Here is a 225,751-nt window from a genome sequence, read left to right as displayed (position 1 = left end):
GCCCTGTTTGCCGGAGCGGACGATGGCGCGGCCCTCGCCGCGGTAAGCGGGGCGCCATTCCTCGATCTGCTGCTTGACGACCTCGTCGAGGTCGAAGACGACCGCCGAGCCGGTGCGCGGGTCGCGGGCGTTGGTCAGCAGCCGCTCCACCACGTCGGTGAGGCGCTCGACCTGGGTGAGGGCGATGTTCGCCTCCTCCTTCACCGTGTCCGGGTCGTCGGTGACGGAGATCTCCTCGATCCGCATGGAGAGCGCGGTCAGCGGCGTGCGGAGCTGATGGGAGGCATCGGCTGCGAGCCGGCGTTCCGCGGTCAGCATCCGGGCGATCCGTTCGGCGGAGGAGTCGAGGACGTCCGCGACCCGGTCCAGCTCCGGCACCCCGTACCGCTTGTGGCGCGGCCGCGGGTCACCGGAGCCCAGACGTTCCGCGGTCTCGGCGAGGTCGGTGAGCGGCGAGGTCAGCTTGTTGGCCTGGCGTACGGCGAGGAGCACCGCGGAGACGATCGCGAGCAGCGCCACCGCACCGATGATCATCAGCGTGCGCCCGACCTCGCGGGTGACGGCGGAGCGGGACTCCTCGACGGTGACCTTCTCGCCCTGCTCCCCCTTCGCCGTACTTCTGATCACACTGCCGGTGGGACGCGTGCCCACGACGATGGGGGCGCGGCCGGGGATCTCGACCCGGGCGTACCGGTTGTGGTCGACCTGTTCGGCCAGCACCCGGGGATTGATCCGTTCCGCCCCGAGGAGCCGGCTCTCGACCACGCTGATCAGCCGCAGCGCCTCCGAGTCGACACTCTCCTGGGCGCTGTGGCTGATGGTGCGGGTCTCGACGATGACGAGGGACACGCCGAAGACGGCGATCACCACGAGCACCACGGCGAGCGTGGAGTTGATCAGTCGGCGGCGCATGACTGTTTCTGTACGTCAGCTCTTCTCGAACCGGAAGCCGACGCCCCGGACGGTCGCGATGTAGCGAGGATTGGCCGCGTCGTCGCCGAGCTTCTTGCGGAGCCAGGAGATGTGCATGTCGAGCGTCTTCGTGGAGGACCACCAGGTGGTGTCCCAGACCTCGCGCATCAACTGGTCGCGGGTGACGACCCTGCCGGCGTCGCGGACCAGGACCCGCAGCAGGTCGAACTCCTTCGCGGTGAGCTGGAGCTCCTCGTCGCCCATCCAGGCCCGGTGCGATTCGACGTCGATCCGCACCCCGTGCGTGGCGGGCTGCGGGGTCGGGTCGGTGATGCCGCGCCGGAGCAGCGCCCGGACCCGGGCGAGGAGTTCGGCCAGGCGGAACGGCTTGGTGACGTAGTCGTCGGCTCCGGCGTCCAGGCCGACGACGGTGTCCACCTCGTCGGCGCGGGCGGTGAGCACCAGGATCGGCACGGCGTGGCCATCGGCGCGAAGCCGTCGGGCTACTTCGAGGCCGTCCATCCCGGGCAGGCCCAGGTCGAGCACGACCAGGTCGATGCCGCCCTGGAGGCCGGCGTCGAGGGCGGTCGGACCGTCTTCGCGGACCTCGACCTCGTAACCCTCCCGACGCAGGGCGCGAGCCAGCGGCTCCGAGATGGAAGCGTCATCCTCGGCGAGCAGTACACGGGTCATGGAGTGATGGTAGTCCGCATGGGGCGGCCACCGGGAGGTGATCCACAAGGCCTGTGGGTCTGCGTCCCAATTCGAAGGGCCGCCTTGGAATATGTGATTTGGTTGCACCTGAACCTGTGATCCATATCTCAAGTCCTTTCATATCGACCACAGTGGTTCGTATGGTGACTCGACGCCTGTTGCACTACTCAAAGACCTTTGGGCAGCTTTAAGCGCCAAGGGTCTCTTTTGTGCACGGGCTGGCACCCGCCAGCCCTGACTTCAGTGAATGACCTGTGGCCGGGCCCGGAGCGCAAGGATGTGCGCCGGGCGTGGATCCCGATGCAGCTGGTCCCCCGACTCCGGTACCCGCTCCGTGCACCGTGCGGAGTCCGGAGCGAATCCCTTCTCAGGCGTGAGGGGTGGGACGTCTGCCGCGTCGGTGCCGGCCTCCCCCCACCGGGCGCGTCACGCTCACGAGGCGTCGCGTCCCGAGCAAGCAAGGATCGACCATGGCGTCCAGCCTGACGAAGGACTCCGCCGGCACGGCCGGCTCGGAGAAGACCTTCTTCGGCCACCCCCGCGGCCTGGCCACTCTCTTCATGACCGAGATGTGGGAGCGCTTCAGCTACTACGGCATGAGGGCCCTGCTCCCCCTCTACCTGATCGCTCCCGACGGGCTTCACATGAACCCCGCCACGGCCACGGCGATCTACTCGGTCTACGTGTCGCTGGTGTACCTGCTCGCCATGCCCGGCGGCTGGTTCGGCGACCGTGTCTGGGGCCCCCGCAAGACGGTCGCCGTCGCCGGCACGGTCATCATGATCGGCCACCTGACGCTGGCGCTGCCCTCGCAGGGCACCTTCTTCGCCGGTCTCGGACTCGTCGCCATCGGTTCCGGTCTGCTGAAGTCCAACATCTCCACGATGGTCGGCCACCTCTACGACGGACCGGACGACCCGCGCCGCGACGGTGGCTTCACGGTCTTCTACATGGGTATCAACGTGGGCGCCTTCGCCGCCCCGCTGGTGATCGGCACCATCGGTGAGAGTGTCAACTGGCACCTGGGCTTCGCGCTCGCCGCGGTCGGCATGGGGCTGGGCCTCGCTCAGTACCTGTTCGGCACCCGCCACCTGAACGAGCGCAGCCTCGTCGTCCCGAAGCCGCTGTCGGCCGCCGAGCGCGCCGACACGCTGCGCAAGGGCATGATCTGGCTGGCCATCGCGGCCGTCTTCTACATCGTGACGGTTGTCACCGGCGTCTACACGCTCAACTGGATCCTGGTCCCGATCACGATCGCGGGTCTGATCATTCCGGTGATGGTCCTGACGCGCATCAAGCGCGACAAGGAGCTCAGCGCCGCCGAGCAGTCGAAGATGTCCGGCTACATCTGGTTCTTCGTCGCCGCCGCCATGTTCTGGATGATCTACGACCAGGGCGGTTCGACCCTGGCGATCTTCGCCGACAACTCGGCCGACAACAGCATCCTCGGGTGGGACTTCCCGGTCTCCTGGTACCAGTCGGTCAACCCGGTCCTGATCATGGCGCTGGCCCCGGTCTTCGCCGCCTTCTGGCTGGCACTGAACCGGCGTGGCAAGGAGCCGAGCACGATCGTGAAGTTCAGCTCCGGTCTGGTGCTGGTCGGTGCGTCGTTCTTCCTCTTCCTGATACCGCTGACGATCGCCACGGACGGTCACAAGGCCGCCGCGATGTGGCTGGTCGCGATCTACTTCGTGCAGACCGTCGCCGAACTGACGCTGTCCCCGGTCGGTCTCTCCGTCACCACGAAGATGGCTCCGGCCAAGTACGCGAGCCAGATGATGGGTGTCTGGTTCCTGGCCGTCACCGCCGGTGACTGCACCACGGGTCTGCTCTCCATCGCGGGTGTCGGCCTGAACGGCACCGGCATCGTCGCTCTGCAGGCCGCCCTCGCGGCAGCCGCGGGTGTCGCGATCTTCATGTACCGCAACAAGGTCAAGCAGCTCATGGGCGAAGTGCACTGAGGCACTGAGGCACTGAAGGGCCGCTGCACCGGATCGCCGGTGCGGCGGCCCTTCGCGTTTCCGGCGGCTCAGCTCATCGGGTGCCGCGCAGCCTGCGCCACGGGGTGAACGTGAACACGGCGCCGCCCAGCAGGATCGCCGTACCGGCGACCAGGCCGAGTGCGCGCAGAGTGCCGTTGTCCTCGGCCCCGGTCTCGGCCAGTCCGCCTCCGGAGTCCGTACCGCCGCCGGCCGTGGCGCCCCCCGTGCCCGAGCCGCCCACGGCCCCGCCGGGCTGGGACGAGGTGTCCAGCTCCAGGGAGACCGCGACACCGGCCGGCGGGGTGCAGGTCGTCGTCGTGCCGAGCGCCTTCACGGTCAGCACGCCCGGACTGAGGGTGGACCTACCGCTCGCGCCCGGCTTGTACGTACCCGTGAGATCGGGGATCCGGATCGGTGTGCCGGACTTGATGGGCCCCTTGTTGGTGGAGCCCTCGACATGGACCGTGCCCTTGTCGGCTCCGCCGAGCCCGACCTCCATGGAGGGCTTCACCGAATCGGCCGGAATGTCGGCGGGGCTGTCCATGACCGACTTGCTGAACTTCACCGTGAGGTCGAAGCTGCCGCCGTTCTTCTTCGCGTCGATCTTCACCGGGGAGGTGGCGTTCTTGTCACCGAGCGGGGTCTTGCAAGCGTACGCGACAGACACCTCCTTGCCCTCGAAGTCGGTTTGACCACTGCCGCCGCCGCTCGACCCGGCGGTGGTGGTGCCGGAGTCAGCGCCTCCGGTGTCCGTTCCGCCGGACGTCGTTCCCCCTGCCGCCGTCGTACCGCCCGCCGTCGTGCCGCCCGCCGCGGTGGAGCCGGTGGTCGTGCCACCCGCTGTCGTACCGGTGGTCGTACCCCCTGCTGTCGTACCGCCGCCGTCCGTGACCTTGATCGTCGCGCCCGGCTGAACGGTCTCCTTCGGGGAGCACTTGGTGTCGGTGGAGATCGGCTTCGACACGTTGATGTTGTACGCGCCCGGCGTCAGCGTGATCTCGCCGGCCTTCTCCAGCTTCAGCGTGCCCTTCATGTCGGGCAGCACCATGGCGCTGTTCTTGGGGATCGGCGGGTTCTGCCGTGGCCCTTCCATCTTCAGCGTTCCCGTGGCCGCACCGCCGACCTCGATGGTGCCGGTCGGCTTGACCGTGTCCTTCTCCAGGTCCAGGACGTCGGGGTTCCTGGAAGCGGCCTGGACCGTCTTCCACACCACCTCGACGCTGTCCCCGACCTTTGCCTCGGCGGGTGCGGTCAGCTGCACCTCGGTCGTGCCCTGCACAGGGGGCAGTCCGGAGATGGACGGCGGTATGCACTCCGTCTTGTACGAGACGTCGGCAGCCAGGGCTGGGCTCGCGGCCAGCAGGATCCCCGCGCCGCCGAGCATCAGCGCGACTCCGGCCGCGCTCATCCTCCGTTGCGTGCTCACGAATGTCCCTTCGTCGTGGGTCTGTTCTCTGACGGTGCGGAATCCGGTGTGAACCACGGCAGCGCGGCCGTGGTGGTAGCGCCCGGGGCAGGCCCTGCCGTGGACGCTGTCGACGGGGTTGCCGGGGTGCGCGGTCCCCGGCGCAGCCTCGGGAGCTTCGCCACGCCGGCCGGCAGCGGATGGCGATGACGACCGGCGCGGGCCGGGGTGTACGCGGCGCGGGGCCGCACCTTGTCGACGATCGCCATGCCGATACGGAACACCGCGGCCGGTACGACGACGCAGAGCATGATCCAGAAGAGCGTGACGCCCCAGGGCCGGCCCACCCCCCACGGCTGTTCGGCCAGTGTTTTCGTCCCGTACCGCAGGGAGATCCGGTAGTCGCCGTGGGCGCCCGCCGTCAGTTCGACCGGCAGTTCGATCTGTGCCTTGCGGCCGGGCGCGATGGTGCCGCGCCACTGCCGCTCCTCCCACTGCGGGGCGAAGACGCCGTGCGCGGTGCCGACCCGGAAGACCGGGTCCTTGACCGGCGCCGAGCCGAGGTTGCCCACAGTGAAGACGAGTTGCCGGGAGGGCGGGGCGCCGAACCAGGTGAGGATTCCGCTGTCGCCCTCCAGCCGGGTGGTGGCGAGCACCGCGAGCTTTCCGCCGTCCGTCTGTTCCGGCAGCGGGGCGACGGGGTGTCCGGCTACGACGAACCCGGCGTCGGCGGCTGCCTGTTCCCCGGTGACCGTCGCGACATGCACCACGCAGGGGCACGGCTTGGGCGGTTCGGAGACCGGCATCTTCTTGCTGAAGGCGCCCTTGGCGTCTGTGGTGACGGCGCGTCCGTCGGCGTTGGCACAGGAGTTGGTGCCGCCGATGACGCCCGTGGCGGGTGCGGACTGCCCGCAGATCAGCATCATCAGCAGGGTGTTCGGCCGCCATCCGGTGCCCTTGACGGTAATGTCGCCGCCCTTGCCCGCCTGCTTCTCGGAGAGGGTGACTGCGGGCTTTCCGTCCGCCGCGCGGGCGCCGGGCGCCGGCAGGAGCAGCAGGGCGGGCAGCAGCGTGACGAGCAACGCGGCGGCCCACTGGTGGCTGCCACGCCGGAGGGACGCCGGTCCGTTCTGTCGTCTCACGATTCCGCTCCCGCCTTCACCACGTGCCTTCTCTCTGCCGGGGTTCGAGCTGCGTCGCCATGGTCCGGGCCGTCGTCGCCCGGTGGCCGGCGCCGGTATGCGTACGCACCTGCGGCGGCCGCGGCCAGAACCAGCAGGGCGCCGCAGGTCACCGGCGCCCAGGGGACGAAGACCGCCGGGGCGGTCGCCTCGCTGTGCGCTCCGCCCGCGGCGGTGACGCGGAGCCGGACGGTGGCGGAATCGAGAGCGGGGGCGTCCCGCCACGGTTCGGTGAGTCTCACCCGCTGTCCGGGCAGCAGGTCCACCGTCAGGTTCCGCGCCTCGCGCCGCAGCAGGGTGCCGAAGACCCCGTCCGCGCTGACGGCGAGGCGTGGGGCGAGGGCCGCGTTGCCCCGGTTGACCAGGGTGTAGTGGATGGTCCGCCCGGACACGCTGACCTCCTCGACGGTCAGTGCGGTCAGTGTGGGCCCGCTGACCCGCAGATGGACGCGTACGCCCACCGAGCGCCCGGAGCTCTCGGCGACGATCGCCCCCGGGTGGTCGCCCGGCGACGCACCTGCCGGGACAGTGACGGAGAACGGCACTTCGGCGCGGGTACGGGCGGGCACGGTCACCCGGTCCGCGGCGAGCCGCAGCCAGGCGCCGGTCCCGGTGGAGTCCTTCGTTGCGCGTACGGCGAAGTCACCGCCCTCGGCGTGGTACGCGTCCGCCCCGCGCAGGCGCACGGTGACCGGGGCGGTGCCCGGGTTGGTGACGGAGAGCCGGTCCTGCAGCACAGTGCCGGGCAGTCCCTCCAGATAGAAGTACGGTCTGCCGCCGTCCCCGCCGCTCCGGGTCCCACCGCCCGCCGCGGGCCGCGCCGTCCAGTCGGCGCCGCTCCGGTCGGCGGCGGTTGCCGGGGTCGCGGAGAGGGCGCAGGCAAAAGCACACAGCAGCGCTGCGAGAACGGCTCGGGCTGCGTGACCGGTCAACAGCGGCATGGGGGCAGGCTCCCTGGTGCGTACAGAACGGGCGTGTACGTACGGACGGCGCGCGGCGGCTCCGCGGAGCTCAGCCCACGGCCCGCTGTCCCCGCCGGGTCAGCCACAGCACCCCGGCCGCACCGGTCAGCAGTACCGTGCCGCCGAGCGTCCCGAGCGCCATCGCCGAGTCGAGCGGTCCGGTCTTCGGCAGGGTGGTCTCCGGGGCGTCCTTCGAGCCGGCCGCCGCCGTCACATCGAGTTCGAGCGACGGCTTCGGACTGTTGCCCGGAGTGCAGGTCGTGGTCGTACCGAGCGCCTTGATGGTGAGCACGCCGGCGGTGAAGCCGACCTTGCCGCTCTTCTTCGGGGTGTACGTACCCGACAGGTCACTGATCTTGATCGGGGTGTTCGCGGGGATCGCCTCGGCGTTCGCCGGTCCCGAGACCTGGACCTGGCCCGATTCGGCGCCGCTCAGCCGGATGACCGCGCTGGGCTTCATGGCGCCCTTGCCCAGCTCGACGGGGCTGGACGAGACGCCCTTCTGGAAGGACATCGTGAGCGTGTAACTGCTGCCGCTCTTCACTCCCTTGATGTCGATGGGCGACACCGCGTTCTTGTCGCCGATGGGCGTCTTGCACCTGTAGTCGACGTCCACGACCGTGGCGTGGGCGGCGGGCGCGGCCAGCAGCACCACCGAGCCGGCCAGCGCGGACGCCAGCGCGAGAGCTGTTCGCTTCGGGTACGGCACCTCAGTTCCCCTCATGCCGGAAGTCGCCGCGCGCCGCATCGCTCCGACGCAAGTTACTGACGACACATCAGATCGGGCGCTCAAGGTACGCCTGGGGCCCTATGGAGGGAAGACAAAGAGCGCGCCGATCCGGCGCGCTCTTCGGGGCAAGAAGGGGGGCGCACGGCCCGACGGTTCGGGTGGTGACTACGCGGGAGCGGCCAGCTCCGCCCATACGGTCTTGCCGGGCCGGCCCGACTCCCGGTGGACACCCCAGTCCAGACAGAGCCTCTGCACGATGAACATGCCGTGCCCACCGGGCCGGCCCGCCCGGTGCGGGGTGCGCGGCGCAGGCTGTCCCGCACCACCGTCGACGACCTCCACCCGCAGCACCTTCGAGGTGCAGGCGATGCGAAGCTCCTCCGGTCCTTCCGCATGCAGGCAGGCGTTCGTGACCAGTTCGGAGACGACCAGCAGGACGTCCTCGGCGGCTGCACGCCGGTCGGCGCTCGACGCGGGGAGCCAGCCCCAGTCGCGGAGCGCCTGCCGGGCGAAATCGCGGGCTGTCGGAACGATGCCGCTGACCCCCCGCAGGGGCAGCGTGCGCCACCGCCGGTCGACGGGCCCGGAGGAGGCTGCGTCGGCGCCGTCGCCCGCGCCCTCCGGCTCCCGGCCGAGGTCGCCCGGCGGATGCTGCCGGGTGGTGCTCATCAGCGCTTCACCTCACCGATTCACCATGTCGCCATTGAACAGTTACAGATACAGATACGGCCGCAGCTGCCGATACGGATATCGGCCGCATACAGAGTGTGCGGGCCGCACGGAGTGTGCGGGCCACCCGGGTCACGAGAGGTTCGCCGGAATGTCTCCTGCCCCGCCGTATCGTGACAACACCCACTTCGCCCATGCGGAATGCGTGAGGCAGGCGACACCCGGGACGGGTGAGGCTGCGCTCCGGGCCACGATCAGGTGTCCAGCGCCGATTCGAGGGAGTCATGGACGGTGAAGACCGCCTCGGCCCCGGTGATCTCGAAGACCCTCGCCACCATCGGCAGCATTCCGGCCAAATGGACCCCTCCCCCGGCCGCCTCCGCCTTGAGGCGGGCACCGAGCAGCACATTGAGCCCGGTGGAATCACAGAATTCGAGTCGCGAACAGTCGACCACCAGGCGGGTCCGTCCGTGTTCGACCGCGCTCTCCAGGGGTTCGCGGAGCAAGTCGGCGGTGTGGTGATCCAACTCACCCACCGGCGTCACTACCTCACTGCGCCCCTCGGTCCGGACCTCGACCTGAAGTCGACCCCGGTTCGCATTGCCGACCGTCTGGCGGTCCATGCCCGTCCCTCTTCGCCGTTCGTCACTGCCTGCGTCACCGTGCGTCCACCCTCTGCGATGGCGCGTGCGGTTGCGTGTGTAGCTGTCGCTGACGTTCGTAAAACACTACGCGTTCCGTGCGGCACACGGTAGCCAGAGACCCCAACAAACCGGACATATAGCCGCAATTGGCGGTTGTATCCGCACGTCAGGACCGGGTAAGGGTAGAGGGACACCCGAAACACGACCGGCTTTGGAGGCGCCGCTTCACCGCAGGAACACGCATGGGCATCGGCAGCCATATGCCGAGAACGATGGAGGAGACCATGTCACCCCGGCTCGACGGACCGCGTACCCATATCGCGACGTCAGCATGTCCTCAGGGACTGACCGAATCAGACTCCCCTGCCGCGGTCGCCGTACCCGCTCCGCGCCGCAGCACCAGCGACATCAGTATTACCAAGGGCAGCGACAGCCTCGAAGGACTTCCCGAGATCCCGCCGTACGACGAAGTGGGCGCAACGGACGCCAGAGCGCTGTCGAAGACACTCTTCGCGCGGCTCGAATCCCTCGAAGAGGGCACCCACGAGTACGCGTACGTGCGCAACACACTCGTCGAACTGAACCTGGCCCTGGTCAAGTTCGCCGCCTCACGGTTCCGCTCCCGCAGCGAACCCATGGAGGACATCATCCAGGTCGGCACCATCGGCCTGATCAAGGCGATCGACCGGTTCGAGCTGAGCCGGGGCGTCGAGTTCCCGACCTTCGCGATGCCGACCGTCATCGGCGAGATCAAGCGATTCTTCCGCGACACCAGTTGGTCCGTGCGCGTCCCGCGCCGGCTGCAGGAGTTGCGGCTCGACCTGGCCAAGGCGGGCGACGAACTCGCCCAGCAACTCGACCGGGCGCCCACCGTGGGCGAACTCGCCGACCGCCTCGGACTCACCGACGACGAGGTCGTCGAAGGCATGGCCGCAAGCAACGCGTACACCGCGAGCTCACTCGACGCCAAGGCCGAGGAGGACGAGACCGAGAGCGCGCTGGCGAACCGGATCGGCTACGAGGACCACGGACTCGAAGGCATCGAGTACGTCGAGTCCCTGAAACCGCTGATCGCCTCGCTGCCCGGTCGCGACCGGAAGATCCTCTCGCTCCGGTTCGTCGCCAATATGACGCAGTCGGAGATCGGTGAGGAGCTGGGCATCTCGCAGATGCACGTGTCCCGGCTGCTCTCCCGCACGCTGGTCAGACTCCGCAAGGGACTGACCCTGGAGGAGTGAACGGTCGCACGGTACGCCGCACTTGCGGAGGGGCCCGCCCCACGGCTGATGGGCGGTTTCCAGGGGTCGTCGCCACACATGGTCGGTTTGATCAGGCCGCGAGTGGTTGGCGACGGTGAAGGAGAAGTGGGACACCGAAGGCCGTGGTTCCGGTCCGCCCAGATGGGCCGGAACCACGGCCTTGCGCATGTCAGGGGGTGGTGAGGCCGAACCAGTAGCCGAAGGTGTCGAGGAGTTCGTTGAGGGCGTTCAGCGGTGCGAGGCCACCGGATTCCACGGTGAGGTCGCCGGAGTTCAGCAGGTCCTCGGGGGTGGCGGCGGAGATGGCCAGCTTGTTCGGGCCCTCCCGGGTGATTCGTGTAGCCGGCGTCGGTCCGCACCGCGTCCAGGGTGTTCGGGTACTGGACGAGTACACCGTTGCGCACGTGGAGGCTGTAGGTGCTCGGGTCGCCCGCGATGCCCCCGGTGATGTTGAAGCCGAGGGCGACCGGTACCTCGGCGGTCTTGGGGCCGTTGAGGCGGATGCCGAGGTAGTCGAAGAGCATGTCCAGCGGCATGGCCGCCAGCACCGGGGCGGTGATGATGTCGGGCGAGGGCAGGTCGACCGCGCCGTCGGCGGGGCGTACGCGCAGTTCGTTGGCGGCGGCCAGGTGACGTCGGCGCACCGCAAGGCCATCGCAGCGCTCCTCGGCATCTCGGCCATCCAGAATGCCTGCAAGTTCTAGGAGCCGTGCACGATGTTCGCTCTGATAGCGCTGCTGGCGCAGCTCGCGCTCATCTTCGTCCACCGGTCGAGGAACAAACTCCGCTCCAGGCCCAACCCGCGCGCGCTCTACACCGGCCTGTGCCTGGTCGGCATCGCGGTCGGCTGGGCGGCCATCGGCCGCCCGGAGATCACCTGGAGCGACGGTCCTCTCGTCCTGCTCAGCGGTCTGCTGATCACGGTCGAAGCGGCGGACGCGGCGGCGAAGCTCGGTGCGCCCCGTTGGGCGGACAAGGCGCTCTGCCTTCTGTGCGGAGCCGCGGCGGCGACGTGGATGGCGCCGGGGTGGATCCCCGGGGCCTAGAACCGCGTCGGGCCGTGTTCGCCCTGCTGTGACATGACGCGCCGCCCGGCACCGTGCCGGGCGGCGCGTTCGCGTCGTGCTGTGCGGGTCAGACGACGCGTTCGCCGCGCTGCCAGACCGTGTGGACCAGCGGCACGCCCGGCCGGTAGGCCAGGTGGACGTGGCTGGGCGCGTCCAGGAGCACCAGATCGGCGCGGGCGCCGGGGGCGATGCGGCCGATGTCCGTACGGCGCAGGGCCGCGGCGCCGCCCGCGGTGGCGGACCAGAGGGCCTCGTCCGGCGTCATGCCCATGTCGCGTACGGCGAGCGCGATGCAGAAGGGCACGGAGGACGTGAACGACGAGCCTGGGTTGCAGTCCGTGGAGAGGGCCACGGTGACGCCCGCGTCGAGCAGGCGGCGGGCATCCGGCCAGGCGGCGCGGGTGGAGAACTCGGCGCCGGGGAGCAGGGTGGCGACGGTGGTGCCCTGTGCCAGGGCGTCGACGTCGGCGTCGGTGAGGTGGGTGCAGTGGTCGGCGGAGGCGGCACCGAGTTCCACGGCGAGCTGGACGCCGGGGCCGTGGCCGAGCTGGTTGGCGTGGACGCGGGGGTGCAGGCCCTTCGCGATGCCCGCGGTCAGGATCGCGCGGGCCTGGTCGCCGTCGAAGGCGCCCTTCTCGCAGAAGACGTCGACCCAACGGGCGTACGGGGCACAGGCGTCGAGCATCGGCCCGGTGACCAGGTCGACGTAGCCGGCCGGGTCGTCGGCGTAGTCCGGGGAGACGATGTGGGCGCCGAGGTAGGTGACCTCTTCGGTGTGCTGGGCGGCGATGCGCAGGGCGCGGGCCTCGTCCTCGACGGTGAGGCCGTAGCCGGACTTGGTCTCGAAGGTGGTGGTGCCCTGGCGCAGGCCCTCGGCGAGGTATCGGGCGACGTTGGCGGAGAGTTCGTCGTCGGTGGCGGCGCGGGTGGCGGCGACCGTGGTCCTGATGCCGCCCGCGCTGTAGGCGCGGCCGGACATCCGGGCGTTGAACTCCTCGGTGCGGTCGCCCGCGAACAGGAGGTGGGAGTGGGAGTCGACGAAACCCGGGATCACCGCGCGGCCGCCCGCGTCGACGGCGTTGTCAGTGGCGGGTGCTTTGCTTGATTCACCGGTCCAGACGACCCGGTCGCCCTCGATGACGACGGCCGCGTCCAGGATCAGGCCCAGGGGGGAACCGTCACCGAGGGAGGGGTCGTTGGTGACCAGACTGGCGATGTTGGTGATGGCGGTCGTCGTCATCGGGGGACTGCTCTCCTTGCGAGGGTCCGGGGTCAGCCGTGCAGGACGGCGATGGCCGAGGCGAGTGCTGCGGGGACGTCCTCGACGAGCGTGTGCTGCCCGTCGCGGACGATGTGCCGGCCTGCCACGACCGTATGACGCACATCGGCTGCGGAGGCGGCGAATACGACTGCTTCGGCGGCCAGTCGGGGCACCGGTCCCGCTGTTCTGACGGAGTCCAGGGCGACGGTGGTGAAGTCGGCGAGCGCGCCCGGTTCCAGGGTGCCCGCGTCGGACCGGCCGAGGGCTGCGTGCCCGTCGACGGTGGCGGCGCGCAGCAGCGCGGCTGCCGTCCAGTGGCCGCGGGTACGGGTGCGCAGACGCTCGTTGAGCTCCATCGCGCGGGCCTCTTCGAAGAGGTCGATCACGGCGTGGCTGTCGCTCCCGAGAGAGAGCGGCGAGCCGGCGCGCTGCAGGGCGACGGCGGGTCCGATGCCGTCGGCGAGGTCGCGTTCGGTCGTGGGGCACATGCAGGTGCCCGTGGCCGAGACGCCGAGCAGCGCGATGTCCTCACTGCTGAGGTGGGTGTTGTGGATGCCGGTGGTGCGCGGGCCGAGTACCCCGTGGTCGGCGAGGAGCCGGGTGGGGGAACAGCCGTGGGCGGCCTGGCAGGCGTCGTTCTCCGCGGTCTGTTCGGAGAGATGGACATGGAGGGGCGCCTGCCGCTCCTCGGCCCACTTCGCCACGGTCGCGAGCTGGCCGGCGGGCACCGCGCGTACGGAGTGGACGGCCGCGCCGATCAGGGCGTGGTCGCTTCCCTTGAGCAGGGAGGCGCGTTCGGCCCAGGCGTCCGCGGTGGTGTCGGAGAAACGCAGCTGGTGCTGGTCGGGCTCCCGGTACTGGCCGGCCCGCTGCCCGAATCCGGCGGCGAGATAGGCCGTGTCCAGCAAGGTGATCCGGATCCCGGCCGCGCCGGCGGCGGCGATCAGGGCTTCGCCCATCGCGTTGGGATTGGTGTACGGGGCTCCGCCGGGTGCGTGGTGCAGATAGTGGAACTCACCCACCGCGGTGATGCCTGCCAGCGCCATCTCGGCGTACACGGCACGCGCCAGGTCGTAGTACGTATCGGGGGTGAGCCGGGACGCGACCTGGTACATGAGCTCGCGCCAGGTCCAGAAGGTGCCGGAGCCCACCTGGACGGTGGAGCGCAGGGCGCGGTGGAAGGCGTGCGAGTGGGTGTTGGCGAGACCGGGCACCGTGAGCCCGCGCAGCACGGTGGCGCCCGGCGGCGGGGCGTCGACGCCGGTGCGGATCCCGGCGATCCGCCCGTCGGCGACGACCAGGGCGACGCCCGGCTCGACATGGGTGCCGAGCCAGGCGTGGGACATCCAGAACGTGGCGGTGGGGCGCGCGCCCGTCGGTGTCGTTGTCAGCTGCACGCGAGACCTTCCAGTACATCGGCGAGTGCGATCACCCCGGCGGTGCAGTCGTCCTCGGCGGCGTACTCGGCCGGCGAGTGCGAGATCCCGGTGGGGTTCCGTACGAACAGCATGGCGGTAGGGACCGAAGCGGACAAAATACCCGCGTCATGTCCGGCGCCGGTGCCGAGGACGGGCACGGCGCGGCCCGCGTCGCCGCCCCGGCCGGTCAGGATCTTGCCGAGTTCGTCACGCAGGGCATGCTGGAACTCCACGACGGGCGTGAAGGACTCCCGTACGACATCGAGATCGATGCCCGCACGCTCGGCGTGCTCCCGGGCGGCCCGCTCGATGCCGGTGACGACGGCGTCAAGGGTGTCCTGGTCGGCGGCGCGCGAATCGAGCCAGCCACGGACGACGGAGGGGATGGCGTTGACGCCGTTCGGCTCGACGGCGATCTTCCCGAAGGTAGCGAGAGCGCCGGTGAACTCCGCCTCGCGGCGGGCGGCCAGCACGGTCTCGGCGTACGTGAGCATCGGGTCGCGCCGGTCGACGAGCCGGGTGGTCCCCGCGTGGTTGGCCTCGCCCCGGAAGTCGAACCGCCAGCGGCCGTGCGGCCAGATCGCGGAGGCGATACCGACCGGGTCGCCGGTGAGGTCGAGGGAGCGCCCCTGCTCGACATGGAGCTCGACGAACGCGCCGATGCGGGCCAGCCGTTCGGGGTCCGGGCCGATGGCGTCGGGGTCGTACCCGGCCGCCTCCATGGCCTGCGGCAGTGTGATGCCGTCGCCGTCGCGAAGCCGGTGCGCCTTCTCGACGGTCAGCTGCCCGGCGGCGAGCCGGGACCCGACGCAGGCGAGACCGAACCGGGCCCCTTCCTCGTCACCGAAGTTGGTGATGGCGAACGGCCGGGTGAACTCGGCTCCTCTGCGGCGGAGTTCGTCGAGCGCTGCGAAGGAGGAGACCACGCCGAGCGGCCCGTCGAACGCACCGCCGTCGGGCACGGAGTCGAGGTGCGACCCGGTGACGACGGCGTCGTCACCGAGCGGATCCCCGAACCAGGCCCACTGATTGCCGTTCCGGTCGACCTCGTACCCGAGCCCACGCGCTTCGGCCTGCTCCCGGAACCAGACCCGGCAGTCGGCATCGGCACCAGTCCAGGCGTACCGCCGGTACCCACCGCTCTCGAGGTGGCGCCCGATGGGGGCAAGTTCCTTCCACATGGCCTGGAAGGACGGCTGCCCGGCCCCTCCCGGTCCCTGCGGACCGTGGAGGAGGGCGGGCGCCGGGAAACTCTCGGCGCCCACGGAACCGCTTCCGCCCGGAAGGCTCACTGCCCCTCCGTCATGGGAATCCGCACGCCCTTGTCCGCGGCAACGGACTCCGCGATGTCGTACCCCGCGTCGACGTGCCGGATGACCCCCATCCCCGGGTCGTTCGTCAGCACGCGGCGGATCTTCTCGCCGGCCAGCTTCGTACCGTCGGCCACGGTCACCTGACCGGCGTGGATGGAGCGCCCCATCCCGACGCCGCCGCCGTGGTGGATGGAGACCCAGGAGGCGCCGGACGCCACGTTGACCATGGCGTTCAGCAGCGGCCAGTCCGCGATCGCGTCGGACCCGTCGAGCATCGCCTCGGTCTCGCGGTACGGGGACGCCACCGACCCGCAGTCCAGGTGGTCGCGGCCGATCGCCAGCGGTGCGGCCAGTTCGCCAGAGGCCACCATGTCGTTGAACCGCTCACCGGCGCGGTCGCGCTCGCCGTAGCCGAGCCAGCAGATCCGGGCGGGCAGCCCCTGGAAGTGAACGCGCTCGCCGGCCATCTTGATCCACCGGTGCAGCGACTCGTTCTCCGGGAAGAGTTCGAGCATCGCCTTGTCGGTCTTGTGGATGTCCGACGCCTCGCCGGACAGCGCGGCCCAGCGGAACGGGCCCTTGCCCTCGCAGAACAGCGGCCGGATGTACGCGGGGACGAACCCGGGGAAGTCGAATGCCCGGTCGTAGCCCGCGAGCTGGGCCTCGCCGCGGATCGAGTTGCCGTAGTCGAAGACCTCGGCCCCGGCGTCCATGAAGCCGACCATCGCCTCGACGTGCTTGGCCATCGCCTCGCGTGCCCGCTGCGTGAAGTCGGCGGGCTTCTCAGCGGCGTACGAGGCCATGTCGTCGAAGTCGACGCCGATCGGGAGGTACGCGAGCGGGTCGTGCGCGCTGGTCTGGTCGGTGACGATGTCGATCGGGGCGCCCTCGGCGAGCATCCGGGGCAGCAGCTCCGCCGCGTTGCCGAGCAGCCCGATGGAGAGCGGCTTGCGCGCGTCGCGCGCCTCGGTGGCGAGCTGGAGCGCGTGCTCCAGGGAGTCGGCGCGCACATCGAGGTAGCGGTGCTCGATGCGGCGCTCGATGGCGCGCGGGTCGCAGTCGATACAGATCGCCACGCCGTCGTTCATGGTCACGGCGAGCGGCTGGGCGCCGCCCATGCCGCCGAGTCCGGCAGTCAGGGTGATCGTCCCGGCCAGCGTCCCGTTGAACTTCTTGGCGGCGACGGCGGCGAACGTCTCGTACGTGCCCTGCAGGATTCCCTGCGTACCGATGTAGATCCACGAGCCGGCCGTCATCTGGCCGTACATGGTGAGTCCGAGCGCCTCCAGGCGGCGGAACTCCTCCCAGTTCGCCCAGTCGCCCACCAGGTTGGAGTTGGCGATCAGGACGCGCGGCGCCCACTCGTGGGTCTGCATGACACCGACCGGGCGCCCGGACTGGACGAGCATCGTCTCGTCCTGCTTGAGCGTCTGCAGCGTGCGCACCATCGCGTCGAACGAACGCCAGTCGCGTGCCGCCTTGCCCGTGCCGCCGTAGACGACGAGCTTGTCGGGGTGCTCGGCGACCTCGGGGTCGAGATTGTTCTGCAGCATGCGGAGGGCGGCTTCCTGCTGCCATCCCAGGGCGCTCAGTTCGGTACCGCGCGGTGCCCGTACGGGGCGGGGTCCTGACATGGCAATGGCCTCCTCGCGACTGCGTTGCTTCTATTCACATCCTGCTTCTCTGAATACTTATAGTCAACAGGCGCACCCGAAAGACCTGCCCTTGAAGGCGGGATGCAGCACCGAACGCGGACAGAACATGACAGGGGCGGCAGCGGGTCCGACCGTTTCCGGTCGCCTTCCGCATGTACCAAGGGAAAATGCCAGAACTCCCACCCGGGGCGGGCACGTTGCGTAACCTCTGGGTCACAGCCGCACATCGGGTCGGGAGGGAGTCCGCGTGCCCGGAATCGACGAGTGCCTGCTCGAAGTCATGAGGCTGCCCGGTGCCCGCGGCGCCGCGGTGGTCGACTGGACGAGTGGTCTCGCCCTAGGCACCGTCGGCGACTCACCCAACGGCGATCACGAGGCGACCGCCGCCGAGACGGCCGAGGTGGCGCGTATGGCGGCGGAGCAGCCCGTGTTCACCCTCTCCGTCCCGGAACCCTTAACAGGCCCGGGCGGGAACGACGCCACCGCGACGGGCGCCGCGCCGCCGGTGGAAGACGTCATCGTCACCACCCGCGCCGGCTACCACATCATCCGATTCGTCGAGACGGCTTTCGACAGCAGCGTCTTCCTGCATCTGTGGCTCGACCGCTCCGACGGCAACCTGGCGCTGGCCCGGATGAGGCTGGGCGAGATGGCGGAGCGGCTGGTCCTGGCATGAGAGCCGCCGCGCCCGAGGGAACGCCTCCCGCGAGAACCTTCCCCGCGAGAGCAGCCTCCGCCCTCTCCCCCATGCTCCAGCGTCTCGCCGCCGAGCGTGCCACCGGGGCCCTGATGCGCGACCGCGGCACGCTCTACCTCGCCGACGGCCAGGTCGTGCACGCCGAGAGCCCGTCGACACCCGGCCTCGACATCCTGCTCACCGCGAGCGGCGCCCTGCACCGCGACGGCTGGTGGGACGCGGTCGCCCGGGCGGGCGCCGGGCAGCGGGTCGGCCGCTACCTGGTGGACAGCGGGCGGGTGCCCGGCGGCGCACTGGAGCTCTGCCACTTGAGCGCGCTGTACGACGCCGCCTTCTTCGCCCTCTCCCCCACCCGGACCCCGGCCCGGTTCCGTTACGGGGTCTCGCACTGGATCGGCCCCGTGCATCCCGTCCCCGTCGATGCCGTGCAGCGCGAGACGCTCCGGCGCCGGGACCTGCTGGACCGGATCTGGCCCGACGCGGTGACCGACACCGCCCCGCTCGCCCGGGCGGCCCATCCCGTCGACGCCCCCGTCCCGTCGCGCCGGCGCCGTGTACTCGACCTGGTGGACGGAGCACGTACGGCATCCGACATCGCCCAGCACCTGGGCCGCTCGGCGTTCCACATCCTCGTCGACCTTCGGCGGCTCACGGCCGCCGGACTGGTCGAAGCGGTCCGGCAGACGGCGGCCCCGTCCGCCCCCGCTCCCGGCCGGATCACACTTCCCGAGGTCACGGCCGACCCCGACGTCGCCCTGCTGCGCCGGCTCAGAGACGCATTGGAGGCCCTGTGATACGCGCGCTCAGACAGCGTGCCGGGAGGAGACAGCTGATGGTTCCCGAGGCCGAAGTCCAGGACGTCCTGGACGAACTCCAGCGGCTACGGGTCCGGGTGCCGCTCCTCACGGGCGCGCTGGCGGCCAGCACCGACGGCCTCGTCCTGGCGCAGGACACCCCGGGAATCGAGGCGGAGGGCGTGGCCGCGCTCACCGCGTCCGCGCTCGGCGTCGCGCTCCGGATGGCGGAGGCGACCGGCCGGGGCGGCTTCCGCGAACTGCTCGTACGTGGCGAGACCGGCTACATCGCCACGTACGCGGCGGGATCCTCCGCTGTCCTCACACTCCTGGCCGAGGACCGGATCAACGTCGGCCGACTCCACCTGGAAGGCCGCCGGGCGGGCACCCGGATCGGCGAACTGGTCGACTCCGCGCTGAAACGCACCGCCCAACCCGCACCGCCGCCGCATGCGCCGCGCCCACGGACCCCACCCCCCGGCCCCCTCCCACACCGCACGCAGCACCAGGAACGCCAGAAGTAGCACCAGGAACGCCAGAAGACGGAGCCGGTCACCTCGGCCGGCAAGGAAAGGAAACGAGCACTCATGGCCAACACCGAAGCGTCGCTCAAGGAAGCAATGACGTCCATCGAGGGCACCGTCGGTGTCGCACTCGTCGACTACACCAGCGGCATGGCACTGGGCACCCTCGGCGGCGGCAAGGACTTCAACCTGGAGGTCGCTGCCGCGGGCAACACGGATGTCGTACGCGCCAAACTCCGCACCATGGAACATCTCGGCATCAAGGACGAGATCGAGGACATCCTGATCACCCTCGGCGCCCAGTACCACCTGATCCGGCTGCTCAAGACGCGCGGCAACAACGGCCTCTTCCTCTACCTGGTGCTGGACAGCGGCCGCGCCAACCTGGCAATGGCCCGCCACCAGCTGAAGCGGATCGAGGCCGAACTGGAGGTCTGACCTCCGCGGGACGCCCTCAGCGACGCCGCGCCCCGCCGGGCGCGGCGTCGCCCGCCACCGGCCCGGTCGTCCGGTACGCCGCGACCCGCTTGCCCGCCGGCCGTCCCTTCTCCACCCAGTCGGTCCGCACCCAGTACAGGACGTCGCCCTTCCGCTCCCGCTGCCCGATCCGGACGGACTTGGCCCAGAGACCGGCCCCCGCACCCGCGAGCATCAGCCCACCGGCGCCGGGCAGCAGGAATCCGCCGGCGATCGCCACGAGAAACCCGCCCAGCAGCCACCACCGGCGCCCACGCCGCCAGTTGCGTACGGTCACGGCCCGGTCCTGGAGGAAATCCGTCCGCCCGGCACGGGTGGCGGCCCTCTCCAGCTCCGCATACCTGCGCCCGCGCGCGAACGCCACCACAACCGCGGTGAGCAGGAAGAGCGCGGCTCCGGCAAGCAGTCCGATCCGACGGCCGGTGAGCCCCGGGACGAGCGCACTGACGGCGGCGGCGAGCAGCCCCAGCCACCACAGGGGTACGGCTCCGGCCCGTACGACCACCGCCACCCTCGCCAGCGACTGCGCTCCGCGCCCCACGTCCGTACCCCTCTCGACAGCCATCGATGCTGAATCTCGGGGCGCAGATTAACGACCGTATCTGAGCGGTGTCTGAGAATCGGCGAGGAATGGCGACCACCGGCCGGACTTCCCTCAGCACCGGACACCCGCCCGGCCGCCCCCGCCCCCGCCCCCGGCGCAGGCGGACTCGCCTCCGTGGCACCGTTCCCGGCCGGCGGATTTCCGGGTCCGCCAGTGCCGGAATCGATCACGGTCCGGACGCCGACCGCAGCCCGCCCGGCCTCAGCCCCGGCGTCGGCACGACCGTCCGCCCGATCCCCGGATGCCCTCGACAGCCCCCCGGGCACTCACCCCGCCGGGCGGCCCGGCAGGCACATTCCGTGCGTCACGCCCTCATTCCGCGAACAGCCCGCGCGCCGCCGCCCGCGCGTCGAACTCCTCCAGCCGCGCCTGCGCGTCCGGCAGGTCGTCGCACATCGCCTCCAGCAGTACCCGCCCCAGCAGCATCGGCGCGCATGCCGTGTCGAAGGCGAGTCCGGTGCCGACGGCCGCGGGAATCAGCAGGTCGCTGTGTTTGGCCACCGGGGCAAACGCCGAATCGGCGACCGACACCACGGCCAGCCCCTGCTCCTGGGCGTACGCGAGCGCGTCCACGACCTCCTTGGGATGGCGCGGCAGCGCGAAGCAGACCAGCGCGCTCGCCCCCGCCCGGCGCGCGGCGTCGATCCGGTCGTGCAGCATGCTGCCGCCCTCGTCGAGCACTCGCACGTCCGGGTGGACCTTGGCGGCGAAATAGCCGAAGCCCCGCGCCTGCGAGGAGGCGGCGCGCAGCCCGAGCACCGGCAGCGGACGCGACGCGGCGAGCAGCCGCCCCGCCCGCTCGACCGGAGTGGGGTCGGCGAGGAGTTCGGCGAGGTGCTGCAGGTTCTCGATCTCGGCACGGACGGCCTGCTGGTACTCGTTGTACGTGTCGGCGGCGGTGCCCGCACCTCCCTCGACGGGGCCGGGCGCGACCTCCCGCAGATACCTGCGCAGCGCCGGATATCCGTCGAACCCGAGCGCGACGGCGAACCGGGTGACGGACGGCTGGCTGACCCCGGCGAGCTCGGCGAGCTCCACACTCGACAGGAACGGGACGTCCCCGGCCCTGCGCACCATCGAATGCGCGATCCGCCGCTGCGTGGGCGTGAGCCGGTGCCCCTCGAAGAGCTGCTGCAACCGCGCGGCCGGGCTGCTCCCGTTCATGCTGTCCCCCTAGTGCTGGTGCTGGTGCGATCGGTGTTCCACAGGTCCGTGCAGCGGTCGAGCCGCTCCCCTGCCGCGGCCTTCACATCATCGTTGAGCGGCCGGTCTGCGAACTCCCCTTCAAGGAGCGAATCGGCCGGCTCGAACACCCGCCCGACCGGCAGCGGCTCGCCGATGGCCCCGGCGGGGCTGCGCAGCAACCGCAGCCCGCGGTCGGCAGCCTCGGCCGGGACCTCCTCGTTGATGACAACGGCGACGGGAAGGGCCTCTCCGTCGAGCTCGACGATGGAGGCGGCGCGGCCCGTGGCCCATCCACCGAAGAGCGAGGAGTCCATCATGTGGGACGACATTATGCGCAGATGCTCCTCATTCGGACACCCAATCCTGCCTTTCGGGCTTCTGTCCCCAGCGATTTACCCCGAGGCATTGACAATCCATTCAGTCAACGAGAACCCTGCATGACTATATGCAGTCGGGGCAAGGGACGGCTGGTGATCACATCCGACGCAGTGAACAAGCACTTCCCGAACGGCACAACAGCAGTTCATGAGCTCAGCCTCACCGTGCAGGAGGGCGGCATCACCGTTCTGGTCGGTTCGTCCAACCGCGGCAGGACCACCACTCTCTCCGAATGATCAACCGGTGATCGATCCGGGCTCCGGGACGATCACGCTCAGCGGCCGAAGCATCCTCGAATCAGACGCCACCGCCCTCAAGAACCTGATCCCCGGCCGGCATGTGGTCCCCCTGATCGCGGACCGCGCGGCGGACTCCACGGTCCGCAGGGCACTGGCCCGCGTGGGCGCCACCCGCACGACAGAGGACCTCACGGAGCTGAACCGTCTGATGGACAGGGACAAGAAGGACCCGGAGGACGTGGCGCACGACTGGGCCGCGGCGCACGGCCTGGCAGAGAAGCAAGAGAAAAGGAGCAACCCCCCATGGCCGACTCCCTCGTCGAGCGCCGCTCGATCGACGTCGTACCGGACGACGAACGGCACGGCACCGCTTTCTCCCAGTTCACGCTCTGGCTCGGAGCAAACCTCCAGATCACCGCGGTGGTCAGCGGCGCACTCGCCGTCATCTTCGGCGGCGGCGCCTTCTGGTCCCTGATCGGCCTGCTGGTGGGCAATCTGCTCGGCGGAGCGGTGATGTCGCTGCACTCGGCGCAGGGTCCCAGGCTGGGCCTGCCCCAGATGATCTCCAGCCGGGCACAGTTCGGGGTGCGGGGCGCGGTCGTGCCGCTGCTCCTGGTCGTCGTGATGTACGTCGGCTTCTTCGCCAGCGGCAGCGTGCTGGCCGGCCAGGCGGTCGGCGAGCTCACCCACCTCGGGCAGACCCCCGGCATCCTCGTCTTCGCCGCGATCACCGCACTGATGGCGGCGATCGGCTACCGGGTCGTCCACGTCCTCGGCCGGGTCGCCAGTGTGGTCTGCGCGCTGGCCTTCATCTACCTCGGTATCCGGTTGCTGGACCGGATCGATCTCGGCGCCGCCCTCGCCGACCGCGCCTTCGACCTGCCGATGTTCCTGCTCGCGGTGTCGATCGCGGCGTCCTGGCAGCTGGCGTTCGGGCCCTACGTCGCCGACTACTCGCGCTACCTGCCGCGCCGTACGAGCTCCCGCGCCACCTTCTGGTGGACGCTGGCCGGCACGACGCTCGGCTCCCAGTGGTCCATGGCCTTCGGCGTGCTGGTCGCGGCATCCGCAGGCGAGGCGTTCCTCAACGACCAGGTCAGCTATGTCGTCTCGCTGGGCGGCACCGGGCTGATCGCCTCGCTGCTCTACTTCGTGATCGCGCTCGGCAAGCTGACCATCAACGTGCTGAACACCTACGGCGGTTTCATGTCGATGGTGACCGGAATCAGCGGCTTCCGCGGGCAGCGGGCGCTGTCGCAGCGCGGCCGCTCCGCATACATCGCCGTGATCATGATCGCGGGCACGGCGGTCGCCCTGCTCGGCAAGGACACCTTCCTCGCCTCGTTCAAGGACTTCCTGCTGTTCCTGCTGACCTTCTTCACCCCGTGGTCGGCGATCAACCTCGTCGACTACTACCTGATATCGCGTGAGCGCTACGACATCCCGGCCCTGTCCGACCCGGACGGCCGCTACGGCGCCTGGCGGTGGGACGCACTGACGGTCTATGCCATCGGCATCGTCGCCCAGCTGCCCTTCCTGGCGACGACCTTCTACACCGGCCCGCTGGTGGAGCCGCTGGGCGGCGCGGACATCTCCTGGATGATCGGCCTCCTCGTACCGGCCCTGCTGTACTGGCTGCTCGCCCGGCGCGACACCACCCACGTCCCGGCCGCCACCATCATGCCGACGGACCGGGTCCCGGCGGCCTGAACCCGGCCGGCCACTGTGCCGTTGCTCGCGATCGTCGTCGCGTCGGCGATCGCCGCCTACGGCCCGCCCCGCATCCACACCTGCTGAGCGGCTCGGCCCTTCGAAGAGGGGGGTTAGCCCCACTGCCCCGGGCCCCTCCGCTTCGTACTGTAGAGACATGGAAGCCCGCGACCCGGAGCTCAAGAGTGAGCTCAATGCCGCCCTGCAGGCCCGCAGTGAACTGGGGCCGGAGTACGAGTCCGCGCTCATCGACTCGTTCCTGGAGAAGGTCGACCAGCGTCTCGACGTCACGCTCGACCGGCGGGTGCGGCGGCATCTCGCCGAACAGCAGACTGTGGTGGCCCGGGGGGCCCGGGCGCCACAGCCGCCGGTGGGGAACTTCGGTGAGCGGTTCGGGCTCGGGGTCATCTCCTTGGTCCTGGCCATCCCGCTGTCCGCGATCGCGGTCACGAACGCCGGGACCAACGGGCTCGTCGTGGCCTGGCTGGGGATCGTCGGGGTAAATGTCGCCCAGGCCGCCCGTAGCCGGCCGTTGTTCCGGCGCGCGGAGGAGCGCACGAAGTCCGACTGGGAGGACTGAGCGAAGCGGATCGCGCTGCCGGCGAGCCGGGTGGCCGCGCCCGCCGGATGAGCCGCCCTCGGCCTGGTGGACGCGCACAAGAGGTATGTCGCGGGGACCGCCGCACCCCTGGTTTCCCAGAGGCCGGGACGACGGCGGTCCCCGCGAAGGACGCGGGTCCGGTCAGGGCCGGGGGCGCGCGTCCTGGCGACAGTGGAGGTCCGGGAGCCGCTCCGTAGTCCGCGTCGCCGTCTCGGGTGCCGACGGGTTTCCCTGCCGGCACCCACCAATGTGCCGGAGCCGTGTTAAGCCGGTGCTGCGCGTACGTGTCGTGCTCGTACCGTTCTCGCGAAGCCCCGAATCGCTCCCTACTGCTTCGGGCCCGCGTCCCTCGCCAGGAACGCCAGCAGGTCCTGCCTGCTCACGACGCCCTTCGGCTTGCCTTCCACCAGCACGATCGCCGCGTCGGCACCGCCCGCGCCGCCGAGCACCGACATCAGGTCCTCGACCGGTTCGCCGGAGCCGACCTGCGGCAGCGGCGGCGACATGTGCTTCTCCAGCGGGTCGGTGAGCGAGGCGCGCTGCGCGAACAGTGCGTTCAGCAGTTCCCGCTCCACGACCGAACCGATGACCTCGGCGGCCATCACGTCCGGGTGGCCGGCGCCCGGCTTCACGATCGGCATCTGCGAGACGCCGTACTCGCGCAGGACGTCGATCGCCTCCCCGACGGTCTCCTCCGGGTGCATGTGGACGAGCGTCGGCAGCGGACCGTCCTTGTAGTCGAGCACGTCGCCGACGCGGGCGGACGTACCCGTGTCGTCCAGGAAGCCGTAGTCGGCCATCCACTCGTCGTTGAAGATCTTGCTCAGGTAGCCGCGGCCGCTGTCCGGGAGGAGCACGACGACCACGTCGTCCGGTCCGAGGCGCTGCGCGACCTCCAGGGCCGCCACGACCGCCATGCCGCAGGAGCCGCCGACGAGCAGCCCCTCCTCCTTGGCGAGCCGCCGGGTCATCTGGAAGGAGTCCTTGTCGGACACGGCGACGATCTCGTCCGTGACCGTCCGGTCGTACGCGGTCGGCCAGAAGTCCTCTCCGACGCCCTCGACCAGGTACGGACGACCGGAACCGCCGGAGTAGACCGAGCCCTCCGGGTCCGCGCCGACGATCTTGACCGAGCCGTCGCTGACCTCCTTCAGATAGCGGCCGGTGCCGGTGATCGTGCCACCGGTTCCCACGCCCGCCACGAAGTGAGTGATCCTGCCGTCCGTCTGCTCCCACAGCTCGGGGCCGGTGGTCTCGTAGTGCGAGCGCGGGTTGTTCGGGTTCGAGTACTGGTCGGGCTTCCACGCACCCGGCGTCTCCCGGACCAGCCGGTCCGAGACGTTGTAGTAGGAGTCCGGGTGCTCGGGGTCAACGGCCGTCGGGCAGACGACGACCTCCGCACCGTAGGCGCGCAGCACATTGATCTTGTCCGTGGACACCTTGTCCGGGCAGACGAAGATGCACTTGTAGCCCTTCTGCTGGGCGACGATGGCCAGGCCGACACCCGTATTGCCGCTCGTCGGCTCGACGATCGTGCCGCCGGGCTTGAGCTCGCCGCTCTCCTCCGCGGCCTCGATCATCCGCAGGGCGATCCGGTCCTTCACCGAACCGCCGGGGTTGAAGTACTCGACCTTGGCCAGCACCGTCGCCTGGATGCCGGCCGTGACACTGCGCAGCCTCACCAGCGGGGTATTGCCAACGAGACTGATCATCGAATCGTGAAATTGCACCGTGTTACTCCGGGGTCTCCGAGATGGTGCCGCCAGGGTATGCGTACGGGCGTGAGATTGGGCGAAGCGATTGGGCGACGGTCGTTACGGGGCAGTTAGCTGTAAGTACGGCGGTACGGCAACGAGGAGGTGGACCGGACTGTGTCAAGAGCAAGGGTGGCACGGCGGATCGCGGCGGGCGCGGCCTACGGCGGCGGCAGCATCGGGCTGCTCGGCGCGGCGGCGGCAGGCGTGCTGCTGGCGGAGGTCCAGCTGGCGAAGCGGCACGTGGGAGGCGGTATCGCGCCGGTTCCGCCCAGTGCGGACGGGCGGTACGGGGTGGCGTTCACCGGGCCTGCGGAGCCGCTGCGGCTCGGGCTGCTCGGTGACTCGACGGCGGCCGGCCAGGGGGTGCACAGGGCCGGACAGACGCCGGGGGCGCTGCTCGCCTCGGGGCTCGCGGCGGTGTCGGAGCGGCCGGTGGATCTGCGGAACGTCGCGCAGCCGGGGGCCCGGTCGGACGATCTGGAGCGGCAGGTCTCGCTCTTGCTGGCCGACACATCCCGTCCGCCGGACGTCTGTGTGGTCATGATCGGGGCGAACGATGTGACACACCGGATGCCCGCCACCCAGTCGGTGCGGTATCTGACCACCGCCGTGCGCAGGCTCCGTACGGCGGGTGCGGAGGTGGTCGTCGGAACCTGCCCGGATCTGGGCACGATCGAGCCGGTCTACCAGCCGCTGCGCTGGCTGGCCCGGCGGGCGAGCCGTCAGCTGGCGGCGGCGCAGACGATCGGATCGGTGGAGCAGGGCGGGCGAACGGTATCGCTGGGCGACCTGCTGGGGCCGGAGTTCGAGGCGAATCCGCGCGAGTTGTTCGGCCCGGACAACTACCACCCGTCGGCCGAGGGGTACGCGACGGCGGCGATGGCGCTGCTGCCGACCCTGTGCGCCGTGCTGGGCCTGTGGCCGGAGTCCGACCGGCTCGACGGGTCGCGGCGTGAGGACATGCTGCCGGTGGCCAAGGCGGCGTCCCAGGCGGCCCAGGAGGCCGGTACGGAGGTCACGGGGGCGCGGGCACCGTGGGCTCTCCTCAAGCACCGCAGGCGCCGGCGTCTGCCCGCGGCCACGGAGCCGCACCCGGAGCCGGCTGTACAACACTCGGATACTGAGCACCTGGACGGCCGGCAGCCGGAGGTCCAGCCCCCGGAGATCCAGCACCTGGACGGGAAGCGCCCGGACGTGCCGTTGGACAGGGACCCTCGCGCAGGCGGGGACACGGGCACGGACCCGGCGCCCCGCACCGCCTGAGCGGTCGCTTAGAAAAGAGGCCCGCATCACACAGCCTGCCGGGTGACCTCGGCGATACGTACGGGTAACTTCCCAGACAGTCCCACTGCGTCCTGCTCAGCCTGCCGTGCCTCCCGCCCGGTTCTGCTCAGCCCAGACAGCCTTCCAGCCCTCATGGAGCCGCGTGATGCCCGAAGCCGTGATCGTCTCTGCTGCCCGTTCCCCCATCGGCCGGGCCTTCAAGGGGTCGCTGAAGGACCTGCGGGCGGACGACCTGACCGCCACGATCATCCAGACCGCGCTGGCCAAGGTCCCCGAGCTGGACCCGAAGGACATCGACGACCTGATGCTCGGCTGCGGCCTCCCCGGCGGCGAGCAGGGCAACAACCTGGGCCGCATCATCGCCGTGCAAATGGGCATGGACCACCTTCCCGGCTGCACGGTCACCCGCTACTGCTCGTCCTCGCTGCAGACCAGCCGCATGGCGCTGCACGCCATCAAGGCGGGCGAGGGCGATGTCTTCATCTCCGCCGGTGTCGAGATGGTGTCCCGCTTCGTGAAGGGCAACTCGGACACCCTGCCGGACACACACAACCCGCTCTTCGCCGAGGCGGAGGCGCGTACCGCCGCCCGCGCCGAGGAGACCGGCGCGGGCTGGCACGACCCGCGCGAGGACGGCCTCGTCCCGGACGCGTACATCGCGATGGGGCAGACCGCCGAGAACCTGGCCCGGCTCAAGGGCGTCACCCGTCAGGACATGGACGAGTTCGGCGTGCGGTCGCAGAACCTCGCCGAGGAGGCCATCAAGAACGGCTTCTGGGCGCGCGAGATCACCCCGGTGACGACCCCCGACGGCACCGTCGTGTCGCGGGACGACGGCCCGCGCGCGGGCGTCACCCTGGAGGGTGTGCAGGGTCTGAAGCCGGCCTTCCGCCCCGACGGCCTGGTCACCGCAGGCAACTGCTGCCCGCTCAACGACGGTGCCGCCGCGCTCGTGATCATGTCCGACACCAAGGCGCGCGAGCTGGGTCTGACCCCGCTGGCCCGGATCGTCTCGACCGGCGTCTCCGGCCTCTCCCCCGAGATCATGGGGTACGGACCGGTGGAGGCGAGCAAGCAGGCGCTGAAGCGTGCCGGCCTCACCGTCGACGACATCGACCTGGCCGAGATCAACGAGGCGTTCGCCGCCCAGGTGATCCCCTCCTACCGCGACCTCGGGCTGCCGCTGGAGAAGGTCAACGTCAACGGTGGCGCCATCGCCGTCGGCCACCCCTTCGGCATGACCGGCGCCCGGATCACCGGCACGCTGATCAACAGCCTGCAGTTCCACGACAAGCAGTTCGGTCTGGAGACCATGTGCGTGGGCGGCGGCCAGGGCATGGCGATGGTCATCGAGCGGCTGAGCTGAGCTGCAGCGGAGGGTAGGGGGCGCCCGAGGAACGAGGGCGGCACCTGCCCGCAGCGGAAGCGAAGCGAACGCGACCACAGGCCCCAGCGGCTGAGCTGAGCTGCAGCGGAGGGGAGGGGGCGCCCGAGGAACGAGGGCGGCACCTGCCCGCAGCGGAAGCGAAGCGAACGCGACCACAGGCCCCAGCGGCTGAACTGAGGCGGCGGCCCGTTCCTACTGAGCGGGTGTCCCGAGCCGAAGAGCCGGCCGGTTCCGAGCCCCGACCGTGACCGAATCTCCCCCAGGATGTGACCTATCTCCTGGGGGAGAGCCATTTTCGCAGGTCACACCCACATCAGGGGTAAACCTCAGGCACAAAGACCTGTCCAATTCGTGACGTAATGCACTGACACCGGGCGCAGGTAGAGGACAAGCTGATGTAGGAAGTCGGGGGATCGATTGAAACCGGGAGTATGTCAGTGAGCGCCATGCCTCTTGCCCTGTTGCTGACCGCCGCCGCTGCCACGGCTGTGGGCGCTGCTGCTCTGCACGCTGCTCACGGGCTGCGCAAGCAGGTCATGGCCCTGCGGATGGAGCTGGCTGCCGGCCAGGCCCACACCGCCGCGGTGCCCCAGCAGGTCCGCAGCACCGCCACCCCCGCCGCCGAGATACGTGCGGCCGTGGCCGAGGCACTCGCCGAGGAGCGTGAGCGCGAGCTCGCCGAGGCGCGGGCGTTCTGGGCCTCCCAGGAAGCGCGCGACGCCGCGGACGCCCCGTCCCTGCTGGGCGGTCTGTCCGGGATCGGCGAGGACGCGCCGTTCTTCATGCCGCGCCAGGCGGACTTCGCGGGCCTCGAGGCGATGGACCTCGACGCCACCGAAGCGCTCGAGGAGCTGACGGAACTGGCCGAGTCGGCCGACACAACCGAGTTTCCGGAGACCGTGGAGTTCGCCGAGGACTCCCCCGAGCTGGCGGCGGCCCGTCGCCGTCACCCCTCGCACCCCGACTTCGTACCGGTGCAGACTCCGGTCGTCACCGACCACGAGCGCACCGTGAGCCGGCTGGAGGAGCTCGCCGACAGCCGGACCGAGCTCTCCGACGTCCGTCCCGGCCCGCTCGGCACACTCGATGTCTATGTCTTCGCCGATGGCACCACGCTCTGTATGACCCCCGGCCACCGCGAGACGGCCGAGCGGCTCGCCGAGGCGCTGCTGGCGGGTGAGCACCCGGTACTGCTGGGCGGTTCCGGCGTCTCCGGCGCGTACGCGCTGACCTTCTCCTGCGGCAGGGAGAACGTCTACATTCTCGCCGACCGCGTCATCGCCTCGCTCTGACCTGCGGGCCCCCCGGTTCCCGCGCAGCGGCCGTCGTCGGCCGATGCCGCGACCTCCCGTACGGGACGGCCGCTACGCGAAAGCCCGGGCGGTCGCTTCCTCGACGAATCGCACGGCCTCGTCCAGTTCGACGGACGGGGCCCTTTCCAATGCCACCGCCAGGTCCCGGCCGGCGACCGCGACCTGGTCGCCGACCGCGAACATCCCCGCGTCCGGCATGATGCGGGGCTCGCGGCCCGGTGCCTCGATGCGCTGGGCCCGTACGGCCAATTCCCTGGCCGCGGCCAGCCCTTCGGCGGCCGCTCCGTGCTGGAGCCTGCTCTGCGGGGCGGCGCGCAGCCGGTCGGCGAATCGGTCCACGACGGTGACCAGCGGGGTCGTATCGAGCATGCCGCGACCCTACGCGCCCTCCCCGGATCGTTGCCAACGGGCCGACGCTCAGGCACGGTGTCGGGAAGGACCAGCAACGCCTCTCCGACTGGCTCCGCACCGTCGAAGACGGCCCTGCCCTCCGGTTCGACGAGAAGGTCAGCCGGCTGCGGAGCGAACACGACCTCGCCTACGGACACGCGAAGGCGCTCGTCCACGAGTACGACCTGAGGCGGGCGGCGCGGAAGCTGCTCCAGGGCGTGTTCCGAAAGTAGTGTCGTCCGGCAGGCGGGACTTTCGGAACACGCCCTGGGCAAGCGGAACCCGGACAAGCGGAACGGCCCGCAGGCGGTGTGCCTGCGGGCCGTTCCGTCGTGCGGGGCTGTGCGGTCAGTCGTCACCGCTGAGGATGGACAACAGACGCAGCATCTCCAGGTAGATCCACACCAGGGTCATGGTGAGACCGAAGGCCGCCAGCCAGGACTCCTCGCGCGGCGCGCCGAACGCGATGCCGTCCTCGACCTGCTTGAAGTCCAGGGCCAGGAAGCACGCACCGAGGATGATCCCGATGACGCCGAAGAGGATGCCGAGACCGCCGCTGCGGAAGCCCAGGCCGTCGCCCCCGCCGAAGACGGCGAACAGCAGGTTGACCACCATCAGGAGCATGAAGCCCATGGCGGCGGCCATCACGAAGCCGTAGAAGCGGCGGGTGACGCGGATCCAGCGCATCTTGTACGCGAGAAGCACACCGGCGAAGACACACATGGTGCCCAGCACGGCCTGCATCACCACACCGGGACCGATGTACGTGGAGACCGCGCTGGAGATCACCCCGAGGAAGACACCCTCGAAGGCCGCGTAGGAGACGATCAGCGCCGGGACCGGCTTGCGCTTGAACGACTGGACGAGCGACAGGACGAACGCCACCAGGGCGGCGCCGATCGCGATGCCGTAGGACTTGCCGAGGTTGGCCTCGTCGACCGGCAGCAGGGCCCAGGCGAGGACCGCGCCGAGCACCACGGTGCCCAGCGTGATCGCGGTACGCGAGACGACATCGTCGATCGTCATCGCGCCGGTGCGCGCGGGCGCCTGCGGGGCGCCGTACTGGGCATCCGGCTGGGCGTAGGGATTAGTGGCGTACGGGTTGGTGGCGGTGCCCTGGGCGTACGGGTTGGTGCTCGCGGTAGCGGCCCCGGCCTGCGGCGCCGCGTTGAAGCCCGCGTAGCCGTTGTCGCGGCTGAACCCCCGTCGCGAGAAGACCGGGTTGCTGCTCCTCATCTCACTCCTTCATGGCCACCCTGCGTGGCCTTGCCACAAGAGTAATGGGTAGGCAAAGGGAACACCCTAGTGCCCAAGGAGGATCTTCATGAAAGTTGATCGCTGAAGTGACGTCCGGCCGATCGGCACCGCCACTGAACGTCGCAGTGGTGCCCGGAGCCGGACTCGAACCGGCACGCCCCCGAGGGGCAGCGAGGTTTAAGCTCGCCGTGTCTGCATTCCACCATCCGGGCTTGGCGCGCGGCTCCGCGTTGGCACCTGACCCTATCCGGGGGTATCCCCCGATCAGCGGAACGGTGGCGCGATGTTGTCTTATTTTATTGACCGTTTGAGGGGCCGTCAGCACAGCATGTAAGGCATAGTCACATGCCTGGGCGGGGCGGTGGGCACCCGGACCGGAAATCGGGAATGACGGAAACTCGCCTCCCCGGGGCAGCCCTGCGCGCCATGGGCCGCCACCCGCCGGGCAACGGCCTCACCGGCACTTCTCGCTCCCGGAGCGATCTCCGGCCCCCATGGGGCCGCGGGCGCGCACGTGTCACCCGGATCACAACAGCGCCGGCCCCCCATCTGCGACGCACCTCCTGACCCGTCCGCCCCGTCGGGCGGAATCAGCCGATCGAGCGACACAGTCATGCGTCGGCACAGTCGTGCGAGGGGTGAGCGGCGCGCCGTGCCCAGTCCACCCGACCCTCACTCTGTGTGATCTTCGGATCCGGATGTACACGCCGCGGAGGAATCGGTTCGGCGTACGACCGGCTCAGGGTCGGTGTCATACCGGAGGAGGACGAATCGCCCCTCCGGTGCGACTCAGGTGGCCCTCCGGAACGGGCACGGGGGCTGACGCCCGGCAGCGGATCAGCGGCGACTATGGAGTAGTCCGCTTCCGGACCCCCGAACCGAAGCCCTGAACAGGAGTGTCCCCGTGACCATCACCTCCACCGCTCACCGCGCCACCGCGGTGGCTGCCCGCGCCACGGATCTTTCCAAGGTCTACGGACAGGGCGAGACCCAGGTGAAGGCCCTGGACCGGGTCACCGTGGACTTCCCGCAGGGCGAGTTCACCGCGATCATGGGCCCGTCCGGCTCCGGCAAGTCCACCCTCATGCACTGCGTGGCCGGTCTCGACAGCTTCAGCAGCGGTTCGGTGCGGATCGGCGAGACGGAGCTCGGTTCCCTCAAGGACAAGCAGCTCACCCAGCTCCGCCGGGACAAGATCGGTTTCATCTTCCAGGCGTTCAATCTGCTGCCCACGCTGACCGCGGAGGAGAACATCACGCTGCCGATGGACATCGCGGGCCGCAAGCCCGACGCCGAGTGGCTGCGCAAGGTCATCGAGATGGTGGGGCTCTCCGACCGGCTGAAGCACCGGCCCACCGAGCTCTCCGGCGGCCAGCAGCAGCGTGTCGCGGTGGCCCGCGCCCTGGCCTCGCAGCCGGAGATCATCTTCGGTGACGAGCCCACCGGCAACCTGGATTCCCGCTCCGGCGCCGAGGTGCTGGGCTTCCTGCGCAACTCCGTGCGCGAGCTGGGGCAGACCGTGGTGATGGTGACCCACGACCCGGTGGCCGCCTCCTACGCGGACCGGGTGATCTTCCTGGCGGACGGGGCGATCGTCGACCAGATGATGCACCCCACCGCGGACGGGGTCCTCGACCGGATGAAGGCGTTCGACGCCAAGGGCCGTACCAGCTGAGCACGGACCACCCCCGCGCCCACTTCCGGAACCCCTCCCCATCCCAGGACTGACAGACATGTTCCGTACTGCCCTGCGCAATGTGCTCGCGCACAAGGCCAGGCTGCTGATGACCGTTCTCGCCGTGATGCTCGGCGTGGCCTTCGTCTCCGGCACCCTGGTCTTCACCGACACCCTCGGCAACGCCTTCCGCAACCAGTCGGCGAAGAGTTACGACCAGATCGCCGTCGCCATCACCACCCACGCGGACCAGCACGACAACAAGGCCTCCGGCATCGACGCCGCCACGCTCAAGAAGATCCAGGGCCTGGACGGGGTGGCCACCGCCACCGGCCGGGTCTCCGGCTTCGCCGGAGTCGCCGACCCGCACGGCAAGCTGATCGGCAACGGCTGGTCCAACACCGGCGCCAACTTCTCCCCCGGCCCGAACGGCAAGGACGCCTCGTACACCTTCGTCGACGGCACGGGTCCGGCCGGCGACGACCGGATCGCGCTCGACAAGGAGACGGCGAAGAAGGGCGAGTACAAGGTCGGCGACCGGGTACGGGTCGCCACGAACGGCCCGGTGAAGGAGTACACCCTCTCCGGTGTCTTCACCACCGAGGACGGCGCGGTGAACGCGGGCGGCAGCCTGGTCCTCTTCGACACCCCGGTCGCCCAGCAGCTCTACCTCAAGCCCGGCTGGTTCCAGGACGTCACCGTAACCGCGGCGGCCGGCGCCTCCGACCGGAAGCTGCTGGACGCGGTGGAGCCCCTGCTGCCCAAGGATGTCGATGCCCAGACCGGCAAGGTCCTCGCCGATGACCAGGCGAAGCAGATCGAGAGCGGCCTGAGCAACCTCAACACGATGCTGCTCGCGTTCGCGGCCATCGCCCTGTTCGTCGGCATCTTCCTGATCGCCAACACGTTCACCATGCTGGTCGCCCAGCGCACCAAGGAACTGGCGCTGCTGCGCGCCGTCGGCGCCTCCCGCCGACAGGTCAAGCGCTCCGTACTCCTCGAAGCAGCCGTGGTCGGCGCGCTCGCCTCCGTGATCGGCTTCCTGCTCGGTCTCGGTCTCGCCACCGGACTGCGGTCGGCGATGAGCCTGATCGGCGGGAAGATCCCGGCCGGACCGCTGGTGATCTCCCCCGTCGCGGTCAGTGCCGCGTTCGGCGTCGGCATCCTGATCACCGTGCTGGCCGCCTGGCTGCCGGCCCGCCGCGCCGCGAAGATCGCGCCGGTTGCCGCGATGAGCAGCGTCCACGCGGTGGCCACCACCAAGTCGCTGGTCCTGCGGAACTCGATCGGCGGGGTGCTCACCCTGCTCGGCGCGGCCGGGATCGTCGCGGGTGCGGCGGCCGGTTCGGACGGCCGGACGATGATCGGGATCGGTGCCTTCGTGGCACTGATCGGTGTCATCGTGCTGATCCCGCTGCTGTCGCGGCCGGTCATCGCCCTGGTGCGGCCGATGCTGCTGAAGCTGTTCGGGGTCTCGGGCAAGCTGGCTGCGCAGAACGCGGTCCGTAACCCGCGGCGTACCGGGGCAACCGCCTCCGCACTCGCGATCGGTCTCACCCTGGTCACCGGCATCTCGGTGCTGGGCGTCACGCTCGGCCAGGCGGTCGACCGGATGACGACGGACAACATCAGGGCCGACTACATGATCTCGATGGCGAGCGGCGACTCGCTCGACGAGTCGGCGCTCACCGCCCTGGAGAAGTCCGACGTCGTCGTCGCGGCCTCGCCCCAGCAGGCCGCCTCCATCAAGGTCAAGGGCACGTACCACCCGGTCGCCGGGGTCACGCCGGGCGATGTGCAGAAGGTCTTCTCCGTGAAGACGGTCTCCGGTTCGCTGGACTCGCTGGGCGACGGCGAGATCGCCGTCGGCGACAAGACCGCCAAGTCGAACGGCTGGAAGACCGGCACCTCCCTCCCGGTAACGTACGACGACGACAAGAAGGGCACCCTGACGGTCGGTGCGATCTACGAGGAGAACGGATTCCTCGCACCGGTCCTGATGCCGAGGGACGTCCTGACCGCGCATCAGAGCCACCCGGACATCCGCGAGATCTGGCTGAAGACGGACGGTGGCGCGTCGAAGGCCAACGAGCAGGCCGTGGTCGACGCCCTGGGTGACAACCCGGCGATGTCCGTCATGGACCGGCAGGACATCCGGGACAGGTTCGGCGGCTTCATCAGCATGGCGCTGAACATCATGTACGGGCTGCTGGCGATGGCCCTGATCATCGCGGTGCTCGGGGTCATCAACACCCTGGCGATGTCGGTCTTCGAGCGTCAGCAGGAGATCGGCATGCTGCGGGCGATCGGTCTGGACCGGCGCAGGGTCAAGCGCATGATCCGGCTGGAGGCCGTGGTCATCTCGGTCTTCGGTGCGGTGGTCGGGGTCGCGCTCGGTACGTTCCTCGGCTGGGCGATCGGCCGGACGCTGGCCTCCTCCATCCCGGACTACGCCCTGGTGATCCCGTGGGACCGGATCGCGCTCTTCCTGGTACTGGCGGCGCTGGTGGGCGTGCTGGCCTCGCTCTGGCCGGCCCGCAGCGCCGCGAAGCTGAACATGCTGACGGCGATCAAGACCGAGTGACGAGTGAGCCCCCGGCAGTGAGCCCCTGATACGGAGGGCCGGTACCCGCAAGCGGAAGCTGCGGGTACCGGCCCTCTCTGCGCTCGTACGTGTTCAGCCGGCCGCGGACGCCTTCCATTCGCGGGCACGCAGCGGCATCCGGGAGGATCCGTCGTCCACCGGACGCACCGCGAGGATCTGGTTGACCCCGATCCTGTTGTGCTCGAAGGACAGGGCGGAGGCGGCCATGTAGAGGCGCCAGACCCTGGCCCGGCCGGGCGAGGTCATCGTGACCGCCCGGTCCCAGTGCTTCTCCAGATTGGCGACCCAGCGGCGCAGGGTCAGTGCGTAGTGCTCACGGATCGACTCGACGTCACGGGCCTCGAAGCCGGCCTCCTCGAGGGTGGCGACGGTCCGGCCCAACGGGGCGAGTTCGCCGTCGGGGAAGACGTACGCGTCGATGAACTCGTCCACGTGGTAGCCGGACTCGTCCCGTTCGGGGCGGCGGGCGATCTGATGGTTGAGCAGTCGGCCGCCCGGCTTCAGAAGGGCGTGGAGGTCGTCGGCGTACTCGCGGTAGCGGACCGATCCGACGTGCTCGGCCATTCCGATCGACGAGATGGCTTCGTACGGGCCGTCCCTGACGTCCCGGTAGTCCTGGACGCGGATCTCGATCCGGTCGGTCAGACCTTCCTCGGCGATGCGCTTGCGGGCATAGGCGGCCTGTTCGACGGAGAGGGTCACCCCGGTGACCTGGGCGCCGTACTCGCGGGCCGCGTGGATGGCCATGGAGCCCCAGCCGCAGCCGACGTCGAGGAGGCGGTCGCCCTCCTTCAGCGCGAGCTTGCGGCAGACCAGGTCGAGCTTGTCTCGCTGGGCGTCCTCCAGGCTTCCGTCGCTCTCCCAGTAGGCGCAGGAGTAGACCATGGACGGGCCGAGGACCAGTTCGTAGAAGTCATTGCCCACGTCGTAGTGGTGGCTGATGGCCTCCTTGTCACGGCGCTTGGTGTGGAGGGGGCCGGTGCGGCGGCGGACCTCCTCGGCGGGCGGGGGCGGCGGCGGCCAGGGTCCCGCCAGCTGCAGCAGACTCCGGGCGGCGGCCCGGAGCTGCGGGTTCCGGATCGGGTGGACGGTGTCCTTCGCGTCCACGCCGCGCTCCCAGAGCAGTCCGGCCATCAGATCCAGCGTCTCGTAGAGATCGCCGTCGATGTCGATCTCGCCGGCCACCCAGGCGCGGGCCAGGCCCAGTTCGCCCGGCTTCCAGAGCAGCCGGCGCAACGCGCGGCGGTTCCGGATGACGAGAACGGGGGCGCCGGGCGGTCCGGATTCGCTGCCGTCCCAGGCCCGGATCCGGACCGGCAGGGGTTCTCCCAGCAACTCCTCGGCGAGAGCGGTCAGCCGCAACGCGGCGTCTGCCATGGCGTACACCTCCGTGATGGTGTTTCCCAACATGCCCAAACATGCCCAAACATGCCTCGAACCACGCCATGTACCTGTGGTGCCACGACGAGGTACACCCCGTCAACACTCTCCGGCGCCAACGCCATCCCGCAGTGGCGCAACGGCACGGCACAACGCCTGCACGCCACACATATGTGCCGGGCGGTCACTCCCGGGCTCCGGACACGCCGAAGGGGCCGCCCGCACCACGGATGGCGGGCGGCCCCTTCGGGCGTCGTACGGAGAGGATCCGGCGGACCGGAACCCGGACTAGGAGGCCTTGGCCTTCTCGCCCTCGGTCTTGGCGGCGGCCGGAGCCGGGGCCGGCTTGGCGGCCTCGTAGAACTCCTCGCGCGGCGTCTCCATGGCGCCGAGCGAGACGACCTCGCGCTTGAGGAACATCGCAAGGGTCCAGTCGGCGAAGATCCGGATCTTACGGTTCCAGGTCGGCATCGCCATGCCGTGGTAGCCACGGTGCATGTACCAGGCGAGACGGCCCTTGAGCTTGATCTTCATCTTGCCCATGACGATCATCGCGACGCCCTTGTGCAGGCCGAGACCGGCGACCGCACCCTTGTTGGCGTGGCTGTATTCCTTCTGCGGGAAGCCGCGCATCCCGGAGATGACGTTGTCGCCGAGAACCTTGGCCTGACGCAGCGCGTGCTGGGCGTTCGGCGGGCACCAGGCGTTCGGGTTACCGGCCCTGCGGCCGACCATGTCCGGAACCTGGGCGTTGTCGCCCGCGGCCCAGATGTAGTCGGTGCCCTGCACCTGGAGCTTCTCGGACGTGTCCACGTGACCGCGCGGACCGAGCGGCAGGCCGAAGCGGGCCAGCGCCGGGTTCGGCTTCACGCCGGCCGTCCACACGATGGTGTTGGAGTCGACCTCGAGGCCGTTCTTCAGGACGACGTGACCGTCGACGCAGGAGTCCATGGAGGTCGAGAGGAAGACCTCGACGCCACGGGACTCCAGGTGCTCCCGGCCCCAGGTGCCCAGCTTCGGGCCGACCTCGGGAAGGATCTTGTCGGCAGCGTCGACGAGGATGAAGCGCATGTCCTCGCGCTTCACGTTCGTGTAGTACTTCGCCGCGTCGCGGGCCATGTCCTCGACCTCGCCGATGGTCTCCGCGCCGGCGAAGCCGCCGCCAACGAAGACGAACGTCAACGCCTTGCGGCGGACGTCCTCATCGGTCGTCGAGTCGGCCTTGTCCAGCTGCTCGAGAACGTGGTTGCGCAGGCCGATGGCCTCCTCGATGCCCTTCATGCCGATGCCCTGCTCGGCGAGGCCGGGGATCGGGAAGGTACGGGAGACGGCGCCCATCGCGATGACGAGGTAGTCGAAGGGCAGCTCGTAGGCCTCGCCGACCAGCGGCGCGACCGTGGCGACCTTGCGGTCCTGGTCGATGGTGGTGACGCGGCCGGTGAGAACCTCGGCCTTCGGCAGTACGCGTCGCAGCGGGACGACGACATGCCGGGGCGAGATGCTGCCTGCGGCGGCTTCGGGGAGGAAGGGCTGGTAGGTCATGTACGACCGGGGGTCGACGACCGTGACGGTCGCCTCTCCGTAGCGCATCTTCTTCAGAATGCGCCGAGCTGCGTACAGGCCTACGTACCCACCGCCTACTACGAGGATCCTGGGACGCTCCGTGGTGCTCATGCCATCGAGTATCCACCCCCCTCGGGGGGCATGCTCGTGAGCCCCTTCACAAGGTATCGCCCACCCTCTGCTACACTGCGCCGCCCACGTGAGCGAGGTCATGGCACCGCAGGGGAACCACGGTGCAGCGGCGAACGTTGTTCACCGCTTGTGAGCTGGCCCTTGAGCCCTGCGAGCGGGGCGAAGCACCCCTTCGGCCGACACCGCAGCAACACGTCCGGAACCCTCCCCTGTGCGCTGCGAGCAGGTCCGCGGACGGTCACGGGGCCCCGTTCGGAGCAGAAGTGCGCATCAAGGGAACGAATTCCTTGTGAAGAAGTTCACGAACTTCGTCGCCGAGCATCTCCCGAAGAGGTCCCGGAGGGGCTCCCGGCGACTCAAAGGTGCAGGCGGGAGTGCGCATGAGCGCCTCTTCGGCACCTCTTGCCGCACCCCCGCGAACAGCCTTTCGGGCGCCCCCGCGCCCTACGCGACGGACCAGGCGATCCCGTCGAGAATGTCGTGCTCGCTGACGACGATCTCGCGGGCGCCGGTCCGCTTCATCACACCCAGCAGGACGAGCGCCCCGGCGGTGATCACGTCGACCCGCCCCGGATGCATCGCGGGGATCGCGGCTCGCTCGGCGTGGGTCGAGGCGACGAGCCGTCCGGTGATCTCCTGGACCTGCTCGAAGGAGATCCGGGAGTGGTGGATCGCCTCGGAGTCGTACTCCTCCAGTCCCAGCGCGATCGCGGCCACGGTGGTGACGGTACCGGCGAGGCCGACGAGCGTGGCGGCTTCGGTGAGCGGGACGGTCTCCTCGGCCAGATCGAGGGCGGCGTCAATGTCTGCGCGGATCGCGGTGATCTGACCCAGTGTGGGAGGGTCGGTGACGACGCCGTCGCGTACGAGATGGCGCTCGGTCATCCGTACGCAGCCGATGTCCACCGACCGCGCGGCCAGGACCCGGTCGTCGCCGACGACGAACTCGGTGGAACCGCCGCCGATGTCCACCACCAGGTAGGGCTTCGGCAGGTGTTCGCTGCCCGCGAGCTCCTTGGTGGCGCCGTCGAAGGAGAACTCGGCCTCCTGGTCGCCGCTGATCACCTCGGGTTCGACGCCGAGGATGTCCAGCACGCCGCTGACGAACTCGTCCCTGTTCTCCGCGTCGCGGGAGGCGGAGGTAGCGACGAAGCGGATCCTCTCCGCGCCGTACTCCTTGATCACCTCCGCGTACTGGCGGCAGGCGGCGAACGTCCGCTCCAGGGCCTCGGGGGCGAGCCGGCCGGTGCGGTCGACGCCCTGGCCGAGGCGGACGATCTCCATCCGGCGGTCGAGCTCGACGAGCTCACCGGTGGTCGGGTCCGCGTCGGCGACGAGCAGACGGATGGAGTTCGTACCGCAGTCGATGGCGGCCACGCGGGTCATAGGTGCTCCTAGAAATCAAGCCCCTCCGGCGATTGAGGAGCGGGGGTCCGGGGGCGGAACCCCGGGGAAACGGTCAGCCCTCGTCCGGCGCGCCGCACGGCGTCACGCAGGGCCCCTTGCGCCACCACTCCGGCAGCATCGCAATCGCCTCGTCGCCCAGCGGGTTCACGCCCGGCCCCGCCGCCAGCGAGTGCCCCACCAGCACGTGCAGGCACTTCACCCGGTCCGGCATGCCGCCCGCGCTGGGAAAGCCCTCCAGCACCTCGATCGCGTCGCGCCGGGCGATGTAGTCCTCGTGCGCGGCACGGTAGGCAGCCGCCAGCTCCGGGTCCGTGGCCAGACGCTCCGTCATCTCCTTCATGACGCCGTTCGCCTCCAGCGTGCCGATCGCGGAAGCCGCGCGCGGGCACGTCAGGTAGTACGTCGTCGGGAACGGCGTACCGTCCTCCAGCCGCGGGGACGTCTCGACCACGTCCGGGTTGCCGCACGGGCAGCGGTGCGCGATCGCGCGCAGCCCGCGCGGCGGGCGACCGAGCTGCTGCTGGAACGCGGCGATGTCCGCCTCGGTGGGTGTGGTGGACTCGGTCTGGGGAGGGGGCGTTTCCATGCCTGCCTTGGATCTACTCGGATGCGTGAACTACGGCTCCGCACAGTGCTGCGGAGACGAGGTGAACAAGGGAATGAGAAGTCAGTTGCGGTCGGCGCTGTCCACGCCGTCCCACAGGTTGGAGTGCCACGGCCCGTCGGTCTCCTTCGCCCCTCCGCTGCGTTCCTTCGCCGCGTCGGGGTCGATCACCGTGTAGCTGGTCTCCCCGGGACTCACGTAGTGCAGGTGCTCCCGGGCCAGCCGCCGGACGTACGCATCGTCCTGGAGGCGCGCCTTCTCGTCGCGCAGCTCCTCGGTGCGCTTCTCGGCCTCCTGCGCCAGCCGCTCCTGGTCGGCGATGTCGTCGCGCTGCGACACGTACTGCCGCATCGGGTACGCGAGCGCCACCACCAGGGAGCAGACGACCAGGGCGAGGAACGCGGCCCGGCCGGTGAGCCGGGAGCGGCGGGCCTGGCGGCGGTTCTGGGACCGGTAGACGCGCGCGGCGGTCTGCTCACCGAGCAGCCGCAGCCGGGTCGCGGTGGAGAACCGGTCCCGGTCCTTCGTGGCCATGTCTCCGCCTCCCCACTACGCACGTCCGTCCCCGCACACGGTACGGGACCGAGTGCGGGGACGGACGGAGGCCGTGGCCTTTGCCCGGTACCGGGCCTGCGATCAGCCCTTGCTGTGCTGATCAGTTCGCAGAGCGAAACCGCGGGAACGCGGAGCGGCCCGCGTACACCGCCGCGTCGTCGAGGATCTCCTCGATGCGCAGCAGCTGGTTGTACTTGGCGACGCGGTCCGAGCGGGCCGGGGCACCGGTCTTGATCTGGCCACAGTTCACCGCGACGGCGAGGTCGGCGATGGTGACGTCCTCGGTCTCGCCGGAGCGGTGGGACATCATGCACTTGAAGCCGTTGCGCTGGGCCAGCTCGACGGCGTCCAGGGTCTCGGTCAGCGAACCGATCTGGTTGACCTTGACGAGCAGGGCGTTGGCGGAGCCCTCCTCGATGCCGCGGGCCAGACGCTCCGGGTTGGTGACGAACAGGTCGTCGCCGACGATCTGCACCTTGGCGCCGAGCTTCTGGGTGATGACGTTCCAGCCGGCCCAGTCGTCCTCGTACAGCGGGTCCTCGATGGAGACCAGCGGGTACGCCGCGACGAGTTCCTCGTAGTACTCGGTCATCTCGGCGGCCGAGCGGGACTTGCCCTCGAACTCGTACTTGCCGTCCTTGTAGAACTCCGAGGCGGCGACGTCGAGCGCGAGCGCGATGTCCTTGCCCGGGGCGTAACCGGCTTCCTTGATGGCCTCGATGATGAGGTCCAGGGCGGCGCGGTTCGACTCCAGGTTCGGCGCGAAGCCGCCCTCGTCGCCGAGACCGGTCGACAGGCCCTTGGTCTTCAGGACCTTCTTCAGCGTGTGGTAGACCTCGGCGCCCCAGCGCAGGGCCTCGGAGAAGGACTCCGCGCCGATCGGCGCGATCATGAACTCCTGGATGTCCACGTTGGAGTCGGCGTGCGACCCACCGTTGAGGATGTTCATCATCGGGACGGGCAGCAGGTGCGCGTTCGGGCCACCGAGGTAGCGGAACAGCGGCAGGTCCGAGGCCTCGGACGCGGCGTGCGCGACGGCCAGCGAGACGCCGAGGATGGCGTTGGCGCCGAGCGAGCCCTTGTTCTCGGTGGCGTCCAGGTCGAACATGGCCTGGTCGATCAGCCGCTGCTCGGTGGCGTCGTAACCGACGAGCTCCGGGCCGATCTGCTCGATCACGGCGAGGACGGCCTTCTCGACGCCCTTGCCCTGGTAGCGGTTGGGGTCACCGTCGCGAAGCTCAATGGCCTCGAACGCACCGGTGGAGGCGCCGGACGGCACAGCAGCACGGCCCGTGCTGCCGTCGTCGAGGCCAACCTCGACCTCGACCGTGGGGTTTCCGCGGGAGTCGAGGATTTCCCGGGCTACGACGACGTCGATGGACGGCACGAGGCATCTCCTTCTGGGATATGACGCTGGTTGTGCAGGGTCGCTTTGGCCTTGCGACAAGAGCCTAACCGGCTGGGCGCCTCGGTCCGCCGACCGCCCGTCCCCTGGGACGAAAAAGGACCCAAGGGCACTCATAGCAGGGCAAAGATCCAGATTTCTACTGTCCGGTAACGACAAAGTTGAACACTGAATACGAAAAACCCCGACCCGGCACGTACGGGGGAATCCGCGCCGGGTCGGGGGGCTCGGGGAGGAGAGAGCCCGTATCTACGGGGAACCCGTAGATACGGGGCGCCCGTCCTACTTCGTCAGGTGGAGCTGCTGACCCGGGTAGATCAGGTCGGCGTCCTCGACGATGTCCTTGTTCAGCTTGAAGAGCTGCTGCCAGCCGCCCTTCACCTTGTGCTGCGCTGCGATCTTGCTGAGCGAGTCGCCGGACTTCACCTTGTACTCGCCGTCACCCTTGGCGACCTTGCCACCGGTCGGCGTGGTGACGGTCTTCTTGGGGGCGGTACCGCGGTCCGCGCGGGAGGCGGCGGGGGCCTCGGTGCGCTCGGCCGGCTTCGACGCGGCCTGCTTCGACTCCTGCGCCGGGGCGCTCTGCTGCGCGGTGGAGCCGGTGTCGACACCCGGGTCGACACCGTCGTTGGTGAGGCCACCGGCGTGGGCACAGCCCCAGGCACCCGGGCCCTGCATGGCGAGGAGCTTCTCGGCGGTGGCGATCTGCTGAGCCTTGGTGGCGAGGTCGGCGCGCGGGGCGTACTGCGTACCGCCGGCGGCGGCCCAGCTGGACTGCGAGAACTGCAGGCCGCCGTAGTAGCCGTTGCCGGTGTTGATGGACCAGTTGCCACCGGACTCGCACTGGGCGACGGCGTCCCACGTGGCGACGGAGGCGGCGGAGGCACCAGTCGCACCCATCAGGGGAGCGGCGATGGCGGCACCGGTGACACCGGCGAGCGTGGCGACACGGACGGCCTTGGACGGGCGGCGGTGCTTGCCCTTGCTGTTCAGCAGCATGGAACTTCTCCTCACCGACGCCTACGAGGTGAGCTGTCGGGTTCGGGCCAAGTGAGTTGCCCGGTCGCGTGTCCTAGCACGCGACTTCACCCCGAGCCGGTCCTGACGGCCTTTCGGCCATCGGGCCCGGCGGCTTACCTGGGTCCCCCGCTCCTGCCTACGGCGCTTTACGCGTCTGTTCCCATCGACCGACGGCAGGATTCGGCGTGACCGTCGACGGGGCCCGCGGTGCGAGCGGTTCCGACCGTAAACGTATGCAACCTCGACATTCAAAGATGGGCATAACGGACAATCAGCCCTTACCTGCATCCGACTGCACAGCGTTTTCGCAGGTGAGGGGCGATGCAGACAGACCCGGCGGACGCGACACGCCAGTTGACGCAAAGAGACCCATGTCTCACTTACGCATAAGCGGACATAGGCCTCTGAACTACCCCGATTTTTGGGGTGCTTTTAGCTGCTTATCGGACTGCCCTCACTTCGCCTTCACGTCGAGATCGAGGCTCTGGCCAGGCAGGATGAGGTCCGGGTCGCCGCCGACCGCACCCTTGTTCGCCTCATAGAGAGCGGGCCATCCACCGGGAACCTTCTGTGCGTCAGCAATCGCCCAGAGGTTGTCGCCCGGCCGGACGGTGTAATCGCGGTCGACCGCCGTCGCGCGCGTGTCGCGCCTCTCGTTGTTACCGCGGGAAGCATGCCGGCCCGAGTCCCGGCCGCCGCCCCTGCCGGTGTCCTGGCTCACCTCGGGGGCCGGTGCGCCGCGATGCTTACCGCCCGCCTCGCTGCCGGACGAGCCGGACCTCTGGGGCAAGTCGGATGAATCAGACTTCTTGGACGATGGCATGGATGACGGCTCTGCCGACGGCTTGTGCGACGCCTTGCCCGAAGACGCGGCGGACCCCTTGGCCGACCCCTTGGCCGACCCCTTGGCCGACGGCGCCTTGGACGCCTTCCCGCTCTCCGCCGATTCGGCCGACGGCACGGTTCCCGGGTCGACCCCCGGCAACACCCCGTCCTCCGTGAGCCCGGAGATGGCCACACAGCTGGGCCACGCCTTCGGCCCCTGGTCCTCCAGGACCTTCTCGGCGACTGCTATCTGCTGCGAGCGGCTGGCGAGGTCGGCGCGCGGGGCGTACGCCTCACCGCCGTACGACTTCCAGGTGTCCTGCGAGAACTGAAGACCGCCATAGAAGCCGTTGCCGAGGTCGGCGCTCCACATGCCGCCGCTCTCGCACTCCGCGACCCGGTCCCAGGTAGTGGCGTCGGCGGCGTGCGCACCGGCCGCGCCGAGCAGGGGTATGGCGATGGCCGAACCGGTCACGCCTGCGGCGACGACGATCGCGGGTGCCTGGCGAGGGCGACGGTGCCTGCCGTTCGCGGAGCCCATGGGATTGCCTTCCGTGTGACTGACAAGTGACTGGTGAGTCGAACGGTGAACGTAGCGGCACTCGAACGCTTGTCACAAGTCGATGCAGCGCAGATCACGTGAAAGTCACAGAGTTGACGGGGTGTCACCACGACCGGAACGCCGACCGGGAGCGAACTCCACCGGAAGCGTGCGCAGTCCACGCATGATGAGTCCGCCACGCCACCGCAAATCGGTAGGTTCCACCGCAAGCCGCAGGTCCGGGAGGCGCCTCAACAGCGTGGCCAGGGCCGCCTGTCCCTCCAGTCGGGCAAGCGGTGCTCCCAGGCAGTAATGGATGCCGTGCCCGTATCCGAGGTGCTGATTGTCACGCCGCGCGAGGTCGAGGGTGTCCGGGTTCGCAAACCGCTCCGGGTCCCGGTCGGCGGCGGCGAGCACCACCAGTACGGGGTCGCCCGCCGCGATCCGCTGCCCGCCGAGGGTCAGCGGCTCGGTGGCGAACCGCCAGGTGGCCAGCTCCACCGGACCGTCGTACCGCAGCAGTTCCTCGATACCGGTCTCCAGCAGCCCGGTCTCCCCCGCGTCGAGCGAGCGCTGCAGCCGCTCCCGCTGCTCCGGATTGCGCAGCAGGGCGTACACCCCGTTGCCGATGAGGTTGACCGTCGTCTCGAATCCCGCGAAGAGGAGGATGAAGGCCATGGCGGCGGCCTCGTTCTCGGTGAGGTGCTCGCCGTGGTCACTCGCCCGGATCAGGCCCGAGATCAGGTCCTCCCCCGGGTTCTCCCGCTTCCGGTGGATGAGCTCCGCCAGATAGCCTCGCATCTTCTTCACCGACCGGGCGACCCCGCCGCGCGGACCGCCACCGTGGCGGATCATCATCCCCGCCCAGTCCCTGAAGTCGTCCTGGTCCTCGCGCGGGACGCCGAGCAGGTCGCAGATCGCATAGATGGGGAGCGGGAAGGCGAAGTCGTGGATGAGGTCCGCGGATCCCTCCTCGATGAAGTTGTCGATGAGGTGGTCCGTCAGCTCCTGCACCCGCGGGGCGAACTCGGCGACCCGGCGCGGCGTGAACGCCTTCGAGACCAGCCGGCGCAGCCTGGTGTGGTCCGGCGGGTCGATGTTCAGCAGATGCGTCATCAGCTCCGCCTTGCGCTCACCCGGGATGCCGGTCTTCCCCTTGGCGTGCGCCGGTTCGTCGTGGTGCGCGGGGTTCTTGGAGAGCCGGGCGTCGGCGAGGGCCTGCCGGGCGTCCTCGTACCGCGTCACGAGCCATGCCTCGACCCCGCTGGGCAGCGCGGTGCGGTGCACGGGGCTGTGCTCGCGCAGCCAGGCGTAGGCCGGGTACGGGTCGGTGGCGAACTCCCAGGTGAAGAGTTCGGGGGCGTCGGCGGGGCTGTCGTTCACCCCCTGACGTTATCCGTTGGCTTCCGCGGCGAGGATCGCGTCCCGGTAGGCGCGGCCCGCAGCGCGCAGGGCGGCCTCGGGGTCCGTGCCGTCCTGTTCCGCGCGTACGGCCAGGGCGAGGAGCTCGTAACCGATGGTGTCGCCCGTCGGGAGCGGCACATCGAGTCCGGCGGCACGGACCCGGCTCGCCAGCTTCGCGGCCAGCGCCAGTCCGGGCTGCCCGAGCGGGACGCCGTCCGTGACCGAGTCGCGCTGCTTCTCGATGGCCTTGGTACGCAGCCAGTGCGCGTGGACGTCCTCCGGGGTCTCGGCGGTCTCGTCACCGAAGACATGCGGATGGCGGTGGATCAGCTTCTCGACGAGGGTCGCGGCGACATCGTCGACGGAGAACGGCTCGTCCGTGTCCTCCTCCGCGATCCGGGCGTGGAAGACGACCTGGAGAAGGACGTCCCCGAGCTCCTCGCGCAGTTCGTCGCGGTCGCCGTCCTCGATCGCCTCGACAAGTTCGTACGCCTCCTCGATGGCGTACTTGGCAAGCCCCTCATGAGTCTTCTGCGAGGTCCACGGGCACTCGGCCCTGATCCGGTCCATGACCTGGACGAGGTCGAGAAGGCGGGCGCCGGGCAGATCGTACGAACCGGGCAGCAGTTCCAGGTCCGGCATCTGCACCCGGCCCGACCCGGCCAGCCGGGCCAGCCCGTCCGTCAGCGGCTGGTTGCCCTCACCACCGGTCACGACCACGACGGTCCGGCCGCCCGCGCAGGCGTCGACGAGTTCCTGCGCGGTGGGCGCGGTGTGCTCGACGGTGACGCCCGCCTCGCGCAGGTACGGCAGCTGGGGGTGGTCGGACTCGGCGCAGAGCACCCGGTCGGCGGCGTGCAGCGTCTGCCAGGCGGGCCAGGACAGCAGTCCGGGCGCGACCCGGTGGCTGGCGGTGAGCAGGACGATACGACCGGGGTCTTCAGCGTTCACCCCACCAACCTACTAGGGCGTGTTTCGAAAGGAGCGTCGTCCGCCCGTAGGGCCGGCCGGGCGGCGTCCGGTGCCTGCGATCACCAGGCGGAGGGTCTCCCCGATACGCCCGGTATCGGGGCGACCCTCCGCCTTGCGAGGCACTGCATCTGACGCCGCGCGCTGATCCGCCAGGGATGACGCGACAGCCCTCAGGTGCCGGCCGGGGCGTCCTGCTGGGCCGGCTTGGTGACCTGGGTGATCCACGGGGCCTTGTATTCGGCGAGCTGGGTCTGCTTGTTGTCCCAGGTGCCGAAGCGCGGGTTGACGTCGATGTGCAGCGACTTCGACGCCGCGCTGAGCGCATCGCCGACGGCCTTCTGCCCTTCGGGCTGCTGCAGGTCGGCACCGAACGACCGGGCGAGCTTCGACAGCTGGACCTGCTCGCGCAGGACGGCATCGATCTGGTTCGGGGCGACCCAGCTCTGCTGCAGCATCATCGCCCGCAGCTGTGCCTCTCCCCCGGACTGGGAGACCGCCGACTGCCGCATCTCCTGGACCTCCTTGCGGCTGACCGTGACTCCCGCGTCCGTGGCGGCCTTGTCGAGGATCCGGTCGAAGATCATCCCATGCAGCTTGGCCCGGCTGAGCTGCCCGGACTTGTTGATGAGCTGGGCGGACTGGTCGGACTCGTTCTGCGCGGTGCGTACGTCCGCCACCTGGGCCTGCACGGTGGACACCTCGATGCGGTCTCCGCCGACCACGGCTGCGGCACCAGGGTGGGCCTGGTTGCCGCAGGCGGAGAGAAGCGGCGCCGCGACGAGCATGGCGGCGGAGACGACGAGCGCGGTGCGACGGCGGCGGTGCAAAGGAGCCTCCCGGGGAGATTGAGACAGCAGGTGCGGCGCGCCGCGCCCCGTTGAGAGGTGATGGCCGGGCGACGGGCGGGCGCACAAGACCTTGCGATGATCGATGTTAGGCAGTGGGCGTGATCCCGGCCACTGATTCGACCAACGATTCGGGAGGAGTTGGGGATGTGGGCCTGTTCACCGCCCCTCCACGGCCGGTTCCGGCCGCAGCATGATCGCGCGGGACACCACGAACGTGATCGGGATGGCCGCCACCGCCGCGACCAGCGGTGCATAACGGCTGCTGAATCCGGCGAGGTCGACCAGCAGCCAGACACCCCCGGTCGTGACGGTGAAATTGGCGGCGTTGGTCAGCGGGAAGAGCAGGAACTTCCGCCAGGTGGGACGGGTCCGGTAGGTGAAGTACGAGTTCAGCAGGAACGAGCCGATCATGCTCGACGCGAAGGCGATCACATGCGCGGCCAGATACGGCAGCCTGGTCAGCAGGGCCAGATAGCAGCCGTAGTACGTACCGGTATTCACGACGCCGACGAGTGCGAAGCGGATCATCTGCGCCCGGACCGTCATCGGCGTACGAACTCCCGGGCCTGCTGATTCGGTACGGCGGCATTGTCGGCCTTCACCAGGAAGTGCGGGCGCCGCTTCACTTCGTAGTAGATGCGGCCGACGTACTCACCGACCACACCCACTATCACCATCTGCACCCCGGCAAGAGCCGTGACCACGACGATGAGCGTGACATAGCCGGGCGTGTCCACGCCTTTCACCAGGGCGAATCCCACGATCCAGGCGGCATAGGCGAGGGCGACGGACATCAGCACCATGCCCAGGTATAACGCGGCGCGCAGTGGCTTGTTGTTGAACGAGAGCAGCCCGTCGAGTCCGTAGTTGAGGAGCTTCCCGAAGGTCCAGGTGGAGCTGCCCTGCTCGCGGACGGCATTTTCGTAACCGAAGGTCGTCGTCGGGAATCCGACCCAGGCGAACAGTCCCTTGGAGAACCTGTTGCACTCGGTGAGTTCGAGGACGGCGTCGACGGTACGCCGGGACAGCAGCCTGAAGTCGCCTACGCCGTCGATCAGTTCCACGTCCACCAGGCGATTGATCAGCCAGTAGTAGGCGCGGGCGCCGAGGGTACGGGTGAGACGGTCGCCCTTGCGGGTGCGGCGGGCGACGACCTGGTCGTAGCCGTGGGCGTGCTCGTCCAGCATGCGGCCGATGAGCTCCGGCGGGTGCTGGAGGTCGGCGTCCATGATGACGACCGCGTCGCCGTCGGCGTGCTGGAGGCCGGCGAGCATGGCGGCCTCCTTGCCGAAGTTCCGGCTGAAGGAGAGGTAGCGGATCCGCGGGTCGGCGGCGGCCAGCTCCTCCAGAACCGGAAGCGTGCGGTCCGTACTGCCGTCGTCGACGTAGACCAGCTGGAAATCATGCCCCAGCCGTGTCATCTGCTCCGTGACACGCGCATGGAAGCGTCCGAGGATCTCCTCCTCGTTGAAACAAGGCACCACCAGCGAGATCAGCACGGGAGTATCTCACCCTGTCGTTCCGTCAGATATATAGGCGTCACATGGATAGTGAGCAACCATTACGTGAATTGAACTATGGAGGAAACACTTCGACACGGTTCACTCGCCCGCGGCTGCCATATTCCTCCGTATGCCGACCTTCCGCCCCCGCCCGGCCGCGGCCGGGCTCGCCGCACTGATCACCGCCTTCACCGTGTGCGCGGGCGATGCGGCGGCCCGCAGTTTTCCGTTCGGGCCGCACACCAGGAGTGTCAATGACCTCGGAAATCAGTTCGTTCCGTTCCACACCCGGCTCTGGGACCTGCTGCACGGAAAGGCCGACGGCGGGCTGTTCCTGAATTGGTCGTCCGGATACGGGACCAGCTTCCTGCCCGACCTCGGCACCTATCTGACCAGCCCGTTCGCGCTGCTCGTCGGGGTCTTTCCGCGGGACCGCATCGACCTCGCGGTGTACGTGGTGACGGTCCTGAAGATGGCGTCGGCCGCGGCGGCGATGGCCTGTCTGCTGCCCGCGCTGCGGAGCGGGCGCTGGTGGGTGGCCGGGGTGCTCGGATCCGCGTACTCGTTGTGCGGCTGGTCGGTCATCGAGGCGTCGTACAACCCGATGTGGCTCGACGGTCTGATCGCCCTCCCGCTGCTCTGCCTGGCGGGTGAGTGGGCGCGGACGGGGCGGCACCGGATCGCCGCACCGTTGCTCGTCGCGGTGGTGTGGGCGGCCAACTTCTACACGGCCTACATGGCGACGCTCGGGGCCGCTCTGGTCCTCGCGGTGCGGTTCTTCACGGAGCGGGAGGACCGGCGGGCGGTGGGCCGGGGACTGGTGCGGGCGGTCCGCACGGTCGGGGTGGGGATCGGTCTCGCGGCGCCCGTCCTGATTCCCGTCTGTCTGGGCACGAAGCACGCCTACCCGGGCTGGGACCGCGCCTTCGCGCCCGCTTCCTGGACCGATGTGCTCGCCCGGCTGCTGCCCTCCACGTACAGCTTCTTCACCCCGGCTCTCTTCATCGGTACGGGCACCCTGCTCCTGGCCTGTGCGCTGGCTTTCCAGCGGTCCGTGCCGCGGCGCGAGCGGTGGGCGTGGGCGGGGCTGGTGGCGGGGGTCGCGCTGTCGTTGCAGTGGGGGCCGACGCATCTGCTCTGGCATGCCTTCGCCACACCCAACGGCAGTCCGTACCGGCAGACGTTCGTGCTGGCCGGACTGGTGGTGATCACCGCCTGGATCTCGGTCTCGTACGAGGGGCCGGGGTGGCGGGCGCTGCTCGGCGGGGGCGCGGTGCTGGTGCTGATCGCGGCCGGGGCCGGCTTCAGCGGCCTGGTCACGCGGTGGACATATCCGCTGTTCGCAGCCGGTCTGCTGACGGCGGTGGGCGCGCTGGTGCTGGTCGCCCGTGGCCGCAGGTTCGCCGTGCTCGCCGCTGTGCTGCTGATCGGCGCGCAGGCGGGGCAGGCCGCAGCGACCACCGCGTTCGCCGACCGGCAGAAGCTGAACCGGCTCGACCATTACGCGCCGTGGGGCGAGCGGCAGCGAATACAGGCGGCGGCGGTCGCGGGCACCGACGGCTGGCCGCGCTATCGCACCGACCCCGGCCGTGAGCAGACCACCGCGAACGATCCGCTGCTGGTGGGCGGCCAGGGCGCCGCGTACTACAGCAGCCATACGCCGGCGGTGCTGACCCGCACCCTGGGTGCGCTGGGCGGCGGGTGGACGTCGAACGGCCGGGCTGTGCAGAGCCTGGACAACCCCGTCACGGACGCGATCTTCTCGGTCGGTGCGCGGGTGCGCGGGCCACGCGATCCGTATCAGGTGGGGAACGCCCCGGACGACCGGCCGGTGACGGTGAGCGCTGAGGTGGCGCCGCCGCTGGTGACGGTACGGCCGCCGGGCGGGCCCGTGCCGTACGGCCGGTCGCCGTACCGCAACCAGGAGGCGCTGCTGGGCTCGATGGTGTACACGGTGCCGAAGACGGTGCTGCGCGCAGCGGATGGTGGTGCGGTGGCAGACCGGGGTCCGTACGACTACCGGGTGGGGCGCGGCACGTACACGCTGACCGCCCACTGCCCGGCCGCCTCGGAGGCCTATCTGTGGACACCCGGCCTGTTCGGCTCGGCGCGCCTCGGCAGGGGCCCGGAGGTCGAGCTCAAGGGGCAGCTCCCGGCCCGCCGAGCCCCGATGGAGCATCTGGGGTCGGCCGGCGGGAGCGCGCCGGTGGTGGTCACGCTGACCTCGGTACGCGAAGGGACCGTGCCGCACGAGGCGATCGGCTGCCTGGACCGAACCCGGCTGGCGTCGGCGGTCGCAGGACTGAAGCGCACCGGTGCGACCGCCGTCCATGTCACCGCCGACGGCATACGGGCCCAGCTGCCGCCCGGCAGCACCGGAACGGTCGTGATCGCCGCGCCCCGGATCGCGGGCTGGAGCTGCGAGGGGCGGCCCGCGGACGCGTATCTGGGGCTCGTCTCGGTGCCGGTCCCCGCCCGGGGTTCCGCCGTACGGTGCACGTTCCGGCCGCCCGGGCTGCGGGCGGGATCGGCGGTCGGGGCGGGCGCGCTGCTCGTCATGGCGTGGACGGGGGCGGCGCGTGCTGTGCTGCTGCGACGGCGCCCCCGGCTCGTGCCGGCCGGACCGGGCTGAGCAGACCGGACAGGGCCGCTCAGCCGCCGCGGACCTGCAGCTGCCGGTCGAGCTGGCGGCGCAGCTCCACCGGCAGCGGATGGTGCGGTCCGTACATCCGCTCGGTGTCGTGGAGCAGTGCCTGAAGCTGTCCGCGCGCCGCCGCGTGATCGCCGACCGCGAGCAGCAGATACCCGATGCGCTGACGGATCTCGAAGGACCGTGCCGGGTTGTTGCCCGTCGCGTACTGGTTCTCGTAGTACGGCAGGACCGACCGGTACTCCGCGAGCGCGGCAGCCGGTTCGCCCAACTGTTCCAAGCAGTGCGCGGCGTCGTAGCGGTACTGCAGCGTCTGTGTGTCGGCCGGTCCGGCCTCCACCGCACGGTCGTCGGCGAGGCGGCGCAGTTCGGGCAGGGCGCGGCGGAACTGCCCGTCGTCCATCAGGGTCGCCGCGTACTGCTTGCGCAGGATGCGGACCACCGGCGAACCCTCGCCGTGCTGCTCGGCGGCGGCCGGGAGAATGCCGCCGAGGATGTCCACGGCCTGGGTGATCCGGCCCTGCCCGAGGAGCTGCTTGACCTCGTCGACCGCGGCTGCGACATCGGGTTTCGCGGCCACCGGTGCGGGCTGCGCGGCGGGCGGGGTGGTGACCCGGTCGGGCCACGGTGCGTGCGGCCGCAGGAACGGGCGGGTCGGGTCGAGCGGGCCGGTCGGCAGCCCTGTGCCACTCGGCGGCAGGAGCGGGGTGAGGTGTTCGTACACCTCCTGGGCGCTCGCCGGCCGGTGCTGCGGGTCCTTGGCGAGGAGCCGCAGCACGAGCGATTCGAGGGGTTCCGGGATCTCGGGCCGGATCTGACGGACCGGGAGCGGCGGCTCGTAGAGGTGGCGGTGCAGCACCCCGAGGGCGGTGGAGCCGGCGAACGGTACATCTCCACTGAGCAGTTCGTGAAGGAGCACGCCGAGTGCGTACAGATCGGTGTACGGGCCGACGGCGCCTCCCATCGCCTGCTCGGGCGCCATGTAGGCGGGCGAACCGATCGGCGTACCGGTGTGGGTGAGGCGGGTGGTGTCGCTGTCCAGGACGGAGGCGACGCCCAGGTCGAGAACGGTGACCGTGCCGTCCGGACGCACCATCAGATTGCGGGGCTTGAGGTCGCGGTGGACGATCGGCACGGCGTGCACGGCCGAGAGCGCGGCGCAGAGCTGGGCGGCGACGGCGACCGACCACTGCCAGGGGTACGGGTCGTGCTCGGCAAGATGGTCGGCGAGGTCGGAGCCCTCGACGTACTGCATGACCAGGAACAGGTCGTCGCCGTCGCTGCCCGCGTCATGGACGGTGACCAGGCCCGGGTGGTCGACCTGGGCGGTGACCCGGCACTCGCGGACGAACCGGCGCCGCAGTTCGTCGACCGCTTCGCTGCCGGTGGGACCCGCGACCCGGTCCGGCCGGAGCAGTTTCACCGCGACCCGGCGGTCGAGGCGCTGGTCGTACGCCGTCCAGACCTGGCCCATGCCGCCCTGGCCGAGGATGGTCGCCAGCTCGTATCGTCCGGCGATGACGCGTCCGCTCATCGGTCCTCCTCATGACGGAGGAGGTCGCTCAGTTCGTCGAGCTCGGCACGGACCTGGTCGATGCGGTGGGGCGGGGTGGGCGCGGGCGCGTGCTGCGGGTGAGGCTGGGGCTGGGGCCGGTACTGAGGCGGCTGCGGTTGCGCGTACTGCTGAGGCCGAGGGGACAGCGGCTGGTGCACGGGCGCGGTGGTCGTGTACCCGTACCCCGGCACCGGGGGCGGATATCCGCCGCCGAACTGCTGCTTCGTGAGCTGCTCGTAGTGGCGGATGTCCCCGTACAGGTAGTACGCGCAGGCGGCGATGAGCGCCACGAGCAGCAGCGGTATGAAGAAGAAGTCGACGCCGTTGGGATCGGGGTTGCTGTCGTCCCTGCCGATGATCGGCAGGAGCACGCAGACCAGCACGAAGCCGGCCCCGGTCAGCCACCAGTCGGACACGCGGCGGCGCACGATCGCCAGCCGCAGCAACGGCGTCCACAGCAGCAGACCGATCGAGCCCACCGCGAGCACGACGAACAGCACACGCATCGAGACGATCCAGGCCCGGCTGGGGACCCGGCGCGGCGGCGTCGGTGGATGACCCGGGGCGTACATGGCTGCTCCTGGTACGTGGTCGTGGAGGTCCCGCGCGCACGCGTACGCACCCGTGCGGGTATGCGGACACGTGTGCGCGCAGATCTGGCAGATCTGAGCGTAAAGGGCGACACCGACGACGGCCCCCGGGTTGTACGGAACCGTTGTGGTTCAGCTCACTCCGGCGTGACCGTACCGTCCGTCAGACCGTCGTACATCCCCTGGACGAGCTGTCCGCCGAGCCTGCCGGTCAGCCGGAGCGCGTCCTCGAACGCGGCCAGGGCGCGGAACCGTTCCCCGTACCGCTGCTGCTCCGCCAGTGGCAGCCGCGGCAGTTGGAGACGGCGGGCGTCGAGCCGGGTGGCGGTGGACGCAAAGCTGCTGGCCTGACGGTTGTTGGCGGTGCCGCGCAAGAAACCGGCGAGGAACCACGGGTCTAGGGCGGCCGGATCGGGGCGCAGCAGCTGAAGGTTGCGGCCGAGCGCGGCGCCCGCGGTCGCCTCGTCGATCACGCGGGCGACGGAGCCGCCGCCGAGTACGGGGACGACGACATCGCCCGGCTCGACCAGGACCGGTTCCTCGGGCGGTCCCTCGGGGACGGCGGGGGCGGTGGGGAGCGTCCCTGAGGGGGCGGTGGAACCGAGGACGTCGTGCTCCGTGAGCACGGGAACGGGGGCGGCCCCGGTGCCGGTGCCGGAACCTCCGGTACGGAGGTGAAGGGCACCCGCGCGGGCGAGTTCGCCGACGGTGGTGAGCGGCCAGTGCGCCGGTCCTGAGACGTCCGCGGGCGGCGGGGTGAGGGTCTCAGTCAGTCGCAGCGTCTCGGTGAGCCGGTCCCGTACGCGGGTGAGTTCGCCCGGTCCGCCACCGGCCGCCGGGGACGGCAGATGGCGGGCGGGGGCCAGGTCCACGTCGTCGTCGAGGAGTTCGATGACGGGGACGGCCCGGCTGACGCCCGGCCGGTTCTGCCCGGCCGCTTCGGCGGGAACGTCCGGCTCGGAACGGGTCCGCCCCTCGAACGGCTCCCAGGCATCCAGCACGGCACTGCGCACCGCCTGCCAGTCGAGCCGGTCGCGCCCACCGGACGCGGGGGCGGATACGGGCGCCGTGGTCGGTTCGGCGGGCTCGGATGTGTCCACGAGCAGCAGTTCGGGCGAGGGGCGGACACCGGCGCCGGGCTTGCGGAGCACCCAGAGGTGGAGCGGGATGCCGTACGGGGGAGCCGCGCCGGCCGGGAGAGCGACGACGGCACGCAGCGCGCCGCGGCGCAGCAGATCGGAGCGGATCCGCCGGCCGGAGCGGCGGGACGCCGCGGCCGGCGGCATCAGCAGGACGGCGGTGCCGCCCTCGCGCAGATGGGCCAGGGCGTGCTGGACCCAGGCGAGTTCGGACTCCGTGCGTGCGGGGAGGCCGTACTCCCAGCGCGGGTCGTAGGCGAGCTCGTCGTGTCCCCAGTTGCGTTCGTTGAACGGCGGGTGGCAGAGCACGGCGTCGACGGTGAGCTGCGGGAACGCGTCGGTGCGCAGCGTGTCGCCGGCCCGCACGGCGAGCGCGGTGGGGTTGCGGCCGTCGATGTCGGAGTGCAGGGCGAGACGGAGGGAGCTGAGCGCGGCGAGATCCGGGTCGGCGTCCTGGGCGTACAGGGCGGCCGGACCGCTGACCGCGCACAGCAGGGCGCCGGTGCCGGTGGCCGGATCGAGGACCGTGCGGACGGGCCGGTCGCCGGTCCGCACAAGCGCGGCCATCAGTTCGGCGAGGCCGGGCGGGGTGAGGGTGAACTGGCGTGGATTGGCGGCTAGTTGACGACCAAGGAGGAATTCGAAGGCCTGGCGGGCCCCTGCCCCGGCGGCGAGTTCGGCGGCCGCCCGCAGCAGGGGGACAGACGGGAGCAGTTCGTCGGCGGTGGGAGTGTGAACAGCCCGCTCGTATCCGGCTCCGCCACCGCCGCTTCCTTCCGCGCCGCCGGTGGCAGGTCCGAAGCGCGCGGTGAGCAGGCTGTTCAGGGCGAGGTGGAGCGCCTTGGCCATCCGCGCGTCCGACACGGCGGTGATCTCCCGCCAGGCGGCGGGCCTGTCCCGGACGAGAAGCAGGGTGCAGCCCGTGTGCACAAGGGCGGGGACGGCACCGGCAGGGTGTCCGGCCAGCTGTTGCCAGACCCGTTCGCGGAGCGGGACTTCAGCCAGTTTTCCCTGGTCGCGGAGCCACTGTTCGACTTCGGAGAGAGCGAAGGACGGGCTGGTCTCGGTGCCGCCGACCGGCTTGGGGAAGTCTGCGTGGCGGCGGCGCCAGTTGCTGACGGCGGCGCGCCCCACCCCGGCGAGCCGGGCGATTCCGGCCGCGGTCACCTCTGTCGAGTTCTCCGGCACTGGCTGTCTCCCTGGTCCTGTGCGTCCATACGGATCCGCGCTGCCTGCTGTGTCCGCGAGCATACCGATCCATTCGGCCGCCATCGATTCACACTGTGCACGAAGCCATTTTCCGTGAACCGTGTTGACTCGGTTCACACGCTCTGCTGTTATTGACCTGTCGCTACATCAGGTGGCACAACGACCGCTCACCACTCATCCCTGCACTTGCCGGAGGGCACAGCCATGTCCCAGTTCACGCAGTCCCCGCAGCCCCAGCAGCCGTACGCCCCAGCCCAGACGCCGGGCCTGCGCCCGGCTCGCAACGGGCTCGGCGTCTCCGCGCTGATCCTCGGCATCATCGGAGCCGTCGCGGGGCTGATCCCGTTCCTCTTCTGGCTGGCGGGCATCCTCGGCCTCATCGCCCTGATCCTCGGCCTGGTCGGCCGGGGTCGCGCCAAGCGCGGCGAGGCCACCAACAAGGGCATGGCCACGTTCGGTGCCGCCCTCGGCCTGATCGCGCTGATCCTCTCGGTGGTCGGCGCGGTGATCACCTTCAAGGCGGTGGACGCTGCGGTGAACGACCTCGGCAAGGCGGTGTCGGACACCACGGCCTCCGCCCGGCCGAAGGCGGGCGGCTCGGACTCCGCCGAGGGCAAGGAGAAGGGCAAGGGCGCCGGGAAGGCGCTGGAGGCCGGTGACTCGGCTGTGTACGACGACGACGTGACGGTCACGGTCGGCGACGCGACCTCGTACACCCCCGACGCATACGCCGCCGGTCACACGAAGGGCAACAAGGCTTACCGGATCGCGGTCGTCATCGAGAACGCGGGCAAGGAGAAGTTCGACGCGGCGCTCGTGAACGTCGAGGTGCGGGCCGGCAAGGACGGTGTAAACGCCGAGCAGATCTTCGACGGCAAGGTCGGCGAGGGCTTCAGCGGCACGGTCCTGCCCGGCAAGAAGGCCACCGTCCAGTTCGCTTTCGACGCCCCGGCGGACGCGAAGAACCTGACGGTCGAGGTCAACCCCGGCTTCACGTACGACGCCACCCAGTGGGACCTCACGCTCTGATCCCGCCCCTCCCCTCCCCCTCCCTTCCCCCCAGGACGGAGTCCGCCCATGCACCCCCCGGCCGGCATCGCCGCAACCGCTCTCCGTACCGCGACGGCGTCCCTCTGCGCGGTCACCGCCCTGGGACTCACGGCCTGCGACACGGTGTTCGCCCAGCAGCGGGACCCCGCGCCGTTCGCCCGGCTCAGCGGCCCCGAGGTCGTCAACAAGGCCCTCGCGGCGACCCGGGCGGCCAAGGCGGTACGCATCACCGTCGGGACGAAGTCGCCGGACGGCGCCCCGGTCCAGGCGTACGTCGCCACCGACATCAGGGGGGAGTGCACGGTGACCCTGTCCATAGGCGCGGCGGGCACGATGGAGCTGGTCAGAACCGGCGGCACCGTCTACATCCGGTCCGACGAGGCGATGCTGAGGGCGGCGGACGCGGGCCGACCCCGCACCACCGTGGACACCGAGGTCAAGAAACTGACGGGCCGCTGGGTGACGGCACGCCCCTTCGACCGGTACACGACGGAGGTGCTGAGCTACTGCGACCGGAAGGTGTTCCTCGACCGTCTGGCGGGGAACAGCGCCACCGCCCGCAAGGGCCGGGCGACCACGGTGGGCTCCACGCCCGCGCTGTCCCTCACCGGCACGGCGGGCCGGGGGACATGGACGGCGGCGGTCGCCACGGAGGGCCGGCCCCACATCCTGAAGCTGGGCTTCGGCGCCGAAACCCCGGTCACCGTCGAGTTCTCCGAGTTCGACAAACCGTTCACGGTGCAGAGACCGGCTGTCTGACACCTGAGGAACCCGCCCGCCCGGGCGGGTTCCTGTTGCGTTCACACGCCGTGCCGCACCCACACATTGGGCTCCACGTACACCGCGTATCCGTGCGCCACCGAAACGTGCACCGGCACCAGCGCCCCCGGTACCTCCACCGGGCCGTCCTCGTCGAACGGCAGCCCGGTCCAGGACCGCCACCGCGCGAGGGATCCGGACACCGCCATCGACACCGGCGCCACCGCCTCGATCACGCCGCCCGCCCGCACATGGACGCGCAGCCACGGGTCGTACGGCAGCCCGTCCTCCGCCCGGGTCCGGCGGGCGTACTCCTCCACCGGAACCGAGGGGTCCAGGTGCTTGGCACTCGGCCGCACCGGAGCGACGAGCTCCCGGAACCCGAGCCTCCGGGCGTTCTCCCGCATCGCGGCGACCATTCGCCCCGAAATGCCCTTCCCCTGCCACCCCTTGGCGACAGAGATCTCGATCGCGCTGACCGTGTCCGGCGTGGACCCGCGCCGCAGGTCGGAGAACGCCCACAGCAGCACCTGGTCCCAGCCGCCCTCGGGCAGCTCTCCTCGGCCGGGGGCATTCAGCGCGAACGGCACGCTGTAGGCCCGTGCGACGACCGTGCCGTCCTGGTCCGTCGCGACGAGCGCGAACTCCGGGAACTCGACGGCGAGCCTCGGGTAGTTCGCCCACCCGACGAGGTCCTCCAGGACGAACTCCGGCCAGGTTTCAGGCATCTCGTCCATGGGCCCGGCAAGCTCGGGGCGCGCGGCAAGCGTGGTGATGGTCAGCTCCATGCACCCGACGCTAGGTGCCGGTAATCCTTTCGGCCAACGAATTCTGCAGTGCGGCATGGGGCGGCTGAGCGACCGACCTGCACCCGGCGCCCTGTCCTCCCGGCAGAGCGTCCGCCCGGGGGCCTCGTCCGCGACGGCTTCTCAGTCGCCCGGTCCCGTCAGCCGCCGCACTGCGCCAGCATCGCCCTCTTGTCGGCGGTGGTCACCGGCAGCGCGTACTTCAGCGATACCTGCGCGAACCGCACCGCGTACGAGCAGCGGACCGGCTTGTACGGCGGCAGCCAGGACGCCGGGCCCGAGTCCCGCTTGGCGTTGTTGGCCGGGCCGTCGACCGGGATGAGATTGAGGGGGTCATTGGCTATCTGCTGCCGCTTGGCCTCGGGCCAGCGGGAGGCGCCCATCTGCCAGTCGTACGACAGCGGCATGACATGGTCGATCTGAACCTTGGTCGCCTGCTGCTTGCGCCAGTCGATGGTCGAGCCGGTGTAGGGATCCTTGAGGGTCATCGAGACGACCACACAGTCCGAACCGGACCGGAACTTCACGTCCTTGCCGTCTCTGGCGAGAAGGTCGTTACGGGTGTCGCAGCCGTTCCTCGCGAGCGGTATCCCGTCGACCGAGTCCTTCCAGGCGTAACCGAACTCGTCTCGCGCATAACCGGTCTTCGGTCCGCGCCCCTTGGTGCTCACCTTGTCGATGACCTTCCGGGCGGCGGCCCGGTCCGCCTCGGTGGTGAGGGGTGCGAGGCCCGGCTTCGTGCCGTCGGGGTTGTTCAGCGGGCTGGCGCCGAAGCCGCCCGCGGAACCGCCGCCCTGCCCCCCGCTCCCGCTGCCCTCGGCGGTCACACCCTCGGGGTCGCAGCCCGCCAGGGACAGCACGGTCGCCGCGCTCAGGGCGGGCAGCATCACTCGGTACGCGCGGGAAGATATCACTCGAAGCCGTCCTGACGGGGAGAAAGCCGAACCCGGTGATCCTACGGACGTCTTCCCGCTGACGGGTGTTCAAGGCCGCCGCAGGAGCCGGATGCGGCCCGAATCACACCGCGCCGCGCCGAGCACCCGCCGGGGTGTGTCCGAACGGCCCGGTGGGCGACCGGAACCCCGAGAAGGTGTTCCGGTCGCCCAGCGGGCCGTTGTTCAGGAGCCCAGAATCGTCGTGAGGAACTCCCCGGTCCAGGCGAGGAGTTCCCGGCCGACGACCGGCTTGCCGCCGATCCGGCCCGTGGTCGGGCGCGGGACCAGGATCTGATGGAGAGCCGGCTTGATCACCGTCTTCGGGTAGAGGCGCTTCAGGCGCAGCTCCTGCGACTCGCGCAGCTCCACCGGGGCGAACCGGATGTTCGGCCCCTGGAGCACGATGTCGCCGACGCCGCAGGCGCGGGCCAGCATGCGCAGGCCCGCGACCAGGAGGAGGTTCTCGACCGGCTCCGGGAGCTTGCCGTAGCGGTCGGTGAGTTCCTCGCGGACCGCCTTGATGTCGTCCTCCGTGGTGGCGGACGCGATCGCGCGGTACGCCTGGAGGCGCAGCCGCTCGCCGGGGGCGTAGTCGTGCGGAACGTGTGCGTCGACCGGGAGCTCGATCTTGACCTCCAGCGGCGGCTCCTCCTCGACGCCGCCTTCGAGCGAGGCCCGGTAGTCGGCGACGGCCTCGCCGACCATGCGTACGTACAGGTCGAAGCCGACGCCCGCGATATGGCCGGACTGTTCGCCGCCCAGAAGGTTTCCGGCGCCGCGGATCTCGAGGTCCTTCATCGCCACGTACATGCCCGCGCCCATCTCGGTGTGCTGGGCGATCGTGGCCAGGCGCTCGTGCGCCGTCTCGGTGAGGGGCTTCTCCGGCGGGTACAGGAAGTACGCGTAGCCGCGCTCGCGGCCACGGCCGACGCGGCCGCGCAGCTGGTGGAGCTGGGAGAGGCCGAAGTTGTCGCCGCGCTCCACGATCAGCGTGTTGGCGTTGGAGATGTCGATGCCGGACTCGACGATCGTCGTGGAGACCAGGACGTCGAACTTCTTCTCCCAGAAGTCCACGACCACCTGCTCCAGCGCCTGTTCCGACATCTGGCCGTGGGCGGTCGCGATCCGCGCCTCGGGGACGATCTCGCGCAGGCGCGCGGCCGCCCGGTCGATGGACTCGACACGGTTGTGGATGTAGAACGCCTGCCCCTCACGGAGCAGTTCACGCCGGATGGCCGCGCCGATCTGCTTCTCCTCGTACGGGCCGACGAAGGTCAGGACCGGGTGGCGCTCCTCGGGGGGTGTGGTGATCGTCGACATCTCACGGATGCCGGTGACGGCCATCTCGAGCGTACGGGGGATCGGCGTCGCGGACATGGTGAGGACGTCGACGTTGGCCCGGAGCTTCTTCAGCTGCTCCTTGTGCTCGACGCCGAAGCGCTGCTCCTCGTCGACGATGACCAGGCCCAGGTCCTTGAACTTCGTCTCGGACGAGAACAGGCGGTGGGTGCCGATGACCAGGTCGACGGAGCCCTCGCGCAGCCCCTCCAGGGTCGACTTCGACTCGGTGTCGGACTGAAAGCGGCTCAGTGCCCTCACGTTGACCGGGAATTGGGAGTAGCGCTCGGTGAACGTGCCGTAGTGCTGCTGGACGAGGAGCGTGGTGGGGACGAGGACGGCGACCTGCTTGCCGTCCTGGACCGCCTTGAACGCGGCGCGCACCGCGATCTCCGTCTTGCCGTAGCCGACGTCGCCGCAGATCAGCCGGTCCATCGGGACGGACTTCTCCATGTCCTCCTTGACCTCGGCGATCGTGGTGAGCTGGTCCGGCGTCTCCGCGTACGGGAAGGCATCCTCCAGCTCGCGCTGCCACGGGGTGTCGGGGCCGAAGACATGGCCGGGCGCCGCCATCCGCGCGGAGTACAGCTTGATCAGGTCGGCGGCGATCTCCTTGACGGCCTTCTTGGCGCGCGCCTTGGTCTTCGTCCAGTCGGCGCCGCCGAGCCGGTGCAGGGTGGGCGCCTCGCCGCCGACGTACTTGGTGACCTGCTCCAGCTGGTCGGTCGGGATGTAGAGGCGGTCGCCGGGCTGGCCGCGCTTGGCGGGGGCGTACTCGACGAGGAGGTACTCGCGGGTGGCGCCCTGCACCGTGCGCTGCACCATCTCGATGTATCGGCCGACGCCGTGCTGCTCATGGACGATGTAGTCGCCCGTCTCCAGCGTCAGCGGGTCGATGGTCTTGCGGCGGCGGGCCGGCATCCGGCCCAGGTCCTTGGTCGCGGTGCGCTGACCGGTCAGGTCCGTCTCGGTGAGTACGGCGAGTTTCAGCGCCGGGTCGACGAAGCCGTAGTCGATCGCGCCGCACGACACATGGACGACGGACGGCGAGATCTCCGCCAGGTCCGGGTCGAGGCGGGCCGGGATGCCTTCGCCGGCGAGCACCTCGACCGTACGGGAGGCGAGACCCTGCCCCTCGGTGACGTACACCGTGCGCCAGCCGTCGGCGAGCCAGCCCTTGGTGTCGGCGAGCGCACGGGCGGTGTCACCGCGGTAGGACTCCGGGGCGTGCATCGTGAGATTCAGGGTGTCTTCGTCGAGCTCGGCGTCGGCGGCGAACGGGGAGACCGACCACCACATCATGTCCAGCTCACGGGCCCGGTCGCGGACGTCCGCGATGCCCCACAAGGAGGCGGCGCCGACATCGATCGGCGCCTCGCCTCCCACCCGTCGCCCACCACCGCCCTTGCCGGGGCGGACTTCGTCCGCGCTGGACATCGCGGTCGCCGCCCACGACGCCTGGAGGAACTCCTGGCTGGTGGCGACCAGGTCCGCCGCCCTGGTGCGGACCCGCTCCGGGTCGCAGACCAGTGCCATCGAGCCCTTCGGCAGCACGTCGAGCAGCAGCTCCATGTCGTCGACGAGGACCGGGGCAAGGGACTCCATGCCCTCCACCGCGATCCCCTCGGCGATCTTGCCGAGCAGTTCGCCCAGCTCCGGGTGCTGTTCGGCGAGGGCGGCGGCCCGTTCGCGCACCTGGTCGGTGAGCAGGAGCTCGCGGCAGGGCGGCGCCCAGAGGCCGTGCTCGGCGATCTCCAGCGACCGCTGGTCGGCGATCTTGAAGTACCGGATCTCCTCGACGTCGTCGCCCCAGAACTCCACCCGGAGGGGATGCTCCTCGGTCGGCGGAAAGACGTCCAGAATGCCACCGCGGACGGCGAACTCGCCGCGCTTCTCGACCAGTTCGACCCGGGAGTAGGCGGCAGCCGCGAGCGCCTCCACGGTCTGGCCGAGATCGGCGCTCTGACCGATGCGCAGCGCCACGGGCTCCAGGTCCCCGAGCCCCTTGACCTGCGGCTGCAACACGGAACGCACCGGCGCGACGATCACACTGACCGGCCCGGTCTCCGGGTCGTCGGCCCTCGGGTGCGCGAGGCGGCGCAGCACGGCGAGGCGGCGGCCGACCGTGTCCGAACGCGGCGAGAGCCGCTCGTGCGGCAGGGTCTCCCAGGACGGGAACTCGGCGATGGTGTCCGGGGGCAGCAGCGTCCGCAGGGCGGCGGCCAGGTCCTCGGCCTCCCGTCCGGTCGCGGTCACGGCGAGCACGGTCCGCCCGGCCTCGCGGGCCAGTGCGGCCACGGCGAAGGGGCGGGCGGCCGCCGGGCCGACGAGGTCCACATGCATCCGGTGACCATCGGTGGCGGCCTTCGCCGCTTCGGCGAGCGCCGGGTCACGTACGACGACATCCAGCAGACCGTGCAGGCTCATGAAGGGCTTCCGTCCGGGTAACGAGGGAGATTCCGGCAGCCGGCTGCTGCCAGGGGGCAACGCGAAGGGCCCGACACGTATCACGGGCCGGGGGTTCCAGCGTACGACTCCCCTCCGACAGCCGCGCCCGCAATCCGGCTCAGCGGGCCGGATCCGGCCGGTGGCCGCGGCACGCCGCACCCGACGAAGGCGGACATGCGTTCCCCGGGCGAGAGCGGGTACGCGTCCGGCCCCGGGGTGTTTGGAGGAACACCCCGGGGCCGGATCAGTCATCCTACGTCGGCCTCCGCCGCCGTCCTGCGGGCGGACGACGCCACTTTCGAAACACGCCCTAATCCGTCGCGATCGCGTTCAGCACGTTCATCCGGCCCGCCCGGAACGCCGGGACCAGGGCGGCGAACAGGCCGACGAAGGCCGAGCCGACGAAGACCACGAGGATCGTCGGCCACGGGATCTCCAGAACGCCGAGGCCCTCCAGGGCCAGCAGCTTCTGGGCCGCCGTGCCCCAGCCCATGCCCAGGCCGAGGCCGAGCAGGGCGCCGAAGAGGGCGATGACCACCGACTCCAGGCGGATCATGCGGCGCAGCTGGCGGCGGGAGAGGCCGATGGCTCGCATCAGGCCGATCTCACGGGTCCGCTCGACCACCGACAGGGCCAGAGTGTTCACCACACCGAGCACCGCGACGATGATCGCGAGCGCCAGCAGGCCGTAGACGATGTTCAGCATCTGGCCGATCTGGTCCTTCAGGTCCTGCTTGAAGTCGGCCTGGTTCTGCACGGTGTACTGCGGGTACGGGGCGAGGGCGTCCTTGAGGGCGGCGTACGCCTCCTTCTCCTTGCCGTCCTGCGCCTTGGCGAACATGATCATGTTCTTCGGCATCTTGTCGGCGGGGACGTACGCCTCCGCGGTCGTGATGTTGGTGTACATCGCGCCCTTGTCGACGTTCGTGTCGTCCGAGGTGATCGCGGCGACCTTCAGCTTCGCCGTCTCGCCGTCCTTGAACGCGACGGTGATCCGGTCACCGATCTTGATCTTGTGCTTGGTGGCGTACCCGTCGCCGACCGACATGGCGTCCTTGCCGTAGGCGTCGGCCAGGTTGCCGGAGACCGTCTCGCGGTGCAGGTCGTCCCTGTACGTCGGGTCAGCGGCGACGACGCCTTCGTCCTCGACCGCGCCGTCGGGTGCGGTGAGCTTGGCGCTGACGGCCTTGTAGTCGGTGATGTGCTCGATGCCCGGGACGGCCTCCAGGGCCTTCGCGGCCTGCGGCACGATCGGCTGCCGGCTGCCGCTCGGCTGGACGATGAAGTCCGCGCCGACGGACTTGTCGAGCTCCGCGGTCGCCGAGGCGACCATCGACGAACCGACGACCGCGAGGCAGGCGACCAGCGCGAGGCCGATCATCAGGGCCGCCCCGGTCGCTCCGGTACGCCGCGGGTTGCGCAGCGCGTTGCGCTCGGCCATCCGTCCGACCGGGCCGAACATCCGCAGCACCACGGTGCTGAGCACCCGGACCACGAAGCCGGCCAGCAGCGGGCCGATCACGATGAAGCCGATCAGGGTGGAGACCACGCCCAGGCCGAGGAAGAGCGAGCCTTCGCCCGACTTGTCGGCCCGCGTCGCAGCGAGAAGCGCGGCGCCACCGGCAAGGGTGAGGACCAGGCCGATCGCGGCCCGGACCCGGCCCGCGCGGCCGTCCGCCGGTGTTCCGGCGTCGCGCAGGGCGGCCATCGGGGAGATCTTCCCGGCCCGGCGGGCCGGGACGTACGCGGCGACGACGGTGACGATGACGCCGAGCACCAGCCCGAGCACCGGAGTCGTCCAGGCGATCGTGAGGTCCTCGGTGGACAGGTTCATGCCCATGGAGTTCATGAGCTTCATCAGTCCGACCGCGACACCGATTCCGGCGCCGACACCGAGGACGGAACCGACGAAGCCGAGGAACAGCGCCTCGATCAGGACCGACCGGTTGACCTGCTTACGGCTGGAGCCGATGGCCCGCATCAGACCGATCTCGCGGGTGCGCTGGGCCACCAGCATCGAGAAGGTGTTGACGATGAGGAAGATGCCGACGAGGAAGGCGATCCCGGCGAAGCCGAGCATCGCGTACTTCATCACGTCCAGGGTTGAACCCATGGAGTCCTTGTTGGCGTCCGTGGCCTCCTGCTGGGTCTGGAGCTTGTACGCGGCGCTGTCACCGAGGGCGGTGGCGACGTTCTTCTTCAACTGCGTATCACTGACACCGGGCTTGGCGGTGACGGAGATCTGGGTGAAGACATCGGGCTTGCCGAGGAGCTTGACCTGCGCGGTGGCGGTGTCGAGGTAGACGACGGCCGCGCCCGGGTTGGTGACCTTGAAGGAGGCGATACCGCTGATCCTCGCCCTGATGTCGCCGGTGACGGCGATGGTACGCAGTTCGTCACCGATCCTCAGGTGGTGCTTGTCCGCGGTGTCGGCGTCGACCATGACCTCGGTCGGACCGCGCGGTGCGTGGCCGGAGGTGATCTCCATGGAACGCAGTTCTTTCTGCGTCCAGTTGCCCGCGATCGTCGGGGCGCCGGTCGAGGAGCCCATGTTCTTGTTGTGGCTGTCGACGACGGTGACGGACATGCTGGAGACCGTGCCCTCGGCGGTCTTCACCCCGTCCGCCTTCCCGGCCTGCTCGACGGCGGCGGCGGAGAGCGTGACGGGCTTGCCGTTCAACGGCAGTTCGTCGACCTCTCCGGCAGCCTTGGGGCTGACGGTGACGTCGGCGGAGGTGGCGGCAAAGAGCTTGTCGAACGTGGTGTTCATGGTGTCGGTGAAGACGAGCGTGCCGCACACGAACGCCACCGACAGCAGGACCGCGACGGCGGAGAGCGCCATGCGTCCCTTGTGCGCGAAGAAGTTGCGCCTCGATGTCTTCCACACGGTCATGACGTCCGCCCGCGCGCGTCGAAGTCCTTCATGCGGTCGAGGACCTGGTCGGCCGTCGGGTTGTGCATCTCGTCGACGATGCGTCCGTCCGCGAGATACAGCACCCGGTCCGCGTAGGAGGCGGCGACCGGGTCGTGGGTGACCATGACGATGGTCTGTCCCAGCTCGTCGACGGACCTGCGCAGGAAGCTCAGCACCTCGGCGCCGGCCCGCGAGTCCAGGTTCCCGGTGGGCTCGTCACCGAAAATGATCTCCGGCCGGGCGGCGAGCGCCCTGGCCACCGCGACACGCTGCTGCTGGCCGCCGGAGAGCTCGGTGGGCCGGTGCTTCAGCCGCTCGGCGAGACCGACCGTCTCCACGACCTGGCGCAGCCAGCCGGCGTCGGGCTTGCGGCCCGCGATGTCCATCGGCAGCGTGATGTTCTCCAGCGCGTTGAGCGTCGGGAGCAGGTTGAACGCCTGGAAGATGAAGCCGATCCGGTCCCGGCGGAGCTGAGTGAGCTTCTTGTCCTTGAGCTGGGTGATCTCGGTTTCGTCGAGGTAGATCTCGCCCGAGCTCACGGTGTCCAGTCCGGCCAGGCAGTGCATCAGCGTGGACTTACCGGAACCGGACGGGCCCATGATCGCGGTGAACTGCCCGCGGGCGATGTCCACATCGACATGGTCGAGTGCGAGGACCCTGGTCTCCCCGGCGCCGTACGCCTTGACGACCTGCCGCGCCCGCGCAGCGACGGCCGTACGCCCTCCAGTGCCCCCGTGCCTGGGAATGGTTACAGCCGTTGTCACGGTGATTCTCCTCAATCGGTGGAGACGTCCTGGGCCAGGACGTCGTTGCGAGTGGGCCGCCCGCGGAACGGACGGCGCTGTGTTCGTACTGAAGACCAGCCGGCCTCAGTCTCACGTCCGGACGTGGTCCGGCGCGCTGGTGCCCAGCGCAGTCTTGCGGTGGGGTTTTCCCCACCCCGCCCCCTGCGGTCACCCGCATTCGCGCTGTAAGAACACGCTAAGGAACGAGCCCCCGGCCTCACGTCCTCCGGCGGGAGGAACCGCCCCTGGACACAAGTAAGGAGCTACCCCTAGGGGTCTCAGCCCCCGGGTGGAGCCGGATCTCAGGGGCTCCGCCCCCGGGTGGGCCACGGACCGGTCCCGAGGCCCTTCCCGGCAACGGGTGAGACAGTGTCACCGGAAGATAGGTGCATGGGGAAGGGATCTTTATGAGCGGCTCGGACGGCGGCACCGAAGCGAAATCGGGGTCCGGAGTGGGCCCCGTCCGCTCCCCGTCCGCGCCCCGGGGCCGCGGCCCCGTCGTGGCCGCGCTGATGCTCGGCATGGCGCTGGCGGCCATCGACGGCACCGTCGTCTCCACCGCTGTCCCGCAGATCGTCGGTGATCTCGGCGGCTTCGCGGTCTTCTCCTGGCTCTTCTCCGGCTATCTGCTGGCCGCCACCGTCACTCTGCCGGTCTACGGGAAGCTCTCCGACACGTTCGGCCGCAAACCGGTGCTGATCGCCGGCATCATCCTCTTCCTGGCCGGCTCGGCCCTCTGCGCCGCCGCATGGAACATGGCCGCGCTCATCGCCTTCCGGGTCGTCCAGGGACTCGGCGGCGGGGCGCTGCAGGGCACGGTGCAGACGATCGCCGCCGATCTCTATCCGCTCAAGGAACGCCCCCGGATCCAGGCCAAGTTGTCCACCGTCTGGGCCACGTCCGCCGTCGCCGGACCGGTGATCGGCGGGCTGCTCGCCGGGTACGCCGACTGGCGGTGGATCTTCCTGATCAATCTGCCGGTCGGGGCGCTCGCGCTCTGGCTGATCGTGCGCCACCTCCACGAGCCGCCCGGCGCCCGCGGCGCCGGTACGCCCCGGCCGCGGATCGACTGGGCAGGCGCGCTCGCCGTCTTCGCGACCGGCGCCCTGCTGCTGACCGCGCTCGTCCAGGGCGGGGTCGCCTGGCCCTGGCTCTCCACTCCGTCGCTCGGCCTGCTGGCCGCGAGCGCGGTCCTCGCCGTGCTGACCGTCGTCATCGAGCGGCGCGCCGCCGACCCGATCATCCCGGGCTGGGTGTGGCGCCGGCGGACCATCGCCTCGGTCAACCTGGCCCTGGGCGCGCTGGGGCTGCTGATGGTCGCACCGACGGTCTTCCTGCCGACGTACGCCCAGTCGGTGCTCGGCCTCGGCCCGATAGCCGCCGGTTTCGTGCTCTCCGTGATGACGCTGAGCTGGCCGGTTTCGGCGGCCCTCTCCAACCGGGTCTACAACCGCATCGGATTCCGCCGCACCGCGATCATCGGCATGGGCTGTGCCCTGTTGATCCTGCTCTCGTTCCCGCTGCTGCCGTACCCCGGCAAGCCCTGGCAGCCGGCCTTGATCACACTGCTGCTGGGCGCGGCACTGGGACTGTTCCAACTGCCGCTGATCATCGGGGTCCAGTCGACGGTCGGCTGGTCCGAACGCGGTACGACGACGGCTTCCGTGCTGTTCTGCCGCCAGGTCGGCCAGAGTCTGGGCGCCGCGCTCTTCGGCGCCGTCGCCAACGGGGTCCTCGCCTCCCGGCTCGCCGACGCGCCCGTCCCCGGGCTGCCGGGCGACCTGGACACGATCTCCCACGCACTGGACGACCCGGGCGCGCTCTCAGCCGCCGCGACGGACTATCTGCGGCGGACCGTCGACGCCGCTGTCGACCAGGTGTACGTCGGGGCCGCGGTGGCCGCGACAGCGGCGCTGCTGGTACTGGTCTTCGTGGCACCGCGCCGCTTCCCGGTCCTCACCGAGGACGCCGGAACCGGTTCCGCAACCAGGCCCGGAAGCAACACCGAAGCATCACAGAATTAGCCAACTTCATTTTCACAGAGTGAAGTTCAGGCCAACCACTGCCCTACCGCCCTACCCGCGAGTAGTGTTCCCGCTCCCAGCAGCGCTCACGCGCTCCCCCTTGCAGTCCGCCCCGGGACCCGAGCCATGCAAGGAGCGACTCAGATGTCGTACGAGCCCCCGCACGTCGAACCGTCGCGCCGCCCCCCGTACGACCCCGATCTCCTTCTCCCCTGGCAGAGTTCGCCGCCGGCGCCCCCGCCACGCCGTCCGACACCGATCCGCACGCCCCTGCCCGCTCCCGGGCGGCACAGCGATCTGCGCCGGCTGCGCACCGCGTACCGGGTGCTGCGGCGGGTCGCGACCCTGACCGCACTCGGCTACTTCACGCTCTTCCTGGTGCTGTCCGGCTTCGCCCCCGGGCTGATGTCCCGTCCGGTCGGCGGCGGACTCAACGTCGGCCTGGCACTCGGGCTCTGCCAGCTTCCGGTGACCCTGCTCGCGATCGCCCTCTACGAGCGGACCGCACGGCGCACGGTCGACCCGCTCGCCGCCGCACTGCGAAGGACAGGAGCGGCCCGATGAACTGGATCGACGAGTCAGCGCAGGCGATGTCCCTCGTGGCGTTCATCGCGGTCGCCTCCGTCACTCTGCTGCTCTGCGTGATGACCGGCCCCGACCACGACGACCTCGCCGAGTTCTACACCGGCTACCACTCGCTCTCCCCCGTCCGCAACGGCCTCGCCATCGCGGGGGACTACCTCTCCGCGGCAACCGTCTTCGGCGCCAGCGGACTCGTCGCCCTCACCGGCTACGACGGGCTCGTGGTCGGCCTGAGCACCTCGCTCTCGCTCGTCCTTCTGATGTTCCTGCTCGCCGAACCGCTGCGCAACGCCGGCCGGTTCACCATGGGCGACGTGTTCGCCCGCCGCGCCCCCGGCCGCGCGATCCGGATCACCTCCTGCGGCGTCACCCTCGCCGCCCTTCTGCCACTGATGGTCGTCCAACTCGCCAGCAGCGGCGATCTGATGGCCTTCATCCTGGGATTCGACAGTTCCGGCTTCCGCACCGGTTCGATCATCGCGCTCGGGATCATGATGATCAGTTACGCGGCGATCGGCGGGATGAAGGGGACCGCCCTGATCCAGATCATCAAGACGGTCTTTCTCGTCGTCGCCTGTCTCACCATCTCCGCACTGGTCATGAACCACTTCGACTGGTCCGTCGCCGCGCTGCTCGCGGCCGCCCAGCGGGGCAGCGGGGCCGGGGCCGCCTATCTGCAGTCGGGGCTCCAGTTCGGCGGCAGCGGCCTCGACATGGTCAGCTCCGAACTGACTCTCGTGCTCGGCGTCGCCGCACTGCCGCACGTCACCATGCGGATGACGGGCGCCCGCAGCGCGCGGGCCGTCCGCCGCTCGATGTCCTGGGCGGTCTCCGTGGTCGTCGGGATCTCTCTGCTGCTCACCGTGATCGGTTTCGGTGCGGCCGCGTTGGTCGGCCACGACCTCATCGTCGCCGCCGGGGCACAGGGCAACAGTTCGGTGCTCCAGGTCAGCGGTGTACTCGCGGGCAGCGGGAAGATCGGCGCACTGGTGCTCACGGCGATGACGACGGCGATCTTCCTGACCCTGCTCGCCTCGGTCGCCGGAATGATCCTGGCCTGTGCGAACTCGCTGGCCCACGACCTGTTCGTGCACGGGATGCGCGACGGGAGCAGGCAGCCGGTCGCGGACCGGACCGAGATGGGCGCCGCGCAGGCCGCGGCGGCCGGCGTCGGGCTGCTCGCCATCGTCCTCGCCGTGGCGGCCCGTCACTGGAATCTCCAGGCGCTGGTGACGCTCTCCTTCTGCATCGGGGCGTCGGCGCTGTCCCCGGCGCTCGTCTACAGCATGTTCTGGCGGCGCTTCACCCGTACCGGGCTGCTCTGCACCCTCATCGGCGGCACCGTCGCGGTCCTCGTGCTGATCACCGGCACGAATCTGGTGTCGGGATCGCCCGGTTCGGTCTTCCCCGAACACGACTTCAACTGGTTCCCGTTCACCACGACCGGCCTCGTCTCGATCCCGGCCGGATTCCTGGCGGGCTGGCTGGGCACGGTGCTGCCCCGGCAGACCTCCGCCGCGGCGCGCCGACGGTACGAGGGGGAGGAGCCGTGGATCCTCGCGGGCGCGCCGCCGGCCTCCCGCCGCTGAACACCGCCGCCATCGGCCGGGCCCGACCCGCCGCCAAGGACAGGCAGGCCGAACCGCCTCCGGAGGCCTGCGGATCAGTTCCCCGCGGGCGCCACACGCCCGGTGAGCGCCGCGAGCGAATTGCGTACGTGCGCCATGTGCGCCTGCACCTCCTCGCGGCCCTCCTCGTGCTCCCGCAGGATCCGCTCGGTCTCCCGGACCACCCGCTCGTCGCGCACCCTGGCCGCCGTGATCAGCGCGGCGGCCTGCGCGTCGGCGTCCTCCTGGCCGTGCCGCGCCGCCTCCTCGGTCTCTGCCAGGGCCCGGCGCGCCTCGGCCAGCCGGGCCTCCGCCCGGTCGATCAGCTCGTCGTGCCGTGCGGCCTGGGCTGCTTCGGCATCCGCCAGTTCACGTTCGGCGGTCTTCCAGCGCTCGGTGTGCTCTTTGTCCTGGCCGGCCAGCACGCTCGCGGTGCGGCGGCGGGTCTCCGCCATCGCGGCCTCCGCCTGATCGCGCTCCTCTTCGGCTTCCGCGCGGGCAGCGGCGAGCAGGGAGTCGGCGCTGTGCTGCGCCGCGGCCACCGTCTCGTCGGCGTGGGCCGCGGCTGACGACCGGAGGGCGTCGGAGTCCGCGCGGGCGGCGTCGCGGAGCTTGCGGGCCACCGCGTCCGCCGCGTCCCGCAGCGCCTGCCCATTCTCCTGCGCGGTGCTGCGTACGGCCTGCGCCTCCGCGTCGGCCAGCGCCAGGATCTCCTGGGCCCGCTCGCCGAGCGAGGCGTACGTCTGCGGGGCGAGCGTGGCGACGACCTCGGCCAGCCGTGCCGACTCGGCCTCCAGCTCCTCCGCCAGCGCGGTCAGCCGGGACACCCGCTCCAACGCCTCGTCCCGCTCCGCCGACAGATCGGCCACTCTTCCGTCCACCTGCTGCGGGCGGTAGCCACGTCCTCGCACCACGACGAAGCCGTGCGCGGACACCGGTGCAGCACTCATCCTTGAAGCCTCTCTCCGACTCTCCGACCACCAAGCAATACGCCAAGGATGCGGCAATTGGCAGAGAAGTCCGAATCCATCCGATGGTTTCCCGGAGGGAAGCGACAGGTGTCACATGCAACAAGGCGCCCGGATCCCCTGGCGGGGGTCCGGGCGCCTCGTGCTAGGCAGGTCGGGTCGGATCAGGTCAGATCAGGCCGTCCCACATCTGCTCCAGCAGCACCGACCACCAGCTCTCCGGCGACGCGAGCGCCGCCGGGTCCAGTGCCACCAGCTGTGCCTGGAAGTCGACCGTCCAGCGGCCCGCCTGCTCCGGGTTGAGGCCGAAGCGGAGCCGCCACATCCGGCCGAGGAGCGCCATCGAGCGCGTGAACTCCGGCAGGCCGGTGTTCACGAACTGCGGCGGCACCGGCTGCCCGCCGGGACCCGCCTCCACCGGCACGGCCACGATGTTCGCCGTGCCGTACTGGACACAGATCGCCCGCCCGAAGTCGGACCCCACGACCAGGTACGACCCTGCGTCGGTGGCCGGCTGCACCTGCCGCTGCGCGGCCAGCTCGGCCAGCGTCGGCACCACCGGCTGACCCGGCTGCGCCCAGTAGAACGGCCCGAAGTCGGCGGGCAGGCCCGCCCACACCAGCGTCCGCGCCACGATCTCCGGCACGCCCTGGCGGGACACCGCGCGCTGGTCGAAACGGAGCACGCCCTGCGGCCCGAAGGCCTGCATCAGCTCCTCCGCGACGGCCTCCGGCGGGATCGGCATCGCGGGCGGCATCTGCGGCAGCGGGGCCCGCACCGGCGCCGGGCGCGCCGGACCGTCCGCGACCTGGTGCAGCTCCCCCTGATGAGTGAGCAGATGCTGCATGCCCTGCTGGCGGCTGGCGTGATCGGTGCCGTACGGGGCGACGCTGGTGATCCGCACCTGCGGCCAGGTCTCCCGGATCATCCGCGCACAGTAGCCACCCGGCAGCTCGCAGGACTCCAGCTCGGTGTGGAGCTCGATGACCTCCTGCGGTGGCACGTTCATGGCCCGCAGCTCGTGCAGCATCTGCCACTCGGGGTGCGGGGTGCCGGGCGCCGAGCGGCGGATCAGCTGCTGCTCGCTGCCGTCGGGCGCGCGGAAGCGCAGTACGGCCTGGTAGCCGGGGCCGACGGTCGGCTGACCCGTCGGCGTCTGCGGATAGCCGTACGCCGGGGGCGGCGGGGTGTGCGGATTCGGCGGCACGGGACCGGGCGCGCCCCCCGGCGGCATGCCGGGGGCCCCGGGCGGGCCAGGCGGGCCGACCTGGGCAGGTCCCGCGAGCATCGTGGCGGCATGGTGCGCGCCACCACCGGGCGGCGGCGGAGTCGACCCGGGAGGTCCGGGCGGGGCGGGAGGCTGCGGGGCGCCGGGCGGGCCGGGGGGCCTGGGCGCGCTCGGGCCACCCATGCCCGGCTCGGCGAGCATCGTCGCTGCCTGATGCACTCCGCCACCGGGCGGGGGCGGAGTCGACCCGGGAGGTCCGGGCGGGCCGGGAGGCTGCGGGGCGCCGGGCGGGCCAGGGGGCCTGGGCGCGCTCGGGCCACCCATGCCCGGCTCGGCGAGCATGGTCGCGGCGTGGTCGAAGCCGCCACCGGGCGGCGGCGTCGAACCGGGAGGTCCGGGAGGTCCAGGAGGCGCGGGCTGTCCGGGAGGACCGGGAGGACCGGGAGGCTGAGGTGCACCGGGCGGGCCGACCGGCGAGACGAGCTGCGTCGGCAGATACCCGCCCGCCGGGGCACCGGGCGCGCCAGGACCCGAGGGCGGCGGCACGGGCGCACCCGGCCTGGCACCCGGCGTGCCGGGGGCACCGGGCGGCGGCGGAGTAGCCGACCCGCTGACGCGCGCACCGCGCGGCGGCACCGTGGCCTTACTGGTGGTGGCATCGGCGATGTCACCGCTCCCGGGGGCACCCGGCACGGGGGCACCCGGGAGGGGGGCACCCGGGAGGGGGGCACCCGGGAGGGGGGCACCCGGACCCGGCGGGTTCAGGCTGGAGGCGATCGCTGTCTTGGGCAGCCGGCTGCCGCCTGACATCAGCGCGGTCGGCGCTTCCGCGGAGACCACCGGCGGCGGGGTGCCGTCGTCATCGGCGCCCGAGAGCGGCGGCGCGAACACGGTGGCCGGCAGCGCGACCGCCCCGTCGTCGGAGTCCGCGTTGGTGTCGGTCCCGGCCCACGGGGTGGCCCCGGTGGCCACGCTCGGCGAGGAGGCCGGAACGCCGTCGGGGGCGGTGGGCTCATGCTCTTCCTGCGCACCGGCGCCCTGCCAGGGCTGCTCACCGGACGGCGTCGCGGAAGGGGCCGCCTGCGCGGGAACAGAAGGAGCCGGAGGCACGGAGGGCGCGGAAGAAGAGGAAGGCGCGGGGGGAGGGTTCCCGTCGCTCTCCGCCCGCCGGTCCGGTATCCCGAGCTTGTCCGCCGCTTCCTGGAGCCACTCCGGCGGGCTCAGCAGGAATGACGTCTGATTCAGGTCGACGCGCGCCGACGGCACCGGGGCCGGGGCCGCGGCGACCGTGCCGTACTCCTCCTCGTACCGCCGGATCACCTCGCCCACCGGCAGTCCGGGCCAGAGCGTCGCCTCACCGCTGTCGCGGGCGATCACCAGCCGCTGCCGGCCGCCGTCCGAGGCAGGGCCATCCGCGCGGTCCTCGGCCCACACCACGAAGCCCAGCTCGAACTCGCGGACCCGCACCTCGCGGTGCTGGTACGCGGGCACGTCTGCATTGACCCACTCGTCCGCGCGCTCCTGCGCCTGCGCAAAGGTCACCATTGCGCTCACCCCTCCACCGGGACGGCCCGCGCGAAGCCGCCGTCCACCATCAGGTTCGCCACGGTCTCCAGCTCCGGCGGGTTGCCCGCCAGCCGCTGCAGGAAGGCGTCGAAGTCCGCACCACAGGGCAGCAGCAGGCGGTCCACGCGCTCCTGCACGCTCCAGCCGTCCTGGTCCCGGGCATCGTCGTACGCGCAGAACCAGACCGAGCCGGCGCCGTTGCCCCGGACCTTCACCGCGAGCAGGCCGCCCTGGACGAAGCCGACGCCCAGGTAGTCCTTGGTGAGGTGGTCACGCAGACACTTGTTGACGTACACCAGGTCGTTCACCGCGGCCTCGTCACGCACCGTGAAGAACGGCTGATCGACCAGGAGACCGAGCTCCGCGTCGAGCGCCGCACCGACCGGGGCCGAGCCGCCGGCCGCCTTCAGGAACGAGCGGTACGCGCCCGGCAGCCGGTAGCCGAGATCTTCCTCGACGCCCTGGATCTGCTGCTCACTGACCGCGACCGCGCCCTTCGGAAGCCGGAAGTGCGCGGGCCGGGTCTCCTGCAGCGGACGCGTGCCCCGCTTGTTCTGGTCGACCGAGGTGGTCGCGAGACCACCGTGGTGCCGGAGCAGTGCCTTGACCTCGACCGGGACGAGCTCCATCCGCCGGCCGCCCGCCACGTGGTGCCAGGTCCAGCCGTGCGGGGTGGCGACCGCCGGAATCGTGTCCCACAGTTCGTGGCCGCTCGCCGCCAGCGCCGCGTTGGCCGAGACGTAGTCGGTGAGCCGCAGCTCATCGACACCGAAACCCTGCGGAGGCTCGGCGATCTCGGCGGCGGCGCGTGCGTACGGCGCGAATACCGGGCAGCCGTTCTCGTCCACGCGCACACCTCTGGGGTGGCGGGACGCCCGGACCGGATCCGGGAAGTGCACGACCTGCCCGGCATAGGCCGCGTTCGGTGGCGCGGCTTGCTGCCCGAGCCGACCTGTCGTCATGGCGGTAGCCCCCTGCTGCGTCTGTCTGGTGAGGACCGACCTGCCCATGGGGACGGTCCGGCCACAGCCTATGCGGTGGCGCAACAGGGGGTCTCACCCCTCCGCTTCCCTTCCCGTTCACTTCCGCCATCCCCTCCCCCTCGGTCACGAACCGTCACAGCTCAGTGACGGACGAGCGTCGGTCAGGCCACTGTCCGCGACACGCAGACACGTTTCACCGACCCAGCTTCCCCACCGACTGGCACATTTGGCAGGCTGTCACCGCAACTCGGGGGGATTGCACGGGAGGGACATTCGCACCATGCACACAGCACGATCAGTCACATCCGGGGATCCGCGCCTCAACTGGAGCAGCACCGGAACGCACAGCACACCTCGTCTCCACCAGCGCCGCGACGGCATCCTGCCGGCCGTGGCCGCAGCGCTGGCCGTCCGCGGCGAGACGCTGACCTGCACGGCGGGCAAGGGCGACCAGCCGCCCGTACTGCACCCACTGGTCCAGGACTTCCTCGACACGCTCACCAGCGGGCAGCGCGAACGCTTCACCGGCCGCTGCCCCGAAGCGATCCTGCTCTCGCGGCAGCTCACCGCCGCGGAGACCAGCCGGTCCAAGCGGGCCCAGCGCAAGCCGCTGACCAGCGGGGAGGCGCGGCGCGCACTGAAGCACTCGCGGCTCACCGCGCGTCGGATCCGCGAGGACGGCGACCCGATGCACGGCAGTTACGCACCACCGTGCCGCTCCTGCACGGCGATGCTCGCCCACTTCGGCGTCCGTCCCGTCGACCTCACCACCACCAGCGCGGTGACCACCGCCGAGAAGGGCTGATCGCGCGCCGATGCACGACCGAACCGACCTTCCCCAGCAGAGCGACCGCGGGACCCGTGCGGACCGCGCCTCCGCCACCCGCTTTCCCGTCGCCGTCGACGCCGCCCTGCGGACCGCGGGCTGGCAGCCGGGACGCTGGGACATCCGGCAGGCGGAGGAGTGGGCGGACGCGCTGCGCGCCCACACATCGCCGGCCGGACACCAGCACGCCGTGTTCCCGGCGGCGGTGGAGGCCTGGGCGGAGTTCGGCGGCCTGCACATCACGGCGCCCGCGCCGGGCCGGCAGATCGCACCGGCGTCGGTGCGGATCGACCCGCTGAGCGGACTGCACCTGGCCCGCACCCTCGGTGACCTCGGGCGGGCGCTGCAGACCGAGGTCAGCCCGCTGGGCGAGGAGGGGGACGGGCAGGCGGTCCTCGCGATCGACGCCGAGGGGCGGGTGTACAGCATCGACCACACCGGGGACTGGTTCCTGGGCGCGGACATCGACCAGGCCCTGGCGACGCTGATCGGCGGGTTCCAGCCGGAGCGTCTGACGTCGGGCTGAGCGGGTTCCGGGGCGGGGCGGGGGCGTCCGGGGACCGCTCCGTCCTCGATCGCCGGGCGGGCTTCACCTGCCGGCCCTCTCGGCCCGCACCCGTGACGGCGGGAACGCACCGACCCCAATCGCCGGACGGGCTCGACAAACCGGCCTGCGCAGCCCGCACCCCTCACGGGGTGAGCGCCGCGTCCTCATCGCCGGACGGGGCGGGACCGCAGGCGGGTTACACGGCCCCGCGGGCCGGGAGTACCGCCGACACCCGGAAGCCCCCCGCGTCCGTCGGGCCCGAGACGAATACGCCGCCCAGGCCCAGCACCCGCTCCCGCATCCCCACCAGGCCGTTGCCGCCGCTCGGCAGCCCCGCGTCCGTCGCGGCGCCGTCCGACGGGCCGTTCTCCACCTGCATCGCGACTTCCGAGCCCCGGTGCGCCAGCCGCACCCACGTCTTCGCGCCCGCCGCGTGCTTGTGGACGTTCGTCAGGGCCTCCTGCACCACCCGGTACGCCGTCTGTTCCACCTCGGGGGCGTACGCGCACGCCTCGCCGTCCACCGACAGCTCCACCGTCATCCCGGCCGCCCGTGACTGCCCGACCAGCGTCTCCACCTCGTGCAGCCGCGGCCCGTCCTCCGTGGCGGCGGCCGCAGCGGCGGCTGCCGCCACGCCCACCGCGGCGAGCGGAACCTTCGCGCCCCGGGGCACCGCCGGATCCCCCGTCCGCAGAACGCCGAGCATCTCCCGCAGTTCGGTCAGGGCCTGCCGGCCCATGTCGCCGACCAGCGCCGCGTTCCGTACCGCCTTCGCCGGGTCCTTCGGAGCGACGGCCTGCAGGGCGGCCGCATGCACCACCATCAGGCTGACCCGGTGCGCGACCACGTCGTGCATCTCGCGCGCGATCCGGGTCCGCTCCTCCGTGCGCGCCCATTCCGCCCGCTCCTCGGCCCGGTCGGCGAGCAGCGACAGTTCCCGTTCCAGTGAGTCCGCCCGCTCCCGCAGACTCTCCATCAGCCGGCGCCGCGCCCCTATGTAGAGGCCGAACAGCACGGGCGGAGCCGTGAGGCCCAGCGACATGAAGAGGGACGTCAGCGGTACATACCAGTCGCCCGGCCCGAAGTCCCCGGACTGCAGGGAGACGCTCTGCCGCAGCCGTACGTACGTGACGATGAACGTCCCGGCCAGCGACATTCCCATCAGCACCACGATGATCCGGCGCGGTACGTCGGACGCGGCCAGCGTGTAGAGGCCGACCAGGCCCATCAGGAAGCCCATCTCGGCAGGCGTCGTCGCGATCGCGACCAGCACCACGGCGATCGGCCAGCGCCGCCGCACCACCAGAACGGCCCCGGCGAGCAGGCCGAACACCACCCCGACGGGCACCGGCAGCCCGGTGTCTCCCGCGAACGCCACACCTTCCAGTGCGCATTCCAGCGCCGACAGGAGCGCCAGCCCCACATCCAGGGCGACACTGCGCCGCCGTTCCCACCACCCATAGCCGCGAGTAGTTGTTCCTGCGCCTTCCCGGTATGCCCCCGTTGCGGTCATGGCATCCAGCCTACGGGCGGGCGCACCTCATTTTGGGGCTACGCGGATCACAGCGCGCCTCGCCGGGCGCACTCACCCGTCGCGTCGAAGGCCGGTGGTACGGCATAGTGTTGTCTGCCCGGTCGACGACCTGACGGTCTGTCCAGTCGATCGGCTTCGCTGTCCCCTGTGGTGTAACGGCAGCACAGTGGCTTTTGGTGCCATTTGTCCGGGTTCGAATCCTGGCAGGGGAGCATGCACGGACGGGCCCCGACCATGACGGTCGGGGCCCGCGCCCGTTTCCGCCCGCAGCTCCCCCGGTATCCTGCGGATGTCCACCATCCGAAGCCGAAGGGCACATCCGTGTACGCCGGACCCCCTCAGGCCCCCGGCGCCGCTCGATCAGGGGAGGCCCCAATGGCAGCCGTCATCGTCCTCGCAGCGGGTGAGGGCACCCGCATGAAGTCGAAGACCCCGAAGGTTCTGCACGAGATCTCCGGGCGCTCACTCGTCGGGCATGTCGTCACCGCCGCACGCGAGCTGAACCCCGAGCACCTCGTCGTGGTCGTCGGCCATGCGAGCGAGCAGGTCACCGCGCACCTCGCCACCGTCGACAGCCAGGTGCGGACCGCCTACCAGGCCGTTCAGGGCGGGACCGGCCACGCCGTGCGCACCGCGCTCGAAGAGCTCGGCGGCACCGTCGAGGGCACGGTGATCGTCGTCTGCGGCGACACCCCGCTGCTCTCCGGCGCGACGCTCACCGCGCTCGCCGCCGTCCACACCGCCGACGCGAACGCCGTCACCGTGCTGACCGCCGAGGTCCCGGACTCCACCGGCTACGGCAGGATCGTCCGCGACGCCGCAAGCGGCGCGGTCACCGAGATCGTCGAGCACAAGGACGCCACCGAAGCTCAGCGTGCCATCCGCGAGATCAATTCCGGGGTCTTCGCGTTCGACGGACGGCTGCTCGCGGACGCCCTCGGCAAGGTCCGCGCCGACAACAGCCAGGGCGAGGAGTACCTCACCGACGTGCTGTCCATCCTGCGTGAGGCCGGGCACCGCGTCGGCGCCTCCGTCGCTGCCGACCACCGCGAGATCCTCGGGATCAACAACCGCGTCCAGCTCGCCCAGGCCCGCACCCTGCTGAACGAGCGGCTGCTGGAGCGGGCGATGCTCGCCGGCGTGACCGTCGTGGACCCGGCGACGACGCTGATCGACGCCACGGTGACGTACGAGCAGGACGCGATCGTGCACCCCGGCACCCAGTTGCTCGGCACCACACATCTCGCCGAGGACGCCGAGGTCGGCCCGAACAGCCGGCTGACGGACACCACCGTCCACGCGGGCGCCCGCGTGGACAACACGGTCGCGGTCGGGGCGGAGATCGGCCCCGGCGCGACGGTCGGCCCGTACGCGTATCTGCGCCCCGGCACCACGCTCGGCCCGAAGGCCAAGGCCGGTACGTACGTGGAGATGAAGAACGCCACGATCGGCGAGGGCACGAAGGTGCCGCACCTGAGCTATGTCGGCGACGCGACCATCGGCGACCACACCAACATCGGCGCCGCGAGCGTCTTCGTGAACTACGACGGTGTGTCGAAGCACCACACGACCATCGGGTCACACTGCCGCACCGGGTCGGACAATATGTTTGTGGCACCTGTCACGGTCGGGGACGGCGTCTACACCGCCGCCGGCTCGGTCATCACCAAGGACGTACCGCCCGGTTCACTGGCCGTCGCCCGTGGCCAGCAAAGGAATATCGCGGGTTGGGTGGCCCGTAAGCGTCCGGGCAGCGCCGCCGCGCAGGCGGCTCAGGCCGTCGCGGAGGAGACCGACAGCGAAAGCTGACCGGAAACGGGCACGCCGCGCACGGCGTACCGTGATAGATGCTCACCCCATTTCGGCTGGCTCGTTGCACATCGGGACACATGCGTGCAGCGCCAGGAACACGTCTGAGGAGACTGTGCTGTGACCGGGATCAAGACGACCGGCGAGAAGAAACTGATGCTCTTCTCCGGCCGCGCCCACCCCGAGCTGGCCGAGGAGGTCGCGCACCAACTGGGGGTCGGCCTCGTGCCGACGAAGGCCTTCGATTTCGCCAACGGTGAGATCTACGTCCGCTTCCAGGAGTCCGCACGCGGCGCCGACTGCTTCCTGATCCAGAGCCACACGGCTCCGATCAACAAGTGGATCATGGAGCAGCTGATCATGCTGGACGCGCTGAAGCGCGCCTCGGCCCGCTCCATCACGGTGATCGTGCCGTTCTACGGCTACGCCCGCCAGGACAAGAAGCACCGTGGCCGCGAGCCGATCTCGGCCCGCATGGTCGCCGACCTGATGAAGACCGCGGGTGCCGACCGCATCCTCACGGTCGACCTGCACACCGACCAGATCCAGGGCTTCTTCGACGGCCCGGTCGACCACCTCTTCGCGCTGCCGATCCTCGCCGACTACGTCGGCGCCAAGGTCGACCGCTCGAAGCTGACGATCGTCTCCCCGGACGCCGGCCGCGTGCGCGTCGCCGACCGCTGGTGCGACCGCCTGGACGCCCCGCTGGCGATCGTCCACAAGCGCCGCGACAAGGACGTCGCCAACCAGGTGACCGTCCACGAGGTCGTCGGCAACGTCAAGGGCCGGGTCTGCGTCCTGGTCGACGACATGATCGACACCGGTGGCACCATCTGCGCCGCCGCCGACGCCCTGTTCGCGCACGGCGCCGAGGACGTCATAGTGACGGCAACACACGGTGTGCTCTCCGGCCCGGCCGCGGACCGGCTGAAGAACTCCAAGGTCAGCGAGTTCGTCTTCACGGACACCCTGCCGACCCCGGGTGAGCTGGAGCTCGACAAGATCACGGTGCTCTCGATCGCGCCGACGATCGCGCGCGCGGTGCGCGAGGTCTTCGAGGACGGCTCGGTCACGAGCCTCTTCGAGGAGCAGTAGGAACACCTGACCCAGAAGATCCACTTTGGGTGCGGCCTCCCCGCCGGGTAGACTCAGCGAGTTGCTCGGCGAGGGAGGCCGTACTCATGGGTACGGCGGTCCGTTATCGACGCGCTCTTCGTAGCAGGCCTGTCGTGGGCCGGGTGACCATCCAGTTTTCGTCACCCCACGAGGAGTGCAGTCATGGCCGAGATCAAGCTCGCCGCCCAGCCCCGTTCCGAGTTCGGCAAGGGCGCCGCCCGCCGCGCCCGTCGTGACAACCAGGTCCCCGCGGTCGTCTACGGCCACGGTGCCGAGCCGATCCACGTCACCCTGCCGGCCCACGAGCTGCTCCTTGCGCTCCGCACCGCCAACGTCCTGATCGGCCTCGAGCTCGACGGCAAGGACACGCTGGTCATCCCGAAGGCCGTGCAGCGCAACCCGCTCAAGGGCGACATCGAGCACGTCGACCTGCTGACCGTCAAGCGCGGCGAGAAGGTCAACGTCGAGGTCGCCGTGCACGTCGAGGGCGAGCTGGCCCCGGGCGGCAACCTCCTCGAGTACGTGCAGAACACCCTGCTCGTCGAGGCCGAGGCCACCCACATCCCCGAGTCCGTCACGGTCTCCATCGCGGGCCTCGACGCCGGTGACTCCGTCGTCGCCAAGGACATCCCGCTGCCCGCCGGCTCCGTGCTGGCCGGCGACGAGGACGCCGTCGTGCTGCAGGTCGTCACCGCGCAGGCCGAGGAGCCGGCCGCCGAGGCCGCCGAGGGCGAGGGCGCCGAGGCCTGAGCCTCGTTCACCCCGCTTCACCTGCTTGACTGACGGGGCGGCGGTTCCTTCCCCAGGGACCCGCCGCCCCGTCCGCCTGTATCCGGACCATCCGGAACCATCCGAACGCGAAGGAGACCGAGCGCAGATGTCCGACGCCACCGAACCCTGGCTCATCGTGGGCCTCGGCAACCCCGGCCCCGAGCACGCGGCGCAGCGGCACAACGTCGGCTTCATGGTCGCCGACCTCCTCGCCGAGCGGATCGGCGGGAAGTTCAAGCGGGCCCAGAAGGCGCAGGCGCAGGTCGTCGAAGGCCGCATGGGCCCGCCCGGACCGGCCAACCGCCGCGTGATCCTGGCCAAGCCGATGTCGTACATGAACCTCTCCGGCGGCCCCGTCACCGCGCTCCGCGACTTCTACAAGGTGCCGACCGATCACATCGTGGCGATCCACGACGAGCTGGACATCGACTACGGGACACTCCGGCTGAAGCTGGGCGGCGGCGACAACGGGCACAACGGGCTCAAGTCGATGACCAAGTCGATGGGGTCCGACTACCACCGGATCCGGTTCGGGATCGGCCGCCCACCGGGCCGGATGCAGGTCGCCGACTTCGTCCTGAAGGACTTCTCGTCCACCGAGCGCAAGGAGCTCGGCTATTTCGTGGACCGGGCGGCGGACTCGGTGGAGTGCCTGCTCGCGGAGGGCCTTGAGCGCGCACAGAGCGCGTACAACTCATGAGATAGCAGGGCGATCCTGGACCAATTCCGACCAGGGTCGGATGTGAAGTTGACCGAGGGCGTTCGCCTGCCCAAGGATCGCTCCCCATGAAGCGGAGCACCTCCCACCGCGTACTGTTCTACGGCCGCAGCGCCGCCCTGGGCTGCGTCGTCCTGCTGTTGCTCGTCGCGGGCGTCCTGTCGTCCTGGTCCTCGGCGCAGCACATCGTCCTCGCCAAGGGCCGTGAGCACGGCACGATGAACGTCACCGGCTGCGGCGCCGACGTCTGCACGGGACCGTTCGCCCCCGCCGAGCACGCCACGGCGCGCTCACGTGTGACGATCGAGCGGTCCGTCGCGGTGAAGAAGGGCGGCAGGTTCCCGGTCGCCGTGAAGCCCGGCACCGACGAGGTCGTACGCACCGGGGTGCCGGGCTTCCTGCACTCCTGGGTGCCGCTCGGCGGCGCACTGCTGCTCGCCGCCCTGATCATCGGCAGCGGCCTGCGGCTCACCCGGACCGCGTGGGGAACCGGGATCGCGGGCGCGGCCCTGCTGGTGGCGACGTTCATCGCCCTCTGAGCCTCGCCCTGAGCGGCTCCCGGGCCGCGCTCCGAGCCCTTCCCCAAGGCGCCCCGAGTCGTGGACTCCCGTACCGGAGCCGCATGTTCGTCTGATCGTTACCCAGAACCATTGAGGCATAGCGCTACACAACGGACGGATGTGAACACATCAACCTTGACCGACGGGAGCAACAACAAGAGGCTTGGCGGACCCCCCACGGCTACTGATCCACAGCTTTTGACAGTTGCTCCCCCACGGCATCCCTCATCTCCTACGTTGGACTGCCCATATGCGCATACTCATTCCCGCCGGCGCTCTGGTCACCGCGGTGACCGCTTCGCTGCTGCTGGCACCTTCCGCCTTCGCGACGCCCAAGGGCGACAACGGCACGGTGAAGATCCACGACGCCAAGACCGGTGAGGAGCTTCGCAGGAACGAGCCGAAGGTCTGCTCCTTCTACCTCGACGCCTTCGGCTTCGACGCCGCCCAGAAGGTCCAGTGGCATATCGAGGCCTGGGCCAACAATGACCTGGACAAGGGCGAGACGGTCAAGACCGGCGCCTTCGCGCTCGATGGTTCCGGCCACGGCCGTACCTCCGACATGACCCTGCCCGACGGCCAGTACAAGCTGTTCTGGAACTTCGAGGGCGAGAACGGCAAGGCCAAGCACAAGGTCTTCAAGACCGACTGCGAGCCGGGCAAGCCCGGTGAGGAGCCCACCAAGCCCGGCGAAGAACCCACGAAGCCCGGCGAAGAGCCCACCAAGCCCGGCGAGGAACCCACCAAGCCCGGCGAAGAGCCCACCAAGCCCGGCGAAGAGCCCACCAAGCCCGGCGAGGAGCCCGCGGCCACGCCGTCCGCCACCCCGTCCACTCCCGGCGGCGAGCAGCCGACCGGCACCCCGTCCCCCTCGGAGAGCACCCCGGCCGGCGCCGCGGCCAGCCAGGGCGGCGACTCCGGCAACCTCGCCGAGACCGGAAGCAATGCCCCGGTCGGCACGATGGCGGCGGTCGCCGCGGCGCTCGCCGCGGCCGGCGGCTTCCTGGTGATGCGCCGCCGCAAGGCCCAGCAGCACTGACGTCCGCGCAGCGGAGTGCCCCCACCGGATGCGTCCGGTGGGGGCACTGTCGTCCTGCGGGTGAGAAGGTCAGCCGGTGTTGCGCAGACCCGCGGCGACGCCGTTCACCGTGAGCAGCAGGGCCCGGGCGAGCAGCGGGTCGGCTTCCTCGCCGCGCTCTGCGGCACGGCGCTGGCGGGCCAGCAGCGAGACCTGGAGGTAGGAGATCGGGTCCAGGTAGGCGTCCCGGATGGCGAACGTCTGCTGGAGCACGGGGCTGGTGCCGAGCAGCTCGGTCCCGCCGGTGACCTTCAGGACTTCCTCCACCGTGAGCGCATGCTCTGCCTCGATGTCGGCGAAGACGTGCTTCAGCTCGTCGGGGACGAGCGTGTCGACATAGTGGCGGGCGATCCGCAGGTCGGTCTTGGCGAGCGTCATCTCCACGTTCGAGATGAAGTTCCGGAAGAAGTGCCAGTGCTCGTGCATCTCGTCCAGAACGCTGTCCAGACCGGCCTCGCGCAGCGCCTTGAGCCCTGAGCCGACGCCGTACCAGCCCGGCACGATCTGCCGCGACTGGGTCCAGCCGAAGACCCACGGGATGGCCCGCAGGCCGTCGAGACCGGCGCCGGAGTCCGGGCGCCGCGACGGGCGGGAGCCCAGGTGCAGCTCGGCGAGCTGGTCGACCGGGGTGGACGCGAAGAAGTACGCGGGCAGGTCCGGGTCCTCGACCAGCTTGCGGTAGGCGTCGTGCGCGGCGTCGGAGACGGTGTCCATCGCCGCGTCCCAGCGGGCCAGCGCCTCGTCGGACTGGCGGGGCGCGGTGTGCAGCGCGGAGGCCTGGAGGGTGGCCGCGACGGTCAGCTCCAGGTTCTCCCGGGCGAGCGCCGGGATGAGGTACTTGTCGGAGATGACCTCGCCCTGCTCGGTCACCTTGATCTCGCCCTCCAGCGTGCCCCACGGCTGTGCGAGGATCGCGTCGTGCGAGGGGCCGCCACCACGGCCGACGGTGCCGCCGCGGCCGTGGAAGAGCCGCAGCCGAACGCCGTAACGGTGCGCGACGTCACGCAGTCGGCGCTGCGCCCGGTGGATCTCCCACTGCGAGGTGGTGATGCCGCCGAACTTGGAGGAGTCGGAGTACCCGAGCATGACCTCCTGGACGTCGCCACGGAGCGAGACGAGCCGCCGGTACGAGGGGTCGGCGAGCATCTCGTCGAGGATCACATCGGCGGCGCGCAGCTCGTCGGTGGTCTCCAGGAGCGGCACGATGCCGATCTTGGCCCAGCCGCTGTGCAGATCGATCAGACCGGCCTCGCGGGCGAGGACGGCAGCGGCGAAGACGTCGTCGGCACCCTGGCACATCGAGATGATGTACGACTCGATGACCTCGGGGCCGAACCGCTCGAACGCCTCCTTGACGGTGAGGAAGACACCGAGGGTCTTCGCGCTCGCAGCGTCCAGCGGGGCCGGGGTCGGGGCGAGCGGGCGGCGCGAGCGGAGCTCCTTGGCGAGCAGCTTCTGCCGGTAGTCGCGCGGCATGTCGGCGTACCGCCAGGACTCCTCGCCGAGCCGGTCGAAGAGCTGGCCGAGGGCGTGGTGGTGGGCGTCCGCGTGCTCACGTACGTCCATGGTGGCGAGCTGCAGACCGAACGCGGAGAGCGTGCGGATCGTGCGGTTCATCCGGCCGTCGGCGAAGAGACCGCCGCGGTGCTCGCGCAGCGAGGTCTGGATGAGCACCAGGTCCTCGATGAGCTCGGCGGTGCCCAGGTAGTCGCAGCCGGGGCGGTGCGGGGTGCCGCCGGCCAGCCGCTCGCGGGTGTTGAGGAGCTTCTGCCGGATGCAGGTGGCCTTGAGGCGGTACGGCTCCTCGGAGTTCAGTCGCTTGTAGCGCGGGCTGATCTCGGGGAGCCGCTCCAGGTCGGCCTGGAGGGAGGTGAGCAGCTCGTCGGTGGCGCCCGTGTAGCGGATGGAGTTCGAGAGCAGTCCGCGCAGATTGTCGATGAGCTCCAGCGCGTCGGTGATGCCGTGCTCGTGCTGCAGGATCAGCACTTCCCAGGTGACGGTGGGCGTCACGTTGGGATTGCCGTCGCGGTCGCCGCCGATCCAGGTGCCGAAGGTCAGCGGGCGGGTGCCCGCGGGCAGTTCGACGCCGACCCGCTCCAGCTCGGCGGCCAGGTCCTCGAGCACGTCCCCGACGGCATTGGCGTGCAGCTCGTCGAGGTAGTAGATGGCGTTACGGGCCTCGTCGGCCGGTTCCGGGCGGACGACGCGCAGCTCGTCGGTCTGCCAGATGAGGTCGATGTTCTCGGCGAGCCGCAGGTCGTGGCGGCGCCGGTCGGCCTCGATGACGGGGGTGTCCAGCAGCTCGGCGATGCGGCGGAGCTTGTTCAGCACGGAACGCCGCGCGGCCTCGGTCGGGTGCGCGGTGAAGACCGGCCGTACGTTGAGGTTCTTGACGGTCGCGCGCAGGTGCTCGGGGTCCGCGTCCTTCAGCCGGTCCGCGGTACGGGCCAGCAGACCGCCCTCGGCGGCGCGCCGGTCGCGCATCTCGTGGGCGCGGTGGACCTGCTCGGTGACGTTGGCGAGGTGGAAGTAGGTGGAGAAGGCCCGCACCAGCTGCGCGGCGGTCTCCAGGTCCGTGTCGCCGAGGAGTTCGGCGGCTGCCTCGCCGTCGGTACGGGTCAGGGCGCGGACCCGCTCGACGAGGTCGAGGAGTTCCTGGCTCTCCTGACGTACGAGGGTCTCGCCCAGCAGATCGCCGAGGCGGCGGATGTCGGCGCGCAGCTCGGCGCTGGCGGCGGGGGTCTGGTCGGCACTGCTCACTGTGTGCGGCTCCTTGCAGCGATTGAGGAGGTGCGTCGCGAAGCGTCTCCCCACAAGGGGGTCCGGGGACCGCGGGCACAGCGGTGCTGTCGCCGCCCCGGGAAAGCAGAGTGCGGACCGCGCTGTCCGACGGTTCCAGGATAGGTGTCCATGCCGTCGGCGTTGCCCGCAGCCCTCGTAGGCCCGGTGGAGCGATAGCTCCGTCGGCTCAGCTCTCGTGCTGCGGGCCTCCGCGCTGCCATACTTACGAAACCGTAGGTTACGGATGCGTAGCCAGAGTTGTCCTCGTACTCCTCACCCTCCAGGGGACTCCCCATGAACACCAGCCCCGATGTGATCGACGACGCCCCGGCGGCGGCCGACGGTCCGGTCCTCCCTTCCGCCACGCTCGGCGGCGACAGCAAGCGGTCGGTCGAACAGATCGCCCTGCTGCTGTTCATCGTGGTGCCGTTCATGGCCCTGGTCGCGGCGGTGCCGCTGGCCTGGGGCCGCGGTGTGAGCTGGCTCGATCTGGGTCTGCTGGTCGCGATGTACTTCATCGGCTGCCACGGCATCACGATCGGCTTCCACCGCTACTTCACCCATGGCTCCTTCAAGGCGAAGCGCCCGCTCCGCATCGCCCTGGCCGTTGCCGGATCGCTGGCCGTGGAAGGCCCGCTGGTGCGCTGGGTGGCCGACCACCGCAAGCACCACCGCTTCTCCGACGCCCAGGGCGACCCGCACTCGCCGTGGCGGTTCGGCGAGACGCTCCCTGCCCTGATGAAGGGGCTGTGGTGGGCGCACATCGGCTGGATGTTCGACGAGGAGCAGACCCCGCAGCAGAAATACGCCCCGGACCTGATCAAGGACCCGGCGATCCGCGGGATCTCCCGCCACTTCCTCACCCTCACGATCGTGTCGCTGGCGATCCCACCGCTGGTCGGCGGTCTGGTGACGATGTCGTGGTGGGGAGCGGCGACGGCGTTCTTCTGGGGCTCTCTCGTGCGGGTGGCGCTTCTGCACCACGTCACCTGGTCGATCAACTCCATCTGTCACGCGGTCGGCAAGCGTCCGTTCAAGTCCCGTGACCGGTCCGGGAATGTGTGGTGGCTGGCGGTCCTCTCCTGCGGCGAGTCGTGGCACAACCTGCACCACGCGGATCCGACGAGCGCCCGGCACGGGGTGATGAGGGGCCAGGTCGATTCCAGTGCCCGGCTGATCCGCTGGTTCGAGAAGCTCGGCTGGGCGTACGACGTGCGCTGGCCGGACTCCGCCCGGATCGAGTCCCGCCGGATCGACTCCCGGCGCAAGTCCGCGCACGCCGACGCGGCATGATTGACGACGTGGCGACCGACGGCAGCACGAGCAACGACAAGAACCGTCCCTCCTCCCCCCGGCGTACCCGCCGGGTGAGGATGACCGGCAAGGAACGCCGCGAACAGTTGCTGGACATCGGCCGCACCCTCTTCGCCGACAAGGGCTTCGAAGGCACCTCGGTGGAGGAGATCGCGGCCCGCGCCGGCGTCTCCAAGCCGGTCGTCTACGAACACTTCGGCGGCAAGGAGGGCCTGTACGCCGTCGTGGTCGACCGCGAGATGCGCCAGCTCCTCGACATGGTCACCAGCGCCCTGACCGCCGGCCACCCGCGCGAACTCCTGGAACAGGCGGCGTTCGCGCTGCTCGACTACATCGAGACGTACACGGACGGCTTCCGCATCCTGGTCCGCGACTCCCCGGTCGCCCAGTCGACCGGCACGTTCGCCTCCCTGATCAGCGACATCGCCACGCAGGTCGAGGACATCCTGGGGCTGGAGTTCAAGGCCCGCGGCTTCGACCCGAAGCTCGCACCGCTGTACGCGCAGGCGCTGGTCGGCATGGTGGCGCTGACAGGGCAGTGGTGGCTGAACGTCCGCAAGCCGAAGAAGGCCGAGGTGGCGGCGCATCTGGTGAACCTGGCCTGGCACGGCCTGGAGAACCTGGAGTCGAAGCCGCGCCTGATGGGTCACCGGAAGAGCTGACCCGACGGGAGCCGGCCGCACGCGGCCCGGCGGCGCCGGACGGGCGGGCGGCGGGCCGGCCCGAGCCCATCCCGTCGGCATCCCCCACCTGTTTCAATACAGGTGTGATCGAATTTGTGATCGATTGTGTGGTGCTCGGCGCCGTCGGTCCTCTCGTCGGCATGCTGATCCGCCGCAGACACCGGCGGAGGTCGGCCCAGGCGGCCGACGGGGCACCGACCGGGATCCCGTGCATGATCAAGCGGATGTCCCACGGCAACCGCTGGCGCCCCGGGCGGCTGCTGATCAACGCGAAGCCCCTGACCTGGCGCCCCGCCTACGGAAGGTCGGCGGTCGTCCTCCCCGAGGATCTGCACCGGACCGCGGTGCGCGCGGCATCGACACGTGAGGGTCTGGTCATCAATCCGGGTTCCCGGATCGTGGAGTGCGCGTCGTCGGACGGGACTGTCCTGATCGCGGTCATGCCGGTGGATCTGGAGCTGGTGACCGGGGCCCTGAGCGGCGCATAGTGCAACCGTGACGTCGCACCGCCCGGGATCGGCATCACCCCGGTCGCGCTCGACCGGCTCCACGGCTCACCCGTCCACCGGCTCCAGGAATTCCAGCCGGTTTCCCGCCGGGTCGAAGGAGTGGAAGCGCCGGTGCCCCGGCAGGCCGGCGTCCCAGTGCACGTGCGCTCCGTGTGCCTCCAGCCGCTCCGCGAACGCCTCGATGTCCGTGACGCGCAGCCCGGGATGGGCCTTCTTGGCCGGGCGGAAGTCGGCCTCGATGCCCAGGTGCAGCTGGACCGGTCCCGCCTGGAACCAGCAGCCGCCGCGGGCCGCCAGGACCGGGGGCTTGGGAAGTTCGGTCATTCCCAGGACGTCCACGTAGTACGTACGCAGGGCGGGTTCCGAGCCTGCCGGGGCGGCCAGTTGGACGTGGTCCACCGCGGCGATCATCACTTCTCCTTGTGGGCGACGGCGAAGATGCGGCGGAACGGGAAGACGGTGCCGTGCGGACCCTTCGGGTACGCGGTGCGCAGCAGGTCCCGGTATGCGGTGAGGAACGCGTCGTGCGCCTCCGGGTCGTCCGCGAGCGCCGTCAGGACGGGGCGCAGGCCCGTGCCCTTCACCCAGTCGAGGGCGGCGTCCTCGCCCTGGAGGAGGTGGAGGTACGTGGTCTCCCAGATGTCCGCCGTGATGCCGGGGGCCGTCAGGGCGTCCAGATAGGCGGTGGGGCTGAGGACCGCGTCGGCGTGGCGCAGGACGCCGGTCAGGCGGGAGCGCCAGCGCGGGGACTCCGCCAGTTCGCGCATCAGGGTGTGGCTGGGCTGGTCGAAGTTGCCGGGGACCTGGAAGGCGAACGTGCCGCCCGGGGTGATGCCGTCCAGCCAGTCGGGGAAGCGGCCGGCGTGGCCGGGGACCCACTGGAGCAGGGCATTGGAGACGATCAGGTCGTACGGTTCCGTCGGCGTCCAGGTCGTCGCGTCGGCCTCGGCGAAGTCCAGGAGGGGTGTGGCGTGGGCACGGGCCTGTTCCAGCATCTGGGGGGAATTGTCATATCCGGTGATCCGGGCCGCCGGCCAGCGGGCCGCGAGGACTGCCGTGACGTTGCCTGCCCCGCAGCCCAGGTCCGCGATGCGGGGCGCAGGGGCGGCCGGGGGCTCCGGGATGCCGGACAGGAGGTCCTGGAACGGGCGGGTGCGGTGGTCCGCGTGACGCAGGTACTGCTGCGGATCCCAGGTCGGTGTCGTCATGGCAACCAGGATCAGCGGGAAGTTATCTTGATGTCAAGACACTTGGATTCAAGAGACTTCATGTCGACAGACCCTTTACACTGATCCACATGGAGGACGAGGTTGACCGGCTGGTCGCTGCATGGCGTCGCGAGCGCCCCGACCTCGACGTGGAACCGCTTGAGGTGCTCAGCCGCGTCTCACGCCTGGCCCGTCACCTCGACCGGGCCCGCCGGATCGCCTTCTCCGAGCACAATCTCGAGCCGTGGGAGTTCGACGTACTGACGTCGCTGCGCCGCGCCGGGGCCCCGTACCAGCTCTCCCCCGGTCAGCTGCTCACCCAGACGCTGGTCACCTCGGGCACGATGACCAACCGCATCGACCGGCTGACCAAGAAGAACCTCGTCGAACGGCTCCCCGACCCCAGCGACCGGCGCGGCGTGCTGGTCCGGCTCACCGCGGAGGGGCGCGACAAGGCCGACCAGTCACTGGCCGGACTGCTCGCCCAGGAGCGCGCCATCCTCGGCGAGCTCTCCCGCCACCAACGCGGCGAACTGGCCGGGCTGCTACGCCAGTTGACCGCCCCGTTCGACAACATCCCCGGATAGCTCGGCCGGTCCGACACCGGCGCGCCGGGCCAGCGCCACCGCGGCCAGCGTCGAGTGCACGCCCAGCTTCCCCAGCACGTTCTGCATATGCGTACGCACCGTGTGCGGGGAGAGGTACAACCGCTCCGCCACCGCTTTGCGGCCCAGCCCCGCCACCATGCAGCGCAGCACCTCACGCTCGCGCGGGGTCAGCGACTCGACCAGCTGCTCGCTCTCGGTCCGGTGCTTGCGGGCTGCCGTCAGCTCGCGCAGGACACCGGTGAGCAGCGCCGGAGGCAGATGCGTTTCGTCGCGGAGCACCCCCCGGATGACCGTGAGCAGCCGTTGCAGCGAGCAGTCCTTGGCGACCCAGCCGGAGGCCCCGGCCTGCAGCGCCAGCGCGGCCCGGCGCGGGTCGTCCTTCTCGGCGAGCACCACCGTCCGCACGGACGGCTGCCCCGAGCGGACCCCGGCGACCAGCGAGATCCCGTCGACCGGCGCGTGTTCCCCGCTTCTCGGGGCGGGGACCGGGACCGGGCCGGGGACGGTGCGTCCAGCGGCCGTCGCCAGGATGCCCAGTTCGGCATCGACGAGTATCACGTCGTACTTACGGCCTTCGGCGGCCGCCCGCTCCAGACACCGGAGCGCGGCCGGTCCGCTGCCCGCCGCCGCCACCTCGACGTCCGGTTCCGCCGCGAGTGCCGCCGCAAGCGACTCGGCGAAAATGCGGTGGTCGTCCACCACGAGAACCCGGATACGAACCACAGGGACCCCCACACTGCATCAGTTCCGGGGCCACCCCAGGACCCCCCGAACGGGACGGACCAGTGCGGGCACGACGCCCGGAGCGATGAGGATGAACCGCAGTTCCACGGCCGCCGCCGTGTGCCGACTGCCACCCCGCCCCGGGCGTCGTGCCCGACTGTCTCGTACCCCTGAATCAGCACCGGCCCCCACCGGTGCTGAGCATCAGGGTACGGCCGGGGGCCCGGAGCGGAAGGCAATTCACAGAACTGATGAACCTCGGTGTTTAGGGTGTGGTTCATGTTTCATCTTGAGACAGAAGTAGACAAAGATCGTCGCCTTCTGCTGGTGAGCGGCTGTACCGGACCAACACGGAATCCTCCCCCGAGCTCCGCACCTCGCAGCCGCGAAGCGGCGTAGTACGCTGCGGTCCTGCTTCGGCAGCGGTCAGGGCTTGGCCGTCATGAGATCCCTTGCGATCGAGTGAAAAGCCGCCTCGTTCACGAGGAGGAGTCACGTGGATCTGCTCTGGGGCCGACCACCCTCGGCCGCTCGTTCCGCCTCGGCTCGCAGCTGCTTGCCGAGGCGGAACGAGCGGCCGAGACGGACCGGGCCTGCACCCGCTCCGGACTTCTACCGGAAACGGGGCTACGAGGTGATCGGGCAGGTCGACAACTACCCGCCCGGAGTCACCGAGTTCATCCTGACGAAGACCTTCACCCGGTGCGACGGGCGCCTGCCGACGGGACCGCCGGGAAGACGCCGGGCGTCGCATACCCGGCCGAGGTGAACGCCTCCAGCACCGATTTGGTGACCGCGTCCGCGTCCGCCGCGTCCACCAGCACGATCGCCGAACCACCGAAGCCGCCGCCGGTCATCCGCGCACCGAGCGCCCCGGACGCGTTCGCCGTCGAGACCACCAGGTCCAGTTCCGGGCAGGAGACCCGCAGATCGTCGCGGAGCGAGACATGACCCGCGGTGAGCACCGATCCCGCGGCCCGCACCTCGCCCGCGTCGAGCAGTGCGATGACCTGCTCCACCCGCGCGTTGTCGCTGACCACATGGCGTACATACCGCACGACCGACTCGTCCGCACCGGACTCGGCGAGCGTCTCGAGCGCGGCATCCAGGCCCTCGTACGGAAGTTCGCGCAGCGTCCCCAAGCCCAGCGCCCGGGCGCCCGCCTCGCAGCCGGCCCGCCGGTCCGCGTAGGCGCCGTCGCCCAGCTCGTGCTTGACCCGGGTGTCGACCACCAGCAGTTGCAGACCGTGCGCGGCCAGGTCGAACGGGACCTGGCGCCGAGTGAGGTCGCGGGTGTCGAGGTGCAGGGCGTGGCCCTCGACGCAGCACGCCGACGCCATCTGGTCCATGATCCCGCACGGCACGCCGACGAACGCGTTCTCGGCACGCTGCGCCAGCACCGCCAGCTCGGCAGCGGACAGGCCCAGTTCGAAGAGGTCGTTCAGCGCGAGCGCGGTAACCACTTCGAGGGCGGCCGACGAGGAGAGCCCGGCGCCGGTCGGGACGGTCGAGGTCAGCTGGATGTCCGCGCCGGTGACCTGGTGACCCGCCTCGCGCAGGGCCCAGACGACACCGGCCGGGTACGCCGCCCAGCCGTGGCCCTCGTGCGGTACCAGCTCGTCGACCCGCAGCTGGACGACACCGCCCGGCACGTCGGTGGAATGCAGCCGCAGCTCGCCGTCGGTGCGGCGGGCGACGGCCGCGCGCGCGGTGTGCGGCAGCGCGAGCGGCATCACGAAGCCGTCGTTGAAGTCGGTGTACTCGCCGATCAGGTTGACCCGTCCGGGGGCCGCCCAGACTCCTTCGGGGGCGGTGCCGTACAGCTCGGCGAAAGCGGTGACCAGCTCAGCGTTGTCGGTCATGGGGCGGTGGGCTCCTCTCGGCGGGCGAACGTCCAGGCGTCGGAGACGATTCCGGCCAGGTCGGCGCGGGACGGCTGCCAGCCGAGCCGCTCCCTGGCGGTGGTGGCGGAGGCCACCAGCACCGCGGGGTCGCCGGCGCGGCGCGGGGCCGTGATCTCGGGGACCGGGTGGCCGGTGACCTTGCGGACGGTCTCGATGACCTCGCGCACCGAGAAACCGTTTCCGTTGCCGAGGTTGCAGATCAGGTGCTCGCCCGCGGTGGCCGCGTCCAGGGCGAGGAGGTGGGCCTCGGCAAGATCGGCGACGTGGATGTAGTCGCGTACGCAGGACCCGTCGGGGGTCGGGTAGTCGTCGCCGTACACGGAGATCGACTCGCGCTGCCCGAGCGCGACCTGAAGCACGAGCGGGATGAGGTGCGACTCCGGGCTGTGGCGTTCGCCGCAACTGCCGTACGCACCCGCCACGTTGAAGTACCGCAGCGAGACCGCGGCCAGTCCGTGCGCGGCCGCCTCGCCGGTGATCATGTGGTCGACGGCCAGCTTCGTGGCGCCGTACGGGCTGGTGGGCGCGGTCGGGTCGGACTCCGTGATGAGGCTGGAGACCGGTTCGCCGTAGGTCGCGGCGGTGGAGGAGAAGACCAGGGTGCGGACCCCCGCGTCGCGCATCGCGGCGAGCAGCGCGATGGATCCGCCGACGTTGTTCACCCAGTACTTCTCCGGGTCGGTGACGGACTCGCCGACCTGGGAGTACGCGGCGAAGTGCAGCACCCCGTCGTAGGAGGAGTCCAGCCAGCGGGCGGCGTCCTGGATGCGGCCCTCGATGAACTCGGCCCCGGCCGGGACACCCTCCCGGAACCCGGTCGACAGGTCGTCGAGGACGGTCACCGCGTGACCGGCCTCCAGAAGATGCGTGGCAACCACGCTGCCGACATATCCCGCGCCACCTGTGACCAGGTACTTCTTCTGGAGCTTGCTCACTCGCTCGCTACCTCTCGCAGTCGCTGTGCCGCGGCCTCCGGCGGCACATCGTTGATGAACACATTCATGCCGGACTCGGAACCCGCGAGAAACTTCAGCTTGCCGGAGGTGCGTCGGATGGTGAAAAGCTCGAGGTGGAGCCCGAACTGCTCCCGCCCGGGCACCCCGAACGGCGCTTGGTGCCAGGCCGAGATGTACGGCGTCGGCGGCTCACCGGGGCCGAAGATCCGGTCGAATCGCCTCAAGAGTTCCAGATAGATCTGCGCGAACTCCGTGCGCGCGGCATCGTCGAGTTCGCGCAGGTCGGGGACGCGCCGGCGCGGGTGGAGGTGGATCTCGTACGGCCAGTGCGCCGCATAGGGCACGAACGCCACCCAGTGCTCACCGGTCAGCACGATCCGCTCGCCGTCGGCCAGCTCGCGGGCCACGACGTCGTCGAAGAGGTTGCGGCCGGTCCGCTCGCGGTGGGCCTCCATGGAGCGGAGCATCAGCTCGGTTCGCGGGGTGACGAACGGGTACGCGTAGATCTGCCCGTGCGGATGGCCGAGCGTCACACCGATCTCGGCGCCGCGGTTCTCGAAGCAGAACACCTGCTTGACCTGGGGACGCTCGGCGAGTTCGGCCGTTCGGTCGGTCCATGCCTCCAGGACCAGGCCGGCCTGCTCCTCGGTGAGGTCGGCGAAGGAAGCCTCGTGGTCGGAGGTGAAGCAGACGACCTCGCAGCGACCGGAGTCCCCGGCGAGCGAGGGGAAGCGGTTCTCGAAGACGGCCACGTCGTAGCTGTCGTCGGGGATCTCGCTGAGCCGGCCGTCCCGGGACGGGCAGAGCGGGCACTCGTCGACCGGCGGGTGGTACGTGCGCCCCTGGCGGTGCGAGGCGATGGCAACGCTGTCCCCGAGAAGGGCGTCTCGGCGGACTTCCGACGAGGTCGAGACGGCGTCGAGCGGTCGCTGGTCGACAGCACCCCGGACCACGTCGTCGCGACTGTCGTAGTAGAGCAGCTCCCGGCCGTCGGCGAGCGTAGTAACCGTCTTCTTCACCAGGTCCCTCCAAACATAATCAACCACAACAAACCACAAGTCAACACCTGCGTCAATGATGCGGCGACACCGCTCCCCCACTTCTTGCGAGGTCGCGTCCGGTTGAATCTGAATCTTTCCTCTCATTCGATCACCATCAAACAAGGAACCCCAGGAAGGATCTTTATATGCGCAAGAATGCGGTTGCTTCCGGTTCGGTTCGCGCAACGAAGCGAGAACCCCACATGCGATACCTGACCGAAGGGACTCCGGCTCTGCACGAGCGGGGGCGAGGACACCTCGCCGCTCTCTGCTGACTGCCCCACTCGGTCCGATCGGAGGCACCCCCCTCCGACCGGCACAAGGAAGTCTCCGAATCGGCGCGCACATCTGCGGCCGCAGCCCGCCTCTTCGACATCCGGCTGATAGCCGGCGGACTCTCGTCGTCTACAGGGTGATCGTCACGATCGCCGGGATCAACGCGTCCGACGCCGATCCGAAGAAGGCCGAGGGCGTCCCCATCAACCTCTGGACAGGGCTGTCCCCTGGCCCTCGGGCTGTTCTTCCCGGTGTGGCCGAAGCTGCGCCCGGCCGAGGCTCCGGGCGGCTCCGGCACCGGCACTGAGCGGCACACCACCCACGGGGACCGGAAGTCACACGGGGTCCGGCCCCTTCTGCCCGGTGTCCACCGCCGCGCGTTCCAGCAGCCCGGTGCGCGCCGCCAGCGCCGCGGCCTCCAGCCGGGAGCCGACGCCGAGCTTCATCAGCACCCGCTGCACATGTGTACGGGCGGTGCTCGGCGCGATCCGCATCCCGGCCGCGATCAGCCGGGTGTCCTCGCCCTCCGCGACCCGCACCAGGACCTCGATCTCGCGGGGGGTGAGCATCTGCAGGAGCCGCTGCCCTTCGTCGTCCGGCTGGACGGCCGGGTTGAGCAGCTCGGCGAAGGCGCCCTGGAGCAGTTGCGGCGCGACCGCCGTCTCCCCGGCCCGCGCCTTGACCATCGCCCGCTCGACGCCCTCTATCCGCTCGTCGTGCCTGACGTATCCGGCGGCACCGGCGGCGAAAGCGGCCGCGATCCCGCGCGGGCTGGGCACCGGTCCGAGCACCACGACCGCCACTTGCGGCCGCTCCCGTTTGATCCGGGCGATCGGGTCGAAGGCGCCCGGGTCGGCGGGCGTCGCGGTACCGAACAAGCAGACCTCCGGGGCGCGGCTCACCACGATGTCCGCCGCGCCGGCGGTCGGCGCGGCTGCCGCCAGCACCCGGTGGCCCCGCAATTTCAGCGCCGAGGCGAGCGCCTCGGCGAGCAGTCGGTGGTCGTCGACCACCATGAGCCGCACGCTCATCGAGAACCCCCTATCAGGACCCAGGCCCCCCGGCCCTCTTGACCCGGCAAGCTACACGCTTGTTCGACCCTGTGTGCCCCTTACCAGGCAGAAGCCCCCCTGAATGCCGAATCATGCGTCGTTCAGGGGCACTCGGCTGATTCCAAGCGGGCAGAAGGAAGCAGGAACCGGGCGGCAAACGAACAGCCCTGCCGGTCGGACGATCGACCGGCAGGGCTGTGGCGCGTGGTGCTTCCCGTGAGGGCGTCAGCCGGCGCCGAAGGAGACCGCGAGGTGCCGATCGGCGTCGAGCGAGCTGTTGCCCCGCTTGCTCACCATCGTCTCGGAGATGAACAGCCGGCCGCCCGAGTAGAGGAACTCGGCATAGTCCGCGGAGAAGCTGGTCTCCGCGGACCGGTTGGCCTCGTCGGCCGGGTTCTCCAGCAGCACGGTCTGCTTGAAGGTGGAGCCGTCGATGGAGACGATCTGGCCGCCCTTGTCGTACGGGGGCTCCTTGTACGCGATGATGTTGGACCCGTCCATACGGATCGGGAACATCGTGTACCGGTCACCCGCATCGGCCTTGTCGCTGGTCGGCTTGCCGGTGGTGAGGTCGAACGAGACGATCTCGTTGGTGTCGCCGTATTCGCCCGTGCTCCCCTCGTGCTGCTCGGTCGGCAGGTAGATGCGGTTGTTGCCGACCGCGAGTTGCCGGCAGCTCTCGACCTCGGTGGAGCCGCAGCGGGCGGCGTACTTCGCGCCGTCCGCTGCGATCTTGGTGAGCAGCTTGCCGGTCGACGCGTCGATCGAGAAGAAGTCCGAGATCCCGCTGCCGTCACCAGCGGTGTCGCCGACGTCGGCGGCGACGACCAGCGGCTTGGTGGAGACGATGCTCGCGTAGTCGACGCCGGGCGGCATCTTGAACGAGGAGAGCGGGGCTCCGGTGCTCGGGTTCAGCGCCTGGATGACGAGCTGCGGGTCGTCGTACGTACCGCACTTGCGGACCACGGCAAGCGCGTCGCCGCCGCCGTACCCCTTGTCGTAGCACCCGTCGGCGCTGACCTTCGGCTTCCAGCGCTCGGCGCCGGTCGCCAGGTCGAATGCGGCGCCGCCCTCGGTGCCGCCCGCGGCGACCGTGGTGCCGCTGAGCGTGATCTCGTCGAACCGGATCGGCGCGTCACCGCCGCTTGCGGCGGTCACCGACTTGCTCCATATCAGCTTGCCGGTGGTCAGGTCGAGCGCACCGACCTGGTTGCACGGCGGGTACTTGTTCGCCTTCGTCGCCTTGCCCGCCTCGAAGGCGATGGCGGTCTTGAAGTCCTTGGACATGTGCCGGGAGGCGGCGCAGAGCTGGCCCTCCAGCGGAATGGACCAGAGCTTGGTGCCCTTGATCTTGTCGTAGGCGACGATCTCGTTCACGCCGGTCTTCACGAACGCCTTGTCGGTCAGCCAGGAACCGTTGACCGACGTGACGTCGGTGACCTTCGGTTCCGGAAGCTGGAAGGCGGCCGTGGCCTTGGTGTTCGCCGGAGCCTTCTCCGTGCCGCCGCCGAGACCGCCGCCGGAGCCGCCCTTGTCCTCACCGGTGGTGCCGGTGGAGTTGGACGCCTCCTTCTTCTTGCCGCCGTCGCCCCCGCTGGAGGAGAACCAGACGCCACCGCCGACGATCAGCGCCACAGCGGCCACCGCGGCGACGATGATCTGCGTCTGGGTGCCGAACTTCTTGCCGCCGTTCCCGCCCTGCTGCGGCGGCACATACTGCGGCTGCATCGGAGCGGTCGGGTAGCCGTACCCCTGCTGCGGCGGCTGACCGGGCGGCATGCCGTACCCGCCGCCCGGAGGTGTCTGCGGGTAGCCGTAGCCGGGCTGCTGCGGAGGTGTCTGCGGGTAACCGTAGCCGGGCTGCTGCGGCGGACCAGCGGGCGGCATCTGCGGGGCGCCGAACCCGCCGGCGGGCGGCGGCTGCGGAGCGCCGAATCCACCGGCGGGCGGCGTCTGGGGCGACGCGGGCTGCGGGGCCGGCTGCTTGCCGAACGCGTCGGCGGGCGGCGGGGTCGGTGCCCCGAACCCTCCGGGCGGTGGGTCCTGCGGGGCGCCGAACCCGCCCTGGTGCGGCTCGTTGGGCGGCTGGGGCGGCTGTGTCATGGCGTACGTACCTCGGGGGAAAGGGAGCCGGTCGGTCGGGACCTGGCGTGGTCGGTCATGGTCCGTCGGGTGCCTGCGTGAGCCGTCACTTGCCGAAGGCCATCATGGTCTTCGTCTCCAGCTCTTCCTTGTCGTTGGCCGCGCTGACCCGCCCGCTCGCGATGAAGGAACGGCCGCCCGCGTAGACAATCTTCGGGTTGTAGAACGAGCTCTCGATCCGGGACGTCGACGCCGGGTGCTGCAGCAGCACCTGTGGGGTACCACCGGTCGGCGCCAGGGTGGCGATTCCGCCGCCCTGGTTGTACGAGGCCTCCAGGTAGAGCAGCACATTGCCGCCCTCCATCCGCAGCGGCGTCATCATCCGCTCGGCCGGGGCCGCAGCCCTCCACTTGGGCTTGCCGGTGTTCAGGTCGAACGCCACGACCTTGTTCGTGCGGGCAGTGCCGCTGGAGCCGGCCGTGGTCGCCATGTAGAAGGTGTTGGCGTCGGCGGCGACGCCGACACAGCCTTCCAGCGACTTGCCGAAAATGGCGAACGCGCTGCCGCAGTCCGGGGCGAACTTGTCACCCTTGTCGCCGACCAGCTGGGAACGGAGCGTGCCGTTCTCCTTGATGGCGAGGATGCTCCACTTCTTCTTCTCGCGCTGGGTCAGCGAGACGACGAGCGGGCTCACCGAGTAGACCCGGTCGACCTCCCAGCCCACGGCGGGGCGGTACGTCCACTTGGGCTTGCCGGTGACCGGGTCGAGCTCCTGGATCTCGTTCTGGGGCTTGTCGATGTCGGCGGTGCGGCAGCTGGAGGCGGCGATCAGCTTCGTACCGCCGGCGAAGGCGTACGGCTGGCAGTTACCCGGCTGCTTGCCGAACAGCTCCTTGCCGTCGCTGACGCGGTAGGCGTTGGAGTTGCCGGTGCGTCCGACGCTCACGGTGCCGCCGCTGATGGCGAGGGAGATGTCCGACATCATGTCCCAGATGCCGTTCTGCTTGATCGGCTTCTTCCAGCCGGCCTTGCCGGTGGTGAGGTCGATCATCTGCAGGTCCGCGCAGTCGGCCTTGTCGGTCGTGCCGTTCTTGACCCCGATGACGATCTTGCCGTCCGTGGTGGCCTGGGCGGGCGCGGCGCACAGGTCCGCGGGCAGCTTCAGCGTCCACTTCTGCTTGCCGTCGGCGGCGGAGTAGCCGGAAATCGCCCGGTACATGCCCTTGACGACGGTGTCGCCGACGACCCACGGACCGTACACGTCGGAGCCGTTGCGCGGCAGGTCGACGTCGTTCTTCTGCAACCAGAGGACCTTCGCCTCGCCTGCCTTGCGCCCGGCGTTGAGGTCGTCGTCGGCTTCGCGGCCGTCGCCGTTGCCGTTGCCCTCGTTGACGGAGGGCGAGGCGCTCGCCTTCTGGTCGTCGGCGCCCCCGTGCGCGACGGGCTTCTTGTCGTCGTCACCGCCGCTGGTGGCGAGGAACACGCCACCGCCGATGACCAGCAGCGCCGCGACCGCAGCACCGATGATCACTGCGGGCTTGCCCTTGAAGGGGTTGCCGCCGCCGGGACCCGCCGGGCCGCCGGGGACCGGGGCGCCGGGGTATTGCTGCTGCGGGTAGCCGTAACCGGGCTGCGGCGGCTGACCGTACGGTCCGGGCTGCTGACCGTAGGGGCCCGGCTGCTGGGCGTACGGGCCCGGCTGACTGTAAGGGCCGGGCTGCTGCGGGTAGCCGTAGCCGGGCTCCTGACCCGGCGCCTGCGGGTAGCCGTAACCGGGCTGGGCAGTAGGCGGCGCGGCCGGCATCTGCGGCGGCTGACCGGGCGGCTGAGGACTCCCCTGCGGCGGCTCCTGCGGAGCGCCGAAGCCTCCCTGCGGCGGTTGCTGGCTGGGCGGCTGGGTCATCAGCACGTCCCCCTTCGTGCGGTCCGGTGCCCATTCCGGTCTCCCCCGCGATTCCGCAGGGCTGAATTCCCTTTGGAAAGGAGCGAATCGGGCATGACTCCCGCGGCGTTACGACAGTCGAGCGGGGCTTCTTTTTACCATCAGCGCGCGTTCGAACACCGGGTCGGTCCACCCCCTGTTCCCAAGGGAGAACCGCCTCGTGATGCCGCCGTTACGCAGCCGGAGCGCGCCTCGCACGACCGCAGCCGGTGCGCCGCGACGGCCGCCGCTCGATGTGCGGGTGCCAACTCTTCGCAAACTGTCATGACTTCGGACAGCGGGGGTTCGGCATGTCAAGGACCGTCGCACATCTCCGAGTATCGCCCGAACCCGGACGAACCGTCAGAAACATCCAGTTTCATGACGGTTCGTCAGAGTCTTTGCGGACCTCGCGGACCGTCAGGGACCGAAGACCAGGACGGTCTTCACCTTCTTCTCCTCCTTGTCGTCGATCGCGCTGACGCGTGCGCTCACCAGGATGGAGCGGCCGCCCGCATACACCAGCCTCGCCATATCGAAGGAGCTCTCGGCCTTGGTCGACGACGCCGGATGCCGCAGCAGCATCGTCGGGACGCCGCCCGTCGGTGCGAGGCTCGCGACGGCTCCGCTCTTCCGGTAGGTGCCCTCCACCCGGACTATCACGTTCCGGCCGTTCATCCGCAGCGGCTGCATGATCTGCCCGGCCGGGGCGGCGGCCCTCCACTTGGCCTTGCCGGTGTTCAGGTCGAAGGCGACGACCTTGTTGGTGAGAGCGGAGCCCACGGTCACCGGCTTGGTCGCCAGGTAGAACGTGTCGTCGTCGGCCGCGACCCCGGCGCAGCCGTCGAGGTTCCTGCCGCTCACCACGAGGTCCGCGTCGCAGGTGGCGGCGTAGTTCTCGTTCTTGCCGCCGATCATCTGGGAGCGGTACGTGCCGTTGTCCCGCAGCGTGACGATGGCCCACGCTCCGCCCTCGCCATCGCCCTTCTTCAGCGAAATCACCGGCGGGCTCGTCGAGTAGACCTGTTGGACCCGCCAGCCGGTCTTGACCCGGTACGTCCACGTCGGCTTACCGGTGGCCGGGTCGATCCCCTCGACCCGCTCCTTGTCCTGGGTGTCGGCGTCGGTGCGGCAGTTGGTCGCGGCGATCAGCCGGGGACCGCTGGTGAACGCGAACGGCTGGCAGACACCCTGCCTCTTGCCGAACACCTCCGTGCCGTCACTGACCCGGTATCCCACCGAGTTGCCGGCCCGCCCGAAGGTGACCAGGTCTCCGCTGATGCCCATGGCGACATCCGAGAGCAGGTCGACGACGCCCTTGCGCTCGACCGTCTTCTTCCAGCCCGCCTTGCCGGTGGTGAGGTCGATCATCTGCAGCACGGCACAGTCCGCGTCCGACGCCGTGCCGCCCTTGAGGGCGACGACCGTCTTGCCGTCGGTGGTGGGCAGCGTCGGCGCGGCGCACAGGGGAGCCGGAAGGTCCAGCTTCCACTTCCGGGCGCCATCGGCCACGGAGTAGCCGGAGACGGTGCGGTACATGCCCTTGGCGACGATGTCCCCGGTCAGCCAGGGGCCGTACGCGTCGGCGCCGTTGCGCGGCACGTCGATACCGTTGTCCCGCATCCAGAGGACCTTGGCCTCGCCCGGCTTGCGTGCGGCGTTGAGCCCGTCGACCGGTACGGCCGTGTCGACGACCTCGGCCTCGACAGGGGGAGAGACGGGCTGCGAGGCGGTGGGCTTCCCGACGTCGGCGCTGCCGTGCGCCACGGGCTTCCCGCCGTCGTCACCACCGCTCACGGCAAACCAGACGCCACCGCCGACCACCAGGACCCCGGCGACCACGGCGGCGACGAGGGCGGTGCGTCTGCGGCCCGAGGGGTGACGACCGGCAGGACCGCCGGGGCCACCCGTCGCCGCGCCGACGGGGTACGGCTGCTGCGGTTGACCGTACCCGTAGCCGTACGGACCGGGCTGGGGCTGCGACAGGGGCGGGGGCTGCGGGCCGTATCCCTGCACCGGCTGGGTGGGCCCCATCGGCTCCACAGGCTCGAACGGAGCCCCGAATTCACCCTGTGGCGGCTGCGGCTGCGGCTGGTGCGGGCCGGGCGGCCAGGTCATCGGAACGTCCCCCTTGGTGCGGTCGAACGGAATCCTTTGTACCACCCGCATCGAACACACCGTCAGCACCGCCGGCCGCTGAGCAGCTGTCAGGCGTCCTCGGCAAGCTCCAGCCAGCGCATCTCCAACTCGTCGCGCTCCGCCACCAGTTCCCGCAGCTCCGCGTCCAGTTTCGCCACCTTCTCGAAGTCCGTGGCGTTATCGGCGATCTGTGCGTGCAGGGTCGTCTCCCTGCTCGACATCTTGTCGAGCTGCCGCTCGATCTTCTGCAGTTCCTTCTTCGCCGCCCGCGCCGCCTGCGCGGACACCGCCGGTGCCACCGCCCCGCCGGACTCCTTCACCGCCGGGGCAGCCGGGGCGGACGAGGACGCCTCCGCCATCCGCTCCCTGCGCTCGATGTACTCGTCGATGCCGCGCGGCAGCATCCGGAGCGTGGCGTCACCGAGCAACGCCATCACCCGGTCCGTGGTCCGCTCGATGAAGAACCGGTCGTGGGAGATCACGATCATCGACCCGGGCCAGCCGTCGAGGAGGTCCTCCAGCTGGGTCAGGGTCTCGATGTCGAGGTCGTTGGTGGGCTCGTCGAGGAAGAGGACGTTCGGTTCGTCCATCAGCAGGCGCAGGATCTGCAGCCGGCGCCGCTCACCGCCGGACAGGTCGGCGACCGGGGTCCACTGCTTCTCCTTCGAGAAGCCGAACTGCTCGCAAAGCTGCCCCGCGGTCATCTCCCGGCCCTTGCCGAGGTCGACCCGGTCGCGCACCTGCTGCACGGCTTCCAGCACCCGCAGGTTCGGGTTGAGCTCGGCGACCTCCTGGGAGAGGTACGCGAGCTTGACGGTCTTGCCGACAACGACCTTCCCGACCGCCGGCTGTGCGTCGCCCTGGGTGCGGGCCGCCTCGGCGAGCGCCCGCAGCAGCGAGGTCTTGCCCGCGCCGTTGACGCCGACCAGGCCGATCCGGTCGCCCGGGCCGAGCTGCCAGGTGAGGTGGGTGAGCAGCGTCTTGGGTCCGGCCTGGACGGTCACGTCCTCCAGATCGAAGACCGTCTTGCCCAGCCGGGCGTTGGCGAACCTCATCAGCTCGCTGGTATCGCGCGGCGGCGGCACATCGGCGATCAGCTCGTTGGCCGCCTCGATGCGGTAGCGCGGCTTCGAGGTACGGGCGGGGGCTCCGCGCCGCAGCCAGGCCAGCTCCTTGCGCATCAGGTTCTGCCGCTTGGACTCCTCGGTCGCGGCGATCCGCTCGCGCTCGGCGCGGGCGAAGACGTAGTCGCTGTATCCGCCCTCGTACTCGTGGACGGTGCCGCGCTGGACGTCCCACATGCGCGTACAGACCTGGTCGAGGAACCACCGGTCGTGGGTGACGCAGACGAGCGCCGAACGCCGGTTCTGAAGATGCCGGGCCAGCCAGGAGATGCCCTCGACGTCGAGGTGGTTGGTCGGCTCGTCGAGGACGATCAGGTCCTGTTCGGCGATGAGCAGCTTGGCGAGCGCGATCCGGCGCCGCTCGCCACCGGAGAGCGGGGCGATGACGGTGTCCAGGCCGTTCTCGAAGCCGGGCAGGTCGAGCCCGCCGAAGAGTCCGGTCAGCACGTCACGGACCTTGGCGCTGCCCGCCCACTCGTGGTCGGCGAGATCGCGGATGATCTCGTGGCGGATGGTCGCCTTCGGATCGAGCGAATCGTGCTGGGTGAGGACACCGAGGCGCAGGCCGCCGCTGTGGGTGACGCGGCCGGTGTCCGCCTCCTCCAGCTTGGCGAGCATCCGGATGAGGGTCGTCTTGCCGTCGCCGTTGCGGCCGACGACACCGATCCGGTCCCCCTCGGACACACCGAGGGACACACCGTCGAGCAGGGCACGGGTGCCGTACACCTTGCTGACCTGCTCGACATTGACCAGATTGACGGCCATTTCACTCCTGACTGGGGGATCGATCGACCTCCCAGGGTAATCGCCACGCGGGTGGGTGACGGCCTCGCCCACGATGGGGAGTGGATCAGCGAGCGGGGTCAGCGGCTTCGACGACAACGCCCCACACGCAGTCGCAGGGCGTCGGGAGCCCACTCTCTATCGTGGAGCAGGCTGTTGTCGTGCGGCGATCGGTCAAGGGCGGGGACAGGGGACTTCCATGGTGCGCAATTCGGTACGGGGCACGGTCACGGCCGTGCTGGCGGTCGCGTCGGTGGCGGTAACCGGCTGCACGTCGTCCGTCCCGGACGACGGCGGGAACGGCGAGAGGACAGTGCCGAAGCCGAGGGCCGCGGCGAAGAGCGCGGTGAAGGGCGGCAGTGTCGGAGGCCCCGGTTCTGCCTGCGCCCTGCCTGTCACCTTCGACCTGGCGGCCTCCTGGAAGCCGGCGGCCGTCCAGGCCGTCGAGGACGACGCACTGAGCGAACTGGCCAAGCAGGGCCCGGTCACGCTCGTCTGCGAGATCGACGCGAAGCCCGCCGGGAACATCGGCTTCCTGCGGGTGTGGACGGGGGACCGTACCGGCAGCACCCCGCGCCAGGTCCTGAAGGCGTTCCTGGCCGCCGATCCGAACGCCGGCCGGGCCACGTACACCGATCTGAAGGGCGGCTCCCTGACCGCGGTCGAGGTCGGCTACACCGTCAGCAGCGAACTCCTGGACGAGCCCAAAAAAGAGCAGGCCTTCGCCGTCTCCACCCCGAGCGGACCGGTCGTGGTGCACCTCGGCGGGCTGGACTCCCAGGAGCAACAGGAGATGCTCCCGGCGTACGAGCTGGCGAAGAAGAGCGTGCGGCTCGGCTGAGCCGGGCATGGGCCCCGGCCGGGACGAGCGCGACCCGGCCGGCGGCGCCCGCGGTCAGAGCACCGTCGCGCCCGGCGCCGGGGACACTGCGACGCGCGCGGTCCGGCAGGTCCCCGACGTCAGCAGCGCGTCCGCGACCTTCCGCGCCGACTCGGCGTCTGCCACCAGGAACGCGGTGGTCGGTCCGGAGCCCGAGACGAGGGCGGCCAGGGCACCCGCCCCGGTGCCCGCGGCGAGCGTGTCCGCGAGCGAGGGCCGCAGGGACAGCGCGGCAGGCTGCAGGTCGTTGGAGAGCGCACCGGCGAGCGCGTGGGTGTCGCCGGTGCGCAGAGCGTCGAGGAGCGCCGGGGAGGCCGCCGGTGCGGGGACGTCGGTGTCCGCGGTGAGCCGGTCGAACTCGCCGTAGACGGCCGGGGTGGAGAGCCCGCCGTCGGCGACCGCGAAGACCCAGTGGAAGGTGCCGCCGACGTCGATCGTGGTCAGTTGTTCACCGCGGCCGATCCCGAGGGCGGCGCCGCCGACCAGGGAGAACGGCACGTCGCTGCCGAGTTCCGCGCAGATGGCGAGCAGCTCGTCCCGGGTGGCGCCGGTGGACCAGAGGGCGTCGCAGGCGAGCAGCGCCGCCGCACCGTCGGCGCTGCCGCCCGCCATGCCGCCCGCGACGGGGATGTCCTTGGCGATGTGGATGTGCACGTGGGGCGTGATGCCGTGGCGCTCGGCGAGCGCGATCGCGGCGCGGGCTGCGAGGTTGGAGGCGTCCAGCGGGACCTGGGCGGCGTCCGGGCCCGAGCAGGTGACCGTCAGCGCGTCGGCGGGGGTGACGGTCACCTCGTCGTACAGGCCGACGGCGAGGAAGACGTTGGCAAGGTCATGGAATCCGTCGGGGCGCGCGGCACCTACCGCAAGCTGGACGTTGACCTTGGCGGGGACGCGGACGGTGACGCTCACTCGTTGCTCCCGGCGGGCTGGTCCTCATCGGTCTTCAGGGCGGGCTTGTTCTCGGCGATGGCTGCGAACTCCTCGATCGTCAGCGCTTCGCCCCGGGCCTGCGGCGAGATCCCGGCCGCGACCAGGGCTGCCTCGGCGGCGGGCGCGGAACCCGCCCAGCCGGCCAGGGCCGCCCGGAGCGTCTTGCGGCGCTGGGCGAACGCCGCGTCGACGACGGCGAAGACCTCGGCCCGGCTCGCGGTCGTCGTGATCGGCTCGGTGCGCCGGACCAGCGAGACCAGACCGGAGTCGACGTTGGGGGCCGGCCAGAAGACGTTGCGGCCGATGGCCCCGGCCCGCTTGACGTCCGCGTACCAGTTGGCCTTCACCGAGGGCACGCCGTAGACCTTGTTGCCCGGCCGGGCGGCCAGCCGGTCGGCGACCTCGGCCTGCACCATGACCAGGGTCCGCTCGATGGTCGGGAACCGCTCCAGCATCGTCAGCAGGACCGGCACGGCGACGTTGTACGGCAGGTTGGCGACGAGGGCGGTGGGCGCCGGGCCCGGCAGCTCCGTGACCAGCATCGCGTCGGAGTGGACGAGCGAGAACCGGTCGGCGCGGCCCGGCATCCGGGCTGCGACCGTGGCGGGCAGCGCTGCCGCGAGCACGTCGTCGATCTCGACGACGACGACCCGGTCCGCCGCCTCCAGCAGCGCCAGGGTCAGCGAACCCAGCCCCGGCCCGACTTCCACCACCACGTCGTCCGGGCGGACCTCCGCGGTCCGCACGATCCTGCGGACCGTATTGGCGTCGATGACGAAGTTCTGACCGCGCTGCTTCGTGGGGCGTACGCCCAGCTTCGCGGCCAGGTCGCGGATGTCTGCGGGCCCCAGGAGGGCGTCGGGCTCTGTGCTGCTCACCCGGTAAGCCTACGGCCGCAGTACGGCCACGGGCTCGCCCCCCGTGGCACGCAGAGCTTCTTCGCCCGGAACGTCTGCTCGGACGCCGGTGCGTCCTGCGGGCGCCATCTGCCGCCGAGGGCATGCCGGAGCTCGTCGATGTCGTCGGCGAACATGCGCAGGGTGCGCGGCTCCCCGTTGACAGTGGCACGGCGCGATGCGTCAGTAATCGAACGCGCGCGCCGTGTTCTCGTTGATCGCCGACGCCAGGGTGTCCTCGTCGACGCCCTTCACCTCCGCCATGGCACGGAGCGTGACGGGAATGAGATACGGCGCGTTCGGGCGTCCGCGGAACGGGGCAGGGGTGAGGAACGGCGCGTCCGTCTCCACCAGGATCAGCTCTACCGGCGCCACGGACAGCGCGTCCCGCAGCGGCTGGGCGTTCTTGAACGTCACATTGCCCGCGAACGACATGAAGTACCCGGCGTCCGCGCAGATCCGGGCCATCTCGGCGTCACCGGAGTAGCAGTGGAACACGGTCCGCTCGGGGGCGCCCGCGTCGGCGAGGACGCGCAGCACATCGGCGTGCGCCTCCCGGTCGTGGATGACGAGCGCCTTGCCGTGCCGTTTGGCGATCTCGATGTGGGCCCGGAAGGATTCCTCCTGGGCGGCCATGCCCTCGGGGCCCGTGCGGAAGTAGTCGAGCCCGGTCTCACCGACGCCGCGGACCTGGTCGAGGGCGGCCAGCCGGTCGATCTCGGCGAGCGCCTCGTCGAGTGCCGCCTTCCCGCCGGGTTCGCGGCCACCCTGCCGCGACCAGCCTTCCGGGTCCCCGTGCACAATGCGCGGCGCCTCGTTGGGGTGGAGCGCCACCGCCGCGTACACGCTCGGGTGCGCGGCGGCGGTCTCGGCGGCCCAGCGCGAGCCCTTCACGTCGCAGCCCACCTGGATCACGGTGGTGACGTTCACCGCCGCGGCCCTGGCCAGGCCCTCCTCGACGGTGGCGTCCTGCATGTCCAGATGGGTATGCGAATCGGCAACCGGTACCCGAAGGGGTTCGGGCAGCGGCGGGGCGTCCTTGGAGCTCATAGGGCGATCCTATGAGAGCCCGGTGTCACCGGGCCCGGACCTCACTTACGGCGCTGCCGCGTGCGGAACACATGCACGAAACGCCAGTGGCGCGGGGCGCGCTCCGAGGTGCTCTCCGAGGACGGTATGGGCCCGGCGGTGGCGCCGGTCGGGGTCGCGAAGTTCAGGCGTCGCAGGGTTTCCGCGATGGAGGAGACCTGCCCGGCACGCATGATGCGGACTTTGTGTCCGCCGCAGTTGAGGCAGGTGAGCCGGTTCAGCGGTGAGGGAACCAGCTCCCCCTGCACGCGGTGCACGACGAAGGGCTGACCGCGGCCGTCCGTGTGGTGCTCGATGTCGTAGACCTGTTCCCAACCGTGTCCGCAACTCATGCAGGCGAAGGCATACGCCTCATGAACGGTAGTTGCTGCGATGTCACTCATGCCTGCTCCTCTTGTCCGTCGGACAAGCACTCCGGAGAATGCGTCCCTGATTCAGTGGACGCCTTTACCGGCGGGAGCGCACCAGGTCCTGTCGAGTGTTGGAGCGGTCTTGGCCCTCTCGTGGAAAAAGTGGCCGGTGCGCGGCTCGCGCTTTGCTTTTTACGATAGACCTTTGCCATCTGCTGGGCCGGTCCGAGCCGCATTCTTTGCCGCGACGACCGCGTCGAAAACGTCGCGTTTGGGCAGCCCGGCGGCCGCGGCGACGGCGGCGATCGCCTCCTTGCGCCGCTCCCCCGCCTCCTCGCGCACCCGCACCCTGCGTACCAGCTCGGCGGCGTCCAGTTCCTCCACGGATTCCGCAGCGCCCTCGACGACGACGGTGATCTCGCCGCGTACGCCTTCGGCCGCCCAGACCGCGAGATCGCCCAGCGGGCCGCGCTTCACTTCCTCGTAGGTCTTGGTCAGCTCACGGCACACGGCGGCCCGGCGGTCGCTGCCGAACACCTCGGCCATCGCGGCGAGGGTGTCGTCGAGCCGGTGCGGGGCCTCGAAGAAGACCATGGTCCGGCGCTCGTCGGCGACCTCTCGGAGCCGGCCGAGACGTTCGCCGGTCTTGCGCGGCAGAAAGCCCTCGAAGCAGAACCGGTCGACGGGCAGCCCGGACAGGGCGAGTGCGGTGAGCACCGCGGACGGGCCGGGGACCGCGGTGACCTTGATGTCCTTCTCCACAGCGGCGGCGACGAGTCGGTAGCCGGGGTCGGAGACCGACGGCATCCCGGCGTCCGTGACCAGCAGCACCCGGGCGCCGCCCATCAGCGCCTCGACGAGTTCGGGCGTACGGGCCGACTCGTTGCCCTCGAAGTAGGAGACGACACGCCCCGTGGTGTGGATGCCGAGCGCCTGCGTCAGACGGCGCAGCCGACGGGTGTCCTCCGCGGCGACGACATCGGCCGTCTCCAGTTCGGCGGCAAGCCGTGGCGGGGCGTCCGCCACATCGCCGATGGGGGTCCCTGCAAGTACCAGCGTTCCAGTCGTTCCAGTCACATCAGCCATCCTCCCAGCACGGGCGACAGCAGTCGCACAGATGCGTTCCCTACGATGGCGCGGTGACGAGTACTGCGCCCGATGCCCAGCAGGGTCAAGACGCCGGGAACCAGCACGGTGAAGAGCTGTCGTCCTGGCAGCAGCGACTGCGCCGCTTCGGCCATGCGCCCCGGTCCGTGATCGGGCTGCGTGAGCGGCTGGTCCCGCCGTACACCCGGCCCGGGCAGCAGCTCTGGGCTGTGCTGGGGGTGTCCCCGCCGACGGCCGACCGGCTGGTGCGGTGGTCGGCCTGGGGCGGGCCACTGCTGGTGGCGCTGGTCGCCGGGGTGCTGCGGTTCTGGCATCTGGGCAGCCCGAAGGCGGTGATATTCGATGAGACGTACTACGCCAAGGACGCCTGGGCCCTGATCAAGCAGGGGTACGAGGGGTCCTGGCCGAAGGACGTCGACAAGTCGATCCTGGCCGATCCGTCGCTGGTGCCGGTGCCGACGGATCCCGGTTATGTGGTGCATCCGCCGGTCGGCAAGTGGATCATCGGGTTCGGTGAGCAGCTCTTCGGGTTCACGCCCTTCGGCTGGCGGTTCATGGTGGCGGTGCTCGGCACGCTGTCGGTGCTGATGCTGTGCCGGATCGGGCGGCGGCTGTTCCGGTCGACGTTTCTGGGATGTCTGGCGGGCGCGCTGCTCGCCGTCGACGGGCTGCACTTCGTGATGAGCCGCACGGCGCTGCTCGACCTGGTGGTGATGTTCTTCGCGCTGGGGGCGTTCGGCTGCCTGCTGATCGACCGGGACTGGGCACGGCGCAGGCTGGCTGCGGCGCTGCCGGTCGACGTGGAGGGCGTGCTGCGCCCGGATGCTCATGTCGCGGAAACGCTGCGGCTGGGGTGGCGGCCGTGGCGGATCGCCGCGGGGGTCTCGCTGGGCCTGGCCTCCGGCACGAAGTGGAACGGGCTGTACTTCCTGGTCGCGTTCGGCCTGATGACGGTGTTGTGGGATGTCGGCGCCCGCCGGACGGCCGGTGCGGTCCGCCCGTACCAGGCGGTGATCAAGCGCGATCTGCTGCCGGCGTTCGTCTCGACGGTGCCGGTCGCGATCCTGACGTACCTCGCGTCCTGGACCGGCTGGATCATCAGGAACGACCCCAAGCACCACGGCTACTACCGGGACTGGGCGACGACCGACGGGGCGGGCGGCCACTGGACCTGGCTGCCGGACTGGCTGCGCAGCCTGTGGCACTACGAGTACCAGGTCTACGAGTTCCACGTGAACCTGACCTCGGGGCACACGTACCAGTCGAACCCCTGGAGCTGGATCATCCTGGGCCGTCCCGTCTCGTACTTCTACGAGGAGCAGAACGGCTGCACGAGTTCGGCCACCGGCAAGTGCGCCCGCGAGGTCCTGGCGATCGGCACACCGCTGCTGTGGTGGGCCGCGTGCTTCGCGCTGCTGTACGTGCTGTGGCGGTGGTTCTTCCGCCGCGACTGGCGGGCGGGCGCGATCGCGTGCGGGGTGGCGGCGGGCTGGCTGCCCTGGTTCCTCTACCAGGAGCGGACGATCTTCCTCTTCTACGCGGTCGTCTTCGTGCCGTTCCTCTGTCTCGCGGTGGCGATGATGATCGGCGCGATGATCGGCCCGGCGGCGGGCACCGGGACCAAGCGGGAACTGGGTCTGGTGTCCGGCGACCCCTCCGGTGAGCTGCGCCGGACCTTGGGGACCGTTGCGGCCGGCGTACTGGTTCTGCTGATTGTCTGGAATTTCATCTATTTCTGGCCGCTGTATACGGGAACGCCCATTCCAGAGAATTCCTGGCGCAACCGCATGTGGCTGGATACCTGGATTTGACCGACCTGTTCAGCCCCTTGTGGATCGCGTTCCGATAACGACAGCCCCCACTGTCACCCCGGTCCCGTAAGGTGCCCACAAGCGCTCTCTTGAACGTGTTCAAGAGAGCCTTCCGGGGAGGGGGACTACACAGATGCGCAGTGGAGCGAAGGTCGCTGTCATCGGCGGAGTGTTCGTGCTGGTGGTCGGCGGGGTGGGGTACGGGGCGTACAACGTCCTCGACGGGTTCGGCGGCAGCGGGGGCGGCGGTACGGACGGACGCTCCACCTCCGCCGAGGTGAAGACCGGGCCGCCGAGCAAGGCGGAGATCAGTGAGACGTCGAAGAAGTTCCTCAAGGCCTGGGCGGCCGGCGAGGCGTCCGACGCGTCCCAGCTCACCAACAACGCCGTCGAGGCCGAACCGGCCCTCAGCGGCTACAGCGCCATGGCCCACGTCACCGAGGCCGTGATCACCCCGGGCCCGGCGACCGGCTCGAAGGTCCCGTTCACCGTGAAGGCGACGGTGAGCTTCGAGGGCAAGTCCAAGCCCTGGTCGTACTCCTCGGAGCTGACCGTCGTGCGCGGCCTGACCACCGGCCGGGCGCTGATCGACTGGAAGCCGTCCGTGATCCATCCGGACCTGGCGGACGGCGAAACGCTGAAGACCGGCGAGGCGTCGGCCCCGTCCATCGAGGCGCTCGACCACAACGGCCGGGTGCTGACGAAGGAGAAGTACCCGTCGCTGGGGCCGATCCTGGACACGCTGCGCGAGAAGTACGGCGAGAAGGCCGGCGGCACCGCGGGTATCGAGACCTGGATCGAGTCGGCGGACGAGAACAGCCCGGACAAGACACTGCTGACGCTGTCCAAGGGGAAGCCGGGCCGGCTGCAGACCACGCTGGACGCGCATGTCCAGGCGGCGGCCGAGCAGGCCGTCAAGCGCTACACCGAGGCCTCGGTGGTCGCCATCCGGCCGTCCACCGGCTCGATCCGCGCAGTCGCCAACAACCCTGCGACCGGGTTCAACGCGGCCATGCTCGGCAAGCAGGCGCCCGGTTCGACGATGAAGATCGTGACCGCGTCGATGCTGATCGAGAAGGGACTCGCCGGCGCGAACCGGAAGATCGAGTGCCCGAAGACCGCGATGTACCAGGGCCGCACGTTCCAGAACCTGGACGGGTTCTCCATCCCGGACTCCACCCTCACCACCAGCTTCGCCCGGTCGTGCAACACCGCCTTCATCAAGCTCATCGACGACACCAAGGACGACGCCGCACTGGCCAAGGAGGCACGGGACGTCTTCGGGATCGGCCTCGACTGGAAGACCGGCATCGCGTCCTTCGACGGCAGCGTGCCCGAGGCGGCCGGCGGTGAGGCCGCCGCGCAGTACATCGGCCAGGGCACCATCCAGATGAACGCACTCAACATGGCGTCCATCACCGCCACTGCGAAGAACGGCACCTTCCGGCAGCCGGTCCTCGTACCGCAGGACCTGGACGGCCGTCAGCTCGCCGTCGCGTCCCGCTCGCTGCCCCAGTCGGTCTCGCAGCAGGTGACCAACATGATGCGGCAGACCGCGAGCTGGGGCACCGGACGGGCGGCGATGGCCTCGGTCGGCGGTGACAAGGGAGCGAAGACCGGTTCGGCGGAGGTCGACGGACAGGCCACGTCCAACAGCTGGTTCACCGGTTTCAGCAACGATCTCGCGGCCGCGGCGGTCGTCCAGTCCGGCGGCCACGGCGGCGACGCGGCGGGGCCGGTGGTGGCCCAAGTACTGCGTGCGGGGCCGTGACACGTTCCCCGGTGCCCGAAACCGGATCGCGTGCCCCGCTGGGCGGCCGCTAGCGTGCGGGGCATGAGTACTCCCGACCCGACCGCTCCCGTGACCGAAGCCGCCGTTTCGGCCGCACACCCCCGATTCGCCGAGGCCCTGCGCGAGCTGGGTCTCGATGTCGAGATCCGCCGCTTCCCGGACGCCACCCGTACCGCCGCCGAGGCCGCTGCGGCCATCGGCTGCGAGCTCAGCGCCATCGTCAAGTCCCTGATCTTCGAAGCCGACGGGTCTCCCGTGCTGGTCCTGATGGACGGCTCCTCGCGGGTCGACGTGGAGCTCGTACGGCAGGAGCTGGGGGCCGGGAAGGTCAAGCGCGCCGGGGCCGATCTGGTCCGGGAGACCACCGGCTACGCGATCGGCGGTGTGCCGCCCTTCGGCCACCGCACGAAGACCCGGGTGCTGGCCGACCGCGGGCTGCTCGACCACGACGTGGTGTGGGCTGCGGCGGGCACCCCGCACACCGTCTTCCCGCTCGATCCCAAGGCGGTCATCCGGCATGCCGGCGGCTCCGTGGTGGACGTGCGCGAGCAGTCCAGGTGACGCCGCTGGTCGCCTGCGCGGTCCTGATCGCGGCGATCACGCACGCCGGCTGGAACGCCATCGCGCACGCCATCAAGGACCAGCTGCTCTCCTTCACCCTGATCTCGGGGGGCGGGGCGCTGCTCGGCGCGGTTGCCGCCTGCTTCACACCGCTGCCGGCCGCGGCGGCATGGCCGTATCTGATCGTCTCCGCGATCCTGCACATCGCCTACATGGCGCTGCTCATGAGGTCGTTCACGCTCGGCGACTTCGGCCAGATGTATCCGATCGCACGCGGCACCGCGCCCCTGGTGGTGACGGTCCTCGCGGCGGTCTTCGTCGGCGAGCAGCCCGACGGCTGGGCGACGGCCGGGGTCGCGGTCGCCTGCGCCGGGCTCGTCGGCGTCGCGCTGTGGGGCATCCGGGGCTCGGAGACCCGCCCGCACTGGCCGGCGATCGCCGCGGCGCTGGCTACGGGTCTGGCGATCGCCGGGTACACGACCGTGGACGGGGTGGGGGTCCGAGCCTCCGGCACCTCGCTCGGCTACATCGCCTGGCTGATGATCCTGGAGGGGCTCGCCGTCCCCGCGTACACGTTCTACCGCCGCCGCGGACAACTGACCGCCCAACTGCGCCCGTACGCGGCACGGGGGCTGGGGGGCGCGGCCATGTCGGTGGCCGCGTACGGGCTGGTCCTGTGGGCGCAGACGAAGGCGCCGCTGGCCCCGGTCGCCGCCCTGCGCGAGTCGTCGATCATTGTGGGCGCGGCGATCGGGACGGTGTTCCTCAAGGAGCGGTTCGGCGCACCGAGGATCGCGGCGGCCGGACTGATGGTGGTCGGGATCGGGCTGATGCTGCACGCGAGTTGAACCCGGCGGCCTCCGGAGAAGCACCGGCGCGGACAGCAGGCGCCGGTGCCGGTGCAACCCGCGCAGCCCGCCGGTCCGCCCGACGGCCTCAGTCCTGCACGACCGCCCTCTGGAAGCCCGTGTTCACGGCGAGCAGCCCGCCGTCCACCCGCAGCGTCGTCCCGGTGATCCAGGCAGCGTCGCGGGAGGCGAGGAAGGCGACCGCCGCCGCGACGTCGTCCGGTTCGCCGACCCTGCCGAGGGGGTAGAGCGGACTCACCCGGTCCAGCACGTCGGCGCGGTCCGCCCACGCGTCCGTGCGGATCGTGCCGGGGGCCACGAGGTTGACGCGGACCCCGCGCGGGCCGGCGTGGCCGGCGAGCGTACGGGTCAGGCTGCCCAGGCCCGCCTTGGCGGCGCTGTAGGCGTGGTTGCCGAAGTCCTGCTCCCCGTTGACGGAGCCGATGTTGACGATCGCGCCCCTGCCCGACGCCACCAGGTGCGGCAGAGCCGCCCGTGAGCAGCGGTACGGGCCGGTGAGCGTGGCGTCCAGATCGCCCTGCCAGACGTCGTCGGGCTCGTCCTCGAACAGCGGGGTGTCGGGGGTGCAGCGGTACGCGTTGTTGACCAGCACGTCGAGCGTGCCGAACGCCTCGACCGTACGGGCCACCGCCGCCTCGACCGCCGCCCGGTCGCCCACGTCACAGGTCAGCGCCTCGGCGGTAGCGCCCGTCTTCCGTATCGCCGCCGCCGTGTGCTCGGCGCGGTCACCGTCCAGATCGGTCACCAGGACCCGTGCGCCCTCGGAGGCCAGCCGACGGGCCGTGGCAGCGCCGATGCCCTGTCCCGCGCCCGTGATGAGTACGCCGTATCCGTCGAACCTGGAATCACCGGTAGGAGTCATAGCGCCGACCGTACTGCTCTGACCAGGGCCTGGGCACGGGGATCGGCGGTGACTCCCTTCTGCAGACCGTTCGTCACATAGCCGAGCGAGATGCCCGATTCGGGGTCGGCGAAGCCGAGCGAACCGCCGCGGCCCGGGTGGCCGAAGGAGCCGGGGGCGAGGAGCGGGGCAGCCGGGCCGTGCAGCATGTAGCCGAGCCCGAAGCGGGTGTTCACGACGAGCACCCGGTCCGGGCCCGCGGACTCCTCGGTGCGGGCGAGGGTGAGCGTGGCCGGGGCGAAGAGCCGGTGACCGTCGACCGGGCCGATCATCGCGGCGTACGCGCGGGCCAGCGCGCGGGCTGTCGCGATGCCGTTGGAGGCGGGGAGTTCGGCCGCCCGGTAGCGGGCGTCGTTCTCGTCGGGGAACGGGTCGATGGCACCGAACGCGCGGCGGGTCAGCGACTCGGAATCACGGTAGGCGTCCACGACCGACCGCTTGGGGCGCATCCGCAGCGCCCCGCCGTTTCCGTCGAGGACGGGCGGCTCGACCGGTCCGATCCGGCCCACCCGGTGCGCCTCTTCCGCCGGGAGCCCGAACCAGAAGTCCAGGCCGAGCGGGCGGGCGATCTCCTCGGCGATCCAGCGGCCCACGGTTCGCCCGGTGACCCGTCGCACCAGTTCGCCGATCAGCCAGCTGTACGTCTGTGCGTGGTAGCCGTGTGCCGTACCGGGCTCCCACTGCGGGCGCTGCGCGGCGACGGCGTGCGCCCCGGAGCTCCCGTCGGCGGCCTCCTGGGGCGTCAGCGGCCGGTCGAGGGCGGGGACTCCCGCACGGTGGGCGAGGAGGTGCCGCACGAGGACGCGTTCCTTGCCGGCCGCCTTGAACTCCGGCCAGTACGTGCCGACCGGGGCGTCCAGGTCCACCTGTCCGCGCTGGTGCAGCAGCAGCGGTACGGCCGCGGCTATGCCCTTGCCCGCGGAGCGGACGATCTGCACCGTGTCGACCGCCCACGGTTCGGCACCGTCGACGTCTCTCGCACCGGCCCACAGATCGACGACCTTGCGCCCGTCCCGGTAGACGGCGACCGCCGCCCCCCGCTCCCCCCGCTGCTCGAAGTTACGGATGAAAGCGTCCCTGACCGGTTCGAATCCGGTCGCCACCGTGCCCCGTACGTCCACACCTGCTCCTGCGCTCCCGCTCATCCCCCCATGGTGCATCGCTGCGCAGGTGAGCTGTACCGCGGGTGACTCTCAGCTCAGCGGCGACACCGTCCCGTGGCCGAGGTGCAGAGCGCCGGCGAGCTCCTTGACGGGGATCCCACCGCGCTCCCGCAGCACGAGCATCACGAGGTACCGGGGCATCAGGCCGAGCCCGTCGAGGAGCGGACGGCAGGCGGCGGTCACGGCCCGCTGCGCTGCGTACCGCGCGAAGCAGGGTGTTCGTCGAGCAGCAGCGAGGCCGCGGGACGGCGGGGTGTCGTCGGTCACGCGCCCATGGTCACGGAGCGCGGGTCGAACCCGAAGGGCAGCTCCAGCCGGTGAGCACGCATCAACTCCTCGTCACAGAGCAGGTCCTGAGTACGGTTGTCGGCCGCGATGGCGCCGTCACTGAGGATGACGGAGCGCGGGCAGAGCTCCAGGGCGTACGGCAGGTCGTGCGTGACCATCAGCACGGTGACGTCCAACGACCGCAGGATGTCGGCGAGTTCACGCCTCGATGCGGGGTCCAGGTTGGACGAGGGCTCGTCCAGGACGAGGATTTCCGGCCGCATGGCGAGCACGGTGGCAACAGCGACGCGACGGCGCTGGCCGAACGACAGATGGTGCGGGGGGCGGTTCGCGTACCCCTCCATGCCGACCTGTTCGAGTGCCTCGGTGACCCGCTCCTCCAGTTCGGCGCCGCGCAGCCCGGATGCGGCGGGCCCGAAGGCGACGTCCTCGCGGACGGTCGGCATGAAGAGCTGGTCGTCGGGGTCCTGGAAGACGATGCCGACGCGGCGACGGATCTCCGCGAGATTGTGCTTCTCCACCGGAAGACCGGCGACCCGGACGGTGCCGGCGCCCGCGTCGAGGATGCCGTTGAGGTGGAGGACGAGCGTGGTCTTGCCGGCACCGTTCGGGCCGAGCAGGGCGACGCGTTCGCCGCGGGCGACGGTCAGGTCGACGCCGAAGAGCGCCTGGTGACCATCGGGGTAGGCGTAGGCGAGGCCACTGACCTCAAGGGACGGCACGGTGCTGCTGGAGGTGCTCATAGGTTCCATCCCAGCAGACAGACCGCGAGGGCGAGCACGGGGAGTGCCGAGGCGTACGCCCACTGCGCGCCGGACGCCGTCACCTCGTCGATGACCGGCATCGAGCCGGTGTAGCCGCGGCTGACCATCGCGAGGTGGACGCGTTCGCCGCGCTCGTAGGAACGGATGAAGAGCGCGCCCGCCGACTTGGCGAGGACGCCCCACTGCCGTACCCCGCGCGCCTCGAAGCCGCGGGAGCGGCGGGCGATCGACATCCGCCGCATCTCGCCGGTGATCACATCCCCGTACCGGATCATGAAGGACGCGATCTGGACGAGCATCGGCGGCAGCTTGAGCCGCTGCAGGCCGAGCAGCAGGGAGCGCAGCTCGGTGGTGGACGCGAGGATCACCGAGGCGGCGACGCCGAGGGTGCCCTTGGCGAGGACGTTCCAGGCGCCCCAGAGACCGGGGACGCTGACGGAGACGCCGAGGAGCTCCGTCTGCTCGCCCGGCACCACGAACGGCATCAGCACGGCGAACGCGACGAACGGCACCTCGATGACCAGCCGCTTGAGCAGGAACCCGGCGGGGATCCGGGCCACCGCGGCGACCCCGGCGAGCAGGGCGGCGTACAGCGCGAACGCCCAGACCGCCTCGCGCGGTGTCAGGACGACGACCAGCACGAAGCTGAACACAGCGGCGAGCTTGCAGTGCGGGGGCAGGTCATGGACCGGCGAGTGCCCGTGCCGGTAGAGCTTGTGCGCGTGGCCGGCGCCCATCAGACGGCTTCCTCGGCGCGGATGCCGGCGGGTGCGTCCGGCGTACGGCGGCGGCGGACGGCCCAGAAGACCCCGCTGCCGACCACGATCGTGGCGCCGACCCCGATCACCCCGGCGAGACCGCCGGAGAGCCGCGCGTCGGAGATGTCCTTGACGCCGTAGTCGGCGAGCGGCGAGTCCTTGGCCGCGTGCTCCTCGGCCTTCTTGTCGATGCCCTGGTCGGCGGCGACCTTCTCCAGGCCGTCCGGGTTGGCGGAGGCGTAGAAGGAGACGAAGCCTGCCAGCACGAGGGCGGTGACCAGGCCGGTGGCCCAGAGCCCGCGCGTGGAGCGGGCGGCGGCCGGCGCGGCGGGCTGCCGGGCGGGGGCGTCGACGAGCTCGCCGTTGATCCGGAGCTTGAGCGGGGAGGTGAGACCGCGGGCACCGTGGACCAGATCGGGGCGGACGGCGAGGACGGCTCCGACGGTCAGCCCGGTGATCACGGCCTCGCCGATGCCGATCAGGATGTGCACGCCGACCATCGCGGTGAGGACCTTGCCGATCGGGATGTCGGTGGTGCCACCGATCCAGTAGATCAGCGTGAAGACGCAGGCCGCGGCCGGTACGGAGATCAGTGCGGCGACGAATGCCGCGGCGGTCGTGGAGCGGCGGGTCCGCGGCAGGACGGTGGCGAGACCGCGGAAGAGGGCATACGAGACGACGGTGGTGGTGACGCCCATGACGGTGATGTTCACACCGAGCGCGGTGAGCCCGCCGTCCGCGAAGAGGATGCCCTGCATGAGCAGCACGACGGATATACAGAGCACCCCGGTGTACGGCCCGACCAGGATCGCGGCGAGCGCCCCGCCCAGCAGATGCCCGCTGGTACCAGCCGCGACCGGGAAGTTCAGCATCTGCACGGCGAAGATGAACGCGGCGACAAGCCCAGCGAGCGGTGCGGTGCGTTCATCCAGTTCGCGGCGGGCGCCCCGCAGGCTGACCGCCACGGCACCCGCGGCGACCACACCGGCGGCGGCGGAGACGGGGGCGTTGATGAATCCGTCGGGTACATGCATAGGGGAGGCTCCGCTTCCTGCGTTCCTGCACTGCTGCGCGGGGTCATGAACCTCTCAATGATAGGGCCTTGTTGCAAATGGCTCGCAAGAGCGCATCCCCAACAGGTACTCGGCTTCCCCATCGTGCCCTTTAGTCGAAATATGCGACATTAGATATCGAACATTCATAAACATTCGGTAACAGGAGGATTCGGCCCATGCCCCCCGTGATCGAAGAACAGGCCGAAGCCCGGCTCATCACCGAGGCGACCGACACCTTCTCCGTCCCCGTCGACCTGCGGTACGACGCGGCCGTCGACCCGCGCACGGTGCATCTCACCTTCCCCGGCGGCACCGACTGGGCCTTCGGCCGAGACCTGCTGGAGGACGGGCTGCACTCGCCGACCGGGCACGGCGCGATACGGATCTGGCCGTGCGGACGGGCGCAGCTGGTCGTGGAGCGGCACTCGCCGGACGGCGTCGAGGTGGTGCAGTTCGACAACGCGCCGCTGATCCGCTTCCTGGACCGCACCCACGGCGAGAGCAGGAAGTCCGAGACCACACCTGCGTGACCCTGACGAAGTGACGGCATGAATGAGCCCCCGTGCCGCTCGCACGGGGGCTCCTCACCGCTCCGGCCCCCGTCCCCACAGGTACCCGGCGCATTCCGGGGCCGCGTTCCGCTCAGACGCGGCCCTCGGGGCTCGTACGGATCAGACCGGTCGGTCTCAGACGTGCGTCAGCTCACGCTCGCCCTGTGCTTCGCCCTGCCCGTCTTCGCCGGACGTCTCGCCGAGCTGCTTGCGCAGCTTCTCGCCCTCCACGTCGACATTGGGCAGCAGCCGATCCAGCCAGCGCGGCAGCCACCAGGCACGCTTGCCGAGCAGGGCAAGGACCGCGGGCACGATCGCCATCCGGACGACGAACGCGTCGAAGAAGACGGCGATGGCGAGCGAGAACCCGATCATCTTGATCATCGTCTCGCTGGAGCCGATGAACCCGGCGAAGACCGCCATCATGATCACGGCCGCGGCGGTGACGACGCGGGCGCCATGCTGGAAGCCGGTGACGATCGCCTGCGGGGCCTTCTCCCCGTGGACGTACGCCTCGCGCATCCGGGTGACGAGGAAGACCTCGTAGTCCATGGCGAGACCGAAGACCACACCCACCATGAAGATCGGCATCATGGACATGATCGGGCCGGTCTGTTCGACGCCGAAGAGCGAGCCCAGCCAGCCCCACTGGAAGACCGCGACGACCGCGCCCAGGGCCGCGACGACCGAGAGCAGGAAGCCGAGGGCCGCCTTCAGCGGCACCAGCACCGAGCGGAAGACCAGCATCAGCAGCAGGAACGCCAGGCCGACGACGAGCGCCAGATACGGCAGCAGCGCATCGTTCATCTTCTGCGAGAAGTCGATGTTCATCGCTGTGGATCCGGTGACCAGGACCTCGGCGCCGGTGTCGGACTTGATGCCCGTGCCCGCGTCACGGATGGCGTGAACCACGTTCTCCGTCTCGGCGGAGCTCGGCCGGTCCTTCGGGATCACGGTGATCATGGCGGTGTCGCCGGCCTTGTTGAAGTGGGCCGGGGTGACCGCGACGACGTGCGCAATGCCGGAGATCTCGTCGGAGACCTGCTTGACCGCGGCCTTGCCGTCCGAGCTGTTCGCCGTGTCCACGACGACCATCAGCGGCCCGTTGAAGCCGGGGCCGAAGCCGTCGGAGAGCAGGTCGTAGGCGCGGCGCTGGGTGGTGCTGGTGGGCTGGGAGCCGTCGTCGGGCAGGCCCATCTTCAGCGAGGCGGCCGGTACGGCGACGGCCCCGAGGCCGAGGACTCCGACCAGCAGCACCCAGACCGGCTTGCGCAGGACGAACCGCGCCCACCGGGTACCCATGTTCGGCTTCGCCTCGGGCCGGCTCGCAGCCTCGGCGGCCTTGCGTGCCTTGCGTCCCATGACCCGCTTGCCCGCGAAACCCATCACCGCCGGGACGAGGGTGAGCGCGATCAGGACGGCGATCGCGACCGTGCCGGCCGCGGCGAAGCCCATCTTCGACAGCATCGGGATGTTGACGACGGCCAGGCCGACCAGGGCGATGACGACGGTGAGACCGGCGAAGACGACCGCGGAACCGGCCGTGCCGACCGCCCGCCCCGCCGCTTCCTCGCGCTCGCGGCCCTCGGCCAGCTCGGCGCGGTAGCGGGAGACGATGAAGAGCGCGTAGTCGATGCCGACCGCGAGGCCGATCATCATCGCGAGGGTGGAGGTGGTGGAGCCCAGGTCGAGCACGTTGGCCAGGGCCGTGATCGTCGAGACGCCGATGCCGACGCCGATGAGCGCGGTGAGCAGCGGCAGACCCGCCGCGACGAGCGAGCCGAAGGTGACGACCAGAACCACTGCGGCGATCGCCACACCGATGATCTCGGTGGCCCCGGTCTCCGGCATCACCTGGAGGGCGTCGCCGCCGATCTCCACGGTCATCCCGCTCTTCTGTGCCGCGTGGCCCGCGTCCTCCAGGGCGCTCCGGGTCGCATCGGTCAGCGCCATCGAGTTGACCTTGTAGGACACGGAGACGTACGCCGTGGAGCCGTCCTTGCTGACGGCGTTGCCGGTGTACGGGTCGGTGACCGAGGCGATCTGGTCCGAACCCGACTTCAGCTCGTCCGCGATCCTGTTGACCTCAGCCTTGTTCGCCGGGTCCGTCATCTTCTGGCCGTCGCCGGCCTTGAAGACCACCCGCGCGGTCGCGCCATCGGCGCTGGAGTGGGGGAAACGCTGTTCCAGCAGGTCGAAGGCCTTCTGAGCCTCCGTACCCGGAATGGAGAAGGAGCTGGAGGTGGCGGTGGACGCGGAGGCGGCGCCGAATCCGGCGAGCGCCAGCAGTGCCACCCAGACAAGGGCGACGTAGCGGCGGCGCCGGAAGGCGAACCGTCCGAGCTTGTAAAGGAATGTGGCCACGGAGGCGTACTCCCGGTCAGGTCGTGTGGGTGGAAAAGGGCGTGAGGAATCAGCCCGACGACGAGAGCGGCGTGTCAGGTGAGGCTCGGGGAGAGGGCCGTACGGAAGGAACGGGGTCAGACGCCGAGAGCGGGGAGGATCACGGAGTCGACGTAGTCGGTGAGAAACGCATGGTCGATGGGGCGGTCCTCGACCAGCTGCCGAGCGGTGAAAGCACCGACCAGCATGTGCGGTACATATTTCAGCGCCGGGTTGTCCGGACGCAGTTCACCCCGGTCCACGGCTCGGCGGAGCAGCGCGTCGAGGCCGGTTATCTCCGGCTCGATGAGCAGTTCACGCAGTGCCTGGTGCAGATCGGAATTGTCGTGGACGGCCTGCATCAGGCCCCGCATCAGCGCGGAGTTCCTCTGCATCTGGCAGTCGTCGGTCCGGGCCAGCGCGGCATGGAAATCTCCGCGCAGTGAACCGGTGTCGATCTCGGCAAGGTCGCCCGGCTTGTCGTGGCGCAGCGCCTTGACGACCAGCTCCGGCTTGCTCCCCCACTGGCGGTAGAGGGTGGCCTTGCTGGAGCGGGTACGGGCGGCGATGGCGTCCATGGTCAGGGCGTCGTAGCCGACCTCGCGCAGCAGGTCGAGCACCGCGGCGTAGAGCTCGCTCTCGCGCTCGGGCGTGAGACGGGTGCGTGCCATGGGCTGACCTCCTGTCCTACGACTCGTACGGCAGCCAGCCGAACGAAACGGTTTCGTACACATCGAAGGTACCCCGCCACTGAGCGAAACCGCATCGTTTCGCTTGTGTGTTGCACCACAACGTCTTCCGCACCACGAGTTGCCGCGTCCGGCTCACGCGGAAAGCATTGGGGGGTGAGTGACGACGTCGCGTATCTCCGTTTCCCGCACCTCCACAAGGACCTGCTCTGCTTCGCGGCCGAGGACGACCTCTGGGTCTCTCCCCTTGCTCCCGAGGGGCAGCAGCCCGGCCGGGCGTGGCGGGTGACCGTCGACCGGACGCGGGTCAGTCACCCGCGCTTCTCGCCCGGCGGAACCCGTATCGCGTACACGACCTGGCGCACCCTGGATCCCGAGATCCATCTCGCCCCGGTCGAGGGCGGACCGGCCCGCCGGCTCACCTACTGGGGGGCGACCGACGCCCGGGTCTGCGGCTGGACCCCCGATCCGGACGAGACGTCGCACATCCTCGCCGTGTCCTCGCACGCGCAGCCGTTCTCGTACTTCTCCTGGGCCTACAGCCTTCCCACGGACGGCTCTCCCGGCGGCAAGCTCCCGTGGGGTCCGGTCTCCGACATCGCGGTCGCGGACATCGACGGCGAACGGCGCACACTGCTGCTCACCGGCACACCCCCGCACGAACCGGCCGGCTGGAAGCGGTACCGGGGCGGGGCGATGGGGCGGCTGTGGCTGCACGGCAAGCGACTGCTGCCCGATATCGGCGGCCACCTGGACTCGCCGATGTTCGTCGCCGGCCGGATCGCCTTCCTCTCCGACCACGAGGGCGTCGGCAACCTGTACTCCTGCCTGCCCGACGGCTCCGACCTGCGCCGCCACACCGACCACGACGCCTTCTACGCCCGGCACGCGTCCAGCGACGGACGCCGGGTGATCTATCAGTGCGCCGGCGAACTGTGGCTGGCCGAGGACCTCGAATCACCGGACGCGGTGCCGCGGAAGCTGCAGGTGCGGCTCGGCGGGCCGCGGGCCGGGCGGCGTACGTACCAGGTGCCTGCCGCCACCAATGTCGACTCGCTGTCCGTGGACGAGACGGGCCGGGCGAGCGCCGTCTCGGTCCGCGGCAGTCTGTACTGGCTGACCCACCGCGACGGGCCCGCCCGCACGATCGCCGACACCCCCGGGGTCCGGGTCCGGCTGCCCGAGATGCTCGGCAGTATGGGCCAGGTCGCCTACGTGACGGACGCGGACGGCGAGGACGCCATCGAGATCGCGTACCTGCCGCGCGCCAGCGGTGACCGGGCACCGCGCCGGCTGGCCTCCGGGCAGGTCGGCCGGGTCCACGAACTGATCGCAGACCCGGAGGGCGAACGGCTCGCGATCGCCACGCACGACGGCCGGCTGCTGCTCCTCGACACGGCCGAGGAGTCCACCGGGGAACCGACCGAGCTGATCCGCTCCATCAACGGCCCGGTCCGCGATCTGGCGTTCTCACCGGACGGCGCCTGGCTGACCTGGTCGCATCCCGGGATCGGCCGCTCGCTGCGGCAGATCAAACTGGCCCGGATCATGGGAGCGGACGCCCCGGTGATCGTCGATGTCACCAACGGCCGCTTCGAGGACCAGAACCCGGTGTTCACCGGCGACGGCCGGTATCTCGCGTTCCTCTCCTGGCGCGGCTTCGACCCGGTGTACGACGTCCACACCGGTGACCTCTCCTTCCCGCTCGGCTGCCGCCCGTACCTGGTGCCGCTCTCCTCCGCCACCCCGTCCCCCTTCGCTCTCTCACCGGAGGGGCGCCCGGCGGCGGGTGGCCTCGACCCGGGCGACACCCCGGAAGCGACTCCGGCCGAAGGAGCCACGGTCACGGTCGAGTTCGAGGGGCTGGAGAACCGGGTGACGCCGTTCCCGGTCACCGCGTCGAAGTACTCGGCACTGCACCCGGTCAGCGGCGGCGGGCTCGTCTGGCTGCGCTGGCCGATCTCGGGCGCGCTCGGCGAGACGTTCGCCAACCCGGCCGACATGTCGGGCCGCCCCACGCTCGAACACTTCAACATCACGAAAGCCAGGAAGACCGAACTCGTCGGCCATCTCGACTGGTTCGCCGTCAGCGGCGACGCGACCCGGCTGGTCGTCATGGACGACGGAGAACTGCGCGCCGTACCAGCCACCGAAGTCGGCGACAGCGACTCGACGGTCTACCTCGACCTGCGGCGGATCCTGCACGATGTCGACCCGGCGGCGGAATGGCGGCAGGCGTACGGGGAAGCGGGCCGCATCATCCGCTCCTACTTCTGGGAACCCGACATGTGCGGCATCGACTGGCCGGGCGTCCTCGACCAGTACCGTCCGCTGGTCGAACGGGTCGCGACCCCAGACGAGTTCGCGGACCTGCTGCGCGAGGTCCTCGGCGAACTGGGCACCTCGCACGCGTACGTGGGACCCGCCCGCCGCAACGAGGGTCCACCGCACTACCAGCGGGCGATCGGACTGCTCGGCGCGAACCTGGTGTGCCGGGACGGCAAGTGGCTGGTCCGGCGGATCCTGCCGGGCGACTCCTCGGACTCCAAGGCGCGTTCACCGCTCGCCGGCACGGGCATCCGGGACGGGGCGATCCTCACCCACGTGGACGGCCGCCCGGTGGATCCGGTCGCGGGCCCCTACCCCCTCCTCGCCCAGGCGGGCGGGACCACCGTCGAACTCACCTTCTGCCCGCCCGGGGGCGAAGGCCCCTCCCGCCGCGTCGCCGTCGTCCCCTTGGTCGACGAGCGTCCGCTCCGCTACCAGGACTGGGTGGCCAAACGCCGCGAAGTCGTACGGGAGCTGAGTGCCGGCAAGTGCGGCTACCTGCACATCCCCGACATGGGCGGCTCCGGCTGGGCCCAGTTCAACCGCGACCTGCGGATGGAGGTCTCCCGCCCCGCCCTGATCGTCGACGTACGCGGCAACGCGGGCGGCCACATCAGCGAGCTGGTCGTCGAGAAACTGACCCGCACGATCCTCGGCTGGGACCTGACCCGCGACGCCCAGCCGGTCTCGTACGCCTCCAACGCCCCCCGCGGCCCGGTGGTGGCGCTCGCCGACGAGGCGACCTCCTCCGACGGCGACATGATCACCGCCGTGTTCCGCCTGCTGGAACTGGGACCGGTGGTGGGCCAGCGGACATGGGGCGGGGTCGTCGGCATGACGGGCCGGCACCGGTTGGGCGACGGCACGGTGATCACGGTGCCGATGAACGCAGCGTGGTTCGACGCGCACGGATGGTCGATCGAGAACCACGGTGTCGAACCGGATGTGGAGGCGTTGCGCACTCCGCTGGACTGGGCAGAGGGCCGGCACGCGGTGCTGGACGACGCGGTGAACATCGCGCTCGAACTCCTGAAGTCCCACCCGGCGTCGACCCCACCGACCTACGAGGACGCCCCGAACCGCGCACGGCCACCGCTGCCGCCGCGATAGGCACCACATCAACATCAAGCCCGTTCCCCGGCCCGTCACATCAAGTCCGTCCTGCGGACACACCAAGCCCGTCCGGCGAACACATCAAGCCCGTCCGGCGGATACATCAAGCCCGTCAGGCGATTGAGGACAAAAAAGGGTTTGGGGCGTGCCCCCGGTTTCGAGAAGGAGGGCGGTGCGGGGGAACAGGCCCACGCATGCGAGAGGCGCGTCCGGTCTCCCGAACGCGCCCCTCGCTCCGACGAGTCAGGACTCGTCGTCGTACCGGTCGCGAGCCCCCTGCGCCGTGTCCCGGGCCTTGCCCCGCGCCCGTTCCGACGCAGCGGACGTCCGCCCGCGCGGCTCGCCCTTCTTCTCGCCCGCGTTCTTCTTCGCCTGCTCGGCGAGCGACTGCGCCTTGTCCTTGAACTGGTCTTGGATACCCATGCTGTTCACTCCTAGTGGGGTGCTCGGGATGCATTGGGGGGTGACCCCGTTGGGGCCTCGACCAGACTTACACGGCAGGACATCTCACGCATTTCGATCACTTACGCTGCGTGCTCGCACCCCGCGCGACCTCGTCCGCAGCACCTCCGGCGCCCACAAGTCCCTTGCTCACGCCCTCCAGCCGCGACCCGAACCGCTTCATCTCGCGCTGCCCGACCACCCCGATGACCGCAGGCAGGTATCCCCGCACCGACTGCATGCCGCGCAGCCACCGCTGCGCGTAGACGTGCGCCGAACGCCGCTCGATGCCGGCCACGATCCGGTCGACCGCCGGGCCCAGCGGATACGTGCGGTTCGCCGGCCACGGCAGCCTCTGCCGCAACTCCCGCATGACGTCGTCCTCGTCGGCACCCCGCACCATGTCGGTGTCCGTCCAGGACAGATAGCCGACGCCGACCTTCACGCCCCGGTGTCCGACCTCCGCCCGCAGACTGTGTGCGAACGCCTCCACACCCGACTTCGACGCGCAGTACGCGGTCATCATCGGCGCCGGAGTGATCGCGGCGAGCGACGCGATCTGCAGGAAGTAGCCGCGGCTCTCCATCAGTACGGGCAGGAACGCCCGCCCTGTCACCGCGCCGCCGATCAGATTGACCTCGATGACCCGCCGCCACGCCTGCGGGTCGGAGTCGGCCAACGGCCCGCCCGAGGCGACTCCGGCGTTGGCGACGACCACGTCGACCCTGCCGAAACGCTCCTTCACCTCCTGAGCGACCCGTGCCATCGCCACATGGTCGGTGACGTCCGCGTGCCAGTGGCTGCTCTCCGCGTGCAGCCGCTCGGAGACCTTCTTCAACTCGTCCGGCTCCAAGCCGACCAGCGCCAGCTTCGCGCCGCGCGCAGAGAGCTTGCGGGCCAGCAGCTCGCCCACGCCGCGCGCCGCGCCGGTGACGACCACGACCTGCCCTTCGAGACTGCGCCTGCCGCTCATACGACCTCCTCCTCAACAGTGCCACTGACCGTCCCGGTGGCAGCGGTGACATACCCGGCGACCAGTTCCCGGATTCTCGCGGTGACCGCCTCCGGCGCCTCCACCGGTGTCATGTGGCCCATCCCCGCCAACTCGGTGAGTCCCAGGCATTCGGGCAGCGCCGCCGCGAGGGCGCGCGCGTGGACGGGCGGCGTCAACCGGTCCTCCGTACCCGCGATCACAGCAGTCGGCACCCGCAACTCCCTTATGCTCGCGTCGAGATCGAGCTCGGCAAGCACATGCCCCCAGGAGACCCGGACCGCCCGCGGGCAGGCGTGCACGATCCGGGCACAGGACTCGACCCGCTCAGGGGCCGAACCGGCACCCATCGTCGCGTACTTGAGGATGCGCTTCGAGACGGGTGTGACCGGCCCGAGCGGAGCCCGCGCCCCGAGGATCGCGCGGGTGATCCGGGTGCGGACCGCACCGGCCCGCATCGGTACGACGCGCGAATCGGCGATCAGCCGCGAACTGCCGGTGCTGCACAGCAGTACGGCTGCCGCGTGCTCGCGCAGCCCGGCCCGCCGCGAGGCGGCCATCAGCGTCATGCCGCCCATCGAGTGCCCGACGAGCACCGCCTGTTCGCCGGGGGCCAGTGCGGCGGCCAGCACCGCTTCGAGGTCGTCGGCGAGCGCGCCGGTGCTGTACCCCTCGGGGCGGACGGCGGGCGTGCGGCCGTGGCCGCGCTGGTCGTAGGTGACGACCCGGTGGTCGACCGCCAGGTCCCGGATCTGCTCGGCCCAGAAACGGGTGTTGCAGGTCCAGCCGTGCGCGAGCACGACCGCGGGGGCGCCGTCCGGCCCGTGCAGCTCGACGTGGATGCGGGAGCCGTCGGCGGAGACGGCGGTCAGTTCGCGCACGGGCACCGGCGGGGCGTCCTCGCGCCGCAGCTTCCTGCTCATCACGCGGCCTCCTCCAAGACGGCCTTCCCGTCGACGGCGGTCTCGGCGGCATCGGCCTTCCGGGGCCGGATCACCTCGTACTCCCCGAGGTCCACCGTCCGTGTCTCGCGGCGGAACTCACTTGTCGTTCCCGGCCAGACCGTGGTGTTGCGCCCGCCCGCGTCCAGATACCAGCTGGTGCAGCCACCGGTGTTCCACACGGTCCGCTTCATCCGCTCCTGGACCCGCCGGTTCCACGCCCCGACCGCCGACGTCCGCGCACCGAGCGCGGCCCGCCCGCCCAGGACGTTCAGCTGGCGCAGATAGTCCGCCAGGTAGTTCAGCTGCGACTCGATCATCAGGATCATGGAGGAGTTCCCGAGCCCCGTGTTGGGGCCGATGATCGTCATCCAGTTGGGGAAGCCCGCTGCCGTCGCGCCCCGCAGCGACTGCATGCCGTCCTTCCAGGACTCGGCGAGCGTGATGCCTTCCGCGCCGATGACCCGGTCGGCGATCGGCATGTCCGTCACATGGAAGCCGGTACCGAAGATGATCACGTCGACCTCGGTCTCCGTGCCTCCCCCAGAGACTCCGTCCTGGGAGGTGCCCCCTCCGGCGACGACGGTCGAGCCGCGCACCTCGGTCAGCCCGGCGGCGACCACATCCACGTTGGGCTGGGCGAGCGCCGGGTAGTACGTGCTGGAGAGCAGGATCCGCTTGCAGCCGATGCGGTACGAGGGCGTCAGCTTGGCCCGCAGCGCGGGATCCTTGATGGCCCGCGCGATATTGGCCTTGGCCATCCTCTCCACCAGGCCGAGCTCGCCGGGGTGCTTGGTGAAGGCGCCGACCTGCAACTCCCTTATGCCCCAGAGCAGTCCGCGGCGCGCGGTGCCGGTGAACGGAAGCGCGCGGTGCAGCCACCGCTCGGCGGCGCCGATACTCCGGTCCATGCGCGGCATGACCCACGGCGGGGTCCGCTGGAACAGAGTCAGCCGGCCGGCCTTCGGCTGGATCGCCGGCACGATCTGGATCGCGGAGGCTCCGGTGCCGACCATGGCGACGCGCTTGCCGGTCAGGTCGTAGCCGTGGTCCCAGCGGGCCGAGTGGAAGACCTTGCCGGGGAAGCCGGCGAGACCGGGTATGTCCGGCGTCTTCGGGTCGGAGAGCGGGCCGGTCGCGGAGACGACGACGTCGGCGACGATCGTCGTCCCGTTCGCGGACTCGATCACCCAGTTCAGCTCGTCGTTGTCCCACCGCATCATGGTCACTTCATGGCCCAGCCTGATGTGCGGGCGCAGCCCGAAGGTGTCGGCGACACGTTCCAGGTAGGCGCGGATGTGCTCCTGCCCGGAAAAGGTGCGCGGCCAGTCCGGGTTGGGGGCGAACGAGAACGAGTAGAGGTGGGACGGTACGTCGCAGGCGCAGCCGGGGTAGCTGTTGTCGCGCCAGGTGCCACCGACGGAGTCGGCCCGCTCCAGGACGACGAAGTCGGTGATGCCTTCGCGGCGCAGCCGGACCGCGGCCCCCAGGCCTCCGAATCCGGATCCGATCACCGCCACTCGTACATGCTCGTGCTGGGCCATGCCGGCGCCTCCTGCGGTACGTCACACGACTCTGCCAGCAATCGCTGGCATCGTTGGGAGAGTAGAGCAGCCCCGTACCGATGGGTAGGGGTTCGACCAGGGAAAGTTACCGGCGGTACAACATAGGGTGCGGTGGTGGCTGAAAGACGCGAGCACCGCGAATACCGCATGGAGGAGCTGGCCGAGGAGGCCGGCATCCCCGTGCGGACCCTGCGCTTCTACCGGGAGCGCGGTCTGATCGCGCCACCACGCCGGGAGGGGCGCATCGCCTGGTACGACGACCACCACCTGGCCCGGCTGCGGACCATCGCCGGGCTGCTGGAGCGCGGTCACACCCTCACCGGCATCGCCGATCTGGCCCGCACCTTCGAGAGCGGCCGCGATGTCGCCGAGGTGCTGGGACTGGGCGAACCGACCGAGGAGACCCCGGTCCGCCTCACGCCCGAACAGCTCGCGGACCACTTCGAGGGCGAAGTCACCCCGGAGAACCTCGCCGCCGCCCTGGACCTGGGCTATCTCGCCACCGACGGCGACCGGATCGTGCACATCAGCCGACGCCTCCTGGAGGCGTCGGCTGAGCTGGTACGCGAGGGCGTGCCGCTCTCCGCGGTGCTCGCGGCGGCCCGCCGGGTCCGGGAACACGCGGACGCCCTCGCCGAACTCTTCGTGCAGGTGCTGCAGGCCCACACCGCCCAGGCCGAACCGCACCGACTCCGCCCGCTCGCCAGCGCCGTGGTGGACGCCGAGCTCTCCATGGCCCTGGACCGACGACTGCGCCGCGACGCCGGAGTGCAGCAGCCGACGGAACCGGAGACGCCGTCCTCCCGCGACGAGTCGTCGAACAGCGCGGAAGCTCACGACAAGTGACTACGCACCACACACCCCCGGACGTTGAACACCTTGGGCGGCTGCGCGGCCGGTCGGGCGGCACCACCCGACGGACCCTCCGCGCCTCACGGGAACACCGGCAACGCACCGGGGCCCCGTCCGTCGGGGCGCAGGAGCCGCCCGCGCCGACGAAACCGCGTTGACCGCCCCTCCCCGGTACGTCAGGCTTCCCCCATGTCCGACAACGATCCGAGCGGTTCGCACGGGGTTGCCGCCCTGTTCTCCCGCGGGCGGCTGACCACGATTCCGCGCAAGCCGGCCCGCCGCGAGCAGCTGCTCGTCCACTTGGCGCAGGCCCTGTTCGAGCCGGACCGCACGTACAGCGAGCGGGAGGTCAACGAGGCGCTGCTGACCGTGCACGACGACTACCCGGCGCTGCGCCGTTTCCTGGTCGTGGCAGGCCTGCTGACCCGCACCAAGGACGGCAGCAGCTACCGGCGGGCCGGGTAGAAGTCCCTACCGCTCGAAGACGGCCGTCACCGGCGCGTGGTCGCTCCACCGCTCGCCGTGTGTGGCGGCCCGCTCCACCCATGCCTTTGTCGCACGCCCGGCGAGACCGGGGGTCGCCACCTGGTAGTCGATGCGCCAGCCCGCGTCATTGTCGAAGGCGCGCCCCCGATAGGACCACCAGGAGTACGGTCCCGTCTCGTCCGGGTGCAGCGCCCGCACCACGTCGACGTACGCGGCCTCGTCGAAGACCCGGGTCAGCCACGCCCGCTCCTCCGGCAGGAAGCCGGCACGCTTCTGATTGTCCTTCCAGTTCTTCAGGTCGGCCTCCCGGTGGGCGATGTTCCAGTCGCCGCACACCAGCACCTCGCGGCCGTCGGCCGCGGACCGCTCCCTGAGCCCCTTCAGATACGGCAGGAAGGCGGCCATGAAACGCTCCTTCTCGTCCTGCCGCTCCGTACCCACCTCGCCGGACGGCAGGTACAGGCTCCCCACCGTGACACCGGGCAGGTCGACCTCGACGTACCGGCCGCTGCCGTCGAACTCCTCGCTCCCGGCATCCCCGAACCCGCTGAACCCGATCTGCACCCTCTCCGGCGCCCGGCGCGTGTAGAGCGAGACCCCGGCCCGCCCCTTGGCTGCGGCCGGTGCGTGCACGGTGTGCCACCCGTCGGGCTCACGCACCTCGGCAGCGAGCTGCTGCGGCTCGGCGCGCACTTCCTGCAGGCAGATCACATCGGCGTCGGTCTGCGCCAGCCACTCGGTGAAGCCCTTTTTCGCGGCGGCGCGGAGCCCGTTCACATTTACGGTGGTCACGGTGAGCATCCCGGAACAGTACCGACAACCACGGGTCGCATACATGTACCATATTCCGCATGGATATCCAGCCTCGGTCGTTCGACCACCCTGACGCCGTCAAACTCAACGACGAGGTGCAGCTCGAGTATGCCGAGCGCTACGGGGACGAGGGCGATGTCACACCGCTCGACCCGTCGATGTTCCGGCCGCCGAACGGTCTGTATCTGCTCGCCTACGACGAGTCGGGCGCGCCGGTCGCCACCGGCGGCTGGCGTAAGCAGGACCGGAACGAGGAGGGCTACTCGGACGGCGACGCCGAGCTCAAGCGGATGTTCGTGGTGCGGGAGGGCCGCGGACGGGGTCTGGCCCGCCGCATCCTCGCCACCCTCGAAGCGGACGCACGGGCGGCGGGCCGCATCCGGATGGTGCTGGAGACCGGCAACCAGCAGCCGGAAGCCATCGCGCTGTACACCTCCAGCGGCTACACCCCCTGCGAGAAGTTCGGCCACTACCGCACGTACGAGAGCAGCCTCTGCTTCGCCAAACCGCTCCAGGAGTCGTGATCCGGACCCTGTCCTGGTCGTCGGTCAACGCGATCGGCGACAGGTCTGCGGGTCTGCGGAAGTCCAGCAGCCGACGGGCGTGATCGAGGATCAGCTCCGGCTTCCGCACATCCGCGTGGATGCAGTCGGTGGCTCCTTCCGGGCTCCTGACCAACAGCGCTTCATCGAATGGGCCGAACTGCCCTGGGGATCAAGCCGTCTTGGAAAACGACGAAGTCCCGCCCGATCTTTCGATCGGGCGGGACTTCGTCGTGCGGTGGACCTGTGGGGATTTGAACCCCAGACCCCCTCGATGCGAACGAGGTGCGCTACCAGACTGCGCCACAGGCCCTTGCAACGAGTGAAACTCTAGCACCCTCACAGGGGTGCTTGGAAATCCGTTCCCTTGCTGGTCAGCCGGGTCGGTGTCGGACCGGGTCTCACTCGTTGGCGGCGCGGGGCCGGTCGCCGTCCTCGTACTGGTCGAAGAGCGGGGTCCGGCCGTGGTCGCGGGAGCGGCGGGACGAGCCGGTGCGCTGGCGTGGCGCCGGTTCGACCGGGGGTGCGGCGGAGGGCGCCGTACCCGTCTGGGTCGGCTCGGCCGTGCTGGAGCGGGCCGCGCTCCAGGTCTCCGGGTTGCCGACCTCGACGCCGCCCGTGGCGCGCGGGGCGACCGGCGCGGTGACGTACGTCGGCAGCGGGACCGGGACCGGCTCCCAGCTGTCGCCCTGGGCCCGGCCGCGTTCACGCTGCTGGTCGACCCATTCCGCGTGGTCCGTCTGCTCGACCAGGGCGCGGCGGCCCGCCTCCTGCGGAGAGACCGCGGGGGCGGGCTCGGGCTCCGGGTGGCGCGCTTCGGGCTCCTCGTCGGACTCGGCGGGGGCCGTCGTCGCGGGCTGGTGCCTGCGGGGACGGTTCTCGCGCAGGCGCTGCGCCGCGACCTCCGCCCTGCGCCGGTCCATGGTGAAGACGAACCGGCGCCGTTCCTGGGCGCGCAGATGCACGATGTACATGCTCAGCAGCACGGCCGGCACCGCGGGCGCCCACAGGAAGCGGAGACCGCCGACGGCGGCGACGACCGCGCCGAGGGTGAAGGCGAGGAAGAGGACCGAGGTGGTGCGCCGCCGTCGCGCGAGGACCTGGGAGCGCTGGGCGCGCCGGGCACGCTCGGCGTCGGTCCCGCCGGGTCGTGCACGCCGTCCGGGCACGGGCGCGGGTACGGGTCTGTCCTGGGCCTGCGCCTCCGGTGCCCGCGCCGGGTCGTGCAACCGGGCTTCGGTGTGCGCCGGAGGCGCGGCAAACGCCCGGACGTCCACGGAATCCATTCGATCCGTGTCCACGTCCGGGTCTGCGTCGGGGCCGGCCTCCTCGGCGGTGCGTTCCCGCAACTCCTTGGCGTACCGGCGCTCCATGGCCGCCCGTCCGGACAGCAGCCGGATGGCGGTGCTGAAGCGTTCCGTCGGACGGGCTTCATTGAGCTCGTCCTGCCTGCGGAGCCACATCGGCACCAAGTAGGCGGCCCAGGCCCCGACGATGACTGCGTAGATGAGGCCGCTGCTGCTCACGTCTCACACCGTAGAGGGGTTTGCACGGAGGCATCCGCCAATTGGCCCGGTGTGTCGCACGATCCGGCTGATATCGCGGACTTTTTTTGTGATTGTTCAGACCGGCAGTCGGCGTTTGTGCGTTCATCAGCGGCCGCACATCGATCAATTTCGAACACTTATTTTATTTCGCGTGGCGTTCCGGTCGTGCCTGGTGCCAGCGCCGAAGCAGTCCGTCGGGCACCTCCTCCGCCGTGAGCGCGAAGATCAGATGATCCCGCCAGGCGCCGTCGATGTGGAGATAGCGCGGACGCAGCCCTTCCTCACGGAATCCGAGTTTCTCCACGACCCTCCGGCTGGGCCCGTTCTCCGGCCGAATGCACACCTCCATGCGGTGCAGTCCGACCGTCCGGAAACAGTGGTCGACAGCGAGCGCGACCGCGGTCGGCATCACACCGCGGCCCGCCACCTCCTGGTCCACCCAGTAGCCGACGTGTCCCGAGCACATCGACCCCCAGGTGATCCCGGCGACCGTCAACTGCCCGACCAGGCGCCCCTCGTACTCGATGGCGAAGGGCAGCATCCGGCCCGCCTTGGCCTCGGACCGCAGATGGCGGATCATCTGACGGTACGTGGGGCGCCGGGCGACCGGGCCGCCCGGGGCGGGCGGTGGAACGGTCGCCTCCCAGGGGCGCAGCCACTCGCGGTTGCGCCGGTTGACCTCGCGCCACACGCGCTGGTCCCGCAGCTTTATCGGCCGGAGGGTGATGGCGCCGTCCGTCAGGATCACCGGCCAGGTCGGGACGTTCAGCTCGGGCTCCCGGGTCGGGGGTGGTCGCCGCCGCGGAGCTGGTCGACGGCGTGCACCAGAAGACGTTCGAGGACGGCAAGCCCGTCCCGTACCCCGCCGGTGGAGCCGGGGAGGTTCACGATGAGGGTGCCGCCCGCCACGCCCGCGAGGCCACGGGAGAGCGCGGCCGTGGGGACCTTCTCACGGCCCTCGGCGCGGATCGCCTCCGGGATGCCGGGGATCTCGTGGTCGAGGACGCGGCGGGTGACGTCCGGGGTGCGGTCGGTCGGTGAGATTCCCGTACCGCCGGTGGTGACGATGGCGTCGTACCCGGCGGACACCCCGGCCCGCAGGGCCTGTTCGACGGGGTCGCCGTCGGGGACGACCTGCGGCCCGTCGACGGCGAAGCCGAGCGCGGTGAGCGCCTCGACGATCAGTGGACCGCCCCGGTCGGCGTAGACACCGGCCGAGGCACGGTTCGACGCCGTGACGACAAGGGCGGTGTACGGGGCGGGCGGCGCCGCTCCGGTGGGCGCCGTCATGCGTCCGCTCCCTCCGGCGCCGGGCGCCGGTAGTCGCCGGACTTGCCGCCGGACTTCGCCTCGACCCGGACATCCGTGATGACCGCGCTCTTGTCGACCGCCTTGATCATGTCGATCACGGTGAGCGCGGCGACCGAGACGGCGGTCAGCGCCTCCATCTCCACGCCCGTGCGGTCCGTCGTCTTCACCGTGGCGGTGATCTCCACCGCGTCGTCGGCGACGCTCAGATCGACCTTCACACCGGAGACGGCGAGCGGGTGGCAGAGCGGAATCAGCTCCGGGGTGCGCTTGGCACCCATGATCCCGGCGATGCGGGCGGTGGCGAGGGCGTCGCCCTTGGGGACTCCCTCGCCACGGAGCAGTTCGACAACGCGCGGCGAGACGAGGACCCGGCCGCTGGCGCGGGCGACGCGCGCGGTGACGTCCTTCTCGGACACGTCGACCATCCGGGCCGCGCCCGCCTCGTCGAGATGCGTCAGCCTGTTCTGCGTACTCACTGAACTCCGCCTAGCGGTAGGGCGCCGGTTGCCCGCTCGGCCTGCACCGGGGTGCGGCCGGGGGTCCAGGGGGTGTCCCCCGGTAAGGCACAGCGGCAGATACCGTACCGCCACCGGCCGGCGTTCAGCGGAGCAGGATCACCTCGGTGACCGCGCCGGGCTCCGCGGAGGTGACGTCCTCGGGCAGCACGATCAGCGCGTCCGCCTGGGCGAGGGCCGCGATCAGATGAGATCCCGAGCCTCCGACGGGCGTGACGGTGCCCGCCTCCGCGTCGTACGTGCCGCGCAGGAACTGGCGCTTGCCGGACGGCGAGGAGAGCGCTTTGTCGGTGTTCAGCGTGGCCCGGACGGTCGGACGGGTCACCTCTTCCCGTCCCATCAGCGTTCGGATCGCGGGCCGCACGAACAGCTCGAACGAGACGTATGCGGAGACGGGATTGCCGGGCAGCGCCAGCAGCGGTGTGTGCTCCGGGCCGATCGATCCGAAGCCCTGCGGCTTGCCGGGCTGCATGGCGAGCTTGCGGAAGTCGACGCCGCTGCCCGGCTCGTCCTCGTCGCCGATGGAGGACAGTGCTTCCTTGACCACGTCGTACGCACCGACGCTGACCCCGCCCGTGGTGACGACGATGTCCGCGCGGATCAGCTGGTCCTCGATCGTGGCGCGGAGCGAATCGGCGTCGTCCGTGACGGCTCCGACCCGGTAGGCGATCGCTCCGGCGTCGCGCGCGGCGGCGGTCAGCGCGAAGCTGTTCGAGTCGTAGATCCGGCCGCCGGTCAGTTCCTCACCGGGCTGCACGAGTTCGCTGCCGGTGGAGATGACGACGACCCGCGGCCGCGGACGCACCTTCACGGTGGCGCGGCCGATCGCGGCGAGCAGCCCGATCTGCGGCGGACCGATCACCGAACCGGCCCGCAGCGCCAGATCGCCGGGCTGCACATCGCTGCCGCGGGCCCGGACATGGGCGCGGGCCTCGACCGGGCGGTGGACACGGACTTCGCCGCCCGCGTCCTGCGGAGCGTGGCTGTGGGCACGCATGGCGTCCGCCGGGCCGCCGCCCGTACCGCCGTCGGTCCACTCGACCGGGACGACGGCCTCGGCACCGGCCGGCAGCGGTGCGCCGGTCATGATGCGCACGGCCTCGCCCGGTCCCACGGTCCGGTCGCCGGAGAGCCCATCGCTGCCCGCCGCGATGTCACCGATGACCGTGAGCACCGCGGGGAACTCCTCGCTGGCGCCCTCGACATCGGCGATCCGGACCGCGTACCCGTCCATCGAGCTGTTGTCGAAAGGCGGCAGGGCGATCTCCACCATGACGTCCTCGACGAGGACACAGCCCTGGGCCTCGGGCAGTTGCAGCTCGATGGGTTCGAGCGGCCGCACGGCGCCGAGAATGTCTTCCAGGTGCTCGTCCACCGACCAGATCGTGCTGCTCAAAGTGCTACATCTCCTCGGTGACATATCTGCGGAGCCAGGTTCGGAACTCCGGGCCCAGATCTTCACGTTCGCACGCGAGTCTGACAATGGCACGCAGATAGTCGCTCCGGTCGCCGGTGTCATAGCGGCGCCCCTTGAAGACGACACCGTGCACCGGGCCGCCGATCTTCTCGTCCGCGGCGAGCAGTTGCAGCGCGTCGGTGAGCTGGATCTCGCCCCCGCGGCCCGGCTCGGTCCTGCGCAGTATGTCGAAGACCGCGGGGTCGAGGACGTAGCGCCCGATGATGGCGAGATTGCTGGGCGCATCGGCCGTTTCGGGCTTCTCCACCAAGCCGGTGACCCTGACGACATCGCCCTCGACGGTGGTGTCGACGGCCGCGCAGCCGTACAGATGAATCTGCTCCGGCTCGACCTCCATCAGCGCGATGACGCTGCCGCCCTCACGCTCCTGGATCTCGACCATGCGGGCGAGCAGCGGGTCCCGCGGATCGATCAGGTCGTCGCCGAGGAGAACGGCGAACGGCTGGTCGCCGACGTGCGGCGCGGCGCACAGCACGGCGTGACCGAGGCCGCGCGGGTCGCCCTGGCGGACGTAGTGCATGGTGGCGAGGTCGCTCGACTGCTGGACCTTCCGGAGCCGTTCGGCGTCTCCCTTGCGGGTGAGCGCCGACTCCAGCTCGTAGTTGCGGTCGAAGTGGTCCTCGAGCGGACGCTTGTTGCGGCCTGTGATCATGAGTACGTCGGAGAGACCGGCCGCCACCGCTTCCTCGACGACGTACTGGATCGCCGGCTTGTCGACCACAGGCAGCATCTCTTTGGGAGTGGCTTTGGTGGCCGGCAGGAAGCGGGTACCGAGTCCCGCGGCCGGGATGACAGCCTTGCTGATCCTGGGGTGCGACTGAGTCATGCGCGCAACCATAACCGGTGAGTATGGGCGGAAGATGAGCCTCCGGTTAACTTTGTACTTCTATATGCACATACGAGAGATGCGCAGGTGCACGTTGAACACCGACACGTCCGGCAAGGCCTCGCTCAGGCGTCGACTGCTCGCCTCGCGATCCCTCCTGACCAGCGAAGACGTCGAAAATGCCGCGACGGTTCTGTCCCGGGGCGCAGTCGGTCTCACCGAGCTGGCCGGGGCCCGTACGGTCGCCGCCTATGTCTCGGTCGGAAGTGAACCAGGGACTCGCGCGCTGCTGGACGCGCTGCGTGCGCGGGGCGTACGGGTACTGCTGCCGGTGCTCCTCCCGGACAACGATCTGGACTGGGCGACGTACGAAGGTGCCGGCCGCCTTCTCCCGGCGGGCCGCGGGCTGCTGGAGCCGGACGGTCCACGGCTCGGGCCCGACGCCGTCCTCGACGCGGACGCGGTCCTGCTGCCGGGCCTCGCGGTGGACGGACGCGGGATGCGGCTCGGCCGGGGCGGCGGCTCGTACGACCGGGTCCTGGCCCGGCTCGCGGCCGCGGGCGCGCACCCCGCACTGATCGTCCTGCTCTACGACAACGAGGTGGTCGCGACGGTTCCCGTGGAACCGCACGACCACCCCGTGGACGCCGTGGTGACGCCGGCCGGAACGCGGCGCTTCACCGGCTGAGCCCGGCCGGCACCGCGCCGGGCCCGTCGGCCCGGAACCGCGGTGCCGGGTCTGCCTCCCTACGACGGCTTGAGCGTCAGCGTGTCCTTCGTCGACTTGGCCACCGCGTTCGTCCCGAAGGACCAGTCGAGCAGACCTCCGGTGGCCCACTTGTCGGTCTGATCGGTGTAGTGCGCGCTGAACGCGTGACCGGACGCGCCGGTGAGGTTGATCCAGCGGGACTTGTCCCAGTCCCCCACGTTGACGACCATGCGCATCGACGGGACCCAGATGACCTCGTAGCCGCCCGCCGCGTTCCACCCGCTGGCGTTGACCGCGGCCTCGCCGCCGCCCAGGTTCCACGGGCCGCGGTTGAGGGCCCGCTGGAGCAGGTCGGGGCCTTCGGTACCGAGGGTCTGGTTCTTCAGGGTCAGCTGGTGCAGCCGGCCCCAGCTCCAGGTGGACATGTCCTTGCCGAGCTTGGCGGTCAGCTCCCAGCGGGCGTCCTTCATGGCGCGGGCGAAGAGCTGGTCACGGTTCTCGGTCGCCTTGTCCTTGCGGTGCTTCGGCGCCTTCCACCAGTCGCTGTTCTCGTCGTCCATGAGCTTGATGACCACCTGGTACCAGCGGTCGCCGCCGTCCGGCTGCGCCGAGTCCGCGTCGCGCTGACCGCATTCGCGTACCGGCTTGTCCTGCTCGTCGACCGGCCCCGTGCTGTCGGCCGGGAGCACGGTGAGGCATTCGCCCTTGACCCGCATCTCCTTGGGCAGCTTGTCGCCGAAGGCCAGCTTCAGGATGTTGCGCCAGACCGCGTTGAAGTACGCGGCGGCCGCCGAGTCGGGCTCCTGCTTGGAGTCCCAGCCCTCCAGGAGCTTCTGCGCCTCGCGCACGCTCTTGTCGGAGACCTTGATGTCCAGCAGTTCGGGCACCAGCTTCGTGGCGATCTCGCTGGTGTTGTCCATCTGCATCTTCTGCATGTCTTCGGTCGAGATCTTCTCGCCGACCTTGATCTTCCCCGCGATGAGGTCGTTGATCCGCTGGCTGCGGGTGCCGTAGCCCCAGTCCTTGGTGAGCATGGGGTCGTACGTGTTCTCGTCGATGACGGCCTGGTTGGCGGTGACGATGTAGCCGCGCTTCGGGTCGTACTCGTACGGCAGCTTGTCGAACGGGATCGGGTCCTTCTCCCAGCCGTACTTCGAGGTCCAGCCGGGGCTCGGCATCGTGCCGTCGCCCGTCTTGCGGACCGGGATCTTGCCGGGGGCCTGGTAGCCGATGTGCCCCTTGTTGTCCGCGTAGATGAGATTCTGCGAGGGCACCTCGAAGTGCTCGGCCGCCTTGCGGAAGGACGGGAAGTCCTTGGCCCGGTTGAGCTCGAAGACGGCGTCCATGGAGTGGCCGGCGTCCAGCGCGGTCCACCTCAGGGCGACCGCGTAACCGTTGGCGCGGTCCGGCGCGGCGCTGGGGACCGGGGCCTTCTGGCCGACCTTCTCCAGCTCGCTGCTGCGGTCGGAGATCAGCGGGCCGTTGTTGGTCTCGCGCACGGTGATGTGCCGGCTCGCGCCGCCCGCGACCTTGATGGTCTCCTCACGGGTGACGAACGGCTTCACCTTGCCGTCGTACTGGTAGCCGTCGCCGGAGACCTTCTCCAGGAAGAGGTCGGTGACGTCGGCGCCGAGGTTGGTGAAGCCCCAGGCGATGTCCTGGTTGTGACCGATTATCACGCCCGGCATACCGGAGAAGGTGTACCCAGCGGTGTCGTACTGGCAGGTCGCCGAGATCTGACGGCAGTGCAACCCCATCTGGTACCAGAGCGAGGGAAGCTGCGGCGCCAGGTGCGGGTCGTTGGCGAGCAGCGGCTTGCCGGTCGTCGTGTAGTCGCCGGAGACCACCCAGGAGTTGGACCCGATGCCGTTGCCGTTCGGACCGAGCAGCGCAGGGATCTGATCGAGGGTGTCGGAGAGCGAGGCGAGCTGGGCGTTCACCCCCTCGGTGGCACCCTGCACGGTGCTCGCACCGATGCCGGAGGTCGGTGTCGCATTCCGCTCGAACTTGCCGGTGACCGGCGAGATCGCGCCCTCGCTGACGATCGGCTTGTGCGTGTCGTACGGGTACGCCGGGTACAGGTCCTCGATCTGCTTCTTGCTGAGCCTGCTGGTCATCAGCGAGCGGTCGATCTCGTCCTGCATGTTGCCGCGCAGGTCCCAGGCCATCGCCTTGAGCCAGGCGACCGAGTCGACCGGGGTCCACTTGGTCGGCTTGTAGTCGTTGGTGAGGCCGAGCGCGGCGTACTCGACGGAGATGTCCTTGCCGTCGCGCCCCTTGAGGTAGGCGTTCACCCCGTCCGCGTACGCCTGGAGGTTCTTCTTGGTGTCCGCGGACAGGACGGTGTCGTACTCCTTCTGCGCGACCTTGCGCCAGCCCAGCGTGCGCAGGAAGGCGTCCGTGTCGACCTGCCCGGAGCCGAACATCTCGGAGAGCCGGCCGGCCGTCATATGACGGCGGACGTCCATCTCCCAGAAGCGGTCCTGCGCCTGCACGAAGCCCTGGGCGCGGAACAGGTCGGCGTCGGAGTCCGCGTAGAGCTGCGGGATCCCGTAGCTGTCGCGCTTGACGTCGACATTGCCGGTGAGGCCGTCGATCTTGATGGAGCCGTTCGTCTGCGGGTACGAGGCCCGCACTGTGGTCACGGACCAGAACGCGCCGTAGCCGATACCCGCGACAAGCGCCAGCACCAGGACGATCACGATCAGGCGGGCGCGTCGCCCCTTCTTCTTGCCGGTCTTCCCACCGGCGGAACCGGAAGAGCCGGAAGAGGCGGTTGTGTTGGCGGGCATCGCTGTCCTTCGAGGGGCAGGGTGGTCCTGGGAGTGCAGGAGCAACCATAGGCGCAGCACCGAAGCGGCTCCGACGCGGCATCGGGATGCATCGAATCGATGAGCGATCGTACGAACGCTCGAAGCCGTCAAGAAAGCGTTAAAGATTAGGTAAGGTAACGAAGTACCGGCCGCCGGAAGACGATCCGGCAGGCGTACGCAGGGAAGGAACGGCCACTGACTGTCCACGCGCTCAACGAACTCCTGCTCGTCTGCTCGCTCGTGCTGCTCGTCGCCGTCGCGGCGGTGCGCATCTCGTCCCGCAGCGGGCTCCCCAGCCTGCTCCTGTACCTCGGCATCGGGATCGCCATGGGGCAGGACGGGATCTTCCACGTCAAGTTCAGCAATGCCGAATTGACCCAGATGTTTGGCTATGCGGCTCTTGTCGTGATCCTGGCCGAGGGCGGCCTCGGTACGAAGTGGAAAGAGATCAAGCCGGCGCTGCCCGCTGCCGCGATGCTGTCGACCGTCGGCGTCGCGGCGAGCGTGGGCGTCACCGCGGCAGGGGCGCACTATCTGGTCGGCCTGGACTGGCGGCAGGCGCTGATCATCGGCGCGGTCGTCTCGTCGACGGACGCCGCAGCCGTCTTCTCCGTGCTGCGCAAGGTGCCCCTACCGGCCCGCGTGACCGGCGTACTGGAGGCCGAGTCCGGCTTCAACGACGCCCCCGTGGTGATCCTGGTGGTGGCCTTCTCGACCAGAGGACCAGTCGACAGCTGGTACGTCCTGGTCGGCGAGATCGCCCTGGAACTCGCGATCGGCGCAGCCGTCGGCATCGCCGTCGGCTGGCTCGGCTCGTTCGGACTGCGTCGTGTGGCCCTACCCGCGTCCGGTCTCTACCCGATCGCGGTGATGGCGATCGCCGTGGCCGCGTACGCGGCGGGCGCCATGGCCCACGGCAGTGGCTTCCTCGCCGTCTATCTGGCCGCGATGATCCTCGGCAACGCCAAGCTGCCGCACTGGCCGGCCACCCGCGGCTTCGCCGACGGGCTCGGCTGGCTGGCCCAGATCGGCATGTTCGTCCTGCTCGGCCTGCTTGTCACGCCGCACGATCTGCTGGACGACTTCTGGCCCGCGGTCGTCGTGGGTCTGGTGCTGACCGTGGTGGCACGCCCGATGGAGGTCTTCATCTCCCTGATCCCGTTCCGGATGTCCTGGCAGGAGAAAGCCCTCATGTCATGGGCGGGGCTGCGCGGCGCCGTACCCATCATCCTGGCGACCATTCCGATGGTGTCCGGAATCGAGGGCTCCACCCGGGTCTTCAACATCGTCTTCGTGCTCGTCGTCGTGTACACCCTGATCCAGGGACCGACGCTGCCCTGGTTGGCAAAGGCCCTGAAGATCGCCGAGGACCCGTCCGAGGCCGCCGACCTGGGCATCGAGTCGGCGCCGCTGGAGCGGCTGCGCGGTCATCTGCTGTCGGTGGCGATCCCCGCCAAGTCGAAGATGCACGGCGTGGAGGTCTCCGAACTGCGACTGCCCGCCGGCGCCGCGGTCACCCTGGTCGTACGGGAAGGCAAGAGCTTCGTCCCCGCGCCGTCGACGGTGCTGCGGCACGGGGACGAACTGCTGGTCGTCACGACCGATCCGGTGCGTGACGCGGCGGAGTCGCGCCTGCGCGCAGTCGGCGAGGGCGGCAAGCTGGCCAGCTGGCTGGGGACCGACGGGCCCAGGAGTGGGACCAGCAGCGCGAGGGCCCATCACTGACCATCCGCAGCGCACGACCAGGAATCTGCGCACCCTCACAGGCAGGCCCCTGCCTGTAGCATGAAGGAAACCTGATCGACCAACTCTGCCTGATGCAGAGCTGGCGCGACCGTATGGCGGTCGTGGCGTCCTCCGCCTCTGCAGCGAGCGCCCGGCATCTACCGCAGTTCCGCGCGAAGAGGACAGCTCTCGGCAGCCCCCGTACGGGATCGGCACCCACAAGGTGCGGACCGGCGGGGGCACCGCTACCAGGCGGCAGAAAGGCATGGACCGTGGCGTCCACGGTCTCCGACCGCCCCGGTTACGGGCAACTGTTGCGCACCCCTGGTGCGTGGACCTTTCTCCTTCCGGGCTTCGCCGCACGCCAGCCCTTCGCGATGCTGACCATCGGCATCGTCCTGCTGGTGCAGCACACCACCGGTTCGTACGGCAGCGCGGGTGCCGTCGCCGCTGTGACCGGCGTCTCCATGGCGCTGTTCGCACCCCAGAGCGGCAAACTCGCCGACCGCATCGGCCAGCGCGCCGTACTGCTGCCGGGCGTCCTCGTGCACGCGGCGTCCGTATCGGCACTGACCGCACTCGCCCTGGCGGACGCGCCACTGTGGCTGCTGTTCCTGGCCGCCGTACCGACGGGTGCGTCCGTCCCCCAGATCGGGCCCATGGTGCGGGCCCGCTGGGCCGCCCTGCTGGGCGCGGCGCCGGGCCGGAAGGCCTCGCCGCTGATGCCGACCGCCGCCGCCTTCGAATCGGTGACGGACGAGTTCACCTTCGTCATCGGGCCGGTCCTCGCCACCGCACTGTGCACCGGCGTGCACCCGGCGGCCGGGCTGATCACGGAAGCCGCGCTGACGTTGCTGGGCGGGCTGCTCTTCGCGGCGCAGCACCGCACCCAGCCCGCGGTCCGCGCCGCCGCGGCCACCGCATTCGAACAGCGCGTCTCCGCCCTGTCCGTGCCGGGAGTACGGGTACTCGCGGTGGCCTTCCTCGGGATCGGCGCGGTCTTCGGCGGCATGCAGGTCTCGCTGACCGCGTTCACCGAGGAGATCGGCCGGCCCGGCGCGAACGGCCTGCTGTACGGGATCTTCGCGGCCGGCAACATGCTGGCCGGGATCGCCTGCGGCGCCATCGCCTGGAAGAGCGGGCCGCGGCGCAGGCTGATCGCCGGATACGCGGCGCTGACGCTGACCGCTTCGGGGCTGTGGGCAGTGCACTCCGTGCCGCTGCTGGCCGGGCTCGGGCTGCTCGTCGGGCTCTCCATCGCACCCGCGCTGATCAGCGGATACACGCTGGTCGAGACGCTGGTTCCGGCGTCCGCGCGGACCGAGGCGTTCACCTGGCTGACGGGCTCGATCGCGCTCGGCCAGGCGGCTGCGGTGACGGTCGCCGGACGGCTCGCGGACGCCCACGGCGCGAGCACCGGCTTCGTGGTGCCACTGGTGGGGACCGTGCTGGCCCTGGCGACCCTGGTGACCCTGCGTTCGCGGCTGGCACCGGCCCGCGCGACCATCATGGCCGCACGCGGCTCGGTTCACCGCGACCCTGTCGCGGCCAGAAAGTGACGATTCATGCGCTCGCTCAGCGGAATACGTCAGTGTGACTCCTCCGCCACATATGTGGCAGCTTTTCGCTCAGGCCAGCGGCCCTCACGACGGCCAAGCCCTGACCGCTGCCCTTCAGGCAGGTGACAGACGTTACTGCAAACAGCAGCCCATAGCAGCTACCATTGAGGATCGTTAGCACTCATCGAGTGAGAGTGCCAGGAGGAAGACAAGTGCCGACCTATCAGTACCAGTGCACCGAATGTGGCGAGGGCCTCGAGGCGGTGCAGAAGTTTACCGATGACGCTCTGACCGTGTGCCCGAACTGCGAAGGACGTCTGAAGAAGGTGTTCTCGGCGGTCGGCATTGTCTTCAAGGGTTCCGGTTTCTACCGGAACGACAGCCGCGGCTCCTCGTCGAGCAGCGCGCCGGCGTCGGCGTCCGCGAAGGCATCCGGTTCCGCTTCATCGACTTCCTCGACGGGGTCGGACGCGAAGTCGTCCGCTTCCTCGTCCTCCGCTTCCTCGTCGTCCTCCGCGTCGTCGTCGAGCGGCACGTCGGCTGCCTGAGCCGAGGTACGCACCACGCTTCACCGGAGACCCCGCCGATCCTTTCGGCGGGGTCCTCGGCGTTTCCCGCCCCCGCTAGTGTGACCGCATGGTGAACGCAGAGATCGGTGTCATCGGCGGCTCGGGCTTGTACTCCTTCCTGGAGGACGTCACCGAGGTTCGCGTGGACACCCCGTACGGACAGCCGAGCGATTCCCTCTTCCTCGGCGAGATCGGCGGCCGCCGGGTCGCCTTCCTCCCCCGCCACGGACGCGGCCACCATGTGCCGCCGCACCGCATCAACTACCGCGCCAACCTGTGGGCGCTGCGGTCCGTCGGCGTACGTCAGGTGCTCGGCCCGTGCGCGGTCGGCGGGCTGCGCCCGGAGTACGGACCGGGGACGCTGCTCGTACCGGACCAGATGGTGGACCGCACCAAGGCCCGTACACAGACGTATTACGACGGGGAGACCCGGGCGGACGGGGTGGCGCCGAACGTGGTGCACCTGGGCTTCGCCGACCCGTACTGCCCCGAGGGGCGCAAGGTCGCGCTGGCGTCGGCCCGCGGCAGGGGCTGGGAGCCGGTGGACGGCGGCACGCTCGTCGTCGTCGAGGGGCCGCGCTTCTCGACCCGGGCCGAATCGCGCTGGCACGCGGCGATGGGCTGGTCCGTGGTCGGGATGACCGGGCATCCGGAGGCCGTGCTCGCCCGCGAACTGGGGCTCTGCTACACGACGATGACGCTGGTGACGGACCTGGACGCCGGTGCCGAGGCAGGCGAGGGCGTCTCCCACGGGGAGGTGCTGAAGGTGTTCGCCGCCAACGTGGACCGGCTGCGGTCGGTGCTCTTCGACGCGGTGACCGCGCTGCCCGCGGAGGGGGATCGTCACTGTCCCTGTGCGAAGGCGCTGGACGGGATCGAGACCGGGCTCGAACTGCCGTAGGGGGGTGCCCCGATGGCGAGCGGGTGACGGAGTTGTCCACATCGTGGGGGCTGTCCACAGGGCTCAGCGGGAATCTCGCGGAAGGCGGAGGGTGAGGGGCGTCGGCGTTCGTCCGGACTCCGCGCTCCTCACGACTGGTGGTGTTGGCCATGCTCCCGCCCGCTTCTGCGACCTCTTCCTCGTCTCATGTACGCCCGTCCGTCCCGGGGCCGCCGGTGTCGGCGCCCGCGCCCTGCGGGGTGCCCTCGTTCGCTCCGTTGCGGGTGCGCGGGGGCGGGGGGCGTCGGCTGCGGCGTGCGATGTGGCGGCAGCGTCGCGCGATGGCGGCCGGGCTGGCGCTGACGGCCGCGGCGCTGGCGGCCGCGGGACTGGGCGGCGGCGAGGCGCCGAGCGGTGCCGGGGGTGCGGCAAGTGCCGGGCCCGGAGTGAAGCGACGGCCGGTTCCGCTGGTGTCGGCACCGGTCCGGATCGCGGATGCGGCAACCGTCCGGCTGCTGCGCCCCGGCGACCGCGTCGATGTGATCGCGGCCGAGGGCGCCGGGGCCGATGCCAGGGTGGTGGCCAAGGGGGCCCGGGTGGCGGCGGTGCCGCGGGCGCCGGCCGAGGGTTGGGCCGAGGATCCCGCGGAAGGTCCTGCGGCGGGCGGCGCGCTGGTCGTGCTGTCTGTGCCCCGGAGCACGGCCGCGTCGCTGGCGGGCGCGGGGATCTCGGGCCGGCTGGCGGTGACCCTGTGCTGAACCCGACCCACCGCCCTCTGCGCACTGATGCGCCGTCAAGCAACCGGCCCGAAGGCCTGGATCGTGTGGTTCTGCGCACCAGGGACCTGGAGCGCGGGCACGACGAGCAGCTCAGACGTGGTGGGGCGGCTTCTCGTCGAGGAAGCGCGCAAGGTCGGTGGAGCCGTCGCCGAGCGGGGCCCGCTCACCCCACCCTCGGTCCGTATCGTCCGCGGACTGCTGGTCCAGCGGATCGTCGAAGATCAGAGCCGGCTTGGGCTTCCTCTGTTCCGGTTGTACGGGGTGTGCCGGCTGTGTCGGTTTCGAATCGCGCGGTCCGGAGGTGGGGGCGGTGCTCATGCCTCCAGGGTACGGCGGCTCTCCCGGGTACGGCAGCTGTCAGCGATCCTTCGGGTCGAGCATCCGGAGCCCGAGGACGACGGCGAAGGACAGCAGAGGGCGGTTCGGCTCGGGTCGGTCTAAGTCCACTACGTGATCTTCGGCTCTGCCGCCGCGATCGGCTCGGGCATCGAGGTCGCGGTGGAGGAGGTCATCGGCAAGGCGCATGTGCCGACGACCGCCGCCTCGGCCGCCGTGACGGTCCCCGCCGCGGTCCATCTGCTGACGGTGCGGCTGGTCCACGCCCGCCACTTCAAGCGCGACCTCGCGGAGCAACTGGCCCTCCCCCTGGCCGCGGTGGCCATCCTTGGCTATACGTTCACCGAGGAGTGGGCGGACCTCGCGGCCGGTCTGGTGGCGGCCGCGACGGTGGCCGTCGGGGTGTCGCTGTCACGGCGCACGGCACCGGGCCTACCGGCCGTCGCAGTTCCGCCGAACCGGATGTGAGGAGCACGGGATGACCGGACAGGATCCACAAATTCCGCTGTCACCGGCGGCAGGGGCGGTGGACGCGCTGACCGATGTCGCCGGGCTGCGCGTCGGTCATGCGCAGGTGCTGGGCGACGGCGCACTGAGTGGCACCACTGTCGTCCTCGCCCCCGAGGGCGGCGCCGTCGCGGCTGTCGACGTACGCGGCGGTGGCCCCGGCACCCGGGAGACGGACGCACTCGACCCGCGCAATCTGGTGCAGCGGATCGACGCCGTCGTCCTGACCGGTGGCAGCGCCTACGGCCTGGACTCGGCGTCCGGCGTGATGGCCTGGCTGGAGGAGCAGGGGCGGGGTGTGCGGGTCGGCCCCGACCCGTCGCAGGTGGTGCCGGTGGTCCCGGCCGCATGCATCTTCGATCTGGGGCGGGGCGGCGACTGGCGGGCCCGCCCTGACGCCTCGACCGGCCGCGCCGCCGTGGAGGCCGCAGCCGGTACGGAGCCGGGCGCCCCCGTAGCCGAGGGCGGGGTCGGTGCGGGTACGGGCGCGGTCGCCGGTCAGCTCAAGGGCGGCGTGGGCACGGCGAGCGCGCGGCTGCCCTCCGGAATCACGGTCGGCGTGCTGGTCGTGGTGAATGCGGCGGGCTCCGTGGTCGATCCGGTGACCGGGGTGCTGTACGGGGAGTACGGCGCCGCGGAGCCGCCGGTGCACCCCGCGACGGAGATCCACGAAACCGCCGTGCGCCGCCTGGCCGAAGCACGGGAGGCAAACGCACTCCCCACGCTCAACACCACGCTCGCGGTCGTCGCCACCGACGCGCTTCTCACCCGGGCGCAGGCACAGAAGCTCGCGGGCACGGCCCACGACGGGCTGGCTCGCGCCGTACGGCCTGTACATCTGCTGACCGACGGGGACACGGTCTTCGCGCTGGCCACGGGCGAGCGCCCACTGCCGCAGGAGAACCCGATCGCTCTGAACGAGCTCCTGGCAGCGGGCGCGGACACCCTGACCCGCGCCGTCGTGAAGGCCGTACGGGCAGCGGAAGGCGTCGACCTCCGCCCGGACGCGGGCGTCCACCCCTCGTACAGCGATCTCTACGACCCCCGCTGACCCGCCCGCCACAGCCGGGAGCCCGCCGACTCGCCATCCGCAGAAGGAAGTTCGGACGAATCGCCAGGAACGTTCCGCACACGTCATACGTTTTCAGGAACCCCGGTCACGATGTCGGACCCAGGGACTACGTTAAGCACGCATCAAGTAACACGCGGCAACGGCCTGGAGAGAGCACCTTGAGCGATCCGTACGAGACAACCGAGCAGCATCTCGACCGACTCCTACGACGAGCACTCAACTCTTTCGACCTGCCCGACTGCACGGTCGATCGACTCGGGACCGCGCTGGCCCACAGCAGTTCCCTGCACTCCTCGCACCACAGCTCCGTGCTGCATCGCGAAACCTACCGGCACACCTACCTGCTGGCCGACGGCTCCGCGCTCACCTTGTGGGAGCTGGTCCACAGCACCGCCGGGGACGCGGCGGACCCTCGGTCGCGCAGGCAGCCCGTTTTCCAGCGCCACGAGCTGTACGACGACGAGGCGGACGTCCATCTCGCTTCCGCCCGGCTGTCCGGCAGCTTCTCCGACGTACCCGCGTTCGGCGAGGACGGCGCGCAGGCCGACCTGGAGATTCTGACGGTCCTGATGGCCACTCCACCGGCCCCGCTGCCCCGGATGTACGCGCCGGACAACTCCGCGGACCACGCCCGCCGGGTCCTGCGCCGCGCGGAGAACAGCGACGTTCCGGGCGAGGAGACCGCGCGCCTCCTGCGGGCCGCCTTCGCCCACCACATCACCCAGATCTTCGGCAGGCAGTGCCGCGTCGACGGGCGGGACGCCGGATTCACGCTGTACGAGCACGCGTTCCTGCTCCTCGACGGCAGTGAGACGAGCCTCTGGGAGGTCGAGCACACGGCGACGCCGGACGGTCGCCACATGTGCGAGGTGTACGGGGACGAGAAGACGGCACGCAAGGCCATGGAGAGCCGTACGCGCATCTGCTGACCGCTGCGCTGCCCACCGCCGCCCGTTCGCCGGGGGAGGCTGCCGCCGAGCCGCATGCAAAGGTGCCCGCGCCCCGAGAGGGGTGCGCGGGCACCATTGCATGCGGGCAGACACCCTCAGGACGTCAGCACGGGCTCCTTGGCCACCTCGCCCGGCGCGCCGTCGGCGACCTCGACGCCCTCGATGTCCTCGCCGCCCTCCAGGTGCTGGCGCGGCCGCGCGGGCAGCGCGAACATCACCAGGAAGATCACCGCGAGCACCCCGGCCACCCACCAGAGCGAGTGCTGGAACGCCTCGGCGAACGCCGGACCCACCGCGTCCGGCGCCAGCCGGTCACTGATCGACCCGAAGAAGACGACCGAGACCAGGCCGAGCCCCAGCGCGTTGCCCATCTGCTGCACGGTGTTGATCAGCCCGGACGCCGACCCCGAGTGCTCCTTCGGCACCTCCGACAGCACCGCGTCCGTCAGCGGGGCCACGATCAGCCCCATCCCGAGCCCCATGACGACCAGCGGCAGAGCCATCTGCCAGGAGGCGATGTCCATGCCGTACCGGTCGGACTCCCAGATGTAGATCACCAGTCCGGCGATCATCAGCAGCGCGCCCGCCTGCAGTACCTTGCGGCCGAACCGGGGCACCAGCTTCTGCACGGAGATCCCGGCGGCGAACGAGACAGCGATCGAGAACGGGATGCCGGTCGTGCCGGCGCGCAACGCGCTCCAGCCCAGGCCGATCTGCATGTACAGCGTCCAGACCAGGAAGAAGATGCCGAGCCCGATGCCGAAGGTCAGCTGGACGGCGATGCCCGCCGCGAAGCTCTTGACCCGGAACAGCGAGAGCTCGACGAGCGGCGAGCCGTCCTTGCGCGCCTTCTCCCGCTCGAACAGCACCAGGGCCAGGAACACCAGGGCGCTGCCGGCCATCAACGCGTACCCCCACAGCGGCCAGCCCAGCTCGCGCCCGCGGGTCAGCGGGTAGAGCAGCATCAGCAGCCCCAGTGTCACCAGCGCCACACCGACCAGGTCGAGGCGGAGCGCCTTCGGTGCCTTGGACTCGGTGATGAACCTCTGGCCCAGGACCAGCCCCGCGATGCCGACCGGCAGGTTGATCAGGAAGATCGGCCGCCACTCCAGACCGGCGATGTTCCACTCGGTGAGCAGCGCGCCCAGCAACGGTCCCAGGACCGCGCCGAGGCCGACGATCGCGCCGAAGAGGCCGAAGACCTTGCCGCGCTCGTGCGCCGGGAACGTGGCGTGCACGATCGACAGCACCTGCGGGACCATCAGCGCCGCCGTGCCGCCCTGCAGGATGCGGGAAGCGACCAGCATCTCCGGGTTCGCGGCGAAGCCGCAGAGCGCCGAGGCCAGTGTGAAGCCGCCGATGCCGATGAGGAAGAGCCGCTTGCGGCCGTAGATGTCGCCGAGCCGGCCGCCGGTGATCAGACCGGCCGCGAATGCCAGGGCGTATCCGGCGGTGATCCACTGGATCGAGCTGAACGTGGCACCGGTGTCCTGCTGGATGCTCGGGATGGCGACGTTGACGATCGTGACGTCCACCAGGTCCATGAAGGCCGCGGTCATCACGATGGCGAGTGCGAACCACCGGCGCCGGTCCGACGGGTCCGAGGACACAGCGGGAGTGGCCGCCGTGGACGGCAGAGGGGATTCGGAAGAATTCATACGTTGAAGTTAGAGGACCATTAGGTCAGGTCATGACCCAATGGAGGGCATCCTGGATCCATGACCGATACGCCGGCACGACTGCTGAATCTGCTGTCGCTGCTCCAGACACCGCGTGAGTGGCCGGGCAGCGAGCTCGCCGAGCGGCTCCGGGTCAGCCCGCGCACCATCCGGCGCGACATCGACCGGCTCCGCGATCTCGGCTATCCCGTCGAGGCCTCGCGTGGCTCGGTCGGCGGCTATCGCCTGGTCGCGGGCGCCGCCATGCCGCCACTGCTCCTCGACGACGAGGAGGCGGTGGCCATCGCGGTGGGGCTGCGAGCCGGCGCCGGGCATGCCATCGAGGGGGTCGACGAGGCGTCCGTGCGGGCGCTGGCAAAGCTGGAACAGGTGCTGCCGTCACGGCTGCGGCACCGGGTCTCGGTCCTGCAGAACGCGACGGTGCCGCTGGCCCGCGGCGACGGTGCGACCGTCGACCCGCAGACACTGACGGTGATGGCGGCGGCGGTCACCGGACAGGAGCGACTGCGGTTCACCTACCGGGCGGGGGACGGCGCCGAGACGAAGCGGCTGGTCGAACCGTACCGGCTGGTGAGCACGGGGTGGCGGTGGTACCTCGTGGCGTACGACCTGGGGCGCGAGGCGTGGCGTACGTTCCGCGTCGACCGGGTGAGCGAGCCGTTCGCCACGGGGGCCCGCTTCACCCCGCGCGAGCTGCCCACGGGAGACGCCGCAGAGTTCCTCGCCGGCTCCATCCAGCGCCGGAAGCCGGAGCTGGCGGTCGAGGTGAGCTTCGCGGCCCCGGCGGAGTTCGTCACCGCCCGGCTGCCCGCGGTGTTCGGCCCGCTGGAGCCGACCGGCGACCACAGCTGCCGGCTGCGTGCGGTCATGGCGGACTCGCTGGAGTGGGTGGCGCTCCGATTGGCGCTGGTCGACTGCGAGTTCACGGCTCACAAGCCGCCGGAACTGGTGGCGCACCTGAGTGAGCTGGGTGCCCGTCTGACCCGCGCGACCGCTCCGTCCGAGTCACCACCGGCGGAGCAGCCCGCGCCGCCCGGCACAAAGGAATGAGCCCCGGCGCCAGGGGGGGGTGGGCGCCGGGACTCAGCTCAGGGGGTCCGTACGAAGCGACCCATATCGGAGGCTACTGGACGCGGGGTCACGCCGCAGCGTCAAAACCCGTGTCGTGGGCCATTCGCTTCAGTTCGAGCAGCGCGTGCTTCTCGATCTGACGGATCCGCTCCCGGGTCAGCCCATGCTGCTTGCCCACCTCGGTGAGGGTCCGCTCGCGGCCGTCCTCGATGCCGTACCGCATTCGGATGATCGACGCGGTGCGGTGGTCGAGCTTGCCGATCAGGTCCTCCAGCTCCTCGCTGCGCAGCAGCGTCATGACGGACTGCTCGGGCGACACCGCGGAGGTGTCCTCCAGCAGATCGCCGAACTGGGTCTCGCCCTCGTCGTCCACGGACATGTTGAGACTGACCGGGTCGCGGGCCCAGTCGAGGACGTCACCGACGCGCGTGGGCGTGGAGTCCAGCTCTGCGGCTATCTCCTCGTGCTCCGGGTCACGCCCGTGCTCACGGTTGAACTCGCGCTGCACACGACGGATCCGGCCGAGCTCCTCCACCAGGTGGACGGGGAGTCGGATCGTACGGGACTGGTCGGCTATGGAACGGGTGATGGCCTGGCGGATCCACCACGTCGCGTACGTGGAGAACTTGAAGCCCTTGGCGTAGTCGAACTTCTCGACCGCACGCACCAGGCCTGCGTTTCCTTCCTGAATCAGGTCCAGCAGCGGAAGACCTGCCCGCGGGTAGCGGCGGGCTACAGCAACCACCAGTCGGAGGTTGGAACGGATGAAGATGTCCTTGGCGCGCTCGCCCTCGGCGACCAGCGCCTGCAGCTCCTCACGCGTCGCTCCACCGGCTTCGCTCTCCACCGCACCGTCGAGGATCTGCCGCGCATACACGCCCGCCTCGACGGTCTGCGACAGTTCGACTTCCTTGGCGGCATCGAGCAGCGGCGTGCGCGCGATCTCGTCCAGGTACATGCCGACCAGGTCGCGATCGGCGATCTCTCCGCCCGCGGCGCGAACACTGCTTGCCCGGTTGGTCCCGCCACTGGCGGACGAACGACGGGCGACGGCACGGGTTGCCATGCGTGCTCCCTTGCTGAGTAGGTCGCGACACCCTTTCGGGTGCCCTGCATCCGATGGAAACAACGACTGGAATCCGGACAGAATTCCCATGGCTGGCCTTCATTTTCGCGATCATGCAGTACCCTGTCCGGCTGCGAGGGGAGTGCACGTGTCGGAGTTCGGTACAGAGGTGCAGGTCAGACCCGGCATCGAAGGCGATCTGGCAGCTCTCACGGACATCTACAACCATTACGTACGTGAGACCGCTCTCACATTCGATACCGTCCCCTTCACACCCGAACAGCGGCTGCCGTGGCTGCGCTCCCACCCTGAAGACGGCCCGCACCGCCTTCTGGTTGCTCAGGATGTCCGCATTGTCGGCCCTGCATCCATCCTCGGCTACGCCACCAGCAGTGCCTTCCGCCCCAAGGCGGCGTACGCCACGTCGGTCGAGGTGAGCGTGTACTGCGCGCCGTGGGCCACCGCACGCGGGATCGGCACCCTCCTCTACACGTCACTCTTCGAGGCGCTCGCCGACGAAGACCTGAACCGCGCGTACGCAGGCATCACCCAGCCCAACGACGCCTCGGTCGCACTGCACAAACGTTTCGGCTTCCACCATGTCGGTACCTACGCCGAGGTGGGCCGGAAGTTCGACACGTACTGGGACGTGGCCTGGTACGAGAAGCGGCTGGGGCCGGAGACCTAGGACCCGGCGGGGTCGCGAAGTAGGTCCGCAGCCCGTTACCGGCACCGGGCCCCGCCCCTAGCGTGTTCCGGCATGACCGACACGACAGGCAGGACAGACTCGGTAAGCGCACCGGACCCGGCGCCGGTCGACCCCACCGGCACGCTCGACGAGGCGCTGGACCGGCTCCACGCCGCGGGTCCCGAGCGCGACGGCTGGCTGAGCAACCACGGCCCGATGGCCGTCGAGGCGCTCGTACGGCACGGCCAGGCGCCGGCCGTCCACCGCTGGCTCGACCACTACAGCCACAAGCTGGAGGACATGCCGGCCCCCACGACCCGGATCACCGCGGAGAACTGGCACGAAGCCCTGGGCGACCCGCGGAGGATCGCCGACTGGACGATGTACTTCGCGCAGGAGACGGCCGGGCGCCCCTGGCAGGACGTCCTCACCGAATGGTGGCCGCGGCTGCTGCCGGGCATCGCCGCGGGCGCCACCCACCCCGTGATCCGGGTCGGCCACGCCGTGCGCACCCTGCTCGGCGGCGGAGCGAACGCACCCCGGGTCACCGAGCTCGCGCACGGCCTGGGCTACTGGGCCGCCCGCCACCAGCCGCTGCCCGCGCTGAACCCACCGACCTCGCTCGTGCCCGCGCCGAGTGCCGCGGCCGCGCTGGACGCCGTACCGCCGGTGGCCGACCAGAGCGGCGGCATCCGCGACCGGCTGGCGCTGCTCACCACGTTCCCGCTGTGGCCGGAGCAGTACGCGGACGACCCGGACGTGGCGCGCGCCAGGCTGGCGGAACTGGTCAGGGCCGCGACCCACCGCTACGCCACCCACGGCCATGGCGATCCGATCATGCTGGTGCACGCCGCGACCGCACCCAACGCCGTGCTGCGTACGCTGCCCGCCCTCCCCCGTGAACTGTGGCCGCAGAGCCTGGCCGCCGCCTGGGCCGCGAGCGCCGCGGTCACCGCCTCGTACAGCCCGGCCGACCCCGTCCCGCACACCGCAGCACCGTCGGCATCCTCCGCGGACGAGATCTTCGCGCGGGCGGCGGCGCACGGCAACGACCACACCATCAAGTTCACCGACACCGCACTGGACGTCGGCGGCGCGACGGCCCTGACCGCCGCGCTCCGCTCGATCGAACTGATCTCCCCGGCCCTCTGACCACTCAGCCGAACTGCACCGACCGCTTCGCGAGGCCCATCCAGAACCCGTCGATGACGCTGCGCCCTTGATCCAGCTCGCCCTCCGAGGCGCCCAGCGTCACGAAGAGCGGCGCGAAGTGCTCGGTGCGGGGGTGGGCCAGCCGGCCGGCCGGGGACTTGTGCTCGAAGTCAAGCAGCGCGTCGATGTCCTGCGCCTGCAGCGCGCGGTGCCCCCAGTCGTCGAACTCCACCGACCAGCCGGGGTTGCCGCCGCCCGCGTGCCGCAGGGCTGCCAGGTTGTGGGTGAAGAAGCCGCTGCCGACGATCAGGACGCCCTCGTCGCGCAGGGGCGCGAGCTTGCGGCCGATGTCCATCAGCTTCTGCGGGTCCAGCGTCGGCATGGAGATCTGGAGTACGGGGATGTCGGCGCCCGGGAACATCTCCACCAGCGGGACATACGCCCCGTGGTCGAGCCCGCGGTCCGGGATGTCCTGGACCGGCATCCCGGCACCGCGCAGCAGCTTGCGCACGCTCTCCGCCAGCTGCGGGGCACCCGGGGCCGCGTACTGCACGCGATAGTAGTGCTCCGGGAAGCCCCAGAAGTCGTAGACGAGCGGGACGGCCTCGGTGGCGCCGAGGGCAAGCGGAGCCTCCTCCCAGTGGGCGGAGACCATGAGGATCGCGGTGGGGCGCGGCAGCTCGGCGGACCAGGCGGCCAGCTGGCCGGGCCAGACCGGGTCGTCGGCCAGCGGCGGCGCACCATGGGAGAGATAGAGGGCGGGCATGCGCTCCGCGGTGACAGTCATGACACTCCCCATCCACTACTGCTCAAAGCAAGTCTTCTGCGGCGGCGGGATCAGCTTCTTGAAGCTTCAAGTTCCCACCTCGAGAGACCTTAGCCGCATCTAGTTCAACTTTCAAGAAAAGGTTTACAGTGGAGTACATGACCACGGCATCCACCGGCGGGACTCGCTGGCTCTCCGACGAAGAACAGAGCGTTTGGCGCGCCTACCTCCACGCAACCACGCTCCTGGAGGACCACCTCGACCGCCAGCTGCAACGCGATGCCGGCATGCCGCACATCTATTACGGACTGCTCGTCCAGCTCTCCCAGGCGCCCGGCCGCCAAATGCGGATGACCGAGCTGGCCAAGGACGTCAAGATCACCCGCTCCCGGCTCTCGCACGCCGTCGCCCGGCTGGAGCGGAACGGCTGGGTGCGCCGCGAGGACTGCCCGTCCGACAAGCGCGGGCAGAACGCGGTCCTCACCGACGAGGGGTACGAGATGCTCCGCCGGTCCGCGCCGGGTCATGTCCGCGCCGTACGCCAGGCGATGTTCGACCGGCTCACACCGGAGCAGGTGCGCTCGTTCGGCGAGATCATGCAGGTCATCGCCACCGGCCTGGAGCCGGAGGGTACGGACGCCGACCTGCCCTGGCTCCGCTGAGCCGCCCTCGCGCACCGATACGGGTCTGCCCCGGTTCCGCCGAGCGGAACCGGGGCAGACCCGTGTTCACATCACTTCACCTCGCGCGTCCCGCGTCAGTGCGCGACGACCGGCACCCTGAACTCGTCCTCCACGCCATCGGCGTCACCGGAGCCCGAACCGGCCGGGGCGGTCGACGGACGCCCGGCGTTGATGAACGTCACCGCGATCGCGGAGGCCACCACCAGGATGCCGACCGCCCACCAGATGGCACCGGTGAAGCCGTGCACCATCGACTGCAGCTTCAGCAGCTGCGGGTCGGTTGCACCGAGCGCGGCGTGCGAGGTGGCGTACGCCGTAGCGGCCGAGGCGGCGACGGTGTTCAGCAGCGCGGTGCCGATCGCGCCGCCGACCTGCTGCGAGGTGTTGACCATCGCGGACGCGACACCCGAGTCCCGCGGCTCGACCCCGTGGGTGGCCAGCGACATGGCCGGCATGAACGCCGAACCCATGCCCAGGCCCAGCAGGAGCTGCGCCGGGAGGATGAGCGTCGCGTACGAGGAGTCGACCTCCAGCTGCGTCAGCAGCAGCATGCCCACGGCGGCGGTCAGGAAGCCCGGACCCATCAGCTTGCGGGCCGGGACCCGCGTCATCAGCCGTGCGCCGATCTGCGTCGAACCGGTGATCATGCCCGCGATCATCGGGAGGAAGGCGAAGCCCGTCCTGATCGGCGAGTAGCCCTTCACGACCTGCAGGTAGTACGTCAGGAAGAGGAACAGCCCGAACATCCCGATGATCGCCAGACCCAGCGAGAGGTAGACGCCGGCGCGGTTACGGTCCATCAGCACGCGGAGCGGCAGCAGCGGCGACGCGACCTTGGCCTCGGTCAGGACGAACGACAGGAGCAGCACACCGGAGGCGACGATCATGCCGATGGTCAGCGGGTCCGACCAGCCGGAGGACTCGGCGCGGGTGAATCCGTACACCAGCGAGACCAGACCCAGTGCGGAGAGGACCACACCCGGGATGTCGAGCGAGGAGCGGTTACGGCTGCCGGCCGGCTCACGGATCACGAAGTACGCGCCCGCGGCGGCGATGACGGCGACCGGGATGTTGACGAAGAACGTCCAGCGCCAGTTCAGCGTCTGGGTGAGGAAGCCGCCGAGGATCAGACCGACGGCGCCACCGCCACCGGCGATCGCCCCGTAGATGCCGAACGCCTTGGCGCGCTCCTTGGCTTCGGTGAACGTCACAGCGAGCAGCGAGAGCGCGGCCGGGGCGAGCAGGGCGCCGAAGGCACCCTGGAGCGCACGCGAGCCGAACAGCATGCCCTGGTTCTGCGCCGCGCCACCGAGCGCGGAGGCCAGCGCGAAGCCGATCAGACCGACGACAAAGGTGCGCTTACGGCCCCAGAGGTCGGCGATCCGGCCGCCGAAGAGCAGCAGTCCGCCGAAGGCGAGGGCGTAGGCCGTGATGACCCACTGCTTGTTGGCATCGGTGATGCCGAGGGCCGTCTGCGCGTGCGGCAGCGCGATGTTCACGATCGTGGCATCGAGCACGACCATCAGCTGCGCGAGCGCGATGAAGGCCAGTGCTTTCCAGCGGTTGGGGTCGGGAAGTCGGGTATCGGCTGTTTTTGACATGGGAGTAGCCACCTAAGGACGCGCGTGGACGCGAGGAGTCGTGAACTGTGATCCGTGACCGTGAAGACGTGCACCCGGTCAGCGGTGAGGGTGGTGGAAGTGGACGTGAGGTAAGTCGGGTGGTGAGGGCATGGCGGACACGCGGCCCGGAGCCTGTCTCAGGAACCGGGCACGGGCGTCATGAGCGACGCCGCAGAACCTCCAAGGTCGCCGCCGTCCCGGGCAGTACGGACCGGGCCGGAGCCTCCAGGCCGTCCAGGAACAGCTGGAGATGACGGTGGGCGAAGCGATCGATGCCCTGGCAGCCGATGCCGGGCAGCGGCCGGGTGAGCTGGGAGAGGCCGACCAGTACGTCACCGACGGCGATGTCGGTGCGCAGGCGCCCCGCGGATATGGCGCGCGCCACGAGCCCTTCGACGGCCTCTTCGAGGCGGCGACGCTCGGCGAGCAGTTCGGGATGGTCCCTGTCGAAGCTGCCGGACAGCATCGGGCAGAGCGCGCCGATGCGTTCGTCGGCCGCCGCGTGCACGAAGCGGCAGAGCGCGGCGAAGGGGTCGGCTTCCTCGGCCACCGCCTCTTCCGCGCGTTCGGTGGCGCGGGAGGTGACCGAGAGCACGACCTCATGGATCAGTGCCGCACGGTCGGGGAAGTTCCGGTAGAGCGTGGCGTTGCCGACGCCTGCCCGGCGGGCCACCTCGTCGAGCGGCACATCCGGCCCGAACTCGACGAACATGTCGCGCGCGGCCGCGACGATCCGCTCCCGGTTGCGCAGCGCGTCGGCCCGCGGGCGGGTCGTACGGCACGGCGCGGTTCCGGCGACGGGGCGGGCAGCGGTTTTCACGCGATGGTCCTTCTCTTCCGGGTCTTCCTGCTCGTGCAGCTCCTGCGGTGGCCCCCGCGCGCACACCTTCGGGCAACCGGGGACCGCCTCCCCGTTTAGCGGGGACACAGGTTCAAACGGGGAATCCATCCCCGGTTATTTCCCCGTTCCACCGTGACCTGAGTCACATCACGCAGGCGGGAAATTACACCGAACGGCGCACCCAGCGCGCGGCGCCGTACCGGCCGCCCGAGGGTGAGCAGAGAGCGCAGTCAGGGTCGGCCGACTGCCGCGGACCCCGAAGGCGCCTCTATGCAGCAGCCCCGCCGGCGGATACGCAACCAGCGCCACCCGGTCGCACTGGCGGGGGCAAGCGCCCTGGTCATAGGAGCACTGGCCTCCGCCAGCGGCACGCTCCTGCCGCCCGGACGGGCCAGCGGGGGGCCGGCGGCCAGCACCGAGACGGCAGGAGTCGGACCGTGCCGGCTGGCCGCGACGATGGGCGTGCAGATGTCGGAGGGTATGCCGACACCGACGGGGTACGCCCATTCCACGGGCCAGGTCCACGCACTGAACCTGATGATCGACTTCCCGGACGCGCCGGGACCGGAGCCGGCGATGAAACGGCTCGCCGAATTCTTCCCGCAGACCACCAACTGGTTCCGCACCAGTTCGTACGGCCGGCTCGTCTACCGGCCCGACGCCCCCGTGAAGAGCTGGCTTCGGATGCCTCTGCCGTTCTCGGCGTACGGGATAGGTCGCGGCTCACCCTACGAGCCGGGCTACCGGCACCTGGTCCAGGACATCGTGGCCCTCGCCGGCCCGAAGGTGGACTTCCGCGTGTACGACCTGGTCAACATCCTCGTCACTCCGAACGCCGGGCCACCCGCCCTGGACACCGTCCTGTCCGTGACCTTCTCCGGCAACGACGACGCACCGCTCGCAGACGGTGCCCCGCTCTCCAACACGTCCTTCATCTACAGCCGCCAGGACGACGGCTCGGGCTCGTACGCACAGACCGGCTACCGCGTCCTGCCGCACGAGAACGGCCATATCTTCGGCCTGCCCGACCTCTACACCGTGGAGGGCGGCGGTTCGGTCGGGCACTGGGACATCATGTCCGAGGACTGGGGGGCCAACAACGACTTCCTCGGCTGGCACAAGTGGAAACTCGGCTGGCTCGACAAGAACCAGGTCAGCTGCGCGTCCAAGCCAGGCACCACCGACCACGTCCTCACGCCCCTTGCCACGCGGGGCGGCCGGAAGCTGGCCTTCGTGCCGCTGACCGAGGAGTCCGGCTACGCGGTGGAGGTACGGACCCAGGCGGGCAACGACCAGGCGGTCTGCCGACCCGGCGTGCTGATCTACAAGGTCAGCTCCGACGTCGACACAGGGCAGGGTCCGATCTCCATCGTGGACAGCACCAAGGACAGCGGCGGCTGCACGCGGCAGCCCAATGTGCATGCCGAGCTCTCCGACGCCCCTTTCCAGCCCGGCCAGAGCTTCACCGACCGGACCAACGGCATACACATATCCGTCGTCGACAAGGACTCCAGGGGGAACTACCGGGTCCGCGTCACCCGCCTCTGATCACGCCCCCTCCTCGCTGCGCCTGAGGGTGCGGACCTCCTCGTCGACCACCTTGCGCAGCTCGCGCTTGAGGATCTTCCCGGTCGGGTTCCGGGGCAGTTGACCGTCCCGCACGAGGACATGGGCCGGGACCTTGAAGGCGGCCAGGCTCCGCCCGACGTGCGCCCGCAGCTCGTCGGCCGTGACGGTGGCACCGGGCCGCAGCCGGACGACCGCCGCTACCTCCTCACCCAGGACCGGATGCGACACCCCCAGCACCGCCGCGTCCTCGACGTCCGGGTGGTCGTGGAGCGCGGCCTCGACCTCCACGCAGTACACGTTCTCGCCGCCACGGATCACCATGTCCTTGATCCGGTCGATGATGGTGACCCGCCCGTCGCGCACCAGCGCGAGATCGCCGGTCCGGAACCAGCCGTCCGTGAATGCCTCGGCCGTCGCCGCCTCATCGCGCCAGTAGCCACGGACCAGCGACTGGCCGCGCAGCCGCAGCTCGCCGATCTCCCCCTCGGGCAGTGCCTCGCCCGCCGGACCGGTGATCCGCACCTCGGTAGCGGGTGTCGGCCGGCCGACACTGCCCGGGTGGAGCCGGTAGTCGGCGCCGAAGTTGGCCAGGACGCCGCCACTGGTCTCGGTCAGGCCGTAGCCGTTGCGCGGCTCGATCCGCTCGCCGTAGCGGGCGGTGAGCCGTGCGACCAGGTCCGGCGGGGCGGCGGCGCCACCGGTGCTCAGCATCTGGAGGCTCTCCAGCCGGTCGTCCGCACGCTCGGCGGCGGCGAGCAGCTGAAGGGCGGTGGCCGGGACTCCGGCGTAGGTCGTGATGCCGTGCTCCCGGATCAGCCGGAGCGCCTCCTCGGCGTCCCACTGCCGCATGACCACGAGCGAGCCGCCTGCCGCCATCGCCGCGTAGAAACCGGTGAACGCGGCGACATGAAAGAACGGGAAGGTCATCAGCGTGACAGGAGCGGGCCCCTGCCCCGGGATGACCCCGCGGCCCAGCGCGGAAGCGGCCGCATGGAACCGCGGGTTGAGTGCGGCCCCCGCCTGGGCGAGCTGGGTGGCGACAGCACCCTTGGGCCGCCCCGTGGTACCCGAGGTGTACATGATCGTCGCGTCGTCCTCGGGCCGGATCTCGACCTCGGGCGGTGCGGCGAACGGGTCGGGCGCGGGCAGGTCCTCGTACCGCTCGACCCCCTCCGGCACCGTGCCGTCCCGGTGGTGGAAGACGACGACGCGCGCCCCGGCCTTCGCCGCCCAGGCGGCAACCCGCGGCAGTCGCTCACCGTCCACCAGCAGCACCCGCGGCTCGCAGTCGTCGAGCGCGTATGCGAACTCGCCCTCCGTCCACCAGGCGTTGAGCGGTACGGCGACCAAACCGGCCAGTTGCGCGGCCCAGAAGGCGATCTGCCACTCGGGGTGATTGCGCATCGCGACGACGGCCCGGTCGCCGGGGCGGAGCCCGTACTCCTCGGCCATCCGGCACGCCAGTGCGGATGCGGCGGCAAAGAACTCCCCGTACGAGTAGCTGCGCTCGGCGCCGATCAGGAACGGCTGGTCCCCGAAGGCCCAGGTGGTCTCGACGAACTCACGGAGGGTCCTGGGCCCGCTCGCATAGATGAGCGAGCCCGCCTGCACGCCGTCCTGTGCCCGCACGACAGCGAACGGCGCGCCGGGCCCGGTGAGCGCGGCGTCGATTCGGGCGGCGGACGCTGCGGCAGCGGCAGGCGATTCGGCGGAGGAAGGGGAAGCTGTGGACGCGGCAGACGGGGTCGGATCGGGGTGTGGCACGAACGACCTTTCCAAGCGCCTGCTCAGGACTCCGCGACGCTATGCCCGCCCCCATCCCCCGTCAAGACACCGCCCCGCCCCACGCCCCTCTTCACCTGCCCCGCCGCACGCCTCCCTCTACGCCTTGCCGGTCCGGGGCAGCAGCTTCATCTCGTCGGCCACCACCCGCTCGGTGACGGTGGTACGCGTCGGTGGCCGTGTCGGGCAGTTCACGGCGGCGTATCACCACGCCTGCTCCGGCGAACGCGTGCTCGTCCGGTGGCCACCACCAGCGTGTGGCCGAGGGGGGCTGCTACTCGGCGGGGACGATCAGGCCGTAGTGGCCGTCGTAGCGGTGGTACAGCACGTTGCCGCGGCCGGTGCTGTCGTCGGCGAAGAACACGAACGGAAACCCGGCGACCTCCAGCCGCTGTTTCGCCTCGGCCACGGTCATCCGGGGCGCCGGCAGCTCGCTGACGGTCAGCGGTACGGCAACGCTGCCGACCAGCTGCGGGCGGGGGTGCACCTGGGCGAGCCGGTAGCCGGTCGGCCCGGACCGGTAGAGCACGCTGTCCTCACCGGAGTCGGCGTCGGTGAACAGATGGAAGCCGTAGTCCATCCACTCCAGCTCAAAGGCCGCTTCGTCCGGTGCCTCCCGGGCGAGGGAGAAGGACTTGTGGCGGACGACCTGCCGCTCCTCCACCGGTCGCGGATAGTAGTCGGGGCGGTGGGTGGGTTCGCTGCCGTGCCGCCACTCGTGCGGGCCGGGGACGGGCGTCCGGCCGCGGCGGGCCTCCCAGTGCTCGGCCAGCCGGGCCAGCCGTTCTGCCAGCCGGTCCTGGAGCAGGTCGACAGCCTGGGTGACGGTCTGCCCCGCAACGTGCGCGCGGGCAGGTCGGCCGTTGACGTCCACGTTGGCCTGGGCGATCACCGGCTGCTCCACCGCCGGGTTTGCCATGCGGGTCACTCTCACCCGGGCGAACAGAACCGGCTCCCGCGTCTGACCGAGGACGGCCTGGATCTTGTCCCGCGCGTACCCGGCCGCGTCCGGTGGCAGCTGTCCGCGGGTCTCCACCTGAACCTCGGGGGCCTGCTGGGGTGCGGATCGTTTCATGGCAACCTCCCGAAAGGGGCACTTTCTAGACTTATCACCCACGGTCTGTGTGTGGAGGGCCGAGGACTCCTGGTCCTGAGTGGCCGATCTCTCCGGTCGCGGACCGTGCGTGACCAGGCTCCGACTCGGTGCGTTCGGTCATGCCGATGACGGAGAGGGCGTTGATCCTGGAAGGTGGGACGCCCGCCTGCGATGTCTCTTCGAATTGCGGGAACGGTCTCGCCCGAGGTTCGTCCTTCCGCCAAGGGAGCCGTCCGGTGATCACATCAGTTCGTCTGCCAGGCCGGCATCTGTCACGCTCGGCCAAACCGGGGCCCCCGCGCGAGGCGCCCAAGCCGCCGGCGCCTTCGCCGGGGCCTTCCTGGTCTCGTTGGCTGCTGCCCGTCGCCGCGTTGGTCCTGCTGCTCGTGGTGCTGCTGCGAACTCCCTCCCCCCAGGGGGGCGCGTCGCTGTCGTACAGCGAGTTCGTCGGCAAGGTGAGCGTCGGTCAGGTCAAGACGGTCGATATCGACGACAAAGGCGCCATCAAGGGAACCCTCAAGGACGGCAAGCAATTCACCACGCGGATACCCACCGCTTTGGACAACAGCCGCCTGGAGCAGGAGTTGCAGTCCAAGAACGTGGAGATCACCGCGTCCCGGAGCAGCAGCGGCAGCCCCCTCGGGACACTGCTGGTGCTGTTCCTGCCGCTTCTGTTCATCGTCGCTCTGTTCATGTGGACCGGCCGCCAGGCGACAAGGACACTGGGCGGGGGGCTCAGTGCCATCGGGCGGGCCCGCGCCAAGATCATCGAGGCCGAGCGGCCGACCACCCGCTTCGAGGACGTCGCGGGCTACGGGGGCGTCAAGCAGGAGATCAGCGAGATCGTCGACTTCCTGCGCAGCCCCGAGCGCTACGCGGTCGCGGGAGCCAAGGGACCACGCGGTGTGATCATGGTGGGCCCGCCGGGCACGGGCAAGACCCTCATCGCCCGCGCGGTGGCCGGTGAGGCGGAGGTCCCGTTCCTGTCGGTGACCGGCTCGGCGTTCGTCGAGATGTTCGTCGGTGTCGGGGCCTCCCGGGTGCGCGACCTGTTCGCCGAGGCGCGCAAACGGACCCCTCGATCATCTTCATCGACGAGATCGACGCCGTCGGCAGCCGTCGCGGCGGGGCTGCCCGGCTGGGCGGCAACGACGAACGCGAGCAGACCCTCAACCAGCTCCTCGCCGAGATGGACGGCTTCGACCAGGCCAGCGGCATCGTCGTCCTGGCCGCGACCAACCGGCCCGAAGCCCTCGACCCGGCGCTGCTGCGCCCCGGCCGCTTCGACCGGCACGTGACCGTGCCGCTGCCCAACCAGGCCGAACGGGCGGCCATCCTGGCCGTCCACGCCCGCGGCAAGACCCTGGCACCGGACGTCGACTGGGACACCGTCGCCCGGGCCACGCCCGGCTTCTCCGGCGCCGACCTCGCCAATCTGGTCAACGAGGCCGCCATCAATGCCGTCCGGGCAGGGGGTGTCGTCATCGACGCCCAGGGCCTCGGCGACGCCCGAGACCGGCTGCTGCTGGGGCGGCGGGAGTCCACCAACGCCCTGCTGCCCGAGGAACGGCACTCCGTGGCCGTCCACGAATCCGGACACGCGCTCATGGCGGCCCTGTGCGAGCACGCCGACCCGGTCGCCAAGGTCACCATCCTGCCCTCCGGGCCTTCGCTGGGGGCCACTGAGCAGCTCCCGGAGGCCGAACGGCACCTGTACAGCGAGGGCTATCTGACCGACCTGCTGACCGTCCGGCTCGGCGGCCGCGCGGCCGAGCTGGTCGTCTTCGGCGAGGGCTCGACCGGTGCCGCCGACGACCTGGCCGGCGCCACCCAGCTCGCCGCCCGCATGGTCCGCGAGTTCGGCCTGTCCCCGGCCCTCGGCCCCATCGGATACGGCTCCGGAGCCTCCCGCTACCTTGGCGGCGAGAGCACCGAAGAGACACTGCACCGGCCCTATTCCGAGCAGACCCAACGCATCGTCGACGAGGAGACCGCCCGCCTGCTGCGGGAGGCCGAGGAACGCGCGGTGGTTCTGCTGCGCGACCACCGGGAGGCGCTGGACGCCCTTGCCGGACTGCTCACCACCCGCGAGACCGTCGACGGATCCGTGGTCCTCGACGTACTCCGACAGCAACAGCGGTCGGACGGCCGCCAGACCGCGGCGAAGGAGAAGCCGACACCCTCCCCGCGACGCCGCGGCGACGCTCGCAAAGAAGAAGGAGGCGACCATGGAGGAGCAGCAGCCGGGGGCGGTCCACGATGAGCAGGAGGTCTTGGCGCGGACGGTCGCTGCCGTGATGCGCACCGCTGTGGTCACGATCGATGTCGACGAAACGGTGCTCGTGGCCTGGGAGTTGCTGGAGCGTTCCGGCTCCCGTCATCTTCCGGTCGTGCATCCGGATGGTCGCTGTGCCGGCCTGCTGGACAGGGCCGACGTGGCGGTCGTCAGTGCGGCACCGGCCGCCTCGCTGTCCGGCCTGCGCGTGGGGGACATCCTGCCCGCCCGCAGGTCGGCGCTCGTACATGTCGAGCAGACCGTACGCCACGCCGCCGACCTCATGAGCTATGCCGAAGTCGATGCTCTGCCGGTGCTGGAGGAAGACGGGCGTCTCGCCGGGGTGCTGACCGCAGCCGATATCGTCGCGGCCCTCGCCGGTCGTCCGGTGCAGAAGGAGCCCGCCGACACGCGGCCGCAGGCCCCGTCCACGGTGCTGCCCGGTCTCCCGCCTCGGCGGGGCCACCGCGGAACGGCGATCCCCTGAGAGCCCACCACTGAGCTGCGGCGCGCTCGGAGGAGGCAGACCGGCGACACCGCTGCTGGTGACAGGCCCGGACCGTCGCACCAACGATCGTGCGGCCACCACCAGCCACCGCCGCACACAGCCGGGCCTTCCAGAGGATTCACGGTTCGGTCAGCCGGTTCGGCGGGAGCGGGAGCGGGCCAGCCAACCGAGGGTGACGGCGATCAGGCCCACCAGCATGGCGACGTAGGCGCCGCCCAGCCCGTTGCCGGTGCCGAGACCGCCGTCGGCGGTGGCCGCGACCGATCCGCCGACGACCACGGCGATCAGACCCGCCACGAGAGCCGTGACGGCCCCGTTCCGCCGGGCCCAGGTGCCGATGTGACCCTGACCGGTGCGGCGGGCCAGGGCCAGGCCGCCGTTGACCGCGCCGAGGATGCCGACCAGCGCGGCCATGGAGGCTCCGATGCGGCCGGCGCTCAGGGTGTAGACGCTTGCGGCGACCGGCTGGACAGAGGGGTCCGCGGCCGCCGGTTCGGCGATCACGAGACCGCTGATCAAGGCGGCTCCGGCCACGGCAAACACGGTACGGACTGACATGAGGTGCTCCTTCTCCTCACGGGAACTGGATCGTCCGAGCATGTCCGCCCGACCCGCTTCCAGTCGTCCGGCGGACGCAGACACTTCGCGCTGCCACGGACGCCGCAGGCGCCACGCACATACTGCGTACGTGGTAGCCGATCACTCGTCCGCGAGCGGGACTCGCCCGACGCCGCATCCGGCTAGGGTGCGCGCTTCGGCACGCTATGGTCCGGTGTCCCGGCCGGTGTGAGGGACCGGGAAATCGCCGTCGGCAGGGCGGCGGCGCTGCTGGTCACCGGCCTGTCCGAGCGCTGCGGTGCAGTTGTGCACGCTGCCGTGGCCGGGCTTCGTGCCGGACGGGGTTCCCTCAGCTCCGCCGGTGGCGGTGGGGCGGCCGGCCCGGCAGCTCGGCCTGCCGGTTGAGGCGCTGCGCGGCTACGGGGTGTCGCGGGAGCAGACGCGTACGGATCATCTGCGGAAGGTGGCGAGATATCTGGGGGCGGTCGGCGAAGTCGCCGGAACTGAAGGACCTGGACGCACCCCGCCCCCATCATGCGCGGCCTCTCTCCGTCGTCACCCCGGCAGGCACAAACAGCAGGTCAGCGGCGCGCAGTACCCGTTTCACACAGCTACCCCGATATGGAAGCCCCTCACCGGCACGTATCCGCTACGCTGTCCCTGGTCGGTCGTTGGTACGTCCCGTTGTCTGTCCGAGCAAGATCGCAGAGAGCAGCGCACCCCGCCTGACCAGCGGGCTTGTGGGCCTGGCCGAAGATCCACTTACTGGGTTTTCCCAAGGTTCTCTACAAGCCCCCGCCTTCGTAGCTCAGGGGATAGAGCACCGCTCTCCTAAAGCGGGTGTCGCAGGTTCGAATCCTGCCGGGGGCACCAGGCAAAAGGCCCCGGACCGATCATGGTTCGGGGCCTTTGACATCAGTTTTTGACATCAACGAGGGCGGTCACTCACGGCCGGGGCGCCTCTTGAGCAGCCGGTCCATGTGGCTGATGGCCTCGCGCTGCGTGTCGTGGACGACGTGCGTGTAGACGTCCATGGTGATGCTGATCTGGCTGTGCCCGAGGATCGCCATCACGACGCGGGGCGCGACCCCGGCCGCAGTGAGGAGCGTCGCGCAGCCGTGCCGGGCATCGTGCAGCCGGACGACGCGGAGGCCGGCGGAGTCGGCTACGCGGGTGAAGGAGCGGTACACGTTGCGCGGCTCGACCGGGCGACCGGTGCGGGTGGTGAAGACGTGGCCGTTCTCGTCCCAGGACTCCCCCGCACGCTGCTTTGCGGCCGCCTGGCGCATCCGATGCCAGCGCAGCGGCGGGATGCACATCGCCGGGAGCGGCAGGGCACGATGGCGGCGGTTCTTGGTCTCGTCGTCGTAGAGGACTCCGCGCCGTCGCTGGGTCTGCTGCCGGACGTAGATCACGCGGTTGTCCAGGTCGATATCGGTCCAGCGGAGACCGATGATCTCGCCCCGGCGAAGGCCCATGGCGATGGCGAGCACGAAGGCCGCGTACAGCGGGTCCTTACGGGCGGCGGCGAGGAAGTCCAGGGTCTCGTCGAGTGTCCAGGGGCTCAGTTCCCGGGACTTGGCACGCGGCGGCTCGACGAGGGCGGCCACGTTCCGGGTCACCAGTTCCTCACGGCAGGCGGCGCTGAGAGCCGTGCGCAGCACGCGGTGAGACTCCTTGGCGGTGGCCGCGGTCGTCTTGTTCTCCAGCTGGACGATGAAGCGCCGGACATCGGCGACGCCAAGGGATTCCAGCCGCTTCGAGCCCAGCATGGGCACGACGTAGAGCCGCACGTGCGCTTCGTACTTGTCGTACGTGCTCAGCTTGCGCCGGGGCCTGACGATGTTGTCGAGCCAGTACGGCAGCCACTCCGAGAGCCGGGCCGAGCGGGTGGGGACGGGTACGCCCTGGTCGACCTTGTCGAGCAGTTCGCGGCGCTTGGCGTCGCACTCGGCCCAGGTCTTGCCGTAGGCGAACTTGCGGGCACGGGTGCCATCCGGCTGGAGGACGTAGACGGCGGCCTGGTAGCGGCCGTCCTTGCGCTTGGTGATGGTGCCGGCACCGTTGGGGTTGCGCTTGCGCTGGGAGGCCATCAGGCAGCCGCCTCGATCTGGTCGACGATGAAGTCCCGTACGGCGTAGGCGGGGATGCGCCGGGACCGGCCGATGGTGATCGAGGTGAGGCGGCGCGAGCGGATGAGGTCGTAGACCGTGGAGCGTCCGAGCTTGAGCCGCGCCATGACCTCGGGCACGGTGAGCAGTTCGGCGGTGGCGGTGGTCATGCGTCAGCCCCTTCCAGAGCGAGTTGGTCCATTAGTTCGGCGCGGTGTTCGCGGGCGGTGTCGCGGTTCTGCTGGAGGTCGCGGTGGATGTTGGCGGCGAGCCAGGATTCGCCGGGGGTGTGTCCGTGGCCGGCGTAGGCCCAGTGGGCGAGGGTGAGGGTGGTGGCCTCGGGGTGGTCGTCGGGGTCGGGCAGGCCGAGGGCTGTGCGTTGCTGGGCGGCGCGGTAGTCGGCGCGGACCTGGCGGAGGGCGCCGAGGGTGGTGGAGAAGCGGCGGGATTTGGTGGAGAAGTGGCCGCGGAAGCCGAGCATGTGGGCCCAGTCCCGGAGCTTGCGATCCGGATAGGCGTGGTGGAGATCCAGGCACGCCTCGATGAGGCGCCGGGGGTGGTCGGGCACGTCGAGCAGGATCAGGGCTTCTTTGTTGCCGATCCGGTGATCGACGGTGCCGGTGGTCTCGGCTGCTTTGGTGGCGTACTTGGCGACGTACGAGGCCACGGCCTGCTCGGTGAGGTCTTCGCCGTTACCGAAGGCGCCGATGGGCTGGACGTCGAGCTGCGTGCCCCAACGCAGCACCCACTCATTGGGGAATCCGGCAGCCGGGTTGGCCGGCACGGTGACTTCGACGCGGGCGGCAGCCGCATGAATGGCGTCGGTGAGCAGGTCGAGGGTTGCCCAGGTCGGGGGTGGAGAGTCGGGCCCGTCCGGTCCGTCGAAGCGGATCACGGCGTGGAAGTGGACCGCCCCGCGCTTTTGGTACTCGGCAACCTTCCCGAAGGACAGGCGGGACTGCTCACGGGCTGCTTTCTGCGTGAGGCCGGCTCGGCGGGCGATCTCGCGGCGGAGGTAGATCGTGAAGTAGCGCCACAGGTCGGATGCGTGGTTGTTCCACAGCACCGCGCCCGCGTAGTCGTACGTGGACGGGTCGAGGGCGGTGCCGAGTTCGGGGGCGGTTTCGGGGTGGTGGGTGCCGCAGCGGCAGGGCAGGTTCCCGGGCCTGTTGTGGACGGGCCCGAACGAGGGGGCGGTGAGGGTGGCGAAGACGCGGGGGTGGTCGCGGATGGTGTGCGGGGTGCCTTTGTCGGGGTCGCCAGTGAGGCCGGCGCGGATGAGGTGGTAGGTGTCGCCGGCGTAGGTCCAGGCACAGGCGGGGCAGCGGGAGGCACGGCGGTTGCCGCAGGCGATCCGTAACCGTCCGCCGGGCTCGGTGTCGGTGGTGTAGTGGTGCAGGAGGGTGCCGGTTGCCCGGTCGATGGTCTTGGTGGCGCCGGTGAGGTGGATGGGTTGGGCGCATCCTCCGGTGCGGCGGATCTGTTCTTCCCAGCGGTCGAAGCCGGTGGACCCGGCCACCCGGAGGATGTCTCCGAGGGTGGCCGGGTCGAGGCCCGCCAGGGTGGCGGCGTCGGTCATGGTCAGCGTCCCGTTCGGTTGTGGGCGGGGCCGTGGTTGGCGGTGTAGCCCTCGACCAGGGCCTTGACCTGGGCGTCACCGGTGGCCGTGGCCGAGGCACCGCAGTGACACACGGCCGAGCCGGTGGCGGGGGTCGTGGGGGACGGCTTGCTGACGTGTAGACCGGGGCGGTCCGGGGTCGGGGTCAGGTCGGCCATGCGAGTCACCGCCCGGTGCGTGCGTAGGCGCGGGCGGGGGTGATGTGACCGGTGCCGTGGCAGGCGGGGCAGTCGGCGGTGATGGTGTGCCGGTGGCCGTCCGGGGTGGTCTGGCCGGTGGTGATGGCGACGGTGGGGAAGCCGTCGCAGTGGCCGCAGATCGGCCGGGGCAGGGTGTGCTGGGGCATGATGGGATCTCCCTTTCGGGTCTGCTTGATCTGGAAGGTGTTGAGGCGCCCGGGGCGGCGGAAGTTTGGCGACCGAGGCCGCCCCGGGGGCTGTTAGCGCTGGTTGTTCTGGCTCTTGAGCAGCGACCGCAGGACGACCGCGCAGACCGCGACGGATGCGGCGGTGATGGCGACCGCGAGGAGCATCGAGACCAGGACCGCGCCGACGACGAGGACCACGGCGGTCCCACCGGCGACAGCGACGACCAGCGCACCGGGGGTGAGCTGCACTGCGGACCGGGAAGCCGGTACAGGTGCCGGGGCCGAGGTGGTGGCGGGGGTGTGGTGGCAGTCGCAGGCCGGCGGGTGCGCGAGGCTGGCAGGCGGTTGCACGAGAGACGTGACCGGGGTCGGTGCTGTGTCGAGGGTCGGGTACTTCGGCGTGAACATGGGTTTCTCCTCTCAGGGGTTGCAGCGGTGGGTGCGAGCGGCAAGTTCGGCGGCGGACCGGTTCAGGTAGTCCGTAGAGAAGTTGCAGCCCGGGGCGGTGCAGGCGGCGGTGTGCTTGGTGCGGCCCCGGCCGTCGTGGTGGGTGCCGACCTGTACGGGGCCTATGCGGATCACGTCGGTGAAGCGGTTCGGGCGCGGCATGGTGGTTCAGCCGTTCCGGCCGGTGAAGTCGTCGGCGTGGTCGGTGAGCCAGGCCTGAATCTCGGGGTGCTCGTCCTCGGTGGCGGCGCGGATCGCGGACTCGCCCATTTCCATCCCCTCGACGAGGCGGTTTTCCCGGGTGAGTTCGGCGGAGCGGGCGAGGGCTGAGCGGATGAACGGTCGCATCGTGGTGTCTCCTTAGGCGAGTTGGGCGGTGATGGCGTTGGCGAGCGGGGCGGGGACACCGAGGCGTGCGCGCAGGGTGTCGGGGTCGATCCGGTTGCCGGTCGTGGCGTGGTGGGTGTCGGCGACCTTGCGGGCGTGATCGAGCAGAGCCGGAGGGACAGCTACGGCAGGTGCGGGCGGTAGTTCCGGGGCGGGCTCGGGTGCGCGCTCCATCGTGATCTCCGGGGCAGGTTCGGGTGCCGGGTCAGCCAGCGGCACAGGAGCCGGGGCCGGTTCGGGTTCGGGTTCGGTCGGCACACTGGCGGGTGCGTGGGCGAGGAGGGTTCCGCCGAGGAAGGCGAGGGCGGGCCAGCCGGCGACGAGGATGCGGAGCCAGGCCGGTACGGCGTTCAGGTCGAGGAGTCCGGCGGTGGCGATGTTCGCGCCGAGGGATGCGGCGAGGGCGATGACGAACCAGACCCAGGCGGGGCGGTTGTCGGCGTGGGTGCGCATGCGGTGCCAGGCGGCGACGAGCAGCAGATCCACGCTGATCGGGTAGGCCCATGCCTTCCAGCCGTCCTGTCCGGCCGCCGAGGCCAGGTCGTGCAGGTGGGAGAACGACAGGGCGCCGGCGATGACTGCCTGGATCAGAACGGCGTCGAGGCGGATTGTGCGGAACATGGGTTCACCTCCTTCGGGGGGTTGGGCCGGGGCCGGGCGGGATGTTCGGTCGACCGCCCGGCACCGGGGCAGCGTCAGGATTCGGCGGCGGTGCCGGTGCCGAAGCAGCTCAGGCAGAGGCCGTCCTGCTGGCCGACCGGGCGGCGCTTGCGGCCGACGCGCACGGTGGTGGCGACGTTTCCGGTGCCGCCGCAGGGCTGGCACTTGGCCGGGGCGGGTGCCTTCGCGGTGGTCTTCTTGGTGGCCATGGCTTTGTCTCCTTCCGGGTCCGGGCATGGGCGGGGTAGGGACCTGGCGCGAGGTGGTCACGCCGACCGAGGTGGAGCGGGTGTTACTCGGTGACCGGCACCGGCTTGACCAGGCGCGGAGCGTCCGCGGCCTCGACGGGGACGATCGGCCGGAACGGGTCCAGGACCGGGACGTCCGGGGTCATATGCGCGTACTCACGGCAGAGCGCCACAGCTTCGACCTGGCTCATCTCCGGGGTACGGATGCGGGACCAGCCGCCGGAGGAGTCGCCGGCCACGGCCACGCCGGGGCGATCCGGCGGGATCGTGGTCGCGGCGAAGACTGCTTCCGGGGCGATATCGCTCAGGCCCATGTCTGCGGTCTGCTTGTCGTTGACGCGGTGCACCACACGGCCGGTGAGCTGGGCACGGAGCATGGTGGCCCCTTTGCCGAGGTCGGAGCCGAAGCGCTGCCCGCAGATCTCCAGGTAGATGCCGACCGCCCGGGCCATCTGCGCGAGGCGGATCAGGTGCGTCACCATGCGGTCGCGGCGTTCCTCGTCCTTCTTCGCGGCGACGAGGAACAGTTCCGCCACCTCGTCGACCAGGACGACCAGCGGCACCGGCCGCACCTTTACCGGCAGGCCCCACAGGTCGGAGACGCCGTGTTCGCTCAGGACGTCGAAGCGCTCTTCCATCTCCCGCACGAGAACCTCCAGCAGGGACGACGCCTCATCCGGGGTGACGGCCAGAGCGGAGAGCCGAGGTGCGAAGCCGCGCTGTTCGACGCCGCGCTTGCAGTCGATCCCGACAAGGCCCACCGGGAGCTTCGCCAGACCGGCGATCAGGTTGCGCTGATACATCGACTTGCCCGACTGATTCGCCCCGAGCGTCAGGGCGTGCGGGATCTTCTGATAGTCCCGGACGAACGCGGTTCCGTCCTCCCGCAGGGCCACCGGGACCACCACCGGACCGGACGTGAGCTTGCGAGGCAGCCGGCGCGGCATCTTCACCCGCCGCAGTACGTCGTAGCCGGTCATCCGCAACTCGACGAACCCCGGCTTGATCTCCGCGACATGCACCGAGTGGACACCCCAGGCGTGCCGCAACCGTTCCGACGCGGCAGCCACGTCAGCGGGCTCCAGGCCGGCGGGGAGCCGGAGCGTGGCCCGCATCCCGGTCGACGAGCCACGCACGCGGCGAACCCTCGGCGGGACCGGCTGCACATCCTGGCGACGGGCCACATTGCGGACCATGAACGCCCGCAGGCGAGACGGCTGCACCGTCAGCCCACACACGTCCATCGTCGACCGGTAGGTGACCGAGAACCGGACCCGGGCGACCGGAAGACCGACCAGCGACCAGAACACGCGAGGAGCGCGAACCTTCGCGTAGCCGAGCCCACCGGCAGCCGATAAGGCCCCGGCCGCCTCGATCACCGTGGCGAGATCCGACATGGTCAGACCGCCGGCGTGATCGCGACCGCACGGAACGAAATCCCGTGCCGGGTCTGGCCGTTGAACGTGTTCTCCCAGTCCCGCGCCTTCAGCCCGATCACCGAGACCGGCGTACCCGGGGCAAGACCCTCCGGCACCCCCGTGTTGGGCACGGTCACCTGGTACAGGTTCCCCTCACCCTCGTCCGAGATCAGCAGACCCACCGTCGCGAGCTGGGCACCAGTCTCCCGGTCCACCGCGATCTCACCGGTCTGCTTGCTCACGAGCTTCGGCGTCGGAGGCGTCGCAACGAACACGACAGCGGTCGAGACATCGATCTTGAAGGAAGGCATGAAGTTTCTCCCTTGAGGAGGTGACTGACTTGGCTAGCCTTGTCGGCTACATGACCAACGTACGCAGCCTGGCTAGTCATGTCAACACCTGACTATCTTGGCTGCCCCAATGTCGGTTCGGCCGCGTACCATCGCTGCATGACGTTTGCTCCCGATCCCCTTGACCCTGATGACGACCGCCCGCCCTACGAGCAGGTGGCGAGCAGCCTCGGAGCGGCGATCCGGACGCGGAAGATCGCACCGGGCGAGAAATTGCCGTCCCACAAAGAGCTGACAGAGATGTACGGCTTCGCACGGGCGACGATCCAACGCGCTCTGAGGGAACTCGAAGACGAGGGCCTTGTGGTGTCACGCAAGGGAAGCGGCGTCTTCGTTCGCAACCGGACGGAACGGCCGGCAGGACTACGCCCGTACGTGGAGCAGGCGTTCGCGAGCAACGCCGTCACCATCGACTTCGCCGGATTCTCCAGCGAGACGCTCCACGGCGCGCTGCAAGAGCCGTTGGACAAGATCCGAGTCGGCAGGCTGACGCCGTCGAGCATCACCGTGCGCATACTCGTCCCGGACATGTCGGTGCCCCAAGCCGCCCCGGTACGCCGCGAAGACTGTGGTGATGACGAACGCCTGCGCACCCGGATGCACGACATCATGGTCGGTTACGCCCGAAGCATCCGTGACTCGATGGCGGAGTTGAGGCACCTGGGATTGGTGCCCGAAACCAGCGTCGACGTAAGAGTCCACAGCGGTACCCAGTTCTTCAAGCTGTACGTGATCAACCAGGAAGATGCTTTCTTCGGCTACTACCCGATCAAGCCCAACACGGTTGTAGCGCAAGGAGAAACCATCGAGATCTACGACCTGGTCGGGAAGGACACCGTTCTCTTTCACCACTCGGTCAATGACAGCGATTCGTCCAGCGGTGCACAGCAGGTCCAGCAGGCTCGCATGTGGTTCGACAGTGTCTGGGAGACCATCGCGAGGGGATTCGATCTCGATGGAAAGTGACCACCTCAGCGCAGCTCTGGCCGACACTGCGGCAGTGTTCTTCGACTTCGACGGCCCGCTGTGCGACGTGTTCGCCGGCCGCCCCGCGAGAGAGGTCGCAAGGGAACTGGCCAAACTAGCCGCCAGGGGCGAACCCGGTCTCAGCGGGAAGCTGAACGGGACGGATGACCCTCTCGAAGTCCTTCGACTCGCACACGAGGCCGACCCAGAGATGGGGATGGAGGTGGAACGCGCTCTCACCGCCGCCGAGATTGAAGCAGTCGGGGTGGCGGGGGAGCCCACGCCAGGGGCGGTCGCTGCGCTGGAAGCAGTTCGGGTAACGGGGCGGAAGATCGCTGTGGTGAGTAACAACTCCGCCGAGTGTGTTCGGGTATTCCTGGATCGGCACGGTCTGACGGGGCATGTGCTGGAGGTAGTGGGTCGCCCTGCAAATCAGCCGGGGCTCATGAAACCGAACCCGCATTCCCTCATTGCGGCTGCTGACGCACTCGGCGTCGACGTCACGCTGTGCGCCCTGATCGGCGATTCACTGACAGACATCCAGGCTGCTCACGCGGTCGGCTGCACTGCCATCGGCTACGCCAACAAGACGCGCAAGCGCCAAGCATTCACCCAGGCAGGAGCCGAAGCGATCACCGAGTCCATGCAAACCATCGCAGACGCGATCCGCCCCCAGCCGAACAGCTGAAGGATCGACTCCCCCAGAGCTGTTACAGGTTTCTCTACCTCATCAAGGCGCCTCGCTCCGCTCGCCGCGCGCTCCCCGGCTCACCGCCGGGGCCTGACGCTCCTGCCTTCGGCCCGCTCTGGCCCCGGCTACGCCGGTCGCGCGGCTAGAGCGAGCACCGCGGTGGGGAGAAACCCGCTGTGGCTGGGGCGGTCGGCTCCACGGCTTTAGCCACCTCCCCGGTTCGGGTCCCGCGTCGAGCAAGACCAGGGGGCCACTCGTTCAAATTCCGGGCAGGATCACAGCCTGCCCGAGTTGCCAGCCAGCGTACGGCCCCCTGATCATGCTCGACCCCAAACCGGGCAGGACACCGACCAAACCCGCTCCACCGACCTGTCGACCTTCCCGCTGCCCCCGAGGCAAAGACTACGGCCCGCTGCGAGGTGAGGCGAAAATGGTGCCGCGCTCATGTTTCAGTTGCGTCAAAATCAGACTCGCAAGGCCGAGCACCCCGAAAGCGTAATGCTTCAGATCGTCTCTCTGCTGAATTCTATGCCTGTCTACATTAGAGCAGGCGGCGGCAAACCCTCGCCCGAGTTGATGCCAACCTTCCTTCTCCCCAGGAGTCCTACCTAGAGCCAGGATTCCATTCTCTGGCTTCAACACCTGCGTCATGAGGCTGACGCCAAAGCTGTCATTCCCCAAGCCACTCCACAGCCGCACCCGATCCTCTACATATGTAGCAGCCAGCGACGCCACTGCCGACCAATCCTCGGCGTCGATGGCATGCTGGACGCGCGCACGAAGGCCTTCATCGACCGCGTAGACAAACTCTTTATCCACCTCACGGCTACGGGAAAAGTCCAGTTCAAATATCGCACTTTCCAGGATGCCCTCAGACTTTGAAGCATTCTGCCTGCGGTACACCGCAAACTTGTCCGTCTTCTCCTTTTCTGGCCAAAGTGAAGCGAACTCTTCAACCAGCGGGTGATCCGAGCCAAGGATACGGCGCAGCGCGAAGCTGGAAGATTTATGCCACGCTGGCCACTTATCCCACAAACTGTCGAATTCCGGATACTTCCGCATGTGAGCTATTTGGTCATGCAACGCCTTCAGTGCACGCTTTTTCCTCCACCTATTCACGGCTGCAGAATAGCCCAACTCGCTAGCACACAGGAGCACTTTAGCGACCGGTCCCCGGCGGAGGTATCAACTGGGCACATGAGAGCGGGCCCCGCGTTGCTGTGAGCAGCACGCTGAGCCGCACCAGATGCGCACCAGTTACAGCGGACAGGTACGGCCAATGTCGGTGCGAGAGCTTCCGCCTGAACAGGTAGACAGACAACCTTTCCCCTGGTGGCAACCGCATCCAGCCCAGACGGCCGCCGTTTCCCAAGCTCAGGTCGCAGGGGCAACCGACAGGACAGCCTCTACGAAGTTGTCTGGCGGCAGGTAGTCATGACCCTCGACGTAGTGAGAGATCAACTCAGGGGCGGCGTAGGCAATCTCTCTACCCATCACTCGTATCTCGGCACTTCCCTGAGGACAGTCGGCACGCGCTCCGAAAAGCCGGTAAGCGCACCACGGGCAGGAGTGTAGGCCGCGGGTTTGCTGGGCTCGGTGGGTGCGTCTCATGTGCTTCAGCGTCTCTACGAGGCCAGCGGGAGCAACGCCCTTCGGGTACCGCCTGCCGCGTGCAAGCCAGCCCACGTTCACCACCGAGACTCCGCGCCAGAGGCCTGCTGATCCTCCCTGCGGATTGTGTGCGAAGTAGGTGTACGGCGTCAGATCGGCGTAGTACGTCATGGGCGACTGTCTACCAGTCGAGCAGACGCCAGCGACCGCCCTATCAAAGGTTCGTATCGAGGGGTCGGCGTGCCACAACCGTGCCAGATCGAGCGGGGAACCACGGGGAACAGCGGTGAGTGGCAGGTAACTCGAAGCGGTCGCCCGTGGCCCGGAAGCCGCAGCTCACGGCGCATCCTCCTCACCTCGCTCCTAACGCGGTGCTCCTCTCAAGCTGAGCTTAGTCTTCGCCGACTTGCAGCAGCACGACGACGAGTCCGTTTAGGGCGGGCCAATCTAGACTGGCCCGGCGATGTGGGAGACGTGGGACGGGGGTGTTGTGCAGCCCTGCCGCAACGTGAGGGGCAAGGGATGGAGAACCAGTCAGCGTGGGATCAAGCCGCACCCCTTGACGAACTCGCGGCCGGCCTTGTGGGCCCCGACTTCGATTTCGATGCGTTGGAGGCTCTGCAGAGGGAGCTGACAGGCACGATGCATTCGGATTTGATCCCGCGCTTGGAAGCGCACCTGGAAGCGGCCGTGGCGGCGGGGAGCTGGTATGCCCGGTTTGTGCTTGCCGACATTCTCGTCGAGACGGCAGGCCGGTCGTCTCTGCCGGTGCTGCTGCGCGCCTGGTCCCGCGACTTGGGCGACGATCAGGACTCTCTGACGGCGATGCTCTCCGTACTTGCTCAAGAAGATCCCGCTGCCGCGCGCCGCACGCTCGTGCCCTGGGCGCAGGATCCGGACCCCGACCTGCGCCGGGCAGCGATCTGGCTGCTTGGCTACGTACCTGACCCTGCCGACCTCACCATGCTGGCTCACGCGGCACAGGACCCGGACGAGCGAGTTCGGAGCGTGGTCGTGGGGACGCTTGGCAGTCATGGTGCGAACCCGGCGGCCGTCGACCTGATGGTGAGCCTGCTGGCCGATCCTTCCGAGCAGGTACGGGTGTCTGCTCTCGACTCGCTCGGGTTCCGTCAGCAACCACGGACCCTGCCGGCTATCTGCCGCCTGGCAGAGGACAACAGTTCTCGAGTCCGCACCTGGGTCGCCATAGCCTTGAGGCGGTTCCCTGCCACGGAGTGCGACGTTGACCCCGCGGCGGCCGTGCTCGACAAGCTCGAAAGGGATCGCGACGCGCACGTACGCGAACAGGCGACAACCGCACGTCTTCGAGCGGCACAGCGCAGCCGATGAGCATTGCCCAACGGACCTCCACGTCACCTGCGCCAACTCTCAGCTGTGGAACGAAGAGCAGCTCTGGCCACTTTCGACGACACCCCGGACTACAACACCGTGGAACCTGTGACGGCCGAGGAGACGCGCGAGCCGCTCGGCACCGACAAGCTGACGCGTGCACACGTCAAGGATTTCGAGGCCTCCCCCGATCGCGGTGGGTTGGACGGTGCGCAGTGCTGCACGACGAAGAAAGCGCCTCTCAAGAGATCTAATTCTGGGGCCACTCAGGCGACTGAACTGCAGGCCCAGCACGCACCGCTGACATCCACGCCTGACATCAACGAGGGCGTACACAAACGCACCCAGGCACCCATTGGCGACGTGCGCGAGCGCGACTGCGGCCCTCACAGACGGGCAGTGCTCGAACTCCTAAAGCGGGTGTCGCAGGTTCGAATCCTGCCGGGGGCACAGCGCTAAGGGCCAGTTCGGAGGCTTGATCCTCTCGAACTGGCCCTTTCGCATAATCACGCCCGCGCCATGCACGTGCCACTACGGCCCGGCGTCTCCCTGCCGCTTGCGGATCATCGCCCCCAACCGGTCAGTGATCGCGCGGTCCCGGTCAGCCGTCATGTGCTGACAGATCAGCGCGGCGCGGGCGGTGCTGTGCCCCATGCACGTCATCAGCTCACGCGTGCTCGCCGTGGCAGCGACCAGGTGCGGCGGCCGAGGTGGCATCAGGACTCGCGAGTGAGTTCGCGATAGTTCAGAAGTTCCCTCGTGCCACAACCGCGCGAGATCGGGCGGGGACTCACGGGGAACCGCGGTTGCCGCAGGTGAACGGCCGTGGGCGCAACCCTCGCCGCCACCAACAGACTTGCAGGTAGTACTCGGCTGTTCACCGCCCCTCCAGGCTCTGGATGCCCACCGTGTCCTTCGGGTCCGGCGCGTGCTCGGAGCCGTGGCAGGCGGCCAGGGTGGCCACTCCCAGGAGCAGGAGGGCCACCACGGCCGTCTTGCGGATCACGATCAGGCGCGGCTCCGGCCCCGGGGCACTATCCGCATCACAGCGGTTCCAAGGGCCACCAGGGCGAAGGCCGTCAGGCCCAGCCACACACTGGTCATCAGTCCGATACCGGTAGAGGCCAACACCCCACCGCCCACAGTAGTTGCAGGGTTGTTGTACAAGGGTCCCTCCCAAATGATCTCTGACAGTTTCTGAAGCAACCTGCTACCAGGCGCGCTCACGGCGGAACACGGAGTCCAGGTACGCCTTGGCGTGGCAGGCCTGGAGCAGGAAGTCGAAGAGCAGTTCGTACATGGACGCGGCGAGGAGCATCCGCTTCCAGCCGAGCTCCCGTACGGTCACAACCCGCTCGATCACGAAGACGAGCGAGACCCAGAGCCAGAACTCGTTGACGTGGAACGAGTGCGAGGCCAGGGCGTAGGCAAGGGTCGCCAGGTACACGGCGGTCACGAGGACGCCGACCATGCTCAGGAGCTGACGGCCCCAGTAGCGCCACGTGATGCGCGTCAGGCCGTACTGGACGCAGTTCTCCACCGCTCCCCGCTTCCAGCGCAGTCGCTGGTCCCACAGGGCCTTCCAGGTCAGCATGACCTCGGTGGTGAGCGTGCAGCCCTCCGGCGAGAGCACTTGATAGCCCAGGTGCAACACCGCGAAGGTCAGCTCGTTGTCCTCGGTGAGCACCGAGGTGTCGTAGATGCCCCCGCGCCCGTCCCCGGCCGGGAGACGGCCCTCCAGGCGGGCCTGGGAGATTTGCCGCAGCACCTGCACCCGGAACATGGCCGCCGTGCCGGTGAGCACCAGGCACTTGCCGCCCAGGCGCTTCACGTCCCGCGAGTAGCGGGCGTACTCGTTGCGCTGGAGGTGGCCCACGAAGCCCCCGCCGGGTCCTCCCCGGAAGGTGCCGCCCACTCCCCCGTAGCCCTTCGCGAGGTGCTCCACCCCACAGGCCACGAAGCCGGGGTCCAGGGCGCTGTCCGCGTCCGTCACGAGGACCACGTCGTCGTCGTGCAGAGCGGGCAGCAGGCGGGCCAGGGCCTGATTCAGCCCTCCGGCCTTCTTGTGCCGGTTGCCCTGGGTCTCGAAGACCTCGGCCCCCAGGGAGTCCGCGATGGCCACGGTGGTGTCGGTGCAGTTATCCGCGACCACGATGACCCGCCACGGGGGCAAGATCTGCCCGTACAGCCCCTGGATGGAGTCCGCGATGGCGTCGGCCTCGTTGTGGGCCGGTATCAGGGCGATCACGTTGCGGATCTCGGCGGGCCTCAGGCCCGATCTTCGATGCTTCCCCATGGGTGCTTCCTGTGGAGTCGTTCTGAGATGGAATCGGCGGGGTCTCGGAAAGGGGTACGGCGGCCGGTTCCGAGATCACGGCGGGAGTCGTCTCCTCAGGCACAGGGGCTGTGTTGGTCGACGGTGAGAGTGATTCGCCCCCGGTCAAGGGCGTTGGCAGCGCGGCATGGTGGACGATCCGGAGTGACTGAGTGCAGCGCGTCAGAGCGACGTACAGGGCGCCCCGTACACAACGGTGGACAGACCGATAGCCGCAAGTCCGCACATGATGTCCCCCCTTACTCCATTGCGGACGGCGAAGATCACGGTCGTACCTACCGGTCGACCAGATGACCCCGCCCGCATTCCCCATGAAAGCTTCACGTGATCTACACGCGACGCCCGACAAATCGTACTGTCACGCGCAGTTTCCATAAGAGGCCACACCGTGACTCAGGCCGAGGGGGAGGTCGAGCCACCCACCGCAAAGCGGAACACACCTGCACAGTTCTCCCACCTTCAACCATTTTTGAGTGACGGACATCACGCTGAGCAGCCGCAGCGGCATGCCCGGCATGCCAACCGTGTTGTAGGCGCGAAAAGTTGACGGGTACGTGGTTCAAGCGCGCGCCTGACATCCACATCTCACATCAACGGCGCGGTCACTCACGGCCGGGGCCCCTCTTGAGCAGCCGGTCCGTGTGGCTGACGGCCTCGCGCCGCGTGTCCTGGACCACGTGCGTACAGACGTCCACGGTGATGCCGATCTGGCTGTGCCCGAGGATCTCCATCCCGACGCGGGGCGCGACCCCAGCCGCGTTGAGAGGCCCACACCGACGGCGATCATGGAGCCAAACTGAGCTGTGTGATCATGCACGGAAGATGACCAACCCTGAAGAGGGGCCGGTTGCGCGGGAAGGGCGGGGCCCATCGTGGGCAAGGGTGGGGAGTCCATACCGGACGAAGAGTGGGAGCGCTTCCTTCGGGAAGCCGAGGCGGGGACTAAGGGCGCGCCCGAGGAGCCGTCGGCGCGGGCCCGGATGGTGGCACAGCAGTTACGGGAGGAGACCGACCGACCGGAGCCGTGGCGGAGTCACCAACCGGCCCGGCGGCAAGGAGGTAAGGGCTGGTACGCGATCGGTCTGCTGGTTGCGGTCGCCTTGCTGGTCGTGGCGCTGGATCCAGGGCGGGTGGCTGGATGGTTCGGAGGCGGAGGCGGCGAGAGTGCGCCGCTCGCCGTGGAGTCGAAACGTCCGGATCAACCGCCGCCGACGGAAGCGGCAGCCCAACGTCCGACTGTGGAGGAGCCGTTCAGGGGGTCGCCCGCTGAGCAGTGGGGTGACGGGGCGGCTGGGATCGGCCTGCCTGAGGCACGCGCGACCGGCTGGATGAACAAGGGGCAGGTCGCGCAGGCGCTCGAGAAGACCCGGGACTTCCTCACCGCGTCCAGTCTGGATCCTGGGGTGCTGCGCGGGGAGCGGCCGAGGAAGGCGATCGCGTTGATCAATCCTCATCAGGAGGGTGTCCAGGGCTACCTGGCGACCGCGTTCCGTGCGCCCAGCCGGGAAAACGATCCTCTGCTGCTGTTCAGCCGGTTCGAGAAGACGAAGGCCCGGCTTGTCGGGGATGTGGTCAAGACACGAGGGCGGATCACGTACCGAGAAGGTAAGCGCGGTGCGGTCGAGGTGACCACCGATGTCACGTACGTATATCCGGTCGTACGCACTGCAGCGGGAAACGACGAAGTCGCGCGCACCATCGTGCGCCGCGAGGTCGTGATGAGTTGGGACGACCCGGCGAAGGTCATCGTCGAGCCGGGTACGTTCTCCCTCGTCTCCTACAAGGTGGACACCACCAACGGCGGCTGCGATACCTTCACCGGCTACTTCACCCCCAAGTTCAGCGCAGAGCGCGCGGTCTCGCGCCCGGGAGACGGCCCCGATGTCGACCCGTACGACCGGAGCACGTCGATGGAAACACGCATGCGGGAGGCCCGCGATGCGGGGTGCGGGACTGCCACACGGTCGTGAGTGGCCGTTGCAGGGACCCTGACCGACCGCACATGTTCAACTTCATCGTCAGGCTGCGCGCGTGGGCGCGTGCGGCCGACCTCCCATGCGCAGGTACGTGCGGTGGACGGTGCCACAACCGCGCCAGATCAGGCGGGGACTCACGGGGAACTGCGGCTGCTGGTGGAGACCACAGCCGGCAGCCGTCGAAGTCCGCGTCCAGCAGGTCAGGCGCCAACTCGCCCCACCACGCTGCCAGAGCGGTGCTCGTGACGAGTCTCACCAAAGCACCAGCGCCCTCCCGAGCCTTCCTGGGGCCGTGGAAGGGCGCTCAGCGATGACCGACGTCGACAACTGCCGACAACTCAGCAGCAGGCCAGGGCGTCGATCGATAAGTGGCCGCAGGTCATGGCCGCCGATGGTCAGTCGTGGCTGATCAGACGGGGATCCACTCAGGCCACTGTGGCGGGACGTTACTCACGGGGCAGCGGCCAGAGTCGCCGGGATAGCCATCCAGCGTCCCTTGGGTCGCGAAGAACCACCATGCCAGCCACACCGTCGCAACGACCACCAGTAGCGTCGGCAGTGAAACGCGGACCGCCGTTGGCACGTGAAGCACCAGGCGTCGGCCGATGGCCCGCGCCACGAGTCCAACGAGTGCTTCGGGTCCCACGAACAGAGGGAGCAAGAGGTTGAGTTCGAAGCGTCCGCCGGCCTCGTAACCCGCGTCGCAGTACGCGCGCGCCCAGACGGTCAGCGACCAGGCGACGAAGCCCACAGCAGCTCCGAACAATGCCGAGACCGCCCAGGGGAGACAGGAGTTGGATCTTGGCTTGGCTGCGTCCACGACATGACACGACATCGAACACAGCATTCACGGTTCCGAGATGGGCCAGTGAGTGTCCAACTGCGTGACAGCGCCGACAGACAGAGGCGGACAACCACGCACACCTCTGGACCACGCAGCAGGTGCCAAGGGGACCAGCCCAAGATAGTGCGCGTGCCCAAGTTGCTTCGGGACGAAGACCTCGTACTGCAATCCAGCGCGGGACTGCGGCCACACTCCGCTAGGGTGCGCCGCATGACCGGCGACGCCCCGGCTTGCCCCGAGTGCAGCCAGCCCATGGAGTCTGGTGGCTTCGTGCTCTCCAGTCGGGCAGACGATGGTCGGCGGACGTGCCGGTCCCTGTGGAGGTGTATCAGTCGGCATGTCTGGTGGAACTGGGCCGACCGGCCGGAAGAACCGCTGGAGGTCTGCCCCGTGCCAGAGCTGTTCTGCTGACATCCATCGCTGGCATCCACGGCTACGGACAGCGGCGGCTACGGGCGGTCGCCCCTGGCCCCGGTGCAAGCAGTATGAGCCCGCCGCGCCCGGGATGGATCGAACTCCTCAAGCGGGTGTCGCAGGTTCGAATCCTGCCGGGGGCACAGAGAGGAGGGCCAGCTCAGGAGGGATTCCCTCCCCGGCTGGCCCTTCGGCGCTCCAGGGGTCCGTGCCACAGGCGTGCCACTACGGGCCCCGCAGCGCCCTCCTGGGAAGGTTCGGAAACACTCCCCCACTGACCCGGATCATGGCACCGAGCCGATCCGCGACGGCCCGGTCCCGGTCGCTGGTCATGTACTGATAGCCGCGTACGGCCAGTTGTCGTGCCACTCTCCGTAAGCGATCTCGCTGACGTCATACGGTCTGGTTCAGTCGACGTCGACGTTGCCCATGACTTCGAGGAGGCGGGAGAGGACTCGGAGGCAGGCGTCGATCTCGGTGTCGGTGAGGTCACCGCCGGCCTGACGCAGCACTGCGCGCTCGCGATCGATGACGGCGGTGATGGCGGTCTTGCCCTGTTCGGTCAGCCGGATGAGGGATGACCTCTTGTGGGCCGGGTTGGGGGCGGACTCGACCAGACCTCTTGCGGCCGCGTCGTTGACCATGCGCTGGACGAACTGGCGGCTGAGCGCCTGCGCCCGACCCATCTGAGGGACGGTCATGGGCCCGTGCTCGCGAAGCAAGTTGAGCACGGCCCGCACCCCCACCGACAGCCCCTCGGCGGACATGTCCTCCTCCACCTTGCGCTGGGTGCGCCGGTACAACGGCCCCACCAGGTCGAACACCTCGGTGAGCCGGTCCGTCAGCTCTTCGGACACCAGGCCGGAATCTGTTTCATTCACGCCGCCATGATGACACCTTGGTTGCCATTCTCCTCCAAGAATGACACCTTGGTTGTCATGAACGATCTATTCTGGCTCGACACCGGCGCCGGCCAACCCCTCGTCCTGCTGCACGGCGGCTTCCTGGACCACCGCATGTGGGACGACCAGATATCCGCCCTCGCCGCGCGCTACCGCGTCATCGCGCCCGACGCCCGCGGTCACGGCCGGTCCGCCAACGCCACCGAACCGTTCCGGCACACCGACGACCTCGCCGCGCTGCTAAGACACTTGCGCATCGGGCCCGCGGTCCTGGTAGGCGTCTCCATGGGAGGAAGCACCGCGGTCGACACCGCACTGGAGCATCCGGAACTGGTCAGCGCCGTGGTCGTCAGCGGCGCCGGGACGAGTGAGCCGACCTTCACCGACCCCTGGACCACCCGAACCTGGGCCACCTGGCAAACCGCGATGGCCGCCGGCGACCTGGACGCCGCCGTCGAGGCATTCACGCTCTTCGCCGCGGGCCCGGACCGCACCCTCGACGATCTCGCCCCTCAGGTCGTCGGCCGTCTGCGCGAGATGAACCGCGGCACCCTGGCCAAGCACACCGCCGACGAACCCGACCTGCGCATCCCTGTCCGCGACACCTGGAACCGCATCGCCAAGATCGACGTGCCTGTGCTCGCCATCAACGGCGTCCTCGACTCCCCCGATCACATAGGCATGGCCGAACGTCTCACCCACACCGTCGCCACTGGTAGCGCGATCTCGATCGACGGGACCGCCCACTTCCCCAACATGGAACGCCCGGAAGCGTTCAACAAGGCCCTCGAAGACTTCCTGCGCACCTTGTGACCACACGGCCGACTGCGCAGCCCCGCGATCACTGACCATCACAAGTGGCGGCCGGACGGCTCCCCACTGACTGGCCGCCGGCGCGGAATCCCAACTGGCCACCCTCACACCGGCAGCGTGGAGGCCGGTGGAGTGCAGCGAGGCACACGCGCGCCTGGTTGGTCGGCGCACCCGCAGTCGTGGCCGGCTGTCGTCGCGGGATTGGTCCAGATGCCCGGCGCCCCGGTCGATGCGATCAGGGCGATCGGCAGGGCTGAGCCGATGCTGCGGCCGCGGACGTCGGGGTGTGCGTATGCCGGAGTGCTCGACCACTCCGGCATACGCATACCGGTCGGACATCGGGACCGAGGCGACCCAGCCCAGCGCTGCCTGATGCGTCGAGCGCAACGTGTCGGTGCTGGGACAGCTTGGCGGTCTCGAAAGAAGAAAGCGCGTGATGCTGGGGCTTTGAGGAATCGGCAGGATCTACACATGCGTCGTTGCCGGAACAACGTGACGCAGCTAGATCAAGAAGGCAGGGTATGGAACCGGATCCCTCGATATGGGAGTTGCTGGTCACGTTCCTCTTCGCTGGGATCATCGCCGTTGTGACGATGTCGTTGATCATGTTCCCAATCATTGGGTTCGGGATCTGGATTGTGTCGCGAGTGCGCCGCAGACGTAGCGGCAGCGGCTAGGACGTGTTTCGAAAGTAGCGTCGTCCGCCCGCCCGGCAGCCGGGACTTTCGAAACACGCCCTGGTCCAGGCGGCTCCACCTACGAGACGACGAGTGCGCGTGCTCGAACGGCTGGCCTTTGCCGTAGCTGCTCGGCTCGCCTGTGCCGCAACCGCGCCAGATCGGACGGGGGGCACGGTGAAGCACGGCGGTCGGCAGTGGACAAGCTCGTGTACGTCGAAGTGGGCACTGCGCAGGTCAGCGACAGATTCGCCCCACCTCGTTCCTCATCCACGGGGCCGAAGGACGGGGCGGTGAGAGTTGCGAAGAAGCGGGGGTGGTCGCGCACGGTGTGCGGGGTGCCCTTGGCGACGTCACCGCCGGTGAGTCCGGCGCGGATGAGGTGGAAGGTGTCGCCGGCGTAGATCCAGGCGCAGGCGGGACGGCAGGGGGCGTAACAGTCACCACAGGCGACGCGGTCGCTCTCCTCATGGCCTGGCAACCGGTTCCTGACTCGCCGGGCCTCACGCCCGCCTCCGTCGCCCGTTCATCGCTGCCCAACAGGCCGGAGCCGCGCTCGGGCCGGTCGCCGTCGTCATCGGCACCCTCACCTCCTGACGCCGGCCGTGTCGCACCGCTCGCCCCTCGTGCCGCATCCCATGGCAGCCTCGCCGCACAGGGCGGACAGTGGGATCAGGAGCGCCAGGGAAGCGAGATGATCATGGACCGTTACCCGCCCATTGCCGACCACGGCCTCGTCGGCGACCTGCAGACCGCTGCTCTGGTGTCGTCCCAGGGGGTCGTCGACTGGTTCGCGGCTCCCCGCTTCGACTCGCCCAGTGTCTTCGCCGCCCTGCTCGACCACGACCGCGGCGGCTACTTCCTGTTCGCGCCGGAAAGCCGCACCACCACCTACAAGCAGCTCTACTACCCCGACACCGCAGTCCTGGTCACGCGGTTCATGTCACCGGACGGGGTCGGCGAGGTTTTCGACTGCATGCCACCGGATCGCACCGGCACCCCCACGGACAGGCATGTGCTGATACGCGGAGTGCGGGCGGTGCGCGGAACGGTGCGCTTCACTTTGGAGTGCCGTCCGCGCTTCGACTACGGCCGGGCCACCCACCATCTCGACTTGCAGGACGGTACCGCCACGTTCCATGCACCGAACGTCACCGCCTTTCTGCAGAGCACCTTCCCCTTGCAGCAGGACGACAGGGACGTGCGGGGTTCGGTGACCTTGAGGCCGGGTGAGGTGGCCGCAGCGGTGTTCACCGTCGACGGACCCGATGGTGACCCTCCGCCGCCGGTCACCCCGGACTCGGCGATGGAGCGGTTCTGGGAGGTGGTGGACTTCTGGCAGCGCTGGGTGCGCTCCTCGCGGTACCGCGGCCGGTGGCCGGATGTGGTGCACCGCTCGGCCATCACGCTCAAGCTGCTCACCTATGCGCCCACAGGTGCGCCCGTCGCCGCCGCGACGATGGGTCTGCCCGAGCAGATCGGGGGCGAACGCAACTGGGACTACCGCTACACCTGGGTCCGCGACGGCTCCTTGTCCGTGCGTGCCCTGCTCGACCTGGGGTTCGCCGAGGAGGCCGCGCAGTTCACGCACTGGATGGGAGACCGCCTCCAGGCTCGGGAGGGCGTCGATGGCGAGCCGCTGCAGATCATGTACCGCGTCGACGGAGACCCCGAGGTGCCGGAAGAGGTTCTCTCGCACTTCGAGGGCTATCGGGGTTCGTATCCGGTGCGGCTGGGGAACGCGGCGGCCGATCAGTTGCAGCTGGACATCTACGGGGAGGCGCTCTACGCCTTGTCGGAGGGGCGAGAGGTCACCATGGGAGGCAGCTACCACGGCTGGAAGAACCTCGCGCGCACGCTGGACTGGCTCGCCGATTCCTGGGACCGCCCCGACGAAGGCATCTGGGAGACCCGTGGCGGGCGCCAGGACTTCACCTTCAGCCGGGTGATGGCGTGGGTGGCCTTCGACCGGGGGCTGCGCCTGGCGAGAGAGCACAGCCGTCCCGCCGACGCTCCTCGTTGGACCGCGGCCCGCGACGCGATCCTCGAACAGGTGATGGAGCGGGGCTGGAACGAGAAGGAACAGGCCCTCGTCCAGCACTACGGAAGCGATGTCCTCGACGCTTCGCTGCTGCTCATTCCGCGCGTCGGGTTCCTGGCGCCCAGGACGGTGAGCTGGCTCTCCACCTTGGACGCGATGGAACGCACACTGGTGTCGGACAGCCTCGTCTACCGCTACGACCCTGCGGCCTCGCCGGACGGTCTGCGGGGCTCCGAAGGCACCTTCAGCCTCTGCACCTTCCTCTATGTGGACGCTCTCGCCCGCGCCGGGCGGATTCGTCCGGCGCGCTATGCCTTCGAGAAGATGCAGACCTACGCCAACCATGTCGGCCTGTTCGCCGAGGAAATCGGCCCCAGTGGCGAGCAGTTGGGCAACTTCCCGCAGGCTTTCACGCATCTGTCGCTGATCATGGCCGCCACCACCCTGGACGACGCACTCGACCAGCAGCGCGACTGAGAACCACGGTCCCGGCTGTCGCCCGGGGTCGCTCAGCGGTTCAGCCGCCGGTGGCGAAACCGGGAAAGAGGGTCATGCCGCCGTCCACGTAGAGGGTGGTGCCCACCACGTAGTCCATGAGGTCCGAGGCGAGCCCGACGACCGCGTGGGCGATGTCGTCCGGATCGCCGACGCGCCTGTAAGGAATCAGCTGCAACAGGTCCTTCTCGGCGTCGGGCGTGTCCCAGGCGCTGCGATTGATGGGAGTCCTGATGGCTCCCGGAGCAATCGCGTTGACCCTGATCCTGTGGGGAGCGAGTTCCTGGGCGAGCGTCTCCATCATCATGTGCACGCCGCCCTTGGAGGCCGCGTAGTTGACGTGGCCGGCCCAAGGGATGACTTGGTGCACCGAGCTCATGCAGATGATCTTCCCGGCCGCTCGCGACACCTCGGGGACGACGCCCCTTCTCAGGAACTCCTTCGTCGCCTCCCGGGCGCACAGGAACTGGCCGGTGAGGTTGACGTCCAGCACCTTCTGCCACTGGGCCGTCGTCATCTCGGTGAACGGAGCGTCGCGCTGCAGCCCGGCGTTGGCCACGAGGATGTCGATGGTCCCGAAGTCCTGCACCATCCGCTCGATCATCCCGACGACCTGGTCCTCCTGGGACACGTCGGCCTCGTACGCCATCGCGCGCACCCCGAACCCGGAGATCTCCTCGACGACCTGCTCGGCCTCCTCGCGCCCGGCGACGTAGTTCACGACCACGTCGGCTCCGGCGCGCCCCAGGCCGATGGCCGTCGCTTTACCGATGCCGGAGTTCGCGCCGGTGACGAGTGCCTTCTGGCCTTTCAGCAGATGCGAGGGAATGACGCCCTGAGGGGCTACCTGAGTCACGCTCACGCCGGTTCTCCTCCTCGACTGGCTGACATCACGCCCCCATGTGAGTCAGGTCGGCTCCTGTCGACACCGAACCATCCGAAAGCCCAGGCCACACGCCGGGCACGGACAGATTGCGCCGATCGGTCGAACGCGACCGGGCCTCGGGGACATGGGACTCCGGCGCCAATCGGCAGCGCAGCCTTTCCCGGAGTGCGAGGGTTTCACGGGGTCGCTGACCATGATCGGCGACGAGCTGGGTGAGCCCTACGACCGGCCTCCCCTGTCAAACCCGATCTACGAGTACCGCCTCATCTCGCTGGGGTCTCCGGGCCCGGCATCCATCGGCTGGTGGCGAACGGGTGATCTCTGACCACCGGCCTGAGGGCCTTGCGAAGTGATCTGCACGTCCGGTGTCCGGGGCCCGGTGTCCGGGGCCCGCGGGGACAGTACGCTGATTCCGGCGGGACCGGGCCCGCCCGACGGATGTCCGGGAGGAGCGTCATGACTGCCGAGACGGTGGCCCGAGGCCCGCAGACGACGAACCGGCCCGGCCCCGGTACGCGACCTGGTCGGCCGCATTGCGTCGCTGAACGGGGCTTCCCCCACGCCCCAGTACACGGGCCGAGAGGCCCTCGGCGCCTTGGCCGTCGTGATCGGACAGGCCGCAGGCTGACGGGGGCGCGATGCGGGAACGTCACGCTCCAGGCCGCCGGTCGCCTACGAGCCCGGTCTCGTAGGCGACGATCACGAGCTGGGCCCGGTCACGCGCGCGCAGCTTGGCGAGCAGACGCCCGATATGGGTTTTGACCGTGGCCAGGCTCAGATGGAGATGCTCAGCAATCTCCGTGTTGGACAGCCCTCGGGCGATCAGGCCGAGCACCTCCCGTTCCCGGCCCGTGACCCCGTCCAACGAGCGATGCGGTGGCCGCTCCGGCTCCGGGCGGCGGGCGAACTCCGCGATGAGGCGGCGCGTCACCGAGGGGGCGAGCAGTGACTCACCCGCGGCGACGACGCCGATAGCTGTGAGGACATCGGCGGGCGGGGTGTCCTTCAGCAGAAACCCCGCGGCGCCGGCGCGCAGGGCCCCGTAGACGTATTCGTCCAGGTCGAAGGTGGTGAGGATGAGGACGCGGACGGCGGACATGGAGGGGGCCGAGCAGATCTGGCGGGTCGCGTCGATGCCATCAAGTTCCGGCATGCGTACGTCCATCAGCACGACGTCCGGCTGTTCGTGGCGCGCGAGGTCGACCGCTTCCCGGCCGTTCGCGGCCTCGCCCACGGCGATCATGCCGGGCGTGTGGTCGACCAGCACACGAAAGCTGCCGCGCACCATCGCCTGGTCGTCGGCGATCAGTACCCGGACCGAGGTCTCGCCAGTCACCCTTGTCGCTCTCCTTCCACAGGCAGCCGGACGGACACGGCGAATCCGCCATCCGGTCGGGGCCCCGCCGCGAAGCTGCCGCCGTACATCATCGCCCGCTCTCGCATCCCCAGCAGGCCGTGCCCGCCCGGCAGTTCACCCCCCGCCGGTCGACGGCCGGCCGGTGGGCCCGCGTCGGTTATGTCGATACGGATCTCGCGCGCATCCGCCTCGACCGTGACGCCGCAGCGGGTTGGGGCCGCGTGCCGCACGCAGTTGGTGAGGGCCTCCTGGACGATCCGGTAGACGGTCAGCTGAGTCCCCTCGGCCAGGCCCTGCGTGCCGTTGACCGTCAGGTGGACCTCCACCCCGGCCCGGTCCGCCTCCGCGGCAAGCGTGTCCAGGCGACCGAGGTCCGGAGCCGGCCCCAGGGGCGCACCCGAGGTGCGCAGTACGCCGAGGGTGCGCCGCATCTCGATCAGCGCGGAACGGCTGGTCTCCTCGATGACCTTGAGTGCGGCCCGTGCCTCCTGCGGCGCGGCCTCCGCGACATGACCGGCGACGCCCGCCTTCACGGCTATGAGGCTGAGATTGTGCGACACGATGTCGTGCAATTCACGGGCGATCCGCAGGCGTTCCTCGTCCAGCGCCCGCTCCGACCGACGCCGTTCCTCTCGCCTGGTCTCCACGCGACGCCCGCGCACGATGAACCCCGCGCACCAGCCCCCGCCGATCACGAGCAGCACGAGACCGGCCACTCCCACGGCACCCCGCCAGTCCTCAGCCGGGGTGACCACCGCTTCGCCGACGTAGACGGCGCCGCCCGCAATCGGCAACGCCCATACAAGCGCGGGCACGGATCGGCGTGCGGGTTCGGACAGAGCTACCAGATAGGCCGCCAGGCCCGCGGCGGCGTACGGCTCCCGGGTGATGTCGAGGAACGACGCCGCGGCCAGCGCGGCAAGCACCATGCCCAGAACGGCGAGCGGCCACAGGCGCCGTACCGCGACCGGCAGGCCGACCGCGGCGGCAACCAGACAGCCCAGCCAGAACGGGCCTGTATAGGCGGGCTGACCGTCATCGGCTGTCAGCCGGACGAAGCTGACGTATACGGCAGTCAGGGCCAGCGCCGCGGTGAGGTCGAGAGCGTAGAGATGGCGGCGGCCCCTGGGCTTCATGCCCCGACCGTATCCGTACGCACCCACTCAGCCGGCCTGCCCGAAGAGCACCATCAGCCCGAGCGTCACCAGAGAAAGCGGCACCCAGCGCAGCACCGCCGCTCGGCTGGGGCGGGGCCCCTGGCACAGCAAGGCGCAGCCCCACGGCACCAGGCCGGCACACAGTCCCGCCAGTGCGACCAGCGACAGGGGCGTCGTCCCCTTGAGGACCCCGAGCGGCAGCGCCGCGGCCAGACCGAGGGCGACGGCTCGCACCGGGCCGAGCACACGGGTGCGCCACGCCCCGAGGGCGAGCACGACCCACCCCGCGACGATGGCGAGATTCAGCGCGGAGAACACATGGAAGGCTCCGTAGCCGGCCGAGACCGCCTGGCCGGCGGACTCCACTCCCTGAGAACGCACCAGCTGGAAGGCCAGATGGTCCACCCCGGCATGGAAGGCGCGGGCGAACAGCCCTGAGATGACCAGCAACCCGCCCCACAGCCCCCAGCCCGCGCTGCGCGCGCCGATCCGGGTGGCGACCACGGCTACGGCAGGCCAGAGCAGCACACTCCCGGCAGCGAAGAGGCTGTATGCGGCCGCCATCAAGGTGGGATGCTGCGCATACGCGGCGAGCTGGTCCGGGTAGAAGAAGTGGAAGCGGGCTCGCAGCAACGCACCCGTCAGCATCAGGAGCGGCGCAAGCACCATGGCGGCGCCCCCCACCCAGCGTCCAGGGAAGCCGGCGGTCCCCCATCGCTCGACAGGCAACGCGGCGCGCAGCCAGGCGCCGACGGATGTAACCGGGTTGGCCGTGGGGGCCGTTGGGTTCTTCATGGGTACGACGATGCCTTCGCCTCCCCTGCGGAGGCGTCGGATCAGGGGCTGGATTACGGGATCAGACCTGGGTATGACCCGTCGGGGCTGCGAACGCTTCCGGTCCGCGCACAGTCGCCCGACTCCAACCCGCCTCAGTACTGCTGTTCAGGAGGACTTCGCGATGTGGTCCAGCATCATTGCCGTGGTCGGCACACTCCTTGGGGGCGCGCTCACCGGGCTGCTTCAGATCAGGAGTACGCGGATCGCTCAGAGTGCTGCACGTGCTGACCAGAGGGAAGAAGCGCTGCGCAGGGCGCTGGGCGAATTGGTGGCCGCCCTGGGCGACCATCGGCGGGCTGTGTGGCACCGAGAAGCCCTTCGCCTGGACGGCGCGAGCGAGGAGGCAGTCGAGGCAGCCCGTGCGGCCTCTCGCGCCACGCGCTCGGCGGTGACCGGCCCACTGGTAGCGGTATCTGTCCTTGAACAGTCCCTCGCCGAGCCGGCTCGTCAGGCTGCCCTGGCCGCGTTCAGCCTCCGCGACGCCACCGACCACACCGTCCTGGCCACCCGCCGCGAGGCCGCCATCGCAGCAACCGACGAACTGATCGCCGCTGCAGGCCGAGCCATGGCCTGACTGCCCGGACGGTCGGGCGACGCAGCCCGGAGGCCCGCTGCACCGCTCAGCGAAGTTCCTCCGGGCACGGTGTGCCCGGCGAGAGCTGGTACGGCGCTGCCAGCCGGTACACCCCGGCGCGCGGCGCGAGCAGTTCCGTCCACTCGTCGCCGTCGGCGTCCTCGTCCACCTTGGTCAGGCAGCCGTTGGTGTTGACGAAGGCCCGCGGGCTGTCCTGGTCGGCGCGCTGCTTGGACGCCTCGGTCTCCTGCGGCCGCTCCACGCTCTTGCCCTCGTCGTCGACCAGGGCGAGCCAGCGCGAGTACGGAATCCGGATCAGCACCCGGCCCGCCCGCTTCACATGGATGGTCAGCTCGCCCTCACCGGCCCGTTCCACGGTCGCCGGCGGATCGGCCAGCGGCACCGGGCTGTCGACCTCGAAGAGCTGCCAGTTGGAGTCGGACCAGATCCTGCGCAGATACGGCTGCCCCTTCTGGACGAGCTCCGCCTCCTGCGCCGCGCCGGTGGCGTCCGGCTGCCCCTTCGGCAGTACTACGTAGTGCACGGCCCAGCGGTCGAGCCACTGGCGGTAGTTCGCGGAGTTCAGGGTGTCGTCGTAGAAGAGCGGGTTGCGCTCCATGTCGGCCTGCCGGTTCCAGCCACGGGCCAGATTGACGTACGGCGCGAGTGCGGACGCCTCCCGGTGGCTGCTCGCGGGCACGACCTCGACCCTGCCACGCTCGGCGCCGACCTCCTGCAACTCATTGACGAGCGGGGCCAGCTCCCGCGTCCAGGAGGCGGTGGGGGCGGTCCGGACGATGTCGTCGACGCCCTTGAAGCCGATCCAGAAGTTCATCCCGACGAACGCGAGGACCAGCGCGTACCAGCGTCGGGAGCGCGGCACCGCGTACGGCAGCGCGGCGAGCAGCACCACACCGGCGAACAGCATCGCCATCCGCGTGACGTTCGAGCCGATCTGCGAGTCGACCACATAGGTCAGCAGCGTCCCGACGCCGTACACGCCGGCTGCGGTACGGACCGTCTTCCAGTCGCGCGGTACGAGGACGAAGACGAGGACCGCGAAAAGGAACGGCAGCGACAGGGTCGCGATCGACATCGGCTGCGTACCGGAGAAGGGGAACAGCCACGCGGACAGCGCCACGACCGCGACCGGGGCCAGGCCCAGGGCGTATGCCCCGGGGCGCCGCTTGTTCAGGAACAGCGCTGCGGCGACCACACCCAGGAAGAGTCCGGCCACGGGGCTGCTCGCCGTCGCGAGCGCGGCCAGCGGGGCGGCGACGGCTGCCTTCGCCCACCGCCTACGGGGGGCGCAGCGACAGCTGCTCCGGTGGAGCCGGTGCTCGCACCGGAGGTAGGGCCAGCAGAACACCGCGGCCACCGCACCCACCGCGAACATCAGGCCGAGCCCGAACGTCACGCGTCCGGACAGCGCGTTGCACAGATAAGCGAACACCCCGGCGAGCGAGCAGGCGAGCGGATTACGGACGGCCCGCACCCGGACCAGGATCAGCGCGGTCAGCGCCGCCGACACGGTCCCGGCGACCATCATCGTCGTCCGCACGCCGAGCACCGACATCACATACGGCGACACGACGCTGTACGAGACGGGGTGCATCCCCCCGTACCAGGCGAGGTTGTACGCGGTGCCCGGATGCCGGCCGACGAACTCGGCCCAGGCGTCCTGCGCCGCGAGGTCGCCGCCGCTGTTCGCGAAGAAGAAAAACCAGAGGATGTGGGTGACCGCGGCGGCCGCCGTCGCGATGGTGACGGGGTGACGCAGCAGCAGCTGGGCGCGGATCCGCCGTGACACCTCGGCCCGGGGTTCCGGGGTACGCGGGGCCGGCAGCCGGACGCCCGTGTTCCCGCCACCGCTGCCGCTCGTCACGTCGCCTCGCACATCGCTGCTCCCGGCCGCCGCGCGGCCGGGTCTCGGCTCCGCAGTGGTCACTACGGTCTCTCCCCGTCTCCGCCGGCCCGGTAACCCTGTCCCCGTGCTTCGTGCCCGTGCCCCCCCATGCGGTACACGTGTGAGGACGCGGTCCGGCGCTCCCCGGTTGTCCGGGGACGCTAACACGTGCGCAACAGGGAAGGGGGTGCCGGGACCGGCACCCCCTTCCCTGCAGGCGTCAGCTGATCCGGGTCAACTTCTGGCCGAACGTCGGTGCCTTCATGTCCTGCTGGAGGGCCACCGGAGCACTGACCTTGCCGTCCCCCGATCCCACGGTCACCATGCCGACCTTCGTGCCCGCTGTCGCGGTGTTCGAGATCTTCTTGCCGTTCCCCGTCACGGACAGTTCGACCTTGAGGCCCGGCCAGCCGATCGCCTTGACGTTCTCCGTCGCGACCACCGGCGTTTTCCCGCCGAAGCCGTCGTCCACGTACCCGACGACGTCGCCCTTCTTGACGACTGTTGCGGAGGTGACGGCCTTCTGCGCGCTCTGGATGAGCTTGAGGCTCTTGTCCAGCGACTGCTGAAGGCTGTCGTAGACCCGGCCGGTACCGGCCTGCTGGCCCATGACGGCTCCGTAGATCCAGAGCTTCTTGCCATCCACGATCGTGTTGGCGGACCAGAGGAGGTTGCCGCCGGCCGGGGTGGAGGAACCCGTCTTGATGCCGCTCACACCGGGCTGCAGCAGAAGGGTGTTGTTGTTGTAGATCGTGCCGTCGATGCCCTCGATGTCGATCTGGGGTGTGTCGACGATCTGCCGGAACACATCGTTCTGCATCACTGCCTTGGCCAGCTTGAGCTGGTCAGCTGCGGTGGACACCGTGGTCTTCTTCAGACCGCTCGGGTCCGTGTATGTGGTGCTGTTCATCCCGAGCGCCTTGGCCGCGTCGTTCATCTTCGCCACGAAGGCGGCCTCACTCGTGGAGTCCCAGCGGGCGAAGAGACGCGCCGCGTTGTTCCCCGAGGGGATCATCAAGAGCTGGAGCAGCTGCTTCTCGGTGAGCCGCTGCCCCTCCTTCAGAGGGGCCGTCGACTCCTCCGGGCGCTTGGACTCGTCCTCCGCCTGCTGGTCGACGGTGATCTTCTCCCCCTCCTCCTTGCCCGTGAGGGGGTGGCCCTGGAGAACCACGTACGCCGTCATGACCTTGGCGACACTGGCGATCGGTACGGGCTTCTGCGCCCCCTCGGTACCGAGGGACCCGACGCCGTCCACCGTCACCGCGGACTGGCCCTGTCCAGGCCAAGCCAGGCTCGGGTCACCCCCCTTGAAGGTGTACGTCGGGTCGGCCGACAGCGCCAGGACGGGCGTCGGCAGCGGGCGCACAGCCTGCACGATCGCAAAGACGATCAGGAGGAGCAGGACCAGCGGGGTCCAGATCTTGACCCGGCGAACGGCGGTACGGACCGGCGTCTCCGGGGGCGGAGGCGTGTTCGTCAGCTCGGCCAGCAGGTCGAGCGGTGGCCGGGGCGGCATCGGCTGCTGCCGGGTGCGCTCGGCTCCGCTGAGCGAGGGAGCGGGGGCCGGCTCAGGGCTCGGCCGGGTGGCCGGGGCGGCTGCGGATCCGGTCGTTCCCGGCTTGCGGGGCGCCGGGGCGGGGCGTGCGTCGTCGCGGCGGAGCGGTACGAACTGGCTGGTGCGCTCAGCGGGGCTCTCAGGCTCCGGCTTCTCCTCGGACTTCGCCGAGGGGCGGGCGATCTTCAGCGCGGTCGTCGGCTGGTCGATCCGGTCGCGCCGGACCGTCTTGAAGACGGCCGTGGGCTGATCGATTCCGCGCTTGTCCGCAGTGGGCTCGGTGCCGTCGGTGTCGTCGGTGTCGTCGGTGTCGTCGGCGGGGTCCGCGACGTCGGCGTCGCTGGTCTCGGCACCCTTGGCCGCGGCGTCGGCGTCGGCGTCGGCGTCGTCAGCCGCCTCGGGTTCGCTGTCACCGGTATCGCCGGCGTCCTCGCCGGCGTCCGCGACATCGGCGCCGGTGGTCTCGGCACCCTTGGTCACGGCGTCGGCGTCGGCGTCGTCAGCCGCCTCGGGTTCGCTGTCACCGCCGCTCTTGTTGCCCTCGGACCCCTCGGCCTCCTCGGCGTCCGCGGACTCCGTGGCGTGGCTCTCCTCGCGCCCCTCGGAGACCCGGGTCTCGTCGGAGGCGTCGCCGGAGACCGCAGGCTCGTCCTCGTCCTCGTCCTCGTCCTCGTCCGTGGTTGGGACCGCGGCTGCGGCGTCATCGGACGCCGCAGGCTTGTCGGCGGCCTCGTCATCCGCATCGTGATCGGAGTTTGCGCCTGCTTCTGCTTCTGCGTCTGCATCTGCGGCGTCGTACGCCACTTCAGCCACATCCGACGCGTCCGCGCTCGATGCAGCCGGTTCGTCCGCGGTCGCGTCGGCGGAGTCCGCCCCGCTCACGTCCGCCTCTTCCGCCCGCGTGGGCATGTCGCTCTCCGCGACCGCCTCGGGCTTCGCGTCTGCGTCGGCGGCCTCGAGTTCCTCGGCAGCAGCGCCTGCGGCGTCGCCCTCACCCTTCCCCACCCATGCGGCCACCGCCGCACGCAGCCGCGCGTCGCCCTCCTCGGGCTCGGCAGGCCCGGACGGCGCGGAGGCCGCCTCGGGGCCCTCAGAGGCGTTCTCCGTGCCCTCTACGCCCTCGACGTCCTCGGCGCGCTCCGCGTCCTCGTCGCTCTCGACCGGCTTCGTACGGAAGACCGCCGTCGCCGTGTCCTGCTTGCCGCCAGGCTCCGACGGGGAGGCCTGTTCGTGCAAGACGGCGAGCCGCGGATCGCGTTCGCTCCGAGCCGTTCCCGACGACTTCTGCTGCCCCGACTTGTCGGGGGACTCGCCCGCCACCGATGCCTCCTCCGTGCGCTGCGGGGCCGCCCCCGCGCTGTCCGAACCATCTACCAGTGTCCTGTGTGAACCCTCGGCTGCGCTGCCAGACGAGAACGACATACCTGCCGGTTCCCGTACGAAGCACCCAGGCACTCTCGACAGACCAATGTGAGAGGGGTCACCCTGTCATTCATCCACGCGGGGAGGCATGGATGGGCAGGAGCCGCAGAACAATTCCGGAGGAGCTTCTGTTGCTCGCTCTGGACCCGACCACGGGTACCACAGCGCAGCCGCAGTCGCTCGACCTCGGCCTCGCCGGAGCTCAGCTAGTGGAGCTGGCTCTGGCAGGACGGATAGCCCCTGACGGGGATCGTATCGCCGTGGTGATGCCACGGCCGACAGGAGATCCGACTCTGGACTCCGCACTGGAACTGCTGCGCCGACGCGGCAGCCCGGTTCGGGCCGTCCACTGGATCGGCGGGCCCCGACTGGGGTTGCGCCAGACCTACCTCTCGCATCTGGAGCGGTGCGGCATGGTGCATGCCGTGGCGGGCCAGATGTGCGGGGTGTTGCCGACGACTCGCTACCAGGCGACGGACACGGCGATCAGCCGGGAGATCAGATCCCGGCTGGACAGTGCGATCCGCACCGGTGTACCGCCGGACCCGCGGACCGCGGCGCTCGCCGCACTGGCCCACGCGGTCGGTCTCGGCAAGCACCTCTACCCCGGGAACGAGGGGCGCTCCTCGCGCTCCCGGCTCCGGGACCTGATCAGACACGACCCGATGGGCGGTCTCGTGGCACACGCCGTGATGGACGTCCAGAACGGGGCGATCGCCCAGCCGCGCCGCAACCAGGCGGCGGGAGGGCCGTTGCAACCGCAAGTGCAGTCGCAGTCCCGTCGCGACAGCATGGTGCACACCGCTGCCCGCTGAGGCAGCCCGCACCACCGCACCGAATACCGCCGCACCGACGTCCCCAAGACCCGGTTCGGGAGCCGCACCACGCGCGGGGCAGCCGGCCCACCGGCTGCCCCGCGCGCCTGCGTGTGGCCATTTCCCAGCGCAACCGACCCCACGGGTGGCAATCTGCTGAGCAGTAGATACGCACAGCTACGTAGCCGGAGGTGCCGTTTCCGTGCCGTCCAACGTCAATCCCACCGTCAGGCGACGCCGGTTGGGCCAGGAATTGCGCCGACTGCGCGAGCTCAAGGGCATGACGGCCGAGGAGGTGGCGGAGCGGCTGCTGGTCTCGCAGTCGAAGATCAGCCGCCTGGAGAACGGCCGCCGTTCGATCAGCCAGCGCGATGTCCGTGATCTCTGCGGGGTGTACGAGGTCGCGGACCACCGGATCGTCGACTCGCTCATGCAGATGGCCAAGGACTCCCGCCAGCAGGGCTGGTGGCATGCCTTCGGCGACATCCCGTACAGCGTCTACATCGGCCTGGAGACCGACGCCGAGTCACTGCGGGTTTACGAACCGCAGGTGGTCCCCGGCCTGTTGCAGACCCGGAGTTACGCCGAGGCCCTGATCAACGGTGCGCTGCCGGAGGCTCCGCCGACCGATATCGACAAGCGCGTCAGCGTCCGTGCGCGCCGCCAGGACCGGATCACCACCCAGGAGGGGCCGCTGCGGCTCTGGGCGGTCATCGACGAGGCAGCGCTGCGCCGGATGGTCGGTGGCAGGCAGATCATGATCGAGCAGTTGGAACAGCTCGTCGAGCTGTCTCACCTGCCTCATGTGACGGTTCAGGTGCTGCCGTTCGACATGGGCGCCCACCCGGGCATCAACGGGCAGTACGCCATTCTGGAATTCCCGGATGCCGCGGACTCCAGCGTCGTCTATATCGAGGGCGTCACCAGCGACCTCTATCTGGAGAAAGCCAATGATGTGCAGCGGTACAGCGTCATGTACGAGCACTTGCGGGCACAGGCACTGAACGTGGAGCAGACCCGGCACTACATCGCCGACATCGCGAAGTCGTACGCCCAGCTCAGCACCGACTGACCGGCTGAACCACGCATTCCGCAAAGTCCGGTATGCGGCAAAAGGAACGATGTTGCGAGTGAGGCGACGGCACGGTACACCGTCGCCACATCAAAGCGGAAGGTCCGCATGGAATATGCCATCCGGTCGAGTGAATGGCCCTCTCACGCGCCGATGTTGGCGAGTAGCGTCGATCACGCCAACAGATACGCAGTTGGTTCGACTCACACAACTCTCTGAATCCGAACCGGAGTGAACATGGCTATTCGTCAGGGTGCCACGGAAAATTGGACGAAGTCGTCGTATTCCGGGGGCAACGGCGCTTGCGTCGAGGTCAAGTCCCCCCTCGTCCAGTCGATCGCGGTGCGCGACTCGAAGGCCCCGGAGGGTCCTTCGATCTCCTTCGTGCCCGGCGCGTGGAATGCCTTCGTGTCCGACATCGCAAAGGGCTCCGCCGACGTCTGATCCATGCCCACCCACAGAATGCGGTGCGGCACCGAAACGGCGCCGCAGGAAGCCCCCCTCGACTTCTCCGCCGTCCTGGCCGAGGGGGCCCGCCGCCGGACGGACCGGTCAGCGCAGCTGATCCACGTACCTGTCCGTGCCGGGCACGGTCGGGATGAACGGCGCCACCAGCTCCACGCGCCCCAGGCCGGATTCCGCAACCGCCGCGTCGAGCCCGGTGAAGTGCTCCGCCCAGCACTCCCGCGGGTCCTCCTGGAGGAACCAGAGCAGGGTGAGCCGGGTGTCGACGCCCTCGACCTGCTTTACATAGGTCATCCGGTCACCCGGCAGCGGCGTGGGACGGAAGACGGTCACCATCGCCGCCGGTGAGCCGCCGAGCCGCTTCGGCAGATGCCGGGAGCGCAGCCATTCCAGCAGCTCCGAGCGCTGCCCGGCCCCCTCGGCGTCGATCACCTGCAGCACGAGCCCGCGGTACGGGTGGTCGAGGGCGTGATAGTCCCGGGGGCCGGCGGCACCGTCGCGGTAAACCGTCGCCTCGTGGTCCTGGAACGCGGTGAACACGTGGGTGCGGTCCTGGTAGACCCGACCGTCCCGGTTCAGCCGCTTGTTGATCCCGACGGTCCACTTCATGTGGTCGCCGTGGCGCCCGTCCGTCACCCAGTACGTGGACAGGTAGCACCCGGCGCCGACCGGCTGCGCGACCGCGGACTTCTCCGGATAGCGCAGCTCCTGGAGCTCCCGGGTGGCCACCCAGCGCCGCCCGGCGAACATCCAGGGCATCGCCATCGCGCCCGCGTAGTAGTGGTCGTCCTCGTACCAGCGGTTGTACGCGTACTCATGGCCCGGGTGCGGTTCCACCATGGTGATCAGCGCGTGGCCGGGATGGACTCCGTACGGCCCCAGCGCGGCCAGTTCGGCGTACGTATCGCTGCGCGTCTCGTCACTCATGCCGTTCCCCTTCCGTACTCTGCTGCGGCGTCCTACTCTGACGCCCCGTCAGAACAACTGCCAGAGCCGGGAGGCACCCGATGCTGCTCGCGGGAAAGACCGTCATCGTGTCCGGCGTGGGCACCGGGCTGGGGCATCGGATCGCGGCGACGGTGGTCCGGGACGGCGGCAGCGCCGTCCTCGGAGCGCGTACCGCGGCCAATCTCGCCAAGTCGGCCGCCGAGATCGATCCCGAGGGCCGGCACACCGCCCATCTGGCCACCGACATCACCGACGAGGCACAGTGCGAGGCGCTCGCCGGACTGACGCTGAGGCGGTTCGGGCGGATCGACGCGGTGGTCCATGTCGCGGCCTGGGACAGCTACTTCGGCGGGGTCGAGGACGCGGACTTCGCCACCTGGCAGTCGGTGATCGATGTCAATCTGCTCGGCACGCTGCGGATGACGCGCGCCTGTCTGCCCGGGCTGAAGGAGCGGGGAGGCTCTGTCGTCGTCATCGGCACGCAGTCGTCGGTCGCCGCGCCCTCCCAGGTGCAGCAGGCGGCGTACGCGGCGTCGAAGGGCGCGCTCACCTCGGCGATGTACTCCATGGCGCGGGAGTTCGGCCCGCACCGGATCCGGGTGAACACCGTGCTGCCCGGCTGGATGTGGGGTCCGCCGGTACAGGCGTACGTGCAGTTCACCGCACACACCGAGGGCGTGCCGGAGGCCGAGGTGCTGGGCAGGCTCACCGAGAGGATGGCGCTGCCGGAGCTGGCCACGGACGGCGATGTGGCGGAGGCGGCGGTGTTCCTGGCCTCCGAGCGGGCCCGGGCGATCACCGGGCAGTCCCTGCTGGTCAACGCCGGCGAGCTGATGCGCTGAGGCGCCGCAGCGACGAGGGCGCCGAGGTGCTGATGCACCGACGCCGGCAGGCTTGCGCGGTCACTCTTGTACGGAAATCTCCGGGGATTTCCGTACCGCGGGACAACCGTCACCCATGGGCCGTAGCGGCTCTGTAGTGAAGCTATGGCTACTACGGCCATCCAGGTGCCGAAAGAGACGCGCGACCATCTCGCCCAGCCGGCCAAGGAGCGCGGGCTGAGCCTGGGCCAGCTCGTCGACCAGCTGGCCGCCCAGCAGCCCACCGCGGCCCAGATCGCCGAGCGTGTCGCCACTACCCGCAAAGTGCTGCGTGAACGCATGGGCTGCACCCTGACCGATGAGGAGTTCGATCACGGGCCGGACGTCCTGGCCAACGTGTATGCGATGGCAGCCGAGAAAATGCACGCCCGGCGGAGCACCGCCGCGTGATCATCCTCGACACGAGCGCGGTGTCGGCACTCGCACAGGGGCATCGCGCCCTGCACCATCTCGCCGACAATGTCGCCGCCACACCGGGCGACTGGCTGCACATCCCCGCCCTCTGCCTCATGCACGCCGAGGCGGACGACGAGGGGCTCGCGCGCAGCGTGCTCGCCCTCCCAGGCGTCCTGGTCGATCCGCTCGATCGGACCGCGGCGGCCACGGTCGGCGGGACGGTCCGGGACAGGTGGGGCAGCTCCGACATCTGTCACGCGCTGTACGTCGCGACACCCCACCAGGAAAGCGGCGGCATGTCGATCATCCTGACGGGCCGCGAGGGCGACTATCCGCCCGGCATCCTCACGGTCGACATCGACTCGCCCGGCATGCTGGGCTTTCACTGAGCCTCGGCTCGGTTTCCGGTCCGCCGTCGTCCGCGCGTCCTCAACCGTCAGCCGTCAGCCACGACCTCGCGGAGGACTTCGTCGGTGACGGGACCGCTCCGGTCGACGGTCCCCCCGTAGGTGGCGCAGGGCTCGTCCGGGATGCGCGCGCCCCTGCTCTCCGCCACCCGCAGCACTTCGCGCAGTGACTCGATGGCCCTGGTGAGCGCGAACCTGACCGCGTGCTCAGCACCGCGGCGTGGCGCAAGTCCAGCTACAGCGACGGCGGTGCCAACAACTGCGTCGAGGTGGCCGACGGCTTCCCCGGCCTCGTCCCCGTACGCGACAGCAAGATCCCCACCGCCCCCGCACTCGTCATCACCGCACCGGCCTGGAGCGCCTTCGTGGCGTTCGTCGCCGGGCGCTGACTCCCTGCACCACGCCGTCTCCGGCCGGGCCGCCCGCACGGGGCGGTCCGGCCGGAGACGCTCGCGGCGGCCCCGGTACCGGGACGGGGAGCGCCGGTTCCGATCCGCGATGCGGGTGTCAGGCGCGGGTGCGGAGTGTGCCCCGGGCGAGGCCGAGCAGGCGTTCGGCCGTTGCGATGGCCATGTCTTCGAGCACCGGATGGTCCAGCTGCGTGTCGTCGTTGGCGTACGCACCGAGACCGTCGACGGTGACCAGGATGTGCAGGGTCACTCCGAGCGCGTCGTCGGTCGTGAAGTCCCCGGTCCGGCGGCCTTCCTCGATGAGGTCGGCAAGGGCGGTGCGGGTCGCGGACTCCTGCGCGCTCACCGCCGAGCGCAGCCCGGACTTGAATCTGCTGACGTGCCGCGCGTTGAGCCACAGGCGGCTGAGGTCGCGGTATTCACCGTCGGTGAGACGCACGAGGAAGCGGGCGACCCGCTCGACCGGGGGAAGCCCGTGCTCGTCGCGCGGCAGGAGTGACTCGCGTTCCTTCGTCGCAGCGTGGGAGAACGCCTCGCTCACGAGGCTGTCCGCGGCCGGGAAGTAGTGGCCGATGAGTCCGGGGCGGACGCCCAGCGCGTCGGCGACGCGCCGGAGCGTGATGCGCTCCAGCCCTTCCTCCAGCGCGATGTCAGCTGCGGTCTGCACGATTTCCGCGCGGCGCTCGCCAGGCTGCTTCCGGGTTCGGGTCGGCTGAGGTCTTGACGTCATGGAGGACACGCTATTGGATGTGTGACCAACACGTAGTTGGCCACTTGCCCAATAGCGGCGCGCTGCCGACGGACCCGAGAGGCCTCGATGACGACGCAGAACCCCACTTCCTCCGCAAGACCCCTCGACGCGCACGGCTCCGAGCGCGCGGGACACCTGGAAACCCGGGGCATCGACCTGGTCCCCGCGGACGAGCGCGGCGGGCGGCCCCGCCAGTTGTTCGCGGTCTGGGCGGCACCGAACGTGAGCTACCTGAGCTTCGTCGTCGGTGCCACGCTGATCCTCATGGGGCTCACGCTCCCGCAGGCCGTCGGCGTGATCCTCGTCGGGAACCTGTTGTGGATCTGCACGGGCGTCGTCGCGGCGAGCGGTCCGGCCGCCGGCACGAGCGGGTCGGTCATCTCGCGTGCGATGTACGGGGTCGTGGGCAACAAGGTCGTGCTCGTCCTGACCGGCTGGCTCATAGCGGCGGCCTACCTCGCCCTGAACTGGTCGGCCGCCTCGGTCGCGGGCATCGGCCTGGCGAGCCGGTCCGGCCTGCCGGACAACCCGTCCGTCGACGCGGCCGTCATCTGCGTCATCGCCGGGGGGACACTCCTGATCGCGATCTTCGGGTACGCGACGATCGTCCGCCTCTACACCGCACTCAGCGTTCTCCTGACCGTCGTGTTCGTCGTCGTCACGGGGTACGTGCTCGCCGGTACCGACTGGTCCTACGCGCCGGCCGAGCCGCTCAGGGGGACCGCGCTCGCCGCGGCACTCGGCGCGGGTTTCACCATCATCGCCTCCACGCCGCTGTCGTACAGCAACAGCCCCGACCTCGCCCGCTACCTCCCCCGCGGCAGCAGCCCGGTCGCCATCGCCGGGTGGACGGCCTTCGGCGCGTACCTGCCGAGCATCATCTTCACCACCGTCGGCGCGCTCGCGGCGACCAGCCTCGACATGAGCGATCCGGAAGCCGCGCTGGAGAGCATCCTGCCGGGCTGGTTCATCCCCGTCTTCGTCATCGCGGTCGTCGTCAACACCATGACGAACAACGGCATGACGGCCTACAGCGCCAGCCTGTCCATCCAGTCGGTCGGTGTCCGCCTCGCGCGCATCCCGGCGGTCCTGATCATCGGCGTCCTCGGCACCGCCATGACGCTGTACGCGATCCTCGTCTTCGACTTCCTGACCAGCGTCAACACCATGCTCCAGCTCGTGGTCACCGTGACCGGTCCGGCCATGGCGGTGGCCGTGACCGACCTGGTCCTGCGACGCAACCGCTACAACGGCGCCGACCTCCTCGGACAGCAGCGCGGCGGCCCGTTCTGGTACCACCGCGGCGTCCACTGGGCAGGCGTCCTCGCGCTCGTCGTCGGCGGCCTCACGTCCGCGATGTGGGTGAACACCAGCTTCTGGACCGGCCCGATCGCGAAGGCACTGGGCAACGTCGACCTGGCGATTCCGTCCGGCATGATCGCCGCTGCCGCCTCCTACTGGGCGATGACTCGTGTCCTTCGCAGCATCCCGCGCAACTGACGCGCGCCCTTCGGCCGGTCCTGCGCGCACAAGCCCCGTACGCGCACCCGTGCCCCCGCACCCGTACACCGAACGCAGCGAGACCAGAAGGAAATCCTGTGCACGCCGACGTCATCGTGCTCGCCCGCCACGTAGAACATCTGGCCGAGGACGCCACCACTCCATCCGGGAACGGCAACGCGAGCGCGGTCGCGATCGCCGAGGGCCGCGTCATCGCGGTCGGCGACGCGCAGGCCCTCGAATCGCTGCGCGGTCCCGGCACCGCCGTCCACGCGTTCCCGGGAGCCACGGTCCTGCCCGGAATCACCGACGTCCACGCCCACCCCGTATGGGGGTCGATCTCGATCGGCAGCGGCGTGGACCTGTCCGGAGCGTCGACTCTCGACCAGGTGTGCACGCGCCTGGCCGAGGCCGCGGACACAAGGCCGGCGGACGAGTGGATCACCGGATACGACCTCGATGTGAACGTGTTCGACGGCGACCCGGCCGGCACCGTGTTCGCGGAGCGCTTTCCCGGAAGGCCGATCTCGCTGATGACGCGCGACGCGCACGCTCTCGTGGTCAGTCCCCGCGCCGTGGAACTCGTCGGCCTGACCGGCCGCGAGACGTTCACCGACGCCTCGTCGATCGAGACCGGTCCGGACGGCCGCCCGACCGGATTCGTGGTCGAACTCCAAGCCATGGACATGGTGTTCGCCCACTATCCCGACGTACCCGTGGACACGGCCGCCACATACGTGCGCCACCAGCTCGAACGTCTCGCGCGCAGTGGACTCACAGGCCTGCACGCGCTCGACTTCTCCGAGCCCTCCGAAGCGGTGTACCAGCGCATCGAGGAACAGGGGGACCTGCCGCTGCGCATCCGCTGCTCCCCGCTGGTGCCGGCCGACTCGTCCCCGGAGGTGTGGCAGCAGATCGCCGACCTCCAGGGCCGGCGCGGGCGGCGCTGGCACGTCGAAGGTGCCAAGTTCATGCTCGACGGGACGGCGGACAACGGCACGGCGTGGTTCGACCGCCCGGACATCCACGGTGAGAACCGTGAGCCGCTGTGGCGCGACATCGATGCGTACCGCGCCGCGATGCGGTTCTTCACCGAACGCGGCATCCCGACCGCGACCCATGCGATCGGTGACCGGGCCGTCCGGTTCGCCCTCGACGTCATCGAGGAAGTCGGCCGGGCCGCCCGCGCCCCGCATCGCATCGAGCACATCGAGTCCATCCCCGACGACCTGCTGAGCCGGTTCGCGGAACTCGATGTCGTGGCAAGCCTCCAGCCGGTGCACGCGACCCGGCACACCCGCGCCGACGGCACCGACAACTGGTCGCGGCGCATCGGGCCCGACCGCGTCGCGCACGGCTGGCGCACCCGCGACCTGCTGGACCACGGGGCCGTCGTGGCGCTCGGCTCCGACTGGCCCATCGGACCCGGTGACCCGCGCATCGGCCTGGCCGACTGCCAGGTGCGCCGCCCGGTCGAGGAACCGGACGCGGCACCCGTGCAGCCCGGGCAGGCGATCTCCGTGCGCGAGGCATACACCGGCATGACGGTCGCTGCGGCGTACGCAGCCGGCGCGTCCGACGAACTCGGGCGGATCGCGCCGGGCTGCCTCGCCGACCTCACTGTGTTCGCGGCCAATCCGCTCGACCTCGCCCCCGAAGCACAGCCCGGCAACGCCGTCCTCGCGACGGTTGTCGGCGGTGTGGTGCAGCTCCACCCGAACACCGCGAAAGGACGCTCGTGACCACGACGCCGATCCCCCGCCCCGAACACCGCCGCCACGTCGAGGCCGCCGACGCCGACCCGCACGACCGCGGCGTCGCCCGCGGTACGCAACTGCGTGACGGCATCCCCGCCGCGATCGACGTTTACGACCGGCTCTTCGCCCTCGGCGGTATCGCTCCCGCCCAGGTACGCGAGGACGCCGAGCGCGCCCTCGACACCATCGGGCGGTTCCGCCCGGGAGCGCGCGCCGAGATCGAGGGCATCGCCCGGGGGGCCGGCGCCGAGCCGTGGCACATCGCCGCCCTCAACGCGCGCACCGAGATCCTGGCACGCAGCGCCACCGTGCCGCCCGGCGAATGCACCACGATCGTGCGCCGCATCGTCGGCGACGGCGGTTCGGCACCGCGCACGTTCGGCGTCCAGACCTGGGACTGGCACATCGAGCTGAACGCCCTGTGGCACACGCTGGAGGTCCGCGGCGGCCGGCACGGCTTCGTCGGCCTCACCGAGAACGGCATCCTCGGCAAGATCGGCGTCAACAGCGCTGGTCTCGCCCTCCACTTCAACATCCTCGGGCACGTCCGCGACAGCGTCGGCGGCATCCCCATGCACGTCCTCGCGGCGATCGTCCTCGAAGAGGCGGGCAGCGTCGCCGAGGCCGTCGAGATCGTCCGCAGCGCACCCCTCGCATCATCCGGGTCGTTCGCGCTGTTCGACGAGGCGGACGCCGTCCTCCTCGACCTCAGCCCGGTCGGCGTGTTCGCCGTGCGGCCCGAACACGGCACGCTCGTGCGCACGAACCACTTCCTGACACCGATCCCGGCCACGGACGAGAAGACGTGGCTCTACCAGCCCGATTCGGGCGAGCGCCACGACTTCGTCCGCGCACGTCTCATGCGCACGCAGCCGCCGGCCACGCCCGACGAGCTCGCCGGCTGCCTCGTGACGGGGGACGGCGAACCGCCGGTGACCTGCCTGCCCGACCTGGACAGACCGCTCGGCCAACGCTGGGCGAGCCTCGCGACCGTCACCCTCGAACCCGCGACGCGCACCGCCCGGATTCTCGACGGCACACCCGCCGACATCGGCTCGCGCGACTGGCGCATCCTGGTCGCCGGCTGATCCGGACGCGGAGGTGCACGCCGCCTTCCGGGTACGGGCCAGGGCGGCGGCGCCCTCCTGAACAGCGGTCCGGTTCGCCGTCGGCCACCACGGGCGGCGCCTCCGGTGTCGTCGCCCCGGTCCGTGGCCGGGCCGGGGCTCAGTCCGACAGCACGGGAAGCAGCTCCGGAAGGTGTCCGTCGGACGCGGCGGCCGCCGCCACCCGTTCCTGCGGCACCTCCCCGTACAGCGTCGTACGCGGCCTCGCCGGGCGCCCGGCCAGTTCCGCGATCGCGACCAGGTCCTGAATGGACCGGTACGAGCCGTAACTCGATCCCGCCATCCGGGAGATGGTCTCCTCCATCAGCGTCCCGCCCAGGTCGTTGGCGCCCGAGCGCAGCATCTCGGCCGCACCCTCCGTGCCGAGCTTCACCCAGCTGGTCTGGATGTTGGTGATGTGCGGGTGGAGCAGCAGTCGGGCCATGGCGGTGACGGCCCGGTTGTCGCGGTCGGTCGGGCCGGGGCGGGCGATGCCGGCCAGGTAGACCGGGGCGTTGGTGTGGATGAAGGGGAGGGTGACGAACTCCGTGAAGCCGCCGGTCTCCTGCTGGAGGCGGGCCAGGGTCCTGAGGTGGCCGAGCCAGTGGCGGGGCTGGTCGACGTGGCCGTACATCATCGTCGACGAGGAGCGCAGGCCCACCTCGTGCGCGGTCCTGATGACCTCCAGCCAGGTCGCCGTGGGCAACTTGCCCTTGGTGAGGACCCAGCGGACCTCGTCGTCCAGGATCTCCGCCGCCGTGCCCGGGATCGAGTCGAGCCCGGCCTCCTTCGCGGCGATCAGCCAGTCGCGGATGGACATGCCGGTGCGGGTCGCGCCGTTGACGACCTCCATGGGCGAGAAGGCATGTACGTGCATGCCGGGGACGCGTTCCTTCACCGCGCGCGCGATGTCGAAGTACGCGGTGCCGGGCAGGTCCGGGTGGATGCCGCCCTGCATGCAGACCTCGACCGCGCCGACGTCCCACGCCTGCGCGGCCCGGTCGGCGACCTGGTCCAGCGAGAGGGTGTAAGCGTCGGCGTCGGTGCGCCGTTGGGCGAAGGCGCAGAAGCGGCAGCCGGTGTAGCAGACATTGGTGAAGTTGATGTTCCTGGTGACGATGTACGTGACGTCGTCACCGACCACGTCACGGCGCAGCGTGTCCGCGATCCGGCACAGTTCATCGAGCGCCGGTCCTTCCGCGTGGAGCAGGGCGAGCGCCTGCTCGTCGGTGAGCTTCGTCGGGTCGTCGGCGGCCTGGCCGAGCGCCTGGCGTACGTCGGCGTCGATGCGGGACGGGACCATGCCGGGGGCCGCCGCCTCGCGCAGGGCCTCCCAGTCCCCGTAGACCTCGTCGAAGTCGTCGCGGCGGTCGCCGGTGCGGCCCTCCGTGTCGATGGTGCGGTGCAGGTCGGTGCGGCCGGAGGCGCCGAACTCCTCGTCCGGCTCCTGCCAGGGCAGGCCGGCGGGGATCGCGCCCTCCTTCGCGAGGCCCGTCTCCGGGTCGGCGAGCGCCCGGACGTGCGGGAGGAGGCGGGGGTCGAGCCAGGGCTCGCCGCGCTGGATGAACTCCGGGTAGATGGTGAGGCGTTCTCGGAGCTCGAAGCCCGACTCGGCCGTCTTCGCGGCGAGTTCGTCGATGTGCGGCCATGGACGCTCAGGGTTCACATGGTCCGGGGTGAGCGGTGAGACACCGCCCCAGTCGTCGATCCCGGCGCCGATGAGCAGTGCGTACTCCGCGTCGACGAGGTTCGGCGGGGCCTGGATGCGGGCGGAGGGGCCGAGGATGTGCCGGGCCACGGCAATGGCTGCGGCCAGCTCCTCCAGTTCGGCGTCCGGCATCCCGCGCATCGCCGTGTCCGGCTTGGCGCGGAAGTTCTGGACGATGACCTCCTGGATGCCGTGGTAGGCGCGGGCGGTCTTGCGCAGCTCGAAGAGGGAGTCGGCGCGCTCCTCGTACGACTCGCCGATCCCGATCAGGATGCCGGTCGTGAACGGGACGTTGGACCGGCCCGCGTCTTCGAGGACGCGGAGGCGGACGGCCGGTTCCTTGTCCGGGGAGCCGTGGTGCGGGCCACCCGGCTCGGACCACAGGCGGGTGGCCGTCGTCTCCAGCATCATGCCCATGGAGGGGGCGACGGGCTTGAGCCGCTGGAGGTCGGTCCAGGTCAGCACGCCCGGGTTGAGATGCGGCAGGAGGCCGGTCTCTTCGAGTACCCGGATCGCCATGGCGCGTACGTACGCGAGGGTGTCGTCGTACCCCTCGGCCTCCAGCCACTCCCGCGCCTCGGGCCAGCGGTCCTCGGGCCGGTCCCCGAGGGTGAACAGCGCTTCCTTGCAGCCCATGGCCGCGCCCTTGCGGGCGATGTCGAGAACCTCGTCGGGCGACAGGAACATCCCGTGCCCGGCCTTGCGGAGCTTGCCGGGCACGGTGACGAAGGTGCAGTAGTGGCACTTGTCGCGACAGAGCCGGGTCAGCGGAATGAAGACCTTGCGCGAGTACGTGATGACGCCCGGCCGGCCAGCGGCTTCGAGGCCGGCGTCGCGCACCCGGGCGGCGGACGCGGCAAGGTCCGTCAGATCGTCGCCGCGTGCCTGGAGCAGGACGGCGGCCTCGGTCACATCGAGGGCGACGCCGTCACGGGCTCGCTTGAGCGCGCGCCGCATGGCGTTGGTGGTCGGGCGTCCGCGCTGGGGATCGGTCATGAACCGAGCATACGAGCGAGGCCCCCACCCCGGGCCGGGGCCTCCACCGGGTCACCCGCCCCGGGTGCTGGTGCCCAACCGGCGTGCGCCGGCGCCCACCCAGCCCGTCCGGCACCTGAGGGCGGAACCATCGCCACGGTTACCGGGCACCCCATCAGGGCCGGCCGGTGCGAGCCGGACCGTGGGCGGGCTTCACGCCCCTGGTCCGAAATGGGTCCGTGGTGCAGCAGGGGAACCCGATCCGGGTCGCCTACGTCAACTGAACGCCGGAGCTGTCGACTTGCCTCGGCCGGCCTTAATCGAACTGAGGGGACGCGCATGAACTGGACCGGGCGATCCACGGGCCTGCTGCTGGCAGCGAGCATGGTGATCTCAACAGCCGCGTGCACGGCCGACAGCAGCAGTGGCGGGGCGGCGTCGGGTTCCTGCGTGAACCGGTTCACCTACCAGGAACGAACGTACCGAGACGTGGCGAACGTCGACTTCACAGTCGGGGCGAAGCTCGGCGTCGCCACCCAACCTCCCTGCGACGACACCGGCGGCCAGGACAAGACCGATGAGACGGGTACTGCACAGACTGCCTACGAGGTGCATGGCATCTCGCCCGAGGTGGCCATCGCGGTCGGGAACACACCCGCGGAGGCCTCGTTCTTCGCCGCCTACTCCGGCGCGGACGTCCCGCCCGAGGTGCAGAAACTGGTGGACGGCTCATGATGCGGAGCGTGACGCGAGCACGGCCCGTCACGGCTCGATCCGTGCCCACTGGGCATCGGTCAACGACAACACCCGGACCAACTGGCCTCAGCGCCGGGCCAGCGCCAGCACACTCAGACCGAACATCAAGACACCCAGGGGGAGATGGACCGACGGGACGTGCGCGATGCCGAGCACGACCTGGACCGAGGCGAGTACGAGGAAACCTGACGCGTGCCAGACAGGCCGGGGTGAGCCGCCGCCCGGCTTCCACGCCAGCACCGCCGCGAGCACGTACAGCATCGACGCCCCGTACATCACACGGGCTCCGACACTGTGCAGCGTCTCTCCGTAGGACGAGGTCAGCAGCAGTCCGGCGGAGACCGCCTGAAGGAAGATGGTCAGGGTCTGCAGGGCGATCGCGATCTGCAGGAACGAGGAGCCGCGCTGTGCGCTCGCCGTCGCCGTCACCTGAGTGGCCATGTCGCAGTCCCCTTTTCCGCCCTCGGGCAGTGGATCGATAAGGTCTCACCAACCCGACGACGCGGGCCTGCGAAAGGTAAGGCGAGGGGGCGGCCGGAAGCATGGGGACTGCCAGGACCAGCACAGATGAGGCAGTCGGCGAGCGACGCCAACTGATCAATGTCGCTTACCGGCTGCTCGGTTCGGTGACCGAGGCCGAGGACGCCGTACAGGATGCCTACACACGCTGGTACGGACTGCCACGAAGCCGGCAGGAGGAGATCCTGTCCCCCGGCGCCTGGCTGACGACGGTGACCAGCCGCGTCTGCCTGGACCTGCTCGGCTCGGCGCGGGCCCGCCGTGAACGTTATGTCGGCGCGTGGCTGCCCGAGCCGCTGCCCGACCGCACCGAGTGGGACCACGCGGGCGGCGCCGACCCCACCGGCCCCGCAGACCCCGCAGACCCCGCAGACCCCGCCGACCAGATCGTCCTGGACGAGTCGGTGACCATGGCCTTCCTCGTCGTCCTGGAGTCGATGACGCCCGCCGAGCGGGTGGCGTTCGTCCTGCACGACGTCTTCCGGTACCCGTTCGCCGAGATCGCCAACGTTCTCGCCCGGACCCCTGCGGCCTGCAAGCAGTTGGCGGCCTCCGCCCGGCGGCGGGTGAGCGTCGCGCGCGCTCCCGTGACGGCGACCGGTCAGGCCGACGTGGTGAGGCACGTCAAAGAGGCATGGGAGACCAAGGACATCGCAGCCCTCGTCGGCCTCCTGGACCCGGCCGCCGTGATGACCGCCGACGGCGGCGGCCTGGTCGGCACCGTCCTGCGCCCGGTCGAGGGCGGCGCGCACATCGCCCAGTACATGGTCGCCATTGCCGATAAGGCTCCGGGGCTCGAACTCCTGGAGCGGTCGGTCAACGGTGTGCCGGGCCTGGTGGCCCAGCGTGCCGGCGTCGTCATGACCGTAGCCTCGTTCGACGTCTCCGACGGGCGCGTCACCCGGATCTGGGCGGTCCGCAACCCGGAGAAGCTGCGGCCGTGGGCGTGGGAGGGCGGTGCTCGAACCCCGACCGCGGAGATCAAGCGCTGACCAGGCATTTCCTCCCACTGGGTACAGGTGGGGTCCGGGCGATACGGTTCGTCCGTGTGCTGATTCTCCGGGCAGCGGCCACGTGCCGTCGCAGACCGCCCGTCCGACGCAGCGGGCGAGCGCCCGGTCGGCGACGCGATCCTGGTGCTGCCTTGAGGACGTCAAACGAGCGGTCTCCAAATACAACGCACGCGGACCTGCCATCGACCAGGCCACCTACAAAGCCACCATCAGCGTCAACATGCTCACGACCGACCCTTGGCAGCACCCAGCCCGCCCTGACTGAACGGCGTTGTGGCTAGAACAGGGCCTTGTAGCTGTTGAAGCCGGTGTTCACCTTCTTGCCGGCGCTGAAGGTGCCCTTGCCGGTTCCGTAGTACCGGTAGAGGTTCCCGGCCGTGTCACGGGCGATCAGGTCGGCTTTGCCGTCGCTGTTAAGGTCGCCGGTGCCCACCAGCACGTTGTACGAGGAGCCCCAGTCGTTGGCGAGCTTGACCCGCGCCTTGAAGGTGCCGGAGCCGGTGCCGTCGTAGCGCCACAGCTTGTTGGACTTGTCCTGCGCGAGCAGGTCGCCCACGCCGTCGCCGTTGAGGTCTCCGGTGCCGACGATCTTCTTGTAGCCGCGCCAGTCCGCGTACAGCTTCACCCGCGAGGCCAGCTTGGCGCCGCTGGCGCCCTTGTACAGGTACACGGCGCCGGTGGAGCGGTTGCGGGCGATCATGTCCGGCCGGCCGTCCTTGGTGACGTCGCCGACCGGGGTCAGGACGTCGTACTGGCCCCACCCAGTACCGAGCGTGGTGTAGGGGGTGGAGGTGGACGGCGCCGCCCCGCAGCCCGGCTTGTACAGCCGCAGGCTGTCGCCGGTGCGGACCAGCAGGTCGTTGCAGCGGTCCCCGGTCAGGTCCCCGAACGGGACGGCGATGATGGAGGAGGACCAGCCCGAACCGGACTTGCCCGTCCTCAGGTCGCCTGCGGGCAGCGAGCCGTAGAGGTACTGGAGTTTGCCCGTGGAGGTCAGGGTGAGCACGTCGCCCAGGCCGTCCGGGGTGCCGCCCAGGCTGCCGAAGTCGCGGTGGACAGCGGCGCCGCCGGTCACGGACAGGGAGCCGGTGGCCAGCGTCGAGCCGGTGCCGGATCCGGCCTGGATGGCCTTCAGGGTCCAGGTGAGACGGCCGTTGGGGGCCAGGGCGCCGGAACTGGTACGGCCGTTCCAGGCCGCGGTGATCGACGTGGAGCCCGGGGCGCCGGTGAGGGTGCGCAGGGTCCGGCCCGCCGGATCGGTCAGGGTCAGGGTCCAGTTGGTGACCGCGGAGTTGGTCGTCCACTGCGGCGCCCACACGGTGCTGCTGGAGGAGGAGCCCTTGAGGTTCGCCTTGCCGGGGACCGTGGAGTAGGTCACGGCCAGCTTGGGCCAGGCGGCCCGGACGGCGTCGAGGGACCGCTCCCCGCCGTTCCACGCCGAGTCCCAGACGGCGGTGACCCGGTCGCCGCCCGCGGACGCGATCTCGGCGTGCTCGGAGCCGTAGCCCGGCAACCCGCGGGCGTCGGTCCAGGAGCCCCCGATCCGTGAGGACTGCATCACGGAGGTCGTGGACGAGTTGGCGTTGGGCTGCAGCCACACGGCGTGGACCGAGCCGTCCCGTGCGATCGATACGTCGTACTGGGTCTTGGGGTACGCGGTGGAGAGGGTCTTCGGTGCCCCCCAGGTGCCGGAGGAGGAGTCGAAGCTCACCGCGCGGATGCTGGTGCTGCTGCTGCCCTGCGCCTCGTCGTACCAGACCAGGGTGATGTCCCCGTCGGGGCCCTGCTGTGGCTCCGGGGTATCGGTGGGGACGCCGTTGCCACCGGTTCTGAGCCCGGACACGGCGGTCTCCGGGGCGGACCACTCCTCGCTCGCCGAGGCGCGGTGGCTGACCTGGAGGCTGCCGTTCGGGTCCTTCCACACCATGTTCACCTGGCCGAAGGCGGTCGTACCCAGAGCGGGGGCGCTCATGACGTAGGCGGGCGTGGCGGCAGCGGTCGGAGTACCCCAGACGCCGGTCTCCGCGTCCCGGGAGTTGGTCATCACGCTGAGGTTCCCGTAGGAGTTCATCGTGTACGCGACGACCGCGTTGCCGCCGGCGTCGAGGGCGATCTGCGGTCCGGCGGCCACGGAGCCGGAGTACGCGCCCACGTTGCTGGCCGGGAGGGAGTTCTTCCAGGTGCCGTCCGCCTCGCGGGTGGCGATGTACACCTCCCCCGTCTTCGTGTTCAGCGGGGTGGACACCCATGCCGCGGCGACCTGGCCACCGGGGCCCTCGGCGAGGTCGAGGGAGTGAATCGCGACCTTCGCCCACAGGTCGATGATCGGGGTGGCAGCGGACCACCCTGAGCTCGACCCGGCGGGCAAGGAGGCACTGAGAACCCGCGTTTCGTCGGTGTAGGTGGTGTAGGAGTTCGGCCGCTCGGTCCACAGCGCGACGACCGAGCCGTCCGCGCGGGCCAGCAGCTTCGCCTCGCGCTTGTCGTGCGGCGAGGTTCCCAGCTGTGCGGGGTTGCTCCAGGTGTCACTGCCGGCGGGCCGCGTGGCCGCGTACAGGCGGTAGAGATTGGCGCCGGCGTCGTACTGGTCCCACAGGGCGACGGCGGTGCCGTCGGTGGTGACGACGAGCTCCCGCAGGACGGTCTTGGCCTTCGCCAGGGACACCACGGTGGACCACGGGGCCGGTGTGGCGGCGTACGCGGTGCCCGTCGGGAGGGCGGCGGTGGCGCTGAGGACGAGCGAGGCGGTGATGAGCGCGGACGCGGTGGCGCGGCCGCGCGGGAGGGCAGTTCTGCCCACGGTTGGTCCTCCTTCTCTTCGGGGGCCCGTTGCCCCCTGAGCGGCCGGGGGCAACACACGGCGGCGGCCCTGCCGGGCCTGCCCCCGCCCCCCGGTAACAGCTGAGACCACCGAGCTGGCCGAAGAGTTGTGCGGGGCGTGGAGGTGGAGCCACCTCCCAGCGGTAGCAGGGCACATGATCGCTCGGGCAAGTGCTAACTGACCCGCTCGACGTCGCCCCCGCCACCTGGTCCGCCTTGTCGCGTACGCGCGCCAGGGCTGAGCGCGGGCGTAGGCCCGGCCCGCCTCAGAGGGCTGTCGGTGGGCGCCCGCGCTCGCCTTCGGTGCTCCGGTGCGTGAGCAGGTCGCCCGGCTGGCAGTCGAGGACCTCGCAGATGCGGGTCAGCGTGGTGAAGCGGATCGCGCGGGCCCGGCCGTTCTTCAGGATGGACAGGTTCACATTGGTCACGCCGACCCGGGAGGCGAGCTCCGCAAGCGTCATGCCGCGCTCGCTGAGCATGCGGTCGAGATGGACCTCGATCGCATGGCTGTCGTTGTCGTCCGGCGCCATCACACCGTCCCTTCCAGATCCTCCCGCATGGCCACCCCGGCGCGCATGATGCGGGCGAACGTATATCCAGCATCTGGGAGCGGCGCACAACGAGAAGCATGCCGTGACCAGTTGCCGGATGGCCCACCGGCTGAAACCCCGTGGGGACTCGACGGAACTCGAACTGACCGACGACCAGTGGAGCGACGGCAATCCGGCGTACGAACACGCCGCGAGCAGTTATCCCGAGTCCGATTACCTCAAGGGCATCAAGGCGCATGCGGAGACTCTCGCCTCCTGACGTGCTCCCCGGCGTCGTGACCGGGTCCGGCGGCACCCGCTTGCCGCCCGGCCCGTTGCGCCGGCACCCGACCGCCAAGCGGCCGGGGCCTGGTCTTCGACGACATGCGCAGACTGCCGACGCTCCTGTCCGAAATCTGAGCGTCACGCCTGCATGAGGCAATCGCGGAGCAGCAGGCGGACCATACCCGTACGCAAAAGGGCCAGGCGCACCTCCACAGGTGAGGCGCCCGGCCCTTCCGATCGCACCGCCGATGTCAGCGGGCGACCGCCTTCGTCGGCTTGCTGGTGGCCGAGCCGCTGGCGTGACCCGTGCGGCGGGCGGTGACCTTCACGGTGATCTTCTTGCCGCGCTGGGCGGACTTGAGCGTCAACGAGGACTTGGTGGCTCCCGTGATCGCCTTGCCGTTCGCGTACCACTGGTAGGCGTACGAGGTGGGGGCGGGCGTCCAGGTGCCGTGGGCGGCCTTGAGGGTGCGGCCGACCTTCGCGGTGCCGGAGATCGTGGGCGCCTTGGTGGCCTTCGGTGCGCTGCCTACGGCGATCTTCACCGAGGCGGTCGTCGCGGAGCCGTCGGCGTGGCCGGTGCGGCGAGCCGTGACGGTGACCGTGACCTTCTTGCCGAGCAGCGTCGCGGGCACGGTGTACGTGGACGCGGTCGCACCCTTGATCGCCTTGCCGTCCGCCTTCCACTGGTAGGCGTAGGAGGTGGCGGACGGTGACCAACTGCCCGGCGCGGCGGTCAGCTTGGCGCCCACCTTCGCGGTGCCCGTGATCTTCGGGGCGGTCGTCGCCTTGGGCGCCGCCCCCTGGGCGGCCGTGACCGCCGCCGAGGTGGCCTGGACGTCCGGGGTACCAGTGCGGTGGGCCGTCACGGTCACAGTGAGCTTCTTGCCCAGCAGGGTCGCGGGCACGGTGTACGTGGACGCGGTCGCGCCGGACACCGCCTCGCCGTCGGCGTTCCACTGGTAGGTGTACGAGGCCGGGGCGGGGGTCCAGGTGCCGGTGGAGGCGGTGAGCCGCTCACCCACCTTCGCGATGCCGGTGATGGCTGGGGGTGTGCTGTTCTTGAGCGGGGCCCCGGTGACGACGAAACTGCCGCGCTGGTACCCCCACCCGTTGTGGGTGTCGACGCGGACGTTCCAGGTGCCGACGGCGGCCCCGGTCAGGTCGAGGACGGCTGTCAAGGTCCGCCGGTCCGCCGAAACCGCGGTGGTGGTCGAAGTGATCTGCTTGCCGTCGAGCGACAGCACGACCTCGTCGTCCTTGTGCAGGGACGTGCCGGTCAGTTGGACCGTCACCTTGGTGCCGGTGATCCCGGTGGCCGGGGTGATCTGCCCGATGGTCACCTGCTCGGTACCGCAGAGGACGGACGTGCAGACCGCCTGGGCCTCGTACGAGGTCTTGGATGCCGTCTCCGGCAGCGAGAGGACGAGGATGCTCGGGGTGGTCTCCTTGGTGTACGGCTCGTTCACGGCGCATTCGTAGCCGGTGGGGATGAAGCGCATGCAGCCGTTGTCGAGGCTCGAGTCGTACAGCGCGGGCACCGCCGTCTCGGTGGCGCCTGTCGTGTCGCTGATCTTCATGTCGAAGCGGTCGCGGTACGCGGTGGGCAGTGCGGCGCAGACGGCGGTGTGCTGCTCGTCGAGGGTGCCGGTGACCGGTCCGTATCCGTAGGCGATGCTGGGGACCTTCTCGCACTCGGCGGCCGGACCCTCCGCGCCGGCGATGCGCAGGGCGTCGAAGCGGTAGGAGTCGGCGGCCTTCAGCCCCGACCGGACGGTGACCAGGACCTGGTAGTGGGTGGAGCCGGTGACGGCGCACGCCTGGTTCTTGTTGCACAGGGCGGTGCCGCCGGCGTCGTACACCACCACATTCGCGGTGCCGAGCGAATCACGGACATTGATGTGCAGGCTGTCCTTGGCGTCGGCGGTGGTCACCTGGCGGCAGCGCAGCTCGCCGGGGGCGCCCATCGCACCGCCGGTGGACGGACCACCGACCTTCGTCGCCGGGTTCGGGTCACAGCCCTTCGCGGTCGCGGTGACGTCGCGGCGGGTCAGGGTGTAGTCGCCGGCGGTATCACGGCCGGTCACGAGCACGGTGTGGGCCACGCCGGGCGCCAGTTCGCAGGTCGTCCAGGTGGAAAGGGACGAGTAGATCGAGCAGACCTGCTTGCCGTGGGGGTCCAGGACGGTGAAGGCGGCAGTGGCCGTGGTGCCGGGGGCCGCCTGGAGCTGGAGGTTCTCCCGGGCGCTGTGGTCGTCGGCCGGAATGCTCAGGCAGTGCGAAAAGACACCGTCACCGGTGGAGAGCCGGGCCGCCGGACTCGTCGCGGTGAAGTCCCCCGCCGGAATGGCGGGACAGTTGCTCGCCGCGTCGGTGCGGTGCAGGGCGAGGGCGTACGAACCGGTCGGCTCCGACGAGTCATCGGTGGAGACCAGAGCACGGAACGGGGCCTTGCCGGTGAGCGCGCACGTACCTGCCGAGAGGTCGCTCCAGTCGCAGCGCTGGACGCCGTCGGCGTCGACGACGATCACTTCGGGGCGCGGCCCGGTCCCGTTGAGGGACTTCAGCACGGCCAGGCGGGCGTCCGCGGGGAGCGGCAGGGCCAGACAGTCGATCTCACCGGCCGAAGTGAACGTGCCGCGGTACAGACCGAGTTCGACGGGCTCGCAGCCGGTGGTGGCGGAGCCGTCGAAGATGAGGGTCGGGTCGTCGGTGAAGACGATGTAGTCACCGGCGGCGGGAAGGCTGCAGCCGTTCCAGGTGGTGCAGACGGTCTTGCCGTCCCGGTCGTACACGGCGAGCACCGAACGGGCGCCGTCGCGGACGGAGTACACGTTGTAGCGTCCGGCGGCCGGGGCGGTGAACGTCTTGCAGCCGCTGGCCGGGGCCGCGGTCGTGGGTGCGGAGTTGTAGGCGCTCAGGGGGACGTGGGTGCAGCCGGCCGGGTCGGAGATGCGGCGGACGGTGAGGGTGTACTC

General features: G+C 70.1%; 203 protein-coding genes, 5 tRNA genes, 8 pseudogenes and 1 riboswitch (2 of these 217 only partly in view). Of the genes and pseudogenes, 88 read left to right on the top strand and 128 right to left on the bottom strand.

The genetic code is table 11. From position 1 onward, the window contains the following. Nucleotides 1-912: the 5' portion of an ATP-binding protein gene (locus tag ACNPQM_RS03530; protein WP_358859185.1), read on the bottom strand. It extends 354 nt beyond the left edge of the window; the window shows 912 of its 1,266 coding nt (coding positions 1-912); it begins with the start codon at nt 910-912; the stop codon falls past the left edge of the window. A 15-nt stretch (nt 913-927) separates the two neighbouring features. Then, nucleotides 928-1,605: a response regulator transcription factor gene (locus tag ACNPQM_RS03525; protein ID WP_418082806.1), complete on the bottom strand. Its 678-nt coding sequence runs from the start codon at nt 1,603-1,605 to the stop codon at nt 928-930. A 491-nt stretch (nt 1,606-2,096) separates the two neighbouring features. Between ACNPQM_RS03525 and ACNPQM_RS03520 the strand changes: the two genes are divergently transcribed. After that, entirely contained in the window at nt 2,097-3,587 is a 1,491-nt protein-coding gene (locus ACNPQM_RS03520) for an oligopeptide:H+ symporter (RefSeq protein ID WP_418082805.1), read from the top strand. 73 nt (nt 3,588-3,660) lie between these two features. Here the strand turns inward: ACNPQM_RS03520 and ACNPQM_RS03515 are convergent, their stop codons facing one another. The 6 genes from ACNPQM_RS03515 to ACNPQM_RS03490 form a co-directional block, all read right to left on the bottom strand. After that, nucleotides 3,661-5,016 carry a hypothetical protein gene (locus tag ACNPQM_RS03515; RefSeq protein ID WP_418082839.1) on the bottom strand — a complete coding sequence of 452 codons (1,356 nt, stop codon included), beginning with the start codon at nt 5,014-5,016 and terminating at the stop codon, nt 3,661-3,663. 14 nt (nt 5,017-5,030) lie between these two features. Then, nucleotides 5,031-6,155, bottom strand: a complete 1,125-nt coding sequence (locus ACNPQM_RS03510; RefSeq protein WP_418082804.1) for a hypothetical protein — start codon at nt 6,153-6,155, stop codon at nt 5,031-5,033. Beyond that, nucleotides 6,152-7,135, bottom strand: coding sequence for a hypothetical protein (locus tag ACNPQM_RS03505; protein ID WP_418082803.1), 984 nt, complete (start codon nt 7,133-7,135; stop codon nt 6,152-6,154). The genes ACNPQM_RS03510 and ACNPQM_RS03505 overlap by 4 nt, the downstream gene beginning before the upstream one ends. A gap of 70 nt (nt 7,136-7,205) precedes the next feature. Then, nucleotides 7,206-7,865, bottom strand: coding sequence for a peptidase (locus ACNPQM_RS03500; protein ID WP_418082838.1), 660 nt, complete (start codon nt 7,863-7,865; stop codon nt 7,206-7,208). Between the two features lie 186 nt (nt 7,866-8,051). Continuing rightward, nucleotides 8,052-8,555 (bottom strand): ATP-binding protein, encoded by a 504-nt coding sequence (locus ACNPQM_RS03495; RefSeq protein WP_358859179.1) that lies wholly within the window; start codon nt 8,553-8,555, stop codon nt 8,052-8,054. A gap of 254 nt (nt 8,556-8,809) precedes the next feature. Next, nucleotides 8,810-9,178, bottom strand: coding sequence for an STAS domain-containing protein (locus ACNPQM_RS03490; protein ID WP_358859178.1), 369 nt, complete (start codon nt 9,176-9,178; stop codon nt 8,810-8,812). A 305-nt stretch (nt 9,179-9,483) separates the two neighbouring features. Here ACNPQM_RS03490 and ACNPQM_RS03485 point away from each other — a divergent pair, with 305 nt between their 5' ends. Then, nucleotides 9,484-10,437, top strand: a complete 954-nt coding sequence (locus tag ACNPQM_RS03485; RefSeq protein ID WP_418082837.1) for an RNA polymerase sigma factor SigF — start codon at nt 9,484-9,486, stop codon at nt 10,435-10,437. Between the two features lie 190 nt (nt 10,438-10,627). On the opposite strand, the gene ACNPQM_RS03480 is transcribed toward ACNPQM_RS03485, so the two are convergent. Together ACNPQM_RS03480 and ACNPQM_RS03475 are read right to left on the bottom strand one after the other, a co-directional pair. Continuing rightward, nucleotides 10,628-10,852, bottom strand: coding sequence for a hypothetical protein (locus ACNPQM_RS03480; protein WP_418082841.1), 225 nt, complete (start codon nt 10,850-10,852; stop codon nt 10,628-10,630). Between the two features lie 34 nt (nt 10,853-10,886). Further along, nucleotides 10,887-10,982, bottom strand: a pseudogene (locus ACNPQM_RS03475) (hypothetical protein); the annotation flags it as partial. Between the two features lie 192 nt (nt 10,983-11,174). Between ACNPQM_RS03475 and ACNPQM_RS03470 the strand changes: the two are divergent. Further along, nucleotides 11,175-11,504 carry a hypothetical protein gene (locus ACNPQM_RS03470; RefSeq protein ID WP_418082802.1) on the top strand — a complete coding sequence of 110 codons (330 nt, stop codon included), beginning with the start codon at nt 11,175-11,177 and terminating at the stop codon, nt 11,502-11,504. Between the two features lie 88 nt (nt 11,505-11,592). Here ACNPQM_RS03470 and hutI read toward each other — a convergent pair whose 3' ends face one another. From hutI to hutU, 4 genes are all read right to left on the bottom strand, one after another. Then, the gene (hutI, locus tag ACNPQM_RS03465) at nt 11,593-12,765 is read right to left on the bottom strand and encodes an imidazolonepropionase (protein WP_418082801.1); all 1,173 of its coding nucleotides are present in this window, start codon (nt 12,763-12,765) and stop codon (nt 11,593-11,595) included. Nucleotides 12,766-12,797: 32 nt separating this feature from the next. Then, nucleotides 12,798-14,183, bottom strand: coding sequence for a formimidoylglutamate deiminase (locus ACNPQM_RS03460; RefSeq protein WP_418082800.1), 1,386 nt, complete (start codon nt 14,181-14,183; stop codon nt 12,798-12,800). Further along, nucleotides 14,174-15,385 (bottom strand): allantoate amidohydrolase, encoded by a 1,212-nt coding sequence (locus ACNPQM_RS03455; RefSeq protein ID WP_358859217.1) that lies wholly within the window; start codon nt 15,383-15,385, stop codon nt 14,174-14,176. Before ACNPQM_RS03455 ends, ACNPQM_RS03460 begins: the two co-directional genes overlap by 10 nt. A 107-nt stretch (nt 15,386-15,492) precedes the next feature. Continuing rightward, the gene (gene hutU, locus ACNPQM_RS03450; RefSeq protein WP_398953090.1) at nt 15,493-17,151 is read right to left on the bottom strand and encodes a urocanate hydratase; all 1,659 of its coding nucleotides are present in this window, start codon (nt 17,149-17,151) and stop codon (nt 15,493-15,495) included. A 268-nt stretch (nt 17,152-17,419) separates the two neighbouring features. Here hutU and ACNPQM_RS03445 point away from each other — a divergent pair, with 268 nt between their 5' ends. The 4 genes from ACNPQM_RS03445 (at nt 17,420) to ACNPQM_RS03430 (ending at nt 19,625) form a co-directional block, all read left to right on the top strand. Beyond that, nucleotides 17,420-17,848 carry a hypothetical protein gene (locus ACNPQM_RS03445; RefSeq protein WP_358859172.1) on the top strand — a complete coding sequence of 143 codons (429 nt, stop codon included), beginning with the start codon at nt 17,420-17,422 and terminating at the stop codon, nt 17,846-17,848. Between the two features lie 71 nt (nt 17,849-17,919). Next, nucleotides 17,920-18,663 (top strand): transcriptional regulator, encoded by a 744-nt coding sequence (locus ACNPQM_RS03440; RefSeq protein WP_418082799.1) that lies wholly within the window; start codon nt 17,920-17,922, stop codon nt 18,661-18,663. 38 nt (nt 18,664-18,701) lie between these two features. Further along, nucleotides 18,702-19,187 carry a roadblock/LC7 domain-containing protein gene (locus ACNPQM_RS03435; RefSeq protein WP_358859170.1) on the top strand — a complete coding sequence of 162 codons (486 nt, stop codon included), beginning with the start codon at nt 18,702-18,704 and terminating at the stop codon, nt 19,185-19,187. Nucleotides 19,188-19,250: 63 nt separating this feature from the next. Beyond that, nucleotides 19,251-19,625 carry a hypothetical protein gene (locus ACNPQM_RS03430; protein ID WP_418082798.1) on the top strand — a complete coding sequence of 125 codons (375 nt, stop codon included), beginning with the start codon at nt 19,251-19,253 and terminating at the stop codon, nt 19,623-19,625. A gap of 16 nt (nt 19,626-19,641) precedes the next feature. On the opposite strand, the gene ACNPQM_RS03425 is transcribed toward ACNPQM_RS03430, so the two are convergent. The 3 genes from ACNPQM_RS03425 to ACNPQM_RS03415 all read right to left on the bottom strand — a co-directional run bounded on the left by ACNPQM_RS03425 (nt 19,642) and on the right by ACNPQM_RS03415 (nt 21,782). Then, nucleotides 19,642-20,229: a hypothetical protein gene (locus ACNPQM_RS03425; RefSeq protein WP_358859168.1), complete on the bottom strand. Its 588-nt coding sequence runs from the start codon at nt 20,227-20,229 to the stop codon at nt 19,642-19,644. Nucleotides 20,230-20,580: 351 nt separating this feature from the next. Then, nucleotides 20,581-21,432: a MurR/RpiR family transcriptional regulator gene (locus ACNPQM_RS03420; RefSeq protein ID WP_418082797.1), complete on the bottom strand. Its 852-nt coding sequence runs from the start codon at nt 21,430-21,432 to the stop codon at nt 20,581-20,583. Continuing rightward, nucleotides 21,429-21,782, bottom strand: coding sequence for a hypothetical protein (locus ACNPQM_RS03415; protein WP_418082796.1), 354 nt, complete (start codon nt 21,780-21,782; stop codon nt 21,429-21,431). Before ACNPQM_RS03415 ends, ACNPQM_RS03420 begins: the two co-directional genes overlap by 4 nt. Nucleotides 21,783-21,890: 108 nt before the next feature. Here ACNPQM_RS03415 and ACNPQM_RS03410 point away from each other — a divergent pair, with 108 nt between their 5' ends. The 4 genes and pseudogenes from ACNPQM_RS03410 (at nt 21,891) to ACNPQM_RS03395 (ending at nt 24,360) form a co-directional block, all read left to right on the top strand. Next, nucleotides 21,891-22,067 (top strand): hypothetical protein, encoded by a 177-nt coding sequence (locus ACNPQM_RS03410; RefSeq protein ID WP_418082795.1) that lies wholly within the window; start codon nt 21,891-21,893, stop codon nt 22,065-22,067. Nucleotides 22,068-22,146: 79 nt separating this feature from the next. After that, a pseudogene (locus tag ACNPQM_RS03405) lies at nt 22,147-22,341 on the top strand (glycine betaine ABC transporter substrate-binding protein); the annotation flags it as partial. 32 nt (nt 22,342-22,373) lie between these two features. After that, complete coding sequence (locus tag ACNPQM_RS03400) at nt 22,374-23,780, top strand: purine-cytosine permease family protein (protein ID WP_418082794.1); 1,407 nt, start codon at nt 22,374-22,376, stop codon at nt 23,778-23,780. Nucleotides 23,781-23,937: 157 nt separating this feature from the next. Then, on the top strand, nt 23,938-24,360 hold the full coding sequence (locus ACNPQM_RS03395) for a hypothetical protein (RefSeq protein ID WP_358859163.1): 423 nt from the start codon (nt 23,938-23,940) through the stop codon (nt 24,358-24,360). A gap of 347 nt (nt 24,361-24,707) precedes the next feature. On the opposite strand, the gene ACNPQM_RS03390 is transcribed toward ACNPQM_RS03395, so the two are convergent. Next, nucleotides 24,708-26,111, bottom strand: coding sequence for a cystathionine beta-synthase (locus ACNPQM_RS03390; protein WP_358859162.1), 1,404 nt, complete (start codon nt 26,109-26,111; stop codon nt 24,708-24,710). 156 nt (nt 26,112-26,267) lie between these two features. Here ACNPQM_RS03390 and ACNPQM_RS03385 point away from each other — a divergent pair, with 156 nt between their 5' ends. From ACNPQM_RS03385 to ACNPQM_RS03375, 3 genes are all read left to right on the top strand, one after another. Next, nucleotides 26,268-27,401, top strand: coding sequence for an SGNH/GDSL hydrolase family protein (locus ACNPQM_RS03385; RefSeq protein ID WP_418082793.1), 1,134 nt, complete (start codon nt 26,268-26,270; stop codon nt 27,399-27,401). A 166-nt stretch (nt 27,402-27,567) separates the two neighbouring features. Next, on the top strand, nt 27,568-28,788 hold the full coding sequence (locus tag ACNPQM_RS03380) for an acetyl-CoA C-acetyltransferase (protein WP_418082792.1): 1,221 nt from the start codon (nt 27,568-27,570) through the stop codon (nt 28,786-28,788). Between the two features lie 452 nt (nt 28,789-29,240). Further along, nucleotides 29,241-30,101, top strand: coding sequence for a hypothetical protein (locus ACNPQM_RS03375; RefSeq protein WP_358859160.1), 861 nt, complete (start codon nt 29,241-29,243; stop codon nt 30,099-30,101). Nucleotides 30,102-30,173: 72 nt separating this feature from the next. Here the strand turns inward: ACNPQM_RS03375 and ACNPQM_RS03370 are convergent, their stop codons facing one another. Next, the gene (locus ACNPQM_RS03370) at nt 30,174-30,491 is read right to left on the bottom strand and encodes a hypothetical protein (RefSeq protein WP_358859159.1); all 318 of its coding nucleotides are present in this window, start codon (nt 30,489-30,491) and stop codon (nt 30,174-30,176) included. A gap of 74 nt (nt 30,492-30,565) precedes the next feature. On the opposite strand from ACNPQM_RS03370, the pseudogene ACNPQM_RS03365 reads away from it, so the two are divergent. Then, nucleotides 30,566-30,745 (top strand): annotated as a pseudogene (locus ACNPQM_RS03365) (DUF4287 domain-containing protein); the annotation flags it as partial. A 115-nt stretch (nt 30,746-30,860) separates the two neighbouring features. Here the strand turns inward: ACNPQM_RS03365 and ACNPQM_RS03360 are convergent. Together ACNPQM_RS03360 and ACNPQM_RS03355 are read right to left on the bottom strand one after the other, a co-directional pair. Then, complete coding sequence (locus tag ACNPQM_RS03360; RefSeq protein WP_358859158.1) at nt 30,861-31,748, bottom strand: Bax inhibitor-1/YccA family protein; 888 nt, start codon at nt 31,746-31,748, stop codon at nt 30,861-30,863. Between the two features lie 147 nt (nt 31,749-31,895). Beyond that, nucleotides 31,896-31,981: transfer RNA gene (locus ACNPQM_RS03355), tRNA-Leu, on the bottom strand. A 692-nt stretch (nt 31,982-32,673) separates the two neighbouring features. Here ACNPQM_RS03355 and ACNPQM_RS03350 point away from each other — a divergent pair. Both ACNPQM_RS03350 and ACNPQM_RS03345 read left to right on the top strand, forming a co-directional pair. Continuing rightward, a complete protein-coding gene (locus tag ACNPQM_RS03350) occupies nt 32,674-33,444 on the top strand; it encodes an ABC transporter ATP-binding protein (RefSeq protein WP_358859157.1) in 771 nt (256 codons plus the stop codon). 58 nt (nt 33,445-33,502) lie between these two features. After that, the gene (locus ACNPQM_RS03345; RefSeq protein WP_418082791.1) at nt 33,503-36,028 is read left to right on the top strand and encodes an ABC transporter permease; all 2,526 of its coding nucleotides are present in this window, start codon (nt 33,503-33,505) and stop codon (nt 36,026-36,028) included. A 93-nt stretch (nt 36,029-36,121) separates the two neighbouring features. Here ACNPQM_RS03345 and ACNPQM_RS03340 read toward each other — a convergent pair whose 3' ends face one another. The 13 genes from ACNPQM_RS03340 to ACNPQM_RS03280 all read right to left on the bottom strand — a co-directional run bounded on the left by ACNPQM_RS03340 (nt 36,122) and on the right by ACNPQM_RS03280 (nt 50,204). Beyond that, nucleotides 36,122-37,426, bottom strand: a complete 1,305-nt coding sequence (locus ACNPQM_RS03340) for a class I SAM-dependent methyltransferase (protein WP_418082790.1) — start codon at nt 37,424-37,426, stop codon at nt 36,122-36,124. Nucleotides 37,427-37,717: 291 nt separating this feature from the next. Then, entirely contained in the window at nt 37,718-39,103 is a 1,386-nt protein-coding gene (locus tag ACNPQM_RS03335) for an NAD(P)/FAD-dependent oxidoreductase (protein WP_358859154.1), read from the bottom strand. Between the two features lie 465 nt (nt 39,104-39,568). Continuing rightward, nucleotides 39,569-40,510 carry an exopolyphosphatase gene (locus ACNPQM_RS03330; protein ID WP_418082789.1) on the bottom strand — a complete coding sequence of 314 codons (942 nt, stop codon included), beginning with the start codon at nt 40,508-40,510 and terminating at the stop codon, nt 39,569-39,571. Nucleotides 40,511-40,583: 73 nt separating this feature from the next. Further along, nucleotides 40,584-41,117, bottom strand: coding sequence for a DUF501 domain-containing protein (locus ACNPQM_RS03325; RefSeq protein WP_358859152.1), 534 nt, complete (start codon nt 41,115-41,117; stop codon nt 40,584-40,586). An 81-nt stretch (nt 41,118-41,198) separates the two neighbouring features. Continuing rightward, a complete protein-coding gene (locus ACNPQM_RS03320) occupies nt 41,199-41,669 on the bottom strand; it encodes an FtsB family cell division protein (protein ID WP_418082788.1) in 471 nt (156 codons plus the stop codon). Nucleotides 41,670-41,790: 121 nt separating this feature from the next. Next, complete coding sequence (gene eno / locus ACNPQM_RS03315) at nt 41,791-43,077, bottom strand: phosphopyruvate hydratase (RefSeq protein WP_358859150.1); 1,287 nt, start codon at nt 43,075-43,077, stop codon at nt 41,791-41,793. A gap of 300 nt (nt 43,078-43,377) precedes the next feature. Then, complete coding sequence (locus ACNPQM_RS03310; RefSeq protein ID WP_358859149.1) at nt 43,378-44,094, bottom strand: transglycosylase family protein; 717 nt, start codon at nt 44,092-44,094, stop codon at nt 43,378-43,380. Nucleotides 44,095-44,097: 3 nt separating this feature from the next. Beyond that, nucleotides 44,098-44,269: riboswitch (cyclic di-AMP (ydaO/yuaA leader) on the bottom strand. A 300-nt stretch (nt 44,270-44,569) separates the two neighbouring features. After that, entirely contained in the window at nt 44,570-45,481 is a 912-nt protein-coding gene (locus tag ACNPQM_RS03305; RefSeq protein ID WP_418082787.1) for a transglycosylase family protein, read from the bottom strand. 105 nt (nt 45,482-45,586) lie between these two features. After that, nucleotides 45,587-46,864, bottom strand: a complete 1,278-nt coding sequence (locus tag ACNPQM_RS03300; RefSeq protein WP_418082786.1) for a cytochrome P450 family protein — start codon at nt 46,862-46,864, stop codon at nt 45,587-45,589. A 9-nt stretch (nt 46,865-46,873) separates the two neighbouring features. Beyond that, complete coding sequence (locus ACNPQM_RS03295) at nt 46,874-47,836, bottom strand: nucleoside triphosphate pyrophosphohydrolase (protein WP_418082785.1); 963 nt, start codon at nt 47,834-47,836, stop codon at nt 46,874-46,876. A 191-nt stretch (nt 47,837-48,027) separates the two neighbouring features. Then, complete coding sequence (locus ACNPQM_RS03290; protein ID WP_418082784.1) at nt 48,028-48,684, bottom strand: SurA N-terminal domain-containing protein; 657 nt, start codon at nt 48,682-48,684, stop codon at nt 48,028-48,030. Nucleotides 48,685-48,861: 177 nt separating this feature from the next. Beyond that, a complete protein-coding gene (locus ACNPQM_RS03285; RefSeq protein ID WP_418082783.1) occupies nt 48,862-49,251 on the bottom strand; it encodes a GtrA family protein in 390 nt (129 codons plus the stop codon). After that, complete coding sequence (locus ACNPQM_RS03280; RefSeq protein ID WP_358857523.1) at nt 49,248-50,204, bottom strand: glycosyltransferase family 2 protein; 957 nt, start codon at nt 50,202-50,204, stop codon at nt 49,248-49,250. Before ACNPQM_RS03280 ends, ACNPQM_RS03285 begins: the two co-directional genes overlap by 4 nt. A gap of 133 nt (nt 50,205-50,337) precedes the next feature. On the opposite strand from ACNPQM_RS03280, the gene ACNPQM_RS03275 reads away from it, so the two are divergent. Then, nucleotides 50,338-52,839: a YfhO family protein gene (locus ACNPQM_RS03275; protein WP_418082782.1), complete on the top strand. Its 2,502-nt coding sequence runs from the start codon at nt 50,338-50,340 to the stop codon at nt 52,837-52,839. Between the two features lie 19 nt (nt 52,840-52,858). Here ACNPQM_RS03275 and ACNPQM_RS03270 read toward each other — a convergent pair whose 3' ends face one another. From ACNPQM_RS03270 to ACNPQM_RS03260, 3 genes are all read right to left on the bottom strand, one after another. After that, nucleotides 52,859-54,391 carry a protein kinase domain-containing protein gene (locus ACNPQM_RS03270; protein WP_418082781.1) on the bottom strand — a complete coding sequence of 511 codons (1,533 nt, stop codon included), beginning with the start codon at nt 54,389-54,391 and terminating at the stop codon, nt 52,859-52,861. Next, nucleotides 54,388-54,984, bottom strand: a complete 597-nt coding sequence (locus tag ACNPQM_RS03265) for a hypothetical protein (RefSeq protein WP_418082780.1) — start codon at nt 54,982-54,984, stop codon at nt 54,388-54,390. The genes ACNPQM_RS03270 and ACNPQM_RS03265 overlap by 4 nt, the downstream gene beginning before the upstream one ends. A 155-nt stretch (nt 54,985-55,139) precedes the next feature. Continuing rightward, a complete protein-coding gene (locus tag ACNPQM_RS03260; protein WP_418082779.1) occupies nt 55,140-57,329 on the bottom strand; it encodes an N-6 DNA methylase in 2,190 nt (729 codons plus the stop codon). Nucleotides 57,330-57,554: 225 nt separating this feature from the next. Between ACNPQM_RS03260 and ACNPQM_RS03255 the strand changes: the two genes are divergently transcribed. Together ACNPQM_RS03255 and ACNPQM_RS03250 are read left to right on the top strand one after the other, a co-directional pair. Beyond that, on the top strand, nt 57,555-58,379 hold the full coding sequence (locus ACNPQM_RS03255; protein ID WP_418082778.1) for a DUF4190 domain-containing protein: 825 nt from the start codon (nt 57,555-57,557) through the stop codon (nt 58,377-58,379). Between the two features lie 48 nt (nt 58,380-58,427). Further along, nucleotides 58,428-59,159 carry a hypothetical protein gene (locus ACNPQM_RS03250; RefSeq protein ID WP_418082777.1) on the top strand — a complete coding sequence of 244 codons (732 nt, stop codon included), beginning with the start codon at nt 58,428-58,430 and terminating at the stop codon, nt 59,157-59,159. 41 nt (nt 59,160-59,200) lie between these two features. Here ACNPQM_RS03250 and ACNPQM_RS03245 read toward each other — a convergent pair whose 3' ends face one another. The 5 genes from ACNPQM_RS03245 to ACNPQM_RS03225 all read right to left on the bottom strand — a co-directional run bounded on the left by ACNPQM_RS03245 (nt 59,201) and on the right by ACNPQM_RS03225 (nt 68,364). After that, nucleotides 59,201-59,947 (bottom strand): N-acetyltransferase, encoded by a 747-nt coding sequence (locus tag ACNPQM_RS03245; protein ID WP_418082776.1) that lies wholly within the window; start codon nt 59,945-59,947, stop codon nt 59,201-59,203. Between the two features lie 158 nt (nt 59,948-60,105). Continuing rightward, complete coding sequence (locus ACNPQM_RS03240) at nt 60,106-60,852, bottom strand: HNH endonuclease family protein (protein ID WP_358857652.1); 747 nt, start codon at nt 60,850-60,852, stop codon at nt 60,106-60,108. Nucleotides 60,853-61,083: 231 nt separating this feature from the next. Next, the gene (gene mfd, locus ACNPQM_RS03235) at nt 61,084-64,665 is read right to left on the bottom strand and encodes a transcription-repair coupling factor (RefSeq protein ID WP_418082775.1); all 3,582 of its coding nucleotides are present in this window, start codon (nt 64,663-64,665) and stop codon (nt 61,084-61,086) included. Between the two features lie 331 nt (nt 64,666-64,996). After that, nucleotides 64,997-67,579: an ABC transporter permease gene (locus ACNPQM_RS03230; RefSeq protein ID WP_418082774.1), complete on the bottom strand. Its 2,583-nt coding sequence runs from the start codon at nt 67,577-67,579 to the stop codon at nt 64,997-64,999. Then, nucleotides 67,576-68,364 (bottom strand): ABC transporter ATP-binding protein, encoded by a 789-nt coding sequence (locus ACNPQM_RS03225; protein WP_358857541.1) that lies wholly within the window; start codon nt 68,362-68,364, stop codon nt 67,576-67,578. Before ACNPQM_RS03225 ends, ACNPQM_RS03230 begins: the two co-directional genes overlap by 4 nt. 428 nt (nt 68,365-68,792) lie before the next feature. Between ACNPQM_RS03225 and ACNPQM_RS03220 the strand changes: the two genes are divergently transcribed. The 3 genes from ACNPQM_RS03220 to ACNPQM_RS03210 all read left to right on the top strand — a co-directional run bounded on the left by ACNPQM_RS03220 (nt 68,793) and on the right by ACNPQM_RS03210 (nt 72,580). Beyond that, entirely contained in the window at nt 68,793-70,409 is a 1,617-nt protein-coding gene (locus ACNPQM_RS03220) for an MFS transporter (RefSeq protein WP_418082773.1), read from the top strand. Nucleotides 70,410-70,553: 144 nt separating this feature from the next. Continuing rightward, complete coding sequence (locus tag ACNPQM_RS03215) at nt 70,554-70,973, top strand: DUF485 domain-containing protein (protein WP_418082772.1); 420 nt, start codon at nt 70,554-70,556, stop codon at nt 70,971-70,973. Next, nucleotides 70,970-72,580 carry a cation acetate symporter gene (locus tag ACNPQM_RS03210; RefSeq protein ID WP_418082771.1) on the top strand — a complete coding sequence of 537 codons (1,611 nt, stop codon included), beginning with the start codon at nt 70,970-70,972 and terminating at the stop codon, nt 72,578-72,580. The genes ACNPQM_RS03215 and ACNPQM_RS03210 overlap by 4 nt, the downstream gene beginning before the upstream one ends. Nucleotides 72,581-72,654: 74 nt before the next feature. On the opposite strand, the gene ACNPQM_RS03205 is transcribed toward ACNPQM_RS03210, so the two are convergent. From ACNPQM_RS03205 to ACNPQM_RS03195, 3 genes are all read right to left on the bottom strand, one after another. Then, nucleotides 72,655-73,548 carry a cellulose-binding protein gene (locus ACNPQM_RS03205; protein ID WP_418082770.1) on the bottom strand — a complete coding sequence of 298 codons (894 nt, stop codon included), beginning with the start codon at nt 73,546-73,548 and terminating at the stop codon, nt 72,655-72,657. 187 nt (nt 73,549-73,735) lie between these two features. Then, complete coding sequence (locus ACNPQM_RS03200; protein ID WP_418082769.1) at nt 73,736-76,339, bottom strand: SUKH-4 family immunity protein; 2,604 nt, start codon at nt 76,337-76,339, stop codon at nt 73,736-73,738. A 5-nt stretch (nt 76,340-76,344) separates the two neighbouring features. Then, nucleotides 76,345-77,322 carry an SMI1/KNR4 family protein gene (locus ACNPQM_RS03195; protein WP_358857546.1) on the bottom strand — a complete coding sequence of 326 codons (978 nt, stop codon included), beginning with the start codon at nt 77,320-77,322 and terminating at the stop codon, nt 76,345-76,347. Nucleotides 77,323-77,623: 301 nt separating this feature from the next. Between ACNPQM_RS03195 and ACNPQM_RS03190 the strand changes: the two genes are divergently transcribed. Together ACNPQM_RS03190 and ACNPQM_RS03185 are read left to right on the top strand one after the other, a co-directional pair. Further along, nucleotides 77,624-78,148 (top strand): YwqJ-related putative deaminase, encoded by a 525-nt coding sequence (locus ACNPQM_RS03190; protein WP_418082768.1) that lies wholly within the window; start codon nt 77,624-77,626, stop codon nt 78,146-78,148. A gap of 10 nt (nt 78,149-78,158) precedes the next feature. Continuing rightward, nucleotides 78,159-78,695: an SUKH-3 domain-containing protein gene (locus ACNPQM_RS03185; protein WP_358857548.1), complete on the top strand. Its 537-nt coding sequence runs from the start codon at nt 78,159-78,161 to the stop codon at nt 78,693-78,695. A gap of 217 nt (nt 78,696-78,912) precedes the next feature. On the opposite strand, the gene ACNPQM_RS03180 is transcribed toward ACNPQM_RS03185, so the two are convergent. Further along, nucleotides 78,913-80,229: a sensor histidine kinase gene (locus tag ACNPQM_RS03180; protein WP_418082767.1), complete on the bottom strand. Its 1,317-nt coding sequence runs from the start codon at nt 80,227-80,229 to the stop codon at nt 78,913-78,915. Between the two features lie 162 nt (nt 80,230-80,391). On the opposite strand from ACNPQM_RS03180, the gene ACNPQM_RS03175 reads away from it, so the two are divergent. The 7 genes from ACNPQM_RS03175 (at nt 80,392) to ACNPQM_RS03145 (ending at nt 86,263) form a co-directional block, all read left to right on the top strand. Further along, nucleotides 80,392-80,462, top strand: a tRNA-Gln gene (locus tag ACNPQM_RS03175). A 163-nt stretch (nt 80,463-80,625) separates the two neighbouring features. Beyond that, a complete protein-coding gene (glmU, locus tag ACNPQM_RS03170; RefSeq protein WP_358857550.1) occupies nt 80,626-82,059 on the top strand; it encodes a bifunctional UDP-N-acetylglucosamine diphosphorylase/glucosamine-1-phosphate N-acetyltransferase GlmU in 1,434 nt (477 codons plus the stop codon). Between the two features lie 120 nt (nt 82,060-82,179). Next, nucleotides 82,180-83,154 carry a ribose-phosphate diphosphokinase gene (locus tag ACNPQM_RS03165; protein ID WP_358857551.1) on the top strand — a complete coding sequence of 325 codons (975 nt, stop codon included), beginning with the start codon at nt 82,180-82,182 and terminating at the stop codon, nt 83,152-83,154. A gap of 183 nt (nt 83,155-83,337) precedes the next feature. Then, on the top strand, nt 83,338-83,925 hold the full coding sequence (locus tag ACNPQM_RS03160) for a 50S ribosomal protein L25/general stress protein Ctc (protein WP_358857552.1): 588 nt from the start codon (nt 83,338-83,340) through the stop codon (nt 83,923-83,925). A 127-nt stretch (nt 83,926-84,052) separates the two neighbouring features. After that, the gene (gene pth / locus ACNPQM_RS03155; protein WP_358857553.1) at nt 84,053-84,646 is read left to right on the top strand and encodes an aminoacyl-tRNA hydrolase; all 594 of its coding nucleotides are present in this window, start codon (nt 84,053-84,055) and stop codon (nt 84,644-84,646) included. A gap of 86 nt (nt 84,647-84,732) precedes the next feature. Continuing rightward, entirely contained in the window at nt 84,733-85,203 is a 471-nt protein-coding gene (locus tag ACNPQM_RS03150) for a hypothetical protein (protein WP_418082766.1), read from the top strand. Nucleotides 85,204-85,474: 271 nt separating this feature from the next. Further along, complete coding sequence (locus tag ACNPQM_RS03145) at nt 85,475-86,263, top strand: LPXTG cell wall anchor domain-containing protein (protein ID WP_418082765.1); 789 nt, start codon at nt 85,475-85,477, stop codon at nt 86,261-86,263. A 69-nt stretch (nt 86,264-86,332) separates the two neighbouring features. On the opposite strand, the gene ppc is transcribed toward ACNPQM_RS03145, so the two are convergent. Further along, nucleotides 86,333-89,062 (bottom strand): phosphoenolpyruvate carboxylase, encoded by a 2,730-nt coding sequence (gene ppc / locus ACNPQM_RS03140; RefSeq protein ID WP_418082764.1) that lies wholly within the window; start codon nt 89,060-89,062, stop codon nt 86,333-86,335. A gap of 315 nt (nt 89,063-89,377) precedes the next feature. Here ppc and ACNPQM_RS03135 point away from each other — a divergent pair, with 315 nt between their 5' ends. The 3 genes from ACNPQM_RS03135 (at nt 89,378) to ACNPQM_RS03125 (ending at nt 91,568) form a co-directional block, all read left to right on the top strand. Beyond that, complete coding sequence (locus ACNPQM_RS03135) at nt 89,378-90,376, top strand: acyl-CoA desaturase (protein WP_418082763.1); 999 nt, start codon at nt 89,378-89,380, stop codon at nt 90,374-90,376. Further along, nucleotides 90,373-91,059, top strand: coding sequence for a TetR family transcriptional regulator (locus ACNPQM_RS03130; protein WP_418082762.1), 687 nt, complete (start codon nt 90,373-90,375; stop codon nt 91,057-91,059). The genes ACNPQM_RS03135 and ACNPQM_RS03130 overlap by 4 nt, the downstream gene beginning before the upstream one ends. 104 nt (nt 91,060-91,163) lie before the next feature. Then, nucleotides 91,164-91,568, top strand: coding sequence for a hypothetical protein (locus ACNPQM_RS03125; protein WP_418082761.1), 405 nt, complete (start codon nt 91,164-91,166; stop codon nt 91,566-91,568). Nucleotides 91,569-91,634: 66 nt separating this feature from the next. Here ACNPQM_RS03125 and ACNPQM_RS03120 read toward each other — a convergent pair whose 3' ends face one another. Together ACNPQM_RS03120 and ACNPQM_RS03115 are read right to left on the bottom strand one after the other, a co-directional pair. Further along, complete coding sequence (locus ACNPQM_RS03120) at nt 91,635-92,000, bottom strand: VOC family protein (protein ID WP_358857560.1); 366 nt, start codon at nt 91,998-92,000, stop codon at nt 91,635-91,637. Beyond that, complete coding sequence (locus ACNPQM_RS03115) at nt 92,000-92,797, bottom strand: trans-aconitate 2-methyltransferase (protein WP_418082760.1); 798 nt, start codon at nt 92,795-92,797, stop codon at nt 92,000-92,002. The genes ACNPQM_RS03120 and ACNPQM_RS03115 overlap by 1 nt, the downstream gene beginning before the upstream one ends. Before the next feature lie 89 nt (nt 92,798-92,886). On the opposite strand from ACNPQM_RS03115, the gene ACNPQM_RS03110 reads away from it, so the two are divergent. Then, nucleotides 92,887-93,384 carry a MarR family winged helix-turn-helix transcriptional regulator gene (locus tag ACNPQM_RS03110; RefSeq protein WP_266984776.1) on the top strand — a complete coding sequence of 166 codons (498 nt, stop codon included), beginning with the start codon at nt 92,887-92,889 and terminating at the stop codon, nt 93,382-93,384. On the opposite strand, the gene ACNPQM_RS03105 is transcribed toward ACNPQM_RS03110, so the two are convergent. From ACNPQM_RS03105 to galT, 4 genes are all read right to left on the bottom strand, one after another. Continuing rightward, the gene (locus ACNPQM_RS03105; RefSeq protein WP_358857563.1) at nt 93,343-94,128 is read right to left on the bottom strand and encodes a response regulator transcription factor; all 786 of its coding nucleotides are present in this window, start codon (nt 94,126-94,128) and stop codon (nt 93,343-93,345) included. The two genes, ACNPQM_RS03110 and ACNPQM_RS03105, sit on opposite strands and share 42 nt — an antisense overlap. Before the next feature lie 695 nt (nt 94,129-94,823). Beyond that, on the bottom strand, nt 94,824-95,990 hold the full coding sequence (galK, locus tag ACNPQM_RS03100) for a galactokinase (RefSeq protein WP_358857564.1): 1,167 nt from the start codon (nt 95,988-95,990) through the stop codon (nt 94,824-94,826). Next, nucleotides 95,987-96,967, bottom strand: coding sequence for a UDP-glucose 4-epimerase GalE (galE, locus tag ACNPQM_RS03095; RefSeq protein WP_418082759.1), 981 nt, complete (start codon nt 96,965-96,967; stop codon nt 95,987-95,989). Before galE ends, galK begins: the two co-directional genes overlap by 4 nt. After that, on the bottom strand, nt 96,964-98,007 hold the full coding sequence (galT, locus tag ACNPQM_RS03090) for a galactose-1-phosphate uridylyltransferase (protein ID WP_418082758.1): 1,044 nt from the start codon (nt 98,005-98,007) through the stop codon (nt 96,964-96,966). The genes galE and galT overlap by 4 nt, the downstream gene beginning before the upstream one ends. Before the next feature lie 296 nt (nt 98,008-98,303). On the opposite strand from galT, the pseudogene ACNPQM_RS03085 reads away from it, so the two are divergent. Further along, a pseudogene (locus tag ACNPQM_RS03085) lies at nt 98,304-98,588 on the top strand (hypothetical protein); the annotation flags it as partial. A gap of 51 nt (nt 98,589-98,639) precedes the next feature. Here ACNPQM_RS03085 and ACNPQM_RS03080 read toward each other — a convergent pair. From ACNPQM_RS03080 to ACNPQM_RS03060, 5 genes are all read right to left on the bottom strand, one after another. Further along, a complete protein-coding gene (locus ACNPQM_RS03080; protein WP_358857567.1) occupies nt 98,640-99,335 on the bottom strand; it encodes a helix-turn-helix transcriptional regulator in 696 nt (231 codons plus the stop codon). Nucleotides 99,336-99,581: 246 nt separating this feature from the next. Next, a complete protein-coding gene (locus tag ACNPQM_RS03075; RefSeq protein ID WP_418082757.1) occupies nt 99,582-101,459 on the bottom strand; it encodes a PQQ-binding-like beta-propeller repeat protein in 1,878 nt (625 codons plus the stop codon). A gap of 85 nt (nt 101,460-101,544) precedes the next feature. After that, nucleotides 101,545-103,341, bottom strand: a complete 1,797-nt coding sequence (locus ACNPQM_RS03070; protein WP_418082756.1) for a PQQ-binding-like beta-propeller repeat protein — start codon at nt 103,339-103,341, stop codon at nt 101,545-101,547. A gap of 438 nt (nt 103,342-103,779) precedes the next feature. Continuing rightward, a complete protein-coding gene (locus ACNPQM_RS03065; protein WP_418082755.1) occupies nt 103,780-105,477 on the bottom strand; it encodes a PQQ-binding-like beta-propeller repeat protein in 1,698 nt (565 codons plus the stop codon). A gap of 89 nt (nt 105,478-105,566) precedes the next feature. Next, on the bottom strand, nt 105,567-107,387 hold the full coding sequence (locus tag ACNPQM_RS03060; protein ID WP_418082754.1) for an ABC-F family ATP-binding cassette domain-containing protein: 1,821 nt from the start codon (nt 107,385-107,387) through the stop codon (nt 105,567-105,569). A 217-nt stretch (nt 107,388-107,604) separates the two neighbouring features. Between ACNPQM_RS03060 and ACNPQM_RS03055 the strand changes: the two genes are divergently transcribed. Next, nucleotides 107,605-108,246, top strand: a complete 642-nt coding sequence (locus ACNPQM_RS03055) for a lipoprotein (protein ID WP_418082753.1) — start codon at nt 107,605-107,607, stop codon at nt 108,244-108,246. A 54-nt stretch (nt 108,247-108,300) separates the two neighbouring features. On the opposite strand, the gene ACNPQM_RS03050 is transcribed toward ACNPQM_RS03055, so the two are convergent. The 5 genes from ACNPQM_RS03050 to rsmI all read right to left on the bottom strand — a co-directional run bounded on the left by ACNPQM_RS03050 (nt 108,301) and on the right by rsmI (nt 112,636). Beyond that, a complete protein-coding gene (locus ACNPQM_RS03050; protein WP_418082752.1) occupies nt 108,301-109,194 on the bottom strand; it encodes a 4-(cytidine 5'-diphospho)-2-C-methyl-D-erythritol kinase in 894 nt (297 codons plus the stop codon). Beyond that, the gene (gene rsmA / locus ACNPQM_RS03045; RefSeq protein ID WP_418082751.1) at nt 109,191-110,093 is read right to left on the bottom strand and encodes a 16S rRNA (adenine(1518)-N(6)/adenine(1519)-N(6))-dimethyltransferase RsmA; all 903 of its coding nucleotides are present in this window, start codon (nt 110,091-110,093) and stop codon (nt 109,191-109,193) included. The genes ACNPQM_RS03050 and rsmA overlap by 4 nt, the downstream gene beginning before the upstream one ends. 201 nt (nt 110,094-110,294) lie before the next feature. Then, on the bottom strand, nt 110,295-111,161 hold the full coding sequence (locus ACNPQM_RS03040) for a TatD family hydrolase (RefSeq protein WP_418082750.1): 867 nt from the start codon (nt 111,159-111,161) through the stop codon (nt 110,295-110,297). Between the two features lie 41 nt (nt 111,162-111,202). Beyond that, nucleotides 111,203-111,583: a hypothetical protein gene (locus ACNPQM_RS03035; RefSeq protein WP_358857576.1), complete on the bottom strand. Its 381-nt coding sequence runs from the start codon at nt 111,581-111,583 to the stop codon at nt 111,203-111,205. Nucleotides 111,584-111,742: 159 nt separating this feature from the next. Continuing rightward, entirely contained in the window at nt 111,743-112,636 is an 894-nt protein-coding gene (gene rsmI, locus ACNPQM_RS03030) for a 16S rRNA (cytidine(1402)-2'-O)-methyltransferase (protein ID WP_418082749.1), read from the bottom strand. 53 nt (nt 112,637-112,689) lie between these two features. Between rsmI and ACNPQM_RS03025 the strand changes: the two genes are divergently transcribed. The 4 genes from ACNPQM_RS03025 (at nt 112,690) to ACNPQM_RS03010 (ending at nt 117,669) form a co-directional block, all read left to right on the top strand. After that, the gene (locus tag ACNPQM_RS03025) at nt 112,690-114,468 is read left to right on the top strand and encodes a dolichyl-phosphate-mannose--protein mannosyltransferase (RefSeq protein WP_418082748.1); all 1,779 of its coding nucleotides are present in this window, start codon (nt 112,690-112,692) and stop codon (nt 114,466-114,468) included. Nucleotides 114,469-114,601: 133 nt separating this feature from the next. Then, nucleotides 114,602-116,239, top strand: a complete 1,638-nt coding sequence (locus ACNPQM_RS03020) for a penicillin-binding transpeptidase domain-containing protein (RefSeq protein WP_418082747.1) — start codon at nt 114,602-114,604, stop codon at nt 116,237-116,239. Between the two features lie 63 nt (nt 116,240-116,302). After that, nucleotides 116,303-116,821 carry a YbaK/EbsC family protein gene (locus ACNPQM_RS03015; RefSeq protein WP_418082746.1) on the top strand — a complete coding sequence of 173 codons (519 nt, stop codon included), beginning with the start codon at nt 116,303-116,305 and terminating at the stop codon, nt 116,819-116,821. After that, nucleotides 116,818-117,669, top strand: coding sequence for an EamA family transporter (locus ACNPQM_RS03010; RefSeq protein ID WP_418082745.1), 852 nt, complete (start codon nt 116,818-116,820; stop codon nt 117,667-117,669). The genes ACNPQM_RS03015 and ACNPQM_RS03010 overlap by 4 nt, the downstream gene beginning before the upstream one ends. 88 nt (nt 117,670-117,757) lie before the next feature. Here ACNPQM_RS03010 and ACNPQM_RS03005 read toward each other — a convergent pair whose 3' ends face one another. The 6 genes from ACNPQM_RS03005 to ACNPQM_RS02980 all read right to left on the bottom strand — a co-directional run bounded on the left by ACNPQM_RS03005 (nt 117,758) and on the right by ACNPQM_RS02980 (nt 122,598). Beyond that, nucleotides 117,758-118,552, bottom strand: a complete 795-nt coding sequence (locus ACNPQM_RS03005; RefSeq protein ID WP_418082744.1) for an SDR family NAD(P)-dependent oxidoreductase — start codon at nt 118,550-118,552, stop codon at nt 117,758-117,760. Then, a complete protein-coding gene (locus ACNPQM_RS03000) occupies nt 118,549-119,712 on the bottom strand; it encodes a serine hydrolase domain-containing protein (RefSeq protein WP_418082836.1) in 1,164 nt (387 codons plus the stop codon). Before ACNPQM_RS03000 ends, ACNPQM_RS03005 begins: the two co-directional genes overlap by 4 nt. Before the next feature lie 72 nt (nt 119,713-119,784). Further along, a complete protein-coding gene (locus ACNPQM_RS02995) occupies nt 119,785-120,021 on the bottom strand; it encodes a hypothetical protein (RefSeq protein WP_418082743.1) in 237 nt (78 codons plus the stop codon). Further along, nucleotides 120,018-120,785 carry an energy-coupling factor ABC transporter ATP-binding protein gene (locus tag ACNPQM_RS02990; RefSeq protein ID WP_418082742.1) on the bottom strand — a complete coding sequence of 256 codons (768 nt, stop codon included), beginning with the start codon at nt 120,783-120,785 and terminating at the stop codon, nt 120,018-120,020. The genes ACNPQM_RS02995 and ACNPQM_RS02990 overlap by 4 nt, the downstream gene beginning before the upstream one ends. Continuing rightward, on the bottom strand, nt 120,782-121,543 hold the full coding sequence (gene cbiQ / locus ACNPQM_RS02985; protein ID WP_358857584.1) for a cobalt ECF transporter T component CbiQ: 762 nt from the start codon (nt 121,541-121,543) through the stop codon (nt 120,782-120,784). Before cbiQ ends, ACNPQM_RS02990 begins: the two co-directional genes overlap by 4 nt. Further along, nucleotides 121,543-122,598 (bottom strand): energy-coupling factor ABC transporter permease, encoded by a 1,056-nt coding sequence (locus ACNPQM_RS02980; RefSeq protein ID WP_418082741.1) that lies wholly within the window; start codon nt 122,596-122,598, stop codon nt 121,543-121,545. The genes cbiQ and ACNPQM_RS02980 overlap by 1 nt, the downstream gene beginning before the upstream one ends. A 197-nt stretch (nt 122,599-122,795) precedes the next feature. Between ACNPQM_RS02980 and ACNPQM_RS02975 the strand changes: the two genes are divergently transcribed. Then, a complete protein-coding gene (locus ACNPQM_RS02975) occupies nt 122,796-123,149 on the top strand; it encodes an SsgA family sporulation/cell division regulator (protein WP_358857586.1) in 354 nt (117 codons plus the stop codon). 156 nt (nt 123,150-123,305) lie between these two features. Here ACNPQM_RS02975 and ACNPQM_RS02970 read toward each other — a convergent pair whose 3' ends face one another. Together ACNPQM_RS02970 and ACNPQM_RS02965 are read right to left on the bottom strand one after the other, a co-directional pair. Then, nucleotides 123,306-125,534 (bottom strand): MMPL family transporter, encoded by a 2,229-nt coding sequence (locus ACNPQM_RS02970; RefSeq protein ID WP_418082740.1) that lies wholly within the window; start codon nt 125,532-125,534, stop codon nt 123,306-123,308. 116 nt (nt 125,535-125,650) lie between these two features. Next, nucleotides 125,651-126,223 (bottom strand): TetR/AcrR family transcriptional regulator, encoded by a 573-nt coding sequence (locus ACNPQM_RS02965; protein WP_358857588.1) that lies wholly within the window; start codon nt 126,221-126,223, stop codon nt 125,651-125,653. Between the two features lie 174 nt (nt 126,224-126,397). On the opposite strand from ACNPQM_RS02965, the gene ACNPQM_RS02960 reads away from it, so the two are divergent. Next, on the top strand, nt 126,398-129,679 hold the full coding sequence (locus ACNPQM_RS02960; protein WP_418082739.1) for a S41 family peptidase: 3,282 nt from the start codon (nt 126,398-126,400) through the stop codon (nt 129,677-129,679). 246 nt (nt 129,680-129,925) lie between these two features. Here the strand turns inward: ACNPQM_RS02960 and ACNPQM_RS02955 are convergent, their stop codons facing one another. The 4 genes from ACNPQM_RS02955 to ACNPQM_RS02940 all read right to left on the bottom strand — a co-directional run bounded on the left by ACNPQM_RS02955 (nt 129,926) and on the right by ACNPQM_RS02940 (nt 133,599). After that, nucleotides 129,926-130,105, bottom strand: coding sequence for a hypothetical protein (locus ACNPQM_RS02955; RefSeq protein ID WP_358857590.1), 180 nt, complete (start codon nt 130,103-130,105; stop codon nt 129,926-129,928). Between the two features lie 97 nt (nt 130,106-130,202). Further along, nucleotides 130,203-131,096 (bottom strand): SDR family oxidoreductase, encoded by an 894-nt coding sequence (locus ACNPQM_RS02950; RefSeq protein WP_358857591.1) that lies wholly within the window; start codon nt 131,094-131,096, stop codon nt 130,203-130,205. Then, nucleotides 131,093-132,037, bottom strand: coding sequence for an alpha/beta fold hydrolase (locus tag ACNPQM_RS02945; protein ID WP_418082738.1), 945 nt, complete (start codon nt 132,035-132,037; stop codon nt 131,093-131,095). The genes ACNPQM_RS02950 and ACNPQM_RS02945 overlap by 4 nt, the downstream gene beginning before the upstream one ends. After that, complete coding sequence (locus ACNPQM_RS02940; RefSeq protein ID WP_418082737.1) at nt 132,037-133,599, bottom strand: flavin-containing monooxygenase; 1,563 nt, start codon at nt 133,597-133,599, stop codon at nt 132,037-132,039. The genes ACNPQM_RS02945 and ACNPQM_RS02940 overlap by 1 nt, the downstream gene beginning before the upstream one ends. A 168-nt stretch (nt 133,600-133,767) precedes the next feature. Between ACNPQM_RS02940 and ACNPQM_RS02935 the strand changes: the two genes are divergently transcribed. Beyond that, on the top strand, nt 133,768-134,466 hold the full coding sequence (locus tag ACNPQM_RS02935; RefSeq protein WP_418082835.1) for a MerR family transcriptional regulator: 699 nt from the start codon (nt 133,768-133,770) through the stop codon (nt 134,464-134,466). A 195-nt stretch (nt 134,467-134,661) separates the two neighbouring features. After that, nucleotides 134,662-134,937 (top strand): DUF2087 domain-containing protein, encoded by a 276-nt coding sequence (locus ACNPQM_RS02930; protein WP_418082736.1) that lies wholly within the window; start codon nt 134,662-134,664, stop codon nt 134,935-134,937. 6 nt (nt 134,938-134,943) lie between these two features. Here ACNPQM_RS02930 and ACNPQM_RS02925 read toward each other — a convergent pair whose 3' ends face one another. After that, entirely contained in the window at nt 134,944-135,759 is an 816-nt protein-coding gene (locus ACNPQM_RS02925; protein ID WP_418082735.1) for an exodeoxyribonuclease III, read from the bottom strand. Between the two features lie 50 nt (nt 135,760-135,809). Here ACNPQM_RS02925 and ACNPQM_RS02920 point away from each other — a divergent pair, with 50 nt between their 5' ends. Further along, nucleotides 135,810-136,295 carry a GNAT family N-acetyltransferase gene (locus ACNPQM_RS02920; RefSeq protein WP_418082734.1) on the top strand — a complete coding sequence of 162 codons (486 nt, stop codon included), beginning with the start codon at nt 135,810-135,812 and terminating at the stop codon, nt 136,293-136,295. Nucleotides 136,296-136,305: 10 nt separating this feature from the next. Here the strand turns inward: ACNPQM_RS02920 and ACNPQM_RS02915 are convergent. The 8 genes and pseudogenes from ACNPQM_RS02915 to galU form a co-directional block, all read right to left on the bottom strand. After that, nucleotides 136,306-136,458: pseudogene (locus ACNPQM_RS02915) on the bottom strand (SAM-dependent methyltransferase); the annotation flags it as partial. Between the two features lie 94 nt (nt 136,459-136,552). Next, a tRNA-Ala gene (locus tag ACNPQM_RS02910) sits at nt 136,553-136,626 on the bottom strand. Nucleotides 136,627-136,714: 88 nt separating this feature from the next. Beyond that, on the bottom strand, nt 136,715-137,839 hold the full coding sequence (gene glpR / locus ACNPQM_RS02905) for a gephyrin-like molybdotransferase receptor GlpR (RefSeq protein WP_358857597.1): 1,125 nt from the start codon (nt 137,837-137,839) through the stop codon (nt 136,715-136,717). A 163-nt stretch (nt 137,840-138,002) separates the two neighbouring features. Continuing rightward, nucleotides 138,003-138,608 (bottom strand): GNAT family N-acetyltransferase, encoded by a 606-nt coding sequence (locus ACNPQM_RS02900; protein ID WP_358857598.1) that lies wholly within the window; start codon nt 138,606-138,608, stop codon nt 138,003-138,005. 17 nt (nt 138,609-138,625) lie between these two features. Beyond that, nucleotides 138,626-139,150: a MogA/MoaB family molybdenum cofactor biosynthesis protein gene (locus ACNPQM_RS02895; protein WP_358857599.1), complete on the bottom strand. Its 525-nt coding sequence runs from the start codon at nt 139,148-139,150 to the stop codon at nt 138,626-138,628. Beyond that, entirely contained in the window at nt 139,147-139,647 is a 501-nt protein-coding gene (gene moaC, locus ACNPQM_RS02890; RefSeq protein ID WP_418082733.1) for a cyclic pyranopterin monophosphate synthase MoaC, read from the bottom strand. Before moaC ends, ACNPQM_RS02895 begins: the two co-directional genes overlap by 4 nt. A gap of 124 nt (nt 139,648-139,771) precedes the next feature. Further along, nucleotides 139,772-141,082 carry a gephyrin-like molybdotransferase Glp gene (glp, locus tag ACNPQM_RS02885; RefSeq protein ID WP_358857601.1) on the bottom strand — a complete coding sequence of 437 codons (1,311 nt, stop codon included), beginning with the start codon at nt 141,080-141,082 and terminating at the stop codon, nt 139,772-139,774. Between the two features lie 4 nt (nt 141,083-141,086). After that, entirely contained in the window at nt 141,087-141,989 is a 903-nt protein-coding gene (gene galU, locus ACNPQM_RS02880; RefSeq protein WP_358857602.1) for a UTP--glucose-1-phosphate uridylyltransferase GalU, read from the bottom strand. Nucleotides 141,990-142,083: 94 nt separating this feature from the next. On the opposite strand from galU, the gene ACNPQM_RS02875 reads away from it, so the two are divergent. After that, nucleotides 142,084-142,677 carry a 5-formyltetrahydrofolate cyclo-ligase gene (locus tag ACNPQM_RS02875; protein WP_358857603.1) on the top strand — a complete coding sequence of 198 codons (594 nt, stop codon included), beginning with the start codon at nt 142,084-142,086 and terminating at the stop codon, nt 142,675-142,677. A gap of 59 nt (nt 142,678-142,736) precedes the next feature. On the opposite strand, the gene ACNPQM_RS02870 is transcribed toward ACNPQM_RS02875, so the two are convergent. Further along, nucleotides 142,737-145,490 (bottom strand): penicillin acylase family protein, encoded by a 2,754-nt coding sequence (locus ACNPQM_RS02870; RefSeq protein ID WP_418082732.1) that lies wholly within the window; start codon nt 145,488-145,490, stop codon nt 142,737-142,739. Nucleotides 145,491-145,706: 216 nt separating this feature from the next. On the opposite strand from ACNPQM_RS02870, the gene ACNPQM_RS02865 reads away from it, so the two are divergent. From ACNPQM_RS02865 to ACNPQM_RS02845, 5 genes are all read left to right on the top strand, one after another. Continuing rightward, nucleotides 145,707-147,236: a potassium/proton antiporter gene (locus ACNPQM_RS02865; RefSeq protein WP_418082834.1), complete on the top strand. Its 1,530-nt coding sequence runs from the start codon at nt 145,707-145,709 to the stop codon at nt 147,234-147,236. Between the two features lie 272 nt (nt 147,237-147,508). Then, nucleotides 147,509-148,795, top strand: coding sequence for an MFS transporter (locus ACNPQM_RS02860; RefSeq protein ID WP_418082731.1), 1,287 nt, complete (start codon nt 147,509-147,511; stop codon nt 148,793-148,795). A 212-nt stretch (nt 148,796-149,007) separates the two neighbouring features. Next, on the top strand, nt 149,008-149,343 hold the full coding sequence (locus ACNPQM_RS02855; protein WP_358857606.1) for an FmdB family zinc ribbon protein: 336 nt from the start codon (nt 149,008-149,010) through the stop codon (nt 149,341-149,343). Between the two features lie 88 nt (nt 149,344-149,431). Continuing rightward, nucleotides 149,432-150,265 (top strand): S-methyl-5'-thioadenosine phosphorylase, encoded by an 834-nt coding sequence (locus tag ACNPQM_RS02850; protein ID WP_358857607.1) that lies wholly within the window; start codon nt 149,432-149,434, stop codon nt 150,263-150,265. Between the two features lie 149 nt (nt 150,266-150,414). Continuing rightward, nucleotides 150,415-151,002 (top strand): RcpC/CpaB family pilus assembly protein, encoded by a 588-nt coding sequence (locus ACNPQM_RS02845; protein ID WP_418082730.1) that lies wholly within the window; start codon nt 150,415-150,417, stop codon nt 151,000-151,002. A 111-nt stretch (nt 151,003-151,113) separates the two neighbouring features. Here the strand turns inward: ACNPQM_RS02845 and ACNPQM_RS02840 are convergent, their stop codons facing one another. Beyond that, nucleotides 151,114-151,341 carry a hypothetical protein gene (locus ACNPQM_RS02840; RefSeq protein WP_418082729.1) on the bottom strand — a complete coding sequence of 76 codons (228 nt, stop codon included), beginning with the start codon at nt 151,339-151,341 and terminating at the stop codon, nt 151,114-151,116. A gap of 132 nt (nt 151,342-151,473) precedes the next feature. Here ACNPQM_RS02840 and ACNPQM_RS02835 point away from each other — a divergent pair, with 132 nt between their 5' ends. The 3 genes from ACNPQM_RS02835 (at nt 151,474) to ACNPQM_RS02825 (ending at nt 153,867) form a co-directional block, all read left to right on the top strand. Then, a complete protein-coding gene (locus tag ACNPQM_RS02835; RefSeq protein WP_418082728.1) occupies nt 151,474-151,827 on the top strand; it encodes a hypothetical protein in 354 nt (117 codons plus the stop codon). A 10-nt stretch (nt 151,828-151,837) separates the two neighbouring features. Beyond that, nucleotides 151,838-152,917, top strand: coding sequence for a P1 family peptidase (locus ACNPQM_RS02830; protein WP_418082727.1), 1,080 nt, complete (start codon nt 151,838-151,840; stop codon nt 152,915-152,917). A 179-nt stretch (nt 152,918-153,096) separates the two neighbouring features. Then, nucleotides 153,097-153,867 carry a DUF6227 family protein gene (locus tag ACNPQM_RS02825; protein ID WP_418082726.1) on the top strand — a complete coding sequence of 257 codons (771 nt, stop codon included), beginning with the start codon at nt 153,097-153,099 and terminating at the stop codon, nt 153,865-153,867. Nucleotides 153,868-153,983: 116 nt separating this feature from the next. On the opposite strand, the gene ACNPQM_RS02820 is transcribed toward ACNPQM_RS02825, so the two are convergent. Next, nucleotides 153,984-155,546: an MFS transporter gene (locus tag ACNPQM_RS02820; RefSeq protein WP_418082725.1), complete on the bottom strand. Its 1,563-nt coding sequence runs from the start codon at nt 155,544-155,546 to the stop codon at nt 153,984-153,986. Nucleotides 155,547-155,606: 60 nt separating this feature from the next. Here ACNPQM_RS02820 and ACNPQM_RS02815 point away from each other — a divergent pair, with 60 nt between their 5' ends. After that, nucleotides 155,607-156,617 carry a helix-turn-helix transcriptional regulator gene (locus ACNPQM_RS02815; protein ID WP_418082724.1) on the top strand — a complete coding sequence of 337 codons (1,011 nt, stop codon included), beginning with the start codon at nt 155,607-155,609 and terminating at the stop codon, nt 156,615-156,617. A gap of 88 nt (nt 156,618-156,705) precedes the next feature. On the opposite strand, the gene ACNPQM_RS02810 is transcribed toward ACNPQM_RS02815, so the two are convergent. Beyond that, nucleotides 156,706-157,704, bottom strand: a complete 999-nt coding sequence (locus ACNPQM_RS02810; protein ID WP_358857615.1) for a sigma-70 family RNA polymerase sigma factor — start codon at nt 157,702-157,704, stop codon at nt 156,706-156,708. Between the two features lie 148 nt (nt 157,705-157,852). Between ACNPQM_RS02810 and ACNPQM_RS02805 the strand changes: the two genes are divergently transcribed. Both ACNPQM_RS02805 and ACNPQM_RS02800 read left to right on the top strand, forming a co-directional pair. Beyond that, a complete protein-coding gene (locus tag ACNPQM_RS02805) occupies nt 157,853-158,392 on the top strand; it encodes a GNAT family N-acetyltransferase (RefSeq protein WP_358857616.1) in 540 nt (179 codons plus the stop codon). A gap of 72 nt (nt 158,393-158,464) precedes the next feature. Next, nucleotides 158,465-159,544 carry a questin oxidase family protein gene (locus ACNPQM_RS02800; RefSeq protein ID WP_418082723.1) on the top strand — a complete coding sequence of 360 codons (1,080 nt, stop codon included), beginning with the start codon at nt 158,465-158,467 and terminating at the stop codon, nt 159,542-159,544. Nucleotides 159,545-159,548: 4 nt separating this feature from the next. Here the strand turns inward: ACNPQM_RS02800 and ACNPQM_RS02795 are convergent, their stop codons facing one another. Then, nucleotides 159,549-160,331, bottom strand: coding sequence for a dioxygenase (locus ACNPQM_RS02795; protein WP_358857618.1), 783 nt, complete (start codon nt 160,329-160,331; stop codon nt 159,549-159,551). Between the two features lie 128 nt (nt 160,332-160,459). Here ACNPQM_RS02795 and ACNPQM_RS02790 point away from each other — a divergent pair, with 128 nt between their 5' ends. Beyond that, nucleotides 160,460-160,972, top strand: a complete 513-nt coding sequence (locus tag ACNPQM_RS02790; protein ID WP_418082722.1) for a MarR family winged helix-turn-helix transcriptional regulator — start codon at nt 160,460-160,462, stop codon at nt 160,970-160,972. A 95-nt stretch (nt 160,973-161,067) separates the two neighbouring features. Here ACNPQM_RS02790 and ACNPQM_RS02785 read toward each other — a convergent pair whose 3' ends face one another. Then, nucleotides 161,068-162,594 (bottom strand): MFS transporter, encoded by a 1,527-nt coding sequence (locus tag ACNPQM_RS02785; RefSeq protein ID WP_418082721.1) that lies wholly within the window; start codon nt 162,592-162,594, stop codon nt 161,068-161,070. 178 nt (nt 162,595-162,772) lie between these two features. Further along, a complete protein-coding gene (locus tag ACNPQM_RS02780) occupies nt 162,773-163,435 on the bottom strand; it encodes a TetR/AcrR family transcriptional regulator (RefSeq protein WP_358857621.1) in 663 nt (220 codons plus the stop codon). Between the two features lie 291 nt (nt 163,436-163,726). Between ACNPQM_RS02780 and ACNPQM_RS02775 the strand changes: the two genes are divergently transcribed. Further along, on the top strand, nt 163,727-165,004 hold the full coding sequence (locus tag ACNPQM_RS02775; RefSeq protein ID WP_358857622.1) for a M6 family metalloprotease domain-containing protein: 1,278 nt from the start codon (nt 163,727-163,729) through the stop codon (nt 165,002-165,004). Here the strand turns inward: ACNPQM_RS02775 and ACNPQM_RS02770 are convergent, their stop codons facing one another. After that, nucleotides 165,005-166,789 (bottom strand): class I adenylate-forming enzyme family protein, encoded by a 1,785-nt coding sequence (locus ACNPQM_RS02770; RefSeq protein ID WP_418082720.1) that lies wholly within the window; start codon nt 166,787-166,789, stop codon nt 165,005-165,007. It abuts the gene before it with no gap. A 292-nt stretch (nt 166,790-167,081) separates the two neighbouring features. Beyond that, entirely contained in the window at nt 167,082-167,882 is an 801-nt protein-coding gene (locus ACNPQM_RS02765) for a sigma 54 modulation/S30EA ribosomal C-terminal domain-containing protein (RefSeq protein ID WP_418082719.1), read from the bottom strand. Between the two features lie 140 nt (nt 167,883-168,022). Here ACNPQM_RS02765 and ACNPQM_RS02760 point away from each other — a divergent pair. The 3 genes and pseudogenes from ACNPQM_RS02760 to ACNPQM_RS02750 all read left to right on the top strand — a co-directional run. Further along, nucleotides 168,023-169,329 (top strand): annotated as a pseudogene (locus tag ACNPQM_RS02760) (AAA family ATPase); the annotation flags it as partial. A 180-nt stretch (nt 169,330-169,509) separates the two neighbouring features. Beyond that, nucleotides 169,510-170,166: a hypothetical protein gene (locus tag ACNPQM_RS02755; RefSeq protein WP_418082833.1), complete on the top strand. Its 657-nt coding sequence runs from the start codon at nt 169,510-169,512 to the stop codon at nt 170,164-170,166. Then, on the top strand, nt 170,132-170,665 hold the full coding sequence (locus tag ACNPQM_RS02750) for an HPP family protein (RefSeq protein ID WP_358857625.1): 534 nt from the start codon (nt 170,132-170,134) through the stop codon (nt 170,663-170,665). The genes ACNPQM_RS02755 and ACNPQM_RS02750 overlap by 35 nt, the downstream gene beginning before the upstream one ends. A gap of 150 nt (nt 170,666-170,815) precedes the next feature. Here the strand turns inward: ACNPQM_RS02750 and ACNPQM_RS02745 are convergent, their stop codons facing one another. Further along, nucleotides 170,816-171,244: a DUF6223 family protein gene (locus ACNPQM_RS02745; protein ID WP_418082718.1), complete on the bottom strand. Its 429-nt coding sequence runs from the start codon at nt 171,242-171,244 to the stop codon at nt 170,816-170,818. A gap of 298 nt (nt 171,245-171,542) precedes the next feature. On the opposite strand from ACNPQM_RS02745, the gene ACNPQM_RS02740 reads away from it, so the two are divergent. Both ACNPQM_RS02740 and ACNPQM_RS02735 read left to right on the top strand, forming a co-directional pair. Continuing rightward, nucleotides 171,543-172,079, top strand: coding sequence for a DUF4158 domain-containing protein (locus ACNPQM_RS02740; protein ID WP_418082832.1), 537 nt, complete (start codon nt 171,543-171,545; stop codon nt 172,077-172,079). After that, nucleotides 172,042-172,117: transfer RNA gene (locus ACNPQM_RS02735), tRNA-Arg, on the top strand. The genes ACNPQM_RS02740 and ACNPQM_RS02735 overlap by 38 nt, the downstream gene beginning before the upstream one ends. 68 nt (nt 172,118-172,185) lie before the next feature. Here the strand turns inward: ACNPQM_RS02735 and ACNPQM_RS02730 are convergent. From ACNPQM_RS02730 to ACNPQM_RS02675, 12 genes are all read right to left on the bottom strand, one after another. Continuing rightward, nucleotides 172,186-173,337 (bottom strand): tyrosine-type recombinase/integrase, encoded by a 1,152-nt coding sequence (locus tag ACNPQM_RS02730; RefSeq protein ID WP_418082717.1) that lies wholly within the window; start codon nt 173,335-173,337, stop codon nt 172,186-172,188. Beyond that, nucleotides 173,337-173,525, bottom strand: a complete 189-nt coding sequence (locus ACNPQM_RS02725) for a helix-turn-helix domain-containing protein (RefSeq protein ID WP_418082716.1) — start codon at nt 173,523-173,525, stop codon at nt 173,337-173,339. The genes ACNPQM_RS02730 and ACNPQM_RS02725 overlap by 1 nt, the downstream gene beginning before the upstream one ends. Further along, nucleotides 173,522-174,934, bottom strand: coding sequence for a replication initiator protein RepSA (gene repSA, locus ACNPQM_RS02720; protein WP_418082715.1), 1,413 nt, complete (start codon nt 174,932-174,934; stop codon nt 173,522-173,524). The genes ACNPQM_RS02725 and repSA overlap by 4 nt, the downstream gene beginning before the upstream one ends. A 2-nt stretch (nt 174,935-174,936) precedes the next feature. Continuing rightward, nucleotides 174,937-175,131: a hypothetical protein gene (locus tag ACNPQM_RS02715; protein ID WP_418082714.1), complete on the bottom strand. Its 195-nt coding sequence runs from the start codon at nt 175,129-175,131 to the stop codon at nt 174,937-174,939. A gap of 5 nt (nt 175,132-175,136) precedes the next feature. Further along, nucleotides 175,137-175,319: a hypothetical protein gene (locus tag ACNPQM_RS02710; RefSeq protein WP_418082713.1), complete on the bottom strand. Its 183-nt coding sequence runs from the start codon at nt 175,317-175,319 to the stop codon at nt 175,137-175,139. Nucleotides 175,320-175,412: 93 nt separating this feature from the next. Next, complete coding sequence (locus ACNPQM_RS02705) at nt 175,413-175,748, bottom strand: SpdD protein (RefSeq protein WP_418082712.1); 336 nt, start codon at nt 175,746-175,748, stop codon at nt 175,413-175,415. A gap of 12 nt (nt 175,749-175,760) precedes the next feature. After that, complete coding sequence (locus ACNPQM_RS02700; protein ID WP_418082711.1) at nt 175,761-175,949, bottom strand: mobile element transfer protein; 189 nt, start codon at nt 175,947-175,949, stop codon at nt 175,761-175,763. A 6-nt stretch (nt 175,950-175,955) separates the two neighbouring features. After that, on the bottom strand, nt 175,956-176,135 hold the full coding sequence (locus tag ACNPQM_RS02695) for a hypothetical protein (RefSeq protein WP_418082710.1): 180 nt from the start codon (nt 176,133-176,135) through the stop codon (nt 175,956-175,958). A 12-nt stretch (nt 176,136-176,147) separates the two neighbouring features. After that, a complete protein-coding gene (locus ACNPQM_RS02690) occupies nt 176,148-176,795 on the bottom strand; it encodes a DUF2637 domain-containing protein (RefSeq protein WP_418082709.1) in 648 nt (215 codons plus the stop codon). Between the two features lie 74 nt (nt 176,796-176,869). Continuing rightward, nucleotides 176,870-177,043 (bottom strand): hypothetical protein, encoded by a 174-nt coding sequence (locus ACNPQM_RS02685; protein ID WP_418082708.1) that lies wholly within the window; start codon nt 177,041-177,043, stop codon nt 176,870-176,872. 83 nt (nt 177,044-177,126) lie between these two features. Next, on the bottom strand, nt 177,127-178,479 hold the full coding sequence (locus ACNPQM_RS02680) for an FtsK/SpoIIIE domain-containing protein (protein WP_418082707.1): 1,353 nt from the start codon (nt 178,477-178,479) through the stop codon (nt 177,127-177,129). A gap of 2 nt (nt 178,480-178,481) precedes the next feature. Continuing rightward, complete coding sequence (locus ACNPQM_RS02675) at nt 178,482-178,811, bottom strand: hypothetical protein (protein WP_358856554.1); 330 nt, start codon at nt 178,809-178,811, stop codon at nt 178,482-178,484. Between the two features lie 138 nt (nt 178,812-178,949). Here ACNPQM_RS02675 and ACNPQM_RS02670 point away from each other — a divergent pair, with 138 nt between their 5' ends. Then, nucleotides 178,950-179,816 carry a GntR family transcriptional regulator gene (locus ACNPQM_RS02670; RefSeq protein ID WP_418082706.1) on the top strand — a complete coding sequence of 289 codons (867 nt, stop codon included), beginning with the start codon at nt 178,950-178,952 and terminating at the stop codon, nt 179,814-179,816. 34 nt (nt 179,817-179,850) lie between these two features. Beyond that, nucleotides 179,851-180,504 carry an HAD family hydrolase gene (locus ACNPQM_RS02665; RefSeq protein WP_418082705.1) on the top strand — a complete coding sequence of 218 codons (654 nt, stop codon included), beginning with the start codon at nt 179,851-179,853 and terminating at the stop codon, nt 180,502-180,504. A 405-nt stretch (nt 180,505-180,909) separates the two neighbouring features. Here the strand turns inward: ACNPQM_RS02665 and ACNPQM_RS02660 are convergent, their stop codons facing one another. After that, the gene (locus ACNPQM_RS02660; RefSeq protein ID WP_418082704.1) at nt 180,910-181,569 is read right to left on the bottom strand and encodes a TIGR02391 family protein; all 660 of its coding nucleotides are present in this window, start codon (nt 181,567-181,569) and stop codon (nt 180,910-180,912) included. A 312-nt stretch (nt 181,570-181,881) separates the two neighbouring features. Continuing rightward, nucleotides 181,882-182,289, bottom strand: coding sequence for a hypothetical protein (locus ACNPQM_RS02655; RefSeq protein ID WP_418082703.1), 408 nt, complete (start codon nt 182,287-182,289; stop codon nt 181,882-181,884). Nucleotides 182,290-182,640: 351 nt separating this feature from the next. Here ACNPQM_RS02655 and ACNPQM_RS02650 point away from each other — a divergent pair, with 351 nt between their 5' ends. Continuing rightward, nucleotides 182,641-183,468 carry a HEAT repeat domain-containing protein gene (locus ACNPQM_RS02650; protein ID WP_418082702.1) on the top strand — a complete coding sequence of 276 codons (828 nt, stop codon included), beginning with the start codon at nt 182,641-182,643 and terminating at the stop codon, nt 183,466-183,468. Between the two features lie 45 nt (nt 183,469-183,513). Beyond that, a complete protein-coding gene (locus tag ACNPQM_RS02645; RefSeq protein ID WP_418082701.1) occupies nt 183,514-183,927 on the top strand; it encodes a hypothetical protein in 414 nt (137 codons plus the stop codon). Between the two features lie 72 nt (nt 183,928-183,999). Here the strand turns inward: ACNPQM_RS02645 and ACNPQM_RS02640 are convergent, their stop codons facing one another. From ACNPQM_RS02640 to ACNPQM_RS02625, 4 genes and pseudogenes are all read right to left on the bottom strand, one after another. Then, nucleotides 184,000-184,122, bottom strand: a complete 123-nt coding sequence (locus ACNPQM_RS02640) for an integrase (protein ID WP_358857645.1) — start codon at nt 184,120-184,122, stop codon at nt 184,000-184,002. 223 nt (nt 184,123-184,345) lie between these two features. Beyond that, on the bottom strand, nt 184,346-184,474 hold the full coding sequence (locus ACNPQM_RS02635; protein WP_418082700.1) for a hypothetical protein: 129 nt from the start codon (nt 184,472-184,474) through the stop codon (nt 184,346-184,348). A 204-nt stretch (nt 184,475-184,678) separates the two neighbouring features. After that, nucleotides 184,679-185,764: a glycosyltransferase family 2 protein gene (locus ACNPQM_RS02630; RefSeq protein ID WP_418082699.1), complete on the bottom strand. Its 1,086-nt coding sequence runs from the start codon at nt 185,762-185,764 to the stop codon at nt 184,679-184,681. A gap of 641 nt (nt 185,765-186,405) precedes the next feature. Next, a pseudogene (locus ACNPQM_RS02625) lies at nt 186,406-186,594 on the bottom strand (site-specific integrase); the annotation flags it as partial. Nucleotides 186,595-186,675: 81 nt separating this feature from the next. On the opposite strand from ACNPQM_RS02625, the gene ACNPQM_RS02620 reads away from it, so the two are divergent. Next, nucleotides 186,676-187,773 (top strand): hypothetical protein, encoded by a 1,098-nt coding sequence (locus ACNPQM_RS02620; protein ID WP_418082698.1) that lies wholly within the window; start codon nt 186,676-186,678, stop codon nt 187,771-187,773. Nucleotides 187,774-188,188: 415 nt separating this feature from the next. On the opposite strand, the gene ACNPQM_RS02615 is transcribed toward ACNPQM_RS02620, so the two are convergent. Then, on the bottom strand, nt 188,189-188,530 hold the full coding sequence (locus ACNPQM_RS02615; RefSeq protein ID WP_418082697.1) for a hypothetical protein: 342 nt from the start codon (nt 188,528-188,530) through the stop codon (nt 188,189-188,191). Between the two features lie 561 nt (nt 188,531-189,091). On the opposite strand from ACNPQM_RS02615, the gene ACNPQM_RS02610 reads away from it, so the two are divergent. Further along, nucleotides 189,092-189,180: transfer RNA gene (locus ACNPQM_RS02610), tRNA-Ser, on the top strand. Between the two features lie 264 nt (nt 189,181-189,444). On the opposite strand, the gene ACNPQM_RS02605 is transcribed toward ACNPQM_RS02610, so the two are convergent. Continuing rightward, nucleotides 189,445-189,918, bottom strand: a complete 474-nt coding sequence (locus ACNPQM_RS02605; protein WP_358857650.1) for a MarR family winged helix-turn-helix transcriptional regulator — start codon at nt 189,916-189,918, stop codon at nt 189,445-189,447. A 57-nt stretch (nt 189,919-189,975) separates the two neighbouring features. Here ACNPQM_RS02605 and ACNPQM_RS02600 point away from each other — a divergent pair, with 57 nt between their 5' ends. After that, entirely contained in the window at nt 189,976-190,752 is a 777-nt protein-coding gene (locus ACNPQM_RS02600) for an alpha/beta fold hydrolase (RefSeq protein WP_418082696.1), read from the top strand. 756 nt (nt 190,753-191,508) lie between these two features. Here the strand turns inward: ACNPQM_RS02600 and ACNPQM_RS02595 are convergent. Next, nucleotides 191,509-191,886: pseudogene (locus ACNPQM_RS02595) on the bottom strand (replication initiator); the annotation flags it as partial. A 243-nt stretch (nt 191,887-192,129) separates the two neighbouring features. Between ACNPQM_RS02595 and ACNPQM_RS02590 the strand changes: the two are divergent. Then, nucleotides 192,130-193,947, top strand: a complete 1,818-nt coding sequence (locus ACNPQM_RS02590) for a glycoside hydrolase family 15 protein (protein ID WP_418082831.1) — start codon at nt 192,130-192,132, stop codon at nt 193,945-193,947. A 40-nt stretch (nt 193,948-193,987) separates the two neighbouring features. Here the strand turns inward: ACNPQM_RS02590 and ACNPQM_RS02585 are convergent, their stop codons facing one another. From ACNPQM_RS02585 to ACNPQM_RS02570, 4 genes are all read right to left on the bottom strand, one after another. After that, nucleotides 193,988-194,827 (bottom strand): SDR family oxidoreductase, encoded by an 840-nt coding sequence (locus tag ACNPQM_RS02585; protein WP_418082695.1) that lies wholly within the window; start codon nt 194,825-194,827, stop codon nt 193,988-193,990. A gap of 673 nt (nt 194,828-195,500) precedes the next feature. Further along, nucleotides 195,501-196,187, bottom strand: coding sequence for a response regulator (locus tag ACNPQM_RS02580; protein WP_418082694.1), 687 nt, complete (start codon nt 196,185-196,187; stop codon nt 195,501-195,503). Continuing rightward, the gene (locus ACNPQM_RS02575; protein ID WP_418082693.1) at nt 196,184-197,344 is read right to left on the bottom strand and encodes a sensor histidine kinase; all 1,161 of its coding nucleotides are present in this window, start codon (nt 197,342-197,344) and stop codon (nt 196,184-196,186) included. The genes ACNPQM_RS02580 and ACNPQM_RS02575 overlap by 4 nt, the downstream gene beginning before the upstream one ends. Before the next feature lie 27 nt (nt 197,345-197,371). Further along, nucleotides 197,372-198,160: a hypothetical protein gene (locus ACNPQM_RS02570; protein ID WP_418082692.1), complete on the bottom strand. Its 789-nt coding sequence runs from the start codon at nt 198,158-198,160 to the stop codon at nt 197,372-197,374. Nucleotides 198,161-198,323: 163 nt separating this feature from the next. Between ACNPQM_RS02570 and ACNPQM_RS02565 the strand changes: the two genes are divergently transcribed. Further along, entirely contained in the window at nt 198,324-198,776 is a 453-nt protein-coding gene (locus ACNPQM_RS02565; protein WP_418082691.1) for a protein kilB, read from the top strand. A gap of 46 nt (nt 198,777-198,822) precedes the next feature. Here the strand turns inward: ACNPQM_RS02565 and ACNPQM_RS02560 are convergent, their stop codons facing one another. Together ACNPQM_RS02560 and ACNPQM_RS02555 are read right to left on the bottom strand one after the other, a co-directional pair. Beyond that, entirely contained in the window at nt 198,823-200,724 is a 1,902-nt protein-coding gene (locus tag ACNPQM_RS02560) for an MFS transporter (RefSeq protein WP_418082690.1), read from the bottom strand. 178 nt (nt 200,725-200,902) lie between these two features. Then, nucleotides 200,903-203,557 (bottom strand): serine hydrolase, encoded by a 2,655-nt coding sequence (locus ACNPQM_RS02555; RefSeq protein WP_418082689.1) that lies wholly within the window; start codon nt 203,555-203,557, stop codon nt 200,903-200,905. A 194-nt stretch (nt 203,558-203,751) separates the two neighbouring features. Here ACNPQM_RS02555 and ACNPQM_RS02550 point away from each other — a divergent pair, with 194 nt between their 5' ends. The 3 genes from ACNPQM_RS02550 (at nt 203,752) to ACNPQM_RS02540 (ending at nt 205,990) form a co-directional block, all read left to right on the top strand. After that, entirely contained in the window at nt 203,752-204,474 is a 723-nt protein-coding gene (locus ACNPQM_RS02550; protein WP_358858310.1) for a GOLPH3/VPS74 family protein, read from the top strand. Between the two features lie 202 nt (nt 204,475-204,676). Continuing rightward, complete coding sequence (locus ACNPQM_RS02545; protein WP_358858311.1) at nt 204,677-205,546, top strand: helix-turn-helix domain-containing protein; 870 nt, start codon at nt 204,677-204,679, stop codon at nt 205,544-205,546. A gap of 237 nt (nt 205,547-205,783) precedes the next feature. Then, nucleotides 205,784-205,990, top strand: a complete 207-nt coding sequence (locus tag ACNPQM_RS02540; protein WP_358858312.1) for a DUF397 domain-containing protein — start codon at nt 205,784-205,786, stop codon at nt 205,988-205,990. A gap of 108 nt (nt 205,991-206,098) precedes the next feature. On the opposite strand, the gene ACNPQM_RS02535 is transcribed toward ACNPQM_RS02540, so the two are convergent. Beyond that, entirely contained in the window at nt 206,099-206,938 is an 840-nt protein-coding gene (locus tag ACNPQM_RS02535) for a hypothetical protein (RefSeq protein WP_418082688.1), read from the bottom strand. 80 nt (nt 206,939-207,018) lie between these two features. On the opposite strand from ACNPQM_RS02535, the gene ACNPQM_RS02530 reads away from it, so the two are divergent. From ACNPQM_RS02530 to ACNPQM_RS02515, 4 genes are all read left to right on the top strand, one after another. Beyond that, nucleotides 207,019-207,801, top strand: coding sequence for an SDR family oxidoreductase (locus tag ACNPQM_RS02530; protein ID WP_418082687.1), 783 nt, complete (start codon nt 207,019-207,021; stop codon nt 207,799-207,801). Nucleotides 207,802-207,945: 144 nt separating this feature from the next. Continuing rightward, on the top strand, nt 207,946-208,230 hold the full coding sequence (locus tag ACNPQM_RS02525; protein WP_418082686.1) for a hypothetical protein: 285 nt from the start codon (nt 207,946-207,948) through the stop codon (nt 208,228-208,230). Then, the gene (locus ACNPQM_RS02520; protein WP_418082685.1) at nt 208,227-208,625 is read left to right on the top strand and encodes a hypothetical protein; all 399 of its coding nucleotides are present in this window, start codon (nt 208,227-208,229) and stop codon (nt 208,623-208,625) included. The genes ACNPQM_RS02525 and ACNPQM_RS02520 overlap by 4 nt, the downstream gene beginning before the upstream one ends. A 221-nt stretch (nt 208,626-208,846) precedes the next feature. Further along, a complete protein-coding gene (locus ACNPQM_RS02515) occupies nt 208,847-209,032 on the top strand; it encodes a DUF397 domain-containing protein (RefSeq protein ID WP_418082684.1) in 186 nt (61 codons plus the stop codon). Between the two features lie 118 nt (nt 209,033-209,150). Here the strand turns inward: ACNPQM_RS02515 and ACNPQM_RS02510 are convergent, their stop codons facing one another. Further along, on the bottom strand, nt 209,151-209,783 hold the full coding sequence (locus ACNPQM_RS02510; protein ID WP_418082683.1) for a TetR/AcrR family transcriptional regulator: 633 nt from the start codon (nt 209,781-209,783) through the stop codon (nt 209,151-209,153). A gap of 87 nt (nt 209,784-209,870) precedes the next feature. Here ACNPQM_RS02510 and ACNPQM_RS02505 point away from each other — a divergent pair, with 87 nt between their 5' ends. The 3 genes from ACNPQM_RS02505 (at nt 209,871) to ACNPQM_RS02495 (ending at nt 214,149) form a co-directional block, all read left to right on the top strand. Continuing rightward, complete coding sequence (locus tag ACNPQM_RS02505) at nt 209,871-211,304, top strand: purine-cytosine permease family protein (protein ID WP_418082682.1); 1,434 nt, start codon at nt 209,871-209,873, stop codon at nt 211,302-211,304. Nucleotides 211,305-211,402: 98 nt separating this feature from the next. After that, nucleotides 211,403-213,046: an amidohydrolase gene (locus ACNPQM_RS02500; RefSeq protein ID WP_418082681.1), complete on the top strand. Its 1,644-nt coding sequence runs from the start codon at nt 211,403-211,405 to the stop codon at nt 213,044-213,046. Continuing rightward, complete coding sequence (locus tag ACNPQM_RS02495) at nt 213,043-214,149, top strand: C45 family autoproteolytic acyltransferase/hydolase (RefSeq protein WP_418082680.1); 1,107 nt, start codon at nt 213,043-213,045, stop codon at nt 214,147-214,149. The genes ACNPQM_RS02500 and ACNPQM_RS02495 overlap by 4 nt, the downstream gene beginning before the upstream one ends. A 139-nt stretch (nt 214,150-214,288) precedes the next feature. Here ACNPQM_RS02495 and ACNPQM_RS02490 read toward each other — a convergent pair whose 3' ends face one another. Then, nucleotides 214,289-216,871 carry a bifunctional FO biosynthesis protein CofGH gene (locus ACNPQM_RS02490; protein ID WP_418082679.1) on the bottom strand — a complete coding sequence of 861 codons (2,583 nt, stop codon included), beginning with the start codon at nt 216,869-216,871 and terminating at the stop codon, nt 214,289-214,291. A gap of 318 nt (nt 216,872-217,189) precedes the next feature. On the opposite strand from ACNPQM_RS02490, the gene ACNPQM_RS02485 reads away from it, so the two are divergent. Then, nucleotides 217,190-217,585: a DUF6281 family protein gene (locus ACNPQM_RS02485; RefSeq protein WP_418082678.1), complete on the top strand. Its 396-nt coding sequence runs from the start codon at nt 217,190-217,192 to the stop codon at nt 217,583-217,585. A gap of 87 nt (nt 217,586-217,672) precedes the next feature. Here the strand turns inward: ACNPQM_RS02485 and ACNPQM_RS02480 are convergent, their stop codons facing one another. Further along, nucleotides 217,673-218,047, bottom strand: a complete 375-nt coding sequence (locus ACNPQM_RS02480; protein WP_358858321.1) for a hypothetical protein — start codon at nt 218,045-218,047, stop codon at nt 217,673-217,675. A 101-nt stretch (nt 218,048-218,148) separates the two neighbouring features. Between ACNPQM_RS02480 and sigJ the strand changes: the two genes are divergently transcribed. Next, entirely contained in the window at nt 218,149-219,117 is a 969-nt protein-coding gene (gene sigJ, locus ACNPQM_RS02475) for an RNA polymerase sigma factor SigJ (RefSeq protein WP_418082677.1), read from the top strand. 298 nt (nt 219,118-219,415) lie between these two features. Here the strand turns inward: sigJ and ACNPQM_RS02470 are convergent, their stop codons facing one another. Then, nucleotides 219,416-221,938, bottom strand: coding sequence for an FG-GAP-like repeat-containing protein (locus ACNPQM_RS02470; protein ID WP_418082676.1), 2,523 nt, complete (start codon nt 221,936-221,938; stop codon nt 219,416-219,418). Between the two features lie 286 nt (nt 221,939-222,224). Next, complete coding sequence (locus ACNPQM_RS02465; RefSeq protein ID WP_418082673.1) at nt 222,225-222,488, bottom strand: helix-turn-helix domain-containing protein; 264 nt, start codon at nt 222,486-222,488, stop codon at nt 222,225-222,227. A 103-nt stretch (nt 222,489-222,591) separates the two neighbouring features. On the opposite strand from ACNPQM_RS02465, the gene ACNPQM_RS02460 reads away from it, so the two are divergent. Further along, nucleotides 222,592-222,768, top strand: a complete 177-nt coding sequence (locus ACNPQM_RS02460; RefSeq protein ID WP_418082675.1) for a hypothetical protein — start codon at nt 222,592-222,594, stop codon at nt 222,766-222,768. A gap of 256 nt (nt 222,769-223,024) precedes the next feature. Here ACNPQM_RS02460 and ACNPQM_RS02455 read toward each other — a convergent pair whose 3' ends face one another. Next, a protein-coding gene (locus ACNPQM_RS02455; protein WP_418082674.1) for a hypothetical protein crosses the window boundary here: on the bottom strand, nt 223,025-225,751 show its 3' portion. 771 nt of this gene lie beyond the right edge of the window; only the last 2,727 of its 3,498 coding nucleotides appear in the window; its start codon lies off the right edge, out of view — the gene reads right to left on this strand; the stop codon is at nt 223,025-223,027.

Origin of the sequence: Streptomyces sp. NPDC056231 (genome assembly GCF_048270745.1) — a bacterium.
In the GTDB taxonomy this organism is placed as follows: domain Bacteria; phylum Actinomycetota; class Actinomycetes; order Streptomycetales; family Streptomycetaceae; genus Streptomyces.
This window is presented reverse-complemented; position numbering and strand designations above follow the sequence as displayed.

Excerpts from the sequence above, each read along its gene's own strand:
- ACNPQM_RS03415 (WP_418082796.1), bottom strand. The coding sequence starts at position 21,782 with ATGTCGTCCCACATGATGGACTCCTCGCTCTTCGGTGGATGGGCCACG.
- ACNPQM_RS02685 (WP_418082708.1), bottom strand. The coding sequence starts at position 177,043 with ATGGCCACCAAGAAGACCACCGCGAAGGCACCCGCCCCGGCCAAGTGC.
- ACNPQM_RS02565 (WP_418082691.1), top strand. The coding sequence starts at position 198,324 with ATGTGGTCCAGCATCATTGCCGTGGTCGGCACACTCCTTGGGGGCGCG.
- ACNPQM_RS02950 (WP_358857591.1), bottom strand. The coding sequence starts at position 131,096 with ATGAGCGGCAGGCGCAGTCTCGAAGGGCAGGTCGTGGTCGTCACCGGC.
- ACNPQM_RS02650 (WP_418082702.1), top strand. The coding sequence starts at position 182,641 with ATGGAGAACCAGTCAGCGTGGGATCAAGCCGCACCCCTTGACGAACTC.
- ACNPQM_RS03180 (WP_418082767.1), bottom strand. The coding sequence starts at position 80,229 with ATGACCGCAACGGGGGCATACCGGGAAGGCGCAGGAACAACTACTCGC.
- cbiQ (WP_358857584.1), bottom strand. The coding sequence starts at position 121,543 with ATGGGCGCCGGCCACGCGCACAAGCTCTACCGGCACGGGCACTCGCCG.
- ACNPQM_RS02630 (WP_418082699.1), bottom strand. The coding sequence starts at position 185,764 with ATGGGGAAGCATCGAAGATCGGGCCTGAGGCCCGCCGAGATCCGCAAC.
- ACNPQM_RS03470 (WP_418082802.1), top strand. The coding sequence starts at position 11,175 with ATGTTCGCTCTGATAGCGCTGCTGGCGCAGCTCGCGCTCATCTTCGTC.
- ACNPQM_RS02925 (WP_418082735.1), bottom strand. The coding sequence starts at position 135,759 with ATGCTCACCGTGACCACCGTAAATGTGAACGGGCTCCGCGCCGCCGCG.
- ACNPQM_RS03305 (WP_418082787.1), bottom strand. The coding sequence starts at position 45,481 with ATGGGCTCCGCGAACGGCAGGCACCGTCGCCCTCGCCAGGCACCCGCG.
- ACNPQM_RS03335 (WP_358859154.1), bottom strand. The coding sequence starts at position 39,103 with ATGAGCACCACGGAGCGTCCCAGGATCCTCGTAGTAGGCGGTGGGTAC.
- ACNPQM_RS02990 (WP_418082742.1), bottom strand. The coding sequence starts at position 120,785 with ATGAGCACCTCCAGCAGCACCGTGCCGTCCCTTGAGGTCAGTGGCCTC.
- ACNPQM_RS02510 (WP_418082683.1), bottom strand. The coding sequence starts at position 209,783 with ATGACGTCAAGACCTCAGCCGACCCGAACCCGGAAGCAGCCTGGCGAG.
- ACNPQM_RS02945 (WP_418082738.1), bottom strand. The coding sequence starts at position 132,037 with ATGAGCAGGAAGCTGCGGCGCGAGGACGCCCCGCCGGTGCCCGTGCGC.
- ACNPQM_RS02600 (WP_418082696.1), top strand. The coding sequence starts at position 189,976 with ATGAACGATCTATTCTGGCTCGACACCGGCGCCGGCCAACCCCTCGTC.
- ACNPQM_RS02570 (WP_418082692.1), bottom strand. The coding sequence starts at position 198,160 with ATGAAGAACCCAACGGCCCCCACGGCCAACCCGGTTACATCCGTCGGC.
- ACNPQM_RS02575 (WP_418082693.1), bottom strand. The coding sequence starts at position 197,344 with ATGAAGCCCAGGGGCCGCCGCCATCTCTACGCTCTCGACCTCACCGCG.
- ACNPQM_RS03360 (WP_358859158.1), bottom strand. The coding sequence starts at position 31,748 with ATGAGGAGCAGCAACCCGGTCTTCTCGCGACGGGGGTTCAGCCGCGAC.
- ACNPQM_RS03495 (WP_358859179.1), bottom strand. The coding sequence starts at position 8,555 with ATGAGCACCACCCGGCAGCATCCGCCGGGCGACCTCGGCCGGGAGCCG.
- ACNPQM_RS02700 (WP_418082711.1), bottom strand. The coding sequence starts at position 175,949 with ATGCCGCGCCCGAACCGCTTCACCGACGTGATCCGCATAGGCCCCGTA.
- ACNPQM_RS03420 (WP_418082797.1), bottom strand. The coding sequence starts at position 21,432 with ATGAACGGGAGCAGCCCGGCCGCGCGGTTGCAGCAGCTCTTCGAGGGG.
- hutI (WP_418082801.1), bottom strand. The coding sequence starts at position 12,765 with ATGACGACGACCGCCATCACCAACATCGCCAGTCTGGTCACCAACGAC.
- ACNPQM_RS03345 (WP_418082791.1), top strand. The coding sequence starts at position 33,503 with ATGTTCCGTACTGCCCTGCGCAATGTGCTCGCGCACAAGGCCAGGCTG.
- ACNPQM_RS02730 (WP_418082717.1), bottom strand. The coding sequence starts at position 173,337 with ATGGCCTCCCAGCGCAAGCGCAACCCCAACGGTGCCGGCACCATCACC.
- ACNPQM_RS02670 (WP_418082706.1), top strand. The coding sequence starts at position 178,950 with ATGACGTTTGCTCCCGATCCCCTTGACCCTGATGACGACCGCCCGCCC.
- ACNPQM_RS03060 (WP_418082754.1), bottom strand. The coding sequence starts at position 107,387 with ATGGCCGTCAATCTGGTCAATGTCGAGCAGGTCAGCAAGGTGTACGGC.
- galK (WP_358857564.1), bottom strand. The coding sequence starts at position 95,990 with ATGACCGACAACGCTGAGCTGGTCACCGCTTTCGCCGAGCTGTACGGC.
- ACNPQM_RS03065 (WP_418082755.1), bottom strand. The coding sequence starts at position 105,477 with ATGACCTGGCCGCCCGGCCCGCACCAGCCGCAGCCGCAGCCGCCACAG.
- ACNPQM_RS02850 (WP_358857607.1), top strand. The coding sequence starts at position 149,432 with ATGGTGAACGCAGAGATCGGTGTCATCGGCGGCTCGGGCTTGTACTCC.
- ACNPQM_RS02710 (WP_418082713.1), bottom strand. The coding sequence starts at position 175,319 with ATGCCCCAGCACACCCTGCCCCGGCCGATCTGCGGCCACTGCGACGGC.
- ACNPQM_RS02965 (WP_358857588.1), bottom strand. The coding sequence starts at position 126,223 with ATGGCACGCACCCGTCTCACGCCCGAGCGCGAGAGCGAGCTCTACGCC.
- glmU (WP_358857550.1), top strand. The coding sequence starts at position 80,626 with ATGGCAGCCGTCATCGTCCTCGCAGCGGGTGAGGGCACCCGCATGAAG.
- ACNPQM_RS02845 (WP_418082730.1), top strand. The coding sequence starts at position 150,415 with ATGCTCCCGCCCGCTTCTGCGACCTCTTCCTCGTCTCATGTACGCCCG.
- ACNPQM_RS03080 (WP_358857567.1), bottom strand. The coding sequence starts at position 99,335 with ATGAGCGTGCGGCTCATGGTGGTCGACGACCACCGACTGCTCGCCGAG.
- ACNPQM_RS03490 (WP_358859178.1), bottom strand. The coding sequence starts at position 9,178 with ATGGACCGCCAGACGGTCGGCAATGCGAACCGGGGTCGACTTCAGGTC.
- ACNPQM_RS03075 (WP_418082757.1), bottom strand. The coding sequence starts at position 101,459 with ATGACACAGCCGCCCCAGCCGCCCAACGAGCCGCACCAGGGCGGGTTC.
- hutU (WP_398953090.1), bottom strand. The coding sequence starts at position 17,151 with ATGTCAGGACCCCGCCCCGTACGGGCACCGCGCGGTACCGAACTGAGC.
- ACNPQM_RS02840 (WP_418082729.1), bottom strand. The coding sequence starts at position 151,341 with ATGAGCACCGCCCCCACCTCCGGACCGCGCGATTCGAAACCGACACAG.
- ACNPQM_RS03245 (WP_418082776.1), bottom strand. The coding sequence starts at position 59,947 with ATGGAGCTGACCATCACCACGCTTGCCGCGCGCCCCGAGCTTGCCGGG.
- ACNPQM_RS02775 (WP_358857622.1), top strand. The coding sequence starts at position 163,727 with ATGCAGCAGCCCCGCCGGCGGATACGCAACCAGCGCCACCCGGTCGCA.
- ACNPQM_RS02820 (WP_418082725.1), bottom strand. The coding sequence starts at position 155,546 with ATGAATTCTTCCGAATCCCCTCTGCCGTCCACGGCGGCCACTCCCGCT.
- ACNPQM_RS02750 (WP_358857625.1), top strand. The coding sequence starts at position 170,132 with ATGGAGGAGCAGCAGCCGGGGGCGGTCCACGATGAGCAGGAGGTCTTG.
- ACNPQM_RS03410 (WP_418082795.1), top strand. The coding sequence starts at position 21,891 with ATGACTATATGCAGTCGGGGCAAGGGACGGCTGGTGATCACATCCGAC.
- ACNPQM_RS03210 (WP_418082771.1), top strand. The coding sequence starts at position 70,970 with ATGAACTGGATCGACGAGTCAGCGCAGGCGATGTCCCTCGTGGCGTTC.
- ACNPQM_RS02640 (WP_358857645.1), bottom strand. The coding sequence starts at position 184,122 with ATGGGGCACAGCACCGCCCGCGCCGCGCTGATCTGTCAGCACATGACG.
- ACNPQM_RS03435 (WP_358859170.1), top strand. The coding sequence starts at position 18,702 with ATGGTTCCCGAGGCCGAAGTCCAGGACGTCCTGGACGAACTCCAGCGG.
- mfd (WP_418082775.1), bottom strand. The coding sequence starts at position 64,665 with ATGAGCCTGCACGGTCTGCTGGATGTCGTCGTACGTGACCCGGCGCTC.
- ACNPQM_RS02765 (WP_418082719.1), bottom strand. The coding sequence starts at position 167,882 with ATGAAACGATCCGCACCCCAGCAGGCCCCCGAGGTTCAGGTGGAGACC.
- ACNPQM_RS02590 (WP_418082831.1), top strand. The coding sequence starts at position 192,130 with ATGGACCGTTACCCGCCCATTGCCGACCACGGCCTCGTCGGCGACCTG.
- ACNPQM_RS03135 (WP_418082763.1), top strand. The coding sequence starts at position 89,378 with ATGAACACCAGCCCCGATGTGATCGACGACGCCCCGGCGGCGGCCGAC.
- ACNPQM_RS03340 (WP_418082790.1), bottom strand. The coding sequence starts at position 37,426 with ATGGCAGACGCCGCGTTGCGGCTGACCGCTCTCGCCGAGGAGTTGCTG.
- ACNPQM_RS03190 (WP_418082768.1), top strand. The coding sequence starts at position 77,624 with ATGCACACAGCACGATCAGTCACATCCGGGGATCCGCGCCTCAACTGG.
- ACNPQM_RS03220 (WP_418082773.1), top strand. The coding sequence starts at position 68,793 with ATGAGCGGCTCGGACGGCGGCACCGAAGCGAAATCGGGGTCCGGAGTG.
- ACNPQM_RS03205 (WP_418082770.1), bottom strand. The coding sequence starts at position 73,548 with ATGAGTGCTGCACCGGTGTCCGCGCACGGCTTCGTCGTGGTGCGAGGA.
- ACNPQM_RS03440 (WP_418082799.1), top strand. The coding sequence starts at position 17,920 with ATGCTCCAGCGTCTCGCCGCCGAGCGTGCCACCGGGGCCCTGATGCGC.
- ACNPQM_RS02785 (WP_418082721.1), bottom strand. The coding sequence starts at position 162,594 with ATGTCAAAAACAGCCGATACCCGACTTCCCGACCCCAACCGCTGGAAA.
- ACNPQM_RS02480 (WP_358858321.1), bottom strand. The coding sequence starts at position 218,047 with ATGGCCACTCAGGTGACGGCGACGGCGAGCGCACAGCGCGGCTCCTCG.
- ACNPQM_RS02485 (WP_418082678.1), top strand. The coding sequence starts at position 217,190 with ATGAACTGGACCGGGCGATCCACGGGCCTGCTGCTGGCAGCGAGCATG.
- ACNPQM_RS02715 (WP_418082714.1), bottom strand. The coding sequence starts at position 175,131 with ATGGCCGACCTGACCCCGACCCCGGACCGCCCCGGTCTACACGTCAGC.
- ACNPQM_RS03035 (WP_358857576.1), bottom strand. The coding sequence starts at position 111,583 with ATGAGTGACATCGCAGCAACTACCGTTCATGAGGCGTATGCCTTCGCC.
- ACNPQM_RS02930 (WP_418082736.1), top strand. The coding sequence starts at position 134,662 with ATGTCCGACAACGATCCGAGCGGTTCGCACGGGGTTGCCGCCCTGTTC.
- ACNPQM_RS03525 (WP_418082806.1), bottom strand. The coding sequence starts at position 1,605 with ATGACCCGTGTACTGCTCGCCGAGGATGACGCTTCCATCTCGGAGCCG.
- ACNPQM_RS03275 (WP_418082782.1), top strand. The coding sequence starts at position 50,338 with ATGCCGACCTTCCGCCCCCGCCCGGCCGCGGCCGGGCTCGCCGCACTG.
- ACNPQM_RS03310 (WP_358859149.1), bottom strand. The coding sequence starts at position 44,094 with ATGCTGCTGAACAGCAAGGGCAAGCACCGCCGCCCGTCCAAGGCCGTC.
- sigJ (WP_418082677.1), top strand. The coding sequence starts at position 218,149 with ATGGGGACTGCCAGGACCAGCACAGATGAGGCAGTCGGCGAGCGACGC.
- ACNPQM_RS02540 (WP_358858312.1), top strand. The coding sequence starts at position 205,784 with ATGGCTATTCGTCAGGGTGCCACGGAAAATTGGACGAAGTCGTCGTAT.
- ACNPQM_RS02755 (WP_418082833.1), top strand. The coding sequence starts at position 169,510 with ATGGCGGCCCTGTGCGAGCACGCCGACCCGGTCGCCAAGGTCACCATC.
- ACNPQM_RS02955 (WP_358857590.1), bottom strand. The coding sequence starts at position 130,105 with ATGGGTATCCAAGACCAGTTCAAGGACAAGGCGCAGTCGCTCGCCGAG.
- ACNPQM_RS02830 (WP_418082727.1), top strand. The coding sequence starts at position 151,838 with ATGACCGGACAGGATCCACAAATTCCGCTGTCACCGGCGGCAGGGGCG.
- ACNPQM_RS03200 (WP_418082769.1), bottom strand. The coding sequence starts at position 76,339 with ATGGTGACCTTTGCGCAGGCGCAGGAGCGCGCGGACGAGTGGGTCAAT.
- ACNPQM_RS03265 (WP_418082780.1), bottom strand. The coding sequence starts at position 54,984 with ATGTACGCCCCGGGTCATCCACCGACGCCGCCGCGCCGGGTCCCCAGC.
- ACNPQM_RS02705 (WP_418082712.1), bottom strand. The coding sequence starts at position 175,748 with ATGTTCACGCCGAAGTACCCGACCCTCGACACAGCACCGACCCCGGTC.
- ACNPQM_RS02920 (WP_418082734.1), top strand. The coding sequence starts at position 135,810 with ATGGATATCCAGCCTCGGTCGTTCGACCACCCTGACGCCGTCAAACTC.
- ACNPQM_RS02980 (WP_418082741.1), bottom strand. The coding sequence starts at position 122,598 with ATGCATGTACCCGACGGATTCATCAACGCCCCCGTCTCCGCCGCCGCC.
- ACNPQM_RS02940 (WP_418082737.1), bottom strand. The coding sequence starts at position 133,599 with ATGGCCCAGCACGAGCATGTACGAGTGGCGGTGATCGGATCCGGATTC.
- ACNPQM_RS03380 (WP_418082792.1), top strand. The coding sequence starts at position 27,568 with ATGCCCGAAGCCGTGATCGTCTCTGCTGCCCGTTCCCCCATCGGCCGG.
- ACNPQM_RS03285 (WP_418082783.1), bottom strand. The coding sequence starts at position 49,251 with ATGACGGTCCGGGCGCAGATGATCCGCTTCGCACTCGTCGGCGTCGTG.
- ACNPQM_RS03320 (WP_418082788.1), bottom strand. The coding sequence starts at position 41,669 with ATGGCCACGAAGGACCGGGACCGGTTCTCCACCGCGACCCGGCTGCGG.
- ACNPQM_RS03040 (WP_418082750.1), bottom strand. The coding sequence starts at position 111,161 with ATGAGCTCCAAGGACGCCCCGCCGCTGCCCGAACCCCTTCGGGTACCG.
- ACNPQM_RS03230 (WP_418082774.1), bottom strand. The coding sequence starts at position 67,579 with ATGACCGTGTGGAAGACATCGAGGCGCAACTTCTTCGCGCACAAGGGA.
- ACNPQM_RS03325 (WP_358859152.1), bottom strand. The coding sequence starts at position 41,117 with ATGGAAACGCCCCCTCCCCAGACCGAGTCCACCACACCCACCGAGGCG.
- ACNPQM_RS03150 (WP_418082766.1), top strand. The coding sequence starts at position 84,733 with ATGAAGCGGAGCACCTCCCACCGCGTACTGTTCTACGGCCGCAGCGCC.
- ACNPQM_RS03505 (WP_418082803.1), bottom strand. The coding sequence starts at position 7,135 with ATGCCGCTGTTGACCGGTCACGCAGCCCGAGCCGTTCTCGCAGCGCTG.
- ACNPQM_RS02895 (WP_358857599.1), bottom strand. The coding sequence starts at position 139,150 with ATGACGGCGCCCACCGGAGCGGCGCCGCCCGCCCCGTACACCGCCCTT.
- ACNPQM_RS03400 (WP_418082794.1), top strand. The coding sequence starts at position 22,374 with ATGGCCGACTCCCTCGTCGAGCGCCGCTCGATCGACGTCGTACCGGAC.
- ACNPQM_RS03395 (WP_358859163.1), top strand. The coding sequence starts at position 23,938 with ATGGAAGCCCGCGACCCGGAGCTCAAGAGTGAGCTCAATGCCGCCCTG.
- ACNPQM_RS02935 (WP_418082835.1), top strand. The coding sequence starts at position 133,768 with ATGGAGGAGCTGGCCGAGGAGGCCGGCATCCCCGTGCGGACCCTGCGC.
- ACNPQM_RS03005 (WP_418082744.1), bottom strand. The coding sequence starts at position 118,552 with ATGACTCCTACCGGTGATTCCAGGTTCGACGGATACGGCGTACTCATC.
- pth (WP_358857553.1), top strand. The coding sequence starts at position 84,053 with ATGTCCGACGCCACCGAACCCTGGCTCATCGTGGGCCTCGGCAACCCC.
- ACNPQM_RS02870 (WP_418082732.1), bottom strand. The coding sequence starts at position 145,490 with ATGCCCGCCAACACAACCGCCTCTTCCGGCTCTTCCGGTTCCGCCGGT.
- ACNPQM_RS03250 (WP_418082777.1), top strand. The coding sequence starts at position 58,428 with ATGCACCCCCCGGCCGGCATCGCCGCAACCGCTCTCCGTACCGCGACG.
- rsmI (WP_418082749.1), bottom strand. The coding sequence starts at position 112,636 with ATGGCTGATGTGACTGGAACGACTGGAACGCTGGTACTTGCAGGGACC.
- ACNPQM_RS03255 (WP_418082778.1), top strand. The coding sequence starts at position 57,555 with ATGTCCCAGTTCACGCAGTCCCCGCAGCCCCAGCAGCCGTACGCCCCA.
- ACNPQM_RS03270 (WP_418082781.1), bottom strand. The coding sequence starts at position 54,391 with ATGAGCGGACGCGTCATCGCCGGACGATACGAGCTGGCGACCATCCTC.
- ACNPQM_RS02810 (WP_358857615.1), bottom strand. The coding sequence starts at position 157,704 with ATGGCAACCCGTGCCGTCGCCCGTCGTTCGTCCGCCAGTGGCGGGACC.
- ACNPQM_RS03070 (WP_418082756.1), bottom strand. The coding sequence starts at position 103,341 with ATGACCCAGCCGCCCAGCCAGCAACCGCCGCAGGGAGGCTTCGGCGCT.
- ACNPQM_RS02535 (WP_418082688.1), bottom strand. The coding sequence starts at position 206,938 with ATGAGTGACGAGACGCGCAGCGATACGTACGCCGAACTGGCCGCGCTG.
- ACNPQM_RS02505 (WP_418082682.1), top strand. The coding sequence starts at position 209,871 with ATGACGACGCAGAACCCCACTTCCTCCGCAAGACCCCTCGACGCGCAC.
- ACNPQM_RS02530 (WP_418082687.1), top strand. The coding sequence starts at position 207,019 with ATGCTGCTCGCGGGAAAGACCGTCATCGTGTCCGGCGTGGGCACCGGG.
- ACNPQM_RS03115 (WP_418082760.1), bottom strand. The coding sequence starts at position 92,797 with ATGACGACACCGACCTGGGATCCGCAGCAGTACCTGCGTCACGCGGAC.
- ACNPQM_RS02655 (WP_418082703.1), bottom strand. The coding sequence starts at position 182,289 with ATGACGTACTACGCCGATCTGACGCCGTACACCTACTTCGCACACAAT.
- ACNPQM_RS02800 (WP_418082723.1), top strand. The coding sequence starts at position 158,465 with ATGACCGACACGACAGGCAGGACAGACTCGGTAAGCGCACCGGACCCG.
- ACNPQM_RS02490 (WP_418082679.1), bottom strand. The coding sequence starts at position 216,871 with ATGACCGATCCCCAGCGCGGACGCCCGACCACCAACGCCATGCGGCGC.
- ACNPQM_RS02745 (WP_418082718.1), bottom strand. The coding sequence starts at position 171,244 with ATGTCAGTCCGTACCGTGTTTGCCGTGGCCGGAGCCGCCTTGATCAGC.
- ACNPQM_RS03120 (WP_358857560.1), bottom strand. The coding sequence starts at position 92,000 with ATGATCGCCGCGGTGGACCACGTCCAACTGGCCGCCCCGGCAGGCTCG.
- galU (WP_358857602.1), bottom strand. The coding sequence starts at position 141,989 with ATGACTCAGTCGCACCCCAGGATCAGCAAGGCTGTCATCCCGGCCGCG.
- repSA (WP_418082715.1), bottom strand. The coding sequence starts at position 174,934 with ATGACCGACGCCGCCACCCTGGCGGGCCTCGACCCGGCCACCCTCGGA.
- ACNPQM_RS03455 (WP_358859217.1), bottom strand. The coding sequence starts at position 15,385 with ATGTGGAAGGAACTTGCCCCCATCGGGCGCCACCTCGAGAGCGGTGGG.
- ACNPQM_RS03485 (WP_418082837.1), top strand. The coding sequence starts at position 9,484 with ATGTCACCCCGGCTCGACGGACCGCGTACCCATATCGCGACGTCAGCA.
- ACNPQM_RS02550 (WP_358858310.1), top strand. The coding sequence starts at position 203,752 with ATGGGCAGGAGCCGCAGAACAATTCCGGAGGAGCTTCTGTTGCTCGCT.
- ACNPQM_RS03130 (WP_418082762.1), top strand. The coding sequence starts at position 90,373 with ATGATTGACGACGTGGCGACCGACGGCAGCACGAGCAACGACAAGAAC.
- ACNPQM_RS02525 (WP_418082686.1), top strand. The coding sequence starts at position 207,946 with ATGGCTACTACGGCCATCCAGGTGCCGAAAGAGACGCGCGACCATCTC.
- ACNPQM_RS03425 (WP_358859168.1), bottom strand. The coding sequence starts at position 20,229 with ATGGCTGTCGAGAGGGGTACGGACGTGGGGCGCGGAGCGCAGTCGCTG.
- ACNPQM_RS02690 (WP_418082709.1), bottom strand. The coding sequence starts at position 176,795 with ATGTTCCGCACAATCCGCCTCGACGCCGTTCTGATCCAGGCAGTCATC.
- ACNPQM_RS02975 (WP_358857586.1), top strand. The coding sequence starts at position 122,796 with ATGCCCCCCGTGATCGAAGAACAGGCCGAAGCCCGGCTCATCACCGAG.
- ACNPQM_RS03110 (WP_266984776.1), top strand. The coding sequence starts at position 92,887 with ATGGAGGACGAGGTTGACCGGCTGGTCGCTGCATGGCGTCGCGAGCGC.
- ACNPQM_RS03375 (WP_358859160.1), top strand. The coding sequence starts at position 29,241 with ATGTCAGTGAGCGCCATGCCTCTTGCCCTGTTGCTGACCGCCGCCGCT.
- ACNPQM_RS03240 (WP_358857652.1), bottom strand. The coding sequence starts at position 60,852 with ATGCTGCCCGCCCTGAGCGCGGCGACCGTGCTGTCCCTGGCGGGCTGC.
- ACNPQM_RS03020 (WP_418082747.1), top strand. The coding sequence starts at position 114,602 with ATGCGCAGTGGAGCGAAGGTCGCTGTCATCGGCGGAGTGTTCGTGCTG.
- ACNPQM_RS03185 (WP_358857548.1), top strand. The coding sequence starts at position 78,159 with ATGCACGACCGAACCGACCTTCCCCAGCAGAGCGACCGCGGGACCCGT.
- ACNPQM_RS03055 (WP_418082753.1), top strand. The coding sequence starts at position 107,605 with ATGGTGCGCAATTCGGTACGGGGCACGGTCACGGCCGTGCTGGCGGTC.
- ACNPQM_RS02795 (WP_358857618.1), bottom strand. The coding sequence starts at position 160,331 with ATGACTGTCACCGCGGAGCGCATGCCCGCCCTCTATCTCTCCCATGGT.
- ACNPQM_RS03430 (WP_418082798.1), top strand. The coding sequence starts at position 19,251 with ATGGCCAACACCGAAGCGTCGCTCAAGGAAGCAATGACGTCCATCGAG.
- ACNPQM_RS02680 (WP_418082707.1), bottom strand. The coding sequence starts at position 178,479 with ATGTCGGATCTCGCCACGGTGATCGAGGCGGCCGGGGCCTTATCGGCT.
- ACNPQM_RS03370 (WP_358859159.1), bottom strand. The coding sequence starts at position 30,491 with ATGCTCGATACGACCCCGCTGGTCACCGTCGTGGACCGATTCGCCGAC.
- ACNPQM_RS02695 (WP_418082710.1), bottom strand. The coding sequence starts at position 176,135 with ATGCGACCGTTCATCCGCTCAGCCCTCGCCCGCTCCGCCGAACTCACC.
- ACNPQM_RS02725 (WP_418082716.1), bottom strand. The coding sequence starts at position 173,525 with ATGACCACCGCCACCGCCGAACTGCTCACCGTGCCCGAGGTCATGGCG.
- ACNPQM_RS03330 (WP_418082789.1), bottom strand. The coding sequence starts at position 40,510 with ATGACCCGCGTGGCCGCCATCGACTGCGGTACGAACTCCATCCGTCTG.
- ACNPQM_RS03520 (WP_418082805.1), top strand. The coding sequence starts at position 2,097 with ATGGCGTCCAGCCTGACGAAGGACTCCGCCGGCACGGCCGGCTCGGAG.
- ACNPQM_RS02660 (WP_418082704.1), bottom strand. The coding sequence starts at position 181,569 with ATGCGGAAGTATCCGGAATTCGACAGTTTGTGGGATAAGTGGCCAGCG.
- ACNPQM_RS02675 (WP_358856554.1), bottom strand. The coding sequence starts at position 178,811 with ATGCCTTCCTTCAAGATCGATGTCTCGACCGCTGTCGTGTTCGTTGCG.
- ACNPQM_RS03145 (WP_418082765.1), top strand. The coding sequence starts at position 85,475 with ATGCGCATACTCATTCCCGCCGGCGCTCTGGTCACCGCGGTGACCGCT.
- ACNPQM_RS03015 (WP_418082746.1), top strand. The coding sequence starts at position 116,303 with ATGAGTACTCCCGACCCGACCGCTCCCGTGACCGAAGCCGCCGTTTCG.
- ACNPQM_RS03195 (WP_358857546.1), bottom strand. The coding sequence starts at position 77,322 with ATGACGACAGGTCGGCTCGGGCAGCAAGCCGCGCCACCGAACGCGGCC.
- ACNPQM_RS02815 (WP_418082724.1), top strand. The coding sequence starts at position 155,607 with ATGACCGATACGCCGGCACGACTGCTGAATCTGCTGTCGCTGCTCCAG.
- ACNPQM_RS03515 (WP_418082839.1), bottom strand. The coding sequence starts at position 5,016 with ATGAGCGCGGCCGGAGTCGCGCTGATGCTCGGCGGCGCGGGGATCCTG.
- ACNPQM_RS02465 (WP_418082673.1), bottom strand. The coding sequence starts at position 222,488 with ATGGCGCCGGACGACAACGACAGCCATGCGATCGAGGTCCATCTCGAC.
- ACNPQM_RS03160 (WP_358857552.1), top strand. The coding sequence starts at position 83,338 with ATGGCCGAGATCAAGCTCGCCGCCCAGCCCCGTTCCGAGTTCGGCAAG.
- ACNPQM_RS03215 (WP_418082772.1), top strand. The coding sequence starts at position 70,554 with ATGTCGTACGAGCCCCCGCACGTCGAACCGTCGCGCCGCCCCCCGTAC.